Annotated in this window: 211 protein-coding genes and 1 pseudogene (2 of these 212 only partly in view); 113 read left to right on the top strand and 99 right to left on the bottom strand. The window is 60.5% G+C overall.

Translation table 11 applies throughout. The features are described 5' to 3' along the window. The 3 genes in view from IF189_RS04480 to tldD are tightly spaced (at most 58 nt apart) and all read left to right on the top strand, a layout consistent with a single transcriptional unit that may run on beyond the window. On the top strand, positions 1-177 hold the end of the coding sequence (locus tag IF189_RS04480; RefSeq protein WP_192552899.1) for a YhdP family protein. Its footprint begins 3,627 nt before the window's first position; the window shows 177 of its 3,804 coding nt (coding positions 3,628-3,804); its start codon lies off the left edge, out of view; the stop codon is at positions 175-177. A gap of 58 nt (positions 178-235) precedes the next feature. Continuing rightward, a complete protein-coding gene (locus tag IF189_RS04485) occupies positions 236-1,096 on the top strand; it encodes a carbon-nitrogen hydrolase family protein (RefSeq protein ID WP_192552900.1) in 861 nt (286 codons plus the stop codon). Positions 1,097-1,101: 5 nt separating this feature from the next. Then, positions 1,102-2,544 carry a metalloprotease TldD gene (tldD, locus tag IF189_RS04490; protein WP_085711794.1) on the top strand — a complete coding sequence of 481 codons (1,443 nt, stop codon included), beginning with the start codon at positions 1,102-1,104 and terminating at the stop codon, positions 2,542-2,544. 51 nt (positions 2,545-2,595) lie between these two features. Here the strand turns inward: tldD and yjgA are convergent, their stop codons facing one another. Continuing rightward, complete coding sequence (gene yjgA, locus IF189_RS04495) at positions 2,596-3,120, bottom strand: ribosome biogenesis factor YjgA (protein ID WP_085711793.1); 525 nt, start codon at positions 3,118-3,120, stop codon at positions 2,596-2,598. Positions 3,121-3,228: 108 nt separating this feature from the next. On the opposite strand from yjgA, the gene pmbA reads away from it, so the two are divergent. The 6 genes from pmbA to IF189_RS04525 all read left to right on the top strand — a co-directional run bounded on the left by pmbA (position 3,229) and on the right by IF189_RS04525 (position 8,505). Then, positions 3,229-4,575, top strand: coding sequence for a metalloprotease PmbA (gene pmbA, locus IF189_RS04500; RefSeq protein ID WP_114881423.1), 1,347 nt, complete (start codon positions 3,229-3,231; stop codon positions 4,573-4,575). A 160-nt stretch (positions 4,576-4,735) separates the two neighbouring features. Then, a complete protein-coding gene (locus tag IF189_RS04505; RefSeq protein ID WP_085711791.1) occupies positions 4,736-5,143 on the top strand; it encodes a FagA protein in 408 nt (135 codons plus the stop codon). Continuing rightward, positions 5,124-6,500, top strand: coding sequence for a class II fumarate hydratase (locus IF189_RS04510; protein ID WP_134825497.1), 1,377 nt, complete (start codon positions 5,124-5,126; stop codon positions 6,498-6,500). Before IF189_RS04505 ends, IF189_RS04510 begins: the two co-directional genes overlap by 20 nt. 27 nt (positions 6,501-6,527) lie before the next feature. Then, the gene (locus tag IF189_RS04515; RefSeq protein WP_134825498.1) at positions 6,528-6,968 is read left to right on the top strand and encodes a hypothetical protein; all 441 of its coding nucleotides are present in this window, start codon (positions 6,528-6,530) and stop codon (positions 6,966-6,968) included. Between the two features lies 1 nt (position 6,969). Beyond that, positions 6,970-7,581, top strand: coding sequence for a superoxide dismutase (locus IF189_RS04520; RefSeq protein ID WP_134825508.1), 612 nt, complete (start codon positions 6,970-6,972; stop codon positions 7,579-7,581). 30 nt (positions 7,582-7,611) lie between these two features. Continuing rightward, positions 7,612-8,505: a ZIP family metal transporter gene (locus tag IF189_RS04525; protein WP_134825499.1), complete on the top strand. Its 894-nt coding sequence runs from the start codon at positions 7,612-7,614 to the stop codon at positions 8,503-8,505. Between the two features lie 37 nt (positions 8,506-8,542). Here the strand turns inward: IF189_RS04525 and IF189_RS04530 are convergent, their stop codons facing one another. From IF189_RS04530 to IF189_RS04575, 10 genes are all read right to left on the bottom strand, one after another. Continuing rightward, positions 8,543-8,818: an HPr family phosphocarrier protein gene (locus tag IF189_RS04530; RefSeq protein WP_085711786.1), complete on the bottom strand. Its 276-nt coding sequence runs from the start codon at positions 8,816-8,818 to the stop codon at positions 8,543-8,545. A 15-nt stretch (positions 8,819-8,833) separates the two neighbouring features. Next, positions 8,834-9,691: an RNase adapter RapZ gene (gene rapZ / locus IF189_RS04535; protein WP_096818961.1), complete on the bottom strand. Its 858-nt coding sequence runs from the start codon at positions 9,689-9,691 to the stop codon at positions 8,834-8,836. Positions 9,692-9,693: 2 nt separating this feature from the next. Next, positions 9,694-10,158 (bottom strand): PTS IIA-like nitrogen regulatory protein PtsN, encoded by a 465-nt coding sequence (ptsN, locus tag IF189_RS04540; RefSeq protein WP_085711784.1) that lies wholly within the window; start codon positions 10,156-10,158, stop codon positions 9,694-9,696. An 11-nt stretch (positions 10,159-10,169) separates the two neighbouring features. Then, entirely contained in the window at positions 10,170-10,478 is a 309-nt protein-coding gene (hpf, locus tag IF189_RS04545; protein ID WP_007953578.1) for a ribosome hibernation-promoting factor, HPF/YfiA family, read from the bottom strand. A gap of 73 nt (positions 10,479-10,551) precedes the next feature. Beyond that, positions 10,552-12,045: an RNA polymerase factor sigma-54 gene (locus IF189_RS04550; protein ID WP_134825500.1), complete on the bottom strand. Its 1,494-nt coding sequence runs from the start codon at positions 12,043-12,045 to the stop codon at positions 10,552-10,554. 186 nt (positions 12,046-12,231) lie between these two features. Further along, complete coding sequence (gene lptB, locus IF189_RS04555; RefSeq protein WP_007953572.1) at positions 12,232-12,957, bottom strand: LPS export ABC transporter ATP-binding protein; 726 nt, start codon at positions 12,955-12,957, stop codon at positions 12,232-12,234. Next, positions 12,957-13,502: a lipopolysaccharide transport periplasmic protein LptA gene (gene lptA, locus IF189_RS04560; protein ID WP_134825501.1), complete on the bottom strand. Its 546-nt coding sequence runs from the start codon at positions 13,500-13,502 to the stop codon at positions 12,957-12,959. Before lptA ends, lptB begins: the two co-directional genes overlap by 1 nt. Then, complete coding sequence (lptC, locus tag IF189_RS04565; RefSeq protein WP_134825502.1) at positions 13,489-14,061, bottom strand: LPS export ABC transporter periplasmic protein LptC; 573 nt, start codon at positions 14,059-14,061, stop codon at positions 13,489-13,491. Before lptC ends, lptA begins: the two co-directional genes overlap by 14 nt. An 8-nt stretch (positions 14,062-14,069) precedes the next feature. Beyond that, positions 14,070-14,594: a KdsC family phosphatase gene (locus IF189_RS04570; protein WP_134825503.1), complete on the bottom strand. Its 525-nt coding sequence runs from the start codon at positions 14,592-14,594 to the stop codon at positions 14,070-14,072. After that, complete coding sequence (locus IF189_RS04575) at positions 14,595-15,569, bottom strand: KpsF/GutQ family sugar-phosphate isomerase (RefSeq protein WP_085711780.1); 975 nt, start codon at positions 15,567-15,569, stop codon at positions 14,595-14,597. It lies immediately after the preceding gene. Between the two features lie 275 nt (positions 15,570-15,844). Between IF189_RS04575 and IF189_RS04580 the strand changes: the two genes are divergently transcribed. The 10 genes from IF189_RS04580 (at position 15,845) to hisC (ending at position 23,794) form a co-directional block, all read left to right on the top strand. Beyond that, entirely contained in the window at positions 15,845-16,654 is an 810-nt protein-coding gene (locus IF189_RS04580; protein ID WP_085711779.1) for an ATP-binding cassette domain-containing protein, read from the top strand. Next, complete coding sequence (gene mlaE / locus IF189_RS04585) at positions 16,654-17,451, top strand: lipid asymmetry maintenance ABC transporter permease subunit MlaE (RefSeq protein WP_114881430.1); 798 nt, start codon at positions 16,654-16,656, stop codon at positions 17,449-17,451. Before IF189_RS04580 ends, mlaE begins: the two co-directional genes overlap by 1 nt. After that, a complete protein-coding gene (gene mlaD, locus IF189_RS04590; protein ID WP_085711777.1) occupies positions 17,451-17,918 on the top strand; it encodes an outer membrane lipid asymmetry maintenance protein MlaD in 468 nt (155 codons plus the stop codon). The genes mlaE and mlaD overlap by 1 nt, the downstream gene beginning before the upstream one ends. A gap of 11 nt (positions 17,919-17,929) precedes the next feature. After that, positions 17,930-18,580, top strand: a complete 651-nt coding sequence (locus IF189_RS04595; protein ID WP_085711776.1) for a phospholipid-binding protein MlaC — start codon at positions 17,930-17,932, stop codon at positions 18,578-18,580. Further along, complete coding sequence (locus IF189_RS04600) at positions 18,577-18,882, top strand: lipid asymmetry maintenance protein MlaB (protein ID WP_085711775.1); 306 nt, start codon at positions 18,577-18,579, stop codon at positions 18,880-18,882. Before IF189_RS04595 ends, IF189_RS04600 begins: the two co-directional genes overlap by 4 nt. Before the next feature lie 115 nt (positions 18,883-18,997). Next, on the top strand, positions 18,998-19,237 hold the full coding sequence (locus IF189_RS04605) for a BolA family protein (protein ID WP_096818978.1): 240 nt from the start codon (positions 18,998-19,000) through the stop codon (positions 19,235-19,237). 22 nt (positions 19,238-19,259) lie between these two features. Beyond that, complete coding sequence (gene murA / locus IF189_RS04610; protein WP_085711774.1) at positions 19,260-20,525, top strand: UDP-N-acetylglucosamine 1-carboxyvinyltransferase; 1,266 nt, start codon at positions 19,260-19,262, stop codon at positions 20,523-20,525. A gap of 127 nt (positions 20,526-20,652) precedes the next feature. Further along, the gene (hisG, locus tag IF189_RS04615; protein WP_007953554.1) at positions 20,653-21,288 is read left to right on the top strand and encodes an ATP phosphoribosyltransferase; all 636 of its coding nucleotides are present in this window, start codon (positions 20,653-20,655) and stop codon (positions 21,286-21,288) included. Between the two features lie 125 nt (positions 21,289-21,413). Further along, a complete protein-coding gene (hisD, locus tag IF189_RS04620; RefSeq protein WP_085711773.1) occupies positions 21,414-22,739 on the top strand; it encodes a histidinol dehydrogenase in 1,326 nt (441 codons plus the stop codon). Between the two features lie 2 nt (positions 22,740-22,741). Beyond that, the gene (gene hisC, locus IF189_RS04625) at positions 22,742-23,794 is read left to right on the top strand and encodes a histidinol-phosphate transaminase (RefSeq protein ID WP_134825504.1); all 1,053 of its coding nucleotides are present in this window, start codon (positions 22,742-22,744) and stop codon (positions 23,792-23,794) included. Between the two features lie 49 nt (positions 23,795-23,843). Here hisC and algW read toward each other — a convergent pair whose 3' ends face one another. After that, positions 23,844-24,998: a Do family serine endopeptidase AlgW gene (gene algW, locus IF189_RS04630; RefSeq protein ID WP_085711771.1), complete on the bottom strand. Its 1,155-nt coding sequence runs from the start codon at positions 24,996-24,998 to the stop codon at positions 23,844-23,846. Positions 24,999-25,101: 103 nt separating this feature from the next. On the opposite strand from algW, the gene IF189_RS04635 reads away from it, so the two are divergent. The 3 genes from IF189_RS04635 to cysN all read left to right on the top strand — a co-directional run bounded on the left by IF189_RS04635 (position 25,102) and on the right by cysN (position 28,835). Then, positions 25,102-25,860: a Nif3-like dinuclear metal center hexameric protein gene (locus IF189_RS04635; protein ID WP_192552902.1), complete on the top strand. Its 759-nt coding sequence runs from the start codon at positions 25,102-25,104 to the stop codon at positions 25,858-25,860. A gap of 149 nt (positions 25,861-26,009) precedes the next feature. Beyond that, the gene (cysD, locus tag IF189_RS04640) at positions 26,010-26,927 is read left to right on the top strand and encodes a sulfate adenylyltransferase subunit CysD (RefSeq protein WP_007953546.1); all 918 of its coding nucleotides are present in this window, start codon (positions 26,010-26,012) and stop codon (positions 26,925-26,927) included. Between the two features lie 9 nt (positions 26,928-26,936). After that, a complete protein-coding gene (gene cysN / locus IF189_RS04645; RefSeq protein WP_134825506.1) occupies positions 26,937-28,835 on the top strand; it encodes a sulfate adenylyltransferase subunit CysN in 1,899 nt (632 codons plus the stop codon). Positions 28,836-29,351: 516 nt separating this feature from the next. Here the strand turns inward: cysN and IF189_RS04650 are convergent. The 3 genes from IF189_RS04650 to IF189_RS04660 are packed head-to-tail and all read right to left on the bottom strand — an operon-like array spanning position 29,352 to position 32,748. Next, entirely contained in the window at positions 29,352-30,257 is a 906-nt protein-coding gene (locus IF189_RS04650) for an acyltransferase (protein ID WP_192552903.1), read from the bottom strand. Between the two features lie 4 nt (positions 30,258-30,261). Next, the gene (gene pta / locus IF189_RS04655; RefSeq protein ID WP_134825510.1) at positions 30,262-32,361 is read right to left on the bottom strand and encodes a phosphate acetyltransferase; all 2,100 of its coding nucleotides are present in this window, start codon (positions 32,359-32,361) and stop codon (positions 30,262-30,264) included. A gap of 60 nt (positions 32,362-32,421) precedes the next feature. Then, positions 32,422-32,748 (bottom strand): DUF3565 domain-containing protein, encoded by a 327-nt coding sequence (locus IF189_RS04660; RefSeq protein ID WP_085711877.1) that lies wholly within the window; start codon positions 32,746-32,748, stop codon positions 32,422-32,424. Here IF189_RS04660 and IF189_RS04665 point away from each other — a divergent pair. The 3 genes from IF189_RS04665 (at position 32,717) to IF189_RS04675 (ending at position 35,069) form a co-directional block, all read left to right on the top strand. Next, a complete protein-coding gene (locus tag IF189_RS04665; protein WP_085711766.1) occupies positions 32,717-33,202 on the top strand; it encodes an FKBP-type peptidyl-prolyl cis-trans isomerase in 486 nt (161 codons plus the stop codon). The two genes, IF189_RS04660 and IF189_RS04665, sit on opposite strands and share 32 nt — an antisense overlap. Positions 33,203-33,324: 122 nt before the next feature. After that, positions 33,325-33,807 carry a glutathione peroxidase gene (locus IF189_RS04670; RefSeq protein ID WP_007959082.1) on the top strand — a complete coding sequence of 161 codons (483 nt, stop codon included), beginning with the start codon at positions 33,325-33,327 and terminating at the stop codon, positions 33,805-33,807. A 158-nt stretch (positions 33,808-33,965) separates the two neighbouring features. Next, complete coding sequence (locus IF189_RS04675) at positions 33,966-35,069, top strand: NADH:flavin oxidoreductase (protein WP_192552904.1); 1,104 nt, start codon at positions 33,966-33,968, stop codon at positions 35,067-35,069. Here IF189_RS04675 and IF189_RS04680 read toward each other — a convergent pair. Together IF189_RS04680 and cysZ are read right to left on the bottom strand one after the other, a co-directional pair. Then, on the bottom strand, positions 35,038-36,258 hold the full coding sequence (locus tag IF189_RS04680) for a glycosyltransferase family 4 protein (RefSeq protein ID WP_134825512.1): 1,221 nt from the start codon (positions 36,256-36,258) through the stop codon (positions 35,038-35,040). The two genes, IF189_RS04675 and IF189_RS04680, sit on opposite strands and share 32 nt — an antisense overlap. Before the next feature lie 42 nt (positions 36,259-36,300). Beyond that, positions 36,301-37,053, bottom strand: a complete 753-nt coding sequence (gene cysZ, locus IF189_RS04685; protein ID WP_114881439.1) for a sulfate transporter CysZ — start codon at positions 37,051-37,053, stop codon at positions 36,301-36,303. Positions 37,054-37,365: 312 nt separating this feature from the next. On the opposite strand from cysZ, the gene trxB reads away from it, so the two are divergent. Continuing rightward, complete coding sequence (gene trxB / locus IF189_RS04690; RefSeq protein WP_085711762.1) at positions 37,366-38,328, top strand: thioredoxin-disulfide reductase; 963 nt, start codon at positions 37,366-37,368, stop codon at positions 38,326-38,328. 64 nt (positions 38,329-38,392) lie between these two features. Here trxB and IF189_RS04695 read toward each other — a convergent pair whose 3' ends face one another. The 6 genes from IF189_RS04695 to IF189_RS04720 form a co-directional block, all read right to left on the bottom strand. Next, positions 38,393-38,731, bottom strand: coding sequence for a HopJ type III effector protein (locus IF189_RS04695; protein ID WP_134825513.1), 339 nt, complete (start codon positions 38,729-38,731; stop codon positions 38,393-38,395). Then, positions 38,724-39,020, bottom strand: coding sequence for a DUF1244 domain-containing protein (locus IF189_RS04700; RefSeq protein ID WP_085711760.1), 297 nt, complete (start codon positions 39,018-39,020; stop codon positions 38,724-38,726). The genes IF189_RS04695 and IF189_RS04700 overlap by 8 nt, the downstream gene beginning before the upstream one ends. A 101-nt stretch (positions 39,021-39,121) precedes the next feature. Beyond that, a complete protein-coding gene (gene folX / locus IF189_RS04705; protein WP_007957207.1) occupies positions 39,122-39,493 on the bottom strand; it encodes a dihydroneopterin triphosphate 2'-epimerase in 372 nt (123 codons plus the stop codon). Beyond that, the gene (gene folE / locus IF189_RS04710; protein ID WP_085711759.1) at positions 39,494-40,054 is read right to left on the bottom strand and encodes a GTP cyclohydrolase I FolE; all 561 of its coding nucleotides are present in this window, start codon (positions 40,052-40,054) and stop codon (positions 39,494-39,496) included. It lies immediately after the preceding gene. Between the two features lie 22 nt (positions 40,055-40,076). Next, positions 40,077-40,787 (bottom strand): dihydromonapterin reductase, encoded by a 711-nt coding sequence (gene folM / locus IF189_RS04715; RefSeq protein ID WP_192552905.1) that lies wholly within the window; start codon positions 40,785-40,787, stop codon positions 40,077-40,079. Positions 40,788-40,843: 56 nt separating this feature from the next. Next, positions 40,844-41,413 carry an antibiotic biosynthesis monooxygenase gene (locus tag IF189_RS04720; protein ID WP_085711757.1) on the bottom strand — a complete coding sequence of 190 codons (570 nt, stop codon included), beginning with the start codon at positions 41,411-41,413 and terminating at the stop codon, positions 40,844-40,846. Positions 41,414-41,626: 213 nt separating this feature from the next. On the opposite strand from IF189_RS04720, the gene IF189_RS04725 reads away from it, so the two are divergent. Beyond that, positions 41,627-42,586 carry a MerR family transcriptional regulator gene (locus tag IF189_RS04725; protein WP_134825515.1) on the top strand — a complete coding sequence of 320 codons (960 nt, stop codon included), beginning with the start codon at positions 41,627-41,629 and terminating at the stop codon, positions 42,584-42,586. Positions 42,587-42,589: 3 nt separating this feature from the next. On the opposite strand, the gene IF189_RS04730 is transcribed toward IF189_RS04725, so the two are convergent. Both IF189_RS04730 and IF189_RS04735 read right to left on the bottom strand, forming a co-directional pair. Continuing rightward, the gene (locus IF189_RS04730) at positions 42,590-43,195 is read right to left on the bottom strand and encodes a hypothetical protein (protein WP_192552906.1); all 606 of its coding nucleotides are present in this window, start codon (positions 43,193-43,195) and stop codon (positions 42,590-42,592) included. Between the two features lie 54 nt (positions 43,196-43,249). Continuing rightward, positions 43,250-43,726 carry a PAS domain-containing protein gene (locus IF189_RS04735; protein ID WP_192552907.1) on the bottom strand — a complete coding sequence of 159 codons (477 nt, stop codon included), beginning with the start codon at positions 43,724-43,726 and terminating at the stop codon, positions 43,250-43,252. A 153-nt stretch (positions 43,727-43,879) separates the two neighbouring features. Between IF189_RS04735 and IF189_RS04740 the strand changes: the two genes are divergently transcribed. Then, on the top strand, positions 43,880-44,335 hold the full coding sequence (locus IF189_RS04740; RefSeq protein WP_134825517.1) for a flavodoxin: 456 nt from the start codon (positions 43,880-43,882) through the stop codon (positions 44,333-44,335). Here the strand turns inward: IF189_RS04740 and IF189_RS04745 are convergent. Beyond that, complete coding sequence (locus tag IF189_RS04745) at positions 44,325-45,212, bottom strand: LysR family transcriptional regulator (protein ID WP_134825518.1); 888 nt, start codon at positions 45,210-45,212, stop codon at positions 44,325-44,327. The two genes, IF189_RS04740 and IF189_RS04745, sit on opposite strands and share 11 nt — an antisense overlap. A gap of 95 nt (positions 45,213-45,307) precedes the next feature. Here IF189_RS04745 and IF189_RS04750 point away from each other — a divergent pair, with 95 nt between their 5' ends. The 9 genes from IF189_RS04750 (at position 45,308) to IF189_RS04790 (ending at position 59,267) form a co-directional block, all read left to right on the top strand. Continuing rightward, complete coding sequence (locus IF189_RS04750) at positions 45,308-45,694, top strand: CidA/LrgA family protein (RefSeq protein WP_192552908.1); 387 nt, start codon at positions 45,308-45,310, stop codon at positions 45,692-45,694. Then, positions 45,684-46,370 (top strand): LrgB family protein, encoded by a 687-nt coding sequence (locus IF189_RS04755; protein WP_119426728.1) that lies wholly within the window; start codon positions 45,684-45,686, stop codon positions 46,368-46,370. The genes IF189_RS04750 and IF189_RS04755 overlap by 11 nt, the downstream gene beginning before the upstream one ends. 131 nt (positions 46,371-46,501) lie before the next feature. Beyond that, the gene (locus tag IF189_RS04760) at positions 46,502-47,284 is read left to right on the top strand and encodes a class II aldolase/adducin family protein (RefSeq protein ID WP_192552909.1); all 783 of its coding nucleotides are present in this window, start codon (positions 46,502-46,504) and stop codon (positions 47,282-47,284) included. Beyond that, a complete protein-coding gene (locus tag IF189_RS04765; protein WP_192552910.1) occupies positions 47,284-48,186 on the top strand; it encodes an alpha/beta fold hydrolase in 903 nt (300 codons plus the stop codon). The genes IF189_RS04760 and IF189_RS04765 overlap by 1 nt, the downstream gene beginning before the upstream one ends. 152 nt (positions 48,187-48,338) lie before the next feature. Continuing rightward, on the top strand, positions 48,339-49,250 hold the full coding sequence (locus IF189_RS04770; RefSeq protein WP_192552911.1) for an SDR family oxidoreductase: 912 nt from the start codon (positions 48,339-48,341) through the stop codon (positions 49,248-49,250). Between the two features lie 534 nt (positions 49,251-49,784). Then, the gene (locus tag IF189_RS04775) at positions 49,785-51,578 is read left to right on the top strand and encodes a DUF1302 domain-containing protein (RefSeq protein ID WP_134825523.1); all 1,794 of its coding nucleotides are present in this window, start codon (positions 49,785-49,787) and stop codon (positions 51,576-51,578) included. A 23-nt stretch (positions 51,579-51,601) separates the two neighbouring features. After that, complete coding sequence (locus tag IF189_RS04780) at positions 51,602-52,969, top strand: DUF1329 domain-containing protein (RefSeq protein ID WP_413038517.1); 1,368 nt, start codon at positions 51,602-51,604, stop codon at positions 52,967-52,969. 139 nt (positions 52,970-53,108) lie between these two features. Then, positions 53,109-55,655: a helix-turn-helix transcriptional regulator gene (locus tag IF189_RS04785; RefSeq protein ID WP_192552913.1), complete on the top strand. Its 2,547-nt coding sequence runs from the start codon at positions 53,109-53,111 to the stop codon at positions 55,653-55,655. Between the two features lie 162 nt (positions 55,656-55,817). Continuing rightward, positions 55,818-59,267: a dermonecrotic toxin domain-containing protein gene (locus IF189_RS04790; RefSeq protein WP_192552914.1), complete on the top strand. Its 3,450-nt coding sequence runs from the start codon at positions 55,818-55,820 to the stop codon at positions 59,265-59,267. 12 nt (positions 59,268-59,279) lie between these two features. Here the strand turns inward: IF189_RS04790 and IF189_RS04795 are convergent, their stop codons facing one another. Then, complete coding sequence (locus IF189_RS04795; protein ID WP_134825527.1) at positions 59,280-60,062, bottom strand: IclR family transcriptional regulator; 783 nt, start codon at positions 60,060-60,062, stop codon at positions 59,280-59,282. A gap of 163 nt (positions 60,063-60,225) precedes the next feature. On the opposite strand from IF189_RS04795, the gene hmgA reads away from it, so the two are divergent. The 4 genes from hmgA to IF189_RS04815 all read left to right on the top strand — a co-directional run bounded on the left by hmgA (position 60,226) and on the right by IF189_RS04815 (position 64,959). Continuing rightward, positions 60,226-61,521 carry a homogentisate 1,2-dioxygenase gene (gene hmgA, locus IF189_RS04800; protein WP_119426737.1) on the top strand — a complete coding sequence of 432 codons (1,296 nt, stop codon included), beginning with the start codon at positions 60,226-60,228 and terminating at the stop codon, positions 61,519-61,521. 3 nt (positions 61,522-61,524) lie between these two features. Next, positions 61,525-62,829 carry a fumarylacetoacetase gene (gene fahA / locus IF189_RS04805; RefSeq protein ID WP_134825528.1) on the top strand — a complete coding sequence of 435 codons (1,305 nt, stop codon included), beginning with the start codon at positions 61,525-61,527 and terminating at the stop codon, positions 62,827-62,829. Between the two features lie 12 nt (positions 62,830-62,841). Then, on the top strand, positions 62,842-63,480 hold the full coding sequence (maiA, locus tag IF189_RS04810) for a maleylacetoacetate isomerase (protein ID WP_134825529.1): 639 nt from the start codon (positions 62,842-62,844) through the stop codon (positions 63,478-63,480). 81 nt (positions 63,481-63,561) lie between these two features. Next, the gene (locus IF189_RS04815) at positions 63,562-64,959 is read left to right on the top strand and encodes an MFS transporter (RefSeq protein ID WP_134825530.1); all 1,398 of its coding nucleotides are present in this window, start codon (positions 63,562-63,564) and stop codon (positions 64,957-64,959) included. Here IF189_RS04815 and IF189_RS04820 read toward each other — a convergent pair. Continuing rightward, positions 64,883-65,686 (bottom strand): SirB1 family protein, encoded by an 804-nt coding sequence (locus tag IF189_RS04820; RefSeq protein ID WP_134825531.1) that lies wholly within the window; start codon positions 65,684-65,686, stop codon positions 64,883-64,885. The genes IF189_RS04815 and IF189_RS04820 overlap by 77 nt on opposite strands. A gap of 184 nt (positions 65,687-65,870) precedes the next feature. On the opposite strand from IF189_RS04820, the gene IF189_RS04825 reads away from it, so the two are divergent. Then, positions 65,871-66,890, top strand: coding sequence for a Glu/Leu/Phe/Val dehydrogenase family protein (locus IF189_RS04825; protein WP_085711736.1), 1,020 nt, complete (start codon positions 65,871-65,873; stop codon positions 66,888-66,890). A 153-nt stretch (positions 66,891-67,043) separates the two neighbouring features. Here IF189_RS04825 and IF189_RS04830 read toward each other — a convergent pair. After that, positions 67,044-67,301, bottom strand: a pseudogene (locus IF189_RS04830) (YebG family protein); the annotation flags it as partial. 293 nt (positions 67,302-67,594) lie between these two features. On the opposite strand from IF189_RS04830, the gene IF189_RS04835 reads away from it, so the two are divergent. Beyond that, complete coding sequence (locus IF189_RS04835) at positions 67,595-68,095, top strand: phosphate-starvation-inducible protein PsiE (protein ID WP_003221775.1); 501 nt, start codon at positions 67,595-67,597, stop codon at positions 68,093-68,095. Here IF189_RS04835 and IF189_RS04840 read toward each other — a convergent pair. The 3 genes from IF189_RS04840 to IF189_RS04850 all read right to left on the bottom strand — a co-directional run bounded on the left by IF189_RS04840 (position 68,092) and on the right by IF189_RS04850 (position 71,350). Then, positions 68,092-68,409: a DUF3509 domain-containing protein gene (locus IF189_RS04840; protein ID WP_192552915.1), complete on the bottom strand. Its 318-nt coding sequence runs from the start codon at positions 68,407-68,409 to the stop codon at positions 68,092-68,094. The two genes, IF189_RS04835 and IF189_RS04840, sit on opposite strands and share 4 nt — an antisense overlap. A gap of 199 nt (positions 68,410-68,608) precedes the next feature. Next, positions 68,609-69,910, bottom strand: a complete 1,302-nt coding sequence (locus IF189_RS04845) for an HAAAP family serine/threonine permease (protein ID WP_119426743.1) — start codon at positions 69,908-69,910, stop codon at positions 68,609-68,611. A 63-nt stretch (positions 69,911-69,973) separates the two neighbouring features. Continuing rightward, the gene (locus IF189_RS04850) at positions 69,974-71,350 is read right to left on the bottom strand and encodes an L-serine ammonia-lyase (protein WP_134825534.1); all 1,377 of its coding nucleotides are present in this window, start codon (positions 71,348-71,350) and stop codon (positions 69,974-69,976) included. Positions 71,351-71,485: 135 nt separating this feature from the next. Here IF189_RS04850 and IF189_RS04855 point away from each other — a divergent pair, with 135 nt between their 5' ends. Then, complete coding sequence (locus tag IF189_RS04855) at positions 71,486-72,433, top strand: LysR substrate-binding domain-containing protein (RefSeq protein ID WP_085711731.1); 948 nt, start codon at positions 71,486-71,488, stop codon at positions 72,431-72,433. 200 nt (positions 72,434-72,633) lie between these two features. Further along, positions 72,634-73,041, top strand: coding sequence for an HPF/RaiA family ribosome-associated protein (locus IF189_RS04860; protein WP_085711730.1), 408 nt, complete (start codon positions 72,634-72,636; stop codon positions 73,039-73,041). A 116-nt stretch (positions 73,042-73,157) separates the two neighbouring features. Here IF189_RS04860 and fecA read toward each other — a convergent pair whose 3' ends face one another. The 3 genes from fecA to IF189_RS04875 form a co-directional block, all read right to left on the bottom strand. After that, a complete protein-coding gene (gene fecA, locus IF189_RS04865) occupies positions 73,158-75,491 on the bottom strand; it encodes a TonB-dependent Fe(3+) dicitrate receptor FecA (protein WP_134825535.1) in 2,334 nt (777 codons plus the stop codon). 92 nt (positions 75,492-75,583) lie between these two features. Further along, positions 75,584-76,513, bottom strand: coding sequence for a DUF4880 domain-containing protein (locus tag IF189_RS04870; RefSeq protein ID WP_192552916.1), 930 nt, complete (start codon positions 76,511-76,513; stop codon positions 75,584-75,586). Then, the gene (locus tag IF189_RS04875) at positions 76,510-76,998 is read right to left on the bottom strand and encodes a sigma-70 family RNA polymerase sigma factor (RefSeq protein ID WP_192553557.1); all 489 of its coding nucleotides are present in this window, start codon (positions 76,996-76,998) and stop codon (positions 76,510-76,512) included. The genes IF189_RS04870 and IF189_RS04875 overlap by 4 nt, the downstream gene beginning before the upstream one ends. 175 nt (positions 76,999-77,173) lie before the next feature. Between IF189_RS04875 and IF189_RS04880 the strand changes: the two genes are divergently transcribed. From IF189_RS04880 to IF189_RS04895, 4 genes are all read left to right on the top strand, one after another. After that, positions 77,174-77,479 carry a DUF3649 domain-containing protein gene (locus tag IF189_RS04880; protein ID WP_134825537.1) on the top strand — a complete coding sequence of 102 codons (306 nt, stop codon included), beginning with the start codon at positions 77,174-77,176 and terminating at the stop codon, positions 77,477-77,479. A gap of 66 nt (positions 77,480-77,545) precedes the next feature. Then, positions 77,546-78,112: an RNA polymerase sigma factor gene (locus tag IF189_RS04885; protein ID WP_134825538.1), complete on the top strand. Its 567-nt coding sequence runs from the start codon at positions 77,546-77,548 to the stop codon at positions 78,110-78,112. Further along, positions 78,109-79,098 (top strand): FecR family protein, encoded by a 990-nt coding sequence (locus IF189_RS04890; protein WP_192552917.1) that lies wholly within the window; start codon positions 78,109-78,111, stop codon positions 79,096-79,098. The genes IF189_RS04885 and IF189_RS04890 overlap by 4 nt, the downstream gene beginning before the upstream one ends. 104 nt (positions 79,099-79,202) lie before the next feature. Next, the gene (locus IF189_RS04895; protein ID WP_192552918.1) at positions 79,203-81,632 is read left to right on the top strand and encodes a TonB-dependent siderophore receptor; all 2,430 of its coding nucleotides are present in this window, start codon (positions 79,203-79,205) and stop codon (positions 81,630-81,632) included. Here IF189_RS04895 and IF189_RS04900 read toward each other — a convergent pair whose 3' ends face one another. Then, complete coding sequence (locus IF189_RS04900; protein ID WP_114886593.1) at positions 81,633-82,508, bottom strand: AraC family transcriptional regulator; 876 nt, start codon at positions 82,506-82,508, stop codon at positions 81,633-81,635. Between the two features lie 143 nt (positions 82,509-82,651). On the opposite strand from IF189_RS04900, the gene IF189_RS04905 reads away from it, so the two are divergent. Continuing rightward, on the top strand, positions 82,652-83,554 hold the full coding sequence (locus IF189_RS04905; RefSeq protein WP_134825542.1) for a DMT family transporter: 903 nt from the start codon (positions 82,652-82,654) through the stop codon (positions 83,552-83,554). Positions 83,555-83,565: 11 nt separating this feature from the next. Here the strand turns inward: IF189_RS04905 and IF189_RS04910 are convergent, their stop codons facing one another. The 3 genes from IF189_RS04910 to IF189_RS04920 all read right to left on the bottom strand — a co-directional run bounded on the left by IF189_RS04910 (position 83,566) and on the right by IF189_RS04920 (position 86,794). Continuing rightward, positions 83,566-84,069 (bottom strand): DUF2165 domain-containing protein, encoded by a 504-nt coding sequence (locus tag IF189_RS04910; protein WP_192552919.1) that lies wholly within the window; start codon positions 84,067-84,069, stop codon positions 83,566-83,568. A 194-nt stretch (positions 84,070-84,263) separates the two neighbouring features. Further along, positions 84,264-85,238, bottom strand: coding sequence for a 2-hydroxyacid dehydrogenase (locus IF189_RS04915; protein ID WP_134825544.1), 975 nt, complete (start codon positions 85,236-85,238; stop codon positions 84,264-84,266). 587 nt (positions 85,239-85,825) lie between these two features. Further along, positions 85,826-86,794, bottom strand: a complete 969-nt coding sequence (locus tag IF189_RS04920) for a LysR family transcriptional regulator (protein ID WP_085711718.1) — start codon at positions 86,792-86,794, stop codon at positions 85,826-85,828. Between the two features lie 182 nt (positions 86,795-86,976). Here IF189_RS04920 and IF189_RS04925 point away from each other — a divergent pair, with 182 nt between their 5' ends. The 4 genes from IF189_RS04925 to IF189_RS04940 are packed head-to-tail and all read left to right on the top strand — an operon-like array spanning position 86,977 to position 91,755. Continuing rightward, positions 86,977-88,488 (top strand): efflux transporter outer membrane subunit, encoded by a 1,512-nt coding sequence (locus IF189_RS04925; protein ID WP_134825546.1) that lies wholly within the window; start codon positions 86,977-86,979, stop codon positions 88,486-88,488. 10 nt (positions 88,489-88,498) lie between these two features. After that, on the top strand, positions 88,499-90,691 hold the full coding sequence (locus IF189_RS04930; RefSeq protein ID WP_134825547.1) for an FUSC family protein: 2,193 nt from the start codon (positions 88,499-88,501) through the stop codon (positions 90,689-90,691). Continuing rightward, entirely contained in the window at positions 90,681-90,881 is a 201-nt protein-coding gene (locus IF189_RS04935; protein WP_003221811.1) for a DUF1656 domain-containing protein, read from the top strand. The genes IF189_RS04930 and IF189_RS04935 overlap by 11 nt, the downstream gene beginning before the upstream one ends. 10 nt (positions 90,882-90,891) lie before the next feature. Beyond that, complete coding sequence (locus tag IF189_RS04940; RefSeq protein WP_134825548.1) at positions 90,892-91,755, top strand: HlyD family secretion protein; 864 nt, start codon at positions 90,892-90,894, stop codon at positions 91,753-91,755. Between the two features lie 44 nt (positions 91,756-91,799). Here the strand turns inward: IF189_RS04940 and IF189_RS04945 are convergent, their stop codons facing one another. After that, positions 91,800-92,198, bottom strand: a complete 399-nt coding sequence (locus tag IF189_RS04945) for a DUF4440 domain-containing protein (protein ID WP_192552920.1) — start codon at positions 92,196-92,198, stop codon at positions 91,800-91,802. Positions 92,199-92,328: 130 nt separating this feature from the next. Here IF189_RS04945 and IF189_RS04950 point away from each other — a divergent pair, with 130 nt between their 5' ends. After that, positions 92,329-93,630, top strand: coding sequence for an IS4 family transposase (locus IF189_RS04950; protein WP_134828704.1), 1,302 nt, complete (start codon positions 92,329-92,331; stop codon positions 93,628-93,630). On the opposite strand, the gene IF189_RS04955 is transcribed toward IF189_RS04950, so the two are convergent. Further along, positions 93,611-94,996: an MFS transporter gene (locus IF189_RS04955; RefSeq protein ID WP_192552921.1), complete on the bottom strand. Its 1,386-nt coding sequence runs from the start codon at positions 94,994-94,996 to the stop codon at positions 93,611-93,613. The two genes, IF189_RS04950 and IF189_RS04955, sit on opposite strands and share 20 nt — an antisense overlap. Before the next feature lie 109 nt (positions 94,997-95,105). Between IF189_RS04955 and IF189_RS04960 the strand changes: the two genes are divergently transcribed. After that, positions 95,106-95,987 carry a LysR family transcriptional regulator gene (locus tag IF189_RS04960; RefSeq protein WP_134825551.1) on the top strand — a complete coding sequence of 294 codons (882 nt, stop codon included), beginning with the start codon at positions 95,106-95,108 and terminating at the stop codon, positions 95,985-95,987. 7 nt (positions 95,988-95,994) lie between these two features. Here the strand turns inward: IF189_RS04960 and IF189_RS04965 are convergent, their stop codons facing one another. Together IF189_RS04965 and IF189_RS04970 are read right to left on the bottom strand one after the other, a co-directional pair. After that, the gene (locus IF189_RS04965) at positions 95,995-96,819 is read right to left on the bottom strand and encodes an SDR family oxidoreductase (RefSeq protein ID WP_134825552.1); all 825 of its coding nucleotides are present in this window, start codon (positions 96,817-96,819) and stop codon (positions 95,995-95,997) included. A gap of 35 nt (positions 96,820-96,854) precedes the next feature. After that, positions 96,855-97,319 (bottom strand): multidrug transporter, encoded by a 465-nt coding sequence (locus tag IF189_RS04970; RefSeq protein WP_134825553.1) that lies wholly within the window; start codon positions 97,317-97,319, stop codon positions 96,855-96,857. Between the two features lie 182 nt (positions 97,320-97,501). Here IF189_RS04970 and IF189_RS04975 point away from each other — a divergent pair, with 182 nt between their 5' ends. Then, entirely contained in the window at positions 97,502-100,321 is a 2,820-nt protein-coding gene (locus IF189_RS04975; protein WP_225739945.1) for an RHS repeat domain-containing protein, read from the top strand. A 73-nt stretch (positions 100,322-100,394) separates the two neighbouring features. On the opposite strand, the gene IF189_RS04980 is transcribed toward IF189_RS04975, so the two are convergent. The 13 genes from IF189_RS04980 to yaaA all read right to left on the bottom strand — a co-directional run bounded on the left by IF189_RS04980 (position 100,395) and on the right by yaaA (position 118,363). Then, positions 100,395-101,846 carry a mannose-1-phosphate guanylyltransferase/mannose-6-phosphate isomerase gene (locus IF189_RS04980; protein ID WP_134825554.1) on the bottom strand — a complete coding sequence of 484 codons (1,452 nt, stop codon included), beginning with the start codon at positions 101,844-101,846 and terminating at the stop codon, positions 100,395-100,397. Positions 101,847-101,951: 105 nt separating this feature from the next. Then, a complete protein-coding gene (locus tag IF189_RS04985; protein ID WP_085608134.1) occupies positions 101,952-102,608 on the bottom strand; it encodes an alginate O-acetyltransferase AlgF in 657 nt (218 codons plus the stop codon). A 14-nt stretch (positions 102,609-102,622) separates the two neighbouring features. Continuing rightward, positions 102,623-103,798, bottom strand: coding sequence for an alginate O-acetyltransferase (locus IF189_RS04990; protein WP_192552922.1), 1,176 nt, complete (start codon positions 103,796-103,798; stop codon positions 102,623-102,625). A 10-nt stretch (positions 103,799-103,808) separates the two neighbouring features. Then, positions 103,809-105,374, bottom strand: a complete 1,566-nt coding sequence (locus tag IF189_RS28960) for an MBOAT family O-acyltransferase (protein ID WP_192552923.1) — start codon at positions 105,372-105,374, stop codon at positions 103,809-103,811. A gap of 210 nt (positions 105,375-105,584) precedes the next feature. Next, positions 105,585-106,709, bottom strand: coding sequence for a mannuronate-specific alginate lyase (locus tag IF189_RS05000; RefSeq protein WP_192552924.1), 1,125 nt, complete (start codon positions 106,707-106,709; stop codon positions 105,585-105,587). 8 nt (positions 106,710-106,717) lie between these two features. Then, complete coding sequence (locus tag IF189_RS05005; protein WP_134825558.1) at positions 106,718-108,169, bottom strand: alginate O-acetyltransferase; 1,452 nt, start codon at positions 108,167-108,169, stop codon at positions 106,718-106,720. A 10-nt stretch (positions 108,170-108,179) separates the two neighbouring features. Beyond that, entirely contained in the window at positions 108,180-109,766 is a 1,587-nt protein-coding gene (gene algG / locus IF189_RS05010; RefSeq protein ID WP_085711702.1) for a mannuronan 5-epimerase AlgG, read from the bottom strand. A gap of 26 nt (positions 109,767-109,792) precedes the next feature. Further along, entirely contained in the window at positions 109,793-111,274 is a 1,482-nt protein-coding gene (locus IF189_RS05015; protein WP_134825559.1) for an alginate export family protein, read from the bottom strand. Then, the gene (gene algK / locus IF189_RS05020; RefSeq protein ID WP_192552925.1) at positions 111,271-112,677 is read right to left on the bottom strand and encodes an alginate biosynthesis TPR repeat lipoprotein AlgK; all 1,407 of its coding nucleotides are present in this window, start codon (positions 112,675-112,677) and stop codon (positions 111,271-111,273) included. The genes IF189_RS05015 and algK overlap by 4 nt, the downstream gene beginning before the upstream one ends. A 9-nt stretch (positions 112,678-112,686) precedes the next feature. Beyond that, a complete protein-coding gene (locus IF189_RS05025; protein ID WP_085711699.1) occupies positions 112,687-113,856 on the bottom strand; it encodes an alginate biosynthesis protein Alg44 in 1,170 nt (389 codons plus the stop codon). Between the two features lie 35 nt (positions 113,857-113,891). Further along, positions 113,892-115,373, bottom strand: a complete 1,482-nt coding sequence (gene alg8, locus IF189_RS05030) for a mannuronan synthase (protein WP_162803455.1) — start codon at positions 115,371-115,373, stop codon at positions 113,892-113,894. An 83-nt stretch (positions 115,374-115,456) separates the two neighbouring features. Continuing rightward, complete coding sequence (locus tag IF189_RS05035) at positions 115,457-116,773, bottom strand: nucleotide sugar dehydrogenase (protein ID WP_085711697.1); 1,317 nt, start codon at positions 116,771-116,773, stop codon at positions 115,457-115,459. 810 nt (positions 116,774-117,583) lie between these two features. Beyond that, positions 117,584-118,363: a peroxide stress protein YaaA gene (gene yaaA, locus IF189_RS05040; RefSeq protein WP_192552926.1), complete on the bottom strand. Its 780-nt coding sequence runs from the start codon at positions 118,361-118,363 to the stop codon at positions 117,584-117,586. Positions 118,364-118,502: 139 nt separating this feature from the next. Between yaaA and IF189_RS05045 the strand changes: the two genes are divergently transcribed. The 6 genes from IF189_RS05045 to IF189_RS05070 all read left to right on the top strand — a co-directional run bounded on the left by IF189_RS05045 (position 118,503) and on the right by IF189_RS05070 (position 123,601). Continuing rightward, positions 118,503-119,627 (top strand): polysaccharide deacetylase family protein, encoded by a 1,125-nt coding sequence (locus IF189_RS05045; protein WP_192552927.1) that lies wholly within the window; start codon positions 118,503-118,505, stop codon positions 119,625-119,627. Between the two features lie 350 nt (positions 119,628-119,977). Continuing rightward, positions 119,978-121,372: a PhoH family protein gene (locus IF189_RS05050; protein WP_085711694.1), complete on the top strand. Its 1,395-nt coding sequence runs from the start codon at positions 119,978-119,980 to the stop codon at positions 121,370-121,372. 102 nt (positions 121,373-121,474) lie between these two features. After that, a complete protein-coding gene (gene moaC, locus IF189_RS05055) occupies positions 121,475-121,948 on the top strand; it encodes a cyclic pyranopterin monophosphate synthase MoaC (RefSeq protein WP_007957321.1) in 474 nt (157 codons plus the stop codon). After that, positions 121,945-122,187: a molybdopterin converting factor subunit 1 gene (gene moaD / locus IF189_RS05060; protein WP_114881486.1), complete on the top strand. Its 243-nt coding sequence runs from the start codon at positions 121,945-121,947 to the stop codon at positions 122,185-122,187. Before moaC ends, moaD begins: the two co-directional genes overlap by 4 nt. A gap of 3 nt (positions 122,188-122,190) precedes the next feature. Beyond that, on the top strand, positions 122,191-122,643 hold the full coding sequence (moaE, locus tag IF189_RS05065) for a molybdopterin synthase catalytic subunit MoaE (protein ID WP_085711692.1): 453 nt from the start codon (positions 122,191-122,193) through the stop codon (positions 122,641-122,643). Positions 122,644-122,824: 181 nt separating this feature from the next. After that, a complete protein-coding gene (locus tag IF189_RS05070; RefSeq protein WP_192552928.1) occupies positions 122,825-123,601 on the top strand; it encodes an ABC transporter substrate-binding protein in 777 nt (258 codons plus the stop codon). 40 nt (positions 123,602-123,641) lie between these two features. Here IF189_RS05070 and IF189_RS05075 read toward each other — a convergent pair whose 3' ends face one another. From IF189_RS05075 to IF189_RS05095, 5 genes are all read right to left on the bottom strand, one after another. After that, on the bottom strand, positions 123,642-124,283 hold the full coding sequence (locus IF189_RS05075) for a transcriptional regulator (RefSeq protein ID WP_085711690.1): 642 nt from the start codon (positions 124,281-124,283) through the stop codon (positions 123,642-123,644). A 93-nt stretch (positions 124,284-124,376) separates the two neighbouring features. Next, entirely contained in the window at positions 124,377-125,504 is a 1,128-nt protein-coding gene (locus tag IF189_RS05080; RefSeq protein WP_192552929.1) for an NAD(P)/FAD-dependent oxidoreductase, read from the bottom strand. A gap of 14 nt (positions 125,505-125,518) precedes the next feature. Next, on the bottom strand, positions 125,519-126,463 hold the full coding sequence (locus tag IF189_RS05085; RefSeq protein WP_192552930.1) for an ornithine cyclodeaminase family protein: 945 nt from the start codon (positions 126,461-126,463) through the stop codon (positions 125,519-125,521). A 126-nt stretch (positions 126,464-126,589) separates the two neighbouring features. Next, positions 126,590-128,068 carry an ATP-dependent RNA helicase RhlB gene (gene rhlB, locus IF189_RS05090; RefSeq protein WP_192552931.1) on the bottom strand — a complete coding sequence of 493 codons (1,479 nt, stop codon included), beginning with the start codon at positions 128,066-128,068 and terminating at the stop codon, positions 126,590-126,592. Positions 128,069-128,178: 110 nt separating this feature from the next. Then, entirely contained in the window at positions 128,179-128,835 is a 657-nt protein-coding gene (locus tag IF189_RS05095) for an alpha/beta hydrolase (RefSeq protein ID WP_085711686.1), read from the bottom strand. A 467-nt stretch (positions 128,836-129,302) separates the two neighbouring features. Between IF189_RS05095 and IF189_RS05100 the strand changes: the two genes are divergently transcribed. From IF189_RS05100 to IF189_RS05140, 9 genes are all read left to right on the top strand, one after another. Then, the gene (locus IF189_RS05100) at positions 129,303-130,334 is read left to right on the top strand and encodes an amino acid ABC transporter substrate-binding protein (RefSeq protein WP_085711685.1); all 1,032 of its coding nucleotides are present in this window, start codon (positions 129,303-129,305) and stop codon (positions 130,332-130,334) included. A gap of 65 nt (positions 130,335-130,399) precedes the next feature. Then, entirely contained in the window at positions 130,400-131,581 is a 1,182-nt protein-coding gene (locus tag IF189_RS05105) for an amino acid ABC transporter permease (protein WP_192552932.1), read from the top strand. 10 nt (positions 131,582-131,591) lie between these two features. Continuing rightward, entirely contained in the window at positions 131,592-132,689 is a 1,098-nt protein-coding gene (locus IF189_RS05110; RefSeq protein WP_096819186.1) for an amino acid ABC transporter permease, read from the top strand. Between the two features lie 11 nt (positions 132,690-132,700). Continuing rightward, positions 132,701-133,465, top strand: a complete 765-nt coding sequence (locus IF189_RS05115; protein ID WP_114881492.1) for an amino acid ABC transporter ATP-binding protein — start codon at positions 132,701-132,703, stop codon at positions 133,463-133,465. 137 nt (positions 133,466-133,602) lie between these two features. Then, positions 133,603-134,262: a FadR/GntR family transcriptional regulator gene (locus tag IF189_RS05120; RefSeq protein ID WP_192552933.1), complete on the top strand. Its 660-nt coding sequence runs from the start codon at positions 133,603-133,605 to the stop codon at positions 134,260-134,262. Beyond that, positions 134,252-135,556 carry a CynX/NimT family MFS transporter gene (locus IF189_RS05125; RefSeq protein ID WP_134825569.1) on the top strand — a complete coding sequence of 435 codons (1,305 nt, stop codon included), beginning with the start codon at positions 134,252-134,254 and terminating at the stop codon, positions 135,554-135,556. The genes IF189_RS05120 and IF189_RS05125 overlap by 11 nt, the downstream gene beginning before the upstream one ends. Positions 135,557-135,657: 101 nt before the next feature. Continuing rightward, positions 135,658-136,131, top strand: a complete 474-nt coding sequence (locus tag IF189_RS05130) for a nuclear transport factor 2 family protein (protein ID WP_163974074.1) — start codon at positions 135,658-135,660, stop codon at positions 136,129-136,131. A gap of 39 nt (positions 136,132-136,170) precedes the next feature. Further along, positions 136,171-136,473 carry a GIY-YIG nuclease family protein gene (locus IF189_RS05135; RefSeq protein WP_134825571.1) on the top strand — a complete coding sequence of 101 codons (303 nt, stop codon included), beginning with the start codon at positions 136,171-136,173 and terminating at the stop codon, positions 136,471-136,473. Between the two features lie 740 nt (positions 136,474-137,213). Continuing rightward, positions 137,214-138,149: a glutathione S-transferase family protein gene (locus tag IF189_RS05140; RefSeq protein ID WP_134825572.1), complete on the top strand. Its 936-nt coding sequence runs from the start codon at positions 137,214-137,216 to the stop codon at positions 138,147-138,149. 31 nt (positions 138,150-138,180) lie between these two features. Here the strand turns inward: IF189_RS05140 and IF189_RS05145 are convergent, their stop codons facing one another. Together IF189_RS05145 and yejK are read right to left on the bottom strand one after the other, a co-directional pair. After that, entirely contained in the window at positions 138,181-138,531 is a 351-nt protein-coding gene (locus IF189_RS05145; RefSeq protein WP_085729721.1) for a glutaredoxin family protein, read from the bottom strand. Then, positions 138,531-139,535, bottom strand: coding sequence for a nucleoid-associated protein YejK (gene yejK / locus IF189_RS05150; protein ID WP_007957356.1), 1,005 nt, complete (start codon positions 139,533-139,535; stop codon positions 138,531-138,533). Before yejK ends, IF189_RS05145 begins: the two co-directional genes overlap by 1 nt. A 396-nt stretch (positions 139,536-139,931) precedes the next feature. On the opposite strand from yejK, the gene IF189_RS05155 reads away from it, so the two are divergent. Beyond that, positions 139,932-140,213 (top strand): HU family DNA-binding protein, encoded by a 282-nt coding sequence (locus tag IF189_RS05155; protein WP_007957357.1) that lies wholly within the window; start codon positions 139,932-139,934, stop codon positions 140,211-140,213. 124 nt (positions 140,214-140,337) lie between these two features. On the opposite strand, the gene rlmF is transcribed toward IF189_RS05155, so the two are convergent. From rlmF to IF189_RS05180, 5 genes are all read right to left on the bottom strand, one after another. Beyond that, positions 140,338-141,360, bottom strand: a complete 1,023-nt coding sequence (rlmF, locus tag IF189_RS05160) for a 23S rRNA (adenine(1618)-N(6))-methyltransferase RlmF (RefSeq protein WP_085711673.1) — start codon at positions 141,358-141,360, stop codon at positions 140,338-140,340. 133 nt (positions 141,361-141,493) lie between these two features. Beyond that, entirely contained in the window at positions 141,494-144,340 is a 2,847-nt protein-coding gene (locus IF189_RS05165; RefSeq protein WP_134825574.1) for a valine--tRNA ligase, read from the bottom strand. A 198-nt stretch (positions 144,341-144,538) separates the two neighbouring features. Then, positions 144,539-144,934 carry a DNA polymerase III subunit chi gene (locus IF189_RS05170; protein WP_134825575.1) on the bottom strand — a complete coding sequence of 132 codons (396 nt, stop codon included), beginning with the start codon at positions 144,932-144,934 and terminating at the stop codon, positions 144,539-144,541. Positions 144,935-144,942: 8 nt separating this feature from the next. Further along, on the bottom strand, positions 144,943-145,371 hold the full coding sequence (locus IF189_RS05175; protein WP_134825576.1) for a DNA polymerase III subunit chi: 429 nt from the start codon (positions 145,369-145,371) through the stop codon (positions 144,943-144,945). A 60-nt stretch (positions 145,372-145,431) separates the two neighbouring features. Beyond that, the gene (locus IF189_RS05180; protein ID WP_192552934.1) at positions 145,432-146,922 is read right to left on the bottom strand and encodes a leucyl aminopeptidase; all 1,491 of its coding nucleotides are present in this window, start codon (positions 146,920-146,922) and stop codon (positions 145,432-145,434) included. Between the two features lie 308 nt (positions 146,923-147,230). Here IF189_RS05180 and lptF point away from each other — a divergent pair, with 308 nt between their 5' ends. The 8 genes from lptF (at position 147,231) to pdxJ (ending at position 155,655) form a co-directional block, all read left to right on the top strand. Continuing rightward, the gene (gene lptF / locus IF189_RS05185) at positions 147,231-148,352 is read left to right on the top strand and encodes an LPS export ABC transporter permease LptF (RefSeq protein WP_134825577.1); all 1,122 of its coding nucleotides are present in this window, start codon (positions 147,231-147,233) and stop codon (positions 148,350-148,352) included. Next, positions 148,345-149,406, top strand: a complete 1,062-nt coding sequence (gene lptG / locus IF189_RS05190) for an LPS export ABC transporter permease LptG (RefSeq protein ID WP_192552935.1) — start codon at positions 148,345-148,347, stop codon at positions 149,404-149,406. The genes lptF and lptG overlap by 8 nt, the downstream gene beginning before the upstream one ends. A gap of 173 nt (positions 149,407-149,579) precedes the next feature. Next, on the top strand, positions 149,580-151,376 hold the full coding sequence (gene lepA, locus IF189_RS05195; RefSeq protein WP_085711666.1) for a translation elongation factor 4: 1,797 nt from the start codon (positions 149,580-149,582) through the stop codon (positions 151,374-151,376). A 9-nt stretch (positions 151,377-151,385) separates the two neighbouring features. Then, complete coding sequence (gene lepB, locus IF189_RS05200; protein WP_065261873.1) at positions 151,386-152,240, top strand: signal peptidase I; 855 nt, start codon at positions 151,386-151,388, stop codon at positions 152,238-152,240. Positions 152,241-152,422: 182 nt separating this feature from the next. Next, positions 152,423-153,112: a ribonuclease III gene (gene rnc / locus IF189_RS05205; protein ID WP_085711665.1), complete on the top strand. Its 690-nt coding sequence runs from the start codon at positions 152,423-152,425 to the stop codon at positions 153,110-153,112. Then, on the top strand, positions 153,105-154,007 hold the full coding sequence (era, locus tag IF189_RS05210) for a GTPase Era (protein WP_011332590.1): 903 nt from the start codon (positions 153,105-153,107) through the stop codon (positions 154,005-154,007). The genes rnc and era overlap by 8 nt, the downstream gene beginning before the upstream one ends. 168 nt (positions 154,008-154,175) lie before the next feature. Next, positions 154,176-154,865, top strand: coding sequence for a DNA repair protein RecO (gene recO, locus IF189_RS05215; RefSeq protein WP_039769514.1), 690 nt, complete (start codon positions 154,176-154,178; stop codon positions 154,863-154,865). Positions 154,866-154,911: 46 nt separating this feature from the next. Next, complete coding sequence (pdxJ, locus tag IF189_RS05220) at positions 154,912-155,655, top strand: pyridoxine 5'-phosphate synthase (RefSeq protein ID WP_038357694.1); 744 nt, start codon at positions 154,912-154,914, stop codon at positions 155,653-155,655. A gap of 43 nt (positions 155,656-155,698) precedes the next feature. Here the strand turns inward: pdxJ and mltF are convergent, their stop codons facing one another. Next, positions 155,699-157,159 (bottom strand): membrane-bound lytic murein transglycosylase MltF, encoded by a 1,461-nt coding sequence (mltF, locus tag IF189_RS05225; RefSeq protein WP_085711664.1) that lies wholly within the window; start codon positions 157,157-157,159, stop codon positions 155,699-155,701. A gap of 285 nt (positions 157,160-157,444) precedes the next feature. Here mltF and purL point away from each other — a divergent pair, with 285 nt between their 5' ends. The 3 genes from purL (at position 157,445) to IF189_RS05240 (ending at position 163,192) form a co-directional block, all read left to right on the top strand. Further along, entirely contained in the window at positions 157,445-161,341 is a 3,897-nt protein-coding gene (gene purL / locus IF189_RS05230) for a phosphoribosylformylglycinamidine synthase (protein WP_134825578.1), read from the top strand. A 5-nt stretch (positions 161,342-161,346) separates the two neighbouring features. Continuing rightward, positions 161,347-161,658 carry a YqfO family protein gene (locus IF189_RS05235; RefSeq protein ID WP_134825579.1) on the top strand — a complete coding sequence of 104 codons (312 nt, stop codon included), beginning with the start codon at positions 161,347-161,349 and terminating at the stop codon, positions 161,656-161,658. A 232-nt stretch (positions 161,659-161,890) separates the two neighbouring features. Further along, positions 161,891-163,192, top strand: coding sequence for an IS4 family transposase (locus IF189_RS05240; protein WP_134828704.1), 1,302 nt, complete (start codon positions 161,891-161,893; stop codon positions 163,190-163,192). Positions 163,193-163,481: 289 nt separating this feature from the next. Here the strand turns inward: IF189_RS05240 and nagE are convergent, their stop codons facing one another. The 7 genes from nagE to IF189_RS05275 all read right to left on the bottom strand — a co-directional run bounded on the left by nagE (position 163,482) and on the right by IF189_RS05275 (position 172,143). Then, positions 163,482-165,197 carry an N-acetylglucosamine-specific PTS transporter subunit IIBC gene (gene nagE / locus IF189_RS05245; RefSeq protein WP_192552936.1) on the bottom strand — a complete coding sequence of 572 codons (1,716 nt, stop codon included), beginning with the start codon at positions 165,195-165,197 and terminating at the stop codon, positions 163,482-163,484. Positions 165,198-165,220: 23 nt separating this feature from the next. Continuing rightward, positions 165,221-167,734 (bottom strand): phosphoenolpyruvate--protein phosphotransferase, encoded by a 2,514-nt coding sequence (gene ptsP / locus IF189_RS05250; RefSeq protein ID WP_192552937.1) that lies wholly within the window; start codon positions 167,732-167,734, stop codon positions 165,221-165,223. Positions 167,735-167,769: 35 nt separating this feature from the next. Further along, a complete protein-coding gene (locus tag IF189_RS05255; protein ID WP_134825582.1) occupies positions 167,770-168,792 on the bottom strand; it encodes an SIS domain-containing protein in 1,023 nt (340 codons plus the stop codon). Continuing rightward, a complete protein-coding gene (nagA, locus tag IF189_RS05260; protein WP_134825583.1) occupies positions 168,773-169,879 on the bottom strand; it encodes an N-acetylglucosamine-6-phosphate deacetylase in 1,107 nt (368 codons plus the stop codon). The genes IF189_RS05255 and nagA overlap by 20 nt, the downstream gene beginning before the upstream one ends. A gap of 30 nt (positions 169,880-169,909) precedes the next feature. Continuing rightward, positions 169,910-170,641, bottom strand: a complete 732-nt coding sequence (locus tag IF189_RS05265; protein ID WP_192552938.1) for a GntR family transcriptional regulator — start codon at positions 170,639-170,641, stop codon at positions 169,910-169,912. 331 nt (positions 170,642-170,972) lie between these two features. After that, complete coding sequence (locus tag IF189_RS05270) at positions 170,973-171,488, bottom strand: L,D-transpeptidase family protein (protein ID WP_085711656.1); 516 nt, start codon at positions 171,486-171,488, stop codon at positions 170,973-170,975. Between the two features lie 103 nt (positions 171,489-171,591). Beyond that, a complete protein-coding gene (locus tag IF189_RS05275; protein ID WP_096819233.1) occupies positions 171,592-172,143 on the bottom strand; it encodes an NUDIX hydrolase in 552 nt (183 codons plus the stop codon). Between the two features lie 147 nt (positions 172,144-172,290). On the opposite strand from IF189_RS05275, the gene IF189_RS05280 reads away from it, so the two are divergent. From IF189_RS05280 to purT, 5 genes are all read left to right on the top strand, one after another. Then, complete coding sequence (locus tag IF189_RS05280; RefSeq protein ID WP_085711654.1) at positions 172,291-172,890, top strand: CoA pyrophosphatase; 600 nt, start codon at positions 172,291-172,293, stop codon at positions 172,888-172,890. A 47-nt stretch (positions 172,891-172,937) separates the two neighbouring features. After that, entirely contained in the window at positions 172,938-173,462 is a 525-nt protein-coding gene (locus IF189_RS05285) for a gamma carbonic anhydrase family protein (protein WP_007954617.1), read from the top strand. Continuing rightward, positions 173,459-173,668, top strand: a complete 210-nt coding sequence (locus tag IF189_RS05290; protein WP_134825584.1) for a DUF1289 domain-containing protein — start codon at positions 173,459-173,461, stop codon at positions 173,666-173,668. Before IF189_RS05285 ends, IF189_RS05290 begins: the two co-directional genes overlap by 4 nt. 96 nt (positions 173,669-173,764) lie before the next feature. After that, positions 173,765-174,232 (top strand): preQ0 transporter, encoded by a 468-nt coding sequence (locus tag IF189_RS05295; RefSeq protein WP_134825585.1) that lies wholly within the window; start codon positions 173,765-173,767, stop codon positions 174,230-174,232. Positions 174,233-174,332: 100 nt separating this feature from the next. Beyond that, on the top strand, positions 174,333-175,514 hold the full coding sequence (gene purT, locus IF189_RS05300; protein WP_114881514.1) for a formate-dependent phosphoribosylglycinamide formyltransferase: 1,182 nt from the start codon (positions 174,333-174,335) through the stop codon (positions 175,512-175,514). Positions 175,515-175,560: 46 nt separating this feature from the next. Here the strand turns inward: purT and IF189_RS05305 are convergent, their stop codons facing one another. From IF189_RS05305 to IF189_RS05315, 3 genes are all read right to left on the bottom strand, one after another. Continuing rightward, the gene (locus IF189_RS05305; RefSeq protein ID WP_192552939.1) at positions 175,561-176,877 is read right to left on the bottom strand and encodes an MFS transporter; all 1,317 of its coding nucleotides are present in this window, start codon (positions 176,875-176,877) and stop codon (positions 175,561-175,563) included. Positions 176,878-177,112: 235 nt separating this feature from the next. Continuing rightward, on the bottom strand, positions 177,113-178,354 hold the full coding sequence (locus IF189_RS05310; protein WP_192552940.1) for a transporter associated domain-containing protein: 1,242 nt from the start codon (positions 178,352-178,354) through the stop codon (positions 177,113-177,115). 12 nt (positions 178,355-178,366) lie between these two features. After that, positions 178,367-179,179, bottom strand: coding sequence for an inner membrane protein YpjD (locus IF189_RS05315; protein WP_085711648.1), 813 nt, complete (start codon positions 179,177-179,179; stop codon positions 178,367-178,369). Positions 179,180-179,388: 209 nt separating this feature from the next. On the opposite strand from IF189_RS05315, the gene ffh reads away from it, so the two are divergent. The 6 genes from ffh (at position 179,389) to IF189_RS05345 (ending at position 183,463) form a co-directional block, all read left to right on the top strand. After that, positions 179,389-180,765 (top strand): signal recognition particle protein, encoded by a 1,377-nt coding sequence (gene ffh / locus IF189_RS05320; RefSeq protein ID WP_085711647.1) that lies wholly within the window; start codon positions 179,389-179,391, stop codon positions 180,763-180,765. A 248-nt stretch (positions 180,766-181,013) separates the two neighbouring features. Next, positions 181,014-181,265 carry a 30S ribosomal protein S16 gene (gene rpsP / locus IF189_RS05325; RefSeq protein WP_003198088.1) on the top strand — a complete coding sequence of 84 codons (252 nt, stop codon included), beginning with the start codon at positions 181,014-181,016 and terminating at the stop codon, positions 181,263-181,265. A 5-nt stretch (positions 181,266-181,270) separates the two neighbouring features. Continuing rightward, positions 181,271-181,807 carry a ribosome maturation factor RimM gene (gene rimM / locus IF189_RS05330; protein WP_085711646.1) on the top strand — a complete coding sequence of 179 codons (537 nt, stop codon included), beginning with the start codon at positions 181,271-181,273 and terminating at the stop codon, positions 181,805-181,807. A 44-nt stretch (positions 181,808-181,851) separates the two neighbouring features. Next, positions 181,852-182,562, top strand: coding sequence for a tRNA (guanosine(37)-N1)-methyltransferase TrmD (gene trmD, locus IF189_RS05335; RefSeq protein WP_240789116.1), 711 nt, complete (start codon positions 181,852-181,854; stop codon positions 182,560-182,562). Between the two features lie 45 nt (positions 182,563-182,607). Further along, positions 182,608-182,958: a 50S ribosomal protein L19 gene (rplS, locus tag IF189_RS05340; protein WP_009047143.1), complete on the top strand. Its 351-nt coding sequence runs from the start codon at positions 182,608-182,610 to the stop codon at positions 182,956-182,958. A gap of 91 nt (positions 182,959-183,049) precedes the next feature. Further along, positions 183,050-183,463 carry an acyl-CoA thioesterase gene (locus tag IF189_RS05345; protein ID WP_114881518.1) on the top strand — a complete coding sequence of 138 codons (414 nt, stop codon included), beginning with the start codon at positions 183,050-183,052 and terminating at the stop codon, positions 183,461-183,463. 45 nt (positions 183,464-183,508) lie between these two features. On the opposite strand, the gene IF189_RS05350 is transcribed toward IF189_RS05345, so the two are convergent. After that, entirely contained in the window at positions 183,509-185,320 is a 1,812-nt protein-coding gene (locus tag IF189_RS05350) for a cation:proton antiporter (RefSeq protein ID WP_192552941.1), read from the bottom strand. Positions 185,321-185,428: 108 nt separating this feature from the next. On the opposite strand from IF189_RS05350, the gene xerD reads away from it, so the two are divergent. From xerD to IF189_RS05385, 7 genes are all read left to right on the top strand, one after another. Then, positions 185,429-186,325, top strand: a complete 897-nt coding sequence (xerD, locus tag IF189_RS05355; protein WP_134825592.1) for a site-specific tyrosine recombinase XerD — start codon at positions 185,429-185,431, stop codon at positions 186,323-186,325. Between the two features lie 141 nt (positions 186,326-186,466). Further along, positions 186,467-187,198: a bifunctional protein-disulfide isomerase/oxidoreductase DsbC gene (gene dsbC, locus IF189_RS05360; protein ID WP_085711641.1), complete on the top strand. Its 732-nt coding sequence runs from the start codon at positions 186,467-186,469 to the stop codon at positions 187,196-187,198. A 131-nt stretch (positions 187,199-187,329) separates the two neighbouring features. Beyond that, entirely contained in the window at positions 187,330-188,634 is a 1,305-nt protein-coding gene (locus IF189_RS05365) for a homoserine dehydrogenase (RefSeq protein ID WP_011332618.1), read from the top strand. A 66-nt stretch (positions 188,635-188,700) separates the two neighbouring features. After that, positions 188,701-190,110 (top strand): threonine synthase, encoded by a 1,410-nt coding sequence (thrC, locus tag IF189_RS05370; RefSeq protein WP_134825593.1) that lies wholly within the window; start codon positions 188,701-188,703, stop codon positions 190,108-190,110. 119 nt (positions 190,111-190,229) lie between these two features. Further along, the gene (locus IF189_RS05375) at positions 190,230-191,603 is read left to right on the top strand and encodes a transporter substrate-binding domain-containing protein (protein ID WP_134825610.1); all 1,374 of its coding nucleotides are present in this window, start codon (positions 190,230-190,232) and stop codon (positions 191,601-191,603) included. A gap of 118 nt (positions 191,604-191,721) precedes the next feature. Continuing rightward, the gene (locus tag IF189_RS05380; RefSeq protein ID WP_192552942.1) at positions 191,722-192,129 is read left to right on the top strand and encodes a DNA-binding protein; all 408 of its coding nucleotides are present in this window, start codon (positions 191,722-191,724) and stop codon (positions 192,127-192,129) included. Positions 192,130-192,293: 164 nt separating this feature from the next. Then, positions 192,294-192,575 (top strand): DUF3509 domain-containing protein, encoded by a 282-nt coding sequence (locus IF189_RS05385; protein WP_119429023.1) that lies wholly within the window; start codon positions 192,294-192,296, stop codon positions 192,573-192,575. 173 nt (positions 192,576-192,748) lie between these two features. On the opposite strand, the gene IF189_RS05390 is transcribed toward IF189_RS05385, so the two are convergent. Further along, positions 192,749-193,729, bottom strand: coding sequence for a TIGR02285 family protein (locus IF189_RS05390; protein ID WP_134825595.1), 981 nt, complete (start codon positions 193,727-193,729; stop codon positions 192,749-192,751). Further along, entirely contained in the window at positions 193,656-194,855 is a 1,200-nt protein-coding gene (locus IF189_RS05395) for a CaiB/BaiF CoA transferase family protein (protein ID WP_085688875.1), read from the bottom strand. The genes IF189_RS05390 and IF189_RS05395 overlap by 74 nt, the downstream gene beginning before the upstream one ends. A gap of 146 nt (positions 194,856-195,001) precedes the next feature. Here IF189_RS05395 and IF189_RS05400 point away from each other — a divergent pair, with 146 nt between their 5' ends. The 4 genes from IF189_RS05400 to IF189_RS05415 all read left to right on the top strand — a co-directional run bounded on the left by IF189_RS05400 (position 195,002) and on the right by IF189_RS05415 (position 199,322). After that, positions 195,002-195,544: a YaeQ family protein gene (locus IF189_RS05400; RefSeq protein ID WP_192552943.1), complete on the top strand. Its 543-nt coding sequence runs from the start codon at positions 195,002-195,004 to the stop codon at positions 195,542-195,544. 54 nt (positions 195,545-195,598) lie between these two features. Beyond that, positions 195,599-197,308 (top strand): single-stranded-DNA-specific exonuclease RecJ, encoded by a 1,710-nt coding sequence (gene recJ, locus IF189_RS05405; protein WP_192552944.1) that lies wholly within the window; start codon positions 195,599-195,601, stop codon positions 197,306-197,308. A gap of 282 nt (positions 197,309-197,590) precedes the next feature. After that, positions 197,591-198,697 (top strand): NADH:flavin oxidoreductase/NADH oxidase, encoded by a 1,107-nt coding sequence (locus tag IF189_RS05410; protein ID WP_192552945.1) that lies wholly within the window; start codon positions 197,591-197,593, stop codon positions 198,695-198,697. Positions 198,698-198,788: 91 nt separating this feature from the next. Further along, positions 198,789-199,322: a GNAT family N-acetyltransferase gene (locus tag IF189_RS05415; protein WP_192552946.1), complete on the top strand. Its 534-nt coding sequence runs from the start codon at positions 198,789-198,791 to the stop codon at positions 199,320-199,322. A 12-nt stretch (positions 199,323-199,334) separates the two neighbouring features. Here IF189_RS05415 and IF189_RS05420 read toward each other — a convergent pair whose 3' ends face one another. Continuing rightward, a complete protein-coding gene (locus IF189_RS05420) occupies positions 199,335-200,963 on the bottom strand; it encodes a glucan biosynthesis protein D (protein WP_134825599.1) in 1,629 nt (542 codons plus the stop codon). A 403-nt stretch (positions 200,964-201,366) separates the two neighbouring features. Here IF189_RS05420 and IF189_RS05425 point away from each other — a divergent pair, with 403 nt between their 5' ends. Then, positions 201,367-201,552: a hypothetical protein gene (locus IF189_RS05425; RefSeq protein WP_039769577.1), complete on the top strand. Its 186-nt coding sequence runs from the start codon at positions 201,367-201,369 to the stop codon at positions 201,550-201,552. Positions 201,553-201,607: 55 nt separating this feature from the next. Here IF189_RS05425 and IF189_RS05430 read toward each other — a convergent pair whose 3' ends face one another. Continuing rightward, positions 201,608-202,093, bottom strand: coding sequence for a Bro-N domain-containing protein (locus IF189_RS05430; protein WP_114881530.1), 486 nt, complete (start codon positions 202,091-202,093; stop codon positions 201,608-201,610). A gap of 448 nt (positions 202,094-202,541) precedes the next feature. On the opposite strand from IF189_RS05430, the gene IF189_RS05435 reads away from it, so the two are divergent. Further along, positions 202,542-202,721, top strand: a complete 180-nt coding sequence (locus IF189_RS05435; protein WP_225739946.1) for a hypothetical protein — start codon at positions 202,542-202,544, stop codon at positions 202,719-202,721. On the opposite strand, the gene IF189_RS05440 is transcribed toward IF189_RS05435, so the two are convergent. The 8 genes from IF189_RS05440 to IF189_RS05475 form a co-directional block, all read right to left on the bottom strand. Then, positions 202,711-204,195, bottom strand: coding sequence for an APC family permease (locus IF189_RS05440; protein ID WP_085611445.1), 1,485 nt, complete (start codon positions 204,193-204,195; stop codon positions 202,711-202,713). The genes IF189_RS05435 and IF189_RS05440 overlap by 11 nt on opposite strands. A 146-nt stretch (positions 204,196-204,341) precedes the next feature. Then, complete coding sequence (locus IF189_RS05445) at positions 204,342-205,766, bottom strand: gamma-aminobutyraldehyde dehydrogenase (RefSeq protein ID WP_192552947.1); 1,425 nt, start codon at positions 205,764-205,766, stop codon at positions 204,342-204,344. 49 nt (positions 205,767-205,815) lie between these two features. Then, on the bottom strand, positions 205,816-206,625 hold the full coding sequence (locus tag IF189_RS05450; RefSeq protein ID WP_085697286.1) for an ABC transporter permease: 810 nt from the start codon (positions 206,623-206,625) through the stop codon (positions 205,816-205,818). Then, a complete protein-coding gene (locus IF189_RS05455) occupies positions 206,615-207,550 on the bottom strand; it encodes an ABC transporter permease (RefSeq protein ID WP_007954664.1) in 936 nt (311 codons plus the stop codon). Before IF189_RS05455 ends, IF189_RS05450 begins: the two co-directional genes overlap by 11 nt. 1 nt (position 207,551) lies before the next feature. Continuing rightward, a complete protein-coding gene (locus tag IF189_RS05460) occupies positions 207,552-208,589 on the bottom strand; it encodes an ABC transporter ATP-binding protein (RefSeq protein ID WP_192552948.1) in 1,038 nt (345 codons plus the stop codon). 316 nt (positions 208,590-208,905) lie between these two features. Continuing rightward, the gene (gene ydcS / locus IF189_RS05465) at positions 208,906-210,057 is read right to left on the bottom strand and encodes a putative ABC transporter substrate-binding protein YdcS (protein ID WP_114881536.1); all 1,152 of its coding nucleotides are present in this window, start codon (positions 210,055-210,057) and stop codon (positions 208,906-208,908) included. 82 nt (positions 210,058-210,139) lie between these two features. Continuing rightward, a complete protein-coding gene (locus IF189_RS05470; RefSeq protein WP_192552949.1) occupies positions 210,140-211,627 on the bottom strand; it encodes a gamma-aminobutyraldehyde dehydrogenase in 1,488 nt (495 codons plus the stop codon). Between the two features lie 99 nt (positions 211,628-211,726). After that, positions 211,727-212,641, bottom strand: coding sequence for a LysR family transcriptional regulator (locus tag IF189_RS05475; protein WP_007954670.1), 915 nt, complete (start codon positions 212,639-212,641; stop codon positions 211,727-211,729). Between the two features lie 175 nt (positions 212,642-212,816). Between IF189_RS05475 and IF189_RS05480 the strand changes: the two genes are divergently transcribed. Next, positions 212,817-213,539, top strand: a complete 723-nt coding sequence (locus tag IF189_RS05480) for a tellurite resistance TerB family protein (RefSeq protein ID WP_192552950.1) — start codon at positions 212,817-212,819, stop codon at positions 213,537-213,539. A 262-nt stretch (positions 213,540-213,801) separates the two neighbouring features. Here the strand turns inward: IF189_RS05480 and IF189_RS05485 are convergent, their stop codons facing one another. The 7 genes from IF189_RS05485 to IF189_RS05515 form a co-directional block, all read right to left on the bottom strand. Continuing rightward, positions 213,802-214,518 carry a permease gene (locus IF189_RS05485; RefSeq protein WP_225739947.1) on the bottom strand — a complete coding sequence of 239 codons (717 nt, stop codon included), beginning with the start codon at positions 214,516-214,518 and terminating at the stop codon, positions 213,802-213,804. A 61-nt stretch (positions 214,519-214,579) separates the two neighbouring features. Beyond that, on the bottom strand, positions 214,580-215,290 hold the full coding sequence (locus IF189_RS05490) for a hypothetical protein (RefSeq protein WP_192552951.1): 711 nt from the start codon (positions 215,288-215,290) through the stop codon (positions 214,580-214,582). Positions 215,291-215,571: 281 nt separating this feature from the next. Continuing rightward, positions 215,572-216,471: a hypothetical protein gene (locus tag IF189_RS05495; protein WP_192553559.1), complete on the bottom strand. Its 900-nt coding sequence runs from the start codon at positions 216,469-216,471 to the stop codon at positions 215,572-215,574. A gap of 164 nt (positions 216,472-216,635) precedes the next feature. Continuing rightward, positions 216,636-220,436 carry a hypothetical protein gene (locus IF189_RS05500; protein WP_192552952.1) on the bottom strand — a complete coding sequence of 1,267 codons (3,801 nt, stop codon included), beginning with the start codon at positions 220,434-220,436 and terminating at the stop codon, positions 216,636-216,638. Beyond that, positions 220,433-221,227, bottom strand: a complete 795-nt coding sequence (locus IF189_RS05505) for a DUF4123 domain-containing protein (protein WP_192552953.1) — start codon at positions 221,225-221,227, stop codon at positions 220,433-220,435. The genes IF189_RS05500 and IF189_RS05505 overlap by 4 nt, the downstream gene beginning before the upstream one ends. Positions 221,228-221,229: 2 nt before the next feature. Next, the gene (tssI, locus tag IF189_RS05510) at positions 221,230-223,308 is read right to left on the bottom strand and encodes a type VI secretion system tip protein TssI/VgrG (RefSeq protein ID WP_192552954.1); all 2,079 of its coding nucleotides are present in this window, start codon (positions 223,306-223,308) and stop codon (positions 221,230-221,232) included. Positions 223,309-223,436: 128 nt separating this feature from the next. Beyond that, entirely contained in the window at positions 223,437-223,952 is a 516-nt protein-coding gene (locus IF189_RS05515) for an Hcp family type VI secretion system effector (protein ID WP_007949952.1), read from the bottom strand. A gap of 528 nt (positions 223,953-224,480) precedes the next feature. Here IF189_RS05515 and IF189_RS05520 point away from each other — a divergent pair. The 4 genes in view from IF189_RS05520 to IF189_RS05535 are tightly spaced (each overlapping or abutting the next) and all read left to right on the top strand, a layout consistent with a single transcriptional unit that may run on beyond the window. After that, positions 224,481-226,103 (top strand): methyl-accepting chemotaxis protein, encoded by a 1,623-nt coding sequence (locus IF189_RS05520; RefSeq protein ID WP_085712799.1) that lies wholly within the window; start codon positions 224,481-224,483, stop codon positions 226,101-226,103. After that, positions 226,103-226,639 carry a chemotaxis protein CheW gene (locus tag IF189_RS05525; RefSeq protein WP_134825615.1) on the top strand — a complete coding sequence of 179 codons (537 nt, stop codon included), beginning with the start codon at positions 226,103-226,105 and terminating at the stop codon, positions 226,637-226,639. The genes IF189_RS05520 and IF189_RS05525 overlap by 1 nt, the downstream gene beginning before the upstream one ends. Then, positions 226,636-227,913: a CheR family methyltransferase gene (locus IF189_RS05530; RefSeq protein ID WP_134825616.1), complete on the top strand. Its 1,278-nt coding sequence runs from the start codon at positions 226,636-226,638 to the stop codon at positions 227,911-227,913. Before IF189_RS05525 ends, IF189_RS05530 begins: the two co-directional genes overlap by 4 nt. After that, positions 227,910-228,065, top strand: the beginning of a protein-coding gene (locus IF189_RS05535; RefSeq protein ID WP_192552955.1) for a chemotaxis protein CheW. 528 nt of this gene lie beyond the right edge of the window; the window shows 156 of its 684 coding nt (coding positions 1-156); its start codon is at positions 227,910-227,912; the stop codon falls past the right edge of the window. The genes IF189_RS05530 and IF189_RS05535 overlap by 4 nt, the downstream gene beginning before the upstream one ends.

The following is a 228,065-nucleotide window of genomic DNA, read 5'->3' on the forward strand; positions in this document are numbered from 1 at the left end:
CCGGTGACCAACAACCTGCCGATTGCCGCACTGATCGTCGGTGCACCGGCGGTCGGCGGCGCGCTGTTCCTGATCGACAAACTGATCGGTGATCGCGTGGCGCGGTTCGCCAGCGTCAAATACACCGTCAAAGGCCCGTGGAAAGAGCCGAAAATCACCTTCGACAAGCCTTTTTGATCAGCCAGGCCGCAAACCGATGGAGTAGCATGGCTGCCTACCTCTTGCGGAGTTCGCCATGTCTTTTGCGGTGATTCAAATGGTCAGCCAGAGCGACGTGCTGGCCAATCTGCGCGATGCCCGGCGTTTGCTCGAACAAGCGGCCAACGCCGGCGCGAAGCTGGCGGTGCTGCCGGAAAACTTCGCCGCCATGGGGCGGCGCGATATCGCCGATATCGGCCGTGCCGAAGCGCTTGGTGAAGGTCCGATCCTGCCGTGGTTGAAACAGACCGCCCGCGACCTCAAGTTATGGATAGTGGCCGGCACCTTGCCGTTACCGCCGGCGGGGCAACCCGAGGCGAAGTCAAATGCCTGCTCGTTGCTGGTGGACGATCAGGGCGAAATCGTTGCCCGCTATGACAAGTTGCATCTGTTCGATGTGGACGTGGCGGACAATCGTGGGCGTTACCGCGAATCCGATGACTATGCTTATGGCAGTAACGTGGTTGTGGCGGACACACCGGTCGGCCGGCTAGGCCTGACGGTGTGTTACGACCTGCGCTTCCCGGAGCTGTACAGCGAATTGCGTGCAGCCGGGGCTGAATTGATTACCGCTCCGTCGGCCTTCACTGCGGTGACCGGTGCGGCGCACTGGGATGTGTTGATCCGGGCACGGGCGATTGAAACCCAGTGCTACGTGCTGGCGGCAGCCCAGGGCGGGACGCATCCGGGGCCACGGGAAACCTTTGGCCACGGGGCGATTATCGATCCGTGGGGCCGCGTTCTGGCGCAGCAGGAACAAGGCGAAGCCGTATTGCTGGCCGAACGCGACAGTGACGAACAGGCGTCCATCCGGGCGCGAATGCCGGTGACCGGTCATCGGCGGTTTTTTTCGCAGGGCGCACAGCGACCTGCTTCAGAACACGAATTTAAGGCGTAAAACCTATGAGCGAGTTGTTGTCCTCAGTCAGTGATCACCTGTTGGCGCCCGGCGGCGTGACGATCGAGAGCCTGCAAGGCGTGCTCGGTGATCTGGCGGGTCCAGGCATCGATGCGGCCGACCTGTATTTCCAGGGGCAGATTTCCGAGTCCTGGTCGCTGGAAGACGGCATCGTCAAGGAAGGCAGTTTCAACCTCGACCAGGGTGTCGGTGTGCGTGCGCAGTCCGGGGAAAAAACCGGTTTTGCCTACAGCAACGCGATCACCCTTGAAGCCCTCGGCGCGGCGGCCCGTGCGGCCCGTTCGATTTCCCGCGCCGGGCAGAACGGCACCGTGCAGGCGTTCAGCACCCAGGACGTTGCTCAGTTGTATGCGCCGGACAACCCGCTGGAAGTGCTGAGCCGCGCCGAAAAAGTCGAACTGCTCAAGCGCATCGACGTTGCCACCCGCGCCCTCGACCCGCGTATCCAGCAGGTCAGTGTGAGCATGGCCGGGGTCTGGGAGCGGATTCTGGTGGCTTCGACCGACGGCGGCCTGGCGGCCGATGTGCGTCCGCTGGTGCGTTTCAATGTCAGCGTGATCGTCGAGCAGAACGGTCGTCGCGAACGTGGTGGCCATGGCGGCGGCGGGCGTACCGACTACCGTTATTTCCTCGCCGAAGACCGCGCCATGGGCTACGCCCGTGAAGCGTTGCGTCAGGCGCTGGTGAACCTGGAAGCGATTCCGGCACCGGCTGGCACCTTGCCGGTCGTCCTGGGCTCGGGGTGGTCCGGCGTGCTGCTGCACGAAGCGGTCGGCCACGGTCTGGAGGGCGATTTCAACCGCAAGGGCAGCTCGGCCTATAGCGGGCGCATGGGCGAGATGGTTGCATCCAAGCTCTGCACCATCGTCGATGACGGCACGTTGGCCGGTCGTCGCGGTTCCCTGAGCGTCGACGACGAAGGCACGCCGACCGAGTGCACCACGCTGATCGAAAACGGCGTGCTCAAGGGCTACATGCAGGACAAGCTCAATGCGCGTCTGATGGGCGTGGCCCGCACCGGCAACGGTCGTCGCGAATCCTACGCACACCTGCCGATGCCACGGATGACCAACACCTACATGCTGGGCGGCCAGAGCGATCCTGCGGAAATCATCGCGTCGGTGAAGAAAGGCATCTACTGCGCCAACCTCGGTGGCGGTCAGGTTGACATCACCAGCGGCAAGTTCGTGTTCTCCACCAGCGAGGCTTACCTGATCGAGGACGGCAAGATCACCGCGCCGGTCAAGGGCGCGACGTTGATCGGCAACGGCCCGGAAGCGATGAGCCGGGTGTCGATGGTCGGTAACGACCTGGCGCTGGACAGCGGTGTGGGCACATGCGGCAAGGACGGGCAGTCGGTGCCAGTGGGCGTGGGTCAGCCGACGCTGAAAATCGATGCGATCACCGTGGGTGGCACGGGCGCGTAAGAAGGGATGGAGCTTCGGGTGGCGCGCAGTGCGGCCACCCGGTGGCGAATATCAACGCAGACCGCGTTGAGTCTCGTCCAGCTCACGGATGTACTTGAAGATTTTACGGCTCGAGGCAGGAGGCTTGTTATGCGCAACCTCGTGCTGGGCCTGACGGATCAGGGAACGCAGTTGCTGGCGGTCGGCGTCCGGGTACTCGACGACGAATTTCTCCAGCACGGCATCGTCACCGCTGATCAAGCGGTCACGCCAGCGTTCGAGGTTGTGGAAACGCTCGTTGTACTGACGGGTAGAGGCATCGAGTTGATCGAGCAGGGTGAGAATCGCGTCAGTGTCCTGATCGCGCATCAGTTTGCCGATGAACTGCAAGTGCCGTTTACGCGCGATGTTCGCGGTGTGCTTGGGCGCATCGGCCAGGGCCCGGCGCAAAGCGTCGGTCAGTGGCAGTTTCGCCTGCAAGTCGGGCTTGAGCGTTGTAAGGCGCTCGCCAAGGTCAACCAGAGCATGCAGCTCGCGTTTGACCTGGGATTTGCTTTTTTCTCCCGTATCGAGGGAGTCGTCGTAAGAATCAACCATGGTGGCAGTCCGCAAAGAAACGCCGCCATGATAACCAGTCGGGGGCCGCTTGTCCGGCCCGGTCGCTCGAAGGCCCCAGCCGAAAGCAGAATTTGAGTGGAGATGAGCATGAGTGCAGTTGAAAGCGTCGGCCCACAGGCATTGCCGGCACTGCAGGAACAGGTCGAGCAGATCATCGCCGAAGCCAAGCGTCAGGGTGCCAGTGCCTGCGAAGTGGCGGTATCGCTGGAGCAGGGCCTGTCGACCTCGGTGCGTCAGCGTGAAGTCGAAACGGTCGAGTTCAACCGCGACCAGGGCTTTGGCATCACCTTGTATGTCGGCCAGCGCAAGGGCTCGGCCAGCACGTCCGCCACCGGGCCGGATGCGATTCGCGAAACCGTTGCTGCGGCGCTGGCGATTGCCAAGCACACGTCCGAAGACGAAGCCTCGGGACTGGCCGATGCCGCGCTGATGGCCAGGGATATTCAGGATTTCGACCTGTTCCACCAATGGGACATCACTCCGGAACAGGCCATCGAGAAAGCATTGCTCTGCGAAGCCGCCGCGTTCGACGCCGATGCCCGCATCAAGAACGCCGATGGCACCACGTTGAGCACTCATCAGGGCTGCCGCGTGTACGGCAACAGCCACGGTTTCATCGGAGGTTATGCGTCGACCCGGCACAGCTTGAGCTGCGTGATGATCGCCGAGGCCGATGGCCAGATGCAGCGTGATTACTGGTACGACGTGAATCGCCAGGGCAGTTTGCTGGCCGACCCGGTGAGCATCGGTCAGCGTGCCGCACAGCGTGCCGCGAGCCGTCTGGGCGCGCGTCCGGTGCCGACCTGTGAGGTTCCGGTGCTGTTTTCCGCCGAGCTGGCGGGCGGGTTGTTCGGCAGTTTCCTGTCGGCGATTTCCGGCGGTAGCCTGTACCGCAAATCGTCCTTCCTTGAAGGCACGCTGGGGCAGAAGCTGTTCCCTGAATGGCTGACCATCGACGAGCGCCCGCACCTGATGCGTGCCATGGGCAGTGCGTCGTATGACGGTGACGGTCTGGCGACCTATGCCAAACCGTTCGTCGAGAAGGGCGAATTGGTGTCGTACATCCTCGGCACTTATTCCGGGCGCAAACTCGGCATGCCGAGCACCGCCAACGCCGGCGGGGTGCACAACCTGTTCGTCACTCATGGCGATGAAGATCAGGCCGCACTGCTGCGGCGCATGGGGCGTGGCCTGCTGGTCACCGAGTTGATGGGCCATGGCCTGAACATGGTGACAGGCGATTACTCGCGCGGTGCGGCGGGTTTCTGGGTCGAGAACGGTGAAATCCAGTTCGCGGTGCAGGAAGTGACCATCGCCGGCAACATGCGTGACATGTTCAAGCAGATCGTCGCAGTCGGTAACGATCTGGAACTGCGCAGCAACATTCGCACCGGTTCGGTGTTGATCGAGCGGATGACTGTCGCCGGCAGCTAAGCCCGGGCCAATACAAAAAGGCGCGCCACCCGATTGGGTGGCGCGCCTTTTTTGTGTCCGGAATTTGTTTGAGCTGGTCGGGGCAGCTAAAAAAGCTACTCTTGTTTTGGTTCTCATTATCATCTAATAATAAATCTCATTATCGGATGAGCCCAGGATCATGAGTTCTGCCTTGCACGAGCAGCCGTACCTCGAAAGCTGGCGCTGGATGAGCCGCCAGATCCGTTGCGCCATGGATCCCGACGAACCGCGTCTGATTGAACACTATCTGGCCGAAGGCCGGTATCTGGCCTGCTGCACGGCGACCTCGCCCTGGACCGTCGCTGAAACCTCTTTCCGTCTGCTGCTCGACACGGCTACCGACATCGCGTTGCCGTGGCACTGGCGCAGCCTCTGTCTCGATCAGGCTTGGCGCCCACTGCGTGAAATGGAACGCCTGTCGCTGTGCAAATGCCGGCTCAAACGCTGGCAAAGCTACACCTGGCAGCTCGCCACCTGCGAGTTGCAACCCTCCATTCCTCTTATTGAACTGGTGCAAGGATTTTCAGATGACCAAGACACGTATTGAGCGCGACAGCATGGGCGAACTGCAGGTGCCGGTGGACGCTCTCTACGGCGCGCAGACCCAGCGCGCAGTGGATAACTTCCCGATTAGCGGCAAGCCGATGCCGACCCAGTTCATCCGCGCGCTGATCCTGGCAAAAGCCGCTGCCGCCCGGGCCAACGTCGAACTCAATCAGCTCAGCGCCGCTCAAGGCAAAGCCATCAGCGACGCTGCCCAGGGGCTGCTGGAAGGCGACTTCATGCAGCATTTCCCGGTGGATATCTTCCAGACCGGTTCCGGCACCAGCTCCAACATGAACGCCAACGAAGTGATTGCCACCCTGGCCAGCCGCCTGCTCGACGAGCCAGTGAATGCCAACGATCACGTCAACTGCGGGCAGAGCAGCAACGACATCATCCCGACCACCATCCACGTCAGTGCGGCGCTGGCCCTGCATGAACAACTGCTGCCGGCGCTGCTGCATCTGGTGCAAGTGATCGAGCGCAAGGCCGAGCAGGTGCATCACCACGTCAAGACCGGCCGTACTCACTTGATGGATGCCATGCCGGTGCGCATGAGTCAGGTACTCAACGGTTGGGCGCAACAGCTCAAGGCCAATATCGGTCATCTGCAGGACTTGCTGCCAAGCCTGCAATCCCTGGCCCAGGGCGGAACGGCGGTCGGCACCGGGATCAACGCGCATCCGGAATTCGCCGCGCGTTTCAGCCGCCAGCTCAGTCAGTTGACCAACGTTCAGTTCACGCCGGGCAAGAATCTGTTCGCCCTGATCGGTTCGCAGGACACCGCCGTGGCCGTGTCGGGCCAGCTCAAGGCCACCGCCGTGTCGTTGATGAAAATCGCCAACGACCTGCGCTGGATGAACTCCGGCCCGCTCGCCGGCCTTGGCGAAATCGAGCTGGAAGGCCTGCAACCGGGTTCGTCGATCATGCCGGGCAAGGTCAATCCGGTGATTCCGGAAGCTACCGCCATGGTTGCCGCGCAAGTGATCGGCAATGACTCGGTGATCACCATTGCCGGTCAGTCGGGCAATTTCGAACTGAACGTGATGCTGCCGATCATCGCCCAGAACCTGTTGAGCAGCATCGAGTTGCTGGCCAACTCCAGCCGTCTGCTGGGTGACAAGGCGATTGCCAGCTTCAAGGTCAACGAATCGCGCCTCAAGGAAGCGCTGTCGCGCAACCCGATTCTGGTCACCGCACTCAACCCGATCATCGGTTACCAGAAAGCCGCCGAAATCGCCAAGCAGGCCTACAAACAGGGCCGTCCGGTGATCGACGTCGCGCTGGAACACACCGATCTGTCGCGCAGCCAGCTGGAAGAGTTGCTCAATCCCGAGAAACTCACCGCCGGCGGCGTGTAAACACTGCAACCGCTTTGGAGGCTCATCATGGAGCACTGGAAACGTACGATCGAACGGGCCAATCGCTGCTTCATGCTGGGCGAGTTGATCGACGCCCGCGAGGCTTATCTGCAAGCCCTCGCTTTGGCGCAAGTGCTGTTCGAGCGCTGGGCCGATGCAGACGAAGCGGTGGCGGCCTGCGTCATTTCCCATCACAACCTGGCCGACCTGCATCTGCGCTTGAACCAGCCGGAGGAGAGTGCCGAATACCTCTGTGCGATCCATCAGCGCCTGTTGCAGACCATGCAGAACGAGCGCCTGCGTCCGGCCCTGCGTGAAGCGGCGTTGCGCCAGAGCAGCAAGACCTACGTCGAGCTGCTCAATTTCATCAGCGAACACGGCGAATACCCGCGCACCCAGCGTCTGTTGCACCCGGACACCGGCAATGCGCGCCGCGCCCCAGCCCAACATCACCATGGAGTCCACTGAAATGGCTTTTACCCTGCCAGCCCTGCCTTACGCCTATGACGCACTGGAACCGCACATTGATGCGCAGACCATGGAGATTCACTACACCAAACATCACCAGACCTACATCAACAACCTGAACGCCGCGGTCGAGGGCACGGAATACGCCGAGTGGCCGGTGGAAAAACTGGTGGCCAGCGTTCAGCTACTGCCTGAAAAGTTGCGTGCGGCGGTGATCAATCAGGGCGGTGGTCATGCCAACCATTCGCTGTTCTGGGAAGTGATGGTGCCTGGCGGTGGCGGCAAGCCGGACGGTGCGCTGGCCAGGGCGATCGATGAGCAACTGGGCGGTCTCGACAGCTTCAAGGAGGCCTTCACCAAGGCTGCACTGACCCGTTTCGGCAGCGGCTGGGCGTGGCTCAGTGTCACCCCGGACAAGAAACTGGTGGTGGAAAGCAGCGGCAACCAGGACAGCCCGCTGATGGGCGGCAATACGCCGATTCTTGGACTCGACGTGTGGGAACACGCCTACTACCTGCGTTATCAGAACCGCCGCCCGGAATACATCAGCGCGTTCTACAACGTGATCAACTGGCCTGAAGTCGCTGCGCGTTATCAGGCTGCACTGGTTTAAGTCTCCTATAAAAACAATCCAGGGCTGACTATGGGCACTGAAACACTGGCGATCGGAAGCGGACGAATGTTTCGTTACGCATTCGGGTCGCTGCTGCTGTTGGCGGGCATGACCTTGCTGGTGGCGCACGGGCTGGAATGGCTGAACCTGGAGCCGAAACTGTCTCGGGCATTGCAGGGTGGTGCGATCTGCGCGCTCGGCACCGCGCTTGGAGCCGTTCCGGTGCTGGTGATCCGCAACATGCCGCAGGCGCTGGGCGACACATTGTTGGGGTTTGGTGCTGGTGTGATGCTGGCGGCGACCGCGTTTTCGTTGATCGTGCCGGGGATTGCCGCCGCCGAAAGCCTTGGGCTGAGTCCTTGGGGCGCCAGTGGCCTGATCTGTTTCGGCATCATGCTCGGTGCTTTCGCGCTGTATCTGGTCGACCGCAGGTTGTCCGGCGCTTCACCGGAAATGCTCATCGGCACCGTCGAGCATCCGGTGATTCCTCCGCGGATCTGGCTGTTCGTGTTTGCCATCATTGCCCATAACATTCCGGAAGGCATGGCTGTCGGCGTCTCTGCGGGTGGCGGCATGCCGGACGCTGACAGCCTGGCGATGGGCATCGCCTTGCAGGACGTGCCGGAAGGGCTGGTTATTGCGCTGGTGCTGGCCGGGGCGGGGATGTCGCGGGTCAAGGCGTTTCTGATCGGGGCGGCGTCAGGTCTGGTCGAACCGGTGTTCGCACTGCTGTGTGCGTGGCTGGTCAGCCTGGCGGAATTGTTGTTGCCCCTCGGATTGGCGCTGGCGGCCGGAGCAATGTTGCTGGTGGTGACCCACGAAGTGATCCCGGAGTCGCGACGCAATGGTCACGAAAAACTGGCGAGCCTGGGATTGTTGATCGGCTTCTGCCTGATGATGGTGATGGACACGGCGCTGGGATAAGCGTGGCGAGAGACGTATCTCTCGCCACAAAGGACTTTCAACCACCTTCGTCGAAGTAGTTGTTGATCAGTGCCACCAGAGCATCCATGGCTTCCTGTTCCTGATGTCCCTCGGTGCTCAGGTGGATTTTGGTGCCCTTGCCGGCAGCGAGCATCATCATCGCCATGATGCTTTTGCCATCTACCGTGGTTTCCGGGGTGCGACCCACTCTGATCGTGCAGTCGGGATACTGACCCGCCACGCCCACGAACTTTGCCGACGCCCGGGCATGCAGGCCCAGCTTGTTGATGATTTCGATTTCCAGAGCAGGCATCGCGGTGTGAATCCTTTAGCTGAGGTCGCGGTGGCGAACCTGGACGTTCTTCAGGGTTTTCTGCAGGGCCTGACCCAGGCGTTCGGTCAGGTAGACGGAACGGTGATGTCCGCCGGTGCAGCCAATGGCAATGGTCACGTAGGCACGATTGCTCGCAGCGAAGCGCGGCAACCATTTGAACAGATACGCATAGATGTCCTGGAACATCTCTTCGACTTCCGGCTGAGCCGCCAGGTACTCGGCTACCGGCTCATCGAGTCCGGATTGCGCACGTAGTTCCGGTTTCCAGTACGGGTTGGGCAGGCAGCGTACATCGAACACCAGATCCGCATCCACCGGCATGCCGCGTTTGAAACCGAACGACTCCACCAGAAACGCCGTACCGGGCTCCGGCTGGTTCAGCAGGCGCAGCTTGATGGTGTCGCGCAACTGATACAGGTTCAGATTGGTGGTATTGACCTTCAGGTCGGCCAGATCGGCGATCGGGCCCAGCAGGGCGGTTTCATCGTTGATGGCTTCAGCCAGCGAGCGGTTGGCACTGCTCAGCGGGTGACGACGACGGGTTTCCGAGAAGCGCTTGAGCAGGGTTTCTTCATCGGCATCCAGATACAGGACGTCGCACTGGATATGTCGGCTGCGGACTTCCTCAAGCAACTCCGGAAAACGCGAAAGGTGGCTTGGCAGGTTGCGCGCATCGATCGATACCGCGACCAGTGGCTGAGACAGTTCCGTATGAATCAGTGCGCGTTCCGCCAGCTCCGGCAGCAGGCCCGCCGGCAGATTGTCGATGCAGTAGTAGCCGTTGTCCTCAAGGACATCCAGGGCCGTGCTTTTGCCCGAGCCGGAGCGGCCACTGACGATGATCAAGCGCATGTTTAGTGCCCGTTTTGCTCGTCCAGGACAACCTGATACAAGGCTTCGTTGGTGGTGGCGCGACGCAGCTTTTCGCGTACTTCCTTGCGATCGAGCATGCTGGCGATCTGGCGCAGCAGTTCCAGGTGTGCATCGGTGGCAGCTTCCGGGACCAGCAGCACGAACAGCAGGTCCACCGGCGCGCCATCGATGGCATCGAAATCGATAGGTGCTTCAAGGTGCATCAAGGCGCTGATGGGCGATTCACAGCCCTTGAGGCGGCAATGGGGAATGGCGATGCCGTTGCCAAAACCGGTCGAACCGAGTTTTTCACGGGCAATCAGCGCCTCGAAGACATCTTGCATCTCCAGATCCGGTTTTTCCCGGGCGATCAGGTTGGCAATTTGTTCGAGGGCTTTCTTTTTACTGCCGCCCGGCACGTTCACCAGGGAACGGCCGGGGGTCAGGATGCTTTCAAGTCGGATCATGGGGGTGGGGGTTATCGACCGGTAGCGCCCTGAAGCAGGCTCTGGGTCTTTTCCTTATGCTTTTTGAGTTGTTTATCAAGCTTGTCGGTCAGCGCGTCGATCGCTGCGTACATGTCGGTATGTTCCGCGTTTGCGACGACCTCGTTGCCGGGAATATGCAGCGTGGCTTCGATTTTCTGTTTCAGCTTTTCGACGCACATCGTGACTTGCACGTTGGTGATCTTGTCGAAATGTCCCTCAAGCCTCTTGAGCTTCTGCTCAACGTATTCACGGAGAGGTTGGGTAACTTCCAGTTGGTGTCCACTGATGTTGACTTGCATACAGCTTCTCCTTCGTTGCCAGTGCATAAAGCGGCAGGCCGAAGAGCCTGCCACTGGAACGCTGTAACGTGGCTTACATCAACCGCTTGCGTTCGCTCGAAGGCGCGATCCCGAGGGATTCGCGGTACTTGGCGACGGTGCGGCGAGCCACCTGAATGCCTTGTGCCTCCAGTAAACCAGCGATCTTGCTGTCACTCAACGGCTTTTTCTGATTTTCCGCGGCGACCAGTTTCTTGATGATCGCGCGGATCGCCGTGGATGAGCATTCGCCGCCTTCGGAGGTGCTGACGTGGCTGGAGAAAAAGTATTTCAGTTCATATATGCCCCGGGGGGTATGCATGAATTTCTGCGTGGTCACCCGGGAAATCGTCGACTCGTGCATGCCGACTGCCTCGGCGATGTCATGCAGCACGAGTGGCTTCATCGCTTCGTCGCCGTATTCCAGGAAGCCGCGCTGATGCTCGACGATCTGGGTGGCCACTTTCATAAGGGTTTCGTTGCGGCTCTGCAGGCTCTTGATGAACCAGCGGGCTTCCTGCAACTGATTGCGCATGAAGGTATTGTCGGCGCTGGTGTCGGCGCGACGGACGAAACCGGCGTACTGGGCGTTGACCCGCAGGCGCGGCACCGACTCCTGGTTCAACTCGACCAGCCAGCGCTCGTTGTCCTTGCGCACGATCACGTCAGGCACCACGTATTCGGCTTCGGTGGATTCGATCTGTGAGCCGGGGCGCGGGTTGAGGCTCTGGACCAGTTCGATGACCTGGCGCAGTTCATCTTCCTTGAGCTTCATGCGGCGCATCAGCTGGCTGTAGTCGCGGCTGCCGAGCAGGTCGATGTAATCGGTGACCAGGCGCTTGGCTTCGGCCAGCCAAGGAGTCTTGGCCGACAGCTGGCGCAATTGCAGCAGCAGGCATTCGCCCAGGTTGCGTGCGCCAATGCCGGCGGGTTCGAATTGCTGGATGCGGTGCAGGACCGCTTCGATCTCGTCCAGCTCGATGTCGAGCTCCGGATCGAAGGCGTCGAGAATTTCTTCGAGGGTTTCGTCGAGGTAGCCCTGATTGTTGATGCAATCGATCAGGGTGACGGCAATCAGGCGATCGGTGTCGGACATCGGCGCCAGGTTCAACTGCCACAGCAGGTGGCTTTGCAGGCTTTCACCGGCGGAAGTGCGGGTGGTGAAATCCCACTCGTCGTCATCGTTGCTCGGCAGGCTGCTGGCGCTGGTCTGGTAGACGTCTTCCCAGGCGGTGTCGACAGGCAGTTCGTTGGGGATTCGCTCGTTCCATTCGCCGTCCTCGAGATTGTCGACCGTCGGCGCGGTTTCCTGGTAGGAAGGTTCCTGGATCTCGGTATTGGGCTTCTGTTCGGCGTTGTCGGCCAGCGGGTCGGAATTGTCGAAGTCGTCGCCGTCTTCCTGGCGTTCGAGCATCGGGTTGGATTCCAGAGCCTCCTGAATTTCCTGTTGCAGATCCAGGGTCGACAATTGGAGCAGGCGGATGGCCTGTTGCAGCTGCGGTGTCATCGTCAGCTGCTGGCCCATTCTCAAGACTAGCGATGGTTTCATGGCAGGGGCTTAACACCTTATTCGCCGGCGCTATGCGCCATCCACTACAGGGCGCCGAGGCGCCAAACATAAGCAAATTATATGCCTGAAACTGTCGTGTTTGCCTAGAGCGCTGTAACAATAAAAGCGTATAAAAATGCGCTTCAACGTTACAGCACCCGGACGGCTGGTCGAATGCTGTCGCGCTTACAGGCGGAACTCGTGACCCAGATACACTTCCTTCACCAGATCGTTGGCGAGGATGGTCGCGGAGTCGCCTTCGGCGATCAGTTGGCCGTCATTGACGATGTAGGCCGTTTCGCAGATATCCAGCGTCTCGCGGACGTTGTGGTCGGTGATCAGCACACCGATGCCCTTGGCCTTGAGATGGTGAATGATCTGCTTGATGTCGCCCACGGAGATCGGGTCGACACCGGCGAACGGTTCGTCGAGCAGGATGAATTTCGGTGCGGTGGCCAGTGCGCGGGCGATTTCCACCCGGCGACGCTCGCCACCGGACAGGCTCATGCCGAGGTTATCGCGGATATGGCTGATGTGGAATTCCTGCAGCAGGCTCTCCAGCTCCTTGCGACGGCCGGCCTTGTCGAGCTCCTGGCGGGTTTCGAGGATGGCCATGATGTTGTCGGCTACCGACAGTTTGCGGAAGATCGAGGCTTCCTGCGGCAGATAGCCGATACCGGCCTTGGCGCGGCCGTGCATCGGCTGGTGGCTGACGTCCAGGTCGTCGATCAGCACACGGCCCTGATCGGCCTGCACCAGGCCGACGATCATGTAGAAGCAGGTGGTCTTGCCGGCGCCGTTGGGGCCGAGCAGGCCCACGATCTGGCCGCTGTCGATCGACAGGCTGACGTCACGCACGACCTGGCGGCTTTTATAGGCCTTGGCCAGGTGCTGAGCTTTCAGGGTTGCCATTACTGGGTTTTCTCGTCGGTTTTCTTCTTCGGCTGGATCACCATGTCGATGCGCGGACGCGCTTCGGTGACCTTGTTGCCGGTAGCGCGACCGGCGCTGGCGAGTTTTTTCACCGTGTCATAGACGATCTTCTCGCCCTGAGTGGTGTTGTTGTCCTTGTCGACGACCTTGGCCTTGTCGATCAGTACGACGCGGTTTTGCTGCGCGTGGTACTGAATGGTCACGCCCCAGCCCTGGACGGGTTTGGTGTCGCCAGCGGTTTGCAGTTGTTCGAAATAGGCCAGGTTGCCTACCGAAGTCACCACGTCGATCTCGCCGGCCGGGTTGCGCGTCAGCGTTACGGTGTCGCCTTTGACGATCATCGAACCCTGGGTGATGATCACGGCGCCCTTGTAAGTGGCAACGCCATTCTTGTCGTCCAGCTGGGCATCGTCGGCCTGAATGCGGATTGGCTGCTCCTGATCGTTCGGCAGAGCCCAGGCGCTCACGCTTCCCAGTGCTGCGCCCAGACTGAGCAAAATAGGGAGGGTTTTAACGAGCCTCATACTGTCCTCTTACGTTCGATAGCAGGTGTATCCTGCTTTCCTTCAAATACGCTTTCATTCCCACGCCGGTCGATACACCGCCAGCGCCGTCGATTCTAACGGGTTGCTGGGTCTGCGCATATTGCTGCTGAGGGAACACCGTCATTCGGGTGCTGGTGATCAGGGTGTCGCGGTTCTTTTCATCGGTGCGCTTGACGCGAACAGAGTCGATCAGTTCGACCTCGGTGCCGCCGGAATTCACTTCACCGCGCTCGCTGGTCACGTGCCACGGGAATTCGGTGCCGCGAAACATGTTCAGGTCGGGCTTGGTGACCAGTGTAATGTCGGTCGCCTTGACGTGCTCGGCCTTGTCGGAGGTCATTTCGTACTGCACCTTGCCGTCTTCCAGGTATTGCAAGGTGTGGGTGTTGGTCGCGTACCAGTCGATCGGGCTCTCTTCTGCCGAGACAGGAGGCTTGTCGAGGAAGCGCTCCGGGCTGATGTTCCAGTAGCCGACCGCGCCGAAAATGGCGGCGATGCAACCGAACAGCAGGATGTTGCGAAACTTTTTGCTAAACATGGTTTGACTCACAGGTACGCGTTGTTGGCGGCATCGAGGCTGCCCTGGGCGCGCAGGATCAGTTCGCAGAATTCACGGGCGGCGCCCTCGCCACCACGGGCCAGGGTAACGCCATGGGCATGCTCGCGCACAAAGGGGGCCGCGTTGGCCACCGCCATGCCAAGCCCCACCCGGCGGATCACCGGCAGGTCGGGCAGGTCGTCACCGAGGTAGGCGACCTGTTCATAGCTTAGGCCCAGTTGCTCGAGAAGGCCGTCGAGGACGACGAGTTTGTCTTCACGGCCCTGAAACAGGTGCGGAATCCCCAGGTTCTTCGCCCGACGCTCGACCACCGGGGTCTTGCGACCGCTGATGATGGCGGTCTGTACGCCCGCGTTCATCAGCATCTTGATGCCCTGGCCGTCGAGTGTATTGAAGGTCTTGAACTCGCTGCCGTCTTCAAGGAAGTACAGGCGTCCGTCGGTGAGGACGCCGTCGACGTCGAAAACCGCCAGTTTGATGGCTTTGCCGCGTTGCAGCAGATCGGTGCTCATTTACATCACTCCTGCGCGCAGCAGGTCGGAGAGGTTGAAGGCGCCGATCGGACGATCGTCCTCATCCACGACGACAAGCGCGTTGATTCGATGGTCTTCCATGATTTTCAGGGCCTCGGCGGCCAGCATTTCGGCGCGGGCGGTCTTGCCGTGTACGGTCATCACCTGATCGATGGTCGCGCTGTGGATATCGATGCTGCGATCCAGTGTGCGGCGCAGGTCGCCGTCGGTGAAGATCCCGGCAAGCTTGCCATCGGCCTCGAGAATGACAGTCATGCCCAGACCCTTGCGGGTCATTTCCATCAGTGCGTCCTTGAGCAGGGTACCGCGTTGTACCTGTGGCAGTTCCTGACCTGCGTGCATGACGTTTTCCACTTTCAGCAGCAAGCGTCGGCCGAGTGCGCCACCCGGGTGGGAAAAGGCGAAGTCTTCGGCGGTGAAACCGCGGGCTTCCAGCAACGCCACGGCCAGGGCGTCGCCCATGACCAGTGCGGCAGTGGTCGAGGAGGTCGGCGCCAGGTTCAGCGGGCAGGCTTCGTGCTCGACGTGAACGTTGAGATTGACCTCGGCCGCTTTTGCCAGCGGCGATTGCGGGTTGCCGGTCACACTGATCAACTGGATGCCCAGGCGTTTGATCAGCGGCAGCAGGGTGACGATTTCGTTGGTGGAACCGGAGTTCGACAAGGCCAGGATCACGTCATCACGGGTGATCATGCCCATGTCGCCGTGGCTGGCTTCGGCCGGGTGCACGAAAAACGCCGGGGTGCCGGTGCTGGCCAGGGTCGCGGCGATCTTGTTGCCGATGTGCCCGGACTTGCCCATGCCGACCACCACTACACGGCCCTTGCTGGCCAGAATCATCTCGCAAGCGCGTACGAAATCGGCGTCGATATGGGGCAACAAGCCTTGTACGGCTTCCACTTCGAGGCGGATGGTGCGTTGTGCCGATTGAATCAGGTCGCTGGTTTGGCTCATGTCAGAAATCGTATAGCCCGATGAAAAGGCGGCGATTATAGCGGTTATGTTGAAAAGCCTCACGCAAGTTCGTCGTGCTTTGTCATTCCCGGTTACTAAAACCCTTTTATAGAAGCCTCGGGCCTGTCATATCGCTGAACGTGGCCGGGGAGAGGCCTTGGGCGCTTGCCCTTTGCAGTGATATAGTTCGCCGCCAGTTCGGCCTGCCCGGGATGTAAGGGCTTTCTCCAGAAAGCCAGGCGTCCGAGTGAGAGGCTGCATCGCAAGGAGTTTAGATGAGTGCCGATAACGCCTACGCGGTCGAGCTGAAGGGAGTCTCCTTCAAGCGCGGTGCGCGGAGCATTTTCAATAACGTCGATATCCGCATCCCGCGCGGCAAGGTCACCGGAATCATGGGGCCTTCCGGGTGTGGCAAGACCACGCTGCTGCGTCTGATGGGTGCCCAGTTGCGGCCATCGCAGGGCGAAGTCTGGGTCAACGGCCAGAACTTGCCGAAGCTGTCGCGCAGCGATCTGTTCGATGCGCGCAAGCACATGGGCGTGCTGTTTCAGAGCGGCGCGCTGTTCACCGATCTCGATGTGTTCGAGAACGTCGCCTTTCCCCTGCGCGTTCATACCCAGTTGCCGGAAGAGATGATCCGCGACATCGTGCTGCTCAAATTGCAGGCGGTCGGTCTGCGGGGCGCCATCGAGCTGATGCCCGATGAGCTGTCCGGCGGCATGAAGCGCCGCGTGGCTCTGGCCCGGGCGATTGCGCTCGATCCGCAGATTCTCATGTACGACGAACCGTTCGTCGGCCAGGACCCGATCGCCATGGGCGTTCTGGTGCGCCTGATTCGCCTGCTGAACGATGCGTTGGGGATCACCAGTATCGTGGTTTCCCACGACCTCGCCGAAACCGCGAGCATTGCCGATTACATCTATGTGGTGGGCGATGGTCAGGTGCTGGGGCAGGGTACGCCGGACGAGTTGATGAACTCGGATGAACCGCGTATCCGTCAGTTCATGACCGGCGATCCCGATGGTCCGGTTCCGTATCACTTTCCAGCGACGGATTACCGCGCAGATCTTCTGGGGAAACGTTGATGCGCAGAATCTCATTAATAGAACGCGTACGTCGGTTCGGCGAATCGGCTATCGATGCCGTCGCGGTATTCGGACGCGCGACGCTGTTCCTGTTTCATGCTCTGCTGGGGCGTGGTGGCATAGGTGGCGGTTTCGGCCTGCTGGTCAAGCAACTGCACTCGGTCGGCGTGATGTCGCTGGTGATTATCGTCGTGTCGGGGATTTTCATCGGCATGGTGCTGGCGCTGCAGGGGTTCAACATCCTGTCGAGCTATGGCTCGGAGCAGGCGGTGGGGCAGATGGTTGCCTTGACCTTGCTGCGTGAGCTGGGCCCGGTGGTGACGGCGCTGCTGTTCGCCGGTCGTGCCGGTTCGGCGCTGACGGCGGAAATCGGCAACATGAAGTCCACCGAGCAGTTGTCCAGCCTGGAAATGATCGGTGTCGATCCGCTCAAGTACATCATCGCTCCGCGTCTGTGGGCCGGTTTCATTTCCCTGCCGGTGCTGGCGATGATCTTCAGCGTGGTCGGCATCTGGGGCGGTTCCTGGGTCGCGGTCGACTGGCTGGGCGTCTATGAAGGCTCCTACTGGGCGAACATGCAGAACAGCGTCAACTTCTCCAGCGATGTACTCAACGGCGTGATCAAAAGTATCGTTTTCGCCTTTGTCGTGACCTGGATCGCCGTATTCCAAGGCTATGACTGTGAGCCCACTTCCGAGGGAATCAGTCGTGCCACCACCAAGACCGTAGTATTCGCCTCGCTGGCAGTGCTCGGCCTGGACTTTATTCTGACCGCTTTGATGTTTGGAGATTTCTGATGCAAAACCGCACCCTGGAAATCGGTGTCGGCCTGTTCCTGCTGGCAGGGATCCTGGCCTTGTTGCTGCTTGCCCTGCGGGTCAGTGGCCTGTCTCCGACTTCGACCACCGATACCTACAAGCTTTATGCCTACTTCGACAATATCGCCGGTCTGACGGTCAGAGCCAAAGTGACCATGGCCGGTGTGACCATCGGCAAGGTCACGGCGATCGATCTGGATCGCGACAGTTTTACCGGCCGGGTGACCCTGCTGGTGGATAAAAAGGTAGACAATCTGCCGACCGACTCCACAGCGTCTATCCTGACGGCTGGCCTGTTGGGCGAGAAGTACATCGGCATCAGCGTGGGCGGGGAAGAAACCCGGCTCAAGGATGGTGGAACCATTCACGACACCCAGTCGTCTCTGGTGCTGGAAGACCTGATCGGTAAATTCCTGCTCAATACCGTTAGCAAAGACGCCAAATGAGGAGCTTTTGAATGATCTCTACCTTGCGACGTGGCCTGTTGGTGTTGCTCGCGACACTGCCACTGCTGGCGAACGCTGCGCCCGGGCAGTCGGCGCACGATCTGGTCCAGGACACGACCAACCGGATGCTTGCCGATCTGGCGGCGAATAAAGAGAAGTACAAGCAGGACCCGCAGGACTTCTACACCGCACTGAATACCATCGTGGGTCCGGTGGTGGATGCCGAAGGCATTTCCAAAAGCATCATGACGGTCAAGTACTCGCGCAAGGCCACCCCGGCGCAGATGCAGACCTTCCAGGAAAACTTCAAGCGTGGCCTGTTCCAGTTCTATGGCAACGCCTTGCTGGAATACAACAACCAGGGCATCACCGTCGATGCGCCGAAGGATGAGTCGGGCGACCGTACCAGCGTCGGCATGACCGTCAAGGGCAACAACGGCGCGATCTATCCGGTTCAGTACACGCTGGAGAAGATCAACGGCGAGTGGAAGCTGCGCAACGTGATCATCAACGGCATCAACATCGGCAAGCTGTTCCGTGACCAGTTCGCCGACGCGATGCAGCGCAACGGCAACGACCTGGACAAGACCATCAACGGCTGGGCCGGCGAAGTGGCCAAGGCCAAGCAGACTGCCGAGAAACAAGAGAAGCCTGCCCAATGACCGAGTCGGCCATTCGTCTGGACGAAGCCAGTCAGCTTCAGCTCACCGGTGTGCTGGATTACCGCACCGGTCCCGGCCTTCGCGAGCAGGGCCGGGCGCTGATCAAATCGTGCAATGCCCCGGCATTGGTGATCGATTGTTCGGCGGTGGAAAAGTCCAGCAGCGTCGGCCTGTCGTTGCTGCTGTGCTTCATTCGCGATGCGAAAGCCGCCGGCAAGGCGGTCAGCATCCGCGGGATGCCGGAAGACATGCGTGAAATTGCTCAGGTCAGCGAGCTGACCGAGCTGTTGGCGCAACCCTGAACCCGCATCTATAAAGAAGCCCCCCGTCAGAGTCCTGCGCAGCGGGGTTCGCAGGCGCGGGGCTTTTTTGTATGATGTCCGACCCGTGCGCACAGGGCGCCGATTGAGGTTGAGCATGCAGGCCGTAGAAGTGAAAAGCTTCCTTGAAGCAAATCTGCCCGGAACCCGGGTGGAAGTTGAAGGCGAAGGCTGCAACTTTCAGCTGAACGTGATTAGCGATGAACTGGCGGCGTTGAGCCCGGTCAAGCGTCAGCAAAGCATCTATGCCCATTTGAACCCATGGATCGCCGATGGCAGCATCCACGCGGTCACTATGAAATTTTTCAGCAGCGCGGCCTGGGCCGAGCGCACCTGAGCCCTAGGGCGTCGAGATTGTTATGGATAAATTGATTATTACCGGTGGCGCTCGTCTTGATGGCGAGATCCGCATTTCCGGGGCGAAGAACTCCGCCCTGCCGATCCTGGCTGCCACCTTGCTGTGCGATGGCCCGGTCACCGTCGGCAACCTGCCGCACCTGCACGACATCACCACCATGATCGAGCTGTTCGGTCGCATGGGCATCGAGCCTGTGATCGACGAGAAGCTCAGCGTCGAAATCGACCCGCGCACCATCAAGACCCTGGTCGCTCCGTACGAGCTGGTGAAAACCATGCGCGCGTCGATCCTGGTGCTTGGCCCGATGGTTGCCCGTTTCGGTGAAGCCGAAGTCGCCCTGCCTGGCGGTTGCGCCATCGGCTCGCGTCCGGTTGACCTGCACATCCGCGGCCTCGAAGCCATGGGTGCGATCATCGACGTCGAAGGCGGCTACATCAAGGCCAAGGCGCCTGAAGGCGGCCTGCGCGGTGCGCACTTCTTCTTCGATACCGTCAGCGTGACTGGTACCGAAAACATCATGATGGCCGCTGCTCTGGCCAAGGGTCGCAGCGTGCTGCAGAACGCCGCCCGCGAACCTGAAGTGGTCGACCTTGCGAACTTCCTGAACGCCATGGGCGCCAAGGTTTCCGGCGCCGGTACCGACACCATCACCATCGATGGCGTCGAGCGTCTGGGTTCGGCTTTCTACAAGGTCATGCCTGACCGTATCGAAACCGGCACCTACCTGGTGGCCGCTGCGGTCACCGGCGGCCGCGTGAAGGTCAAGGACACTGATCCGACCATCCTCGAAGCGGTTCTGGAAAAGCTCCGTGAAGCCGGTGCCGAAATCACCAGCGGCGAAGACTGGATCGAGCTGGACATGCACGGCAAGCGTCCGAAGGCTGTCAACGTGCGCACTGCGCCGTACCCGGCGTTCCCGACCGACATGCAGGCGCAGTTCATCTCGCTCAACGCCATTGCCGAAGGCACTGGTGCCGTGATCGAGACGATCTTCGAAAACCGTTTCATGCACGTCTACGAACTGCACCGCATGGGCGCCAAGATCCAGGTCGAAGGCAACACCGCTATCGTCACCGGCACTGAAATCCTCAAGGGCGCGCCAGTGATGGCAACCGACCTGCGGGCTTCTGCCAGCCTGGTGATCTCGGCACTGATGGCCGAAGGCGATACCCTGATCGACCGCATCTACCACATCGACCGTGGTTACGAGTGCATCGAGGAAAAACTGCAGATGCTCGGCGCCAAAATCCGTCGCGTTCCGGGCTAGTCGCTGCATCTGGACACAGGGAAGTGTCCGTTGAATTCGTTTCGATCGGGGGTGGTAACGCCCTCGATGTATGTCCGGCGCCGATTGCGACCGGACATGAGTACCTTGATAAGGACTGACGTTTCCCATGTTGACCATCGCACTGTCCAAGGGCCGCATCCTTGACGACACCCTGCCGCTTCTCGCCGAAGCGGGCATCGTGCCGACCGAGAATCCGGACAAAAGCCGCAAGCTGATCATTCCCACGACCCAGGAAGACGTACGCCTGTTGATCGTGCGCGCCACCGACGTGCCGACCTATGTCGAGCATGGCGCGGCCGACCTCGGCGTTGCCGGTAAAGACGTGCTGATGGAATACACAGGGCAAGGCCTTTACGAGCCGCTGGACCTGCAGATTGCCCAGTGCAAGCTGATGACCGCCGGCAAGGTCGGCGCCGTCGAGCCCAAGGGCCGTCTGCGCGTCGCCACCAAATTCGTCAACGTTGCCAAGCGTTACTACGCCGAACAGGGCCGTCAGGTCGACATCATCAAGCTGTACGGCTCGATGGAACTGGCGCCACTGATCGGTCTGGCCGACAAGATCATCGACGTGGTCGACACCGGCAACACCCTGCGTGCCAACGGTCTCGAACCCCAGGAACTGATCGCCACGATCAGCTCGCGTCTGGTGGTCAATAAAGCTTCGATGAAAATGCAACACGCCCGAATCCAGGCGTTGATCGACACACTGCGCAAGGCAGTGGAGTCTCGACACCGCGGCTGATGTACCTGCGCGACGTTAAGTCGCGCCCGTCTATCCGCCTCATAGCCAGAATCTCAGGTGCCCAAGCGGAAACGACTGCTAAGTTAGGGCGCCTGAGTTTTTGCCAATCCTATGAGGCTCTCGCTATGACCGCACCGACTGCAATTCGCCGACTCAACGCTGCTGACCCGGATTTCGCGCATCATCTGGATCATCTGCTGAGCTGGGAAAGTGTGTCTGACGACTCGGTCAATCAGCGGGTGCTGGACATCATCAAGGCTGTGCGCGAGCGCGGTGACGCGGCGCTGGTCGAGTTCACCCAGAAGTTCGACGGCCTCGAAGTCGCCTCGATGGCAGACCTGATCCTGCCGCGCGAGCGTCTGGAACTGGCCCTGACCCGCATCACCGTGGCGCAACGCGAAGCGCTCGAGAAAGCCGCCGCCCGGGTGCGCAGCTACCACGAAAAACAGAAGCAGGACTCCTGGAGCTACACCGAAGCCGACGGCACGGTGCTGGGCCAGAAAGTCACGCCGCTGGACCGCGCCGGTCTGTACGTGCCGGGCGGTAAGGCGTCGTACCCGTCGTCGGTCTTGATGAACGCGATTCCGGCCAAGGTCGCCGGTGTCACCGAAGTGGTGATGGTGGTGCCGACTCCACGTGGCGAGGTCAATGAACTGGTACTGGCGGCGGCGTGCATCGCCGGTGTCGACCGGGTGTTCACCATCGGTGGCGCCCAAGCCGTTGCGGCGCTGGCCTACGGTACTGAAAGCGTGCCGCAGGTGGACAAGGTCGTCGGCCCGGGCAACATCTATGTGGCGACTGCCAAGCGTCACGTGTTCGGTCAGGTCGGCATCGACATGATCGCCGGCCCGTCGGAAATCCTTGTGGTGTGCGACGGCCAGACCGATCCGGACTGGATCGCCATGGACCTGTTCTCCCAGGCCGAGCACGACGAAGACGCCCAGGCGATCCTGGTCAGCCCGGACGCCGAGTTCCTCGACAAGGTCGCCGCGAGCATCGACAAACTGCTGCCGACCATGGATCGCGCGACCATCATCGAAACTTCGATCAATGGCCGTGGCGCCCTGATTCACGTGCGTGACATGGCTCAGGCCATCGAAGTCGCCAACCGCATCGCGCCGGAACACCTTGAACTGTCGGTCGCCGATCCGCAGGCCTGGCTGCCGCAGATTCGCCACGCCGGTGCGATCTTCATGGGCCGCCACACCTCCGAAGCGCTGGGCGATTACTGCGCCGGTCCGAACCACGTGCTGCCGACCTCCGGCACCGCGCGTTTCTCCTCGCCGCTGGGTGTGTACGACTTCCAGAAACGTTCGTCGATCATCTTCTGCTCCGAGGCCGGTGCTTCGGAGCTGGGCAAGACCGCCTCGATCCTGGCCCGTGGCGAATCCCTGAGCGCCCACGCTCGCAGCGCTGAATACCGCATCAAAGACGAAGTGAAGGGGAACTGAACATGAGTAAATTCTGGAGCCCGTTCGTCAAGGATCTGGTGCCTTACGTGCCGGGCGAGCAGCCGAAGCTGACCCGTCTGGTCAAACTCAACACCAACGAAAACCCGTACGGCCCGTCGCCAAAAGCCCTGGCCGCGATGCAGACCGAACTCAACGACAACCTGCGTCTGTACCCGGACCCGAACAGCGATCTGCTGAAAAACGCCGTCGCCAAATACTACGGCGTTCAGAGCAATCAGGTGTTCCTCGGCAACGGTTCGGACGAAGTACTGGCGCACATCTTCCACGGCCTGTTGCAACACGATCAGCCGCTGCTGTTCCCGGACATCAGCTACAGCTTCTATCCGGTCTACTGCGGCCTTTACGGCATCAAGTTCGACGCGGTGCCGCTGGACGCGCAGTTCCAGATCAACCCGGCGGACTACGCCAAGCCGAACGGCGGGATCATCTTCCCCAATCCGAACGCGCCGACCGGTTGCCTGTTGGCGCTGGAAGCGGTCGAGCAGATCCTCAAGGCCAGCCCGGATTCGGTGGTGGTGGTCGACGAGGCCTACATCGACTTCGGTGGCGAAACTGCGATCAGTCTGGTCGACCGTTATCCGAACCTGCTGGTGACCCAGACTCTGTCCAAGTCCCGTTCGCTGGCGGGGCTGCGGGTCGGTCTGGCGGTCGGCCATCCGGACCTGATCGAGGCGCTGGAGCGGGTAAAGAACAGCTTCAACTCCTATCCGATCGATCGCATGGCCAATGTCGGTGCAGCGGCAGCGTTCGAGGATCGCGAATACTTCGACAAGACCTGTGCATTGGTCATCGAGAGTCGCGAATGGGTGGTTGCGCAGTTGCAGGCCAAAGGCTTTGAAGTGTTGCCGTCAGCGGCCAACTTCATCTTCGCCCGGCATCCGCAACACGATGCGGCGGGGCTGGCGGCCAAACTGCGTGAGCAGGGGGTGATCGTGCGCCACTTCAAGCAGGAACGGATTGCCCAGTTCCTGCGGATCTCGATCGGTACGCCGGAGCAGAATCAGGCGTTGATCGACGGTCTCGGCGACCTGTGACTGGCCGATAAAAAGACGGGAGCGAATTCGCTCCCGTCTTTTTTTGTAATTACTCTTCTTCTTTCACTGGCGCCGGCGGCGGACGCAGGCCGATCTCGGCGGTCAGCTTCAATTCCTTGCCATTGCGCATCACCTGAATCGTGACCTTGTCGGTCGGCTTGATCCGCGCCACCTGGTTCATCGACTTACGACCATCACCGGCCGGTTCGCCGTCGATGCTGAGAATCACGTCGCCCAGTTGCAGGCCGGCCTTCTGTGCCGGGCCGTCGCGGAAAATCCCCGCTACCACGATCCCTGGACGCCCTGACAGACCGAACGACTCCGCCAATTCCTGGGTCAGCGGTTGTACTTCGATCCCCAGCCAGCCACGAATCACCTGACCGTGCTCGATGATCGACTTCATCACTTCCATCGCCAGTTTCACCGGAATCGCGAAACCAATGCCCTGGGAGCCGCCGGACTTGGAGAAAATCGCCGTGTTGATGCCGGTGAGGTTGCCGTTGGCATCCACCAGTGCGCCGCCGGAGTTGCCCGGGTTGATCGCCGCGTCGGTCTGGATGAAGTCTTCGTAATTGTTCAGGCCCAGCTGGTTACGGCCGGTGGCGCTGATGATGCCCATGGTCACGGTCTGGCCGACCCCGAACGGGTTGCCGATGGCCAGTGCGACGTCGCCGATGCGGATATTGTCTGAGCGACCGACGGTGATCGCCGGCAGGTTTTTCAGGTCGATCTTCAGCACCGCCAGGTCGGTTTCCGGGTCGCTGCCGATCACCCGGGCCAGGGTTTCGCGGCCATCCTTGAGCGCCACGACGATCTGGTCGGCGCCGGTGGTGACGTGGTTGTTGGTCAGGATGTAGCCTTCCGGGCTCATGATCACGCCGGAACCGAGGCTCGACTCCATGCGCTTCTGCTTCGGCGAGTTGTCACCAAAAAAGCGGCGGAACTGCGGATCCTCGAACAGCGGATGCGCCGGTTTGTTGATGACTTTGGTGGTGTAGAGGTTGACCACCGACGGCGCGGCAATCACCACCGCGTCGGCGTAGGACACCGGCCCCTGTTGCACGCTGGTGGTCTGCGGAGCCTGTTGCAGGTTGACGTCGAGGCTCGGAAGCCCGACCCACTGCGGGTAACGCTGAATAATCAACAGAGCGATAAGCACACCGGCCAACAGCGGCCAGCCGAAAAAACGCAGCGCCTTGAGCATTAAGCACGTCCTGGAAAAGTTGCAGGCGGGGTCAGACCGCCCATAATGTCGCGCATTATACGAGGCCGCGCGCGCCTCTGAACGGGATTTTCAGGAGTCTTTCATGGCCGTTGCCCTCAGTACCCTGGTCGAAGAAGCCGACCGCTACCTCGGCAGTGCGAAAATTGCCGATTATTGCCCCAACGGCCTGCAGGTCGAGGGCCGTCCGCAGGTGATGCGCATCGTCAGCGGCGTCACCGCCAGCCAGGCATTGCTCGATGCCGCCGTCGAAGCCGAGGCTGATCTGGTGCTGGTGCATCACGGTTACTTCTGGAAGGGCGAGAACCCGTGCATCACCGGCATGAAGCAGCGACGCTTGAAGACGCTGCTCAAACACGACATCAGTCTGCTGGCCTATCACCTGCCGCTGGATCTGCACCCGGACGTCGGCAACAACGTGCAACTGGCCCGGCAGCTCGACATCACTGTCGAAGGGCCGCTGGACCCGGATAACCTGAAGATCGTCGGCCTGGTCGGCTCCCTGGATGAACCGGTGACCGCCCGGGATTTCGCCCGTCGCGTGCAGGAACGCATGGGCCGCGAGCCGCTGCTGATCGAAGGCAGCGGGATGATCCGTCGAGTCGGCTGGTGCACCGGCGGCGGCCAGGGTTACATCGATAACGCCATTGCCGCCGGCGTCGATCTGTTCATCAGTGGCGAGGCCTCCGAACAGACGTTCCACAGTGCCCGGGAAAACGACATCAGCTTCATCGCTGCCGGCCACCACGCCACCGAACGCTACGGTGTGCAGGCGTTGGGCGATTATCTGGCGAAGCGGTTTGCCCTGGAACACATCTTCATCGACTGCCCGAATCCAATCTGACTTTCCCCTGAAAGCACCCGAACGGGCGGGCATATTCATATGCTCTTTCGTTCTAGTCCGCGCCCTGATTAGAAGAAGGGCGCTGTGCTAGGATTCCCCGCTCGAACACGGCCCGCTGGCCGTTCATAAGAAAGCTTTCGTGAGTAGCCATGGTCGACAAACTGACGCATCTGAAACAGCTGGAGGCGGAAAGCATCCACATCATCCGCGAGGTGGCCGCCGAGTTCGACAACCCGGTGATGCTGTACTCCATCGGTAAAGACTCCGCCGTGATGCTGCATCTGGCACGCAAGGCGTTCTTCCCGGGCAAACTGCCGTTTCCGGTGATGCACGTCGACACCCGCTGGAAATTCCAGGAGATGTACAAGTTCCGCGACAAGATGGTCGAAGAACTGGGCCTGGACCTGATCACCCACGTCAACCCGGATGGCGTTGCGCAGGGCATCAACCCGTTCACCCACGGCAGCGCCAAACACACCGACATCATGAAGACCGAGGGCCTGAAGCAGGCGCTCGACAAGCATGGTTTCGACGCCGCCTTCGGCGGTGCCCGTCGCGATGAAGAGAAGTCCCGCGCCAAGGAGCGCGTCTACTCGTTCCGCGACAGCAAACACCGCTGGGATCCGAAGAACCAGCGTCCGGAGCTGTGGAACGTCTACAACGGCAAGGTCAACAAGGGCGAATCCATCCGTGTGTTCCCGTTGTCGAACTGGACCGAGCTGGACATCTGGCAGTACATCTACCTCGAAGGCATCCCGATCGTGCCGCTGTACTTCGCCGCCGAACGCGAAGTGATCGAGAAGAACGGCACGCTGATCATGATCGACGACGAGCGCATCCTCGAGCACCTGTCCGACGAGGACAAGGCGCGCATCGTCAAAAAGAAAGTGCGTTTCCGTACCCTTGGCTGCTACCCGTTGACGGGCGCGGTGGAGTCCGAGGCCGAAAGCCTGACGGACATCATTCAGGAAATGCTCCTGACGCGAACTTCCGAGCGCCAGGGCCGTGTCATCGACCACGATGGCGCAGGCTCGATGGAAGACAAGAAACGTCAAGGCTATTTCTAAGGGGCTGTCATGTCGCACGCATCTGATTTGATCAGCGAGGACATCCTCGCCTACCTGGGCCAGCACGAACGTAAAGAGCTGCTGCGCTTTTTGACCTGCGGTAACGTCGATGACGGCAAGAGCACCCTGATCGGGCGCCTGCTGCACGACTCGAAGATGATTTACGAAGATCACCTCGAAGCCATTACCCGCGATTCGAAGAAAGTCGGCACCACCGGTGACGACATCGACCTGGCCTTGCTGGTCGACGGCCTGCAGGCCGAGCGTGAACAGGGCATCACCATCGATGTCGCCTACCGCTATTTCTCCACCGCCAAGCGCAAATTCATCATCGCCGACACCCCCGGCCATGAGCAGTACACCCGCAACATGGCCACCGGTGCTTCCACCTGTGACCTGGCGATCATCCTGGTCGACGCCCGTTACGGCGTGCAGACCCAGACCCGTCGCCACAGCTTCATCGCCTCGCTGCTGGGCATCAAACACATCGTTGTCGCCATCAACAAGATGGACCTGAAGGGCTTCGATCAGGGCGTGTTCGAGTCGATCAAGGCCGACTACCTGAAGTTCGCCGAAGGCTTGAAGATGAAGCCGACGAGCATGCACTTCGTGCCGATGTCCGCTCTGAAGGGCGACAACGTGGTGAACAAATCCGAGCGCTCGCCTTGGTACACCGGCCAGTCGCTGATGGAAATCCTCGAGACCGTGGAAGTGGCGGGCGACCGCAACTTCACCGATCTGCGTTTCCCGGTGCAGTACGTCAACCGTCCGAACCTGAACTTCCGCGGTTTCGCTGGCACCCTGGCCAGCGGCATCGTCAAGAAGGGCGACGAAGTCGTGGTCCTGCCGTCGGGCAAGAGCAGCCGCGTGAAATCCATCGTCACCTTCGAAGGTGAGCTGGAACACGCAGGTCCTGGCCAGGCCGTGACGCTGACCATGGAAGACGAGATCGACATCTCCCGTGGCGACCTGCTGGTACACGCCGACAACGTTCCGCCGGTGACCGACGGCTTCGAAGCGATGCTGGTGTGGATGGCTGAAGAGCCGATGCTGCCGGGCAAGAAATACGACATCAAGCGTGCCACCAGTTACGTGCCGGGCTCCATCGCCAGCATCGTCAACAAGGTCGACGTCAACACTCTCGAAGAAGGCCCGGCGAGCGCGTTGCAGCTCAACGAAATTGGCAAGGTGAAGATCGCGCTCGATGCGCCGATCGCCCTCGACGGTTACGACAGCAACCGCACCACCGGCGCGTTCATCGTCATCGACCGTTTGACCAACGGCACCGTCGGCGCCGGCATGATCGTCGCCCAGCCGCTGGCTCATGGCACGGCCACCCATCACGGCAAACTGGCTCATGTAGCGACTACCGAGCGCGCCCAGCGTTTCGGTCAGCAACCGGCCACCGTGCTGTTCAGCGGTCTGTCGGGCGCGGGTAAAAGCACGCTGGCGTACGCGGTCGAGCGCAAGCTGTTCGACATGGGGCGTGCGGTGTTTGTACTCGATGGCCAGAACTTGCGTCACGACCTCAATAAAGGTCTGCCGCAGGATCGCGCCGGTCGCACCGAGAACTGGCGTCGTGCCGCGCATGTGGCGCGTCAGTTCAACGAAGCGGGTCTTCTGACGCTTGCTGCGTTTGTGGCGCCGAGTGCTGAAGGTCGTGAGCAGGCGAAGGATCTGATTGGCAAGGATCGTTTGCTGACGGTTTATGTTCAGGCTTCGCCGACTGTGTGTGCCGAGCGTGATCCGCAAGGGTTGTACGCGGCGGGTGGCGATAATATTCCGGGTGAGTCCTTCCCGTATGATGTGCCGCTGGATGCTGATCTGGTGATCGATACCCAGTCGTTGTCGCTGGAAGAAGGTGTGAAGCAAGTGCTGGATCTGTTGCGTAAGCGTGGCGCGATTTAAGCGTTAGCTGCCAATAAAAAGCCCGTCGATGAGTGATCATCGGCGGGCTTTTCTTTTGTGGTTGGCCTGCTGGCGGTGGCGGCCTTCGGGCCGGCCATGCTCTTGGGGTTTTGGGTGTATATCCGTTACTTCGGGTGTTGCGGCTGGCGGTTCCGCTCTTACAGCGGGTCACTTTTTACAAGCGCCTAAAAAGTAACCAAAAACGCTGGACCCCGGCGTTCGGCACCTCGCTGTGGCTCGGTGTTCCTTCGTTCCGGGATTCATCCGGGGGCATCGCCTACGGTTTGCTTCGCTGCACCTCCTCTCGATGCATGCGGCTTCGCCGCACGGTCGCTGCGCTCCCACCCCCGGATAAATCCCTCCACTCAGCCTACCGAAGGGGCCGGCACGTCAAAAGCGGTACTTGAGCTAACGCTCATCGTGTTGAGTGGTGGGAAGCGAAAAGCCAATAGCGAACTGATTTCCTGTAGGGGGCAGTTTGACGGCCGGCCTGTTCTGTCGGAGGGGCTCAGGTAATCAGCGTTGGTTCGGATACTCGCGATGCATCTGCTCCAGCAATGCATCCTTGTCCTGCCACAGCTGGTTGATCCAGCCCTGGAATTGCAGGCGGTATTCGCCATCCTGGTCGTAGTTTTTTCCGATGAACTGTGGCGGGATTTTCAGTTCTTCAAAATGCACCACCACGTCCCGCACGTTGCCGCACAGCAGGTCCCAGAAGCCTGGACGTCCGCCCGGGTAGTGGATGGTCACGTTGACGATTGACTCCAGCTGTTCGCCCATTGCATCCAGCACGAAGGCAATGCCGCCGGCCTTGGGTTTGAGCAGGTATTTGAACGGTGATTGCTGCTGCGCGTGCTTGCCTTCGGTGAAGCGTGTGCCTTCGACGAAGTTGAAGATGCCCACCGGGTTGTCGCGGAACTTCGCGCAGGTCTTGCGGGTGGTTTCCAGGTCTTTGCCTTTCTTTTCCGGGTGTTTTTCCAGATAGGCTTTTGAATAGCGTTTCATGAACGGAAAGCCCAGCGTCCACCACGCCAGACCAATGACCGGGACCCAGATCAGTTCCTGCTTGAGGAAGAATTTCAGCGGCTGGATACGACGGTTGAGCACGTATTGCAGCACCAGAATATCGACCCAGCTTTGGTGGTTGCTGGTGATCAGGTACGAGTGCTGGTAGTCCAGACCTTGCAGGCCGCTGAGGTGCCAGCGGGTGCGGCGCACCAGGTTCATCCAGCCTTTGTTGTTGCTGATCCAGGCTTCGTGGGTGTGGCTCATCAGCCAGCGCGAGGCGCGGTGTGCGAGGTCGAACGGCAACACTTTGATCAGCGCCACGAGAAACAGGAACGAGCACAGCAGGATCGTGTTCAGCGCCAACAGCAGCGCGGCGATCACGCCGCGCAGGGTGGCAGGGAGAAAAGCCAGCATCGGGTCAGATATCCAGAGGTCGGTTGGCAGCCTGAATCGCAGTCAGGGCGATGGTGTAGACGATGTCGTCGACCTGCGCGCCGCGCGGCAGATCGTTCACCGGTTTGCGCAGGCCTTGCAGCATCGGGCCGAGGCTCACGCAGTCGGCGCTGCGTTGCACGGCTTTGTGGGTGGTGTTGCCGGTGTTCAGGTCGGGGAACACGAAAACCGTGGCGCGACCGGCGACCTGGCTGTTCGGCGCCAGTTGCCGGGCCACGGTTTCGTTGGCGGCGGCGTCGTACTGCAGCGGCCCGTCGATCAGCAGCGAGTGCTGTTGTTCGTGGGCGAGCAGGGTGGCTTCGCGGACTTTCTCGACTTCCTCGCCGGTGGCGGATTCGCCGCTGGAGTAGCTGATCATTGCTACGCGTGGAGTGATGCCGAACGCGGCGGCCGAGTCGGCGCTTTGCAGGGCGATCTCGGCCAGTTCGGCGGCGCTCGGATGCGGGTTCATCACGCAGTCGCCGTAGACCAGCACTTCCTCGGGGAAGAGCATGAAGAATACCGACGACACCAGCGTGCAGCCCGGCGCCGTCTTGATCAATTGCAGGGCCGGGCGGATGGTGTTGGCGGTGGTGTTGATGACACCGGAAACCAGTCCGTCGACCTCATCCAGCGCCAGCATCATGGTGCCGATCACCACGGTGTCCTCCAACTGCTGCTCGGCCATCGGCGCGTTGAGGCTTTTGCTCTTGCGCAGGGCCACCATCGGTTCGACGTAGCGTTCGCGGATCAGATCCGGATCGAGGATTTCCAGCCCCGGCGGCAACACGATGCCCTGGGCCCGGGCGACAGCTTCGACATCCGCCGGTTTGGCCAGCAACACGCAACGGGCAATGCCGCGTTCCTGACAGATCGCCGCCGCTTGCACGGTGAACGGTTCGCTGCCTTCGGGCAGGACGATGCGTTTGTTCGCAGCCTGAGCGCGTTGAATCAGTTGATAACGGAACACGGCTGGCGACAGGCGCATTTCTCGCGGTGTACCGCAGCGCTGATGCAGCCACTTGGCATCCAGGTGACTGGCGACGAAATCGGTGATGATCTCAGCGCGTTCGCGGTCATCGACGGGGATTTCCTTGTTAAGGCCGTTGAGCAGGTTGGCGGTGTCGTAGGAGCCGGTGCTCACCGACAACACCGGCAACCCAGCCTGCAATGCCCCACGGCACAGGTCCATGATGCGCGGATCCGGCAGTGTGTCGCTGGTCAGCAGCAGGCCCGCCAGCGGTACGCCGTTGATGGCTGCGAGGCTGACGGCGAGGATGATGTCGTCGCGGTCGCCGGGGGTCACCACCAGCACGCCGGGCTTGAGCAGATCCACGGTGTTGCGCATGGTGCGCGCACAAATGATGGTCCGGGTCATGCGCCGGGTTTCGTAGTCGCCGGCGTTGAGCACCTGGGCGCCCATCAGGTCGGCGACGTCACGGGTGCGCGGGGCGTTGAGTTCGGGCTGGAACGGAATGCAGCCGAGCAGGCGGAAATCACCGCTGCGCAGCAATGGTGAATGTTCTTTCAGGCGCGCAGCGAAGGCGTCCATGCTCTCGTCGGTCTTGACCTTGTTGAGGATCACGCCGAGGACTTTCGGGTCTTTCGGACCGCCGAACAGTTGCGCCTGCAACTCGACGCGGCCGGACAGTTCGGTGAGCACTTCGTTTTCCGGCGCCGAGACCAGAATCACCTCGGCGTCCAGGCTCTTGGCCAGGTGCAGGTTGACCCGCGCGGCATAGCTGGCGCTGCGGGTCGGCACCATGCCTTCGACGACCAGCACGTCCTTGCCGACGGCAGCCTGCTGGTAGAGCGCGATGATTTCTTCGAGCAACTCGTCGAGCTGACCGTCGCCAAGCATCCGCTCGACATGGGCCAGACCCAGCGGCTGAGGCGGTTTCAGGCCGTGGGTGCGGGCCACCAGTTCGGTGGAGCGCTCAGGGCCGGTGTCGCCCGGGTGCGGCTGGGCAATCGGTTTGAAGAAGCCGACTTTCAGCCCGGCCCGTTCCAGCGTACGCACCAGCCCGAGGCTGATGGAGGTCAGACCCACACCAAAATCGGTGGGCGCGATAAAAAAAGTTTGCATGCGGATTCTCTAAGGGTGCATGGCAAGGGCGTGGGCCTATGGCTGGCCTTCCACCGTTTTTCAGGCGTCAAGGTTAGCGCTAACCGCGCCTTGAGCGCACCAACCGCAAGCAAAGGGTTGGCCTATTTTTTCAATACGTTGCGTTGCATCCAGCACCCATGCCCGCGACTGCCAGGGTGGCTGGTGGCGCAGATGCTGGGTGTGGCCGCAGGAGAGCTCGGCCACCCAGTGACCGTCCTCGTCCTGATGGAAGCCTGTGATCGTCGAATCCCGTTTGTCAGGGTTGTGTTCGCTTTCGAGCGATTGCTTCGCTAAACTTGGCCTTTCTATATTCTTATGCAAAAGGTCTCGCCCCATGCTGATCGCCGCCAATAAGGCTGTCTCCATCGACTATACCCTGACCAACGACGCTGGTGAGGTCATCGACAGCTCCGCCGGCGGCGCTCCGCTGGTTTACCTGCATGGCGCAGGCAACATCATCCCGGGCCTGGAGAAAGCCCTGGAAGGCAAGGAAGTCGGCAACGAGCTGGAAGTTTCTGTCGAGCCGGAAGATGCCTACGGCGAGTACTCGGCCGAACTGGTCAGCACCCTGAGCCGCAGCATGTTCGAAGGCGTCGACGAGCTGGAAGTCGGCATGCAGTTCCACGCTTCGGCGCCGGACGGCCAGATGCAGATCGTCACCATCCGTGATCTGGACGGCGACGACGTGACCGTCGACGGCAACCACCCGCTGGCCGGTCAGCGCCTGAACTTCAAAGTGAAGGTCGTTGCCATCCGTGACGCCAGCCAGGAAGAAGTCGCTCATGGTCACGTCCATGGCGAAGGTGGCCATCACCACTGATTTTCTGCGCTAAGCTCAGAGAACTGGAGAGGCGCCCGAGGGCGCCTTTTTAGTCCGCGGCTGTCCTTGGTAGTCTCGCCAAGTGGCTGTTTCGAGTAGAACACGGGAATCTGGAGTTCGTCATGAGTGCTTTTCACGACCTTAAGTTGACAGCCCTGGATGGTCAGGAGCTACCGCTGGCACCCTTCAAGGGCCAAGTCGTGCTGGTGGTCAACGTCGCCTCCAAATGCGGCTTGACCCCACAGTACGCGGCGCTGGAAAACCTCTATCAGCAATACAAGGGCAAAGGCTTCAGCGTGCTGGGCCTGCCGTGCAACCAGTTTGCCGGTCAGGAACCGGGCAGCGAGCAGGAGATTCAGGAATTCTGCAGCCTCAACTATGGCGTGAGTTTTCCGTTGTCGAAGAAGCTCGAAGTCAACGGCCACGATCGCCATCAGCTCTACCGTCTGCTGGCGGGCGAGGGCGCGGAGTTTCCCGGCGACATCACCTGGAATTTCGAGAAATTCCTGCTCGGCAAGGACGGTCGTGTACTGGCCCGTTTCTCGCCGCGCACGGCGCCGGATGATCCTTCGGTGATCACGGCGATTGAAAAAGCCCTGAGCTGAAACGCGAAAATCGCAGCCATCGAGCTGCGATTTTTTTTGCCTGCCTTTTGACCCTTAATCATTCAGATCAATAGTGCTATCACACTGTTGGAACTCCGCATATTATCGCCGTCATATTGAATTCAATGCCCGTCGATCAATTTTTCGTGGAGCCTCCCATGCCTGTTCAAGCCTTGTTCAAACCGTTCCAGCTCGGTGCCCTCGAACTGCCGACCCGCGTAGTCATGGCGCCGATGACCCGTTCGTTCTCTCCGGGCGGCGTACCCAATTCCAAAGTGATCGAGTACTACCGTCGTCGTGCGGCGGCCGGTGTCGGCCTGATCATCACCGAGGGCACCACTGTCGGCCACCAAGCCTCCAACGGCTACCCGAATGTGCCGCAGTTCTTCGGCGAAGCAGCACTGGCCGGCTGGAAGAAAGTCGTCGACGCGGTGCACGCCGAGGGCGGCAAGATTGTCCCGCAACTGTGGCACGTCGGCAGCGTTCGCCGCATCGGCACCGAGCCGGATGCCAGCGTGCCGGGTTATGGTCCGAGCGAGAAACTCAAGGACGGTCAGGTCGTGGTGCACGGCATGACCAGGCAGGACATCCAGGACGTAATCGCAGCCTTTGCCCAGGCCGCCAAAGATGCCCAGAGCATCGGCATGGACGGCGTGGAGATACACGGCGCCCACGGTTACCTGATCGACCAGTTCTTCTGGGAAGGCAGCAACCAGCGCACCGATGAATACGGCGGCAGCCTGGCCAACCGTTCGCGTTTCGCCATCGAGCTGATCCAGGCCGTACGTGCTGCCGTGGGTGAGGGCTTCCCGATCATCTTCCGCTTCTCGCAGTGGAAGCAGCAGGACTACACCGCACGTCTGGTGCAAACCCCGGAGGCGCTGGGCGAGTTTCTCAAGCCGTTGTCCGACGCCGGCGTGGATATTTTCCACTGCTCGACGCGCCGTTTCTGGGAGCCGGAATTCGAAGGTTCCGAACTGAACCTGGCGGGCTGGACTCGCAAGCTGACCGGCAAGCCGACCATCACCGTCGGCAGCGTTGGCCTCGATGGCGAGTTCCTGCAGTTCATGGTCAACACCGACAAGGTGGCGCAACCGGCCAGCCTGGAAAAACTGCTGGAGCGTCTGAACAACGATGAGTTCGATCTGGTGGCCGTGGGCCGTGCGCTGCTGGTCGATCCGGACTGGGCGCAGAAAGTGCGCGAAGGCCGCGAGCAGGACATTCTGCCGTTCAGCCGTGAGGCGTTGATGACGCTGGTTTGATTGCAGTGGGGGGCTTGTCGCGCAGGTCGCGGCAAGCTCCCTGCAGATGGTTTTCAAACTGCTCGATGATCGCCGCCCAGCCTTGACGACTGGCATGCTGGCGGGCGTTCAATCTGACGCAGCGCAAGGTTTCATCCTCTTCCAGCAGCCACTGCGCTGCATCGCAAAACGCCTCCTCATCCCCCGGCATTGCCAGCACGCCGTTGTAGCCGTGGCGAATGTGCTGCGCAGCGGCCGCCTGATCGTAGGCCACCACGCCAAGACCTGAGGCCAGTGCCTCCAGCACGACGTTGCCGAAGGTCTCGGTCATGCTCGGAAACAGGAACAGATCGCCGGATGCATAGTGCGCCGCCAATGCTTCGCCGCGTTGCGAGCCGCAGAAAATCGCGTCGGGCAATTCCTTTTCCAGAGCTACACGCTGCGGTCCGTCACCGACGATGATCAATTTCAGATTGCGTTGCGGGTACGCGCCGGCGAGCTTGTCGAAGCAGCGTTTGAGCAGACCAAGATTCTTTTCCGGCGCCAGGCGTCCTACGTGAATCACTGCAATGTCTTGCTCACTCAGTCCCCATTGCTCACGCAGGGCGTTCAGGCGTTTGGTCGGGTGGAACAACTGACTGTCGACGCCTCGGGACAGCAGCGCCAGACGATCGAAATGCCGCCGTTCCAGTTCCAGTCGCTGGCTGACGCTCGGCACCAGGGTCAACGCCGAATGATTGTGGAACCAGCGCAGATAATGCGTCAGCAAACGCGTCAGCAGACCGAGACCGTACTGGTTGGTGTACTGCTGGAAATTGGTGTGGAAACCGCTGACTACTGCGATGCCCAGGCGGCGTGCGGCTCGCAGTGCCGACAACCCGAGCGGACCTTCAGTCGCGATGTACAGCACATCCGGGCGTTGGCGAGTCCAGCGGCGCAGCAACTTGTGCATCGACGACTGACCCCACTGCAACCCCGGATAACCCGGCAGTGGCCAGCCCCGGCACAACAGCAGCGCATCGTCCTCAGTGCGCTGAGGATCGTCACCCTGACGTGGCCGCACCAGTTCCACCCGATGCCCGCGCGCGCGCAAACCGTCGCACAAGCGGCCAAGGGTATTGGCCACGCCGTTGATTTCTGGTGGGAAGGTTTCGCTGATCAGGGTGATGTGTAGAGCTGTCGTCATGGCCTCAGTGTCGACTGAGGCCATGTCGCGCTTGTGACGTTCGGATGATGGATTTGTGACGTGCGCTCAGCGTTGTGTCACTAGATTTTCGGCACCGCGCTCGCGCACCCAGAACAGCGTAGCCCCGGCCACGGCAGCGGGCATCATCAGGATGTTCACCACCGGGATCAGCAGCGCCAGGTAAACGATCCCGCCAAAGCTCATGCTCTGCCAGCGCTTCTGCCGCAGCCAGGCGAGCATCTCGTTCCAGCCCAGTTTGTGGTTGTCCGCCGGGTAGTCGATGTACTGGATCGCCATCATCCATACGCCGAACAGCAGCCACAGCGGCGCAGCGATAATATTCACCATCGGGATGAACGACAGGATGAACAGGCCGATGGCCCGGGGCAGGAAGTAGCCCAGTTTGCGCATTTCCCGGGCGAGGGTGCGCGGGATCATCGCGATCAGTTCACCCCAGCTGAAGGCCGGGAAATCGTCGGTGCCGCGTACCACGACTTCGACTTTTTCCGCGAGAAAGCCGTTGAACGGCGCGGCGATCACGTTGGCGAGCATGGTGAAAGTGAAGAACACCATCAACGCCACCAGCACCACGAACAGCGGCCACAGGATGTAGCTCAGGAAGCTCAGCCAGTCGGGGAGCGACGGCATCAGGGAATCGACCCACAGGCTGAACTGGTGGCCGGCGAAATAGATCAATCCGACGAACAGCACCAGGTTGATCGCCAGCGGCAGCAGCACGAACAGGCGCAGGCCAGGACTCAGGACCAGTTTCAGGCCTTCGCGCAGGTATTGCGGGCCGGAGAGAACAGGGGCGGGCATAGGGTGCTCCGAGCAAGGGAAAACGCGCCGACCTTACCGGCTTTGCATAAGCTGTGAAAGCGCGGCAGCGGGATCGACATTCACTGTAACAAAGACGTCCATCTCGTCAGTGTGTCGGCATAGAGACCACCTATGAGCTGGATTGTTAAACCGTATTTCCTTAATCTTGCCCCCCTCGATACGCTGCACCCAACTTTTTACAGGACTGTCGAGCTCACGCCTTCCCCAAGGTTATCCACAGTCCTTTTTTATTCTCGCCGGCAGTCCGGCGTCCGCGCCTGATGTATCGGCCGGTCAACAGGAGACAGGTTCATGTCTGAAGTCCGTCATTCGCGAGTGATCATTCTCGGTTCCGGCCCTGCCGGTTACAGCGCTGCTGTCTACGCTGCCCGTGCCAACCTCAAGCCGCTGCTGATCACCGGCATGCAGGCTGGCGGTCAACTGACCACCACCACCGAAGTCGACAACTGGCCGGGCGACGTCCACGGCCTGACCGGTCCGGTGCTGATGGAGCGCATGCGCGAGCACGCCGAGCGTTTTGAAACCGAGATCGTCTTCGATCACATCAACGCCGTGGACTTCGCTTCCAAACCGTACAGCCTGACCGGCGACAGCGGCACTTACACCTGCGACGCCCTGATCATCGCCACCGGTGCCAGCGCTCGTTACCTGGGCCTGCCGTCGGAAGAAGCGTTCATGGGCAAAGGCGTTTCGGCCTGCGCAACCTGCGACGGATTCTTCTATCGCAACAAGCCGGTGGCCGTGGTCGGTGGCGGCAACACCGCTGTCGAAGAAGCCCTGTACCTGGCCAACATCGCCAGCAAGGTCACCCTGATCCACCGTCGCGAAACCTTCCGCGCCGAGAAGATCCTGATCGACAAGCTCAACGCCCGTGTGGCCGAAGGCAAGATCGAGCTGAAACTGAACGCGACCCTGGACGAAGTGCTGGGCGACAACATGGGCGTGACCGGTGCGCGTCTGAAGAACAACGACGGCAGCTTCGACGAAATCAAGGTCGACGGCGTGTTCATCGCGATCGGCCACACCCCGAACACCTCGCTGTTCGAAGGTCAGCTGGAGCTGAAGGACGGCTACCTCGTCGTTCAGGGCGGCCGTGAAGGCAACGCCACCGCGACCAGCGTCGAAGGCATCTTCGCCGCCGGCGACGTGGCCGACCACGTTTACCGTCAGGCCATTACCTCGGCCGGCGCCGGCTGCATGGCGGCACTGGACACCGAGCGTTACCTGGACGATCTGCAGAACGCTTCGTTCTAAGATCGCAGACATAAAAAAACCGGCCTATTGGCCGGTTTTTTTGTGCCTGCGATTCGCTCGGGAATCAGCGGCGGGTCAGCGGCTGCGCTTCGAACTTCACGCCAGCCAGACCGTGTTTGATCAGCGCACGGATATTGCCGTGATCGCTGCCTTCAGGCGTTGCCACGACCGAACGGTAGTGTTCGCCGAACGCCAGCAGCGCTTCTTCATCGCTCAAGCCTTCCAGCAGCGCCAGACCCAACGTCTTGCACGAACCTTCGTTCTGCCCGGCCGCGTTTTCCACGCCGCCGTTGTTGAACGCCTGAGGCTGGTAGTCGTAACCGGCGGCGATGAAGGACAAGGTGTCGGCAAATACGTGTTCGCCGCTCTTGAGGCTGGCGCGCAGGGTGTTCAGATCACTCATTGGGTTTTCCTTTGGCGAACGCCGCTTGTTGTTCGGCGCTGGCTTCTTGCTGATATTGGGCTTTCCACTCGGCGTACGGCATGCCGTAAACCACTTCCCGGGCATCGTCGAGGCTGACCTCGATCTGGCGCTCGTCGGCGGCGGCCTTGTACCACTTCGACAGGCAATTGCGGCAGAAACCGGAGAGGTTCATCAGGTCGATGTTCTGCACATCCTTGCGGCTGTCCAGGTGGGCGACCAGCCGGCGGAAGGCGGCGGCTTCGAGTTCGAGGCGTTGTTGTTCGGTCATGGAAGTCTCTTCGAGACAGCTGAGAGCGGCAAGCTCCGAGCTGCAAGATTCTGAAATGTGGGGTGCCTTTAGCTTACCGCTTGCAGCTCGAAGCTTGAAGCTTAGCGGCTTGCCGCGAGCGTGATCGACACCGACTCGGCAAAACGCAACGCGTGCGGCTTGTCGACTTCGACCTCGGCGTACAGCACCGATTCGTTGGCCATCACCAGATCCAGCAGCTCCTGGGTCAGGCGTTCGAGCAGCGCGAAACGGTTGCCCTCCACGTGGGCGATGATCGCCTTGGTGATGGTGCGGTAGTTCAGCGCGTGGTCGATGTCGTTGTCACGCACCGCTTCCTGTGCGGCGTAGAGGATGGTCAGGTTGATCAGCACATCCTGCTTGTTGAGGATTTCGTCCTCGTTGATTCCGATAAAGGTGCGCAGGCGCAGATCCTTGACCCGGATGCGCGCCATTCCCGGTTGAAGTTGTGGCATTTACTTGCTCCGTCCAATCAATTGCAGGAACTCCTGGCGGGTGTTGCTCGACTCGCGGAAGGCGCCGAGCATGACCGAGGTGTTCATGGTCGAATTCTGTTTCTCGACACCGCGCATCATCATGCACATGTGCCGGGCTTCGATGACCACCGCGACACCGGCGGCATCGGTGACTTGCTGCACCGCCTCGGCGATCTGCCGGGTCAGGTTTTCCTGGATCTGCAGACGGCGGGCGAACATGTCCACCAGCCGTGCGATCTTCGACAGTCCCAGTACCTTGCCTGTCGGAATATAAGCCACATGGGCCTTGCCGATGAAGGGCAGCAGGTGATGTTCGCACAACGAGTAGAGCTCGATGTCGGCGACGATGATCATCTCGTCGCTGTCGGAAGCGAACAGCGCACCATTGACGATCTCGTCGACGCTCTGTTCATAGCCGTGACACAGATACTGCATGGCCTTGGCCGCGCGCACCGGTGTGTCGAGCAAGCCTTCACGGTCGGGATCTTCACCGAGGCCGATCAGGATCTCGCGGTAGTTTTCGGGCAGGGAACGGGTCATGGAGCATCCTCGCGGGGGCGTTTTACTTGACGTGCCGCCCGCCGTTGACGGTCAGGGTGGTGCCGGTGACATAGGGGTTGTCGAGCAGATAGCGCAGGCTCTGATAGACCACTTCGCTGCCCGGCTCGATACCCAGCGCGGACTTGGCCAGCGCCTTGGCGCGGTATGCCGCGTCGTCGTCGGGATTGAACAATAGCAGGGCCGGCGCGATGCCGTTGACCTTGATCGACGGCGCGTAACGCGCGGCGAAGGACAGTGTGAGGCTGTCGAGCCCGGCCTTGCTGGCGCAATAGCCGATGTGTTTGCTGCTGCCCTTGCGGGTGACGTCGTCGCTGATGTGGATGATGTCGGCGGGGCTCGAACGTTGCAGCAAATCAGCGCAATGCAGATTGATCAGGTACGGCGCCAGCATGTGGATGTTGAACATCCGGGTGAAGGCTTCGGCTTCACCGTCGCCGTTTTCCGCCAGCCATTCGGAGGCGTTGTGCACGATGGCCCGCAGGCTGTCGGTGTGGGTTTTCAGTTCAGCGATGAAAGCGAGGATTGAGGCCTCGCTGGAAAAATCCGCGAATACCCCGATGGCCCCCAGATCCCTTAACGTTTTCACACCGGAACGTTCGCTGCGGTAGGTGAAGATGACCCGGTGGCCGTCCTCCAGCAGTCGCTGCGCGCAATGCAGCCCGACGCGCTGGCCGGCGCCAGTGATGAGAATGGGGGCTGTGGAAAGGGTCATGAACGGCTCGCGTCGAGGTCAGTGTAAAAACTATAACAGCGACGCGAGCGATGGTTTCAGCGATTTTGCGCGGGCGCCGCACCGGGCAATGGACGGGCCGGGGCGCTGTTGAGCCAGCCGGCCAGCAGACGCGTCGACAGCGGGATAAAGAAATAGACCATCAACGGTGTCAGGCACAGCGTGCTGATGAATACGCGGGGCAACAGGCTCATTTCTCCGAGCAGCGGACCGAGCACGAAGTTGAACAGCAGCGACACCGGGAAGAACGCCAGCCAGATGGCTACGGCCTGTTTCCAGCGTGGTGGGCGGACGCCTGCTGCGCCGAACCAGCCTTCGATGCCGCTGACCCGATGCTCCTTCGGATGGGCGAACAGATCACTGCCACGGGACAGCCACGCGGTGCGCGATGCCGAGTGCTCCCAGGCATGCAGGGTCTGTTCGTCGACAAAGCGGAAAATGATCTGGAATTCATTATCGCCGGGAGGCGGAGCCAGGACGCCGGAACCGAGATAGCCGGGGAAATCGGTGGCCAGTTGTTCGCCTTCGCGCAGCCAGGCGATCAGGTCCTGATAGCGGCCATCGGCGACGCGACGGGCGACCATCAGCGTGACGGGGGAAGTAGACATTGTGTATCTCCGAATTGCATATGCGTCGCTCCGGGTAGGAGTTTCGCCTGACGCAGCGCCGGGGTAGAGGGCTGCGCTTTTCGACAAGCAAGGATTATTCCTGATTATTGTGACGAAACCAGAGACGTTCGTCCCATTTCATCGCTTGAATCGGAATGGGGCATCAGAGGTAGAATGGGATCCAACTACGCCAACAAGGACGTGTCCGCACACATGCCTGTCATTACTGACGTTCGCCTTGCCTCGCAGGTCTCTGTTGCGCTTGAGCGCGAGGAGCTTTTCCCCATACGCGAGGTGGCACGGCTGACCGGCGTCAATCCGGTCACCCTGCGCGCATGGGAGCGGCGTTATGGCTTGATCCAGCCGACACGCACCGAAAGTGGGCACCGGTTGTATTCGATGACCGATATCGAGCGCGTTCGCAGTATCGTCGACTGGATCGATCGTGGTGTCTCGGTGAGCAAGGTCGGCAGGATCCTCGCCAAGACCGAGCCGATGAAGGCGTTGGCGCACATCATTCCCGATGACCTGGTGCAGGCTGACTACCTGCAATGGCAGGAGCAGGTTCAGCGAGCTGTCAGTTCGTTCGATGACCAGGAACTGGATCGGGTCTACGGTCAGATTTTCTCTTCCTACACGCTGCCTGTGGTGTTCCAGGACATCCTGATGCCGCTGTGGCTGCAGCTGTTGCAGCGACAGGATGCATTCGGGCAAACCAGCGAGTGGCTGTTCCTCGACGGTTTCCTGAGGGCGCGGGTACTGCAGCGCATCGTTGTGTTGCGTGGCTCGCATCCGCGCAAGGTGATTGTCAGTGCCCTGGCCGGGCAATGTCGCGAGCTTGAACTGCTGGTGGCGGCACTGTTTCTCAGTGGCAACGATGCAGGCGTTCGGGTGTTGACCACCGGCCAGCCGTTCGACGAGCTGACACTGGTTTGCGAAAAGATCAAACCCCAGGCGCTGGTGCTGTTTTCCAATCACGCCCCGACTGCCGAATTGCCCCGGCGTCTGAACCGCCTGGCCCTGAGTCTGGATTGTCAGCTGATGCTGGCGGGCGATGCGTCGGATCTGGCGCAGGACAGCCTGGCCGGATCATCGGTGGGCTGTCTGGGCAATGAAGGGTCAACCATGCGCCAGCGTCTGAACCAGTTTCTCGCGGGGACGCTGGATACCTGAGGCTCAGGTATGCAGGGCAGGGTGGGTCAGTCGGTGTTGCTGAAGGATGAACTGGCGCAGGCGTTCGGTTTCGTCAGCGTCGCTCTGGCTCAGGTCGTAAGCGAAGAAACCGCTTTCGGTTCCCCGTTCGAAGGTGCCACGCAGGGAAATCCGCTCATAGCCTGAAGGGCTGAACCACAGGGCGAAATGCTTCGGCGGCTTGGTCTTGTTGCGCACCTCCAGCAGCACGCCTTTATGCGAAACCTCGTGAACCCACAACATGCCCGGTTGGCCTTTGGCATTCTCCAACGCTACCGGCTCTTCAAGGGCCAGACGCCATGGGCGAACCATCGGACCGTCTTCATAGATGCTTGGCACACCCAGGCGCAAATGCAGGGCATGGAATTCGTCTTCCACCAGATGAAGCGGAAAGGTCATCTGCTGGTTTTCGAAGTTGGCCTGGATGGTGACTTGCTCATGGGCCGCCAGGCGCGTGAGCAGATCACGGATCTGCGAACCACCATTGACCAGCAGGCTCGACGTCGCATCCCGCACATTGAGCTGCGGGTTGTGTTGCATGGTCTGGATGAAATCCAGCTCATCCTGGGTCAGGAGGGCGTCGCGTTGCATGGCTAGCTCGAAATAAATAATTACAAAGTCATTGGTGATTGTAGTTAATGACACTTAGTTCGCAGTTTTGTTTGCGCCGTTCGTCGCTTTCAGGGCCGCCAGTTCTGCTTCGAGAGCCGCGACCTGGGCTTCCAGTTGCGCCACTCGCTGCTGCGCCTTGACCTGAACGGTGACGTCCTTTTGCACGCCAACGAAGTAAGTCTGACCATCATCAGCGTTTTTTACCGTCGACAGCGACAGCTCGTTCCAGAACGGTGTGCCGTCCTTGCGATAGTTTCGGATGATTTCCCGACACGAACCCTTATTGCGCAATGCTTCGCGAATCAGTGGCAGATTTTCCTGGTTCCGGTCTCCGGCCTGCAGAAAACGGCAATCCTGATACAGGATTTCTTCACTGGTGTAACCCGTCAGGCGTTCGAAAGCCGGGTTCACGTAAATCAGGATGTTGTCTTCCTTGCCTTCTCGCTCGGCCACCACGATTCCGTCGTTCGACGCGTTGATCACCATTTGCAGCAGGCTGGCATTGATCATCTTTGAATCCCTTCAAGGTTGTCGGTGGCAGGCATTCTAGAAGATCAATCAGCGCTGTCTACTGGCCATCAGCGCTTATCGAGAGCCAATCGCAACATTGCGTCAGTGGCTGTTACTATCGCCGCTCTTTTTTTCAGTTTCAGGATCAGATTGATGAAAGTCGCCATCCTCTCCGGCTCGGTGTACGGCACGGCCGAAGAAGTCGCTCGCCACGCGCAAAGCCTGCTGAAAGCCGCCGGTTTTGAAACCTTCTACAACTCGCGCGCCAGCCTCGCCGAACTCCAGACCTTTGGCCCCGAGGCCTTGCTCGCAGTAACTTCGACCACCGGCATGGGCGAGTTGCCGGACAACCTGCAACCGCTGTACTCGAGCATTCGCGATCAGTTGCCGGCGGCCTGGCGCGGTTTGCCTGGCGCGGTGATCGCCTTGGGCGACGCCAGTTACGGCGACACGTTCTGCGGCGGTGGTGAGCAGATGCGTGAATTGTTCGGTGAGCTGGGCGTGCGTGAAGTACAGGACATGCTGCGCATCGACGCCAGCGAAAGCGTCACCCCGGAAACTGACGCGGAGCCTTGGCTCGAGCAGTTGATCGCCACGCTCAAAGGCTGATCCCGCGTTCGCGCAGCAGTGCGAGCCAGGCCTGCGCAGCCTTCGACAGATAGGCGCCCCGGCGCCAGATGAAGGCGATGTCCCAGCGCAGGTAGTCCGGCGCGTTCAAGGTCAGGCGCACCACGCCTGGCCGCACCAGCCCGCGGGCCACCACGCTGGGAAGCAGCACGACGCCTTGCCCGGCGGCCACCAGTGCCGCGAGAAAATCCGCCTGACCGCTACGGCCACCCTCCTTCGGGGTGAAGCCCATCTGCTGGCACGCCTGAAGCAAACGGTCATTGAGCACGAAACTGCGCTGATACAGCAGGAACGGCGTGTCGGCCAGTTCCTCCAGACCGATTTCACCTTTCGTCGCCAATGGGTGATCTATCGGCAGCAGCGCATCGAGCGGCTCATCGCAGAACGGCTGGAAGTCGAACTGAGGATCTTTCGGCAGCAGACTCCCGCCCAGTTCCAGTTCACCGCTCAACACGGCTTGTTCGATATGGCGACTGCCGCCTTCGAGCAATTGCACGCTGATGTTCGGGTAACGCCGTCGGTATTCGGCGAACAACCCGGCGAACAGCGCATCGCTGCCCAGCAAAGGCAAACCGAGGCGCAACTCGCCCCGCGCCAGATGACTGAGATCATCCAGTTCGGTGAGCAATTCATCGCGCAGGCGCAGCATGCCTTCGGCCCGTTGCAGCACCACGCTGCCGGCGGCGGTCAGGCGCAATTGCGAACCCAGGCGATCGAGCAGCGGGGTGCCAAGGCTCTGTTCGAGCTGGGCGATCTGCTTGCTCACGGCGGACTGACTGATGTGCAGGGTTTTCGCCGCCTGGGTGAAACCACCCTGATGCATGACTTCGACGAAGCTTTTGAGCTGTTTGAATTCCATGGCCTGATTCCGGATTGGAATGGCTTTGAGTCTAACAATTCGCTTCGGAGATGGCAGCCGGGTTCGTAAAATGGGCACCTGAAAGGAGCCCACCGATGAAAGCCTCGACCCTCAAATACCTCTCTCGCCTGCTGGCCGAACTGGCCGTGCTGCTCGGTCTCTACCTGCTCGGCTGCCAGTTGGCCACTTGGCTGGCCTGGCCGATCCCCGGCGGCGTGGTTGGCATGGCATTGCTGCTGCTGGCGTTTGCATTCGGCTGGGTCAAACCGGCGGCGTTGCAAATGGGCGCGGGACTGTTGATGGCCGAGATGCTGCTGTTCTTCATTCCGGCGCTGATGAGCCTGCTGGATTACGGCGCCTTGTTGCGTGATGACGGCTGGCGGATTCTGCTGGTGATCGCCGCCAGCACGCTGATGGTGATGCTGGTGACGGCGTTCACCGTTGAACTGGCCGTGCGCCTGAGGCGGTCCCATGAAGCTTGAACTGATGCCGATGTTCTGGCTGGCGTTCACCTTGCTGGCCTACCTGTTCAGTCGCTGGCTGTATCGCCGTACCGGGCGTTACCTGCTGTCGCCACTGATTCTGGTCCCCGCGTTGCTGCTGGCGCTCGCGGTGCCATTGCATACCGCTTATGCGGAATACTCCAGCAACACCCACTGGCTGATGCTGGTGCTCGGCCCGGTCACCGTCGCGTTTGCGGTGCCGATCTGGCAACAGCGACGTTTGCTGGTGCGGCACTGGTCGGCGTTGTTGCTGGGCATGCTGGCCGGCAGTGCCGCATCGATTGCCACCTCGTTCGGTCTGGCCAGGGCTTTGGCGCTGGACAGTTCGGTCACGCTGTCACTGGTGCCGCGCTCGATCACCACACCGTTTGCCATGCCGCTGGCGCAGGATCTCGGCGGGGTGCCTGAATTGACGGCGGTGTTCGTGATGTTCACCGGGGTGTTTGGCGCGATGCTCGGCGGGGTATTGCTCAAGTGGCTGCCACTGCGCAGCGCTTTGGCACGTGGTGCTCTGTTTGGTGTTGGCGCCCATGGTGCGGGCGTCAGTCGCGCCCATGAAGTGGGCGGCGAAGAAGGCTCGGTGGCGGGGCTGGTGATGGTGCTCACCGGGCTGCTCAATCTGTTCGCCGCACCTTTGTTGGCGTCGTTGCTTTGACATGGATCCAAGCGGTTTGCGCAGCTGACTCGCTCAGTCATCAAGCTGGCTGCCAATGCAACTACGCGAAACCCCGGGGCTGACTAGACTGCTGACACCTGCCGAAAAAAACAAAAACAGAGGTGCATACAGTGAGCGTATCCCCCGTCCCTTCTTCCTTGAATGTCAAAGATCAGGTCAGTGCCGCGGAGTGGCAGACCCGGGTCGATCTTGCCGCCTGCTATCGACTGGTCGCCCTGCATGGCTGGGACGATCTGATCTTCACCCACATCTCGGCCAAGGTGCCGGGCACCGAAGATTTCCTGATCAACCCGTTCGGGATGATGTTCCATGAGATCACCGCGTCCAGCCTGGTGAAGGTCGACCAGGCCGGCAACAAGCTCATGGACAGCCCCTACGAAATCAATCCTGCCGGCTACACCATCCACAGCGCCGTCCACGAAGTGCGCCATGATGTGACCTGCGTGCTTCATACCCACACCGCTTCCGGTGTTGCGGTGTCGGCACAGAAACAGGGCGTGTTGCCGATCAGTCAGCAATCGTTGTTCGTGCTGTCGAGCCTGGCCTTCCATGCTTACGAAGGCGTGGCACTCAATCACGAAGAGAAGGACCGGTTGCAGGCCGACCTTGGCGACAACAATTTCCTGATGCTGCACAACCACGGTCTGCTGACTTGTGGCGGCACCATCGCTGACACGTTCCTGATGATGTTTACCTTCCAGCGCGCCTGCGACATCCAGGTCATGGCGCAGACCGGCGGTGCCGAACTGATCGCCATCGAACCGCAGATTCTGGCGGGCGCCAAAGCAATGATTGCCGGCGTCACCAAAAGTGCTCAAGGCATGGGCGGCGCGCTGGCCTGGCCGGCGCTGCTGCGCAAACTCGATAAACAAGACCCGGGGTATAAACTCTAATGCCTCTCGCCGAGATTCCTCTGAGTGCCTGGCGCAAACGCAGCCAGTCGTTTGTCTTCCGTGGCCAGTCGATCCGTTACTGGACGGCCGGGCAGGGCGAACCGCTGCTGCTGATCCACGGCTTCCCGACGGCCAGCTGGGACTGGCATTACCTTTGGCAGCCGCTGGCCCAGCGCTTTCGGGTGATCGCCTGCGACATGCTCGGCTTCGGCGACTCGGCCAAACCGCTGAACCACACCTACAGCCTGCTGGAGCAAGCCGATCTGCAACAGGCGTTGCTCACTCATCTGCAGGTCGAGCAACCGGTGCATCTCCTTGCCCATGACTACGGCGACAGCGTTGCCCAGGAACTGCTGGCCCGGCACTACGAAGAGAAGATCGAAGTCGCCAGTTGTGTGTTCCTCAACGGTGGTCTGTTCCCGGAAACCCATCGTCCGTTGCTGGCGCAAAAACTGCTGCTCAGCCCGCTGGGCTGGATGATCGGCCGCGCGTTTACCCGCGATGCCCTGGTGAAAAGCTTCCGGCAGATCTTCGGCCCGGACACCCGGCCCAGCGAAAGTGAAATGGACGACTTCTGGAGCCTGGTCGAATGCAATCGCGGGCCGCGCATCATGCACAAGTTGATCACCTACATTCCGGAACGCCGGGTGCAGCGTGATCGCTGGGTCGCAGCGATGCAGCGCGGCGAGGTGCCGTTGCGGGTGATCGATGGCGAAGTCGATCCGATCTCCGGCGCGCACATGGTCGAACGTTATCGCGAGTTGATCCCCGATGCGGACACCGTGCTATTGCCGGGCATTGGTCATTACCCGCAAAGCGAAGCGCCGGTGCAGGTGCTCAAGCACTACCTGGAATTTCGTGATCACTTCGTGCTGCCGCCGCGCAAGGTGGCGTGCTCCTGATCGACGGGCGGGGGCGCGTTGCGCCTCTGCACGGTTTCATCATCCCCCAGCCTTATCGCGCACCATTCAGCCTCAACCGTGTTCGTTGTGACCGCGCGCTCTGTGCCTGACACTCGGGGACACTGTCCCTCAGGCCTGCTGGAGTTGCCTCGATGAATGAGTCTGTGCGTTTCGAAGATAAAGTCGTGATCGTCACCGGAGCCGGTGGTGGCCTGGGGCGCGCTCATGCTTTGCTGTTCGCCAAACAGGGCGCCAAAGTGCTGGTCAACGACCTCGGCGGCTCGACCCAGGGCGAAGGCGCCAACGCTTCGGCCGCCGACCGCGTGGTGGCGGAAATCCGCGAGGCCGGCGGCATTGCCGAGGCCAACCATGACTCGGTGACCGACGGCGACAAACTGGTGCAGAACGCCCTCGATGTGTTTGGCCGCGTCGATGTGGTTGTGAACAATGCCGGCATCCTGCGCGACAAGACCTTCCACAAGATGGAAGACGCCGACTGGGATCTGGTCTACCGCGTCCACGTCGAAGGCGCCTACAAGGTGACCCGCGCCGCATGGCCACACCTGCGCGAGCAAAACTACGGTCGGGTGATCTTCACCGCATCGACCTCCGGTATCTACGGCAACTTCGGCCAGTCCAACTACGGCATGGCCAAACTCGGTCTTTACGGCCTGACCCGCACCCTGGCCATCGAAGGTCGCAAGAACAACATCCTGGTCAACGCCATCGCCCCTACCGGCGGCACACGTATGACCGAAGGCCTGATTCCGCCGCAAGTGTTCGAACAACTCAAACCGGAACTGGTCAGCCCGCTGGTGGTGTACCTGGCCAGCGAGCAATGCCAGGAAACCGCAGGCCTGTTCGAGGTCGGCGGCGGCTGGATGGGCAAGGTGCGCTGGGAGCGCAGCCTGGGCGCCGGGTTCGATCCTCGCGTCGGTTTTTCCCCGGATGATGTCGCGGCGCACTGGCAGCAGATTTGTGATTTCGAAGGGGCCGCGCATCCGAAGGACAATATAGAAGCGCTGAAAGAAATGATGGCGAATCTGCAGAAGTATTCGCTCTGACGCCTTTGTGTCGCCTGGCAGGACTCGTCCGGGTCCTGCCGCTCCCGCCAAACATCCCCGCCTTAGAGTTCCTGCAAAAAACACCGCCCATAAAAAAGGCCGCTGCAAACGCAGCGGCCAAGGTAAGACGTTGGATCAAGGAGCTACAAATCAACGTCAGTGAACACCTGGGCGATGGAGCGAAGAGCGCTTCAATCCATCAGAATTCGGTTGCCGACGACTCGGTCGCGGACTTTTTGCTTCCTGGCTGGGCTGCCGTGAAAGCCCGTTCAGAATAAGCGCCTGAGGCCAAAGGAAAAATAGCGATTCCGGACATGCACTGTTACGGGGCATGTAACAGTGGGGTGCCCCGAGGTGGGGATCATCCGTTGCGTTGATCATGGGTTATCCAGCCGGTTCATGTCCTGCGGCAGGCCCCGTCCCAGATAGGGATTCATCCTTTCGAGCGACAGCGCGAATACCTCCTTGGTGCGCTTATCGTCCCCGTGTGGCGGCAGTAGGGTGGGGGCTTCTGTCACTCACCGGGGAAGACGCATGACAAAAACAACAATGCGCGCCATCTTCAAACCGCAGGCGCTGGCGGCTGCGGTTGCCTTGGGCTGCTGCGTCCAGGCCCATGCGGTCGATTTCAACATCGGCGAAATCGAAGGCACGTTCGACTCATCGCTGTCGGTCGGCGCGAGCTGGGGCATGCGCGATGCGGACAAGTCGCTGGTCGGCACGGTCAATGGCGGTACGGGTCAGTCTTCGACCGGTGATGACGGGCGCTTGAACTTCAAGAAGGGCGAGACCTTTTCCAAGATCTTCAAGGGCATCCACGACCTTGAATTGAAGTACGGCGACACCGGTGTGTTCGTGCGCGGCAAGTACTGGTACGACTTCGAACTCAAGGATGAAGACCGCGAGTTCAAGCCGATCAGCGACAAGGGCCGCAAGGAAGGCGCCAAGTCTTCAGGCGGACAGATTCTCGACGCGTTCGTCTATCACAACTACTCCATCGCCGACCTGCCGGGCACCGTGCGCGCCGGCAAGCAGGTGGTGAGCTGGGGCGAAAGTACTTTCATTGGCAACTCGATCAACAGCATCAACCCGATCGACGTCTCGGCGTTCCGCCGGCCCGGTGCCGAGATCAAGGAAGGCCTGATTCCGGTGAACATGCTGTTCGGCTCCCAGAGCCTGACGGACAAGCTCTCGGTCGAAGGTTTCTATCAACTGGAATGGGACCAGACCGTTCTCGACAACTGCGGCACGTTCTTCGGTGTCGACGTGGCGGCGGATGGTTGCAACAACGGTTACACCGTCGGCAGTCCGGCGATTGCTCCGCTGGCGCCGCTGGCCGCTGCGTTTGGGCAACCTATCCAGGTCACCCGCGAAGGCGTGGTCGTGCCCCGTGGCGGTGACCGCGATGCGCGGGATTCCGGGCAGTGGGGAACGGCGTTGCGCTGGCTCGGCGACGATACCGAATATGGCCTGTACTTCATGAATTACCACAGCCGCACACCTACGGTCGGCACCATCACCGCCGGGCTGTCGACCCTGTCGGCACTGCCGGGGATGGTCAGCACCGCCAACCGCCTGGCTCCCGGCAGCGGTTCCGGGCTGGCGCAAAGCGTGATGCTCGGGCGTGGTCAGTACTACCTCGAATACCCGGAGGACATCCGCCTGTATGGCGCAAGCTTTGCCACCACCCTGCCCACTGGCACCGCGTGGACCGGCGAGCTCAGCTACCGGCCGAATGCCCCGGTGCAGGTCAACACCAACGACTTGACGCTGGCACTGCTCAACCCGATTGCCGGCGGTGCGGCGTCGCCACTGACCACTTCACCTGGCGCCGACAACAAAGGCTACCGGCGCAAGGAAGTGACGCAGCTGCAGAGCACCCTCACGCACTTCTTCGATCAAGTGCTGGGCGCCGAACGCCTGACCGTGGTCGGCGAGGCGGCGGTGGTGCGGGTCGGCGGACTGGAGTCGCGCAGCAAGCTGCGTTACGGCCGTGACTCGGTCTACGGCCAGTACGGTTTCGGCGGCGACACCGGCGGGTTCGTCACGTCGACCTCCTGGGGCTATCGCGCCCGGGCCATCCTCGACTACGCCAACGTGATCGGCGGGATCAACCTCAAGCCCAACCTGTCCTGGTCCCACGACGTCTCCGGTTACGGCCCTAACGGGCTGTTCAACGAAGGCGCCAAGGCGATCAGCGTCGGCGTCGATGCCGACTACCGCAACACTTACACCGCCAGCCTCAGTTACACCGATTTTTTTGGCGGCGATTACAACGTCCTCACTGACCGTGACTTCGTGGCCCTGAGCTTCGGCGTGAACTTCTGATCTGCCCGAGAAGGATGAAATCCATGCGCAAGATGATTCTGCAATGCGGTGTCCTGGCCCTGAGCCTGTTGGCTGCCAACGTGATCGCGGCGGTGTCGCCGCAAGAGGCCGACAAGCTCGGCACCAGCCTGACGCCGCTCGGTGCCGAGAAGGCCGGTAACGCCGACGGCTCGATTCCGGCCTGGACCGGCGGTATTCCGAAAAACGCCGGAGCGGTGGACAGCAAGGGCTTTCTTGCCGACCCGTTCGCCAATGAAAAACCGCTGTTCACCATCACCGCCGCCAACGTCGACCAGTACAAGGCCAAACTCTCCGAGGGGCAGGTGGCGATGTTCAAGCGCTACCCGGAAACCTACAAGATCCCGGTCTACCCGACCCACCGCACCGTCGCCGTGCCACCGGAAATCTACGAGTCGGCCAAGCGTAGTGCGCTGAACGTGACCACGATCAACGACGGCAACGGCCTGGCCAATTTCACCGGCAACCGCTACTACGCCTTCCCGATTCCGAAGAACGGCGTCGAGGTGTTGTGGAACCACATCACCCGTTATCACGGCGGCAATCTGCGACGGATCATCACTCAGGTGACACCGCAGACCAATGGCAGCTACACGCCGATCCGCTTCGAGGAAGAGATTGCCGTGCCGCAGTTGATGAAAGACCTGGACCCGCAGCAGGCGGCCAACGTGCTGACCTTCTTCAAGCAGTCGGTGACCGCGCCGGCGCGTCTGGCTGGCAACGTATTGCTGGTGCACGAAACCCTCGACCAGGTGAAGGAGCCGCGTCTGGCCTGGATCTACAACGCCGGGCAGCGTCGGGTGCGCCGTGCGCCGCAAGTGGCGTATGACGGGCCAGGCACCGCCGCCGATGGCCTGCGGACTTCGGACAACTTCGACATGTTCTCCGGCGCGCCGGATCGTTACGACTGGAAGCTGATCGGCAAGAAGGAAATGTACATTCCGTACAACAGCTACAAACTCGATTCGCCGAAGCTCAAGTACGACGACATCGTCAAGGCCGGGCACATCAATCAGGACCTGACCCGCTATGAATTGCACCGGGTCTGGGAAGTGATCGGTACGGTCAAGCCGAGCGAGCGACACATCTACGCCAAGCGCCACATGTACATCGACGAGGACAGCTGGCAGGTGGCACTGGTCGATCACTACGATGGTCGCGGGCAGCTGTGGCGCGTGGCCGAGGGGCATGCCCAGTACTACTACGATCACCAGGCTCAGGCCTACACGCTGGAAGCGCTCTACGACATCATCGCCGGTCGCTACATCGCCCTTGGGATGAAGAACGAGGAGAAGCACAGCTTCGAATTCGGCTTCGAAGCCAAGGTTGCAGACTTCACTCCTTCAGCCCTGCGTGCCGAGGGCGTGCGCTAGGGTTTTCGATACACCGGCAAGACAAAAGGCGACCGGGTGGTCGCCTTTTTTATGGGCCGCAATCAGCGTACTGAATACTCGTCAACAAGCGTCGGGGAGAGGGCTAGGGTGAGCGAACAACGATAAAAAGGCGCACCTGATGACCGCCATGACACCCTGTCTGGATAGACCGGATTTTCTCCCGAGGCTGTCTCCCCATCATCTGCCACGCCCGCGCCTTTACGAGGCACTGCTCGACTCGGCGGCTCGGGTCAAACTGATCTGCGCGCCGGCCGGCAGCGGTAAAACCGCGCTACTCACCGAGTGCCTGCTGCAGGCTCCGGTCAATTGCACCGTCTGCTGGTTGCCGCTGGCAGGGGCGTCCTTGAGCGTCGGCGAATTTTGCGAACGGCTTGCGCGCTCGATGGGACTGACGGCCTCGGACGAGGCTTCGCTGCTTTATGAACTGGCGCGACGATCTTCGGCTACCTGGGTGTTGATCGACGATTACTGCCGGAGTCCGGAACCTGCGCTGGATGCATTGCTCGACCGGATGCTGGCGATCAGTAGCCCGGCCCTGACGTGGTGGATCGGTACGCGGCGGCGTCCACCCTGCAACTGGCCGCGCCTGCTGCTGGATGACGCACTGTACGAATGTGAAGGCGCGGCGCTGGCGCTGAACAGGGATGAAATCGCCCAAGTGTTGCGTCACTTGCCGCCAGCCCAGGCCGATAGCATCGCTGCTCGCATCCATCAGCGCAGCGGAGGCTGGTGCGCCGGGGTACGGATGCTGATGATGCAAAAATGCGACTGGTCGCAAAAGACCTTGCCGCAGCAGCGCATGGACACTTTGCTGGACTATCTGCAACACGAACTGTTCAGCGGCCTGAGCCCGGAACTGGCCGAAGCCTGGCGGGTGCTGGCGCATTTACCGCGCTTCAATGCCAGCCTGTGCGATCACCTGTTCGGTGCCGGGGACGGGGCACAATGGATGCGCAGTCTGCAAACGCTGGGATGCTTTATCGAACCCTGGCAAGGATCACCGGACTGGTTGCAGGTGTGTGCTCCACTGTCGCGCCTGATGCGTGACGAACCGTGGCCTGCCGGGCGTTCCTGGCATCGCCGGGCCTGTCAGTGGTTTGCTGCCGGACAACATTGGAAATGTGCTTTCGAGCAGGCGTTGCTGGCCGAAGAGTACGAGGTCGCGGTGAGCCTGTTGCAACACTTCAGTTTCGAGCATCTGTTCGAGGAGCAGACGGTCGTGCTGTTGCTGCGTCTTTATGAGCAACGCGGCGAGGAACTGCTGTTGGGTTCGGCGCAACTGGTCGGCTTGATCACGGCTGCTTTGCTGTTCGCCGGGCGCTTTGCCCAGGCGGCGGATTGCATCGGGCAACTGTCGCGCTTTTTGCCGCCACCCTCGGCTGGCCAGCAACGGCAATTGATCGCCCGCTGGCAGGCTCAGCAAGGCTGGCTGTTGCACCTGCAAGGACGGATGGACGAGGCGCGTGAGCATTTCGAGCAAGCGTTGAGCGATCTGTCGCCGAAGGCCTGGACAGCGCGCCTGCTGTGCCTCTCGGGACGTACACAGCAGGCGTTGCTGTGTGGCGATCTGGAGCTGGCTCATTCGATCAATCGTGAAGCCCTTTGCCTGGCCCGGGCAGAGGGTTCATTGCTGTTCGAGGCATTGCTGGAACTTGATCACGCCCAATTGCTGGAACAGCGAGGGGCGTCGGCCCGAGCCGAACAGCTGTTGGCCGGCCTTTGCGAGATGCTCGGCTCGTCCGTCGAGCGCCCGACGCCGCTGCTTGGGCGTATCGCTCTGCGTCGGGGAAGGCTGGCATTGAGCATGGGGCAACAGGCGCGGGCGGCCGGGTTCTTTCAACAAGGGCTTGACGACTGCCTGTGCAGCTTTGACAAGCGTGTGCTTTACGGCTTTCTGGGGCAGGCGCAACTGGCTGCCGATCAGGACGATTACCCGCAAGCCTTCATGCGTCTGCGCGATGCCGAACGGTTGATGCAGCAGCGGCAGATCCCCGACACCGTCTATCGCAGCATCCTGTTGCAGGTCAGCAGCGAATTCTGGCTGCAACAGGAGCGGCCTGAACTGGCCCGGGAGGCCTTGACTCGCGTACTTCGGCACTTTCGTGGCCCCCACGCACGGCAGGCCCCGCCGGCGACACTGGAGCTTGTCCCGCGCATCGAGTGCTTGCTGATTATGGCCGAGACCCGGTTGCATCAGGCACTGCAACCCATGGCGCGTCTGCAGTGCCTGTTCGAGCAGGCTCAAGCCAGTCGGATGGTCGTTCTTGAAACCGAGTTGTTGCTGGCAATGGGGGAGGTAGCCTCTTTGCTCGATGAGCGGGAATCTGCCCGGCAGTACTTTGAAAGAGGCCGGACATTGGCCAGCCATTTCAATTTGACGCGACTATTGCTGAAGTTTGAAGAGCAAATGCCGGATGCCTGGGTTGCATTGGCATCTGGAAAGAAACTTTCAGATAAAGGTGGCGATGAAAGTTCATTGAGTTTGCGAGAGTCTCAGGTTCTGGAGTTGATTGCTTCGGGAAACTCCAATCAACAAATAGCGGATAAATTGTTCATCTCATTGCATACGGTTAAAACTCATGTCCGACGAATTCATGCCAAGTTGGGTGTTGAACGCCGGACGCATGCTGTGGCGCGGGCGAGAATGCTGGGTTTGTGCTGTTAATTGTCAATTAATAAAGTTGTGATTTTTGCTGGGGGGTGGAAGTTTTCAATACTTCGTAAAGTGTGGTGGGTATTTGTGCTGGTGCTTTTCAAGCTAGGTTAATTGCACGGTTCAGGTAATGTTGTATTGCCTGGTTGTAGCGTGTATTGACGGAGTTTGTTTATGAGTGCCATGGAAAATATTTCGTTTGAATCAGGTCTGGGCAAAGTTGATCAGGGTTTTGTAGAGTTTGAACGCATGCTGGGAGGATTGCCTTCGTTCAAGTCGGTTTTGCAGGAGGTGGTGTTAAAAGAATTTCAGAAATTACTGCCTGACATTTACATCAGCAAGACTTATATCACTGCCCGAAGTCGGGAAATCGTAAATCCGCAGCCGACCGGGCTGGTCATGGACGTATTCATGCAGTGCCTGGCGCTGGGCCGGGCACCCGTGTATGACGCCCGTCAATACGGCGTCTACGACTGGCCCGACTCCACGGATGACGAGGATCGAATCCAGGGTCTGGATGTGGTTGCCGTCGGTTCGATGATCGGCAATGTGTTGGGCTCGCTGGCACAAAAATACCCGCCCTTGCTGGCGCAATACTGGGCCGCTTCTTCGGGCAAGGATGACAAGGGGCGCGAGCTGCCGTCGCGCAGCCGCCAGCTGCAGGATGCCTGTGCAGCGCTGTTCTGGCAGGAATTGAGTGCGACAGTGCAGATGCAAGGCGTGCGGCCGGAGGTAGAGGAAAGTTTTGCCGCTTTCATAAGGGGCGCATCCATGACGCCGGCCTACAGCATTTCTTTGCAACTGGAAAACGGCCGATTCGCGACGCTGGCTGGTTGCTTTGTCACTTACCTCGCTGGCCGCTCGGTCTCTGAACTGATACCGGGCGATGACGAATGGGTCGTTCTTTTCACTCACGTGAACGGCCTGGAAACATTCCGTACATCGACCATGATGCAGCGTGTTCTGGAGCAGCGCCTGAGCAACCCGGACAGCCGGATGCAGCTGCTCAAGGGGGTTGCCCTGGAAGACGCCGCTCAGGTCAGGCAGGTTCCGGACATCCGTTACCTGAACATTCAGGGAGAACTCTTTCACACTCTCACGGCCCGGTTGCTTGAAAAGCAGCAAAGAGACGTTACCTGGCACCTTCGCCAACTGGAAAAAACCGGCGTGGATCTGCAGGCGGTCATTCATTCCATCGAATCGGTGCATCGTCAGCAGACAGTGATTGATGCCGCCAGGGGACGCATCGCCCACCTCCTGGTCTTGATGAACAAAAAAAATCGGCCGCAATGGCTCAAGGATGCTCCCGCCACCCATCAGGAAGTTTTCGCCTCGATGGAAACGGGATTGTTCAGAAGTCAGGTGGCATTGCATGAGTCGATGGGTGGGGTGTCTTCATTCCAGGAGTATGTGCGCGGTGTTGTCGAAACCCATATTTCCGCAGGCGACACTCAACGCGTGGACCCTGATGCGGTCTGGGTGACAGTGCAACATTCGCTGCCGATGGGCAGCCGGCGTATCGAGCATATCGAGCGTAAAACCCTGACCCAGCTGTTCATGTACGGCGTGCATGACAAGGGGGCTGCGTACTCGATCAAGTTCGAGGCGTTTCACAACAACCCGCGACTGACCGCGTCCAATGTCGAACGCGCCATCCGCCAGTTTGATCTGCGGGTGCAATACGCCAATGAACGCAATGACCGCTTTGGACGGGCGTCCGTCAGAGAAGCCATGCGCGAAGTGCTGGCGCAGCAGATTGCTGTCAGTAACTTCGCCGCGATCCTGCAAAAACACATCAGCCCGCAGGCGCAGGACATGGTGCAGCGGTATTTGCTTGGGGACCCGGCAATGGAGGCATCGGGTGTTGCTTTCCGGCGTTACTACAAACCGTTCAGGGACATGCTTGCCTTTCGTGCGAGAGGCGCAGAGTCTGATCGCTCGAGGCATGTCCTGTATGCACCCGGTGGACCGACAGGGCAGCAGTGGTTCGAGTTCACCGATCTGACGTCACTGAAGCGACAGTTCATTGCCTGGGGATTCGAGCCGCGTGACCGTGACTTCCTGATCGGTCAGGCATTCAGCGAAGATCGTGCGGAATTCGAGAAGGACTACCTTTCCTTCAGCGAACCGGGCCCGGTATTCCAGCCATGGTGGTGGGAGGGCGTGACACTGGTGCAGTGGGCTCAAGGTCTGGATGAAGGCCCGCTGATGGGGGCTATCCACAGGATCATCGACTGGGAAGTCGCAGAGGAAAAAGTGGCCACACCCGTCTGGTACCGGAACGCGGCAGCACAGGATCGTGAGCTGCTCACCCGGCTGAATACGGAGTTCAAGGCGATCTACGAAGTGTCAAAAAATGAGCTGAATATCCCCACGATGGCGTCGTTTTCGCGAGGCCTGGTGATGGAAAGGCTGAACCGTCATCTGCGACGGTCTGACCCGAAACACCCGCTGATCGATCCTGATCAAGTGAACGTCAAGGTACGTGGGCAGGAGTGGATGACGCTCACCCAACTGTTCATTCAATGGCAGCTCTGGCCGAGCGATGGTCAGGTGGCGTTTGCCTCCGGAAATGGTGCTTCGCTGGGAAGCCTGAATGCGAGCGCTGTGGGGGCCTTGATCAGCCTGAAACCGGCCATGGCGTATGAGTGGCATCTGGTTGACCATTTCGCCAACTCCCCGTCGCAGAGCCTCAAGGCGAAACTCTTCTGCAAGGTCAAGCAAAACGAAATGCTCAAGGCTGCATTGACCCAAAAGATGCAGGGCTCCCTGTCCTCCGAGCAGTTCAATTGGCTGGCGGGACTGGTCGAGGGGCTGGATCATGACCGCCCTCATGAGCCGGAACCGTTCAAACCCGGAACCACCCCGCAGGAAGGTATTCATACGCTGGCCCTTGAAGGTCGACGCATCGAGGGGGCCTACACGTTCGGACGCCGTGTGGCGGGGAAGTTGCAACTGCTGGTCTACATTCCCAAGGCACCGGACGGTTTGAGCTTTCGCCCGCTCGAATCGCTGACGCTGGGGCTCAAGGGCGGCAGCCTGGGCAATCACGTCATTGCACTGGCAAGGCTGGAGCATCGAGCTGTCGTGCAGAATTTCGTCACGCGTTGTCAGCAAGCCGCAAACGCCCTCCCTGCACCTGCATTGAACAACAGTTACGCCGTGACTCATTTCAAGTTCGAGTTCGACAGCATGATTTCGCGGGTGCTCAGCGACGTCGATCATCAAACGACCACGCCTGCCGAACGTTTCTGGAACACGGTGCTGGTGGTCACTGAACTGGCGGTGGATATCGTCTCGCTGTTTGTCCCTCCAGTGGGGCTGGTCGCCAGTATCTTACGGATCACACGGTCGATCGTTCAGGGCATCGTTGCCTACAGCCTCGGGGATGACGACGCTGGCAGGAACCATCTCGCCTCGGCCTGGAGAAGCTCCATTCTCCTGTATGTCGGTGCGATCGCGGGTGTTGGCGGATCGGTTTCAGCGGTGGGCGCGTTGTCACGGGTCAAGGACGTTGCCGACATCGTATCGACCGCGACCGGCGTGCCGGTCGGGATCGGTTACATCACCGCAGCGGTTTCTCCCCATGTGATTGCGGACAGCAGGACCCACATTGTCGGTTGATCATTCAATCCTTCAGGCGGGTTGATACCCCATCCGCCAGCTCACGGCCCGCGTCGCCGCCAGCAACCGCTGCGCCGCCGGGCCGTTTTCGTCGGCGTGGAACAGCGACGTCGGGCCGACGATGGTCAACACCGCCGCGATTTGCCCGAGGGCGTTGAACACCGGTGCCGACAAGGCATCGACACCGGGCATCAGCAAGCCGTGGACATGATGCAGGCCGCGTTCGCGGATCTGTTCGCACAGCACCGCATAGGCTTTTTCGTCCGCCAGCGGATGGCCGCCGCTGGCGATTTCCTGTTCGCGCAATTCGTCGGTTTCCCGGTGCGGCAGATAGGCGCCGAACACCAGGCCTGTCGAAGAGCTGAGCAACGGCAGCACCGAGCCCAGTTGCGTCACCACGGTCACCGCGCGCACCGCCGGTTCGATGTGCACCACAGTCGCGCCCTGATTGCCCCAGACCGCGAGGAAACAGGTTTCGTTGAGTTCGTCGCGCAGCTCGGCCAGCGGCAGGGCGGCGACTTTCAGCACGTCCATACTGTTGAGTGCGGCCAAGCCCACGCGCAGCGCTTCACGGCCGAGGCCGTAGTGGTTGGTGGCGGTGTTCTGTTCGGCGAAGCCGCTGGCGATCAACGCCTGAAGATAGCGGTGAACCTTGCTCGCCGGCATCTGTACATGTTCGGCCAGGCGCGACAGCGAAGTGGACGGCGACAACTCGGCCAGGGCCTTGAGGATGTCGGTGCCGACTTCGGCGGAGCGGACTTTCTGTTTGCCGTTGCTGTCGCTGGTTTTTTCCATGGTGCTGCCGTGTCCCGGAACGAATGGGCGTCTTTATAGCTTGACGCTGGATAGCGAGCAAATTACGTTATGCGTAATTGAATTACGATAAAAATAACCCCGGCGTGCCAAGACCTCTGATCCAGAGCGTCCGGCCATGCCGACTCCCTGTTCAGGAGGCTCCATGAACCTCGATTCAGCCCTGGCTTACCAGTCCGGTTTCGGCAACGAATTCAGCTCCGAAGCGTTGCCCGGCGCACTGCCCGTCGGCCAGAACTCCCCGCAGAAAGCCCCTTACGGTCTGTACACCGAACTGTTCTCCGGCACCGCGTTCACCATGACCCGCAGCGAAGCGCGGCGCACCTGGATGTACCGGATCCAGCCGTCGGCCAACCACCCCGCATTCGTCAAACTGGAGCGGCAACTGGCCGGCGGCCCGTTGGGTGAAGTCACCCCGAATCGCCTGCGCTGGAACCCGCTGGAGATCCCGTCCGAACCGACCGATTTCATCGACGGACTGGTAAGCATGGCGGCCAATTCCGCTGCCGAAAAGCCTGCCGGCATCAGCATCTACCACTACTGTGCCAACCGTTCGATGGAGCGGGTGTTCTTCAACGCCGACGGTGAGCTGCTGCTGGTGCCGCAATTGGGGCGCCTGCGTATCGCCACCGAACTCGGTGTGCTGGAAGTGGCACCACTGGAAATCGCCGTGTTGCCACGGGGCCTGAAATTCCGCGTCGAATTGCTCGATGCGCAGGCGCGCGGTTATATCGCCGAGAACCACGGTGCGCCGCTGCGCCTGCCAGATCTGGGACCGATCGGCAGCAACGGCCTGGCCAATCCACGGGATTTCCTGACCCCGGTCGCCGCCTACGAAAACCTGCAACAACCGACCACCCTGGTACAGAAATTCCTCGGCCAGTTGTGGGGCACCGAACTCAATCACTCACCGCTGAACGTGGTCGCCTGGCACGGCAACAACGTGCCGTACAAATATGACCTGCGCCGCTTCAACACCATCGGCACCGTCAGTTTCGATCACCCGGACCCGTCGATCTTTACCGTGCTGACCTCGCCGACCAGCGTCCACGGTCTGGCCAACCTCGACTTCGTGATCTTCCCGCCGCGCTGGATGGTGGCCGAGAACACCTTCCGTCCGCCGTGGTTCCACCGCAATCTGATGAACGAGTTCATGGGCCTGATCCAGGGCGAATACGACGCCAAGGCCGAAGGTTTCGTGCCTGGCGGCGCGTCGCTGCACAGCTGCATGAGTGCTCATGGCCCGGACGGCGAGACCTGCACCAAAGCCATCAACGCGGACCTGAAACCGGCCAAGATCGACAACACCATGGCCTTCATGTTCGAGACCAGCCAGGTGCTGCGCCCAAGCCGCTTCGCCCTCGACTGCCCGCAACTGCAATCCACTTACGACGCCTGCTGGGCCACGCTGCCCGCCACGTTCGACCCGACCCGGAGATAACCCATGACTCAGAATTCCATCACCCGCAGTTGGGTCGCTTCGGCCAACGGCCACACCGATTTCCCTTTGCAGAACCTGCCGCTGGGTGTGTTCAGCAACAACGGTTCGGCGCCTCGCGCGGGCGTGGCGATTGGCGAACATATCTTTGATCTGCAAGTGGCGCTTGAAGCCGGTCTGTTCGACGGTGCCGCGCGCAGTGCGGTTGAAGCCATGCACGGCGGTCAGTTGAACGCCTTCTTCGAGCTCGGCCGCGATGCCCGCGTTGCCCTGCGCGAGCGTCTGCTGGAACTGTTCAGCGAAGGCAGCACCCATCGCGGCAACATTGAAGCCCAGGGTGCGAAACTGCTGCCGCTGGCCGCCGATTGCCAGCTGCACCTGCCGGCCCGCATCAGTGACTACACCGACTTCTATGTCGGTATCGAGCACGCGCAGAACGTCGGCAAACTGTTCCGCCCGGACAACCCGCTGCTGCCGAACTACAAACACGTGCCGATCGGCTACCACGGTCGTGCCTCCACCGTGCGTGCTTCCGGTGTCGACGTGCGCCGTCCGAAAGGCCAGACCCTGCCGGCCGGTGCGACCGAGCCGACCTTCGGCCCGTGCGCGCGGCTGGACTATGAGCTGGAGCTGGGGATCTGGATCGGTCAGGGCAACGAAATGGGCGAGCCGATTGCCATTGGCGATGCTGCCGAACACATTGCCGGTTTCTGCCTGCTCAATGACTGGTCGGCCCGTGATATCCAGGCCTGGGAATACCAGCCGCTCGGGCCGTTCCTCTCCAAAAGTTTTATCACCAGCGTCTCGCCATGGGTGGTGACCGCCGAAGCGCTGGCGCCGTTCCGCACCGCGCAACCGGCGCGTCCGCAAGGCGATCCGCAGCCGCTGCCGTACCTGCTCGACAAGCGCGATCAGGATGGCGGTGGTTTCGACATCGAGCTGGAAGTGCTGCTGCTCACCGAGAAAATGCGCGAGCAGAACCTGCCGGCCCATCGCCTGACTCTGAGCAACACCCGCTACATGTATTGGACCGTTGCACAAATGGTCGCGCACCACAGCGTCAACGGTTGCCAGTTGCAGGCCGGTGACCTGTTCGGCTCGGGCACTTTGTCCGGCCCTGAAAACGGTCAGTTCGGCAGCCTGCTGGAAATCACCGAGGGCGGCAAAAAACCGATCGAACTGGCGTCCGGTGAAGTGCGCAAGTTCCTTGAAGATGGCGACGAAATCATCCTGCGCGCCCGCTGCGCCCGCGAAGGTTTTGCCTCCATCGGTTTCGGCGAATGCCGTGGCACCGTGCTGGCGGCGCGCTGACAGGAGCGGCTCATGGATCTCTATACCTATTACCGTTCCACCTCGTCGTACCGGGTGCGGATCGCGCTGGCGCTCAAGGGTCTCGACTATCACGCGTTGCCGGTCAACCTGATCGCACCGCCCGGAGGCGAACATCGGCAACCGGCGTATCTGGCGATCAATCCACAGGGCCGGGTGCCGGCCTTGCGCACTGACGACGGCAAGTTGCTGATTCAGTCGCCGGCCATCATCGAGTACCTGGAGGAACGTTATCCACAGGTGCCGTTGCTGCCCGAAGACCTCGTTGCCCGTGCGCAGGTGCGCGGCGTGGCGGCGGTGATCGGCTGCGACGTGCATCCGCTGCACAACGTCAGCGTGCTCAATCGGCTGCGCGGTTTGGGCCATGACGAGCCGCAGGTCAACGAGTGGATCGCTCACTGGATCGGTCAGGGTCTGGCAACGGTCGAGCAGTTGATCGGCGACAGCGGCTTCTGTTTCGGCGAGTGGCCGTGCGTGGCTGACGTGTACCTGATCCCGCAGTTGTATGCGGCGGAACGCTTCAATGTTTCGCTTGAGGCCTACCCACGGATTCGTCGGGTGGCGGCTCTGGCGGCCGAACATCCGGCGTTCATCGCGGCGCATCCGGCGAATCAGCCGGACACGCCGAAGTAGCATTTGATGACTCCCGTGCAGCGCACGGGAGCCATTCCGGTTACCCGCAAAAAATCATAAAAACAAAACAGGTACCTTGCGATGCATAACCAGATTGCCAGCTTCCGGGCGGCACTCGACGCCCGTCCTGTGTCCCGCTTTCAGTGGTTGCTCCTGATTCTCCTCGCCTTGCTGCTGGTCACCGACGGCTATGACGCCCAGGTGCTCGGTTACGTGGTGCCGGCGCTGGCGCAGGACTGGGGCCTGGAGAAATCGGCGTTCGGCCCGGTGTTCAGTGCCAATCTGCTGGGCCTGACCCTCGGTTCTTTGGCCGTGACGCCACTGGCCGACCGTTTCGGCGTGCGGCGGATTCTGCTCGCCTGTGTGCTGATCTACGCCAGCCTCACCGTGCTGATGGTGTTCGCCGATTCCCTGAACACCCTGATGATCGCGCGTTTCATCTGCGGCATCGGCATGGGCGGCGCAATGCCCTGTGCCATGGCGTTGATGTCGGAATATTCACCGCCGCGCCTGCGCACGCTGATGGTGACGCTGGCGGCGTGCGGTTTCTCTTTCGGCGGAGCGGCGGGCGGTTTTGTTGCAGCCGGGTTCATCGACCGTTTCGGCTGGCAAGCGGTGTTCCTCGCCGGCGGTGTCACGCCGCTGCTGCTGTTCCCGTTCCTCTGGTGGATGCTGCCGGAGTCCTTGCCGCGTCTGCTGCGTGACGCACCGCCGTATGCGCGCCTGCGCAAGGTCACCGCGCGAATGCTGCCGGACTGGCAACCGCCCGCCGCATCGGTTGAGCAGAACGAGCGCGAGCAGGGCAGCAAACTGACGGTGGTGGAATTGTTCCGCAACGGTTATGCGCGTCCGACCTTGCTGATCTGGGCGACGTTTTTCGTCAGCCTGATCCTGCTGTATTTCATGATCAGCTGGTTGCCTTCGTTGCTGCTGGAAAGTGGTTTGAAACTCAACGAAGCGAACCTGGTGACGTCGATGTTCCTCTTCGCCGGTACGCTGGGCGCGATCTGCATGGCGTGGTTCGCCGACCGTTTGAAAAGCAAGGTGCGTCTGCTGTCCGCTGTGCTGGCCGGTGCGGCGTTGTGCACGATTCTGTTGGGCCTGAATCACGACAATCCGCGTTATCTGGTGGCCTGTGTGTTTGCGGCGGGGTTCTGCATCATCGGCGGGCAACTGACGCTCAACGCCTTCGCCAGCAATTTCTATCCAGCCCACGTGCGCGCCACCGGCACTGGTTGGGCGTTGGGTGTCGGACGATTCGGATCGATTCTCGGGCCGCTGTTCGGCAGCCTGTTGCTGGCGATGCATATTCCGGTGGAGCAGATTTTCTTCTTCTGCGCGATTCCGGCGGTGATCGCGGCGTTGTTGATCATTCAGGTGCGTTCGCCTTCAACGGCGTCAGTCAGTGCACCACCGAATTGGGTGGCAGATGCCCCAGCCGCTCCGTCAGGCGAAGCCGCTGAATCGGGTCGTCACTGAGCAGCAGCGCGTGTTCCAGGTCGAAGCGCTCTGCGTTCGGGCAGTCCAGCCGCTGATACAGGCTGGCTCGGGCCAGGTAGTCGGCGACGCTGGCATTGCCCAGTTCGAGCACGCGTTCGGCATCGATCAGCGCCGCGATGTAGTCATCGTGGGTCAGATGCAACTGACGCAGGTTGCGCGACAGACGTTGCAGCATTTGCAGCGGCGTGGCGATCAGCAGGTGGTCGGCCTTGAGTTGCATCTGGTGGCCGTATTGGCGATGCAGCAGTTCGCGACAATCGTTCGGATACAGGCGCCGTCCACCGCACGGATCAAGCAGGTGATCGGCGCCGGGAACCTTCAGCAGGAAATGCCCGGGGAAGTTCACGCCCACCAGCGGAATCTCCAGACCTCGGGCCAGTTCCAGAGCAATCAGCGCCAGGGCCAGCGGTTGACCGCGGCGGGTCTGTAACACCTTGTTCAGCAGCGCGGCCTGCGGGCGCACTGGCGCAAAATCGTCTTGCGCGAAGCCCAGCTCGACCATGCGCCTCAGCAACGGTTGCGCCAGCTCGCTGACCGGCAACAACGGCAAACCAAAGCTGACCCGTTGTTGCAGCTCGATGAAGTCCTGCAACAGCGCATCGGTATCGACGTGCTTATCGTGCTCGGCGGCCATCCACAACGCTGCCTCCAGCGGCGCAGGCGGTGAACGGTGCAGACAGTCGAAAAAACGTTGGCGCGGACTCATCAAAATCTCCGGAGAATGCCTCGTTTTAGCCCCGTCTCTGACATTCGTCCAGTGCCGCGCCGCTCTGCCATCGGGTTATGCCGCAACGCATTGGTCGCTGTCAGGCCTTATTCCCGTGCGCTTCAGCAATTTTTGGGCGCAAGCCTATACTGGCGACTACCAGAAGTGATTCGGGAGCCTGCCGATGTTCGCTCTCATGCAAAGCACTCGCCTGGAATCGCTGCACCTTAGCGTTGATCCGGTCTCCGGATTGAAGGCGGTCATTGCCATTCATAACAGTCGCCTCGGCCCAGCCCTGGGCGGGTGTCGTTATCTTGCCTATCCGAATGACGAGTCCGCCGTCGCGGACGCCATACGCCTGGCCCAGGGCATGAGCTACAAGGCGGCGCTGGCCGGTCTGGCCCAGGGCGGCGGGGTGGCCGTGATCGTGCGGCCGGCCCATGTGGAAAACCGTGGCGCGCTGTTCGAGGCATTCGGTCGTTGCATCGATCAACTCGACGGCCGCTACATCACCGCCATCGACAGCGGCACTTCGGTGGCGGACATGGACTGCATCGCCCAGCAGACCCAGCATGTCACCAGCACTACGTCCGCCGGCGATCCGGCGCCACATGCGGCAATGGGTGTGTTCACCGGGATTCGCGCCACGGCCATGGCGCGGTTGGGCAGTGACAACCTCGAAGGCTTGCGCGTGGCGATTCAGGGGTTGGGCAATGTCGGTTATGCACTGGCCGAACAACTGCATGCCGCCGGCGCCGAACTGCTGGTCAGCGACATCGACCACGGTAAGGTGCAACTGGCGATGGAACAGCTCAACGCTCATCCGATTGCCAACGACGCCTTGCTCAGTACACCGTGCGACATCCTCGCACCGTGCGGCCTGGGCGGTGTGCTCAACAGCCACACCGTTACGCAGTTGCGCTGTTCGGCGGTAGCGGGGTCGGCCAACAATCAACTGACCCATCTGGACGTCGCCGATCAACTGGAGCGGCGCGGCATCCTGTATGCGCCGGATTACGTGATCAATGCCGGTGGCCTGATTTACGTTTCCCTCAAGCACCGGGGCGAAGAACTGACCACCATCACGGCGCACCTGTCGAAGATCAGTTCGCGGCTGACCGAAGTCTTCGCTCACGCCCAGGCAGAAAAACGTTCACCGGCGCGGGTGGCGGACGAGCTGGCGGAGAAGGTGTTGTACCGCTGAGGTTCTTCCAGACATGAAAAAGCCCCTGAGTCATTCAACTCAGGGGCTATTCAATTCAAGTGTCGCTTACTTTGCAGCCTTCGCCGCCTTGGCGGGTTTGGCCGGGGCTTCTGCAGGTTGGGCCGCGTCTGCCGTCTCGGTCGCTACGACCGGTGCAGCCGGTGCGTTGATCAGCTCCGACAGGGCATCAGGCTGGCTCTTGAACGCCCGGGCAAACACATCGCGGTTCTTCGCCATGTAGATCCCGACTTCTTCCACTTGCTGCTCGCTCAACGAAGGAACGGCTTTTTCCAGCACTTCGGCCAACAGTTCGGCCAGTTCGAGCATTTTGTCATGACGGTCAGCTTCGGCTTTATCCATGAACAAGCGCTCCAGATCTCGGCTGCTGCGGTATACCACTTCGACGGCCATTCACCACCTCACATGCCTTCACATTAAGTTGTCTTTGCGACTACTGTATCTATATACAGCGAAAAGGATAAGCGAATCCCTGCGCTTTGGGTAGTGGCTTTTTAATGTAGACCGGATTCGGAGTTTGTCAGCCTGACGCCTGTGCACAGGTGCGACCAAACGCCACGGCGCAGGTTTCGCGGCGCCTCGCCATGATGGCGTGGCCTCTTTTCTGCATGCATCTGCGTACGTGCGCAATAACCGTCACGTCCAGCAAGCAACATCCGCTCGAACCGGGCTAAGGAACCTTCATCGTGAAAATCAACTGGGCCGAGAAACTGCGGCAAAACGTGCATCAACTGGCCGAGTCCCTGGGCAACCTGTTCGTCGAGACATTCCACTACCTGGCGCTGTTCGCCATTGGTGCGGTGACTGCCTGGGCGGCGGTGATGGAATTTCTCGGGATGCTCGAGGAAGGGCACATCAAGATCGATGACATTCTGTTGCTGTTCATCTATCTGGAACTGGGGGCGATGGTCGGGATTTATTTCAAGACCAACCACATGCCTGTGCGCTTCCTGATCTACGTGGCGATCACCGCACTGACGCGCCTGCTGATCTCCAACGTCTCGCACCACAACCCGCCGGACATGGGCATCATCTACCTGTGCGGCGGGATTCTGCTGCTGGCGTTCTCGATCCTGGTGGTGCGCTACGCCTCGTCGCAATTCCCTTCGGTGAAAATCGAGAAGCCGCAACGCAAGCTCGGTGCGGGTTCCGGTGAGCACCCCGAGATCGAGAAGGGCGAGCTCTAAAGACCGATCGATGGCCGATTGTGGCCCTTGATCTGCCGCGGTGGCGGGGTGATTCCGTCACCGCGGGTCATGGCTTCGAGGATCGCCATGGCGCTGTGGCCCTGTTCGATGGCGATGCCGAACTGAATGCTCTGCACCAGGCGCTTGAGGCGCTTGGGGTCGTTGCGCTGTTCGGCGCTGATCATCCGTTTGGCGACGATCCGGCCACTGTTGGAGAGGGTCAGCATGATGCTGCCGTCGAGGCCCTGAATGCTCAGGTTGATCTGATAGTCCGGCGCGAAGGCATCGGTAATGATCTGAAAAGGATTGTCCATGATGCGTCACCGCCTGATTGAACGTGCAGTTGTTGACCGGCCTTGATCGGGTTGGTTCGCCAAACCTGACCGTCGGCCCTTCCGTGGTCCTGTCTCCTTCAGCGATGTAGCAAGGGACATGCCGGGAATATTGTCGAACAACAGAACCGGCCAAAAAGAAGGCGAGCCCATGGCTCGCCTTCTTCGTTTGCGGCCCGTTTCAGGGCAGAACCGAGTAGATGATCGCTGACAGTGCAATCAGGCCGATCAGCACCACGAACACGTTGGATACCTGGCCCGAATACTGGCGCAAGGCTGGCACGCGGCGGATGGCGTACATCGGCATCAGGAACAACAGGCAGGCAATCACCGGCCCGCCGAGGGTTTCGATCATGCCGAGGATGCTTGGGTTGAAGGTCGCCACGGCCCAGCAGCTGAGGATCATGAACAGCGCAGTGGCGCGGTTCAGCCAGCTCGCCGACATCACCCGGCCACGACCGCGCAGGCTTTTGACGATCATGCCCTGAAAGCCTTCGCTGGCACCGATGTAGTGGCCGAGGAAGGATTTGGTGATCGCCACCAGCGCGATCAGCGGCGCGGCGTAAGCGATGACCGGAGTCTGGAAGTGGTTGGCCAGGTACGACAGGATCGAAATGTTCTGCGCCTTGGCCGCTGCCAGATCGGCTGGCGACAGCGCCAGCACACAGCTGAAGCAGAAGAACATCACCGTCACCACCATCATGCCGTGGGCCATGGCGAGGATGCCGCTGCTCTTGCGTTCGGCCTGGTCGCCGTAGCGCTGTTTCTGCTCGACGGCGAAGGCGGAAATGATCGGCGAATGGTTGAACGAGAACACCATCACCGGGATCGCCAGCCACAGGGTCTTGAGGAATACCGACATTTCCATCGGTTCCTGGGCGCTGGCGAAGAATGCGCCGTTCCAGTTCGGAATCAGGCTGATGCCGAGCAACAACAACGCGGCGACGAACGGATACACCAGCACGCTCATGGCTTTGACGATCACGCTCTGACCGCAACGCACGATGGCCATCAGACCGAGGATCAACGCCAGCGACAGCACCGCGCGCGGTGGCGGGGCGATGTGCAACTGGTGTTCGAGGAAGCTGCTCAGGGTGTTGGTCAGCGCCACGCTGTACACCAGCAGGATCGGGAAGATCGCGAAAAAATAAAGCAGCGTGATCAGCTTGCCGGCACCGATGCCGAAGTGTTCTTCCACCACTTCGGTGATGTCACCGGAGCGGCCTGACAGCACGAAGCGGGTCAGGCCCCGGTGCGCGAAGAAGGTCATCGGGAATGCGAGCAACGCCAGGATCAGCAACGGCCAGAAGCCGCCGACACCGGCGTTGATCGGCAGGAACAACGTACCGGCACCGATGGCGGTGCCGTACAGGCCGAGCATCCAGGTGGTGTCGAATTTGCTCCAGCCCTTGTGGGCGGTTTCGTTATTGCGTGTGCGGTCTACAGCAGGATTTTCGGCAGCAGGTGTACGTACATCGGTCATCGTTTTTGCCTCGTTATTATTCTTGCTCGGGCTCACGTGTTACAGGCGGTCAGGGAGCGCTCCTCAGCACTCCACCCAGCTCACGGCCAGGCCGCCCCGTGAAGTCTCTTTGTATTTGTCATGCATGTCGGCGCCGGTATCGCGCATGGTGCGGATCACCCGGTCGAGGGAAATGAAGTGTTTGCCATCGCCGCGCAGAGCCATTTGCGTAGCGTTGATCGCCTTCACCGCAGCGATGGCGTTGCGCTCGATGCAGGGCACCTGCACGAGGCCGCCGACCGGGTCGCAGGTCAGGCCGAGGTTGTGTTCCAGGCCGATTTCGGCGGCGTTTTCCAGTTGCTCCGGCGTGGCTCCCAGAACATCGGCGAGGCCCGCAGCGGCCATCGCACAAGCGGAGCCGACTTCGCCCTGGCAGCCGACTTCGGCGCCGGAGATCGAGGCGTTTTTCTTGCACAGGATGCCGACGGCTGCCGCGCCCAGAAAGAATGCGACCACGTCATCGTCGGACGCATCCGGATTGAATTTCATGTAGTAGTGCAGAACGGCCGGAATGATCCCGGCGGCACCGTTGGTCGGCGCGGTGACCATGCGCCCGCCGGCGGCGTTCTCTTCGTTGACGGCGAGGGCGAACAGGTTGACCCACTCCATCGCCGACAGGGTCGAACTGATGACGTTCGGTTTGCCGATTTCCAGCAGGCTGCGGTGCAATTTCGCGGCACGACGCGGAACATTCAGACCGCCAGGCAGGACGCCTTCGTGACGCAAACCTTGCTCGACGCATTCGCGCATCACCGACCAGATATGCAGCAGGCCCTGACGGATTTCGGCGTCGCTACGCCAGGCTCGTTCGTTGGCCATCATCAGTTCGGATACCCGCAGGTTGTGCTGCTTGCACAGCGCCAGCAGTTCGACGGCGCTGGAAAAATCGTAGGGCAACTCGACGTCACCGGTCGGCGCTACACCGGATTCGGCTTCGGCCGCTTCGATGATGAAACCGCCGCCGACCGAGTAGTACGTTTGCGTGAACAGCTCGGCAGATTCGCCAAAGGCTGTCAGCGACATGGCGTTGGGGTGGTAGGGCAGGCTCTCGTCCAGCAGCAGGAGATCGTGTTGCCAGTTGAAGGCAATGTTTCGCTGCCCGGCCAGATAGAGTTGGCCGGTTTCCCGCAGATGCTGGATGCGCGGGTCGATGGTCGACGGATCGATGCTGTCCGGCCATTCGCCCATCAGGCCCATGACCGTTGCGCGGTCGGTGGCGTGACCGACGCCGGTGGCCGAGAGCGAGCCATACAAACGAATTTCCACCCGCTTCACATCCAGCAGCAAATGCTGGTCGATCAGGGCCTGGGCGAAGGTCGCGGCGGCGCGCATCGGGCCGACGGTGTGGGAGCTGGACGGACCGATGCCGACTTTGAATAGATCGAAAACACTGATAGCCATGCTAAAGCCTTACAAGCAATGGAGTAGGAATCGCCGCCATTTTTTGTAGGACAAGCGCAATATCGGCGATACTGCCTACCTCGCTTCAGCGTGACTAACGAAACTTCCTAAGTAAGCCTTTAGCAGGACTAAACCATGAGCCGTCAATTGCATGCCCAGACTTACGTCTGGCTGCAGGTGTTTTCCTGTGCCGCGCGGCACCTGTCGTTCACCCGTTGTGCCGAAGAACTGCACATCACGCCGGGGGCGGTCAGCCAACAAATCCGACAACTGGAAGAGCGCCTGGGCTTTCGCCTGTTTCACCGTCGCGCGCGGGGTGTGGAGCTGAGTGCGGAAGGGCAGCGACTGGCGATCACGGTCAACGAGGCTTACGGCAGCATCGATGCGGAGTTGCGTCGTCTCGATGCGGGGATGATCAGCGGGATTCTGCGAGTCCGTTCGATTCCGTCGTTTCTCAGCAAATGGCTGACTCCGCGTCTGCCGCGCCTGCAACAGCGTTACCCGGACATCCAGCTGCGGCTGGTGGCCGAGGACAGCAGCGTGCCGTTGCATGAAGGGGATTTCGACCTGGCCATCGATTTGAACGACGGCAGCTATCCGGGCCTGTTATCCACAGCCTTGCTCGACGAGCAGATTTTCCCGGTATGCGCGCCGGGCCTGCTGCGGGGGCGCCCGCCGTTGCACGGGCCGGCGGATCTGGTGCATTTCCCGCTGCTGCATGACATCACCGCGTGGCGCGGCAGTTATGAGTATGCGGAGTGGGAGTTCTATCTCAATGCTGTCGGTTTCGAGGGCGCCGATGTGCGGCGCGGGCATACGTTCAACCGCAACCACCTGACCATCGAAGCGGCGATTGCCGGCATGGGCGTGGCGATTGCCCGGCGCACGCTGCTCAACGACGAGCTGGAGCGGGGGACTTTGATCGTGCCGTTCGGGATTTCGGTGCCCAATCACAAGCGCTATGTATTGCTCTATGCGCCGGGGGCGTTGAGCCATCCGGGCGTGCGCGCGGTGCATGACTGGCTGGTGGAAGAGGCGGAGATTTTTCGTGGCCTGCACCCGTTGGGTGATGGCCAATTGTGAGCAGATTTTTCAGGGTGACGGGGCGACCCAACTCCCGACCTTACCAGCGCTTCACTCGGTTGTCCGGCTTTTTTTGCGTATGAATATTTATCTTTTTTCAGGGGTTGAAATGTTCGTCAAGCGGGCCGATTGTTGTAATCAAGAGGTCACGAAATCCTGTTCAAGGCCTCTTGCGAGCTAGCTGAAATAAGGGATGAACTATGCAAATCCAAGTCAACAGCGACAACCATATTCAAAGCAGCAAACGACTGGAGGAGTGGGTACGAACCACAATTGAGAGCACGCTCGACCGTTATGAGGAAGACCTGACCCGTGTCGAAGTCCATCTGAGCGACGAGAACGGTGACAAACCGGGTCCCCATGATTTGCGCTGCCAGCTGGAGGCGCGGCCAAAAGGCCATCAACCGATTTCCGTCACCCACAAAGCCGATTCGCTGGAACAGGCGATCGATGGTGCAGCCGAAAAACTGGAGCACGCGCTGGAGCACCTGTTTGGCAAACTGCGGGGCAAACCGCGAGCCGCTGTGGTGCCGTTCGAAAGAAAGGCGAATGACCGGTTGCTGGAGGAAGAATTTCTGGAAAACGAACAGGCAGCGATCAACAGTTGATGCGCTGATTTTATAAGTCACCCAATGAGAACGGGCCTGCTATTGCAGGCCCGTTTTTGTTTGTGGCGGGTTTGAAACCCCTCTCCCTTGGGGAGAGGGCAAGGTGCATGTTGTTTTCAGAAGGCAACGGATGTCTGCACATACACCGTGCGCGGCTCACCCACGTATTTGCCCTTGTTGTTGTCATCGAACGAGCGGGTGAAGTACTGGGTGTTGAAGATGTTCTTCACCCCCACGGCCACGTTCAGGTCCGACAGTTGCGGGCCGAAGTCATACCCGGCGCGGCTGCTGAACAGCATGTAGCCCGGGATCTTGCCGGTGCTGCCGTCGGCGCTTTCTTTCGAAGTGTTGGCGTTGTCGGCGAACTGGTCGCTCTGGAAGCTGCTGTCCAGGTTGAGTTTCCATGGCCCTTCGGTGTAACCGACGCCGATGGTGCCTTTGTGCTTGGACGAGAACGGCACACGATTGCCCTTGTTCGGCCCGTCTTCGCGGATGGTCGCGTCGACATAGGCATAAGTGGCGTAGACATCGAAGCCGGCCAGTGCCGGGCTCAAGTCATCCAGTGCGTAATTGACGCTGGTCTCGATGCCCTGATGGCGGGTCTCGCCACGGGCGATCACCGAATCGTTGGTCTGGTTGCTTTCGTACTGGTTGTCGAAATTGATCAGGAACGCGCCGATTTCCGCGCGCAGCGCACCGTTGTCGTAACGGGTGCCGAGTTCCCAGGTGCGGGCCTTCTCCGGTTTCACTTCGCCGCTGCTCACACGGTTGGGCATCTGGCTGTATTGCACGCTGCCGAAGGAGCCTTCGGTGTTGGCGTACAGATTCCAGGTGTCGGTCAGGTGATACAGCACGTTCAACGCCGGCAGTGCGGTGTTGTAGTCGCCCTTGTATTTGACGTTGGTCAGGTTGTTGGTCTGTTGCGACTCGATCATCTCGTAGCGAACGCCCGGGGTGATCGTCCACTTGCCGATGTCGATGCGGTCATCGACGAAGAACGCATTGGCTTCGGTGCCGCCACGGGTGTCGCGGTCGTTGCGGCTGTTGGTGGTCGGGTATTGGTTGCTGGCAATCGGCGTGCGATAGCGCAATTCGTGGCCGGCCTCGTTGATGTAGCGATAGCCGACACCGACTTCATGGCTGGTCGGGCCGAGGTCGAAGCCTTGGGCGAAACGGGTTTCCAGACCGCGAACCCAGTATTCGCGCGGCGACAGCGACAGGAACGTGCCCTGATCCAGATAACCGCTGCGCAGGGTCTTGGTGAAGAAGGTGTTGGCGGTGAATTCGCGGCGATCTTCCTGATAGCGATAGCCGAAATTGAACATGGTGCGACGACCCCAGAACTGGTCTTTCGGGCGGGTCGACTGATACGGGTCGGCATCGTAGTCGGCGACATTCAGACCGCCGGGCATGTCGGCCTTGCCTTCGTAATACTGGGCCATGGCGTTGAAGCTGTTGGCTTCGTCGAGCTGGTATTTGCCCTTGAGGATCAGGTCGTCGATTTCCGTGTCGCTGTGTTCGCGCCAGTCGCCACCGCGGGTGCCGGAGTACAGCAGCGCACCGCCCAGTCCGTTCTCGTTGGTGCCGCCGGCCAGCAGGTTGGCGCTGGTCTTGAAGCCGTCATGGCTCGACGATGGGCTGGTTTCGGTCTGGAAACCACCTTTGACGGTCGGCTCGTCCGGAATCGCCCGGGTCACGAAGTTGACCACGCCGCCGACGTTCTGCGGGCCGTAACGCACGGCGCCGCCACCTCGCACCACATCCACCGCGTCCATGTTGCCCATGCTGATCGGCGCGAACGACAACTGCGGCTGACCGTAAGGCGCGAACGGCACCGGAATGCCGTCCATCAAAACGGTCGAACGCGCGGCCAGGCGCGGGTTGAGGCCGCGAATGCCGAAGTTCAGCGCCATGTCGTGGCTGCCGGTGCCGTTGTTTTCCGGGGCGTTGACCCCGGGAATGCGATTGAGCACATCGCGGGCCTGAGTCGCGCCCTGGCGTTCGAATTCTTCGCGGCGGATCACGTCACGGGCGCCGGGATGTTCGAAGACGTTGACCTGCGCGGCTTCACCCAGCCAGTCGCCGACCACTTTCGAGGTGTCCAGTTCCAGGGCGCTGTCGCTCGACGGCTGCAGGCTGAAGGCGTTGCCACCTTCGGCGCGGGCTTGCAGGCCGGTGCCTTCGAGCAGCGCGTTCAGACCTTGCTCGGCTGTGTAGCTGCCTTCCAGCCCACGGCTCTGCACGCCGCTGGTGACTTGCGAGCCGAACGAGATCAGCACGCCGGCTTCACGGCCGAACTGGTTGAGGGCGTTTTCCAGCGACGACGGGGCGATGTGATAAGCCTTGGTCTCGGCGGCCTGCGCAAGGGGCAGGGCGCTGAAGCTCAGGCTGGCGCCGAGGACAAGATTGCGCAGGGTTCGGGCCAGCGGCGTGAGGCGGGTAGGGTGCATGGAGGACGGTCCTGAGAAGGTTGAATCAAGGGGGGCTTTCCTTCTCTGTCACGCCAGATCTGAAAAACGGCTCATTTATTTTTTGCGGTTGATCAAACCCTGGCTTCGACCGTCACCCAATAGCGGGTAAACCGCTTCACTTTTACCGGCAGGCTGATTTCCAGCAGGTCGAGAATCCGCTCGCTGTCGTCCAGTGGGTAAGTCCCGGAGATCAGCAAGTCTGCGACTTTTGCATCGCAATGGAGCTGCCCGCGACGGTAGCGGCCGAGTTCGTCGAGGAAGTCACCCAGGCGCATGTGCGCGGCCACCAGCATGCCGTCGGCCCAGGCGCCGCTGTTGGCGTCCAGCGGTTTGGCTTCGCCGACAGAGGTGGCGCTGAAACTCAATTGCCGTGCGACCGGCAGCAACATCGGTGCGCGACCATTTGTGCTCAACTCGACCCGACCTTCAAACAGTGCGATCTGCGTACGATCGGCAAACTGCCGCACGTTGATCCGTGCCCCTTGGGTTTTCAGCAGGCCTTGGGCGGTTTGCACTTCGAAGGATTGAGTGGCGGTCAGCAGCATTTCGCCTTCGAGCAGGCGGATCAGACCGTCGCCCCGGACATCCGCCGCACTCGCGGTGTTGAGCTGCAATTGGCCGCCGGCGCCTAGCGATATCTTGCGGCGCTGACCGATCGGGCTGCGGTAATCGGCCAGCAGCGATGGCAACGGATTGTGCTCGCGCATCCCCCAAGTGACTGCCGAGCCAGCGCCGAGAATCAGCAACAACTTCAGCGCCTGACGCCGGCTGCCGGACTTCGGCGCGCTCAACGCGGCATGGGCCAGTGGTGACGACAATCCGCGCAACCGCGAATTGACCCGCTGCATGTGTTCCCAGGCGCGGCGGTGTTCGCTGTGGGCGTCGATCCATTGCTGCCAGGCTTGTTGCTGGCGCGGATTCAACGGGCCCTGCTGCATTTCCAGCAGCCAGTGCACAGCCTGCTCGGCGACCTGCGCGGAAAAATCCATCGGCGGGTTCACAGGGCGAAGTAGCAGCGCATCGCTGCCCTGTTCAGATGACGTTTGACCGTGGCTACGGAGATGCCCAGTTCAGTGGCGATCTGTGGATAGGTCAGGCCATCCACCTGCGCCAGCAGAAAGGCACGTTTGACTGCGCGCGGCAGGCCGTCGAGCAACTGGTCCAGCTCCATCAGGGTTTGCAGAATGATCGCTTTCTCTTCTTCCGAAGGCGCGACGACTTCCGGCATCTGCGCGAGAGTGTCGAGGTAGGCGCGCTCCAGGTCCTGGCGGCGGTAATGGTTGAACAGCACGCGCTTGGCCAGAGTGGTGAGGAACGCGCGCGGCTCGATGATCACCGGCGGCTCGCGGGCGGTCAGCACCCGGATGAAGGTGTCCTGGGCCAGATCGGCGGCGCTGTCCGGGCAGCCGAGCTTGCGCCGCAGCCAGCCGGTGAGCCAGCTGTGATGGGCCTGGTACAGCGATTCGACGGGATGGGCGGACGACAACGGCATCACTCCGGGCGCATGCGGATGCGTTAGAGAACAAGAATGGTTCGCATTGTAGGGCTGCAAATGCATGCCGGCAATCAGACTCTTTTGCGTATGAGAATATTTATCATTAATATCGCTCATCTGTCGTCTCGGCTCGTTGGCCGGGCGTTAACCGTTTCAGGGCCGAAACATGAAAGCCAAACTCGCCGAACTCCCCATGTCCTACCGTCTGGCCGTCACGTCGCGGGTGCTCGCAGCGGTGTTTGGCGGCTATCTGGTCGCGGCGCTGGCCAGTGTCACGCTGACCCTCTGGTTGCCGCTGAACCGCGCCGAAGCGGTCGTCACCGGCATGACCGTTTCGTTCCTGGTCTATCTGGTGGCGGTGCTCTGGTGTTTCGCCTGTCGCAGCGCATGGTCGGCGTGGGTCGGCTTGCTGGTGCCGAGCGTGATTCTGGCGACCATCTCCGGCGCTGCCCGAGGTCTGGGTTACGCATGAAAGAGGGTTTAACGCAGGCAATGACTGGCCCGCTGCCGCTCTCTGTCGCAGGGTTCTTGAACTGACATGCTGATCAGCCATCCGCCCGAGTCCCGCGACGACGAACCCCACGGCGCCCGTGCGCATTTTCTGCAGGTGTTTTTGTCCCAGCGCTCGCAAATGGAAGCTTTGGTGAACCGCCGCGTCGGCTGTAGGGCAACCGCGGCGGACCTGGTGCAGGATCTGTTCTTGCGTTTCTGGCGCCGGCCGCTGGTGCAGGTCGAAGAACTCAGTACCTACCTGTTGCGTTGTGCCGGCAACATCGCCATCGATCATTTGCGCAGCGAAGGCACGCGAGTGCGGGTCAACGAAGGCTGGCAGCCGGATGAACCGGACAGCAGCGCCAGCGAACCACAAGCCGCCCTAGAAGCAGGCAATGATCTGCGCCACGTCGAGGCGGCGTTGCGCGCATTGCCCGAGCGCACGCGGCAGATCTTTTTGCTCAATCGCATCCACGGGCGCAAGTACGCCGAGATCGCCAAAGCCATGGGCCTGTCCCAAAGCGCTGTGGAAAAACATATGATGCGCGCCCTCGAGGCCTGCAAGGCCAGCCTGCGCGAACCCGCGCTACGCCTGCCAGGGAAAGCACCGTGAATCACACCGACCGCGTCACGCCGACGCCCGCTCAGGAGCAGGCGGCATTTGCCTGGCTGAGCCTGTTGCACGACCGCCCCAGCACCGGTGATCAACTGACCTTCAGCCAATGGCTGCATGCCGATCCCGCCCACGCCGAGGCTTACGCCCAGGCGCAAGTCATCTGGGAATTGAGCGAAGGGCCGGCCCGCACACTGGCCGATGAAGAAGCGTTCGCCTTGCAGGGTTACCTGAATGCGATGGACCGGCCGCGCCGTCCGCAGGTCCGGCGCTGGGCCGGGGTGCTGGCGATGGCGGCCTGTCTGTTGTTGATGATCAGCCTCGGCACCGGTTGGCAGCCGCAGCGCTGGATCGACGATCTGGGTGCCGATTATGTTTCGGCACCGGGTGAGATCCGCACGGTGACCCTCGCCGATCAATCGCAAGTGACATTGGACGCCGACAGCGCCATCGCCGTGGATTTCAGTCACGGCGAGCGGCATGTTCAACTGCGTCGGGGCGCCGGATTTTTCAGCGTGACCCACACCGGCGAGCCGTTCGTGGTCGAGGCTGAAAAGGGCCAGGCGCGGGTGCTCGGCACGCAGTTCGAAGTGCGCCTGCAACCTCATGGTGCCCAGGTCACCGTGTTGTCCGGACGCGTCGGTGTAACGGCGGCAAGAGACGCCGAACAACAGGTTCTCACCGCCGGCCAGCAAGTGGCGTATGGCGAAGGTTCAGCGCAAAAACTGCACGCCGTGGACAGCGAAGCGCAACTGGCCTGGCGTCAGGGCTGGCTGACTTACTACAAGTCGACACTGGCGGATGTGGTGCAGGATCTGCGGCGTTATTACCCGGGACGGATCATGTTGCTCAATGATGAACTCGGCGCGCGCAAGGTCAGCGGAAGCTTTCCGAGCAAGGATCCGCAAGCGGTGTTGAATTCGCTGCAAGGGGTTCTGGGATTCGAGCAGCATCAGGTGTTGGGCAAGCTGATTATCCTGCGCTGAAAATATTTTCAGATTTGTGGTGAGGTAAATCCCGACGCCATCCGTGTAGTGACTGAAACTGCGAGTCATTCGCATCCGTTGCGGTTCTACACAGGTCATGAGCAATGAAGTCCAGGGCAAAATCGGGTTCGGTCAAACAGTGGTTCGGCGCCTCGGCGCTGAGTTTTGCGGCGTTGGCGTTGCTGCCGATGAGCGTGGCGCAGGCCGCTGAAAGCAACAGCAGCCAGCCACAGAAACAGTTCAGTTTTTCCCTGGCTGCCAAACCGCTGCCGCAGGCTTTGAGCGATTTCAGTCGCGTGACCGGCCAGAGCGTGGTCTACACCGTCGAAGCGCCTTACGGCCTCAATGCACCGGCGGTCAGCGGGCAGATGAGTGCCGAACAGGCACTGCAACGATTGCTCACCGGTTCCGGCCTGACCTTCCGCCGCACCGACAGCCATACCCTGGCCCTCGAACCACAACCGACCGCAGGTGCGCTGAACCTCGGCGCGACGAACATCACCTCGGTCATCGACCAACCGATGAGTTACCAGCCGCCGGAAACCAGTTCGGTGATGCGTTCCTCGGCCTCGCTTCAGGAAATCCCGCAGACCGTCAACGTGATCCCGGCCCAGGTCATTCGCGACCAGGCGCCGCGCAATCTCGATGATGCACTGGCCAACGTCAGCGGCATCACCCAGGGCAACACGCTGGGCAGCACCCAGGATTCGGTGATGACCCGCGGCTTCGGCGACAACCGCAACGGCTCGATCATGCGCGACGGCATGCCGGTGGTGCAGGGCCGCGGCATGAACGCCACCGTGGATCGCGTCGAAGTGCTCAAGGGCCCGGCTTCGCTGCTGTACGGGATTCAGGACCCGGGCGGCGTGGTCAACATGGTCAGCAAGAAGCCTGAACTGACCCAGTACAACGCCTTGACGTTGCGTGGCTCGACCTACGGCGATGGCAAGAACGGTAGCGGTGGCTCCTTCGACAGCACCGGTGCGCTGGGGGATTCCGGCCTGGCCTATCGCATGGTGCTGGATCATGAAGACGAAGATTACTGGCGCAATTTCGGTACCCACCGTGAAAGCCTGATCGCGCCGTCGCTGGCCTGGTACGGCGAGCGCACCAAGCTGTTGTTCGCATACGAGCATCGGGAATTCCTGACGCCGTTCGACCGTGGCACCCTGATCGACCCACGCACCAACCATCCGCTGGACATCTCGCGCAACGAGCGTCTCGACGAGAAATTCAACGACATGGAAGGGCGTTCGGACCTCTACCACTTCGAGGCCGACCATGAACTCAACGACGACTGGAAAGCTCACTTCGGCTACAGCTGGAACCGCGAGACCTACGACGCCAGCCAGGTCCGCGTAACCGCCATCGACACCAAAAAAGGCACCCTGACCCGCAGCATGGACGGCACTCAGGGCGCGATCAGCACCGACCGTTTCACCACCGCCAGCCTCGAAGGCAAGGTCAACGTGCTGGGCATGCAGCATGACCTGGTGTTCGGCGTCGACGACGAGTACCGCAAGATCTACCGCGCCGACTTGATTCGCCAGAAAAGCCTGAGCACCTTCAGCTACGTCAATCCGGTGTACGGTCGTGAAGTTGCCGGCTCCACCGTCAGCCCGGCTGACAGTGCGCAGACCGATCTGCTGCGCAGCGACTCGGTATTCCTGCAGGACTCGATCCACCTCAACGACCAGTGGATTCTGGTGGCCGGCGGACGCTTCCAGGAGTACGACCAGTACGCCGGCAAAGGCGTGCCGTTCAAGGCCAACACCGACAGCAACGGTCAGAAATGGGTGCCCCGCGCCGGTCTCGTGTATCGCTACACCGACGCGCTGTCGTTCTACGGCAGTTACACCGAGTCGTTCAAGCCGAACTCCACCATCGCCCCGTTGAGCGGCAGCAGCACCGTGCTCGACGGCAGCATCGCGCCGGAAGAAGCCAAGTCCTGGGAGCTGGGCGCACGCCTCGATATTCCGGGCCGTGTTACCGGCAACATCGCCCTGTTCGACATCAAGAAACGCAACGTGCTGGTGGCCAACGCCGAAGGCCCGACCACGATTTACAGCGCTGCCGGTGAAGTGCGTTCCCGTGGTCTGGAAGTGGACCTGACCGGCCAGCTCAGCGACCGCTGGAGCATGATCGGCAGCTACGCCTACACCGATGCCGAGGTCACCGAAGATCCGGACTACAAAGGCAACAAGCTGCAGAACGTGGCGAAGAACACCGGCTCGCTGTCGGCGGTCTACGACTTCGGCAGCGTGATCGGCGGCGATCAACTGCGGGTCGGCGCGGGCGCGCGGTATGTCGGTGAGCGGGCGGGTAACGCGGTGAATGATTTCGAGCTGCCGAGCTACACCGTGGCCGATGCGTTCGCCACTTACGACACCAAGGTGGAAGGGCAGAAGGTCAAGTTCCAGCTCAACGTGAAGAACCTGTTCGACCGCACCTACTACACCTCGGCGGCGAGCCGGTTCTTTGTGTCGATGGGTGATTCGCGGCAGATTTCGTTGTCGAGCACGCTGGAGTTCTGATCAGCGTAAAAACGCCTGGCGATACTCGCCGGGCGTTCCACCCAGCACCTGACGAAAGCGGTTGGTGAAGTGGCTGGCACTGGCAAACCCGCACGCCAGGGCAATTTCCCCCAACGGCAACGCCGTTCCCCGCAACAACTCCCGCGCCCGGCTCAAGCGCCGCGCCAGCACATATTGATGCGGCGGCAGGCCGAAGCTCACCCGGAACATCCGCGCAAAGTGGTATTCCGACAACGCACACAACCCCGCCAGTTGCCCGAGGCTGATCGGCTCGGCCAGTTGGCTGTCGATGAACTCCACCAGCTGCCGGCGTTGATGCGGCGCCAGTCCGCCCTTCAAGCGCAGACCCTGACGCACGCCGACCTGACTGAGCAGGGTATGGCTGATCAGTTCATGGGCAAGGCTGCTGGTCAGCAAACGTTCGGCGGGTTCGTCCCAATTCAGCGTAAGCAACTGCCGGAAGCGTTGTGCTTGTTGTGGGTCTTCGAGGAAGGTCTGTTCGCGCAACTGCATTTCCCGGGGCTCGCGATCCAGCAGCGTGACGCAACCCAAGGCAAATTGTTCGGCGCTGAAATACAGGTGGGCCAGACGGATATCGCCGTTGATCACCCAGCCCGACTCGTGATCGGCCGGCAGGATACAGAGCTTGTCCGGCCCGCCTTTCTGCCCGGGTTGATCGCGACGGAATGTACCGGTGCCGCCGGCGATGTAGCAGGACAGGGTGTGATGACTCGGCGCTTCATAATCCTGCGCATCGTGGTGGTTGGTCCACAAAGCGGCAGACAAGCCGTCACCCAGCTCGGCGCTGTGCACAAGACGTGCGTTCGGCGAGCTGTTCAACGCTTGAAAGACTTGCAGGGTATCGATGGCGGCCATGGTCAGTCGGTTCTCTTCAACGCCTTGCATCCTACTCCGTAGATTTCGCGCTGCCAGCCTGCGCGCCGATAAAAGCGCAAGTTTATGCAAGCGTGAGCGGATGGCGCAGGCGGACACTGAAACCCAATCAAGGAGTGTCTGCCATGAACCTGTCGTTGTATTTGTTGACCGTACTGATTTGGGGCACCACCTGGATCGCCCTGAAGTGGCAACTGGGCGTGGTCGCGATTCCGGTGTCGATCGTCTATCGCTTCGGCCTTGCCGCGCTGGTGTTGTTTGCGCTGTTGCTGCTCAGCCGCCGTCTGCAACCGATGAACCGGCGCGGGCATCTGATCTGCGTGGCGCAGGGCTTATGCCTGTTCTGCGTCAACTTCATGTGTTTCCTGACCGCCAGCCAATGGATCCCCAGCGGTCTGGTGGCGGTGGTGTTTTCCACCGCGACCTTGTGGAACGCGCTGAATGCACGGGTGTTCTTCGGCCAGCGTATTGCGCGCAATGTGTTGATGGGCGGAGCGCTGGGGTTGTGTGGCCTTGGCCTGTTGTTCTGGCCGGAACTGGCCGGGCATCACGCCAGCCCGCAAACCCTGCTGGGTCTCGGTCTGGCGCTCTGCGGCACCCTGTGTTTCTCGGCGGGCAACATGTTGTCGAGCCTGCAACAGAAGGCCGGCCTCAAGCCGCTGACCACCAACGCCTGGGGCATGGCCTACGGCGCGGCGATGCTGTCGGTGTGGTGCCTGGTCAAAGGCATTCCGTTCGAGATGGAATGGACGTCTCGCTACATCGGCGCTCTGCTGTACCTGGTCATCCCCGGTTCGGTGATCGGTTTCACCGCGTACCTGACGCTGGTCGGTCGCATGGGGCCGGAACGCGCGGCCTACTGCACGGTGCTGTTCCCGGTAGTGGCGCTGAACGTATCGGCGTTTGCCGAAGGCTATCAATGGACGGCGCCGGCATTGGCGGGTTTGTTGCTGGTGATGTTGGGCAATGTGTTGGTGTTTCGCAAACCCAAACCTGTTATTGAAATGGTCGCCAAACCTGCACATTGAATACTGAATGTTCAACTGTCGACTTTCAATACCAGAAATATAAGTGCCGGTAACAGAAAGTCGACAATGCTTTGTGCCCACTTCATGGCATTCCAGTCTTTTGACTGATCCATGTCGAACCATTCATTGCCAATGACTTGCAGGCAGAAGTAATAAACAAACAACGCCACGAGAAACCCAAGCACGGCATATTTCTTTGCTTCATGAAACTGCTCGTCTGATGCGTTTATATTCTTTGCAAGTTGATAGCCTCCCAGCAGGCAGGCTGAAGTAAATATGGTCTCCAGTGTCATGATCATCCAGTAGATCCGGTGATGCATCATTTCCGAGTTGATCGAGCGGTACATCAAATGGCTGCCTGTCGTATCCATGCTCAGGATATGGCCAAGGTAAATGTAGTTCGAGTCGTAATCGGTGGCGTTGCTGAAAACAATCAGCGCGCCCAGCATGCCTACCATGAAAACGATTGCAACTTTACTTCTTCGAATAAGTTGGGAGGTTTTAAGGCCAGTCATTTGTTGATTCTCCGTGAATAGTATCTGTCCGTTGGCAGATGGTTCGCGGGATTCTATAGAGAGTCTAAGGGGGGGGGCGAAGAGTCGTTTTCAAGTTGTGTAGTTTAAAAGGGTGGTGAATAACTTCAGGCAATTTTAGAAAACAGGTTCAAGACAGACGGGGCCGGGAAACAGTGCTCCAGCCCCGTGGGTCATCAGTCTTTCCAGACTTGCGGATTAACCAGATCCTGCGGCCGTTCGCCGAGCAGTGCACTGCGCAGATTGGTCATCGCCCGATTTGCCATGGCTTCACGGGTTTCATTCGTCGCCGATCCAATGTGCGGCAGGGTCACAGCGTTTTTCAACTGGAACAGCGGCGATTCGGCCAGCGGTTCTTTCTCGTAGACGTCGAGGCCGGCGCCGCGAATGCGGTTGTTCTGCAACGCCTCGATCAAGGCCGGTTCGTCGACTACCGGGCCGCGGGAGATGTTCACCAGAATCGCGCCCGGCTTCATCAGCGCCAGTTCGCGATGGCTGATCAGATGACGGGTCTTGTCGCTGAGTGGCACCACCAGGCAGACGAAATCGGCTTCGGCCAGCAACTGATCGAGGCTGCGAAATTTTGCGCCGAGTTCTTGCTCCAGTCCGGTCTTGCGGCTGTTGCCGCTGTAGATAATCGGCATGTTGAAACCGAAACGTCCGCGACGGGCTACGGCGGCGCCGATGTTGCCCATGCCGACGATGCCCAGGGTCTTGCCGTGCACGTCGCAGCCGAACAGCGGTGCGCCGACGCTGGCTTGCCACTGGCCGGCCTTGGTCCAGGCGTCCAGTTCGGCGACGCGGCGGGCGCTGCTCATGATCAGGGCGAAGGCCAGGTCCGCGGTGCTTTCGGTCAGCACGTCCGGAGTGTTGGTGAGCATGATCCCGCGTTCGTTGAAGTAGGCGAGGTCGTAGTTGTCGTAGCCGACGGAGACGCTGGAGACCACTTCAAGTTTCGCGGCGTTTTCCAGTTGGGCCTTGCCGAGTTTGCGACCGACGCCGATCAGGCCGTGGGCGTGGGGCAGGGCTTCGTTGAACTGGGCGTTGATGTCGCCATTTTTCGGGTTGGGGACGATGACGTCGAAGTCCTGTTGCAGGCGTTCGATCATGGGTGGGGTGATGCGGCTGAAGGCCAAAACTGTTTTTTTCATTGGCTTGGGCTCGGCTGGGCGGCTGATGTGATTGCCAAGCAAGCTAACATTTTCTGTTTGGGGTTGTCTTGGCGGCCTCTGGGCCGACCAGGCTTTTGGGTTTTGGGTGAATATCCGTTTCTGCGGGTGTTGCGGCTGGCGGTTTCGCTCTTACAGCGAGTCACTTTTGCAGACGCCCAAAAGTAACCAAAACGCTGGGCCCCGGCGTTCGGCACCTCGCCTAGGCTCGGGGTTCCTTCGTTCCGGGACTCATCCGGGGGCACCGCCTCCGGTTTGCTTCGCTGCACCTCCTCTCGGTGTGTTCGACTTCGTCGAACGGCGCTTTGCGCCCACCCCCGGATGAATCCCTCCACTCAGCCTGCCGAAGGGGCCGGCAAGTCAAAAGCGGTACTCGAGCTAACGCTCATTGTGTTGAGTGGTGGGAAGCCAAAGCAGAAGCGAAATGTGGTTCTTTTAACTCGAGTTCGATTCGGTATCTCACGTCGGCGTACTTCTCCCAAACAACTCGGTCAGTCCCCTCTCCTCGGGGAGAGGGTTAGGGTGAGGGGTGGCGCTCTCAACATCACACCAATTTCAGGAGGACCAACTCAATTTGCAACCCGAACCCCCGCCAGACTCCCACTCATCTCATAAGCCGCCAATTCCGCCTGATGCCCCGCCAGAATCTCCGGCAACGACCCACGCAGATACTCGACCCAGGTCTTGATCTTCGCATCCAGATACTGCCGCGACGGGTAGATCGCATACAGGTTCAGTTCCTGTGAGCGGTAGTTCGGCATCACCCGCACCAGCGAGCCGTTGCGCAAGCCTTCGATCGCGGCATACACCGGCAATACACCGACACCCATCCCGCTGGTGATCGCGGTTTTCATCGCGTCGGCGGAGTTCACCAGGAAGGGTGAGCTGTTGATGGTGACCATTTCCTGGCCTTCCGGGCCGTCGAAGGCCCATTTTTCCAGGGGGATCACCGGGCTTACCAGGCGCAGGCAGGCGTGGTTCAGCAGGTCGCTGGGTTTCTGTGCGCAACCGTTGGCTTTCACGTAGGCCGGGGAGGCGCAGACGATGCTGTAGGTGATGCCCAGGCGTTGCGAGACGAAGCCCGAGTCCGGCAGCTCGCGGGCCAGGACGATGGACACGTCGTAGCCTTCGTCCAGCAGGTCCGGCACGCGGTTGGCCATGGTCAGGTCGAAGGTCACGTCCGGGTGGGTCTTGCGGTAGCGGGCGATGGCGTCGATCACGAAGTGCTGGCCGATGCCGGTCATGGTGTGCACTTTCAACTGACCGGCCGGGCGGGCATGGGCTTCGCTGGCTTCGGCTTCGGCCTCTTCGACGTAGGCGAGGATCTGCTCGCAGCGCAGCAAGTAGCGCTTGCCGGCCTCGGTGAGCGCGATGCGCCGGGTCGTACGGTTCAGCAGGCGGGTTTGCAGGTGGGCTTCCAGGTTGGAGACCGCGCGCGAGACGTTGGCAGTGGTGGTGTCGAGTTGCACGGCGGCAGCGGTGAAGCTGCCGGCTTCGGCCACACAACTGAAGGCGCGCATGTTTTGCAAAGTGTCCATGGGGTGCTCTCAAGGGAGATGGCAAATTGTGACACGAAGTTTCAGGGGCTGAGACCCCCGACCAAGGGATTATCTCGTTAACCGTAACAAAGATTCGCAGAAAACCCAGCTTATCGCCGTTCAGGGCGCCCCCTAGAATTGCGCCCACCTCGAAACATCCCCCACCTCAGGAATTCGCAGCAGTGCCGCGTCGCATCAACAGAGCGCTTTTGCCGCTCAGTGTTCTGGCTATTTCGTTAGGTCTCAGCGGCTGCATCGGAACCGGAGGGATTGCCCCGCAGGGCAAGGCTCTGGAGGCCAATGAACTGGCCACCGACGAGGCCATCGCCCACGCCGCCCGTGACGCAAACTGGCCCACCGCGCAGTGGTGGCAAGCCTACGGCGACCCCCAACTCAATCGCTGGATCGACCTGGCCGTACAGGGCAGCCCGACCCTGGCCATGGCCGCTGCGCGAGTGCGTCAGGCCCGGTCCATGGCCGGTGTCGCCGAATCCGCCGAGTCGTTGCAGATCAATGGCGAGTCGACCCTCAAGCGCCACAACTGGCCGACCGACCAGTTCTACGGTCCCGGCGAGCTGGCCAATACCACGACCTGGGACAACAACGCCGCGCTGGGTTTCAGTTACGCCCTCGACCTCTGGGGCCGTGAAAGCAACAGCACCGAACGTGCGGTGGACCTCGCGCACATGAGCGCTGCCGAGGCGCGTCAGGCGCAGCTCGAGTTGCAGAACAACATCGTGCGTGCCTACATCGAACTGTCGCTGCATTACGCCCAGCGCGACATCGTCGCGGCGACGCTCAAGCAACAACAACAGATTCTCGAACTGGCGCAGAAACGCCTGAACGGCGGCATCGGCACGCACTTCGAAGTCAGTCAGGCTGAAACGCCGCTGCCGGAAACCCATCGGCAACTGGATGCACTGGACGAAGAAATCGCCCTGAGCCGCAACCAGATCGCGGCATTGGCCGGCAAAGGGCCGGGCGCCGGCGCGCAGTTGCAGCGTCCGACCCTGTCCCTCGGCGCGGCGCTGAAATTGCCGTCGGCATTGCCCGCCGAATTGCTCGGTCAGCGTCCGGACGTGGTCGCCAGTCGCTGGCAAGTGGCGGCCCAGGCGCGCGGGATCGATGTCGCGCATGCCGGGTTCTACCCCAACGTCGATCTGGTCGGCAGCCTCGGCTACATGGCCACCGGCGGCGGGGCGCTGGAGTTTTTGACCGGCAAGAAGCTCAACTACAACGTCGGGCCGGCGATCTCGCTGCCGATCTTCGATGGCGGGCGACTGCGTGCCGAACTCGGTGAAGCGTCGGCGGGTTATGACATCGCCGTCGCGCATTACAACCAGACCCTGGTCAATGCGTTGAAGAACATCTCCGACCAGTTGATCCGCCGCGAGTCGATGGACAAGCAGCAGACCTTCGCCGCCGAGTCCGTGGCCACCGCGCAGAAGACCTACGACATCGCGATGATCGCCTACCAACGCGGCCTCACCGATTACCTCAACGTGCTGAACGCCCAGACCTTGCTGTTCAAACAGCAACAGGTTCAGCAGCAGGTGCAGGCGGCGCGCTTGAGTGCCCATGCGGAATTGGTGACGGCGTTGGGTGGCGGTCTTGGCGCGGGTAAAGACGTGCCGACCGCTGAGCAGACCGCCGCACCGAAAACCCCGGCCCTTCTTCAAGCCCTCGACCACTGAGCAAGCCTTAATGACTCCCTTGCCCGCACCTTTGCGCTGGCTCTACTCCCTGGAATGGCGCCGGGGTTTCTTCGACTGGGCGCGCAGCGACGGCGTGACCTGGGTCTACATCTTCAAGGTGTTGATCGCCGCGTTCCTGACCCTGTGGCTGGCGATGCGCCTGGAACTGCCGCAACCTCGTACGGCGATGATCACCGTGTTCATCGTCATGCAGCCGCAGAGCGGTCAGGTGTTCGCCAAGAGTTTCTATCGCTTCCTCGGCACCCTGGCCGGGTCGGCGATGATGGTCACGCTGATTTCGCTGTTCGCCCAGAACACCGAACTGTTCCTTGGCTCGTTGGCGATCTGGGTCGGTATCTGCTCGGCCGGCGCCGCCCGTTGTCGCAACTTCCGCGCCTACGGTTTTGTGCTGGCCGGGTACACCGCCGCGATGGTCGGCCTGCCGGCGCTTGCCCACCCCGATGGCGCGTTCATGGCGGCGGTATGGCGAGTGCTGGAAATCTCGCTGGGGATTCTCTGCTCGACCCTGGTCAGCGCCGCGATCCTGCCGCAGACCGCCAGTGCGGCGATGCGCAATGCCTTGTATCAGCGCTTCGGTGTGTTCGCGCTGTTCGTCACCGATGGCCTGCGCGGGCGCAGCAAACCGGAGGCGTTCGAGGCCAGCAACGTGCGCTTCATCGCCGAAGCGGTGGGGCTGGAAGGGCTGCGCAGCGTGACCGTGTTCGAAGACCCGCACATGCGTCGGCGTAACGGTCGGCTCAGTCGTTTGAACAGCGAATTCATGGGCATCACCACCCGCTTCAACGCCTTGCACCAGTTGCTTGAACGCCTGCGCGTCAATGACGAAGAGCATGTCGTGGCGGCGATCAAACCGGGTTTGCAGGATCTGGCCGAAGTGCTTGACGGCTTCAGCGGCCGTGCCCTGACCAGCCCGGATGCGGCGCGTCTGGTGACGGCGCTGGCGGCATACAAGGAAGGCTTGCCGACGCGGGTGCGCAGTCTGCGGGCGGCCTTCCAGGAGAGCGGTCCGAGCGAGGCCGAGCTGCTGGATTTCCACACGGCGTATGAACTGCTTTATCGCTTCGTCGATGACCTGCACGGTTATGCACAGACCCACGCCTCGCTGGCCGATCACAGCCACGAACGCGAGCGCTGGGACGAGCCGTTCACCCCGCAGACCAGTTGGTGGGCCGCAGCAGCTTCGGGGATTCGTGCCACGTTCATCCTGGTCGTGCTCGGCAGTTACTGGGTCGCCACCGCGTGGCCGAGCGGCGCGACCATGACCCTGATCGCCGCCGCCACCGTGGGCCTGTCGGCGGCGACGCCGAACCCGAAACGCATGGCGTTCCAGATGGCCTGCGGCACGTTCCTCGGGGCGCTGATCGGCTTCGTCGAGATGTTTTTCATCTTCCCGTGGATCGACGGTTTCCCGCTGCTGTGCGTGATGCTCGCGCCGGTGATCGTGCTCGGCTCGTTCCTCGCCTCGCGGCCGCAGTACGCCGGTGTCGGCCTGGGTCTGCTGATCTTTTTCAGCACCGGTTCGGTGCCGGACAACCTGACGATCTACAACCCCTACACCTTCATCAACGACTATATCGCCATGGTCATGGGCATGCTTGTTTGCGCCGCGGCGGGGGCGATCATTCTGCCGCCGAACAGCCGCTGGTTGTGGCAGCGCCTGGAACAGGACCTGCGCGGGCAAGTGGTGTACGCGATCAGCGGCAAGCTCAAGGGCCTGGCGTCGAGTTTCGAAAGCCGTACCCGCGACCTGATGCATCAGGCTTACGGTCTCGCGGCCGGTCAGCCGCTGGTGCAGAAAAACCTGCTGCGCTGGATGTTCGTGGTGCTGGAAGTCGGCCACGCGATCATCGAGTTGCGCAAGGAGCAGGCGATCCTGCCGGTGCATCCGGCCTATGCCGAATCCCAGCCGTGGCGCCAGGCAATCCGGGTCATGGGGCGCTCGCTGGTGCGGCTGTTCCTGCAACCGAATTCGAGCAATCTGGAACGCGCACTGGTCGCGGTTGATCACGCGATCAGCCGTGTCGCTGCCACCGACGAGCCGTTCGCGCCGCACTTCGACACCTCGGCGCTGCGGCGGGTGAAAAGCTACCTGCATTTCATCCGCACCTCGTTGCTAGACCCGCAATCGCCACTCGCCGCCCATGCCATCGCCAAGCCCGAAGGACTTGCCCATGCCTCGTGAAATCGCCTTCCACGGCGTGTACATGCCGACCATGACCCTGATGTTTTTCGTTGCTGCGGCACTGGCCTGGGCGCTGGACCGGTTCCTGTCGGGGTTCGATCTGTATCGCTTTTTCTGGCACCCGGCGCTGCTGCGTTTGAGCCTGTTTACCTGTCTGTTCGGCGCGATGGCGCTGACTGTCTACCGTTGAGAACATTCTGATGAAAAAGTTTTTCAGCCTGCTCGCGACCCTGCTGGTGCTGGCCCTGGCGTTGTGGATCGGCCGCACATTGTGGGAGCACTACATGAACACCCCGTGGACCCGCGACGGTCGGGTGCGCGCCGACATCATCAACGTTGCCGCCGACGTCACCGGTGAAGTGGTCGACGTGCCGGTACGTGACAACCAATTGGTGAAGAAGGGTGACCTGCTGATGCAGATTGACCCCGAGCACTATCGCCTCGCGGTGAAGCAGGCGCAGTCGCTGGTGGCTTCACGCAAGGCCACGTGGGAAATGCGCAGGGTCAACGCTCATCGCCGCGCTGACATGGACGCATTGGTGATCTCCAAGGAAAACCGCGACGACGCCAGCAACATCGCCGACTCGGCACTGGCCGATTACCAACAGGCCCAGGCGCAACTGGAAGCCGCCGAACTCAACCTCAAACGCACTGAAGTGCGCGCGGCGGTGGACGGTTATGTGACCAACCTCAACGTCCATCGCGGCGACTACGCGCGCATCGGCGAAGCGAAAATGGCCGTGGTCGACATGAACTCGTTCTGGGTCTACGGCTTCTTCGAAGAAACCAAACTGCCTCACGTGCGCGTCGGTGACAAAGCCGACATGCAACTGATGAGCGGCGAAGTCCTCAAGGGCCACGTGGAGAGCATTTCCCGCGGCATCTATGACCGCGATAACCCGGAGAGCCGCGAGCTGATCGCCGATGTGAACCCGACCTTCAACTGGGTACGTCTGGCCCAGCGGGTGCCGGTGCGGATTCACATCGATGAAGTGCCGGAAGGTGTGCTGCTGGCGGCGGGGATTACCTGCACCGTTGTTGTGAAGCAGGATACTGTCGAGTAACCCGTTGGCGAGGGAGCAGGTTCCCTCGTCATGACCGGGCGGTGTCAGTCCTGGTAAAACGTCTCATGCAGATGACGCCAGATCACTCGCCCGGATTCGGTTTTTTCAAACACCACGGTTGAACGCCGATCCGTGTGCAACCCATTCGCATCGGTCTGCAGCTCGCGATAACTCACCGTCGCACCGCGTTCATGCAAGGCAATCCCGCAAAGCTCTCCGAGTTCGATCCTGAACCCGCTCCTCTTGCCGCCCGCCATTTGAAACAACCCACCTAGTGCCTCGAGATCCAGCAGGCGCCCCAGCGGCGTCACCATGGAAAACCGTGGCGAAAAGCGCGTCAGCAATCGCTCGAGTACGGCCTCGTCTTGCTCCACGGCAAACCATCGTTCGATGGCCTCGTGAGCCTGAATCACTTCGTCAAAATAGGCGGTGTAGTCAGTCATGTGGATTTCTCCTTAAGGGCCATCCCTTTCAAGGTCTTTGGTTAAAATGCCCCAAAAATTCAGTCAGGACGACGAAGCGATGTGGGCAGAGGTTTTAGCGAGGTTCGAGAAAAAAGCACCTGCCAGCGTTATGGCCAAATTGGCACTGGAGCACGCTATTGCCCCTGAGTGGGTTGATCAGGTCTTCGAAGAACATCGGCAACGGCAGTATTCTCGTGAGCTGTTGTTCTCGACCATTATCAAGCTGATGTCCCTTGTTTCATTGGGCTTGAAGCCTTCCCTGCACGCCGCCGCGCGGCAACTGGAAGATCTTCCTGTCAGTCTGGCGGCGCTCTACGACAAGATCAGTCGTACCGAGCCAGCTCTGTTGCGCGCACTGGTCACGGGCTGTGCGCAGCGCCTGGCTCCAACCATCAAGGAGTTGGGTTGCACGCAGATGCTGCCGGAGTGGCAGGTCCGGGTGGTAGACGGTAATCACTTGGCATCCACCGAGAAACGACTGGGGGCTTTACGCCACGAGCGTGGTGCCGCTCGACCCGGTTTCTCGGTGGTTGTCTACGACCCCGACCTGGACCAGGTCATCGACCTGCAGGCGTGCGAGGATGCCTACGCAAGCGAGCGTGTTTGCGTGTTGCCTCTCTTGGCCGATGCCGAGCCGGGCCAGGTGTGGCTGGCCGATCGACTCTATTGCACGCTCCCGGTCATGGAGGCTTGCGAGCAGGTCAAAACCTCCTTTGTCATTCGTCAACAAGCCAAGCATCCACGCCTGATTCAAGAGGGGCATTGGCAAGAACCAGTGCCTGTAAACACGGGCACTGTGCGTGAGCAGATTATTCAGGTCAGAGGCGGTTACCAGTGTCGGCGTGTTGAACTGACGCTTCACTCGCCAACGGACTCGGGTGACAGCAGCTTGATGTTCTGGAGCAACCTGCCTGAAAGCATCAGCGCACAGCAGATCGCGGAACTCTATCGCCGTCGCTGGAGCATAGAAGGCATGTTCCAGCGACTGGAAGCAATCCTGGAAAGCGAAATCGAAACCCTTGGTAGTCCAAAGGCTGCATTGCTCGGGTTCGCTACCGCGGTATTGGCCTACAACGTCCTGGCCGTACTCAAGCGAAGCGTCGAGCAAGCCCATCAGGATACTCAGCCTGACGGCTGGGAAGCCTCAACCTATCACTTGGCGGTTCAGGTCCGGAGTGGTTATGAAGGCCTGCAAATCGCGCTGCCCCTGGAATATTTTCCCGTCATACCTCTGGAAAAACTGGCCCAGCGCTTGTTGGAACTGGCCAGAAACATCCAACCCAAACAAGTTGCGAAAAGTCCACGGGGCCCCAAGGTGCCTAAACCCAAAACATGGGTGCAAGGCACTGCGGTGCATGCACATGTTTCAACGGACCGGGTAATCAAGGCCGCTAAAACGAAAAGACCTTGAAAGGGATGTCCTTAAGGGCAGGTGAGTTCAGCAGTGCGAGCACTGTCGTGGAGTCGAAGCGCAGCACGGCGACCATCGGCAACAGCGTCAGCAACGCGGCGGCGAGAAAGCAGTATTGGAAACCGTTGGCGCCCAACGCGCCCAGCAACGAGCTGAGCAGCGCCGCGCCGAGGCAGAAGCCGAGCTGACGGTTGATATTCCACAGGGCGCTGGAGTGGCCCATTTTTTCCGGCGTGATGCCGACAAACGCGAGGGTCTGCGCAGTGACGCTGCACAGACTGCCGCCCAGCCCCATCAGGGCGTAGGCGAGGATCAACGGGCCGCTGGCGGGCTGGTCGATCTGCATCAGTACGACAATGCCAAGGCATTGCAACAGCATGCCGGCGGTCAGCAACGGTTTGGGGCCGATCCGGTTGAAACTGCGTTTGCCCAGCATGATCGCCACGCCCGAGGCGGCCGCCCAGGACAGCATCAGCGACCCGGTTTTTGCTGCACCGAAACCGAGGTCATGCAGGTACAACACGGCAATCATGTTGGTGCCGGTAAAGATGCCGGGCACGAACAGATAGATCAGCATCGCCAGGCGCAGTGACGGGTTCTTGATCAGTTGAAGATCAAGGACTGCACCCGGTTTATTCCAGCCATCGCGCAGGTAGATCCACAACGTGATGACGCAGAGCAGCAGGACACCGCCCGCGAGGTGACGGGTTGCTGGAGCGCTTGCCAGACTGACGGCCATCAACAACAGACTCAGGGTCGACACCGCCAGCAACAGGCCACGAGCATCCAGTGTCGGGCGTTCACTCGTTGCCTGATCAGGTTTCAGCCAGAGCACGCCCAATCCGAAAGCGAAAAGCGCCACCGGCAGGTTCAGGTAGAAAATCCAGCGCCACGACAACGCTTCAACGATCAAGCCACCCGCTGCCGGTGACAGCGCCGGCACCATCAGCGCCACCAGCAGAACCACACCGGTGAAGTGCGCACGCTGTGTCGCCGGAAACTCTCGATAGGCCAGCGCCTGACCGACCGGCAGCAGCAACCCGCCACCGAGTCCTTGCAGCAGTCGCCAGCCGATCAGGCTTTCAATCGAACTCGCCTGAGCGATGAGCCCGGAGGCGATCCCGAACACCAGCAACGAACCAAGGATCAACCGCCGCTCGCCCACCCGTGCAGCCAGCCACACGCTCATCGGAATGATCAGCGTCAGCCCGAGCATGTAGGCGTTGGTGATCCACGCCAGTTGCGTCACCGAAGCGTGCAACTGCGCCGCGATATCGGGGTAGGCGATGTTGGCGGCGAACATGTTCAGCAGGTCGAGGGCAAACCCCAACAGATACACCAGCGCGACTTTCGAGCGATAGGCCATGGCAGCTTCCCTGTGATGAAGCGTGCAGGGTAGGGCGCTCGCGGCGATAGAAATACGCTGGTTTGGCTGCTAGTTTGTCAAAACTATTTTGACAGTGGACGTACTGAACATGGTCAGCCTGGATCGATTCGATACCTTCAAAGCCGTGGTCGAGGCCGGTTCGTTGACCGCAGCCGCCGATACGTTGGGGCAGACGCGGGCGGTGGTGAGCTTCAACCTCAAGCGGCTGGAAGAAGAGTTGGGCGTTACCTTGCTCACCCGCAACACGCGGCAACTGGCCCTGACCGATGCCGGTGAACGTTTTTACCGACGTTGTCTGCGCACCCTCGACGAAGCGCGGCTGGCCATCGAAGAGGCTCGCTCGGAGCACTCACAGCTCAAGGGCACGCTTCGGATCACCACGACCGTGGAGTTTGCCCTGGCTCAGGTGGTGCCGGCGCTGGAGGTGTTTCGACAACAGCAGCCGCAACTGAATATCCACCTGTCCACGTCTTCGACCCATGCCGATCTGATCTCCGAACGCTTTGACATGGCGATTCGTCTGGGCCGCATGCACGACTCCAATCTGCGGGCGGTGCAGTTGTCGACGTTCGAAGTGTTTGCCGTGGCGGCGCCGGGGCTGGTCGAGGGTTTTACGCCGGTAGAAAACCTGGCGGCGCTGGAGTCGATGCCGACGCTGGGACATGGGCGAGTGCCGGAAATGACGGTCACCGACCCGGCCGGCACTGAGCATTTCTACCAGCCTAAACCGGGCACAACCGCCATCGTCGCCGACAACTCGGCGACCCTGCGTGCCTTTGCGCTGACCGGGCAAGGCGTGGCGATTCTGCCGCAATGGCTGATTCAGGAAGACCTCGACACCGGGCGGTTACAGCGCTTGTTGCCGGATTTTCGCTTCGCCCAACAAGGGGTTTACGCGCTGTACCCGGACACCCGGCACCTGCCGCTGAAGGTGCGGGCGTTCATTGATTTCATGAAGGGCTGGGGCTGATTCGGTCTCACAGTTGCCCGCGCAAGCCGAAGCGCTTCATCAACGTCGACTCCAGCAATCCTTTCGGCAACAACGTCGCCAGCAACGGCAGCGCCCGGCTGCCATTGCCGATGCGGATCAGCCGTGGCGGTTTGTTCTGCTGCACTGCCTTGAGCAACTCGGCGGCAAATTCGCTCGCCGGCGTCGGCTTGTCCTGGGACGCTTTGGCCCGGGCCCGGATGCCTTCACGCAATGGAAACCACGGCGATTGTTCGTTGATCAACTGTTCGGCCTCATGGCCGGCATTCTTGGCGAAGCTGGACTGAATCGCCCCCGGCTGTACTTCCATCACGCGAATCCCGAACGGCGCCAGTTCCATGCGCAAGGCATCGCTCAACGCATGCACGGCCGCTTTCGAGGCGCAATACGCGCCGGCGAACGGCGTGACCAGAACCCCGGAAACACTGCCGACGTTCACCACCAGGCCTTTCGCCCGGCGCAGCACCGGGAACAGGGCGCGGGTCACGCCGACAATCGAAAACACGTTGGTTTCGAACTGGCGCTGCATGGCCGCCACGCCGCCGTCGAGCAACGGGCCCATGGCGCCGTAACCCGCGTTGTTGATCAGCACATCGAGGCCGCCGTGTTGCTGGTTGATCCGCTCGGCGAGTTGCTCCAGCGCTGCGTTATCGTTGACGTCGAGCTGCACCGCCGTGAATCCGGCGACGCTGAGCGCGGCGACATCTTCAGCCTTGCGCGCACTGGCCCAGACCTCGTAGCCGGCGCCTTTGAAGGCATCGGCGAGGGCGCGGCCGATGCCGCTGGAACAACCGGTAATCAACGCAACGGGCATGGCGCATTCCTTGTGCAAAGTGTGAGGGGAGGGGATCAGTCGGAGAAACTACCCTGCAATCGCTCGGCGCGAAACTCCAGGGTTTGCGGGCGATAACCGGGACGCAGCGGTGGCAGCGGCAGGCAGTCTTCCCAATTGCCACCGGCCTGCAGTTCGCCGGGGCCGCGATAGCGCGGGGCGGCGTATTGATTGTCGGCCAGATTCACGGTGTCGCCCGGCGCGTAAGCTGCGATGCGCCAGCGCAGTTCGGTCAAAGGCACGTCGTTGCCGTTGTTCATCTTCAGTTGCAGCGGACGGTCCGCCGGGCACTGCTCAGGTGCATAGGTGATGCGCAACTCGAGCCGCGCCAGTTGCTTGACCTCACGATTGTCGAGCCACACCACCCACATCGCCACCAGCCCGAGGCCGACAGCGGCCGCCATGGACACCGGCAAGGCCTTGGCCGGGTAGCGCAACAGCAGGATCAGCCAGGTGATGACCAGCAAGACGCCGATGAACATGTTCGAACGCTCCTTGAACTCGTGATGACCATCCTACCGAAGGGGCGCGGGAATGGACATTCGCTGATCAATAGAAGGTGCCGTTGGTCGGGACTGTAATTTCTGACAGTAGCCGAACCAGCGCTGAGCTTGTTCAGATGCCAGAGTTATAACGAATGTCGGTCGCGCGGGGAGCGCGCTTCATGAGCTTGCACATCAATACGCCAAGGATGTCTGTGTTCGACCCGCGCGGCTTTTCGGTCCGCAAGGTCGAATATCATCGAACCGTCGAAGGCGCCCCCGTCGAGTCCCGGATCAACCGTACGCTTCACGATCCGGCAGGGAATGCGGTGAAACACTGGGATCCGCGGCTTTGGCTGTCACAAGTCGGCGACCCGCTGGCGCCGGCCAACCTGGCCCAGGTGTTTACCTTGGACGCCTCGATGATTCGTTCGGATAGCGTCGATGCCGGCACGCAAGTCGAGTTAAAGGGGCTCGCCAGGCAAACGGTGTTCAGTTGGGACAGCCGTCAGACGCAGCGCGAGATCGAGCACGACAATCTGCTGCGCCCCGTCGCGATATTCGAAGAAGGAACGGGCGAGCTTCAGCGTTGTGTCGAGCGCCTGATCTACGGTCATCCCGGCAGCGGGGACCAGTCGCGAAACCAGTTTGGTCAGCTAATTCGTCATGATCATCCGGCGGGCAGCGTGCTGTTCAACGCGTTTGCAATCAACGATTCATGCACCGAAGACACCCGCCACTTCACACTGGACCCGCTGACACCCGACTGGCCGGAGCAGGAGGCGGATCGTCAGCGGCTATTGGAACCCGGCGTCGGTGCAACATCGCAGTGGCGCTATGGGGCGCTGGGCGATGTCCTGGAACAGACGGATGCCCGAAACAACCGGCATGCATTTGCGCTGACCGTCGATGGCCGCTTGCACGAGCGCCGATTGCAGTTGAGGGGTGAGCCTGAACAGGTTCTGATCAGCGATATTCACTACAACGCATACGGCAGTATTGAGCAGGAAACCGCCGGCAACGGTGTGCAAACTGCCCGCACATATCGACCCGAAGACGGTCGCCTGATGGCCCGTCGGGACGAAGACAATCACGGTGGAGTGCTGCAACACCTGAGTTATGAATACGACAGGATGGGCAATGTGCTGAGTATCGAAGACAAGGCATTGCCGATCCGTTACTTCGCCAACACGCGCATCGAGCCGGTCAGCCGCTTTGTCTACGACAGCCTTTACCAGTTGATCATGGCGTCTGGCTGGGAAGCCGGCACTGTCAATCAGAGCCCACAATCGATGGGGCGCATCGATCCGATGGCGGTCAGCAACTATCAGCAGACTTACGAATATGATCCCGGTGGCAACCTGCGCAGGCTGACTCATGTCGGCGCACAAAGTCATGGGCGAAAACTGAAACCGGCGAGTTACAGCAACCGCGCTCTGCCCTATGACGACACACCTCCTGACGACGCTCAAATCGAAGCCGCATACGACCGCAGAGGTAACCTGTTGCAGCTGGAACCGGGGCGGCTGCTGAGCTGGAACCTGCGCAATCAACTGCAATCGGTCAGCCCGGTGCAACGCGCCTCCGGGCTCAACGACCAGGAGGTCTATCTCTACGAGTCTGGCGGTCAGCGAGTACGCAAGATCCGCTCATTACGAACCAACGCCCGCACCCTGATTGCCGATGTGCGCTATTTGCCTGGACTGCAATTGCGCACCGACAACGGTACCGGCGAACGGTTGCAGGTCATCATTGCCGACAACGTTCAAGTACAGCATTGGGAAAACCCGCCGCCTTCGGGAATCAACAATCGGTATCGATACCAACATGTCGATCACCTGGGTTCGGTCAGTCTGGAAACCGCCGATGACGGTGCGGTGATCGGCCGCGAAACGTTTCACCCTTTCGGCACCAGCGCCTGGCGGGACGGCGAATTCAACTACAAATTCGTCCGTTATTCGGGCAAGGAGCGCGATGCCACCGGGCTCGACTACTTCGGGCTGCGTTATTACATCTCGTGGTTGCTGCGCTGGGCCAGTGCCGATCCTGCGGAGTATGCCGACGGAGTGAATCTCTTTCGAATGGTTCACAACAATCCGCTTACCTACATCGACGACGAGGGAGCGGTTACCCGCAAGAAACTGGCCAACGGTTTATGGCAACCAGTGATCGCCACGGGGACCGCTCGTGAGATTGCTGGCGCTGTGCAAGTCGACCGGGGCAATCCGCTGCGCAGCGTTCCCGCGACAGGCAAGCCCGGCAATATCCAGAAGGCGCTGGAGGTCGGCGAACTCGGCAGGATTGAAATCAGTACTCAGTTTCTCGACCCGGTTCCCGGCCGCTACTCCAGCGACACGGTCAACCAGTTGACGCGCAAGGACGGCAAGGGTGAGTTGATCTTCAGCCTGGACCGAATCGCTTATTCGGGCACCAGCAAAGGCGAGTTCAATGCGTTGAGAATTGTCGACATCGGCAAAGGCGAGATGCCCGACAAGCACAATGCAGTTTCGGGGTTCTGGGCGCCTCAGGGGGGCTATGTCGATATCCCGCTGCATCCGTCAGGAGCGCAGCCGGACCATGTATTCACCCCCGGTTTCAGTGGTTGCTCACTGACGGTGGATCAACTGAACGACAACGTGCTTCGTGTCCGGCATGTGGAGGGCGGAAAGGAAAATGGCCAATACAACGACCTTTCCGAAGGCCACGGGATGGGCCAGGCTGCTGCCATGGAGTATCAGGATTACGGCTATGCACCCGACGATCAGGGGCGTCAGGAAAACCTCACGACCGGTTTCGCCTTCATGAAATACGACCGCAAGCAGCAACACTGGAACATCCATTACCAGACCATTCAGGGGGCTAGCGGGATCGAGCGTTACAGCCCGGGCAGCACCGGTTTTTTCAAGAAAACCAATGCAACGGTTTCGGTTTATCCACAGACGCGCGTCAGGAAAACCATGAGCCGGGCGGTCATACCGAGCAACGGGCGAAAGACCGGTTAAAAAAAGCCCCCGCCCAACCCGTTGCGGATAGGGGACGCAGCAGGCTGGACGGGGGCTTTTAATTACAGAGCGATCACTGCGCGATGGTTTTCACCGACACGCCGCGTTCGATCGGGGTGGAGCGACCGTAGATGTCTTCGAAGCGCTCGATGTCGTCTTCGCCCAGGTACGAGCCCGACTGCACTTCGATGATTTCCAGCGGGATCTTGCCCGGGTTGCGCAGGCGGTGGACCGAGGCGATCGGGATGTAGGTCGACTGGTTTTCGCAGAGCAGGAACACGTTTTCGTCGCAGGTCACTTCGGCGGTGCCGCTGACCACGATCCAGTGTTCGGCGCGGTGGTGGTGCATCTGCAGCGACAGGCACGCGCCCGGTTTGACCGAGATGTGCTTGACCTGGAAGCGGCCGCCCATGTCCACCGAGTCGTAGGAGCCCCACGGACGGTAGACCTCGCAGTGGTTCTGGGTTTCGCTGCGGCCCTGCTCGTTGAGGGTGTTGACCATCTGCTTGACGCCCTGGACCTTGTCCTTGTGGGCGATCATCATGGCGTCCTTGGTTTCGACCACCACGATGTTTTCCAGACCGATCACCGACACCAGTTTGCCGTTTCCGTGGATCATGCAGTTCTTGCTGTCCTGGATGACCACATCGCCCTTGCTGACGTTGCCGTTGGCGTCCTTCTCGTTGACTTCCCACAGCGACGACCAGCAGCCGACATCGCTCCAGCCGGCGGTCAGCGGCACCACGCAGGCGCGCTGGGTTTTTTCCATCACGGAGTAGTCGATGGAGTTGTCCGGGCAGCAGGCGAAAGTGGCTTCGTCGAAGGTGATGGTGTCCGGGTCCTGAGTGCTGCGCTCCAGGGTCAGCAGGCAGGTGTCGTAGATGTCCGGATCGTGTTTTTTCAGCTCTTCGAGGAAGCGGCTGGCGCGGAACAGGAACATGCCGCTGTTCCAGTAGTAACCGCCGGACTCGACGTACTCGGTGGCGCGTTTGACGTCGGGTTTTTCCACGAAGTGCGAAACGCGGCTGACGCCTTCCGGCAGCAGTGAATCGCCGGTGGATTTGATGTAGCCGTAACCGGTTTCCGGTTTGGTGGCCGGTACGCCGAACAGCACCATCTCGCCGTTTTCGGCAGCGACGGTGGCCAGGGCGAGGGCGCGTTGCAGGGCTTTCTGGTCTTCGAGAACGTGGTCGGCCGGCAGCACCAGCATCAGTTCGTCGCGACCTTCATTGACCAGCATCATCGCGGTCAGCGCCACGGCCGGCGCGGTGTTGCGGCCGAACGGCTCCATCAGGATGCGCTGGCATTCCAGGTTCCGGTTGCTCAACTGCTCGTTGACGATGAAGCGGTGATCCTTGTTGCAGACCACGATCGGGGTGTCCATGCCTTCGAACACCAGACGCTCGAGGGTTTGCTGGAACAGTGTGTGTTCGCCGGTCAGGGCGAGGAACTGCTTGGGAAACTGCTTGCGCGAAAGCGGCCAAAGACGTGAACCGCTACCACCTGACAAGATCACCGGAATCATATTGTTTACTCCATAAAATCGATTGGGTTAGAGCCACGAGCCTGTGTCGTTTCACTCTTGTTGTTATTCCGTGCCGGGCAGCGATGGCTGCCCGGTTTCATGTACTTAGCGAGTCGATACCGGGCGCTTCACCCAGACTGGCGACAGGTTGCTGCCGTTACCGGTGACGTACAGCACCGCGGCTTCACCGCGCTCCAGGGCGACCGGTTTCACGTCGCCGACTTTCTTGTCGCCTTCGTACAGCGCCAGGCTGACTTTCACCGGGTTGATTTCACGCTCGCCACGGCCCTTGGCGGCCACGTTCGGCACCACGTCGGTCTTGCCGTCGGCGGTCTTCAGGGTCAGCGGCTTGTCGCTGAGGTTCTGCACGCGGACCAGGGATTTCTGCTTGTTCTTGAACGGCGGTTCTTCGATCAGCTGCGGCGCGCCGGAGGCGTTGTTGACCAGGGTGTAGTAGTGGTCACCGGCGAGTTTTACCGGCAGGGTCTGGCTGCCGACCTTGGCGCTGTAGTCACCGCCTGGCATGAAGCTGAAATCGCTGCTCGCCAGCGGCGCGACGTCGCTCAGATTGGTACTGCCGACGGTGGCGCTGACTTCAGCGTTGCTGGCGTTGTAGACCCGTACGAAGGTCGAGCCTTTCGGTGCGGTCGGGCCGTACAGCGCGGCGTCGCCACCGGCAAAGGCCTGGACCGACAGTACGCTCAGACCCGCAACCAGAGCGAAGCGTTTGGCGAGACGACGAGGAGTTGTAGTGAAAGTCATGGTGTACCTCTCTTTCAGTTTTGCGCCCGATCGGGCGTCTCGGATTTAGTGTTGATTGCTACGTTTTGTTGGCGCGCGCCGGCTTGTTTAAGCTCTGCGACCCACTGCGGGTCGGCGTCGCCGATTTCGTTGTTCACAGGCAGATATCGTTCAGGAAACTCCCAGATCAGCACCTGTGGCGGGCTGTTCTTGAAGTCATCGCTTTTCAGGTAGCTGAGCATCGGCAGAATCGGGCCGTGGCCGTCCTCGGCGTAATTCACGACGTCGCTGTGCAGCGCTTGTTTCAGCGCACCGACGAAGTTCCAGTTGGGATTGGCGCTGTAGCTGGTACCGATCAGCGCGACCGGCACTTCGCTGTTGGCGAACAGCGCGTCGTCACCGGCAGGCTGCTCGGCGGCGGCCACGGTGTTGCGCTTTTGCAGCGGCTCCTTGGCCGGCATCAGGTTTTCGAACAGCGGATCCAGCGGCAGGAACAGACGCAAGTCGCCCTTGTGCGTGACCTTCTCGGCGGGCGTGGTGACGAAACGCTGCGGCTCGCCGCTGAGCGGGAACTTGTCGGCGATGGTTTTCGCCAGGGTGTTGGCGGCGATTTCCGCGCCTTCCGGGGTCCAGTGGGTGTCGGTGCGCAGGAACACTTGCTGACCGTTCTGCTTGGCCTTTTGCAGCGGGCCGAGCAGGTCGGGGGCGAGAATCTTGTCGGCCGCGACACGGGCGTGGAAGTCCTGATAAAGGTTGGCGTGGATGCTCGCCGGTTTCACTTCACCCAGGTGTTCCGGGTACAGGCGAACCTTGGCCGGCACGATCGCCATCACCAGTTTCACGCCTTTCTCTTTCAGGGTCTGGCGCACGCCTTCGACCAGCGCGTAGTTGCCTTGCAGGTTCAGCTCTTCGTTGACGATCGGGTTGAATTCCTCATCGCTGTACAACCACTGATCGCGACCGAGCACCACGCCCGGACGACCTTCGTTGAACAGTTTGAAATCCAGCGCGGCCCAGAGGTTGGTGCCCAGACGCTTGATCGGGAATTCATCGTCGTAGTGGGTTTCCACGGCTTTGGTCCAGCGGCCGTTGAGCACCGTCGCGTCGGCGTTGGTGCTGAAGCCGAAGAAGCTGCGCACCGACCACAGACCGAGCACCAGCAGGGTCACCAGAAACAGCGCGATGTAGAAGATGCGTAATGAGCGGGTCATGTCAGATCCCTCAGAACTGGAAGTAAAGGAACGGCGAGAAGCTTTGCGCCGAGAGTTTGAGAATCGAGGCGATGAACAGCAGCAGGATCAGCCCGCGCATCACGTAGCGCGACCAGTCCGCCGTCCAGTACGCCGGTTGCACCTGGGCGTCGACGCCGACGGTGTAGCCAGGTTCGTGGATGCTCGCCGGGTTTTCGCCGGGGGCAGCCTTGATAAGACCCGGTTGCGCACCGGCAGGGCCGTCGCTCTCGACGTTGACTGCAGGTTTGGTCTTCACCGGAGGTTTGCTGGTGTACAGATCACGCAGGCCGAAGAACGCCAGGGTCACGTAAGCGACCACCAGAGTCGCGACCTGCAGACCGGTGAGGCTGGCCTGATTGAGTTCCGACAGCGACCAGTCGCCGAAGCTGAACATCGCGCCGTACATGCGCCCGGCCACGTGCAGGTTTTCGGCGCGGAAGATCACCCAGCCCATGACCACCAGCAGGAAAGTCAGCGCCCAGCGGATCGGATTGAGGCTGCGCGGCGAGGTGTTGAGGCCGAGCATTTTCTCGATCGCCAGCCACATGCCGTGCCATGCCCCCCAGACGATGTAGGTGATGTTCGCGCCGTGCCACAGACCACCGAGCAGCATGGTCAGGAACAGGTTGCGATAGGTCATCAGCGTGCCTTTGCGGTTGCCGCCGAGGGTGATGTAGAGGTAGTCGCGAAGCCAGGTCGACAGGCTGATGTGCCAGCGGCGCCAGAACTCGGTGATCGACTGGCTGATGTAGGGCTGCTTGAAGTTTTCCATGAAGCGGAAACCCATCATCAGGCCCAGGCCGATGGCCATGTCGCTGTAGCCGGAGAAGTCGAAATACAGCTGCGCGGTGTAAGCCAGCGCGCCGAGCCAGGCATCACCCGTGGTCGGGTTCTGCAGGGCGAAGCAATGGTCGGCGACCACGGCGAGGGTGTCGGCGATGAACACCTTCTTGATGAAACCTTGCATGAACCGCGTGCAGCCCTCGGAGAACTTGTCGAGGGTGTGGGTGCGGTTGTTGAACTGGTCGGCCAGATCACGGAAACGCAGGACCGGGCCGGCGATCAGGTGCGGGAAGATCGCCACGAACGCCGCGAAGTCGATCAGGTTGCGGGTCGCCGGGGTGTCGCCGCGATACACGTCGATGATGTAGCTGATCGACTCGAAGATGTAGAACGAGATGCCGATCGGCAACAGCACGTGGGTCAGGATGAACGGCTCGAGACCGACCGACGTCATCATCGCGTTGATGCTGTCGACGCCGAAGTTGGCGTACTTGAAGTAGCCGAGGATGCACAGGTCCACCGCCACGCCGAGCAACAGCCAGCGCTGGGCCGGTCTGGTGCGTACGCCGGCGGCGCCGACTTTCAGGCCGATCCAGTAGTTCCACAGGGTGACGCCGGCGAACAGCGCCAGGAAGTCCACCCGCCACCACGCATAGAACACGTAGCTGGCGATCAGCAGCAGCAGGTTGCGATAGCGTTGCCCGCTCAGGTAGTACAAGCCGAGAAAGATCGGCAAGAACAGAAACAGGAACACGTTGGATGAAAATACCATCCCGATCTCTCCATGTTTGAACCAACAGTCAAGGGCCAAAGCCCCCCCAAACCCCCCATGAAAAGTCCGGGGGATGTATTGCATCCAGATTCACCACAACCCTTGTGGGAGCTGGCTTGCCAGCGATAGCGTCGGGTCAGTCGACATCCGTGTTGAATGTCGGATTGCAATCGCTGGCAAGCCAGCTCCCACAGGGTTTAGCGTTCTGCCTTACGACCCCTTGTTGCCCTTTTCATGGGACGGGTCGTAGACCTTGGTCAGGTCGCCACCCAGTCGAAAGGTCTTGAACGGCTGCATCCCGTGCTTCTTCTCCAGCACATCCGGCGAACAGGTGTAGAGCGTGCAGAACGGTTCGAGCCAGGCGAATTTCATGTCCTCTTTCAGGTCGGTCATGTCCTGTTCCTTGCCGTTCTTCTTCTCGAAGTCCCCGGGGTCTTTCACCCCGGCCAGCACCCGGTCACCCAGGCGTTTCAGCGCGCCATTGTTTTCCTGACGCAGATCCACACCGTTGACCTGAGCGAAACTGGCGATCATCGCCAGCGGCGGCAGGGCGTAGTTGTGGTAGGCGAGGGCGCGTTGCTGGCGCTTGAGTTCGTTCGGCAGGTAGCCGTCAGCGTCGATCTGATTGACGCCGACCTTGTATTCCTTGACCGCCCAATCGAACAGGTCGCGGCGGTTGGTGGCGATGGACGTCGCCATCACCGACCACGCGGCCCAGTACGAGTGGTTGTTGGTTTTTTCCAGCGGCAGGTTGTCCCAGTCGCTGACCACCTGATCGGCCATCTTGCTGAACCAGGCTTCGATCAACTGCGCTTCCTGCTGATGCTGGGCCAGCGGATGCGAGTCGGAGAACTTCAGGCGAATGTACGAAGAGGCCATGCTGCCCAGCGCCCATTTGCGCATCGACTTGCCGGTGTGGTTGAAGTCCTTGGACATCAATGCGTCCGCCCGGGCCCAGGTAACCAGCCAGTTCAGCGTGCAGTCCAACTGTTCCGGGCGACCGTCGCGCATGAACTGCATCACCCGCTTGGCGGTGCCGCGTTCCAGCGTGGTGATGTCTTTGGTGGTGTCGCGAAAGGCTTTTTCCGACTGCACGTTCAGCGTGGCGCGGGACTTGTCCGAGCCTTCGTATTTGCTGCGAAATTGCAGCGGCCCGGTGTAGGGCGCCGGCATCGCGTCGCAGCCTTCGCTCTTGTCGCCGGTCTTGAATTTATCCACGGCGGCGAAGTAGCCCTGAGGCGGACGCAGTGGCGCGGCGGCCTGAGTGGCCCCGGCGAACATCGCCAGGGTCAGCAGGGTAGGCGCAAGCAGGTGTTTGATCGTTCGGTTTCGCATGGCAGACCTCATTGCCCGACCTGAGCGGTTTGTTGCCCAGTGCCCGGGAATACGTTGCGTTTGCAGATTTTCGCTTCGACTTTCTGTGGCGCGGTGCCCGCATCCGGGCCCTGGACTTCGACCGCCAGCAGGTTCTGCGAGGCCCAGTCTTCGTCCGTGCGCAACTCAAAGGCGAAACGACCGTCGGTGTCGGAGGTTTCCGGTTTCTCGATCTTGATGTCCTCGTGGCGACCGTTCATGTACCAGAGGGTGGCTTGCAGTTTCTTCACCGAGGGGTCGGCGAAGCGGATGTCGACCTGATGGCCGCTGTTCTGCAGGTTCAGGTTCTTGCTGTTGACCAGCAGTTCCTGTTTGCCGCCGGGCTTGAGCGTGGTGCTGGCGGACATTTGCGTGTCTTTGCCTTCGCAGCCGTTGTCGAGCAGGGACATCATCTGGCGGTAGATGGTTTCCTGGTCGAGGCGATACAGCGGCGAGAACTCCCAGATGAGGATTTTCGGCGGCGTCTTCTGGAATTCGTCGCTGCCCAGGTACTGCAGCATCGAACCCTCCAGACCGCCGCCGGGGAAGGCGACGTTGAGGATGTCGGCGCCGATGGCTTCTTCGAGGAAGCCGGCGAAGTTGTAGTTCTTGCCGCTGTGGGAAGTGCCGACCAGGGTGATCTGCGGATTACCGGAATCGCCGAACAGGTCGCCGTCACCGGCTTCACCTTTCGGCTCGGTGGTGAACTGATCCATGTACTGGATCGCATAGCTGGTGCCGCACAGTTGCCCGGCCATGTTGTGCAGGGTGCCGGTCTTGCCCATGCGCCCGGAGCGTTTGGTTTCGAATTCGCGCTTGGGAATGTCGGCGAAGGCCGGGATCTGCTTGACCTTCTCGGCGACGATTTTCGCCGTGCGCTGCGCACCGTACGGCGTCCAGTGCTGGTCGCCACGGAAGTAGAAATCGTGGGCGGGCAGGGTGTCGGGCAGCGATTCGTTGGTCAGCGGCGACAGGTCCGGCACCACGTAACCCATCTGCGCGAAACGGCCGAGCATGGTCTTGTAGTTGCCCAGCGCTTTCTCGTAATCGAACGCGGCTTTTTCCGCCGGGTTGAGCTTGTTGCGGTTCACCAGGCCACGGGTCGGCTGATAGACGATCACCAGTTCGACGCCTTTGGCCTTGAACGCATCGTGCAACTGTTGCAGGCGTTTGTAGCCGGCCGGGGTGGTGTTGAACTCGGTGCGCAGGTCTTCCTGGGTCCGAAACAACCAGTCGCCCTGGGCCTGCACCAGGGTGGTGAAGTTCTGCTGATAACGCGTGGTGTAGTTCTTCGCGTCATGAGCGGCCGGGCACAGGCTGCAGCAGGGTTCGGCGGTGAATTTCGGTGGCTGGACCTCATCCGCGCGGGCGCCATTGCTGGCCGCCAGAATGCCCACGGTCAGGGCCGACAGGCTGAGTAATTTGATCAGGTGTGGGTGCATAAAATTATCCTCAGTCCCGCATTTCGGTCTGGCGTTCGACGGGGTCGATCAGCACGGCTTTCTGCTGGCGCACCAGCAGGTCGAGAATTTCATCCTGTCGGTCACCCAGGACGCCGTTGAAGCTGATGCCGCTGGATTTGGTCGGCGCCAGCATCGACACGCGGTACAGCTCGACGCTCAGCGGCGAGTCGATGGCCATCGGGCCGCTGCCGTTGGCCGCCAGTTCACCGCCGACCACGATCAGCGAAACCTGAGCGTCGAACGGGTCGAGCTTGATGTCGCGGTCGGTGTCGGTCAGGTCCTTGATGTGGCCGTAGACGCCGGTCAGGCCGTTGGCCATGGCGATGTTTTCGTAGAGGCGGATGTTCACGCTGTTACGAATGCGGATGCCGTGGCGCTTGTTGCTGATGACCTTGTTGCCCCACAGCAGGTTGTCGGCGGACTCGTAAAGCGTGATGCCGTCGGTGTGGTTCTTGTAGATCTCGTTGTAGGCAACGATGTTGTTCACGCTGTTACGGTCGATCACCAGGCCCGAGAGGTGGTTGTCGAAACTTTTGTTGTTGAAGATGAAGCTGTCGTTCACCTCACGGGAAATGATGATCCCGTGCTTCTTCTTCGTACCGTGGACGGTGTTCTCGGCAATGATCAGACCGTGGGAACGGTCGTGGGGGTCGATGCCGTAGACGATGTTGTCCTTGTAGGTGTTGCCCTTGACCACGAAGTCGCGGGTCTCGTAGCAGTAGAAGCCGTACCACATGTCCGAGAACTCGGAACCGACGATCCAGCCGGTCGGCTCGGGACGCTTGAGCACCTTGGCCATGTTCGGTGTGTACTGGGAAATACTCACGCCGTAGGACTTACTGTTGGCGTAGCCGAAGCTGGCCATCTTGCTGTTGACGATGTAGGTCTCGGTGCCGCCCCAGGCCAGCAGGAACGGGCGGAATTCCTTCGGCGAACGGAAGGTCGCCGGGCCGTTGTCCTTCTCGCGCCAGCCGGTGACTTTGGTATCACGCACGAACAACTGGCCGTCGTTGACCAGAAACGAACCGGCCTCCTGGGACAGGCGCAATTCCTGGGTCTGGCCGTCGATTTCGAGGATGCCTTTGCGGCCCACGACGATCGGCAATTTCGCCAGATACACGCCCGGAGAGGTTTCGCTGAAATACTGTTTTGGCAGTTTCTGCGCCAGCTCTTTCAGGTTCATGTAACCGTCGTCGACGAAGATCGCCTGCGGGATGCCGTGCTGACGCACCACCCATTCGGCCATCTTGTTGTCGCCGCCGATGAAGTCCTTCAGGGCGTCTTCCTGCATCATCCGGCGCACGCTGATCTTGCCCGGTTTGCTGCGCACGATTTTTGCGGCGGCGGCTTCGGCGGTGAAGCCGGAGAGGTCGGGCAGTTTCGGCTTGGCCAGCTCCAGCGCTTCAGTTGGCGCGCTGCTGACGGTGTAGGTCTTGGCCTGTTGCAGCTCCTTGGCGATGGTGACCGGCTTGCCTGGCTGAGGGGCCGCCGGTTCGACCGTGGCGAAGGCGCCAGTCGAGGCCAGCAGCATTGCGCCGGCCAACAGGCTGAGCGAGCCTTTCCTTGGGTTGTTCATGTCGGGCACTCCCTTCGCGGTTTGCATCAGAAGCGCCAGATCACGTCGATGAACGCGCGGTGCATGTACGAATCGACCTGGCTGCCATAGGCGTCACCCGGCTTGAACACACCGCCACGGAAACGCACCAGGGCCGAAGGCTCGTCGATCGACTGGCTCAACGCCGCCGGCAGCAGGCCTTGCTTGAAGTACTTGGTGACCACCAGATCCATTTCCTGGCCCAGATCCTTGTTGCCGTCCTGCAGTGGCAGCGAGGTGCTGGAGAGGATTGCGCCGGTCACGTCGTCGGTGTTGTTTTCCACCGCGTTGATGCCGTTGCTGCCCACCGGTTTGTTGCCGTCCACGCGCCAGAACTTGTGGTAGATCAGGCTGGCGTCGTACTGGTCGTTGAGCATCCAGGAACCGAACAGCGTGGCGGTCTGCATGTTGTTCATTTCGCCACGGAACGCTTCACCGAAGCGGTGTACCCGCGAGCGAGTACCGGTGTAGTTCGAGCGGTTGCTCTCCAGACCGTTCTGTTGGTAATCGGCGCTGGCGCGGGCATAGGCCGCACCGACCTGCCATTGCGGATCGAGGCGCAGGCGCACGCCGATGTCGGTGGCCCAGCCGTTGATGTCTTCGCTGCGCTTGGCTTGCGCCGGGCGGGTACCATCGGCGTTCAGCGGATTGACCGTATCGCGGTCGCCGCTCATGCCGGTGATGCTGCCCCAGTAGTTGACGGTGTTGGTGTTGCGCCAGTTGTAGGCGTCGCTGTCGGCGGTCAGGCCGAGCCAGCTGATGTCGCCGTTCTGGGTTTTGTCTAGGGTGTCGCGGGGCACGCCCGGTTCGGCGTAATCGAGTTTGCCGTTATCGTGGGTGTGATGACCGCGAATGCCGACCCAGTTGCCCGGTGTCCACTGATACGCCGCATCGGCGTAGGCGTGCAGGCGATCCTTGTCTTTCGGCGCCAGCTCTTTCAGGTCGGTGCGGTATTCGCTGAAGCGTTCGGCGACACCGGCGTTGGCGCGCAGCAGGGTGGTGTCGAAGGTCCAGTTCAGCGCTTCGATGTTGGTGTCGCGCCACTGGCCGTCGTCGTTGCGCAGGCGCTGGCGACCAAACTTGAGGATCTCGCCGGGGTAGGGCGTCAGACCGCTGTAGCCGACCCAGAATTCACGCATCGCCAGGTAGTTCTTCTTGGTCTTGCGATCACCGCTGTCGGTGGTTTCGGCGCCGTCGGACTGTTGCAGGGTGTCGGTCTCGATGATGTCGGTCGAGGTCACGGCCTGGCCCATGGCGTAGGCGCTCCAGGCGCCGCTTTCGCCGTAGATCCATGGGCGCAGGTCCAGGCCGACGCCGTTGACGTCGCCACCGGGCGCGGTGCCGAGATCACGGTCGTCTTCGGACTGCCCGGTGATTTTCACTTCGAGGCCGAAGTTCTTGGTTTCAGTGATCGCGGCCAGTGTCGGGCAAGACCAGATCAGCGCGAACGTAAGGCCAATGCCGGCCTTCACGAATGGATTCAACTTCATAATTTTTCCTCGCCGTCTTCTTCTTGCAGGGCGTGCAGTTGCAGCGTGTTCTGATTCAGGGCGCCACGGCTGGCCTGTTCCTGTTGCAACAGGCGCTGGGCTTCGGCCAGACGCTCGGGAGGCAATTGCGCCGCGAGGGTGGTCGCCAGTTCATCGGCTTGCGGCGTGTTCTGGGCCTTGGCCAACTGGCTGAACACGTAGGCATTCAGTGGGTCAGGCTGGGTGCCCTTGCCTTGGGAAAACAGTTGGGCGATGGCGAAGTCGGCGCTGTTCTGGCCGTTGCGCGCAGCGGTCAACAGGTGGTCGAGAGCCTTCTGCGGATAGACCTTGCCCAGGTAGCCACGGCGGTAGATCTGGCCGAGGTAGTAGTCGGCGGCGACTTCGCGGCCGACGGCTTTCTGGAAATGTTCCTCGGCGACTTTCGCATCGGCCGGCACCAGTTTGCCTTCGTAGTAGAGCTTGCCCAGCAACAGCTCGGCGCGGGGCTGATCGGCGGCGCGGCCGTTGTCGAGGTACTTCATCATCTGGTCGATATCGCCCAGTTCCGGGAAGTCGTAGAGCAGTTGCGCCAGCGTCACCCACGAGGCCGGGTAGCCCGGTGCGATCGGCTCGAGCAGCGATTGCGCGGTTTTTTCGTCGGTCTTGCCGAGGGTCGAATCGGCGAGCACACGGGCAACGGAGTCCACGCGCTGGGCCGTGACGCTGCCACGGCTGTAACCGGCCTGCAGTTGCTTGATCAGCTCGGCTTGCTGGTCTGGCTGGGCACGTTTCTGATAGACCGTGGCCAGTTCGACGTAGCAGATGTCGGTGGTGTGCAGCGCGGCCTTGCAGATCTTTTCCACGTCATCCAGATGCTGGTCGTAAGTGCCCTGGGTGCGATACAGCAGCACCTGCGCCAGGCCGGCTTCCGGGTAACCGGATTTGCGCCACTGATCGATCTGCTGCTGGGCGTTGATGTTCGGGAAGCTGTGCGGGTATTGCAGGTAGAGCATCGCCAGCGGGATCAACGTATTGCCTTCGCCATTGGCAGCGGCTTTCTTCAGCAGGGTTTCAGCTTCGTGATGTTCGGCCTCGGTGGAGCCGGGCTTGGCCACCAGCAAGCGACCGAGTCGGGCCTGGGCACGCGGCGACACATCGGCCGCTGCGCGATAGGTCGCCTCGGCCTGTTTGATCTGCGCGGGGTCGCGGCTGTCGACCTGGATGTCGGCCAGACCCACCTGAGCTTCGCTGTAACCCAGATCGGCCAGCGCACGGTAGTTCTGCGCGGCGGTCGCGGTATCACCGCGCTTCAGCGCTTCGTTGGCCAGACGCTGGTCGGGCAGGCCGGCGCAACCGGCCAAAGCGATTGCCATGGCCAGCGTCAGCGGGACCGGCAGGATTCTGATAGGGCTCGTCACGGGCATGTCCTCGACTTAAAGACCGGCAGCCATGGCTTTGTCGATCAGCCAGTTCAGGTTCGGGCCACGGTCGCTGTTCACTTCCACCGGGCGGCCGGCGAAGGTGCTGTCCAGCGGCTCGTCCGGCTGGATCTGCACGCGAATGTCGGAGGACAGGTCGGCGCTTTTCAGGCTGGTGCTGCTGATGATCTTGCCGGTGCGGGTCTTGTCTTCGCCGGCGATCTGGAAGCTCACCGGAGTACCCGGACGCACGTCGCCGAACTGGCGATAGGAGAAGCGTGCATCGACGGTGGCCTGGGTGTTGCGCGGTACCAGGGTGAAGATCACGTCGCCCTTGCTCGCGTATTGACCGTCAGCCACCAGTTGCTGGGCCACGGTGCAATCGCAAGGAGAGGTGAGGGTGCCGGTCATCTGCTTGCCGAACAGTTCTTCAACCTTGGCCGGTTGCAGTTGATCTTCATCCAGATGGCCCTTGAGCACGTCGAGCATGCTGGTGCTGAAAGTTGCCAGCGGCGCACCTTTGGCGGCAACGCCGTCGGACTTCACCAGGCTCTGCACGGTGCCGTCGCGGGGCATGGTGATGTTCATGCCCGGCACGCTGACCAGACCGGCCTGCGCGTGGCTGACGAAGTACATGCTGTACACCGATTTGAAAACGAAACCCGCTGCCACAAGACCGATCGCGAAAATGCCGGCGCTGAAGGTCACGGCTTTCAGACGCCCGAACGGGGTCATGCCGTGGCCGCTGTCCTTGGTCTTGCGCGCCTTGGTGAAGTTGTCGCGCTGCAGGGTCGCCAGCACTTCGCCGATGCTGACGATGTCGCCGGCCAGATGCGAAGTGATCAGGTGGCGCAGGGTGGAAATGTCCTGCGGTTCAAGGTTCTGGAACTGGCAACCGGCGCGGCCGGTCTGGCGGTCGTAGGAGCGCACTTGCAGTTCAACATCCATGGCGATGCCGAGGTTGTCGATGACGAATTGCAGGCGCGCCTTGTACACCTGGCCGACGGTCAGCGGCAGTTGCCCGGCGTTGAACGCCAGACCACCGGCGGACAGGTCGATGACCCGCGCTTCGACCGGTGCGCGGTCAGGGCCGAAGAACCGCAGCTTGGCCGGGATTTTCACTCGGGCGTGCTGACGCTGGGCTTCGGATTCATGCACTACGTTGACGTTGACGGCGGTATTCATGGGGGCGATTTCCTTGTTAATTCAAGAGGGGCAGGTCAGACCATCATCAGCAGCACGGCGACGAAAATGCTGCCGGCGGAGAAGGTCATGGTCCGAGACGACCAGGTGTTGAACCAACGTTGAAAGCTGGCGAGATCACGGGTCAGGGAAGTGGGCTGGCGAGTCCAGGATTGCTGGTCGAGGCGGAAGAACACGTAGATCTTCACCAGCGCACCGACGATCTGGTTGTAATAGAGAATCACCGGGTAGGCGGGGCCGATGCGGTGACCGGAGCACGACAGCAGCAGCGTCAGAATCAGGCGGGTGATGCCGATCCACAGCAGGTACGCGAGGATGAACGCGCCGCCGTATTTGAAGCTGGCGATGATCGCCACGGTCAGGCCCAGCAGTGAGGTCCACATCGACACGCGCTGGTCGAACAGCACCACCGAGGTGAAGGCGCCGAGGCGTTTCACACCCAGGCCCAGTGCTCGCGAGTTCTGCCGCAGATTGTTGCCGTACCAGCGGAACATCAGTTTGCGACTGGCCTTGATGAAGCTCTTTTCCGGCGGGTGCTCAACGGTGTTGATCGCCGCGTCCGGCACGTAGAAGGTGTCGTAGCCCAGACGCATCAGGCTGAACCAGCTCGACTTGTCGTCGCCGGTCAGGAACTTGAAGCGGCCCAGACGCCAGTGTTGCAGCGAGTCGCTTTCGACGTCGGCGATGAAGTCCGGGTTGGTCACCACGGAGGCACGGAACACCGACATGCGGCCGGTCATGGTCAGCACGCGCTTGGACAGGGCCATCGAGCACATGTTGATGTGGCGCTGGGCGAAACGCAGCTTGTGCCACTCGCTCATGATGTAGCCGCCGCGCACTTCGCAGAATTCGTTGGTGGTCAGGCCGCCGACGTTGCCGAACATCTGGAACCACGGCACGGTCTTGCGTACCACGCCTTCGGCGAGCACGGTGTCGCCGTCGATCACGGCCACCACGGCGCGGTCGTCCGGCAGGTGGCGGGAAATCGCACGGAAGCCGTAGGCCAGGCCATCGCGTTTGCCGGTGCCGGGAATGCGCACGAAGTCGAGCTTGACCCGGTCCGGCGGATTCATCCGCGCCCACAGTGCCTTGACCAGCAGCTCATCGGACATTTCAACGATGGAGCAGACCACGGTGGTCGGCAGTTCGCAGTCGATGGCTTCGCGGATCACCGAGCTGTAGACCTGCGCGGTGGTCAACGCGTCGATGCGGAAACTGGTGACCATCAGAAACACATGGGACGGGTCCGCCGCCTTGCCCAGCTTGCGAACCTTGCGGCGCAGGTGCGGGTAGACGATGTAGAGAAAAATCATGCCGCGCACAAAGTGCGTTGCACCCATCGAGTAGCGCCAGATACCCACGGCGCCAATCAGGAAAATGAAGTCCTTCGACTCGGAGTCGAACGTGGACTCGGGCAGCATCAGGGCCAGGCCCATCAGCAGGCTCAGAAACAAAAGCCAGCCGGCGGATTGCAGAAAAAAATGTTTGAGCTTGGACATGACCGTCATCCGAAGGTGATGGGGGCTTCAGGCCGCCCGCCGATTCACGGCGTGCGGCTTGAAGCTCGAGGCTTGCTGCTGCGTTACCAGCAGATCCCTTCGGTGCGGGTGCCGGCATCGGTGGCCTTGGCCATGAAGCCGACCAGGTCGATGACCTGTTTGCCGTGTGGCGCCTGTTGAGCCAGGGAGCGGAACTTCTCGTCGCGGTTGCCGAGGATGATCACGTCGGAGTTGTCGATCACCGAGTCGAAATCCGCATTGAGCAGGGACGACACGTGGGGGATCTTCGACTCGATGTAATCCTTGTTCGCGCCGTGGACACGGGCGTACTGGACGTTGCTGTCGTAGATGCTCAAGTCGTAACCCTTGCCGATCAGCATCTCGGCCAGTTCCACCAGCGGGCTTTCGCGCAGGTCGTCGGTGCCGGCCTTGAAGCTCAGGCCGAGGAGGGCGACCTTGCGTTTGTCGTGGCTTTCAACGATGTCGAAGGCGTTCTGCACTTGCGATTCGTTGCTGCGCATCAGCGAGTTGAGCAGCGGCGCTTCCACGTCCAGGGAACCGGCGCGGTAGGTCAAGGCACGCACGTCTTTCGGCAGGCACGAGCCGCCGAAGGCGAAGCCCGGGCGCATGTAGTACTGGGACAGGTTGAGGGTCTTGTCCTGGCAGACCACGTCCATCACTTCACGGCCATCGACGCCCACCGCTTTGGCGATGTTGCCGATCTCGTTGGCGAAGGTCACTTTGGTCGCGTGCCAGACGTTGCAGGTGTACTTGATCATCTCGGCGACGGCGATGTCCTTGCGGATGATCGGTGCGTCGAGTTCTTCGTACAGCGATTGCAGAACGTCACCCGAAGCCTTGTCGAACTCGCCGATGACAGTCATCGGTGGCAGGTCGTAGTCGGCGATCGCAGTGGACTCACGCAGGAACTCAGGGTTGACCGCCACGCCGAAATCGACGCCGGCCTTCTTGCCGGAGCAGTCTTCGAGAATCGGGATCACTACATTGGCCACGGTGCCCGGCAGCACGGTGCTGCGCACGACGATGGTGTGACGGGTGGATTTTTCACGCAGGACAAAACCGATCTCGCGGCACACCGCTTCGATGTAGTTCAGTTCCAGATCGCCGTTCTTCTTGCTCGGCGTGCCGACGCAGATCATCGACAGGTCGGTGTCGCGAATCGCCTCGGCGAAGTTGGTCGTACCGCGCAGACGACCGGTCTCGATCCCTTGCGCCAGCAACTCGCCCAGGCCCGGTTCGACAATGGGGGATTTGCCAGCGTTGATCATATCGATCTTGTCTTTTGCAACATCGACGCCAACCACGTCATGGCCCCGTGCAGACAGGCAACCGGCACAGACTGCACCGACGTAACCCAAACCAAATATGCTGATGCGCATCGCAATTACCTCTGTATATATCAGGCCGTTAGAGGGCCGGAGTTAATGGTGTTCAGCGGTCTTAGTGCACTCGAAAGTGTGATTTGCAGGCGTCACAATGCCGTGTGCAGGCATACTAAGTTTCGAGTGTCTAAATAAGTGCACTCAAGATGTGCGCAACCAGGCCTTATTGTTGTGACATGCCCTGTTATGCAGCGGATCCTCTGGCAAGAGGACTCTTGTGCAATCTCGTATTGCGCGCCCGATGTCAGGCGAAGGCCTGTAGATCGGGCGGTCGGGTGCTCAGGCGAGCACGTTTATAAGGGCGCGGCCTTGGCCTTGTAGGGGATATTGATGGTGCGTATCTCCTGTCCTTCGCTAGTTGTCCAGAGTTGTTATCCATTCAGGCAAGTTGCTGTGACAACTTGGTTACATGGTTTTGATCTCTGCGTAAGTTATCTCGTACATATTCGGCGAGAATCGTTACCGGTGGTATGAGCTATGCATTTGGACATAGTTCCTGTCCGCTCATCGCGAAATCTGAAATTTTTTGAAATATTGAGAAAGATGGCACTGCTCTCATATTGATAGCACTTTCCATTTCGCCCTTTATTAATAGGCAGATAATCGCGTTAGATGGTTTTGTGCCACTACCCGGAAAAAATTTGGGTGCCACTACTGAAAAAAATGACAACTGTCGAGTGAAAGAAAAGATAGAAATGGGGGTGATGTTTTTATGGCGCCAAGAAGTCGGCGAAAAGAAGGGAGGTTTTTTTGACGTCGTGCGAGGTGCACGACTCTTTATATAAAGAGTCGTGCAATGGGCATGCTTTATTCGGGTGCGTGATCGCGCAGAAACACCAGATTGTCCGGTTTCGACTGTTCGGCGCTGAAGCGATAACCCTGCACATCGAACTGTTTGAGGGCCGCCGGATCGTTGATGCGTTCCTGGATCACGAAGCGGCTCATCAGGCCTCGAGCCTTTTTGGCGTAGAAGCTGATGATCTTGTACTGGCCGTTTTTCAGGTCCTTGAACTCGGTGTTGATGATCCGCGCGTTCAGGGCCGTACGCTTGACCGCCGAGAAATACTCGTTGGAGGCCAGGTTCAGCAGCACGTCATCGCCCTGGTCGGCCAGCGCTTCGTTCAGCCATTCGCTGATGCGCGTGCCCCAGAACGCGTACAAGTCCTTGCCCCGTGCGTTGGCCAGTCTGGTACCCATTTCCAGCCGATACGGCTGCATCAGGTCGAGCGGGCGCAGCAGGCCGTAAAGGCCGGAGAGCATGCGCAGGTGCTGTTGTGCGTAGTCGAAATCGGCTTCGCTGAAGCTCTGGGCGTCGAGCCCGGTGTAGACGTCACCCTTGAAGGCCAGCAGTGCCTGTTTGGCGTTGGCCGGGGTGAACGCCGGTGTCCAGCTGCCGAAGCGTGCAGCATTGAGGCCGCCGATCTTGTCGGAGACGTGCATCAGTTCGCTGATCTGCGCCGGGCTCAGTTCGCGCAACTGCTGGATCAGCTCCTGGGAATGGTCGAGGTATTGCGGCTGGGTGAAGCGCTGGGTCGCCGGCGGTGTTTCGTAATCGAGGGTCTTGGCGGGGGAAATCACCATCAGCATGAAGTCGTCTCCTTTAATCGTGGGGGCGATTCTAGGGGGTTGGGGCGGATGACTCCAGCTATCAGGTCCATAGGTGATCGGCGGTTCGCCAGCCGGATCGGCTATAGTGCCGCGCGGGTTTTGTTATGGAGACACCCCTTTGCGCATTGTTCTTTTATTCACCGTGTGGCTGTTGAGCTTCGGGGCCGTCGCGGCGCCGGGCGATATTGCCACGCTTGATCGCAGTACCTGGCCGGAGAAACTCGACAACCCGACCCTGTTCGACGTCGCCTCCCGGGCGGAAGTCCTGATGTTCGCCCGGGGCCTGCTGGGCAGCGAAGCACTGGATGAGGCCGCGCTGGCCCAGCGTCTGGGGCTGCGCACGGTCAATCTGGAGGCGATCAACAGCCTGCGCGAGCGTCTGTGGCAGCGGTTGCTGACCAGCTACAACTACGCCCAGCAGAGCTGCGATCAGGACGCCTCCTTCTGCTTCCTCGTCGAAGACCTGCCGACCCTGCGCGAGCAGGCAGCCAAGTTCGTGGTCAGCGAGGAAAGCTATTACACGAAGTGGGCCGAGCCGAGCCGGATTTTCCATCAGCAGTATCTGGATGAACTGATGCGCAAGGCGGCGCTGTCGCCGCAGACCACCAGCGAAGTCGATCATTTCGGTGACTACGAGCGCAACGGCGACGACATGCACGACCGCTTGTTCCTGCTGAGTTTCGACAGCGCCGCCAACCTGCAGCCGGACAACACCGACTGGATCGCCGACTACCTGCGCAAATCCAATCTGAGCGGCACCTTCTTTTTGTTGGGCAAGGATGTGCAGGCGCGGCTGGCGGATCGCTCGGTGAACAACCTGCAATCGGAATTCTCGAAACTCTGCGTGGGCGTACAGGGCTGGGAGTTCCGCTCCCACAGCCACTGGCAGGACTGGCAGGACTCGGTGCGCCGCAGCAGCGATCTGGTGAAGAGCAAGCTGCCGGAAAGCTACGTACCGCTGTTCCGTCCACCGGAGGGGCAGCGCCGCAGTGATGCTGGCAGTTTCTTGCGCAATCAGGGCCTGCAAGTGGCGCTGTGGGACATCGATGCCCAGGACGGCGCCGGCAAACTCAAGGGCAATCCCAGCGCGCAGCGGGTGCTGACCCTGATGCTGCTGTGGCGGCACGGAGTGATCAATTTCAACATCAGGCAGGACGCGGTGAAGACGGCGTTGCCGTGGCTGATCACACAGACCGCGCAAAGCGGCATCGGCTGGGAAGACTGTCAGGACGCTTTTCGCTGACAAACGGCAAGAGCCCGGAAACATTGGGCTTGGGGTAAAATTTTTGCAGGATTCGATGCAGGCGGACTTCCGACTCTAACGGGGGCAGGGCGGTCCGCCAAGGGCTTTTCGTCACTTTGCAAAATAAACTTCAAAAAAGCGTCAAAGTGCTTTTTTCTGTCACGGGTTTTGGAGTATTACGAAGTCAGACCGCCGAAACCTGCAACACAGGTGGCGTCTTCCAAGACCCATTTTGTGTGCAATTCACCTGCTATTCCGAACAAAAGCTTCGCAGGTGGATTCGGCAGTCACTTCGAGGCGCAGCACCGCCCAGGTATTGCGTCGAATGGCTCCCACAAAGGTGACCGAGTATGGATGATCACGGACGTAGCCCTTCCTCCAACCAGCCAATCCTTTATGTACTCGATACCAACGTACTGATTCACGATCCAAACGCCCTGCTGAATTTCGAAGAACACCACGTCGCGATCCCGATGACCGTGCTTGAAGAGCTGGACAAGCTCAAGAGCGGGCATCACAGCGTGGCCGCCGAATGCCGTCAGGCCATCCGGCTGATCGACAAGACGTTGGGCGATGCCTCGCCCGAAGACGTCGAGCAAGGGGTGCCGATCCAGCGCGGAAAGGGCGGGCCTAAAGGGTTGCTGTCAATTCTGATGAGCAAACAGGCCGAATCGAACCTGATTCTGCCCGAGCACCTGAACGACAACAAAATCATCAACCAGTTGATCGACCTGCACACCCGCGATCCGAAGAAACCGGTGGTGCTGGTCACCAAAGACATCAACATGCGCCTCAAGGCGCGGGCCTGCGGGATCGACGCCGAGGACTACAGCACCGACCAGTTGGTCGATGACGTGTCCCTGCTGCCCAACGGCTATCACAACATGACCGGCTCCTTCTGGGACCGCGTGAGCAAGGTCGAAACCCGTCAGGACCATGGCCGTACCTGGCACCAGGTGCAACTGATCGACAACCTGCCGGCCGTGCACATCAACGAGTTCATCATCGATGAGCAGGGCTTTGTCGGCTGGATCAAGGAGATTGAAGAGGACCGTCTGCTGATCCTTGATCTGCACCAGGAACCACTGTTGCATCAGGAAGCCTGGGGCCTCAAGCCGCGTGACATCTATCAGAGCCTGGCGCTGTACGCCTTGCTCGACCCGGACATTCACCTGGTCAACCTGTCCGGCGCCGCCGGTTCCGGCAAGACCATCCTGGCGCTGGCCGCTGCGATCGAGCAGACCATGGTCAGCAAGCGTTATCGCCGCATCATCGCCACCCGCAGCGTGCAGGGCCTGGACCAGGAAATCGGCTTCCTGCCCGGCACCGAAGCGGAAAAAATGGAGCCTTGGCTCGGCGCCATCACCGACAACCTCGAAGCCTTGCACATGGATGACGAAAACACCCATGGCAGCGTCGACTACATCCTCAGCAAAGTGCCGTTGCAGTTCAAATCGCTCAACTACATTCGCGGTCGCAGCTTCCAGCAGAGCCTGATCCTGATCGACGAATGCCAGAACCTCACGCCGCACCAGATGAAAACCATCATCACCCGGGCCGGCGCCGGTTCCAAAGTGGTGTGCCTGGGCAACCTGGCACAGATCGATACCCCTTACCTGTCCGCGACCAGTTCCGGGCTGACCTACCTGACCGAACGTTTCAAAGACTTCCCCAACGGCGTACACATCACGCTGCAAGGGGTGCCTCGCTCGATTCTGGCCGAATACGCCGAATCCCATCTATAACCCGCCAAATGGAACCGGGCGACTGCAAAGTCGCCCGGTTTTTTGTGTGCGCAATTCTGACCCTCGGGTTTACAATCGGCGCTCCTGATCAGGAGTAATCCCGTGCTGACTCATCTCGATTCCCAAGGTCGCGCCAACATGGTCGACGTCACCGAAAAAGCCGTGACGTTCCGCGAGGCGACGGCCCAAGCGCTGGTGCGCATGCTGCCCGACACCCTGCAGATGATCGTCAGCGGCGGCCATCCCAAGGGCGACGTGTTCGCCGTGGCGCGCATCGCCGGCATTCAGGCGGCGAAGAAAACCAGTGACCTGATTCCCCTGTGCCATCCGCTGATGCTCACCGGTGTCAAGGTCGAACTCAGCGCCGAAGGCGACGATGCCGTGCGCATCGTGGCCCGTTGCAAGCTTTCGGGGCAGACCGGCGTCGAAATGGAAGCGCTGACCGCCGCCAGCGTCGCCGCGCTGACGATCTACGACATGTGCAAGGCCGTGGATCGCGGCATGACCATCGAAAGCGTGCGCCTGCTGGAGAAAGTCGGCGGCAAGAGCGGGCACTTCCAGGCGGAGCAGCCATGAACCTGACCGTGAAGTTTTTTGCCCGTTACCGCGAGGCCTTGGGTGTGGATTCGGTGAAGGTCGAGGGCGATTTCGCGACAGTCGAAGACGTGCGCGCCTTGCTCGCCAAGCGTGACGGCGCCGAGGTGCTGAGCGAACAGAACCTGATGTGTGCGCGCAACGAAGACCTGTGCCAGCTCGACGAACCAGTGGTCGATGGCGACGAAGTGGCGTTTTTCCCCACCGTGACCGGAGGCTGAGACATGGCGATTCGTGTGCAGTCCACCGCGTTCGATCCTGGCGCTGAAGTCAACGCGATGCACGCCGCGAATGTCGGCGTCGGCGCGGTGGTGAGTTTTGTCGGCTACGTGCGCGACTTCAATGACGGCCTCGATGTCGCGGGAATGTTCCTCGAACACTATCCGGGCATGACCGAGAAAGCCCTGGGCAAGATCGCCGTCGAGGCCGAACAGCGCTGGCCGCTGTTGAAGCTGGAAGTGCTGCACCGCATCGGGGCGCTGGAGCCGGGTGAACCGATCGTGTTCGTCGGCGCCGCCAGCGCCCATCGTCAGGCGGCATTCGACGCCTGCGCCTTTGTCATGGATTACCTGAAAACCCGCGCGCCGTTCTGGAAGAAAGAGAACACCAGCGATGGTCCGCGCTGGGTCGAAGGCCGTGACAGCGATCATGCGGCGGCGGATCGCTGGAAGCAGTAACGCCTCTCCCCAATCAATCTCCCCTCGACTCCCGACCATCGGCTGACGCCGATGGCGTTTGTCCAATTGACGATTTGTACGTAAAAGTCCAGTATGGATTTACAAGTACAAATAAAGCTTTTCCCGTTTCAGCTCTTTCTTCTGTCTTGCCAAACCAACAACAACCCGCGAGAGAACGAACATGAAGAAACTCCCCCTCATCACCGGTCTGGCGCTGAGCCTGTTGGCGTGCAGCAGCGTGTTTGCCGCCGAGAAAACCCTGCGCATCGGCATCGAAGCGGCCTATCCGCCCTTCGCCTCGAAAACCGACCAGGGCGAAATTGTCGGTTTCGACTACGACATCGGCAATGCGTTGTGCGCGCAGATGCAGGTCAAGTGCGTGTGGGTCGAGGGCGAGTTCGACGGTCTGATTCCTTCCCTGAAAGTGAAGAAAATCGATATGGCGCTGTCGTCCATGACCATCAACGAGGATCGCAAGAAGTCCGTGGACTTCACCCACAAGTACTATTTCACCTCGTCGCGGCTGGTGATGAAGGAAGGCGCGACCGTCGATGACCAGTACGCCAGCCTCAAGGGCAAGACCGTTGGCGTACAGCGTGCGACCACCACCGATCGCTACGCCACCGAGGTGTTCGAGCCCAAGGGCATCACCGTCAAGCGCTATGGCAACAACGAAGAAATCTACATGGACCTGGCGGCCGGCCGTCTCGACGCGATTTTCGCCGACACCATTCCGCTGACCGATTTCCTGTCGATGCCACGCGGCAAGGGTTACGCCTTCGTCGGGCCTGAGCTTAAAGACCCGAAATACGTGGGTGAGGGCGCCGGGATCGCGGTGCGCAAGGGCAATACCGATCTGGTCAGTCAGTTGAACACTGCCATCGACGGTATTCGCGCCAGTGGCGAGTATCAGAAGATTTCCGAGAAGTACTTCAAGTCGGACATCTACGGCGACTGAGTTTCAAAATGTGCAGCCTGCCATCGCAGGCTGCACGCTTTCAGCCCTTCAATTCCTTCAAATGCTTGTACACCGTCGCCCGCCCCATGTTCAGCACATTGGCCACGTAGTTCGAGGCGCTCTTGCCCTTGAACGCGCCCTCGGCGTGCAGCGCCAGCACCAGTTCGCGTTTGTGATCGCGGGTCAGCAGATTCAGGCTCAGTTGCCGTTCCCGTAGCCACGCGTGCAGGAAAGTGTTGATGCGCTCCTGCCAGTCATCGCGAAACAGCGAGTCCGGTTGCGGGATCAGTTTGCTCGGCGAGAGGAACAGATCCAGCGCAGCCTTGGCGTTCTCGAACAGTGAAATATTCAGGTTGATGCACAGCACCGCCAGCGGACGCCCTTCGCTGTCGCGCAGCACGGTGCTCAGGCTGCGAATCTTCTGGCCGTCCCAGTTGAGCTTTTCGTACGGGCCGATGTTTCGTTCGCTGACGTCGTCGCTGAGCATGTCTTCCAGCGACGATTCATCACCGATCACCCGTTTCGACAGGTTGTTGGCGATGTAGTCGACCTTCTGCGTGCGCAGGTCATGCAGCACCACTTCGGCGTGGGGAAAGAACAGGGTGGCGATGGCATCGGCGATGGCGTGGTAGTTATCCAGCGCGGCGTCATTCGGCTCGGGCGTTTGTTCGGGGGCGGTCATAACTGTGGAGCTCCAGGCAACGTCAACGCCCCCGTGGTCCGGGGGCGTTGCGAGTGTGCCGCAATCCGTTGGGCGAGTCATCCGGGTGGGCGGTCAGGACAGGCGGGCAGGGGCGAGCATGGCGGCGTTCAGGCCGAACTGCTTGAGGTGCTCGGGTAGCGATTCACCGCGCACCAGCGCTGCGCTGGCCTGGCCCATCGCCGGCGAAGTCTGGATGCCGTAACCGCCCTGGGCCGCGACCCAGAACAGCCCCGGCACCTGCGGGTCGAACCCGGAAAGCAAATCGCCGTCGGCGACGAAACTGCGCAGTCCGGCCCAGGTGCGGGTCGGGCGGCGGATGGTCAGGGTCGTCGCTTCTTCGATCTGGTAGATGCCCATGGCGATGTCCAGTTCTTCCGGCTGCACATCATGGGGCTCGACCGGGTCGGCATTGGCCGGGGAGCCGAGGAACATCCCGGCGTCGGGCTTCATGTAAAACGATTCGTCGAGGCTGACCAGCATCGGCCAGTGATGAATATCCACGCCTTCGGGGCCGGCGAAGATGAACGCGGCGCGGCGTTTCGGTTGCAGGCCCAGCGGCCGCGCACCGGCGAGAGCGCCGATCTTGTCGGCCCAGGCACCTGCGGCGTTGATCACGATGGGCGCGCTGAAGGTCTGGCCCTTGGTCTGCACTTGCCAGATGCCGTCGGCATCACGGCTCAGCCCGAGCACTTCGCAATCGGTCAGGACTTGCCCGTTGTTGCGGCGAATGCCGCGCAGATAGCCCTGATGCAGAGCATCGGTGTCGATGTCGCTGGCGGTCGGGTCGTAGATCGCACCGTGGACTTTTTCCCGACGCAGGATTGGCAGCCGCGCGCAGGCTTCCTCGGCGCTGAGCAGTTGCATCTCCGGCACCGTGGCCTTGGCGCTCAGGTATTGATTGTTCAGTTCGGCGGCGTCACCGGTGAAATCCACGGTCATTTCACCGCGCGGGGTCAGCAGCGGATGTTCGCAGAAACCACTGGGCGGGTGATCGAAAAACGCCCGGCTGGCCTGGGTCAGCGCCCGAACCTGCGGAGTGCCATAAGCAGCGGTGAACAGCGCAGCCGAACGCCCGGTGGAGTGATAGGCCGGGTGCGATTCACGTTCCAGCACCACGACCTTGCCGTGCTGCGACAGCCAGAAACCGGTGGACGCGCCGGCGATTCCGCCGCCGATGATGATGAAATCTGCATGACTCATGAAAATCTCCGGTGTCAGCGCTGCAATTGATAGACGGCGTTGGCCAGGGCGATGTCTTCCAGGCCCAGGCCGATGGAGCGGAAGAACACGTGACGGTTGTAATCCGGACGCGGCACTTTTTCGCTGAGCAGATCCGCGAGGTCACCGAGGATCGCGCGGTTGTCCCAGCCGTGCTGTTCGCTGGCGATCAGCATTTCGCCGGCGGAACCCGGCGTGGTCAGACGATAGTCGCAGAACACCTGCATGTCGTTGAGGCTCTGCGGCGGCACTTCGTGGGCGCGCGGTGCGTTGGTGCTGATCGAGGTGATCAGCGCCGGTTTGCTCAGGGTTGCCGGGTCGATCACAGGTCCTGCGGAGGAGGTGCAAAGCATGATCACGTCTGCCTCGGCGATGGCGCTTTCGCGGCTGTCGGCGATGCTTACCCGTGGATCGAGGGTCTGCAGTTGGCGGGTGGTGGCCGGGTCTTCGCTCAAAGTCGGTGAGTACACGCAGATGCTCTGCCAGTCGCGCAACGATTTGACGTAGTGCAGATGTGCCTGGGCAACCTTGCCGCTGCCGATGATCGCCAGGCGTTTTGCGTTCGAAGGGGCCAGGGCATCGACAGCGACAGCTGTGGTCGCAGCGGTGCGTGCGGTGGTCAGTTCACCGGCATCGCAGAGCAGCAGCGGCTGGCCGGTCTGCATCGACATCAGCAGCGTCCACGCCGTCACCAGCGGGCCTTGTTCGCGAACGATGTAGGGCGAAGTCTTGACCCCGTACACGCCGTCTTCTGCCAGCACGCCCAGATAGTTGATGAAGTCCCCGGCGCCCTGAGGGAATTCCACCAGTTGCTGCGCCGGTTGCACCGCATGCCCGGCTGCCAGATCGCGGAACAGCTTGCGCAGGATCTGCGGCACATCGATCCGGGCCAACAGCTCGCGGGCCTGGGTTTGATCAATCACGTACGGCGTACTGGACATGTCGAACTCCGGAGACTGTTTGTAAACTAATTTGTCCATTATGGACTTTTAGTTTTATTGAACAATATCCGGGCGAAAAAAAAAAGCGCAGTCCGTTGCCGGCTGCGCTTCTCTTTATGGCGTCGCTTACTGTGGACGTTTGCGCTCAACCGCCCGCAACAGATGCGTTGGTGGCGTTTCACAGCTGATCTTGCGACCGAGTTTTTCTTCGATGGACGGCAACTGATAGGAGTCGTCTTCACCGGCGAAGCTGATCGAAACGCCATCGGCGCCCGCGCGACCGGTACGGCCGATGCGGTGCACGTAGTCGTCCGGGACTTCCGGCAGGGTGAAGTTGATCACATGGCTGATACCGTCGATGTGAATGCCGCGACCGGCCACGTCGGTGGCGACCAGCACGCGGATCCTGCCTTCGCGGAAACCTTCCAGTGTCTTGATCCGTTTGTGCTGCGGCACGTCGCCGGACAGTTGTGCGGCGTTGATGCCGTCGCGCACCAGACGTTCTTCGATGCGGCGCACTTCATCCTTGCGGTTGGCGAATACGATGACCCGCTCCCAGCCGTTGTCGTTGACCAGGTTGAAGAGCAGTTTGTATTTGTCGGCGCCGGCCACCGCGTAGATGTGCTGTTCGACGTTTTCGTTGGCCACGTTGGTGACCTCGATTTCGACGATCGCAGGATCGGTGGTCCACTGCTTGGCGAGGTTCATCACGTCATCGGTGAAGGTCGCGGAAAACAGCAGGGTCTGGCGTTCGCTTTTCGGCGGGGTCTGGCGAATGATCTGCCGCACTTGCGGGATGAAACCCATGTCGAGCATGCGGTCGGCTTCGTCCAGCACCATCACTTCGACCATGTCCAGATGCACGTCGCCGCGCTGGTTGAAGTCGAGCAGACGGCCCGGGGTCGCGACGAGGATGTCGCAGTGGCGGGCTTCGAGGTGCTTGAGCTGCTTGTCGAAGTCCATGCCGCCCACGAACGTCATGACGTTGAGGCCGGTGTACTTGGTCAGGTCGGCGGCGTCCTTGGCGATCTGCACCACCAGCTCGCGGGTCGGCGCGATGATCAGCGCCCGTGGCTCGCCCATGTAGCGCTCTTTCGGCGGCGGGGTCTGCAACAGCTGGGTGATGATCGAAATCAGGAACGCGGCGGTCTTGCCGGTACCGGTCTGGGCGCGGCCGATGGCGTCTTTGCCGGCGAGGGTGAAACCCAGCACCTGGGCCTGGATCGGCGTGCAATACGGGAAACCCAGGTCGTGGATGGCGTGCATCAGTTCCGGGGCGAGCTTGAAATCGTGGAAACGGGTCTTGCCTTCCTGTGGCTCGACGACGAAATCTTCGAGTTTCCAGGGAATGACCGGCGCCTTGGGCTTCGGTTCGCGGCGTGGCTTGGCCGGTTTGGGTGCTTCGCTGCGGGCCGGTTCAGTGACCGGTGCGGCGACAGGGTCGGTTTTCGGTTCGCGTTTCGGTGTGGCTACGGGAGCCTGGCGGTCGGCCTGTTTGCCATCGCTGCGATGGCCGGGGGCGTGCGACGGCGCATTGGGAGCGGGCGCGAGCTGCTCAGCCTCGCTTTTACCGAACATCTTCTTGAGTGCTTTGAGCACGGTCATCTCATCAATTGGTTAAGGAATGTACGCCGGCCAGTGTAATGCAAGAAACGGGCGCGGCGTAGTGGGATGATCAAAGGGGCCCGACCACCGGAAAAACGGGGCCCGGACGATCAGCGCAGGCGTTCGCTCAGCCATACGCCGATGTCGCGAATTTCTTCGGGTAACACTTCGTGCTCCATTGGGTATTCCTGCCATGTCACGGTGACACCATGGGCCTTCAGATACTCATACGCCGTGCGGCCCATGGAGTTCTGTACCACGTTGTCGAACTGGCCGTGCAGCGCCAGCGCCGGAATCCGTTGCTGGCTGGCGGACAGCTCCAGTTCGTCGCTGAAGGTCGGCGCGTAGGTCGACAACGCCAGCACGCCGCCCAGCGGTCCCTGCCATTTCAGAAACGCGGTGTGGTAGACCACGGCGCCACCCTGGGAAAAACCGGCCAGGAAAATCCGCGAAGCGTCTATTCCGCTGGCGCGCTGTTGTTCGATCAATTCGATGACGTGATCGGCGGACGCTTCCAGCTCATCGCGGTCGATGGCCCGGGCCGGGCTCATGGCCTTGATGTCGTACCAGCTCGGCATGGCATATCCGCCATTTATGGTCACCGGGCGGGTCGGCGCCTGAGGCAGGACGAAGCGCGTGCTCAGCAGGCTTTCCTGCAAAGCCTCGGCCACCGGCAAAAAGTCATAGCGGTCGGCGCCGAGGCCGTGCAGCCAGATCACGCAGGCGTCGGCTGCCTTAACAGGCTGAAGAATCAAGGGCTCGGTCATGGCTGCTCCAAAAATGTGCGGGCGCTCTCATTAAGTGCGTGATTGGGGTGCGCGCCCGGTTGATCCGTTAAGAAGATGTCGCAAGGCTACAAGTTTTGCTATTGACCTGTCGCTCAATCGCTTCAGCGAGCGGTGTGGTACGGGCTTTGCTATGAGGTAGTCGTGCAATCGATCTCGCGCCTGGCGGTAACACTATCAGTGAACGCCCGGCGACGGGATAGCAAAGAATCCGGTGATGGATGTTCGCCAATGGCCGCAACGGGCTTCGCGAACGTGAAAGGGCTACCGCCCGTTCGGCCGACTGGTGAGAAGTGAGTTGTCCATGATGTGGATTTTCTCCTACTAGACTCATAGCGAAGGTCCTGCGTCGGTTGACCCCATAAAAAGCCAACACGGGTCAACAACGCCTCAAAAGGGTGCGACTGGACTCAAGCTCCGACACAACAAGAGCAAAACTGGAGGTTTGAATGAAGATGTTGAAATCCACGCTGGCGATCGTGACTGCTGCTGCAGTACTGGGTGTCAGCGGGTTCGCTCAGGCGGGTGCAACCCTGGATGCGGTACAGAAGAAAGGTTTCGTGCAGTGTGGCGTGAGCGACGGTCTGCCGGGCTTCTCCGTACCGGATTCGACCGGCAAGATCCTCGGCATCGACGCCGACGTCTGCCGTGCCGTGGCCGCTGCCGTGTTCGGCGATGCGACCAAGGTCAAGTTCAGTCAGTTGAACGCCAAGGAGCGTTTCACCGCGCTGCAGTCCGGCGAGATCGACATCCTGTCGCGTAATACCACCATGACCAGCTCCCGTGACGCGGGCATGGGCCTGAAATTCCCTGGCTTTATCACTTACTACGACGGCGTGGGCTTCCTGGCCAACAACAAGCTGGGCGTGAAAAGTGCCAAGGAACTCGACGGCGCGACCATCTGCATTCAAGCCGGTACCACTACCGAGCTGAACGTCTCCGACTACTTCCGCGCCAATGGCCTGAAGTACACCCCGATCACTTTCGACACCTCCGATGAAAGCGCCAAGTCGCTGGAATCCGGTCGTTGCGACGTGCTGACCTCCGACAAGTCCCAGCTGTTCGCCCAGCGCAGCAAGCTGGCTTCGCCGAAGGACTACGTGGTTCTGCCGGAAACCATTTCCAAGGAACCTCTGGGCCCGGTCGTGCGTAACGGCGACGACGAGTGGCTGGCCATCGTGCGCTGGGTCGGCTACGCGCTGCTCAACGCTGAAGAAGCCGGCATCACTTCGAAAAACGTACTCGAAGAAGCCAAGTCCACCAAGAACCCGGACGTTGCCCGTCTGCTGGGTGGCGACGGCGAGTACGGCAAGGATCTGAAACTGCCGAAGGACTGGGTGGTGAAAATCGTTTCCCAGGTAGGTAACTACGGCGAAATCTTCGAGAAAAACCTCGGCAAGAGCACTCCGCTGGAAATCGACCGTGGCCTGAACGCGCTGTGGAACAACGGCGGCATTCAGTACGCACCACCAGTGCGCTAATGGTTCTATCACCCGGCGGGCCAACCGCCGGGTGATGTTCTGTTCCATTTCTTGCGGGGCACTTCATGCAAAATTCAATCGGCGCACCAAAGCAGAGGTTCAGCCTCAGCGATCCGCGTGTGCGTGCGTGGCTATTCCAGATCATCACCGTCGTGGCGGTGGTCGCCATGGGCTGGTATCTGTTCGATAACACCCAGACCAACCTGCAGCACCGGGGCATCACGTCCGGGTTCAGCTTTCTGGAGCGCAGTGCCGGGTTCGGCATCGCTCAACACCTGATCTCCTACACCGAAGCGGACAGCTATGCCCGCGTGTTCGTGATCGGTCTGCTCAACACCTTGCTGGTGACCTTCATCGGCGTGATCCTGGCGACCCTGCTGGGCTTCATCATCGGTGTGGCGCGGCTGTCACCAAACTGGATCATCAGCAAACTGGCGACCGTGTATGTGGAAGTCTTCCGCAACATTCCGCCGCTGCTGCAAATCCTGTTCTGGTATTTCGCGGTGTTCCTGACCATGCCGGGGCCGCGCAACAGTCACAACTTCGGTGACACCTTCTTCGTCAGCAGCCGTGGCCTGAACATGCCGGCCGCGCAGATGGCCGACGGCTTCTGGGCGTTCGTGGTCAGCATCGTGGTGGCGATCGTTGCCATCGTGCTGATGAGCCGCTGGGCCAACAAACGTTTCGAGGAAACCGGCGAGCCGTTCCACAAGTTCTGGGTCGGCCTGGCGATGTTCCTGGTGATCCCGACGCTGTGCGCGCTGATCTTCGGCGCTCCGCTGCATTGGGAAATGCCGAAGCTGCAAGGCTTCAACTTCGTCGGCGGCTGGGTACTGATCCCGGAACTGCTGGCCCTGACCCTGGCCCTGACCGTGTACACCGCGGCGTTCATCGCCGAGATCGTGCGTTCGGGGATCAAGTCGGTCAGCCACGGCCAGACCGAAGCGGCCCGTTCCCTCGGCCTGCGCAACGGTCCGACCCTGCGCAAGGTGATCATTCCGCAAGCGCTGCGGGTGATCATTCCGCCGCTGACCAGCCAATACCTGAACCTGGCGAAGAACTCCTCGCTGGCGGCTGGTATCGGTTACCCGGAAATGGTTTCGCTGTTCGCTGGCACCGTGCTGAACCAGACCGGCCAGGCGATCGAAGTCATTGCAATCACCATGAGCGTGTACCTGGCGATCAGCATCAGCATTTCCCTGCTGATGAACTGGTACAACAAGCGCATTGCGCTGATCGAGCGGTAAGGAATAGCGCATGAGTACTCATACTTTCAAACCCGACATGCCACCGCCGGCCAAGGTCTTCGGCCCGATGGCGTGGATCCGCGCGAACATGTTCTCCAGCTGGCTCAACACCCTGCTGACCCTGTTTGCGTTCTACCTGATTTACCTGGTGATTCCGCCGTTGCTCAGCTGGGCGATCTTCGATGCCAACTGGGTCGGCACCACCCGCGCCGACTGCACCAAGGCGGGCGCCTGCTGGGTGTTCATCGAGCAGCGTTTCGGCCAGTTCATGTACGGCTACTACCCGGCGGATCTGCGCTGGCGCGTGGACCTGACGGTGTGGCTGGCGGTCATCGGCGTTGCACCGCTGTTCATCAAGCGTGTGCCGCGTAAAGCGGTGTACGGGCTGAGCTTCCTGGTGGTCTATCCGATCGTAGCCTGGTGCCTGCTGCATGGCGGCGTGTTCGGCCTGAGCGCCGTTGCCACCAGCCAGTGGGGCGGTCTGATGCTGACCCTGGTGATCGCCACCGTCGGTATCGCCGGCGCGTTGCCGCTGGGGATCATGCTGGCCCTGGGACGACGCTCGAACATGCCGGCCATTCGTGTGGTCTGCGTGACGTTCATCGAGTTCTGGCGCGGCGTGCCGCTGATCACCGTGCTGTTCATGTCGTCGGTGATGCTGCCGCTGTTCCTGCCCGAAGGCATGAACTTCGACAAGCTGCTGCGGGCACTGATCGGCGTGATCCTGTTCCAGTCGGCCTATGTTGCCGAGGTGGTGCGCGGCGGTCTGCAAGCGATCCCCAAAGGCCAGTACGAAGCCGCGGCCGCGATGGGCCTAGGTTACTGGCGCGCCATGGGCCTGGTGATTCTGCCGCAAGCCCTGAAGCTGGTGATTCCCGGCATCGTCAACACCTTCATCGCGCTGTTCAAGGACACCAGCCTGGTGATCATCATCGGCCTCTTTGACCTGCTCAACAGCGTCAAGCAAGCCGCTGCCGATCCGAAATGGCTGGGCATGGCCACCGAAGGCTACGTGTTCGCCGCCCTGGTGTTCTGGATTTTCTGTTTTGGCATGTCGCGCTATTCCATGCATCTGGAACGCAAGCTCGACACTGGCCACAAGCGTTAGGAGTTTTTTCGATGAGCGAAGCAATCAAAAAGCCAGTGGGCCCTGAAGGCATCATTCAGATGCAGGGCGTAAACAAGTGGTACGGCCAGTTCCACGTGCTGAAAGACATCAACCTCAACGTCAGGCAGGGTGAGCGTATCGTGCTGTGCGGCCCGTCGGGTTCCGGCAAGTCCACCACCATCCGCTGCCTGAATCGTCTGGAAGAGCACCAGCAGGGCCGCATCGTGGTCGATGGCGTGGAGCTGACCAACGACCTCAAGCAGATCGAAGCGATCCGCCGTGAAGTCGGCATGGTGTTCCAGCACTTCAACCTGTTCCCGCACCTGACCATTCTGCAGAACTGCACTCTGGCGCCGATGTGGGTGCGCAAGATGCCCAAGCGCAAGGCCGAGGAAATCGCCATGCACTATCTGGAGCGCGTACGCATTCCGGAGCAGGCGCACAAGTTTCCGGGCCAACTGTCCGGCGGTCAGCAGCAGCGTGTGGCGATTGCCCGTGCGCTGTGCATGAAACCGAAAATCATGCTGTTCGACGAGCCGACTTCGGCACTCGACCCGGAGATGGTGAAAGAGGTTCTCGACACCATGATCGGCCTGGCCGAAGACGGGATGACCATGCTCTGCGTAACCCACGAAATGGGCTTCGCCCGCACCGTGGCCAACCGCGTGATCTTCATGGACAAGGGCGAGATCGTCGAGCAGGCGGCACCGAACGACTTCTTCGACAATCCGCAGAATGATCGGACCAAGCTGTTCCTGAGTCAGATTCTGCATTGATCCGATTCAGGCATTGAAATAAACCCGGACTCAGTTCCGGGTTTATTTTTGCCCGGATTTTACCGATTGCCCTGTTTGAAGAATCTGACTACCCTGTCAGCAAATTCATCCCATGATTGGATGACAGGGCGAATTACATGTCTGAAAACTCTTTGTTGATTAAGCGATCCCTGGTCGACCAGGCCCTGGATCAATTGCGTCAGCGCATCACCGACGGCACTTGGCAGGTCGGTCAGCGTTTGCCGACCGAGCCCGAGCTGTGCGCCGAACTGGGCATCAGCCGCAATACCGTGCGCGAGGCGATGCGGGTATTGGCGTTCTCCGGGCTGATCGAAATCCGCCAGGGCGACGGCAGTTACCTGCGGGCGGTGGTCGATCCGATGGACACGCTCAAGGCGCTGTCCAAATGCTCGCTGGATCAGGCCCGGGAAACCCGGCACATCCTTGAAGTCGAGGCCATCGGCCTGGCGGCGTTGCGCCGCACCGATAAGGATCTGGTGGGCCTGCGCGAGGCGCTTGGCGTTGCTGGCAGCCACTATCACGGTGACCTCGACAGCTACATCGCCTGTGACCTGGTGTTTCACCGCCGTCTGGTGGATGCCGCGCACAACCCGACGCTCAGCGAGCTGTATCGCTATTTCTCCAGCATCGTCGGCGCGCAACTGCGTCAGACCCTGAACATCGTCCCTCGTCGACAGGAAGTCTTCGATTTGCACATCGCGCTGTTCGAAGCCGTCGAACAGCGCGATCCGGAACGGGCCAAAGCCCTGTCGAGGCAACTGATCAATGAACCCTGAAACCGAGAAAACCATGTCCCGCCCTGAAGCTTCCAACGCCCCCAAGCGCACCGCCGAACTGGAGGAGCTGCTGATCGATGCCGAGGCCGATGACGAGCAGGTGCAGCAAAGTCATCCGCAGGTGCGGCGCCCGTGGCTGTTGCTGCTGGGGCTGATTCTGGTGGCGTTGAACCTGCGCCCGGCGCTGTCGAGCATGGCGCCACTGCTCAGTGAAGTGTCGAAAAGTCTTGGTCTGTCTGCTGCACAAGCGGGGTTGCTGACGACGTTGCCGGTGCTGTGCCTTGGTCTGTTCGCTCCGCTGGCTCCGGTGCTGGCGCGACGTTTCGGTGCCGAGCGGGTGGTGCTGGGGATTCTGCTGACACTGGCTGGCGGCATCATCCTGCGCAGCAACTTCGGTGAAATCGGCCTGTTTGCCGGCAGTGTCTTGGGTGGCGCGAGTATCGGCATCATCGGCGTGCTGCTGCCGGGCATCGTCAAGCGCGACTTCGCCAAACACGCCGGCACCATGACCGGTGTCTACACCATGGCCCTCTGCCTGGGCGCGGCCATGGCGGCGGGTTCGACCGTGCCGTTGAGCGAGCACTTCGATCACAGCTGGGCCATGGGCCTGGGTTTCTGGGTGATTCCGGCTCTGGTTGCTGCGGTGTTCTGGCTGCCGCAAATCGGTCAGAAGCAAGGTGCACACAATGTCGCCTACCGGGTGCGCGGCTTGCTGCGTGATCCGCTGGCCTGGCAGGTGACCTTGTACATGGGCCTGCAATCGTCGCTGGCCTACATCGTGTTCGGCTGGTTGCCGTCGATCCTGATCGGTCGCGGGCTTACGCCGACTCAGGCCGGTCTGGTGCTGTCCGGTTCGGTGATCATCCAGCTCGCCAGTTCGCTGGCGGCGCCGTGGCTGGCCACACGCGGCAAGGATCAGCGGCTGGCGATCGTGGTGGTAATGGCGCTGACCCTTGGCGGCCTGTTCGGTTGCCTCTATGCGCCGATCGAAGGCTTGTGGGGCTGGGCGATCCTGCTGGGACTGGGGCAGGGTGGTACGTTCAGTCTGGCGCTGACCCTGATCGTGTTGCGCTCGCGGGACTCCCACGTTGCGGCGAACCTGTCGAGCATGTCCCAAGGCTTCGGCTACACCCTCGCGTCCATGGGGCCGTTCGCGGTCGGCGTGGTGCACGACTGGACCGGCGGCTGGAACGCCGTGGGCTGGATCTTTGGCATCGTCGGTGCCGGTGCGATCCTCGCCGGCCTCGGTGCCGGGCGAGCGCTTTACGTGCAGGTGGAAAGCGAAAAGGTCTGACGCGCACGACACTGTCGGTATTCGGAATGCGAATGCCGATAGTGTTTCGGGCGTTTGCGGATTATCGTGCTGGCAATCTGTACATTTCCTGGAGATTGCCCATGAGCGAAGAAGCCCACAGTGCCCTGATCACCCGTTTCTACCAGGCTTTCCAGCGCCTCGACGCCGAGGCCATGGCCGCCTGCTACACCGACGACGTAGTGTTCAGCGACCCGGCCTTCGGCGAGTTGCGCGGGCGCGATGCCGGCGACATGTGGCGCATGCTCACCACCCGGGCCAAGGACTTCTCCCTGACCTTCGACAACGTCCGCGCCGACGAGCGCAGCGGCGGTGCCCACTGGGTGGCGACCTATCTGTTCAGCCAGACCGGCAACGTCGTGATCAACGACATCCAGGCGCGCTTCGTCTTCCGTGACGGCAAGATCTGTGAACACCATGACCAGTTCGACCTGTGGCGCTGGTCTCGCCAGGCACTGGGCTTCAAGGGCCTGCTGCTGGGCTGGACGCCGCTGGTGCGCAACGCTGTCCGCGCCCAGGCGCTGAAAGGGCTGAAGGCATTTCAGGCGAGTCGCTGATAAGATCGCCGCCTGTTTCCCTTGCGCCTGAATTGCCCCGTGACCAGCCTCAGCGAAAATCCTCCCGAAGCCGACGTTCCAGCGAGCAAGTCCTGGTTCGTCTACCTCGTTCGTGCCGCCAACGGTTCGCTGTACTGCGGGATCAGCGATGATCCCGTGCGCCGTTTCGCCAAGCACCGGAGCGGCAAGGGTGCGCGATTCTTTCTCTCGAGCCCGGCGATGGCGCTGGTCTATACCGAGCTGTGCCGCGACAAGAGTGATGCGTTGCGCCAGGAGCGGTTGATCAAGAAGCTCAGGAAGAGTGCGAAGGAGTGTCTGGTGGCGTCTTATCGGCCGGACTGATCAGGTGCGAACGGTAGAAACCCCTGCACATCGAAGCGGCGCTTTCAGGCAAACGACAGGCGAAAAAAAAACCGCCTTTGCGGGGCGGTTTTTCTGTAAACCTCGGTTTGCGGCCGGGTTTACTGATCTCACAGGAGACATTGACGTAGGCGGAGAATATTCCTCTTTGCGTCACTGAGCAAGCCTGAAGGCACGCCTACCAAATAAACTCAATTTTGAGTTTATTTGTTTAAGCGAAGGTTCAGAAACCCGGTTACGATCCGTCCGCTCACATGGCAGTGCAACCATTGAGGTCTGGCCGATCGGCGTAACGGTTTCATGCCCTCAGACACGGAGTTGCTCCCGTGCCGGAATGATTTTTCAGGGGGTATCACAACCGGCCGCCTCACAGGAGATATTGACGTGTCTTCCGAAGGCGTACGTGGTCCGGTAAGCACGCTGGAGGTTTGGCCCCCAACCGGAGGCCAAAACGTATGAAGCTTTTGCTGCGTACTCTGAGCCTCGTATGGAGGTCGTTCAAAGCGTTTCGCTTTTACGAGTTCCTGCGAGATCACTTCGATGACCTGATGTAAGGCCATTGCAGTGGGAAAACCGTCTCGGTTTCGGCTGAGACGGTTTTTTTCGAGCACTCTCGAGTGCCTTATCAACCTGACTGATCAGTTCCCATCAGCCGGATCCGTAGGCTGCGAACGAATTGCGCGCTAAGCTGCGGGTTCACTTCCTGTGCGGCGGAGCCGAGCATGTCCGAGTTGATCCTCCATCATTACCCGACCTCTCCCTTTGCCGAAAAGGCCCGGCTGCTGTTGGGTTTCAAGGGCTTGTCCTGGCGTTCGGTGCACATCTCGCCGGTGATGCCCAAACCGGACCTGACCGCCCTGACCGGTGGATACCGCAAGACCCCGGTGCTGCAGATTGGCGCCGATATCTATTGCGACACCGCGCTGATCGCCCGCCGCCTCGAGCAGGAAAAGGCCCAGCCTTCGTTCTTCCCGGAAGGTCAGGAAATGATCGCCGCCAGTTTCGCTGCCTGGGCTGATTCTGTGGTGTTCCAGCACGCAGTGAGCCTGGTGTTCCAGCCGGAATCGGTGGCGGTACGTTTCGGCAAGTTGCCGCCGGAAGCGATCAAGGCCTTCCTCGCCGATCGTGCCGGACTGTTCAGTGGTGGCAGCGCGACCAAAATTTCGGCCGAGCAAGCCAAGCACAATTGGCCAACCATCATGGCGCGCCTGGAGCAGCAGCTGCAGCGCGAGGAGGGTGACTTCCTGTTCGGTGAGCCGTCGATAGCCGACTTCGCCATGGCGCATCCGCTGTGGTTCCTCAAGGCTACGCACGTCACCGCACCGTTGGTGGATGACTACCCGGCGGTGTCCGCGTGGCTCGGGCGAGTGCTGGGCTTCGGCCATGGTGCGGCGAGTGCGATGACGTCGGAAGAAGCGCTGGAAGTTGCGCGCAGTTCGACCCCGGCGGCGTTGCCGCAAGAAGTATTTGTCGATCCGAACGGATTCGAAGCGGGCCAGCAAGTCGTGATCGCGGCCACTGACTACGGCGTTGATCCGGTTGCCGGCGAGCTGGTATTTGCCGGTCGTGAAGAACTGATCCTGCGCCGTGAAGACGAACGCGGTGGCGTAGTGCATGTGCACTTCCCGCGGTTCGGTTTCCGGATCGAGAAACGCTGAAACAACTGAGGGAGCCGATTGGCTCCCTCGTTCATTTCAGTGCGGCGAGAATGTCGTCCGGATCAAACCCGCGAATCAACGTGCCATTGACGTCGATCAGCGGGATCCCGCGCCCGCCCAGCGCTTCGTACGCCTTGCGTGCCTCGGCGTCCTTCTCGATGTCGAATTCCTTGAACGGAATGCCTTTCTGATCGAGAAAACGCTTGGTCTGCTTGCAGTAACCGCACCAGTCTGTGGTGTACAGCACCACTTTGGCGTTGGCGCGGACCTGCTCGGACGCCATCTGCGATGGGTTGAACACCCGTTCGATCTTGCCCCAGTTCTGATAGACCACGACCACCAGCAGAACCAGCGCAACCTTCTTCAGCACATTGCCGAGCATCAGTTGCGGCGCTTCAGCTGATCGGTGAGCGAGGTGGGCAAACCTTTGATGACCAGTGTGCCGGCCTCTTCGTCGTATTCGATCTTCGAGCCCAGCAGATGCGCTTCGAAGCTGATCGACAGGCCTTCGGCGCGGCCGGTGAAGCGGCGGAACTGGTTGAGCGTGCGCTTGTCCGCCGGGATCTCTGGCGACAGACCGTAATCCTTGTTGCGGATGTGATCGTAGAAGGCCTTCGGGCGTTCTTCGTCGATCAGCTCCGAGAGTTCTTCCAGGCCCATGGGTTCGCCGAGCTTGGCCTGGCTGCTGGCGTAGTCGACCAGGGTCTTGGTCTTCTCGCGGGCGGAATCTTCCGGCAGGTCTTCGCTCTCGACGAAGTCGCTGAAGGCCTTGAGCAGCGTGCGGGTCTCGCCCGGGCCGTCGACGCCTTCCTGGCAGCCGATGAAGTCACGGAAGTATTCCGAGACCTTCTTGCCGTTCTTGCCTTTGATGAACGAGATGTACTGTTTGGACTGCTTGTTGTTCTGCCACTCGGAGACGTTGATTCGCGCCGCCAGGTGCAACTGGCCGAGATCCAGGTGGCGCGACGGGGTCACGTCCAGTTGATCGGTCACCGCCACGCCTTCGCTGTGGTGCAGCAGGGCGATGGCCAGATAATCGGTCATGCCTTGCTGGTAATGGGCGAACAGTACGTGGCCGCCTACCGACAGGTTCGACTCTTCCATCAGCTTTTGCAGGTGCTCGACCGCGACTTTGCTGAACGCGGTGAAGTCCTTGCCACCCTCCATGTATTCCTTCAGCCAGCCGCTGAACGGGAACGCACCGGACTCCGGATGAAACAAACCCCAGGCTTTGCCCTGTTTGGCGTTATAGCTCTCGTTGAGGTCGGCGAGCATGTTCTCGATGGCGGCGGACTCGGCCAGTTCAGAGTCACGGGCATGCAGGACTGCGGGCGTGCCATCGGGTTTTTTGTCGATCAGGTGGACGATGCAATGACGGATCGGCATGGGCTTCTCGGCAAGTGAAAGGGAGGAGGGCGGGCTCCCCCGAAAAAGCGCTCAGTGTACCGCAACCACTGGTTTTGGCGCGGGCTGAAGGGCAATTCGGGGTCATGGGGCGGCGCTTATGCATTTATTTACCGATTTAGCGCAATAAACCTGACCATTTGGCTAGCTAGAGGCGGATATTTCCTTGTCTCTGTGCTAGTTTTGCCCGGTCTTACGCGTAGTCACTGCGTTAAGCGTGCATTCAGCATTTGTCAGGTCGAACCAAACCCTGATTTCGGCATCTATAACCCCGACTCGTCGTGGTTATCGCCGAGGGTGCCAGATCCAGAAGATCGGGCTCGATGGCTGACACTGCACTCTGCAATCCATATGAATTTGATAGGGAAGGAACACTACATGGCTCTTACTAAAGACCAACTGATCGCCGACATCGCTGAAGCTATCGACGCGCCGAAAACCACCGCGCGTGCCGCTCTGGACCAACTGGGCCAAATCGTTGCCGATCAGCTGGAAAACGGTGCCGAAATCACTTTGCCAGGTATCGGCAAGCTGAAAGTGACCGAGCGTCCTGCCCGCACTGGCCGTAACCCATCGACTGGCGCTGCCATCGAAATCCCTGCCAAGAAAGTGATCAAGCTGGTTGTGGCCAAAGGCCTGACCGACGCTGTGAACAAGTAAGACGCAGCGATAAAAAAAACCGTGCACCGGAGTGATCCGGGCACGGTTTTTTTGTGCCTGTCGATTGCGTTTCAGCAGTAGTGGCGGGCTGCTTGCGATCAAGCGCCGCCCCGGTTGAAACGTATTACTTGCGCACCCAGCGCTCACGCCGCCAGATTTGCTGCTCGGACTTGGTCTGGAAGGTCCAGGCGACGAAGCGGCTCTGCTTCTGTCCCTGGGACATTTCCACCACCTGGCTTTCCAGCGCGCCGGCTTTTTTCAGCGCTGTCTCGATGGCGGGCAGGTTCGAGGCTTTCGAAACCAGGGTGCTGAACCACAACACCTTGTGCGCAAGGGTCGCGCTTTCGGCGATCAGTTGCGTCACGAAACGTGCTTCGCCGCCTTCACACCACAGTTCGGCGGACTGGCCGCCGAAGTTCAGCACCGGCAACTTGCGTTTCGGGTCGGCCTTGCCCAGGGCTCGCCACTTACGCTCGCTGCCCTTGGTGGCTTCTTCCATCGAGGCGTGGAACGGCGGGTTGCACATGGTCAGGTCAAAACGCTCGCCGGGCTCCAGCAGGTCGATCAGGATGTGCTTGCGGTTCTCCTGCTGGCGCAGCTTGATGACTTTGCTCAGATCGTTTGACTGGACGATAGCCCTGGCGGCGGCCACGGCCGTCGGGTCGATTTCCGAGCCCAGGAAGTGCCAGCGGTATTCGCTGTTGCCGATCAACGGGTACACGCAGTTGGCGCCCATGCCGATATCCAGCACATTGACGATGGCGCCGCGCGGAACCACGCCGTCGTTGTTGCTCGCCAGCAGGTCAGCCAGGAAGTGTATGTAGTCGGCACGCCCCGGCACCGGCGGGCAGAGGTAGTCGGCCGGGATGTCCCAATGCTGGATGCCGTAGAACGACTTGAGCAACGCCCGGTTGAACACGCGCACCGCGTCGGGGCTGGCGAAGTCGATGCTTTCCTTGCCGTACGGGTTGGTGATCACGAACTTCGCCAGCTCCGGCGTAGTCTTGATCAACGCCGGGAAGTCGTAACGACCCTGATGGCGATTGCGCGGGTGCAGGCTGGCCTCTTTACGCGGCTCCACGGGCTTGGCCGGGGTGGCGGAGTCAGGCTTCTTGCGCGCAGGTTTCGGTGTACGTGGGGCGTTCATGGGCGTGGTCGATTCGGGTAGGGCTGAAAGTGGCGGCTATTGTCCCACAGGGAGCCGCGTTGTTGGCCGGAAAAGTGCCGGGCACAAAAAAGGGAGGCCGTTGCGGGCCTCCCTTTTTCAGTGCGATTTGCCGTTACAGGCTGGCAATCCGCGCGTGCTGCTCGGCCAGCTTGCCCAGAGCCTGTTCGGCTTCGGCCAGTTTGGCACGTTCCTTCTCGATGACTTCGGCCGGAGCCTTGTCAACGAAACCGGCGTTGGACAGCTTGCCGCCAACCCGCTGGACTTCGCCCTGCAGACGCAGGATTTCCTTGTCCAGGCGCGCCAGTTCGGCGTTCTTGTCGATCAGGCCGGCCATCGGCACCAACACTTCCATCTCGCCAACCAGCGCGGTGGCGGACAGCGGCGCTTCTTCGCCGGCCGCCAGTACGGTGATCGATTCCAGACGCGCCAGTTTCTTCAGCAGCGCTTCGTTCTCGGTCAGGCGACGCTGGTCTTCAGCGGTGACGTTTTTCAGGTAGATCGGCAGCGGTTTGCCCGGGCCGATGTTCATTTCGCCACGGATGTTGCGCGTGCCGAGCATCAGGCCCTTGAGCCATTCGATGTCGTCTTCGGCCGCCGGATCGATGCGCTCTTCGTTGGCCACCGGCCACGCTTGCAGCATGATCGTCTTGCCCTGAATGCCGGCCAGCGGCGCGATGCGCTGCCAGATTTCTTCAGTGATGAACGGCATGAACGGATGCGCCAGACGCAGCGCCACTTCCAGTACGCGAACCAGCGTGCGACGGGTACCGCGCTGACGCTCGACCGGCGCGTTTTCGTCCCACAGCACAGGCTTGGACAGTTCCAGGTACCAGTCGCAGTACTGGTTCCAGATGAACTCGTACAGCGCTTGCGCCGCCAGGTCGAAACGGAACTGATCCAGTTGGCGGGTCACTTCGGCTTCGGTGCGTTGCAGTTGCGAGATGATCCAGCGGTCCGCCAGCGACAGCTCGTAGGCTTCGCCGTTCTGGCCGCAGTCTTCACCCTTGTCCAGAACATAGCGTGCAGCGTTCCAGATCTTGTTGCAGAAGTTGCGATAGCCTTCGACGCGGCCCATGTCGAACTTGATGTCGCGACCGGTGGACGCCAGCGAGCAGAAGGTGAAACGCAGGGCGTCGGTGCCGTAGCTGGCGATGCCGTCGGCGAACTCTTCGCGGGTCTGTTTCTCGATCTTCTTCGCCAGTTTCGGCTGCATCAGACCGGAGGTGCGTTTCTGCACCAGGGTTTCGAGCTCGATGCCGTCGATGATGTCCAGCGGATCCAGGACGTTGCCCTTGGATTTGGACATCTTCTGGCCCTGGCCATCACGCACCAGACCGTGCACGTAAACGGTCTTGAACGGAACCTGCGGCGTGCCGTCCTCGTTCTTGATCAGGTGCATGGTCAGCATGATCATCCGGGCAACCCAGAAGAAAATGATGTCGAAGCCCGTCACCAGCACGTCGGTGGAGTGGAATTTCTTCAGGAATTCGGTCTTTTCCGGCCAGCCCAGGGTGGAGAAAGTCCAGAGGCCCGAACTGAACCAGGTGTCGAGAACGTCGTTGTCCTGTTGCAGCGCAACGTCCGGGCCGAGGTTGTGTTTGGCGCGAACTTCGGCTTCGTCGCGACCGACGTAGACCTTGCCCGATTCGTCGTACCAGGCCGGAATCCGGTGGCCCCACCACAGCTGACGGCTGATGCACCAGTCCTGGATGTCGCGCATCCACGAGAAGTACATGTTTTCGTACTGCTTCGGCACGAACTGGATGCGGCCGTCTTCAACGGCGGCAATCGCAGGCTCGGCCAGCGGTTTGGTGGACACGTACCACTGGTCGGTCAGCCACGGTTCGATGACGGTGCCGGAGCGGTCGCCTTTCGGCACTTTCAGGTTGTGGTCGTCGACGCTGACCAGCAGGCCGGCGGCATCGAACGCGGCCACGATCTGCTTGCGCGCTTCGAAACGCTCGAGACCGGCGTACTCGGCCGGAATCTTGCCGTCGATGCTGTCGTTCAGCGTACCGTCGAGGTTGAACACCTGGGCCGCAGGCAGCACGTTGGCGTTCTTGTCGAAGATGTTCAGCAGCGGCAGGTTGTGGCGCTTGCCGACTTCGTAGTCGTTGAAATCGTGGGCCGGGGTGATTTTCACGCAGCCGGTACCGAATTCAGGATCGCAGTAATCGTCGGCGATGATCGGGATGCGGCGGCCGACCAGCGGCAGCTCGACAAATTTGCCGATCAGGGCTTTGTAGCGCTCGTCGTTCGGGTTCACCGCGACGGCGGAGTCGCCGAGCATGGTTTCCGGACGGGTGGTCGCGACGATCAGGAAGTCGTTGCCTTCAGCGGTTTTCGCGCCGTCGGCCAGCGGGTACTTCAGGTTCCACAGGAAACCTTTCTCGTCGTGGTTTTCCACTTCGAGGTCGGAAATCGCCGTGTGCAGCTTGGTGTCCCAGTTGACCAGGCGCTTGCCGCGATAGATCAGGCCGTCTTCGTGCAGGCGCACGAACGCTTCTTTAACGGCTTCCGAGAGGCCGTCGTCCATGGTGAAGCGCTCGCGGCTCCAGTCCACGGACGAGCCGAGACGGCGGATCTGACGGCTGATGTTGCCGCCGGACTGATCCTTCCACTCCCAGACTTTCTCGAGGAATTTTTCCCGGCCCAGATCGTGGCGGTTCTGGCCCTGGGCTTCGAGTTGACGCTCCACCAGCATCTGCGTGGCGATACCGGCGTGGTCGGTGCCCGGCTGCCACAGGGTGTTGCGTCCCTGCATGCGGCGGAAACGGATCAGGGCGTCCATGATCGCGTTGTTGAAACCGTGACCCATGTGCAGGCTGCCGGTGACGTTCGGCGGCGGGATCATGATGGTGTAGGAGTCGCCCGCGCCTTGCGGGGCGAAGTAGTTCTCGGACTCCCAGGTGTTGTACCAGGAAGTTTCAATGGCGTGCGGCTGGTAGGTCTTATCCATGCGCGGCGGGACCCTATTGGCATTTATTCAGGAAAAGCCGGGAAGTATAGCGGGGCATGGGGCGCAGGGCGAGCGGGGGAGGCCGGGTGGAGAACTAAATGTGGGAGCTGGCTTGCCAGCGATGCCGGCGCCGCGGTTTTTCAGGAAAGCCGCAGTGATGCTATCGCTGGCAAGCCAGCTCCCACAGGGATCGGGGAGTTATTCGTACTGGGCGAGAAGCCGTTCCATCCGCGCATCCAGGCGACGTTTGATTTCGGTTTCGATGTGCGGGGCGAAGTCGTCGATCACGTCTTGCATGATCAGTTGCGCAGCGGCGCGCAGTTCGCTGTCCAGGTGCAGCAGCGCGTCGGGGCCTTTGTCCACAGGCGCGACGGGCGCGGTGGCGGGTTTCGCGACGGGGGCTGGCGGCGGTTCGACGGCGGGTGGCTCGGTGGCGACCGAGTCGAAGAGCATCGGAATCTGTTCCTGTTCGCCATCATCGACCGTATCGGTCAAAAGCGGCGGTTGCAGGTTGTCATCGCCGAGCAACTGGCGGATCGACTCGAGGTCATCCAGCAGGTGCGCGGGTTTTTGCAGCGGTTTTGGAGTGTCCATCGGCGTACTCAGAGTCGCTGTAAACGGTGGTCTTGCAGAGGATAGCCCTGTTCCCGGTAGAAACGGAAACTCTCCCGCGCAGCCGCACGGATCGCCGGATCTTCCACCACTACTTCCGCCACTCGGGCGAACTTGTTGGCGAAGGCCGGGACCTTCAGGTCGAGGTTGACGAGCAAGTCCTGATGCTGGCCGCAGTCATCCCCCAATCCAAGCACGATCAAACTTTCGGGTTCGCTCTCGGCCGGGCCGTGGGGCACGAAGGTTTCGCCCTTGAACGCCCACAGTCGCGCATCGAGGTCATCGCGTTGGGCGGCATCGCTGCAATGCAGGTAGATGCGGTGGCCCATGCGCCAGGCTTTCTCGGTGAGCTTGCAGGCAAAATCCAGACGCGCCGAAGGATCGGCACTGGGCAGGATATAGAAGTCGACTTTGGTCATTGCGGTTCCTGAGCAGCAAGCGCCGCCCCTCGAAAGGTGCGGCGCTTGCCGTCATTGGTTTCAGGCCTTGGCGCGATCCAGCAGGTACTGGGTCAGCAGAGGAACCGGACGGCCGGTGGCGCCCTTGTCCTTGCCGCCGCTGGTCCACGCGGTGCCCGCGATGTCCAGGTGCGCCCAGTTCAGATTCTTGGTGAAGCGCGACAGGAAGCACGCAGCGGTGATGGTGCCGGCTTTCGGTCCGCCAATGTTGGCGATGTCGGCGAACGGGCTGTCCAGCTGCTCCTGGTACTCATCGAACAGCGGCAGTTGCCAGGCGCGGTCGTCGGCAGCCTTGCCTGCGCTCAGCAGTTGCTCGATCAGTTCGTCGTTGTTGCCCAGCAGGCCCGACGTGTGGGCACCCAGGGCTACGACGCAGGCACCGGTCAGGGTGGCGATGTCGATCACCGCTTGCGGCTTGAAGCGCTCGGAGTAGGTCAGGGCGTCGCACAGCACCAGACGGCCTTCGGCGTCGGTGTTGAGGATTTCCACGGTCTGGCCGCTCATGGTGGTGACGATGTCGCCCGGGCGCGAAGCGGTGCCGCTCGGCATGTTCTCGGCGCAGGCCAGGATGCACACCAGGTTGATCGGCAGTTTCAATTCCAGCACGGCACGCAGTGTGCCGAACACGCTGGCGGCGCCACCCATGTCGTACTTCATCTCGTCCATGCCGGCGCCCGGTTTCAGGCTGATGCCGCCGGTGTCGAAGGTGATGCCTTTACCGACCAGCGCGTATGGCTTCTCGGATTTCTTGCCGCCGTTGTATTGCATGACGATCAGGCGCGGCGGCTGGGCGCTGCCCTGGCCGACGGCGTAGAACGAACCCATGCCCAGGGATTTGATCTTCTTCTCGTCGAGCACTTCGACTTTCAGATCCTTGAACTCTTTACCGAGGTCCTTGGCTTGCTCGCCGAGGAAGGTCGGGTGGCAGATGTTCGGCGGCAGGTTGCCCAGGTTGCGGGTGAAGGCCATGCCGTTGGCGATCGCGGTGGCGTGGTTCACGGCGCGTTGCACTTCGGCTTGCGCAGCCTTGATGGTCAGCAGGGTGATTTTCTTCAGGGCGCGCGGTTCGGCCTTCTGGCTCTTGAACTGGTCGAAGGTGTATTCGCCGTCGACCAGGGTTTCGGCCAGCAGACGGGTCTTGCCGTAGCTGTCGCGGTTCTTGACGATGATTTCATCCAGCGCCAGCACGGCATCGCTGCCCCCCAGGCCCTTGAGGGTGTTGAGGATGCCGGCAACGATCTTGCGGAACGGGCGGTCGCCCAGTTCTTCATCCTTGCCCACGCCGACCAGCAGCACGCGCTCGGCTTTCAGGTTTGGCAGGCTGTGCAGCAACAGGCTCTGACCGACCTTGCCGGCCAGGTCGCCACGCTTGAGCACGGCGCTGATGGCGCCGCCGCTCAGTTCGTCAACCTGCTTGGCCGCGACGCCGAGTTTGCGGCCTTCGCCGACGGCAACCACCAGGGTGGCGGTTTTCAACGTTTCTGGGCTAACGCTTTTTACAACCAGTTCCATGTCCGGATCCCTGAATGAATGGTCAACACGCAGGCGTTCGGCGGTGTCCGCCGTCGCCTGCTTATAGAGAGAAGAGGCGCAGGCCAGTGCCTGCGACAGAGGCGGCAGTTTGAACCTCGCTCACCGCGCCTGACAACCCTCGGTTGTACGATCTTCAACGGATTGCACGCTTGCGTGAGTGTGCGCAGTGACAGGCGCCCTCAATCACAGGATAATGCCGCATCTTTTTTCGACGGCTCTGCCTTGCGGGCCTGTCGATACGTTTGCTTGTTTGGCCGCCTTAGCCTGACAACCCTGGAGTGTCTGGTTTGATCGTCTTCCGTTATCTGTCCCGCGAAGTCCTGTTGACCCTGAGTGCGGTAAGCGCCGTGCTGCTGGTCATCATCATGAGCGGTCGCTTCATCAAATACCTTGCCCAGGCCGCTGCGGGCCAGCTCGATCCGGGATCGCTGTTCCTGATCATGGGCTACCGTCTGCCGGGTTTCATGCAGTTGATCCTGCCACTGGGCCTGTTCCTCGGGATCCTTCTGGCGTATGGCCGGTTGTATCTGGAAAGCGAAATGACCGTGCTGTCGGCCACTGGCATGAGCCAGCAGCGCCTGTTCCGCATGACCCTGTTCCCGGCCACGCTGGTGGCACTGGTGGTGGCTTGGCTCAGCCTGAGCCTTGCCCCGCAAGGCGCCAACCAGTTCCAGCTGCTGCTGAACAAGCAGGACGCCCTGACCGAGTTCGACACCCTCGAGCCGGGCCGTTTCCAGGCGTTGCGCGACGGCACCCGGGTGACCTACACCGAAACCCTGAGCGATGACCGGGTCAACCTGGGCAGCGTGTTCATCTCGCAGAAAAATCTCGGCGCCAACCAGGCGGATCGCGGGATTTCCGTGCTGGTGGCCGAAAAAGGCCGGCAGGAAGTCCGTCCCGACGGCAACCGTTACCTGATCCTGCACAACGGCTACCGCTACGACGGCAGCCCGGGACTGGCCAACTACCGTGCCATCCATTACGAAACCTATGGCGTGCTGCTGCCAAAGCCTGATGTCAGCGAGGAAGTCACTGATCGTGACGCGATGCCGACCTCGACCCTGATGGCCAGCGACGACATCCGTGCGAAAACCGAACTGCAATGGCGCCTGTCGCTGCCGCTGCTGGTATTTATCGTGACCCTGATGGCGGTTCCGCTGTCGCGGGTCAATCCGCGCCAGGGGCGCTTCCTCAAGTTGCTGCCGGCGATTCTTCTTTATATGGCTTACCTGACCATCCTGATTGCCGCCCGCGGCGCCCTCGAAAAAGGCAAGATCCCGGCGAGCCTGGGTCTGTGGTGGGTGCACGGGATCTTCCTGGCCATCGGTATCGGCCTGCTGTACTGGGAACCAATGCGCCTGAAAATGGCCAGCCGTCGCAGCGCTGCGCTGGAGGTGGCCCGTGGTTAAACTCGACCGCTACATCGGCAGCAGCGTATTCATCGCGATCATCGCGGTGCTGGCGATCATCCTTGGCCTGGCCACCCTGTTTGCCTTCATCGACGAAATGGGCGACGTCAGCGAAACCTACACGCTGGTCGATGTGCTGAGCTTTGTACTGCTGACTGCACCGCGCCGGCTCTACGACATGCTGCCGATGGCGGCGCTGATTGGTTGCCTGATCGGCCTCGGCAGTCTGGCAAGCAGCAGTGAGCTGACCGTGATGCGTGCCGCCGGTGTGTCCATCGGGCGTATCGTCTGGGCGGTCATGAAGCCGATGCTGGTTCTGATGCTGGCCGGCGTGCTGATCGGTGAATACGTTGCCCCGGCTACCGAGAGTATGGCTCAGGCCAATCGTTCGTTGGCTCAGGGCAGCGGTGACGCACAGAGCGCCAAGCACGGCATGTGGCACCGTCAAGGTGACGAGTTCATCCATATCAACGCCGTTCAACCCGATGGCCTGCTGTATGGCGTGACCCGCTATCACTTCGACAAAGAGCGTCACCTGCTGAGTTCGAGCTTCGCCAAGCGCGCCGAATTCGATGGCAAGCGCTGGCAGCTCACCGATATCACCACCACGCTGTTCCACGAACGCAGCACCGAAGTCGTCAACAAACCGACTGAAGACTGGGATGTTTCCATCAGTCCGGAGCTGTTGAATACCGTGGTCATGGCGCCGGAAGCGCTGTCGATCAGCGGCCTGTGGGGTTATATCCATTACCTGGCGGATCAGGGGCTGAGCAATGGCCGTTACTGGCTGGCGTTTTGGGTCAAGGTGTTGCAGCCGCTGGTGACCGCTGCGCTGGTGCTGATGGCGATCTCCTTCATTTTCGGCCCGTTGCGTTCGGTGACCCTGGGGCAGCGAGTGTTCACCGGTGTGCTGGTGGGGTTCACCTTCCGGATCGTCCAGGATCTGCTGGGTCCATCCAGCCTGGTGTTCGGTTTCTCGCCGCTGTTCGCGGTGCTGGTTCCGGCCGGCGTCTGTGCGCTGGCGGGTGTCTGGTTGCTGCGTCGAGCCGGTTGATGAACAAGGTTTCACCCTTGCTTCAATCTTGAAAAACGCCCCGGTCACCAGACCGGGGCGTTTTTGCATGCAATCCGGGTGACAGGCGAACGTGACGCTTGCGCCGTGTATCAGGTACAATTCCCGGCTATTTTTCGGCGGGCCAAGCCTGCAGCCTTTTTGAGTGTTGATCCGTGAGTGATTTGAGTCATATCCGCAATTTCTCCATCATCGCCCACATTGACCATGGCAAGTCGACGCTGGCTGACCGATTCATCCAGATGTGCGGTGGCCTGGCCGAGCGTGAAATGGAAGCCCAGGTGCTGGATTCCATGGAGCTGGAGCGCGAACGCGGGATCACCATCAAGGCCCACAGCGTTACCCTCTATTACAAGGCCAAAGACGGCGTTACCTATCAGCTGAACTTCATTGACACCCCGGGCCACGTCGACTTCACCTACGAAGTCAGCCGTTCCCTGGCCGCGTGTGAAGGTGCCTTGCTGGTGGTCGACGCGGGTCAGGGCGTAGAGGCCCAGTCCGTGGCCAACTGCTACACCGCGATCGAGCAGGGCCTGGAGGTCATGCCGGTACTGAACAAGATCGACCTGCCGCAGGCCGAGCCTGACCGCGTCAAGGACGAGATCGAGAAGATCATCGGCATCGACGCCACCGACGCCGTCACCTGCAGCGCCAAGACCGGCCTGGGTGTCGACGAAGTGCTCGAGCGTCTGGTCGCCACCATTCCTGCGCCGACCGGCAACATCGAAGATCCGCTGCAAGCGTTGATCATCGACTCCTGGTTCGACAACTACCTGGGCGTTGTTTCCCTGGTGCGCGTGCGTCATGGCCGCGTGAAGAAGGGCGACAAGATCCTGGTGAAGTCCACCGGCAAGGTGCACCTGGTCGACAGCGTCGGCGTGTTCAACCCGAAACACACCGCCACCGCTGACCTGAAGGCCGGCGAAGTGGGCTTCATCATCGCCAGCATCAAGGACATTCACGGTGCACCGGTCGGTGACACCCTGACCCTCAGCTCCACCCCGGACGTTGAAGTGCTGCCAGGCTTCAAGCGCATCCAGCCACAGGTTTATGCCGGTCTGTTCCCGGTCAGCTCCGACGACTTCGAGGATTTCCGCGAAGCGCTGCAGAAACTGACCCTGAACGACTCGTCGCTGCAGTACACCCCGGAAAGCTCCGACGCCCTGGGCTTCGGCTTCCGTTGCGGCTTCCTCGGCATGCTGCACATGGAAATCATCCAGGAGCGCCTGGAGCGCGAATACGACCTGGACCTGATCACCACGGCGCCGACGGTAATCTTCGAACTGGTGCTGAAAACCGGTGAAACGATTTACGTCGACAACCCGTCGAAGCTGCCGGACGTGTCGTCGATCGAAGACATGCGCGAGCCGATCGTGCGGGCCAACATCCTGGTGCCGCAGGAGCACCTGGGCAACGTCATCACCCTGTGCATCGAAAAACGCGGTGTCCAGGTCGACATGCTGTTCCTCGGCAATCAGGTCCAGGTGACCTACGACCTGCCGATGAACGAAGTGGTCCTCGACTTCTTCGACCGTCTGAAATCCACCAGCCGCGGCTATGCTTCGCTGGACTACCATTTCGATCGTTACCAATCGGCTAATCTGGTGAAACTGGACGTGCTGATCAACGGCGACAAGGTCGATGCCCTGGCGTTGATCGTGCACCGTGACAATTCGCACTTCAAAGGTCGCCAGCTGACCGAGAAGATGAAAGAACTGATTCCTCGTCAGATGTTCGACGTGGCCATCCAGGCCGCCATTGGCGGTCAGATCGTCGCCCGGACAACCGTCAAGGCGCTCAGAAAGAACGTATTGGCCAAATGCTACGGCGGTGACGTCAGTCGTAAGAAGAAACTGCTCGAGAAGCAAAAGGCCGGTAAGAAACGCATGAAGCAGGTCGGCAACGTGGAAATTCCACAAGAAGCCTTCCTTGCTGTGCTCAGGTTGGAATAGTCAGGTCCTATGTCACTAAATTTCCCGCTGTTGCTGGTTATCGCCGTGTTCGTCTGCGGCCTGTTGGCGTTGCTCGATCTGTTGATCCTGGCACCGCGTCGGCGCGCCGCCATCGCTTCCTATCAGGGCAGCGTCAGCCAGCCTGATGTGCTGGTGGTGGAGAAGCTGAACAAGGAACCGCTGCTGGTCGAATACGGCAAGTCGTTCTTCCCGGTGCTGTTCATCGTGCTGGTGCTGCGTTCGTTCCTGGTGGAACCGTTCCAGATTCCGTCCGGCTCGATGAAACCGACCCTGGACGTCGGCGACTTCATTCTGGTGAACAAGTTTTCTTACGGGATCCGCTTGCCGGTGATCGACAAGAAAGTCATCGAAGTCGGTGATCCGCAACGCGGCGACGTGATGGTGTTCCGCTATCCGAGCGACCCGAACGTCAACTACATCAAGCGTGTAGTTGGCCTGCCGGGCGACACGGTGCGTTACACCGCCGACAAGCGTCTGTTCGTCAATGGCGAGTCGATTGCCGAGCAACTGGTCGGCTCCGAGCCGGGCACCCTCGGCAGCGCGGAGCTCTACAAGGAAAAACTCGGCGCCGCCGAGCACCTGATCCGCAAGGAAATGAGCCGCTACCGCGCCACGCCGGACCATACCTGGACCGTGCCGGCCGGGCACTACTTCATGATGGGCGACAACCGCGACAACTCGAACGACAGTCGCTACTGGGATGACCCGAACATTCCCAAGGATCTGCTGGGCATGGTTCCCGACCAGAACATCGTCGGCAAGGCCTTCGCGGTCTGGATGAGCTGGCCGGAACCGAAACTCAGCCACCTGCCGAATTTCTCGCGGGTCGGCCTGATCAAGTAAACAATCACGGCGCTGTTGACCACAGCGCCGAATGCATTTCTGGTGTCGGCACAACCGGCTCCGGGGCATGAAGCCACGATATTCAGGACGTCATTTTTGAACACAGCGTTAATTGTCCCAGGCCTGCGCCGTATCCCGGCGATGGCGGTGGAATCCAGCCACGAACTCAGCGTGGTCAAACCGTGAGCGTTTCTCTCAGCCGTCTCGAGCGTCAGCTCGGTTACACCTTCAAGGACCAGGAACTGATGGTCCTGGCCCTCACGCACCGCAGCTTTGCCGGACGCAACAACGAGCGTCTGGAATTCCTCGGCGATGCGATCCTCAACTTCGTCGCCGGTGAGGCCCTGTTCGAGCGCTTCCCGCTGGCCCGCGAAGGCCAGTTGTCGCGTTTGCGTGCGCGTCTGGTGAAAGGCGAGACCCTGGCCGTTCTGGCCCGTGGTTTCGATCTGGGCGAATACCTGCGCCTGGGTTCCGGTGAGCTGAAAAGCGGTGGTTTCCGTCGTGAGTCGATTCTGGCTGATGCCCTGGAAGCGCTGATCGGCGCGATCTACCTCGATGCCGGCATGGAAGTCGCCCGCGAGCGCGTCCTGGCCTGGCTGGCCGGCGAGTTCGAAGGCCTGACGCTGGTCGACACCAACAAGGATCCGAAGACCCGCCTGCAGGAATTCCTGCAATCGCGCGGTTGCGAGCTGCCACGCTACGAAGTCGTGGATATCCAGGGCGAGCCGCACTGCCGTACCTTCTTCGTCGAGTGCGAAGTTGTCCTATTGAATGAAAAAAGCCGGGGTCAGGGTGTGAGCCGTCGCATTGCCGAACAGGTAGCGGCCGCCGCAGCACTGATTGCCCTGGGTGTGGAGAATGGCAATGACTGATACAAACGCAACTCGCTGTGGCTACGTTGCCATCGTCGGCCGTCCGAACGTGGGCAAGTCCACGCTGCTGAACCACATCCTGGGCCAGAAGCTCGCGATCACCTCGCGCAAGCCGCAGACCACTCGCCACAACATGCTCGGGATCAAGACCGAAGGCGACGTGCAGGCGATCTACGTCGACACCCCAGGCATGCACAAGGGCGGCGAAAAGGCCCTGAACCGCTACATGAACAAGACCGCTTCGGCGGCGTTGAAAGACGTCGACGTGGTGATCTTCGTGGTCGACCGCACCAAGTGGACCGAAGAAGACCAGATGGTCCTGGAGCGCGTGCAGTACGTGACCGGCCCGCTGATCGTCGCGCTGAACAAGACTGACCGCATCGAGGACAAGGCCGAGCTGATGCCGCATCTGTCCTGGTTGCAGGAACAGCTGCCGAACGCGCAGATCATTCCGATCTCGGCGCAACAGGGGCACAACCTCGACGCGCTGGAAAAGGTCATCGCCGATCACCTGCCGGAGAACGATCACTTCTTCCCGGAAGACCAGATCACCGACCGCAGCAGCCGCTTCCTCGCCGCCGAACTGGTGCGTGAGAAGATCATGCGCCAGCTCGGCGCCGAGCTGCCGTACCAGATCACCGTGGAAATCGAAGAGTTCAAGCAGCAGGGTGCAACACTGCACATCCATGCGTTGATCCTCGTCGAGCGTGACGGCCAGAAGAAAATCATCATTGGCGACAAGGGTGAGCGCATCAAGCGCATCGGCACCGAGGCGCGCAAGGACATGGAGCTGCTGTTCGACTCCAAGATCATGCTCAACCTGTGGGTCAAGGTGAAGGGCGGCTGGTCCGACGACGAGCGCGCGCTGCGTTCGCTGGGTTACGGCGACCTGTAACACCGGTTTTTTGCGACATCAAAGAACCCCCTGTGGGAGCGGGCTTGCCCGCGAATGCGCAGTATCAGTCGACATATACTTTGACTGATTCACCGCTTTCGCGAGCAAGCCCGCTCCCACAGTAGTTTTGGGTTGTGTGTAAAACTGCATTTCGTCATCGAGAATTCAATGTCGCAAAGCCCACCTCCCGCCCAACCCGCCTACGTCCTCCACTCCCGCGCCTACCGCGAAACCAGCGCCTTGGTGGACTTCCTCACGCCGCAAGGTCGGCTGCGGGCTGTGTTGCGCAGCGCGCGGGGCAAGGCCGGGACGCTGGCGCGACCGTTCGTGCCGCTGGAGGTCGAGTTTCGTGGCAAGGGTGAGTTGAAGAACGTCGGTCGCATGGAAAGTGTCGGTAACGCGACGTGGATGGTTGGCGAGGCGCTGTTCAGCGGTCTCTATCTCAACGAGTTACTGATACGCCTGTTGCCGGCCGAAGACCCGCATCCGGCGGTGTTCGATCATTACGCGGCCACCTTGTTGGCCTTGGCGGAAGGTCGGCCACTGGAACCCCTGCTGCGTTCCTTCGAATGGCGCCTGCTCGACGACCTCGGCTATGGCTTCTCCCTGAACACCGACATCAATGACGAGCCTATCGCTGCGGACGGCCTCTATCGCTTGCAGGTGGATGCCGGACTCGAGCGGGTCTACCTGCTGCAACCCGGTCTGTTCAACGGCACCGAACTGCTGGCCATGGCCGAAGCCGACTGGTCAGCCCCCGGCGCGTTGTCCGCCGCCAAACGCTTGATGCGCCAGGCACTTGCTGTTCACCTGGGCGGTCGCCCCCTCGTCAGTCGCGAGCTGTTTCGCAAGCCGTAGCCCCGTGTATGCTGTGCGCCGAATCTTTCCCTTCAGGAGCGCATCCGTGACCACCAGCAATCGCATTCTTCTTGGCGTGAACATCGACCACGTCGCCACCCTGCGTCAGGCTCGCGGCACACGCTATCCGGATCCGGTCAAGGCTGCGCTGGACGCGGAAGAGGCGGGCGCCGACGGCATCACCGTGCACCTGCGCGAGGACCGTCGCCATATCCAGGAGCGCGACGTGCTGCTGCTCAAGGATGTGCTGCAAACCCGCATGAACTTCGAAATGGGCGTCACCGAAGAAATGATGGCGTTCGCCGAGCGCATCCGTCCGGCGCACATCTGCCTGGTGCCGGAAACCCGTCAGGAGTTGACCACCGAGGGTGGTCTGGACGTGGCGGGGCAGGAGGAGAGGATCAAGGCGGCGGTGGAGCGTCTGTCGAAGATCGGCAGCGAAGTGTCGCTGTTCATCGACGCTGACGAGCGGCAGATCGCTGCCTCGAAACGTGTGGGCGCACCGGCCATCGAGCTGCACACCGGGCGCTACGCAGACGCCGAAACACCAACCGAAGTGGCCGAAGAGCTGAAGCGTGTGGCGGACGGCGTGGCATTTGGTCTGGCCCAAGGCCTGATCGTCAATGCCGGTCACGGTCTGCACTATCACAACGTTGAAGCCGTGGCGGCGATCAAGGGCATCAACGAACTGAACATCGGTCACGCGCTGGTGGCGCATGCGTTGTTCGTCGGCTTCAAGTCGGCGGTTTCGGAGATGAAGGCGCTGATCCTGGCGGCCGCCAAACACTAAGCATCAACACAGACACTGTGGGAGCTGGCTCCCGCAGTGTTTATCAGAGCGGCGGGTTTTCCTGCGCCGGCTTGGACTTGTCGATCCCCGGCACATGCAGATTGCCTTCGGCGACCTGATCGCCTTCAAGCTGCGGCTGGGTCACCCAGGTCAGGATGTCGTAGTAGCGACGGATGTTCGCCACGAAATGCACCGGTTCGCCGCCACGGGCGTAGCCATAGCGGGTCTTGCTGTACCACTGCTTCTGCGACAGGCGTGGCAGCATCTTCTTCACATCCAGCCACTTGTCCGGATTCAGGCCTTCCCGGGACGCCAGTTTGCGCGCGTCATCCAGGTGACCGCTGCCGACGTTGTAGGCGGCCAGTGCAAACCACGTACGATCCGGCTCCTGGATCGAGTCATCCAGTTGATCCTTCATGTAAGCCAGATACTTCGCGCCGCCCATGATGCTCTGCTTCGGATCGAGGCGGTTGGACACGCCCATGGCCTGTGCAGTGTTCTGGGTCAGCATCATCAGGCCGCGCACGCCGGTCTTCGAAGTGACGGCCGGTTGCCACAGCGATTCCTGATAACCGATGGCCGCGAGCAGGCGCCAGTCGACTTTCTCTTTCTTGGCGTAGGTCTTGAAGTGCTGTTCGTACTTGGGCAGGCGCTGCTGCAAATGCTGGGCGAAGGTCGTGGCGCCCATGTAGCCGAGAACGTCGACGTGGCCGTAGTAACGGTCCTTCAGGCGTTGCAGGGTGCCGTTCTTCTGCACCTTGTCCAGATAACTGTTGATCTCGTTGAGCAGGCTGTTGTCTTCACCGGCGGCCACTGCCCAGCTCTGGCTACGGGCATCGCCAAGGTCGAAGGCGACGCGGATGTTGGTGAAGTACACCTGGTTCATCGCCACTTCGTTGGAATCGACCAGGGTCAGGTCGATCTGGCCTTCATCGACCATGCGCAGCAGATCGACCACCTCGACGGCGTCGGATTCTTCGTATTCGATCCCAGGATATTTCTGTTTCAGCTCGGCGAGCTGGTCGGCGTGGGTGCTGCCCTTGAGCACCATGATCTTCTTGCCGACCAGTTCACTGGCATCGGTCGGCCGGGACTGGCCGTTGCGATAGATGATCTGCGGGGTGACTTCGAGGTAGGAATGGGAGAAGCGCACCTGCTTCTTGCGCTGTTCGCTGCTGACCAGGCCGGCGGCGGCCAGCACCGGGCCGTTGGGCTTGCCGATCTGGTCGAACAGGTCGTCGAGGTTGTCGGCGGTCTCGATCTTCAGCTCCACCCCCAAATCGTCGGCGAAGCGCTTCACCAGCTCGTATTCGAAGCCGGTCTCGCCGCTGCGATCCTGAAAGTAGGTGGCGGGGCTGTTACGGGTGATCACCCGCAGCACACCATCCTCCTTTACGCGCTCGAGTGTGTTGGGTTTATCAACACAGCCACTGAGCATCAGGAAGAGTCCGGTAGCGATCAGCCATTTGGCGTACCGCGGACGCAAAGCCGTTGGGGAAAACATGTGCGCAGTATACGCAAAGCGCAACGGGCGCCATATCTCGACAGTGGAGGGGTAGTCTGCTAGCGATTGAAAAAGCACCCGCAACCCCGCAGGAATGGGGCCGGACAGCATTTTGTGACAGAAAAAATAAGCTGTTGTCCCGCAGGCGCTAAATCTGACTTCAGAGGCAGAAACACAGATTGTGGTCCGAGTGCAACCGTGCGTAGCGTTTCGGGTGATGTTGAGGGCGGTTTAGGCTAGAATGCACGGCCTCAAAGCACACCCCTTCCCGAGGCTGTCCCGAAGATGTTGATCCTGCGCGGCGCTCCTGCCCTTTCTGCCTTTCGCCACAGCAAACTCCTTGAGCAACTGAGCCAGAAGGTTCCAGCTGTCAGTGGCCTGTATGCTGAATTCGCTCACTTCGCCGAAGTCACCGGCGTCCTGACCGGCGACGAACAGCAGGTGCTTGCGCGCCTTCTGAAGTACGGTCCAAGCGTTCCGGTACAAGAGCCGACCGGTCGTCTGTTCCTGGTGTTGCCGCGTTTCGGCACCATCTCGCCATGGTCGAGCAAGGCCAGCGACATCGCCCGCAACTGCGGCCTGAGCAAGATCCAGCGCCTGGAGCGCGGTATCGCGTTCTATGTGGCCGGTCAGTTCAGCGACGCTCAGGCGCAGCAGATCGCCGACGTACTGCATGACCGCATGACCCAGATCGTTCTGGCCAACCTCGAAGAGGCTGCCGGCCTGTTCAGCCACGCCGAGCCGAAGCCGCTGACCGCCATCGACATCCTCGGCGGTGGCCGCGCCGCGCTGGAAAAAGCCAACGTCGAGCTGGGCCTGGCCCTGGCCGAAGACGAGATCGACTACCTGGTCAACGCTTTCAACGGTCTCAAGCGCAACCCGCACGACATCGAACTGATGATGTTCGCCCAGGCCAACTCCGAGCACTGCCGCCACAAGATCTTCAACGCCAGTTGGGATATTGACGGCGAGAGCCAGGAAAAAAGCCTGTTCGGCATGATCAAGAACACCTATCAGATGCACAGTGAAGGCGTGCTGTCCGCTTACAAGGACAACGCCTCGGTGATCGTCGGCAACGTTGCCGGCCGCTTCTTCCCGGATCCGGAAACCCGCCAGTACGGCGCGGTGCAGGAGCCGGTGCACATCCTGATGAAGGTCGAAACCCACAACCACCCGACCGCGATCGCTCCGTTCCCGGGCGCGTCCACCGGTTCCGGTGGCGAGATCCGCGACGAAGGTGCAACCGGCCGTGGCGCCAAGCCGAAGGCCGGCCTGACCGGTTTCACCGTATCGAACCTGCAGATCCCGGGCTTCGAACAGCCGTGGGAAGTGCCGTACGGCAAGCCTGAGCGCATCGTCAATGCGCTGGACATCATGATCGAAGGCCCGCTGGGCGGCGCCGCGTTCAACAACGAATTCGGTCGTCCGGCCCTGACCGGCTATTTCCGTACCTTCGAACAGTCGATCACCACTCCGCACGGTGACGAGGTTCGTGGTTACCACAAGCCGATCATGCTGGCTGGCGGCATGGGCAACATCCGTGAAGAACACGTCAAGAAAGGCGAGATCGTCGTCGGCTCCAAGCTGATCGTCCTCGGCGGCCCGGCGATGCTGATCGGTCTGGGCGGCGGCGCTGCCTCCTCCATGGCCACCGGCACCAGCTCGGCAGATCTGGACTTCGCTTCCGTGCAGCGTGAAAACCCTGAAATGGAACGTCGCTGCCAGGAAGTCATCGACCGTTGCTGGCAGCTGGGCGACAAGAACCCGATCAGCTTCATCCACGACGTGGGTGCGGGCGGTCTGTCCAACGCCTTCCCTGAACTGGTCAACGACGGCGACCGCGGTGGCCGTTTCGAACTGCGCAACATTCCAAACGACGAGCCGGGCATGGCCCCGCACGAAATCTGGTCCAACGAATCCCAGGAACGTTACGTTCTGGCAGTCGGCCCGGCCGACTTCGAGCGTTTCAAGGCGATCTGTGAGCGTGAGCGTTGCCCGTTTGCCGTCGTCGGTGAAGCCACCGCCGAGCCGCAACTGACCGTGACCGACAGCCACTTCGGCAACAACCCGGTGGACATGCCACTGGAAGTGTTGCTGGGCAAGGCGCCGCGCATGCACCGTTCGGTGGTTCGCGAAGCCGAGCTGGGCGATGACTTCGATCCGTCGAACCTCGACATCGCCGATTCCATCGAGCGCGTCCTGCATCACCCGGCCGTGGCGAGCAAAAGCTTCCTGATCACCATCGGCGACCGCACCATCACCGGCCTCGTGGCCCGTGACCAGATGGTCGGCCCATGGCAGGTTCCGGTGGCTGACGTGGCCGTCACCGCCACCAGTTTCGACGTCTACACCGGTGAAGCGATGGCGATGGGCGAGCGCACTCCGCTGGCGCTGCTGGACGCTCCGGCTTCGGGCCGCATGGCGATCGGCGAAACCCTGACCAACATTGCCGCCTCGCGCATCAACAAGCTCTCCGACATCAAACTGTCGGCGAACTGGATGTCCGCTGCCGGCCACCCTGGCGAAGACGCGCGTCTGTACGACACCGTGAAAGCGGTCGGCATGGAACTGTGCCCAGAGCTGGGCCTGACCATTCCGGTGGGCAAGGACTCCATGTCCATGGCCACACGCTGGAACGACAACGGCGAAGACAAGACCGTTACCTCGCCGATGTCCCTGATCGTGACCGGTTTCGCGCCAGTGGCTGACATCCGTCAGACCCTGACCCCGGAACTGCGCATGGACAAGGGCACCACCGACCTGATCCTGATCGACCTCGGTCGCGGCCAGAACCGCATGGGCGCCTCGATCCTCGCTCAGGTTCACGGCAAGCTCGGCAAGCAGGCTCCGGACGTCGACGACGCCGAAGACCTGAAAGCCTTCTTCGCCGTGATCCAGGGCCTCAACGCCGACGGTCACCTGCTGGCGTACCACGACCGTTCCGACGGTGGTCTGCTGACCTCCGTGGTGGAAATGGCCTTCGCCGGCCACTGCGGTCTGAGTCTGAACCTCGACAGCGTTGCGGAGAACGCCGCCGAAATCGCCGCCATCCTGTTCAACGAAGAACTGGGTGCGGTGATCCAGGTTCGCCAGGACGCAACACCAGACATCCTCGCGCAATTCAGCGCGGCCGGTCTGGGCGACTGCGTTTCGGTGATCGGTCAGCCGATCAACAACGGCCAGATCAACATCACCTTCAACGGTGACACCGTGTTCGAAGGCCAGCGTCGTCTGCTGCAGCGTCAGTGGGCCGAGACCAGCTACCAGATCCAGCGTCTGCGCGACAACGCCGACTGCGCCCAGCAGGAATTCGACGTCCTGCTGGAAGAAGACAACCCGGGCCTGAGCGTCAAGCTGAGCTACGACGTCAACCAGGACATCGCCGCGCCTTACATCAAGAAAGGCATTCGCCCACAGGTTGCCGTACTGCGTGAGCAGGGCGTCAACGGTCAGGTGGAAATGGCAGCCGCGTTCGACCGCGCCGGTTTCAACGCGATCGACGTGCACATGAGCGACATTCTGGCCGGTCGTGTCGACCTGAACGAGTTCAAAGGTCTGGTGGCGTGTGGTGGTTTCTCCTACGGCGACGTTCTCGGCGCCGGTGAAGGTTGGGCCAAGTCCGCACTGTTCAACAGCCGTGCCCGCGATGCGTTCCAGGGCTTCTTCGAGCGTAACGACAGCTTCACCCTCGGCGTGTGCAACGGTTGCCAGATGATGTCCAACCTGCACGAGCTGATCCCGGGCAGCGAGTTCTGGCCGCACTTCGTGCGCAACCGCTCCGAGCAGTTCGAAGCGCGCGTGGCGATGGTGCAGGTCCAGGAATCGAACTCGATCTTCCTGCAGGGCATGGCCGGTTCGCGCATGCCGATCGCCATCGCTCACGGTGAAGGCCATGCCGAATTCGAAAGCGAAGAGGCACTGCTCGAAGCCGATCTGTCCGGTTGCGTGGCGATGCGTTTCGTCGACAACCACGGCAAGGTCACCGAAGCCTACCCGGCCAACCCGAACGGCTCGCCGCGCGGGATCACCGGCCTCACCAGCCGCGACGGTCGCGTGACGATCATGATGCCGCACCCGGAGCGTGTGTTCCGCGCCGTGCAGAACTCGTGGCGTTCGGAAGACTGGAACGAAGACGCTCCGTGGATGCGCATGTTCCGTAACGCTCGTGTGTGGGTGAACTAAGCGCTGTGTACAAGCTCGCGTTTTTTGTTCCCGACAGCCATGTCGAGGTGGTCAAGGACGCTGTATTCGCTGCCGGTGGCGGGCGGATCGGTGACTATGACCACTGTGCGTGGCAGGTGCTTGGTACTGGTCAGTTTCGGCCTTTGGACGGCAGTCAGCCGTTCATTGGAGAGGCGGGGCGGGTTGAGCGGGTCGAGGAGTGGAAGGTCGAGCTTGTCGTTGGCGATGAGTTGATTCGTGGGGTGGTGGGGGCTTTGAAGGCTAGCCATCCTTACGAGACGCCGGCTTATGAGGTTTGGCGGTTGGAGGATTTTTGATCTTCCTTGGCTGCTGAAATGGGAAACCCGCTGAGAGTGATTTCAGCGGGTTTTTTGGTTTTTGGGGTTGGGTGAATATCCGTTTCTTCGGGTGTTGCGGCTTATGGTTCCGCCCTTACGGCCATCCCTTTCAAGGTCTTTGGTTAAAATGCCCCAAAAATTCAGTCAGGACGACGAAGCGATGTGGGCAGAGGTTTTAGCGAGGTTCGAGAAAAAAGCACCTGCCAGCGTTATGGCCAAATTGGCACTGGAGCACGCTATTGCCCCTGAGTGGGTTGATCAGGTCTTCGAAGAACATCGGCAACGGCAGTATTCTCGTGAGCTGTTGTTCTCGACCATTATCAAGCTGATGTCCCTTGTTTCATTGGGCTTGAAGCCTTCCCTGCACGCCGCCGCGCGGCAACTGGAAGATCTTCCTGTCAGTCTGGCGGCGCTCTACGACAAGATCAGTCGTACCGAGCCAGCTCTGTTGCGCGCACTGGTCACGGGCTGTGCGCAGCGCCTGGCTCCAACCATCAAGGAGTTGGGTTGCACGCAGATGCTGCCGGAGTGGCAGGTCCGGGTGGTAGACGGTAATCACTTGGCATCCACCGAGAAACGACTGGGGGCTTTACGCCACGAGCGTGGTGCCGCTCGACCCGGTTTCTCGGTGGTTGTCTACGACCCCGACCTGGACCAGGTCATCGACCTGCAGGCGTGCGAGGATGCCTACGCAAGCGAGCGTGTTTGCGTGTTGCCTCTCTTGGCCGATGCCGAGCCGGGCCAGGTGTGGCTGGCCGATCGACTCTATTGCACGCTCCCGGTCATGGAGGCTTGCGAGCAGGTCAAAACCTCCTTTGTCATTCGTCAACAAGCCAAGCATCCACGCCTGATTCAAGAGGGGCATTGGCAAGAACCAGTGCCTGTAAACACGGGCACTGTGCGTGAGCAGATTATTCAGGTCAGAGGCGGTTACCAGTGTCGGCGTGTTGAACTGACGCTTCACTCGCCAACGGACTCGGGTGACAGCAGCTTGATGTTCTGGAGCAACCTGCCTGAAAGCATCAGCGCACAGCAGATCGCGGAACTCTATCGCCGTCGCTGGAGCATAGAAGGCATGTTCCAGCGACTGGAAGCAATCCTGGAAAGCGAAATCGAAACCCTTGGTAGTCCAAAGGCTGCATTGCTCGGGTTCGCTACCGCGGTATTGGCCTACAACGTCCTGGCCGTACTCAAGCGAAGCGTCGAGCAAGCCCATCAGGATACTCAGCCTGACGGCTGGGAAGCCTCAACCTATCACTTGGCGGTTCAGGTCCGGAGTGGTTATGAAGGCCTGCAAATCGCGCTGCCCCTGGAATATTTTCCCGTCATACCTCTGGAAAAACTGGCCCAGCGCTTGTTGGAACTGGCCAGAAACATCCAACCCAAACAAGTTGCGAAAAGTCCACGGGGCCCCAAGGTGCCTAAACCCAAAACATGGGTGCAAGGCACTGCGGTGCATGCACATGTTTCAACGGACCGGGTAATCAAGGCCGCTAAAACGAAAAGACCTTGAAAGGGATGGCCCTTACGGCGGGTCACTTTTGACAAACGCCTCAAAAGTAACCAAAAAGGCTTGCCCCTGCGTTCGGCACCTCGCTGTGGCTCGGTGTTCCTTCGTTCCGGGATTCATCCGGGGGCATCGCCTACGGTTTGCTTCGCTGCACCTCCTCTCGATGCATGCGGCTTCGCCGCACGGTCGCTGCGCTCCCACCCCCGGATAAACCCCTCCACTCAGCCTTCCGATGGGGCCAGCACGTCAAAAGCGGTACTCGAGCTAACGCTCATCGTGTTGAGTGGTGGTCCTAAACCTTCGCACTCACCTCACTCCGATCAACCAACCCCTCTAAAGCCGCACTCAAGCTCTGCGCCCGATCCCCCACCAGCAAGTGCCAAACGCCGTCCTCCAGCGCGCTCACACCCAGACATCCAAGCTCTTTCAATCGGCTTTCCGACAACATCTTGCCATCGGCCAGTTGCAGGCGAATCCGGCTCATGGCGATGCAGTCCAGTTGCAGCACGTTGTCGCTACCACCCAGGGCGGTCAGCCATTGCTGTGCCAGCGGTGCAGCGACTGCAACCGGTTCACTGGTTTCGATGACAGCGACAGGTGCAGCCACTACGGCACGCCCCAACGCCGGCATCGCCAGTCGAATCTCATCGGCAATGCTGTCGGCCATCGGCCCGACAACCACCTGCAAACTCCCACCTTTGCCCGGACGCACAACAGCCATCGCGCCCAGCGCTTTCAAGTCGGTATCCGACGCTTTGTTGCGATCAACCATTTCCAGTCGCAGACGCGTAGTGCACGCGCCGACGGTGACCAGATTCTCCGCACCACCGAGTGCCTTTATGTAAGCACCGGCGCGTTCGTTCTCGGTCAGAACCGCTTTGTCGGCGGTGGCAACGTCTTCACGACCCGGCGTCTTCAGGTTGAAGCGACGGATACAGAAATCGAACACCGCGTAGTAGATGACCGCATACGCCAGACCCACCGGAATCACCAGCCAACCGTTGGTGGAACGTCCCCAACCCAGCACCATGTCGATGAAGCCGCCGGAGAAGGTGAAGCCCAGATGAATGTTCAGCGCGTTGGTGATCGCCATCGACAGGCCGGTCAGCAGCGCATGCACCAGATACAAGAGCGGTGCGAGGAACATGAAGGCAAATTCGATCGGTTCGGTGACGCCGGTCAGGAACGAAGTCAGGGCCATCGACAGGAAGATCCCGCCCATTACCTTGCGTCGTTCCGGCAGGGCGTTGCGGTACATCGCCAGGCAGGCGGCGGGCAGGCCGAAGATCATCATCGGGAACATGCCGGTCATGAACTGGCCGCCCTTCGGATCACCTGCGAAGTAGCGTGAGAGGTCGCCGGTGACCAAGGCGCCGGTGGTCGGGTCGGTGAAGTTGCCGAACACGAACCACGCCATGTTGTTGAGGATGTGGTGCAGGCCGGTGACGATCAGCAGGCGGTTGAATACGCCGAAGACGAAGGCGCCGAAGCTGCCGCTTTCCATCATCAGGCTGCCGAAGCTGTTGATGCCGTGCTGGATCGGCGGCCAGATGTAGCCGAACAGCACGCCCAGACCGACCGCCGCAAAACCGGTGACGATCGGCACGAAGCGCCGACCGCCGAAGAACGCCAGGTACTCTGGCAACTTGATGTCCTTGAAGCGGTTGTACAGCGCGCCGGCCATCAGGCCGCTGACGATCCCGGCGAGCATGCCCATGTTGATGCTGGCGTCGAGCACCTTGAGCGTGGAGATCATCACCAGGTAACCGATCACCCCGGCAAGGCCGGCGGTGCCGTTGTTGTCCTTGGCGAAACCGACCGCGATGCCGATGGCGAAGATCATCGCCAGGTTGGCGAAGATCACCTGGCCGGCGTCGTGGATGATCGCGATGTTCAGGAGGTCGGTGTCGCCCAGGCGCAGCAACAGGCCGGCAATCGGCAGGATCGCGATCGGCAGCATCAGTGCCCGGCCGAGGCGTTGCAGGCCTTCGATGAAGAGTTGGTACATGGCGTTTGTCCTTGTTGTTTTTGTTAGCGCAGAGGCCAATGTTGATGACAGGCATGACGCACCGCGGCGGCGCTGCTCAGCTTGAGCAGGTCCCGGGCGAGGCGTTGGCATTCGGCTTCGTGCAGCTGGCGCACGCGATCCTTGATTTCACCAATTTGTACCGGGCTCACCGACAGTTCGGTCACGCCCAGGCCGATCAACACTGGCGTCGCCAGCGGATCGGAAGCGAGGGCGCCGCACACGCCGACCCAGCGTTTATGTACCGCCGCGCCTTCGCAAGTCATGGCGATCAGGCGCAGCAGCGCCGGGTGCAGGGCATCGACCCGTGCGGCGAGACCAGCATGGTCGCGGTCCATGGCCAGGGTGTATTGCGACAGATCGTTGGTGCCGATGGACAGGAAGTCGGCGTGTTCGGCCAGTTGTTCGGCCTGCAGCGCAGCCGCGGGGACTTCGATCATCACGCCGATTTCCGGACGTTGATTGATGCCCAGTTCCAGACACAGCGCATCGACCCGCTGGCGGATGTGCAGCAGTTCGTCGACCTCGGTAACCATCGGCAGCAGGATCCGGCAGCGCTGCAGCGGGCTGACTTGCAACAGGGCGCGCAGTTGCTGGTCGAGGATTTCCGGACGGGCCTGGGCCAGACGAATACCGCGCAGACCGAGCACCGGGTTGGCTTCGACTGGCAGTGGCAGGTAGTCGAGTTGTTTGTCGCCACCGACATCGATGGTGCGGATGATCACCGACTTGTCGCCCATGGCATCGATCACCGCTTGATAGGCGGCGCGCTGTTCTTCGACATCCGGCGCGGTGTGGCGGTCGACGAACAGAAACTCGGTGCGCAACAGGCCGACGCCATCGGCGCCATTGGCAAACGCATCTGCCGCTTCATGGCTGGAGGCGACGTTGGCGACCACTTCGATGGCCACGCCGTTGCGGGTTTCGGCCGGCAGATGGGCTTTGGCTTGCTGGGCGTCGCGACGTTGCTGACGGTCGATCTGCGCTTGTTGGACTTCGGCCAGACGCTCGGCATTCGGCGTCAGTTCGAGGCGCCCGCCATCAGCATCGAGCACCACCGATTGACCTTGAGTTTGATCAAGCAGCGCCGAGCCCAGTGCGACCATGCACGGCAGGCCTTTGCCCCGGGCCAGAATCGCCACGTGGGAAGTCGCGCCACCCTCGGCCATGCACAAGCCGGCGACACCCTGCGCGCTCAGTTGCAGCAAATCCGAAGGTGTCAGTTCGTGGGCGGCGACGATGGCGCCGGTCGGCACTTCGTAATGCCAGGCTTCACCAAGCAGGGCACGCAGCACTCGTTGCTTGAGGTCGCGCAGATCGTTGGCGCGCTCGGCGAGCAACGGGCTGCCGGTGTTTTGCAGCACTTCGCATTGCGTATCGATGGATTGGCTCCAGGCGTGAGTCGCCGCAGTGCCGGTTTCAATCGATTGCTGCGCGGTGTCAAGCAGGGCCGGGTCTTCCAGCAATGCGAGGTGCGCGGCGAAGATCGCTTCTTCGTCGGCATTGCGCTGTTTTTTCGCCTGGGCGAGGGTGCCGTCGATTTCGCTGCGAACCTGATTCAGCGCCGTGTCGAGGATCTGCAATTGGTGCTCGGGCTGATGATTGCCGGCGTCCGCTGGCAGGCTGATCGCGTTCAGGCGAAACAGTGGGCCGCCGACCAGACCCGGTGCGGCGCAAACACCGTGCAACACGCCGGCCTCGGCCGGGCGATTGCGCAACGCGGCAGCAACCGGTGCAGCGGCGTGATGATCCTCCGGCAGGGCGGTGGCCAGTGCAGTGAGCAAGGCTTGCAACGCCGCTTGCGCGTCGGAACCCTGGCAACTGACTTGCACTTCGTCCTGTTCGCCAATCGCCAGACCCATCAAACCGATGAGGCTGTTGCACGGCGCCGATTTGCCGGCGAAATGCAGCTGCGACTGGCTCTTGAAACCTTGCGCCGTCTGGCGGATCAACGCCGCCGGACGCGCATGCAGACCGCCACGGTGGGCGACCCGCACATGACCGTGAACTTCCGGGCCGCCGGACTCTTCCGCATTCGCCGCGGTGCTGTGACGGGCGACGATGTGCAGCAGCGGCTCGCCGACCTTCACCGTTTTCAGAGTGATGGGCCGCGCCTGAAAGTCCTGGCTGTTGGTCAGGATCAACAGGCTGACCAGGCTTTTGCACTGACGGCCGACCTTGTCCAGGTCATAGCGCAGCAACGGCTGACCACTGCTGACCCGCGTGCCTTCCTTGACCAGCATCGAGAAACCTTCTCCCTGCAACTCGACCGTATCGAGCCCCAGGTGCAGGAGGATTTCCGCGCCGTTGTCGGCACGCACGGTCAGCGCATGGCCGGTGCGGGCGACGTGGATCACCAACCCGGCGCAAGGCGAATAAAGGGTGTCGTTCAGCGGATCGATGGCAATGCCGTCGCCCATCGCGCCACTGGCGAACACCGCGTCCGGAACTTTGGCGAGCGTGAGCACCGGGCCGCTGAGCGGGGCGCTTAAAGTCAGCTCTTTATTGTTGTTGTGCATGGCTCGGTCTCATCAGGAAAACGTTCGGTTCGGACTCAGTGCGTACGGGTGACTTTGCTCAGGTGTCGCGGCTGATCCGGGTCCATGCCACGGGCCACGGCCAGGTTGGCGGCCATCACATAGAAACTCTGGATCGCCAGGATCGGATCGAGCGCCGGGTGTTCGGCGCGGCTCAGGGTCAGGTCGCGTTCGAGCACATCATCCGGCGCCGCCAGCAATACACGGGCACCACGCTGGCGCATTTCCGCCGCCAGGCTCAGCAGGCCGGCCTGCTCGGCGCCGCGCGGGGCAAACACCAGCAAAGGGTAGTTGGCGTCGATCAGGGCCATCGGGCCGTGACGCACTTCGGCGCTGCTGAAGGCTTCGGCCTGGATCGCCGAGGTTTCCTTGAATTTCAATGCGGCTTCCTGGGCGATGGCAAATCCGGCGCCACGGCCGATCACCATCAACCGCTCGCAATCACGCAGGGCGTCGATGGCCGGGCTCCAGTCCTGTTGCGCGGCGTCGCGCAAGCCTTCGGGCAGGGCGTTGTGTGCCTCCAGCAACTCGCTGTCTTCTTTCCAGTGGGCGATCAGGCGGGCGCTGGCGCTGAGGGTGGCAATAAAGCTTTTGGTCGCGGCGACGCTGCTTTCAGTGCCGGCCAGCAGCGGCAGGCTGAATTCGCACGCGGCTTCCAGCGGCGAGTCGGCGGCGTTGACCATCGACACGCTCAAGGCGCCACGCTTGCGCAGCAGACGCAGGCTGTTGACCAGATCCGGGCTCTGCCCCGACTGGGAAAATGCGAACGCGACCTGACCGCTGACCTTCAACGGCGCCTGCTGCATGGTGACCACCGACATCGGCAGCGACGCCACGGGAATACCCAGTTGCTGCATGGTCAGGTAGGCGAAGTAGCTGGCCGCATGGTCGGAGCTGCCACGGGCGACGGTCATCGCCACTTGTGGCGGCTGACGACGCAGGCGACCGGCGATCTCGATCATCGAAGCATCGAGCTGTTGCAGTTGGGTTTGCACGGCCTCGAACGAGGACAGCGCCTCCTCAAGCATTTTTGAAGTCAATGTCTTCTCCTTCGACCATGACGGCGGTCAGTGTGAGTGAGCGATCCAGCCGCACGCAGTCGGCCCAGGCGCCGGGTGCAAGGCGCCCGCGTTCGGTGATGCCGAGGTAGTCGGCGGGGAATTGCGAAAGACGTTGCGAGGCCTCGGCGATCGACAGACCGATCTTCACCAGATTGCGCAAAGCCTGATCCATGGTCAGGGTGCTACCGGCCAGCGTGCCGTCCGGCAGGCGCACGCCGCCCAGGCATTTGGTGACGGTGTGGCTGCCGAGCTTGTATTCGCCGTCGGGCATCCCGGCGGCGGCGGTCGAATCGGTAACGCAGTACAGGCACGGGATCGAACGCAGGGCCACGCGGATCGCGCCGGGGTGCACGTGCAGCAAGTCCGGAATCAACTCGGCGAATTTGGCGTGGGCCAGTGCCGCGCCGACGATCCCCGGTTCGCGGTGATGCAGCGGGCTCATGGCGTTGTACAAATGAGTGAAGCTGGTGGCGCCGGCTTCGAGAGCGGCGACGCCTTCCTCGTAACTGCCGAGGGTGTGGCCGATCTGCATGCGGATGCCGCGTGCGCTGAGGGCGCGGATCAAACCGTCGTGACCGGCGATTTCCGGGGCGATGGTGATCACCCGGATCGGCGCCAGCGCCAGATACTCTTCCACCTCGGCCATCAGCGCGGTGTGGGCGAAGTTCGGTTGCGCGCCGAGTTTGCCGGGATTGATGTACGGACCTTCGAGGTGAACGCCGAGGACCCGGGCGGCACCTTTCGGACGCTGCTCGCAGAATTCGCCGACATCCTTGAGCACGCTGGAAATCTCGGCACTCGGCGCGGTCATCGTGGTAGCCAGCAGCGAGGTTGTGCCGAAACGCACGTGGGTTCGGGTGATGGTTTCGAAGGCGCTGGTGCCTTCCATGATGTCCTTGCCGCCACCGCCATGAACGTGCAGGTCGATGAAGCCCGGCAGCAGATAAGGCAGGTCGTTGTCCGCCGGATCGCAAGGCACGCCTTCGATGGACACGACTCTGCCGTGTTCGTGGATCAGCCGGCCGCGAATCCAGCCGTCAGCGGTGAGGATGTTGTCTTCGGACATTTCGCTTCTCTCGTTTGGCCTGGCTGCCGGTCAGCGGCGAAGCTCTGCAACAAAGTCGTAGTAGTCGTTGCGGCAATAGGTGTCGGTGACTTCGATCGGCGTGTTGTCTTCCAGGTAGCCGACCCGGGTCATCAGCAGCATCGCGGTGCCGGGGGGGATGCCGACCAGCGCGGCGAACTCGTCCGAGGCGTTGATCGCCTGGATGTGCTGCAAGGCGCGCACGATCGGCTTGCCGATGCTGTCGAGGTGTTCGTAGAGGGAATCACCCACCACTTGCGGCTTGGGCATGATCGAGGCGGGCAGGGTGCTCATCTCGATGGCCATCACCGTGTCGTCGGCCTTGCGCAGGCGTTTCATGCGCGCGACCTTGTCGTTCGGCGACAGGCCGAGGCGGATCAATTCTTCGTGGGTGGGCAGGGTGATTTCACGCTCCAGCCATTGCGAGCTGGGCACGAAGCCCTTGAGACGGAGCATTTCGCTGAAGCCCGACAGGCGTGACAGCGGTTGTTCAAGGCGTGGGGTGATAAAGGTACCGGAGCCTTGCAGGCGGCGAATCAAACCTTGATCGAGCAGGACTTCCAGCGCCTTGCGCGCGGTGACTCGGGAAATCCCCAGCATTTCGCTGAGATTGCGCTCCGACGGCATCGCCTGTTCGGCTTTCCACTGGCCGGCATGAATCGCCGCTTCCAGGTTGCGCGCCAGTTGCAGGTATAGCGGCGTCGGCTGGGAGTCGTCAGGGCGCAGGGCGTGGAGATCGTTCATGCAGGCACTTCCGGAGCTGATATTGGATTGTTGTCGCTCGCTGTTTCGGCGAAAACTAATACCACTTGAATACCATGTCAACGCAGTGGAAAGGCCTGTAGTCCTTTGGATTCGGGTGTTTGAGGGCGGGTGGTTTCAAGTGGTATTAGAGGTCGGTGCTGGAACGCAAAAGATCGCAGTCTGCGGCAGTTCCGGCGGGTGAAAGTGGTATCACCGTTCAGGCGTTGCCGCAGGCTGCGATCTTTTGCATTTATTTTTTTTGCGGGCGACCAATGGTCAGGGGAAAGGGCCGCTTCGCGGCCCGGAGAGAGCAAGTGCTCTGGTGACAGAGTCAGGGGCGGATTTCGATCATCGTGCCGTCCGGCACCAGGTTCCAGACTTCGCGCATGTCGACGTTGCGCATGGCGATGCAGCCGTCGGTCCAGTCCAGGGTGTGGAACAGGTTTTCCGGGTTCTCTGCGGAATCCGGCGTGCCGTGGATCATGATCATGCCGCCGGGCTCGACGCCTTCGCGGCGGGCGCGGGCGGAGTCGCTGATGTTCGGGTAGGAGATGTGCATCGACAGGTTGAATTTGTCGCTGGTCTTGCGCCAGTCGATCCAATAGAAACCTTCCGGTGTGCGTTTATCGCCTTCAATCAGTTTCGGACCTTTCTTCGCGCCCTTGCCCAGGGAAATGCGATAGCTCTTGAGCGGTTTGCCGTCGGCGATCAACTGCAGTTGATGAGCCGATTTGAGCACCAGTATTTTTTCGATGAGCGGGGTGTTCGAAGGCGTCACGGTGGTCACGAACGACGCTTGGGAGACGGTGACGAACGACAGGCAAAACAGGGCAAGCAACCAGCGCATTGAAACGATTCCCCAGAAGGTGATGCAGATAATTTATTTATAGATCTTATGCAGGCGCTGTCGCGGGCTGCGCACGCGGGTTATCGGCCGGCTGGCGCTGAAATCAAGTGATGGCCGGCTGAGCGAGCGGCGGGATCGATTCCGAGCGCACCGGGTAAGTCTCGGCGCGGCGGTCAGCGAAGAAGCATTCTAAGGTACGGCCCACCGTGCGGAAAGCCAGCTCGTCCCATGGAATCTGCGCTTCGTCGAACAGTTGCACTTCGAGGCTTTCGGGGCCGGCGGAAAAGTCCAGGTCTGCGAGCTCGGCGCGAAAGAACACATGCACCTGACTGATGTGCGGCACGTCGATCAGGGTGTAGATGCTCAGGTTGCGCACCCGGGCGCAGGCTTCTTCGGCGGTTTCGCGGATGGCGGCCTGTTCGATGGTCTCGCCGTTCTCCATGAATCCGGCGGGCAGCGTCCAGTAACCGAGGCGCGGTTCGATGGCGCGGCGGCAGAGCAGGACTTTGCTGCCCCAGGTCGCTACACAGCCGGCCACGATATTGGGGTTCTGGTAGTGAATGGTCTGACAGCTGTCGCAGACAAATCGCAGCCGCGAGTCGCCTTCGGGAATGCGCTGGGTCACCGGGTTGCCGCACTGGCTGCAAAATTTCATGCTGGGGTTCCTGAATGCTGCGCCTATCTTGGCGTGCAGCGGTGTCAGTCGGCAAGTTGTCGTTTCGCGACATGACCCCCGTCCGGGGCTTGGGCGGTCGCATTGATTGGTGCATGATGCAGGGCAAGGCACAGATCGAGAACACTTATGCTGGACGAGCTACTGCACCGGGTAAGCAATCACACGCCGCGCACGCTGGAGACCGACACGCGTTTCCCCGAGGCCGCCGTCCTGGTGCCGATTACTCGCAGTGACGAACCCGAGCTTGTCCTCACCCTGCGTGCCAGCGGGCTCTCGACCCATGGTGGCGAAGTCGCCTTTCCCGGTGGCAGGCGCGACCCGGAAGACCCGGACCTGATTTTCACCGCGCTGCGTGAAGCCGAAGAGGAAATCGGCCTGCCGCCGGGACTGGTCGAAGTGATCGGTCCGCTCAGCCCGCTGATTTCCCTGCATGGCATCAAGGTCACGCCGTATGTCGGGGTGATTCCCGATTTTGTCGAATATCAGGCCAATGATGCCGAGATCGCTGCGGTGTTCAGCGTGCCCCTGGAATTCTTCCGCAAGGACCCGCGCGAACACACCCACCGCATCGACTATCAGGGTCGCAGTTGGTACGTGCCGAGCTATCGTTACGGCGAATACAAGATCTGGGGGCTGACGGCGATCATGATCGTCGAGTTGATCAACCTGCTCTATGACGCCAAAATCAGCCTGCATCGACCGCCGAAAAGCTTTATCAATACCTGAAGCCATCGTTCGAATGGTCAGCCATCGTGAGCCCTGAGGAAAACAAGATGAAATATCGCCTGGGCGACGCCCGCGTCGAAACCCATCCGCAGAGCTGGGTTGCCCCCAACGCCGTGCTGGTGGGCAAGGTCAAGCTGGAAGAGGGCGCCAACGTCTGGTTCAACGCCGTGCTGCGCGGTGACAACGAACTGATCCTGATCGGCAAGAACAGCAACGTGCAGGATGGCACGGTGATGCACACCGACATGGGCTACCCGCTGACCATCGGTACCGGCGTGACCATTGGCCACAACGCCATGCTCCACGGCTGCACGGTCGGCGACTACAGCCTGATCGGAATCAACGCCGTCATCCTCAATGGCGCGAAGATCGGCAAGAACTGCATCATCGGCGCCAATTCGCTGATCGGTGAAGGCAAGGAAATTCCCGATGGTTCGCTGGTGATGGGCTCGCCGGGCAAGGTGGTGCGTGAACTGACCGAGCCGCAGAAAAAGATGCTCGAAGCCAGCGCCGCGCACTATGTGCATAACTCCCAGCGCTATGCGCGCGATCTGGTCGAGCAGGAAGAATGACAACCCCGGAAAGACCCGTCGCCTCGCCCTGCGTGAGCATTTGCGCGCTGGACGAGGATGACATTTGCACCGGCTGCCAGCGCACGGTCGAGGAAATCACCCGCTGGAGCCGCATGACCAACGACGAGCGGCGGGCGGTGCTCGGGTTGTGTCATGAGCGGGCTAAGGCCAGTGGATTGATTTGGATGATCCCTGCCAAACGCTGATTCTTGCGTGGGGCCGGGTGTATACAATTTGCTCCCCGACTTGGCCGGACTCTCCTCCTCAAGTAACCTGTGCGCCAATCTGACAGGTCGCTCCCCATGATTTTCCTCATCGCCTACATCAGCAGCGTCGTGCTGATCAACTTCGCCTTCTCCACCGCGCCGCACCTGGACATCATCTGGTCGGCCTGGGGCGGGCTGGTGTTCGTGCTGCGCGACATGGTGCAGATCCGTTTCGGCCATGGCGCGATTGTGGCGATGCTGGCGGCGCTGGTGCTGTCCTATGTCACCTCCGATCCATCGATCGCGCTGGCCAGCGCCACCGCGTTCGCGGTGTCCGAGTGCATCGACTGGCTGGTGTTCAGCATCACCAAGCGTCCGTTGCGTGATCGTCTGTGGATCAGTTCGGCGCTGAGCATTCCCCTCGACACCTTCATCTTCTTTGGCATGATCGACCTGCTGACGCCGCCGGTGATCATCACTGCCCTGGCCTCGAAGTTCGCCGGTGTCACCGCCGTCTGGCTGATCATGACCTGGCGCGAACGCAAACAGGCTGTCGCCGGCTGAAGCCAAACCCTCAGGTTCATGTAAAATGCCGCGCTTTCTCCCCATGGAAAGCGCGTCTGGCGTTGCTTTCCTCGATGATCCGCTTCTTTGAGGACCTGAGATGACCCGTATCGGAACTCCATTGTCGCCGACCGCGACCCGCGTATTGCTGTGTGGCTGTGGTGAGTTGGGCAAGGAAGTGGTGATCGAGCTGCAGCGCTTGGGCGTTGAAGTGATCGCCGTTGACCGTTACGCCAATGCGCCGGCCATGCAGGTCGCCCATCGCAGCCACGTGATCAACATGCTCGACGGCGCCGCCCTGCGTGCGGTGATCGAAGCCGAGAAACCGCACTTCATCGTGCCGGAAATCGAAGCCATCGCCACCGCTACCCTGGTCGAACTGGAAGCCGAAGGCTTCACCGTGATCCCGACCGCGCGCGCCGCGCAACTGACCATGAACCGCGAAGGCATCCGTCGTCTGGCCGCGGAAGAACTGGATCTGCCGACTTCGCCGTACCACTTCGCCGACACCTTCGAGGACTACAGCAAAGCCGTTGAGGACCTGGGTTTCCCGTGCGTCGTCAAACCGGTGATGAGCTCGTCGGGCAAGGGCCAGAGCCTGCTGCGCAGCGCCGATGACGTGCAGAAGGCCTGGGACTACGCACAAGAAGGCGGTCGTGCCGGTAAAGGCCGGGTGATCATCGAAGGCTTCATCGATTTCGACTACGAAATCACCCTGCTGACCGTGCGTCATATCGGCGGCACCACGTTCTGTGCACCGGTCGGTCACCGTCAAGAGAAAGGCGATTACCAGGAATCCTGGCAGCCACAAGCCATGAGCCCGATTGCTCTGGCTGAGTCCGAGCGCGTGGCCAAAGCTGTGACCGAGGCATTGGGTGGCCGTGGCCTGTTCGGCGTCGAGCTGTTCATCAAGGGCGATCAGGTGTGGTTCAGCGAAGTGTCGCCGCGTCCGCACGACACCGGTCTGGTGACCCTGATTTCCCAGGACCTGTCGCAGTTCGCCCTGCACGCCCGGGCAATCCTTGGTTTGCCGGTGCCGCTGATCCGTCAGTTTGGCCCATCGGCGTCCGCAGTGATTCTGGTGGAAGGTCAGTCGACCCAGACCGCATTCGCCAACCTCGGCGCTGCGCTGAGCGAGCCGGATACCGCGCTGCGTCTGTTTGGCAAGCCTGAGGTCAACGGCCAGCGCCGCATGGGCGTGGCACTGGCCCGTGACGAGTCGATCGAGGCCGCTCGTGCCAAGGCGACCCGTGCTTCCCAGGCTGTTGTTGTAGAGCTGTAATTCCGCTATCTGATCGCTCCCGCCCTTGCGGGAGCGATCATTGTGCTTACGACACCTGATTCAGGTCGTTATGGCGCGTTTCCTTCAGGCACAGCACGGCGATCAAGCTGAGCACCGCCGCCCCCGACACATACCCGCCGACATAACTCAAACCACCCATCGCGACCAGTTTCTGCGCAAAGAACGGCGCCGCCGAGGCTCCAACGATGCCGCCGAGGTTGTAGGCCGCCGATGCGCCGGTATACCGCACGTGTGTCGGAAACAGTTCCGGCAGCAATGCGCCCATTGGGGCGAACGTCACGCCCATCAGGAACAGCTCGATGCACAGGAACAGTGCCACGCCCCAGGTCGAGCCCTGAGTCAGCAACGGTTCCATCAGAAATCCGGAAAGAATCGCCAGCACACCACCGATGATCAGCACCGGCTTGCGTCCATAACGATCACTTGCCCAGGCTGACAACGGTGTCGCGGCTGCCATGAACAACACGGCGAAGCACAGCAGACCGAGGAATGTCTCGCGGCTGTAGCCCAGCGTCGACACGCCGTAGCTCAGGGAAAACACCGTCGAGATGTAGAACAGTGCGTAGCACACCACCATGGCGGCAGCGCCCAGCAACGTCGGTGCCCAGTATTGGCTGAACAGTTCGACCAGCGGCACTTTCACCCGCTCCTGACGGGCGATGGCGTTGGCGAACACTGGGGTTTCGTGAAGTTTGAGGCGTACATACAGCCCGACCATCACCAGTACCGCGCTGAGCAGGAACGGAATCCGCCAGCCCCAACTGCGAAACTGTTCGTCATTGAGCGTCATGGCCAAGGTCAGGAACAGGCCGTTGGCCGCCAGAAAACCGATCGAAGGGCCCAGTTGCGGGAACATGCCGAACCACGCGCGTTTGCCTTTCGGTGCGTTTTCGGTGGCCAGCAGCGCCGCGCCGCCCCATTCACCGCCCAGTCCGAGACCCTGACCGAAGCGCAGCACACACAACAGGATCGGCGCCCACGCTCCAATGCTGTCGTAACCCGGCAGCACGCCGATCAGCGTGGTACAGACTCCCATCAGCAGCAGGGAAGCCACCAGCGTGGACTTGCGCCCGATCCGGTCGCCGAAATGGCCGAACAGCGCCGAACCCAGCGGGCGGGCGAGGAAGGCGATACCGAAGGTGAGGAAGGCCGAAAGCATCTGCGCGGTGCCGGATGTCTGCGGAAAGAATACCGGCCCGATCACCAGTGCGGCGGCGGTGGCATAGACGTAGAAATCGTAGAACTCGATGGCCGTGCCGATGAAGCTCGCGGTGGCCACCCGGGTGGCGGAATTGGCCGGCTGGGTCGGCGCGGTGTCGCTGTAAGCGGTACTGGTCGTCATGCGGTGATCCCTGACAGTCATGAGCTCCGTTGGAGCGAATTATTATGGTCGACTACCCGGGGATGTGGGATAGGGCGCGAGCGCTGTTTCAGGTAGGAACAGTCGTCGGTGTGATGCGGAAAGCGGCGATTAACCGGCCGGAACCTGTCGGGTGCGGGGTAAGCACGGGGTTCGGCGGGGCTTGGGTAAGCACCGCGATTATAGGAAGGTGGCTAACGATTGAACAAGGGGCGAGCTAGCGGACGGGCGTGAGCGCCGGTGCCGAGCTGGTGTGCCAGATGAGCACTTTGCTCACGCGGTTTTCCTCGGTTTCAAGGATCTCCAGGCGATAGCGCCCGATCTTCAGGCACACCGCGCTTTCCGGAATGGTTTCCAGCGCTTCGGTCACCAGGCCATTCAGGGTTCGCGGACCGTCGCTGGGCAGATGCCAGCCCAGGCATTTGTTCAGCTCGCGGATCGAGGCGGCGCCATCGATCACCATGCGCCCATCGGCCTGCGGATGGATGTGTGGATTGTCGAGGCTGTGTTCGCTTTCGAATTCGCCGACGATCTCTTCGAGGATATCTTCAAGAGTGACGATCCCCAGCACTTCGCCGTACTCGTCCACCACCATGCCCAGGCGACGCTGCTGCTTGTGGAAGTTCAGCAGTTGCAATTGCAGCGGTGTGCTCTCCGGGACGAAATATGGCTCGTAGCTGGCGGCGAGCAGCGCTTCGCGGGTCAGGCTGTGATCGTCCAGCAAATGACGGACCTGCCGGGTGTTGAGGACCGCCTCGACCTGGTTGATGTCACTGTGGAAGACCGGCAGGCGCGTGCGCTTGTTGTGGCGCAATTGCTCGATGATCTCTTCGATCGGATCGTCGAGATTGATGCCGTCGACGTCACTGCGAGGCACCAGGATGTCGTTGACCGTGATGTTGTCCAGCGCGTGGATACCGGAAACCGGGTGCGTGCGTGACGGATGTTCCGGGTCGTCATGGCGTTCCGGCGGGACGTCGTCTTCGCTCTGTTGCACGACCTGCTGCTTGCGCACCAGCGGACGCAACAACAAGCCACTGATGCTGCTCAGCAGCCATGCGAGCGGGTAGATCACTTTCAGTGGTACTGCCAGCAACGTGTTGCCGAATGACAGCACGGCGTCCGGATAACGCTGGGCGAGGGTACGCGGGAAATAGTCGGCAAACACCAGCAGGACGGCGCCGGCACCCAGGGTGGCTGCCCAGGGACCGTTTTCTTCACAGAGGAAAATCGCCAGTAGCGTGGCAAGCACCACGGCGAGGGCGCGGCACAGGGTGTTGCACAGGATCAGGCTGTCGAGCGGAAAGCTGAGTTTTGCCAGAGGCTTGTCACTGGCACGCGACGCGGTGCGTTGTGCCAGCAGATGCTGTTGCGCCACTTCGATGGCGGTAAACAGCCCCGACCAGAGAATCAGCAGGACAAATACCGCGAGCATCGGCCCTATGGGCAAACCGTCCATTTATGCCGCCCGTCAGATGTGCAGGATGTATTCACGGACCAGTTTGCTGCCGAAATACGCCAACATCAGCAGACAGAAACCGGCGAGGGTCCAGCGGATCGCTTTGTGGCCACGCCAGCCCAGGCGGTTGCGGCCCCACAACAGCACGCTGAACACGATCCAGGCCAGGCAGGCGAGCAGGGTCTTGTGCACCAGGTGCTGGGCAAACAGGTTCTCGACGAACAGCCAGCCTGAGATCAGCGACAGCGACAGCAGCGTCCAGCCGGCCCAGAGGAAGCCGAACAGCAGGCTTTCCATGGTTTGCAGCGGCGGGAAGTTCTTGATCAGCCCGGACGGGTGCTTGTTCTTGAGCTGGTGATCCTGCACCAGCAGCAACAAGGCCTGGAACACCGCGATGGTGAACATGCCGTAGGCAAGGATCGACAGCAGGATATGCGCGAGGATGCCTGGCTCTTCGTCGATGATTTGCACGGTACCGGTTGGCGCGAACTGCGCCAGCAATACGGTGATCGCCCCCAGCGGGAACAGCAGGACCAGCAGGTTTTCCACCGGGATCCGCGAGCAGGCCAGCAGGGTCAGGGCGATGACCGCTGCGGCAATCAGGCTCGACGCACTGAAGAAGTCCAGGCCCAGACCGATCGGCGTCAGCAGGTGGGTCAGCAGGCTGGCACTGTGGGCCAGCACGGCGAGCACGCCGAGCGTGACCAGCAGGCGCTTGTTGGCCTTGGCGCCGGTGGCCAGGCGGGTGCCCTGATAAAGGGTCGCAGCGGCATAGAGAAGGGCGGCGGCGAGGGTGGTCAGCAAACTCGGTGACAAGGGGAGCATAAATCCTGTTAGGCAAGCCCGAAAGGCGCTGAGTTTGGCATAGAACGGTCATCGCACGAAAGACCGGCAAGCTGACAGCGAGGTGTCCGCCAGACGCAGTCTTCGCTATAATCCGCGACCTGCCCACGCCGCAGGCTCGCCGAGTACATGTTGATTCCGGTCCGGGCCGCCATTATCCCGGTCTACACAGGGCCTGAAAGGATCGCGCAATGTTTGAAAACTTAACCGACCGTCTCTCGCAGACGCTGCGCCATGTCACCGGCAAGGCGAAACTGACCGAAGACAATATCAAAGACACCCTGCGCGAAGTGCGCATGGCGTTGCTCGAAGCCGACGTTGCCCTGCCGGTGGTCAAGGACTTCGTCAATTCGGTCAAGGAACGCGCTGTCGGCACCGAGGTGTCGCGCAGCCTGACGCCGGGCCAGGCGTTCGTGAAGATCGTCCAGGCCGAGCTCGAAAGCCTGATGGGCGCGGCCAACGAAGACCTGAACCTGAGCGCCGTGCCGCCTGCCGTCATCCTGATGGCCGGTCTGCAGGGTGCCGGTAAAACCACCACCGCCGGCAAGCTGGCGCGCTTCCTTAAAGAGCGCAAGAAGAAGTCGGTCATGGTCGTGTCGGCGGACATCTATCGTCCTGCCGCGATCAAACAGCTGGAAACCCTGGCCAACGACATCGGCGTGACGTTCTTCCCGTCCGACCTGAGCCAGAAACCAGTCGACATCGCCAACGCGGCTATTAAAGAAGCAAAACTGAAATTCATCGACGTGGTCATCGTCGATACCGCCGGTCGTCTGCACATCGACGAAGAGATGATGGGCGAGATCAAGGCGCTGCACGCCGCGATCAACCCGGTCGAAACCCTGTTCGTGGTCGACGCCATGACCGGTCAGGACGCCGCCAACACGGCCAAGGCCTTCGGCGACGCACTGCCGCTGACCGGCGTGATCCTGACCAAGGTCGACGGTGACGCCCGTGGCGGTGCCGCGCTGTCCGTGCGTGCCATCACCGGCAAGCCGATCAAGTTCATCGGTATGGGCGAGAAGACCGAAGCCCTCGACCCGTTCCACCCTGAGCGTATCGCCTCGCGGATCCTCGGCATGGGCGACGTGCTCAGCTTGATCGAACAGGCTGAAGCGACCCTCGACAAGGACAAGGCCGACAAACTGGCCAAGAAGCTGAAGAAGGGCAAGGGCTTCGACCTCGAAGACTTCCGCGATCAGCTGCAACAGATGAAGAACATGGGCGGCCTCGGCGGCCTCATGGACAAGCTGCCGAGCATCGGTGGCGTCAACCTGTCGCAGATGGGCAACGCCCAGAGTGCGGCAGAGAAGCAGTTCAAGCAGATGGAAGCCATCATCAACTCCATGACCCCGGCCGAGCGCCGCGACCCTGAGCTGATCAGCGGTTCGCGCAAGCGTCGGATCGCCATGGGTTCCGGCACCCAGGTGCAGGACATCGGTCGCTTGATCAAGCAGCACAAGCAGATGCAGAAGATGATGAAGAAATTCTCCGCCAAGGGCGGAATGGCGAAAATGATGCGCGGCATGGGCGGAATGCTGCCCGGCGGCGGCATGCCAAAACTGTAAAAGAACTCGCCGGTCGTCGCACCGGCGCAGTCCCGCAAGGAAGCGGGATTCACAGCAAACCCGCATACGGCGGGAGCTGACTGGCCGTTTTCATTGACGGCTCTACCGCAAATCAGCACGGCATGCCATAGGCGCCGGAAAAAGTCATTTGCAAAAGTCCGGATATTCCTTAGAATATGCGGCCTTTCGGGCACCCATGCCCGCTGTGCATTTAGATTTGCAGCACCGACTACAGGAACGATGTTCACATGCTAACAATCCGTCTTGCCCTTGGCGGCTCCAAAAAGCGCCCGTTTTACCACCTGACCGTAACCGACTCCCGCAACCCGCGTGACGGTTCCCACAAAGAACAGGTTGGTTTCTTCAACCCTGTTGCCCGTGGTCAGGAAGTTCGTCTGTCCGTGAACCAAGAGCGCGTAGCCTACTGGCTGAGCGTTGGTGCACAGCCTTCTGAGCGTGTTGCTCAGTTGCTGAAGGAATCGGCTAAGGCTGCGGCCTGAGCAATATGAACGCGACGCCTGCTGTTGCCGATGATTTGATCGTTATTGGCAAAATTTATTCTGTTCACGGCGTTCGCGGCGAAGTGAAGGTTTATTCCTTTACTGATCCGACTGAAAACCTGTTGCAGTACAAAACCTGGACGCTCAAGCGCGAAGGCAATGTCAAACAGGTCGAGCTGGTCAGTGGACGCGGGAGCGACAAGTTCCTGGTCGCAAAGCTCAAGGGTCTTGATGATCGTGAGGAAGCTCGTCTTCTGGCCGGTTACGAGATCTGCGTGCCGCGCAGCCTGTTCGCTGAATTGACCGAAGGCGAGTACTACTGGTACCAGCTGGAAGGTCTGAAGGTCATCGATACGCTTGGGCAACTGCTCGGGAAAATCGATCATCTTCTGGAAACCGGCGCCAATGATGTAATGGTAGTCAAGCCTTGCGCTGGCAGCCTGGATGATCGCGAACGCCTGTTGCCCTATACGGAGCAATGCGTGTTGGCAGTCGACCTCGCAGCGGGCGAGATGAAGGTGGATTGGGACGCGGACTTCTAAGCGTGGCTAACTTGCGCGTAGAAGTGATCAGTTTGTTTCCCGAGATGTTTTCCGCCATCGGCGACTACGGCATCACCAGTCGAGCGGTCAAACAGGGGCTCTTGCAGCTGACCTGTTGGAATCCGCGGGATTACACGACGGATCGGCATCACACTGTGGACGATCGCCCGTTTGGCGGTGGTCCGGGCATGGTGATGAAGATCAAGCCCCTGGAAGATGCTCTGGTTCAGGCCAAGGCAGCAGCCGGGGAGGCGGCGAAGGTGATTTACCTGTCCCCCCAAGGCCGTCAACTGACTCAGTCGGCGGTACGCGAACTGGCGAAATCGGATGCATTGATCCTGATTGCCGGTCGCTATGAAGGCATTGACGAGCGTTTTATTGATGCTCATGTCGATGAAGAGTGGTCGATTGGGGACTATGTCCTGTCTGGCGGCGAGCTGCCGGCGATGGTCCTGATAGATGCGGTTACACGACTGCTGCCCGGAGCTTTAGGGCATGCGGACTCCGCGGAGGAAGATTCCTTCACGGATGGTTTGCTGGATTGCCCGCACTACACCCGACCGGAGGTGTATGCGGATCAGCGTGTTCCCGACGTATTGCTAAGTGGCAATCACGCACACATCCGGCGTTGGCGTTTACAGCAGTCCCTTGGTCGGACCTATGAACGACGCGCCGATCTTCTGGAAAGCCGCTCGCTTTCTGGAGAAGAGAAGAAGCTGCTCGAGGAATACATCCGCGAGCGGGACGATAGTTAACAACGTATCGATGGTAGATCCGACGATTTACCTTAGGAGCACAGCATGACCAACAAAATCATCCTTGCACTCGAAGCAGAGCAGATGACCAAAGAGATCCCAGCCTTTGCCCCGGGCGACACCATTGTCGTTCAGGTGAAAGTGAAGGAAGGCGATCGTTCCCGTCTGCAAGCGTTCGAAGGCGTTGTAATCGCCAAGCGTAACCGCGGCGTGAACAGTGCGTTCACCGTTCGTAAAATTTCCAACGGTGTTGGCGTAGAACGTACTTTCCAGACCTACTCCCCGCAGATCGACAGCATGGCTGTCAAACGTCGCGGTGACGTACGTAAAGCCAAGCTGTACTACCTGCGCGACCTGTCGGGTAAAGCAGCTCGCATCAAGGAAAAACTGGCTTAAGTCCAGCTTCCGATGCAGAAAAAAGCAGCCTACGGGCTGCTTTTTTGTTGTCCGCAATTTATCCACAGCATCATTGTTTCAGGCCGTACCCATGACATCTCGCGAGCAAGAAATCGAACGCCGCACCGAACTCTCGGTGACCCGCGTGACCAAGGCGGTTTTCCCGCCGACCACCAATCACCACAACACCCTGTTCGGCGGCACCGCGTTGGCCTGGATGGATGAAGTGTCGTTCATCACCGCCACACGTTTCTGCCGTCTGCCGCTGGTGACGGTCTCCACCGACCGGATCGATTTCAACCATGCGATCCCGGCAGGTTCCATCGTCGAGCTGGTCGGGCGGGTGATCAAGGTCGGCAACACCAGCCTCAAGGTCGAGGTGGAAGTGTTCGTTGAAAGCATGAGCTGCGACGGGCGTGAGAAAGCCATTCACGGGCAGTTCAGCTTCGTTGCCATTGATGATGACAAGCGGCCAGTGCCCGTGTTGCCAGGTTTCGCGGCCTGACCCTGCACCGAGTCGCGGCATTCGCGGGCTTGCCCGCGATTGGATTTATGCGCCGCCGCTGACCTCAGGCTGAATCAACGCCAGCAACGTCCACCCCGGCCCCGGTTTCAGCACGGTCTCCGGCGTCACCACATGCACCCAGCCACTGTCATCGCGCATGAACAGCAGTGTCGCGCGGTTGCCATGCAGCGCCCGGTAATCGTCCCAGCCAAACCCGTCCGTCAGCGTCGTGCTGTACAGGTCGGCGCCCTGGCCCAACTGGCTGGCCAGCCTGGCGTAAGTCAGCGCCTCGCTTCCCAGTTGATTGCCGCGATGTTCCAGGCTGGCGCGGTGCTTGTCGCTGCGCCTGCTTTCATGACCGCTGGCCAGTCCGAACAGGCGTTGATGGCCAAAGTCATGTCGAAAGCGCATGGCTGCCAGCGTATTGAGTTCGCCGGACGGTGACAGCGCCAGCAAATGTCCCAGCCCCACCAGATCCAGATGCGCATCCGCGTGCTGCGAGGCCGGATTACCGAAGTAGGTCGGCAAACCATCCATGCGTGCCGCCCGAATGTTTTCCCAGCTCGAATCGGTGAGCAGCACTCGGCTGCCCAGTTGTTGCAGGGACTTGCCGAGCAGGCGCGCCGGGCCGTTTGCACCAACGATCAGGAAACCGCTGGGTGCTGGTTCCGCCACCTTCAACAGACGCGCCAGTGGCCGGGCAGTCGCGCTTTGCAGCACGACGGTGCCGATGATCACGGCGAAGGTCAGCGGCACCAGCAACAGCGCGCCTTCATGGCCTGCTTCATCCAGGCGAATCGCAAAGATTGCCGAGACCGCCGCCGCGACGATCCCGCGCGGGGCGATCCAGCACAACAATGCACGCTCACGCCAACTCAGGCTCGAACCGGCGGTACTCAAAACTACGTTCAGTGGTCGGGCGATAAGCTGGATCACCAGCAACAAAATCAGCACCAGTGGCCCGAGACCGATCAGCGCATTCAGGTCCAGCCGCGCCGCCAGCAGAATGAACAGCCCGGAAATCAGCAGAACGCTGAGGTTTTCCTTGAAGTGCAGAATGTGCCGCACATCCACGCCCTTCATGTTCGCCAGCCACATGCCCATCAGCGTCACCGCCAGCAGCCCGGATTCGTGCATGGTCTGGTTGGCGGCAATGAATATCCCCAGCACGGCGGCGAGCGATGCCAGATTGTGCAAATACTCCGGTAGCCATTGGCGTCGAATAATCGTGCCGAGCAGCCAGCCACCGGCGATGCCGAACGCGCTGCCGCAGACAATCACCCCGCCGAACGTGAGCAGGCTCTGTTCCAGGCCATGGCCTTCGGTCCGGGCAATGATGAAGCTGTAGACCACCACCGCAAGCAGCGCGCCGATCGGGTCGATCACAATCCCTTCCCAGCGCAGGATGTTGGCGATCGAAGCCTTCGGTCGTACCACGCGCAGCATCGGCACGATCACGGTCGGCCCGGTAACCAGCGTCAGGCTGCCGAACAGGATGGCGAGCAGCCAGTCGAAGCCCAGCAGCCAGTGGGTCGCCACCGCAATCACTGCCCAGGTCGAGAGCGCGCCGAGGGTCACCAGCCGATGCACGACGCTGCCGATCTCGCGCCACTCCGACAGGTGCAGGGTCAGACTGCCCTCGAACAGGATCAGCGCCACTGCCAGTGACACCAGCGGCATCAGCAGCGGACCGAACATTTCCTGCGGGTCGAGCCAGCCCAGCACGGGGCCGGCGAGAATGCCGGTCAACAGCAGAAACAGAATCGCCGGCAACTTCAGCCGCCACGCCAGCCATTGACAGCCCAGAGCGGCAGCACCGATACCGCCGAAGGCCAAGAGAATTTGCTGCTCGTTCATTGAAGCTCCCTGTTCCTTGAAATAGCGGGCTATGAAAGACTAGCGAGCCTTTCAACCGTTCACTGTTTATTTGCGCGCCGTGCCTGTGCCGGCGCGCCCAGAGTGCCCATGCCTGCCATCGACCACCCGCTGATTGACCAATTCCTCGATGCCCTGTGGCTGGAGAAAGGCCTGTCCGACAACACTCGCGATGCCTACCGCAGCGATCTCGCGCTATTCAATGGCTGGCTGCAGGAGAAAAATCTCGAACTGATCAATGCCGGGCGCGAGTTGATCCTCGATCATCTGGCCTGGCGTCTGGAGCAGAACTACAAACCCCGTTCCACCGCGAGATTTCTCTCAGGCGTGCGTGGCTTTTATCGCTATTTGCTGCGGGAAAAACTGATCCCGGTCGATCCGACCTTGCGTGTCGACATGCCGCAACTGGGCCGGCCGTTGCCCAAATCCCTGTCGGAAGCCGACGTGGAAGCGCTGCTGAAGGCGCCAGATTTGAGCGAAGCCATCGGCCAGCGCGACCGTGCCATGCTCGAAGTCCTTTACGCCTGCGGTCTGCGGGTGACCGAGCTGATCAGCCTGACCCTGGAGCAGGTCAACCTGCGGCAGGGCGTGTTGCGGGTGATGGGCAAGGGCAGCAAGGAGCGGTTGGTGCCAATGGGCGAGGAAGCGATAGTCTGGGTCGAGCGCTACCTGCGCGACGGTCGCGGCGAGTTGCTGGGCGGGCGCCCCAGCGATGTGCTGTTTCCCAGCCAGCGCGGCGAACAGATGACCAGGCAGACCTTCTGGCACCGCATCAAGCATCAGGCCAAGGTCGCCGGGATCGGCAAGTCGCTGTCGCCGCATACTCTGCGTCACGCGTTTGCCACACACTTGCTCAACCATGGCGCCGACTTGCGCGTGGTGCAGATGCTGTTGGGCCACAGCGATCTGTCGACCACGCAGATCTACACGCACGTCGCCCGTGCGCGGTTGCAGGATCTGCACGCCAGACATCACCCTCGCGGCTGAGCGTTCTGCCTTGCGACAGGCGCATTCGGCCACGGGAGCCTTATGTGGTAGGCTTTGCCGGTTTGCACGATGGACGGTTATGACCCGGTGTTCCGGCACGGGCGTTCTGATCGTTCCATTTGTCCGCCTTCAGGAGTTCACATGCGTCTGACCCAGATTTTCGCCGCCGCAGCCATTGCGTTGGTCAGCACCTTTGCCGTCGCCGATGATGCGGCCGACAAAGCCATCCGCCAGAGCCTGGAAAACCTCCAGCTCGACGTTCCGGTGGACACCATCACCGCCAGCCCGCTGCCGGGCCTGTACGAAGTCAAGCTCAAGGGCAGCCGCGTGCTCTATGCCAGCGCCGACGGCCAGTACATCGTTCAGGGCTACATGTTCCAGCTCAAGGATGGCAAACCGGTCAACCTGACCGAGAAGACCGAACGCCTGGGCATTTCCAAACTGATCAACGGGATTCCGGTCGCCGAGACCGTGGTTTACCCGGCCGTGGGCGAGACCAAGTCGCACATCACCGTGTTCACCGACACCACTTGCCCGTATTGCCACAAGCTGCACGCCGAAGTACCTGAGCTGAACAAGCGCGGCATCGAAGTGCGCTACGTGGCGTTCCCGCGTCAGGGCCTGGGCTCGCCGGGTGACGAGCAACTGCAAGCCGTGTGGTGCTCGAAAGACAAGAAAGCGGCCATGGACAAAATGGTCGATGGCAAGGAAATCAAGGCCGCCAAGTGCGAGAACCCGGTTTCCAAACAGTTCGCCCTCGGTCAGTCGATCGGCGTGAACGGCACGCCGGCCATCGTTTTGGCTGACGGACAAGTCATTCCGGGCTACCAGCCTGCGCCACAAGTCGCCAAACTGGCGCTGGGCGCGAAGTAATTCGCATCGTCGCGCCAAGGCGTGACGAGCGTGGCCCGGCGGCAACATGGCCGGGCCATCAATAGAGAGCCGCGATTGCGCGGTTGTTTTCACGGCCGGCCTCGCGTCGGCCGTTTTATGGGGAGTTCACAGTGAAACCGGTCAAAGTAGGCATCTGTGGGTTAGGGACCGTCGGTGGCGGTACCTTCAACGTACTTCAGCGCAACGCCGAGGAAATCGCTCGTCGTGCCGGGCGTGGAATCGAAGTGGCACAAATTGCCATGCGCACGCCAAAGCCTCAGTTCCAGACGACCGGTATTGCGATTACCAACGATGTCTTCGAAGTGGCCACGAACCCTGAGATCGACATCGTCATAGAGCTGATGGGCGGCTACACCGTTGCCCGCGAGCTGGTACTCAAGGCCATCGAGAATGGCAAGCATGTGGTCACCGCGAACAAGGCTCTGATTGCCGTTCACGGTAATGAAATTTTCGCCAAGGCACGCGAGAAAGGCGTGATCGTGGCGTTCGAAGCGGCGGTAGCCGGTGGCATTCCGGTGATCAAGGCGATCCGTGAAGGCCTGTCCGCCAACCGTATCAACTGGGTCGCCGGAATCATCAACGGCACCGGCAACTTCATCCTCACCGAAATGCGCGAGAAGGGTCGCACCTTCGAAGACGTGCTGGCCGAAGCGCAAGCGCTGGGTTACGCCGAAGCCGATCCGACGTTCGACGTCGAAGGCATCGACGCCGCGCACAAGCTGACGATCCTGGCGTCCATCGCGTTCGGTGTTCCGCTGCAGTTCGACAAGGCCTACACCGAAGGCATCACCAAGCTGACCACCGCCGACGTGAACTACGCCGAAGCGCTGGGCTACCGCATCAAGCACCTGGGCGTGGCACGCAGCACCGCCGCCGGTATCGAGCTGCGCGTACACCCGACGCTGATCCCGGCCGATCGTCTGATCGCCAACGTCAACGGTGTGATGAACGCGGTGATGGTCAACGGTGACGCTGCCGGTTCGACCCTGTTCTACGGTGCCGGCGCCGGCATGGAGCCGACCGCATCGTCGGTGATCGCCGACCTGGTGGACGTGGTTCGCGCCATGACCTCCGACCCGGAAAACCGCGTGCCGCACCTGGCCTTCCAGCCGGACTCGCTGTCGGCCCATCCGATCCTGCCGATCGAAGCCTGCGAAAGCGCCTACTACCTGCGTATCCAGGCCAAGGACCACCCGGGCGTACTCGCTCAGGTGGCGAGCATCCTCTCGGAGCGCGGCATCAACATCGAGTCGATCATGCAGAAGGAAGTCGAGGAACACGACGGTCTGGTGCCGATGATCCTGCTGACCCACCGCGTGCTGGAACAGCACATCAACGATGCGATCGCCGCCCTTGAAGCCCTGGCGGGCGTGGTCGGTCCGGTCGTGCGGATCCGTGTCGAGCACCTGAACTAAGCCGATCTCCTTCACTGGGCCCGTCTGCGGGCCCGGTGTCGTGAACACTGTCCATTGGAGTCAGTCATGCGTTACATCAGTACCCGCGGCCAGGCACCGGCCCTGAATTTCGAAGACGTCCTGCTGGCCGGTCTTGCCACCGACGGCGGTCTGTACGTCCCGGAAAACCTGCCACGTTTCACCCAGGAAGAAATCGCTTCCTGGGCCGGCCTGCCGTATCACGAGCTGGCTTTCCGCGTCATGCGCCCGTTCGTCACCGGCAGCATTCCGGACGCCGATTTCAAAAAGATTCTCGAAGAAACCTACGGTGTGTTCGCCCACAACGCGGTTGCGCCACTGCGTCAGCTGAACGGCAACGAATGGGTCATGGAGCTGTTCCACGGCCCGACCCTGGCGTTCAAGGACTTCGCCCTGCAGCTGCTCGGTCGTCTGCTCGACTACGTGCTGGAAAAGCGCGGCGAGCGCGTGGTGATCGTCGGCGCCACTTCCGGTGACACCGGTTCGGCCGCGATCGAAGGCTGCAAGCACTGCGAAAACGTCGACATTTTCATCCTGCACCCGCACAACCGTGTGTCCGAAGTGCAGCGTCGGCAGATGACCACCATCCTCGGTGAGAACATCCACAACATCGCCATCGAAGGCAACTTCGATGACTGCCAGGAAATGGTCAAGGCCAGTTTCGCCGACCAGAGCTTCCTCAAGGGCACGCGCCTGGTGGCGGTGAACTCGATCAACTGGGCTCGGATCATGGCCCAGATCGTTTACTACTTCCACGCAGCCCTGCAATTGGGCGGCCCGGCACGTTCGGTGTCGTTCTCGGTGCCGACCGGCAACTTCGGCGACATCTTCGCCGGTTACCTGGCACGCAACATGGGCCTGCCGATCAACCAGTTGATCGTCGCCACCAACCGCAACGACATCCTGCACCGCTTCATGAGCGGCAACCAGTACGTCAAGGAAACCCTGCACGCCACGCTGTCGCCGTCGATGGACATCATGGTTTCGTCGAACTTCGAACGTCTGCTGTTCGACCTGCACGGTCGCAACGGCGCGGCGATTGCCGGCCTGATGGACTCGTTCAAGCAGGGCGGCGGTTTCAGCGTCGAACCGGAACGCTGGACCGAAGCCCGCAAACTGTTCGACTCGCTGGCTGTGGACGACGCGCAAACCTGCGAAACCATCGCCGAAGTCTACGAGCAGACCGGTGAAGTGCTGGATCCGCACACCGCCATCGGCGTGAAAGCCGCTCGCGAATGCCGTCGCAGCCTGGATATCCCGATGGTGATCCTGGGTACGGCACATCCGGTCAAGTTCCCGGACGCGGTGGAGAAAGCCGGTGTAGGAAAAGCTCTCGAACTACCTGCACACCTTTCTGATTTGTTTGAGAGAGAAGAGCGCTGCACCGTTCTGGCAAACGAGCTGAAAGCCGTGCAAGCCTTTGTCAGCCAGCATGGCAATCGCGGCAAGCCGCTTTAAACCCTGAAAGTTGTCACATTTTGAAGCCCGTCTCCTGACGGGCTTTCTTGTTTTTGCATGCCACACTGCGCGTGTTTCGCCCACGAAGGACGGGCGAGTCGATGACGAAGGATGTGGCAATGCGGTTTTATTCAGGATTGAGGCCAGCGCTGAGCTGGTTGTTTTTATTGGGGCTGTCGGGGGTTCTGCAATTGACCGAGGCGGCCCATTTGACGATGCATTCAGAAGGGGCAGAGTTGAACATCCAGCCCATTGAGCTGGACGCGCAGGAGCAACAGTGGATTCGTGAAAACCCCAGGGTGACAGTCGCCTCGGTGCAGTATCCCTTGTATCTGTTTCAGGACGAACACGGTCAGTGGAGCGGCTTGAACAACGATGTGCTCAAGCACATCAGCGCCATGACCGGTTTGCAGTTCGTGCATCAGGAGTCGTTCTCCACCAACCACATGCTGGAGCGGCTCGAAAGCGGTGACGCCGACATCAGTACTACGCTGGCGATGAACGAGGAGCGCCGACAGTTTCTCGATTTCAGCCATGCCTTCGGGGGAGCGGGGTGGGTATTCGTCGGGCGGGCAGGTTTGCCGGCGGTGCAGTCGCTTGAAGAGCTGGAGAAACGGGTTCTGGTGCTGCCGGCCAGGCATGCACTGGAGGACATTATCCGACGCGAGCATCCGCTGATCGAAATACGTTCGGTCAAGACTTACGCCGAGGCCAAGGCGCTGGTGGAGAGTGGCGAGGCATACGCCACCATTGAAAACGAGATTGGTGCGCAGTTGTTTCCATCAGGCCTGCTCAAGGTCGGAGGTCTGGTGGAGGGCAAGTGGGAGGCGGATCATCTGGCCGTGCGCAAGGGCTTGCCTGAGTTGCTGAGTATTCTCAACAAAGCCCTTGGAGCCTTTTCGACAGCCGAATTGCGTGCAATGCGCCTGAAATGGCTGGACGGCATTTCCCCTGCTCCAGCGCCCTCGCTCGGGACGCTGGTGATCAAGTGGGGATGCTGGGGCATGGGCGTGCTCGGGGTGTTCGGCCTGTTTTCGCTGCTGTGGAGCCGCCGGCTCGCTGTCGAGATAAAGCAGCGACGTGAGGTGGAGAAAGACCTGGGCGATCAACTGGCGTTTCAGCATGCGTTGATCGATGCCTTGCCGGACCCGGTGTTCGTGCGTGACCTGCAGGGGCGCCTGATCATGTGCAATCGCAGTTATGAAGAGGCGCTCGGCGTGCGTTTTGAACAGGTGCAGGGGCGGACGCTGTGTGAGCTCGACGTGCTTCCGCAGGCCACCGCATTGATGCTTCATGATGAGTTCATGGTGCAACTGCGCACCCGCAAGACGCGCTTCAGCAGGCGACAGCTGATGTTCAAGGGCGGTTCTCGGCAGGTCTATCAGTGGACGGTGCCTTTTTACGGTGCTGATGGGGCGCTGCGCGGCTTGCTGGGGGGCTGGACAGACATCATTCAGAGGCAGACCGATAGCGGGTGTCGATGTCTGCCTTGAACATCGGAAATGTCCTATAAAACCTGGCTACTTTTCTGATGGGAGGCTTAGGACGACTGCCCTAGAGTGACAATCCACTGCGGCGAGAAACCGCGATTGTCGTGCAAGAGGTCGTCCAATGCGCTCGCTCAAAATCCTGCTTCTCGAACCCGACCCGTTTCAGTTGATGGCGTTGCACCAGATGCTCAACGCCATTGGAATCTACGACGTGTTGACCGCGCCTTCGCTGGGAGCGGCAAAGCGCTCGCTGGATCGTCGGGGGCCTGTCGATATCGCCATTTGCAATCCGCAGCTCAAAAGTGGTGAGGGGCTGGCACTGATCAACCATCTGGTTGCCCGACGGGATGCTCAAGCGTTGATTCTGCTGGGGGTGGTTGCTCCCAGCGTACTGGCCGACCTGGAATCCTTATTGGAGGAGAGCGGGGTGCAGCTTCTGGGCAGACTGTATACACCGGTTTCGGCGGTGCTGATGCGCAATCTGCTCGATCGCTATCTGTCGTCGCCCCGACGTTCGGTCAGCGCCTGAAGCCATCGGTTATTTTTCTGTCATCTTCTCCATGCATGCTCCGACAGGTCGGTGACGCTCCCGCAGAGGCCGCCGATATGCAGAACTTTCTTCTCGGGCCGGTGGTCATTTACTGTGGACACGCCCCAGGCACTGTGTTTTCGGACTATTGAGTGGAGATCGAGATGGAAAGTATCAGTCTATTGCTCGGTGAGGCTCTGAGCCCGTATCAGGTAACGCTGACCCCTCGCGGTCTGCAGGGTGAATGCCTGGTGACACTGAAGAACGGCAGTGGCGCCATCGTGGTGGAACGTGAATTCAATCGGGCGCAGTTGAGCGACAAGCGCCAACTGACGGATGTGGTCGATGGTTTGCATCGCGACATCCTGATCGCCGAAGGCCGGCTGGAACCCTGTGTGATCGCTGCATTGCGCAACGTTGCCCGCGACAAGCGCCCACTGCTCTGAAACTGATTGGTTTTTTGTGGGAACCTTCCTGCATCCAGGTCAGTCAGACCCCATAACAGCAGGATCAAGCATTGTGCTCCGGTGCTTGTCGCTTGCTGCTACGGGTCTTTGATACAGACCACGTTTAACCCCGAGTCGTCTCCCCACTTCTCGGGGTTTCTTTTGTCCGGGATCTACTGCGTGGCCTGCTGCTGGAAGAAAGTCTGTGCCTGCTCCAGGTAGTCCGGGCGCATTTCAGGGTCGAGCCACTGGGCGTAGAGCTGATTCAGGTGTTCGTGGGGCAGGGTGCGCAGCAGTTGATCGATTTCGCGGATCGCCTGGCGACCCTGGGTGGTGTCGGTGCAGCCGACATGGCTCGAGATGTACTTGTCCGCACCGTGAACGGGGAAAAACTCCAGCTCGTCTTCGGCGATCTGAACCTGACGCGCCTGATAGCGGATTTCCGGCCAGTAACCCAGTACCGCTTGCAGCCGGCCCAGTCGCTGCATCGACAGAAGGCTGCTAAGGGCATCGTTGCCATAGTGCGGCGTCAGCGAGCCACTGGGTGCCTGACGCAGCAGATTGTCGACGTATTCGCCATAACTGCGCTCGGCCACCACCCCGACTTTTCTCTCGCCGTTGGCGAGGTACGCCGACAGATCGACCTGGTCCTCGACCAGAAAGGGTTCCAGCATTTCGCGATCTTTGCGACGAACCACCAGACCATTACTGACTGCGCGGAAAGCAGGAATGGAGAACGCAATCCACTGTGCCCGCTCCCTGTTCCAGAGCAGCGACGGATCGCAGGCAAACGGATGTTCATGGAGCATCTGGAGACCCCGCGCGCGGTTGACCCGCATCAAGGTGTGTTCGTACTGCGGCATGCCGGCTATCAGCATCGGCATCAGTTGATCGATGACGCCCTGGCCCTTTTTCGGGCCTTCGAAAATGGTCAGCGGCGGCAGGTCACGCAGCAGCCAGATCAGCGTTGGCTTGGCCTGGGCCCAGGCTGGCAGCACCAGCAGAAAAAGCAGGCCGAACAGCCGCCACGTCCACCAGTGGCGGGCGCTGTTGGAGGCTGAGGCCTGTCGGCGTTTCAGCTCAGATGGCTCCGTCTTCGCGCAGCCGGGCGATCTGCTTCTCGTCGTAGCCAAGATCGTGGAGTACCTGCGCATTGTGTTCACCGAGCTGCGGTCCGACCCATTCGGACGTGCCGGGTGTCTCAGAGAGTTTCGGCACGATGCCGGGCATCTTGAAAGGTTTGCCGTCTGGCAGTTTGGCGTGCAGGAACATTTCCCGGGCCAGGTACTGCGGATCGTTGAACATGTCTTCGGCGCTGAAGATCCGGCTGGCCGGGACTTCGGCCTGGTTCAACAGGTCCAGCACGGTTTGCAGCGGCAGCGAATTGACCCAGCGATCGATCACGCCGTACAACTCGTCACGGCGGGTGTCGCGCCCGTCATTGCTCGCCAGTGCAGGGTCGTTCGCCAGATCCTCACGGCCAATGATCAGCATGAAACGCTTGAAGATCGCATCGCCGTTGGCGCCGATCTGCACGTGCTTGCCGTCGGCACTGGTGTGGATCGACGAAGGCGTGATGCCTGGCATGATGTTGCCGGTACGCTCGCGAATGAATCCGAACACATCGAACTCAGGGACCATGCTTTCCATCATGGCGAAGATCGCTTCGTACAAGGCCACATCGACCACTTGGCCGAGTCCACCGTTGACCTCGCGATGACGCAGGGCCATCAACGCGCCGATCACACCCCATAAGGCCGCAATCGAATCACCGATGGAAATCCCGGTGCGCACAGGTGGGCGGTCCTCGAAACCGGTGATGTAGCGCAGGCCGCCCATGGATTCGCCGACCGCGCCGAAACCTGGCTGATCCTTCATCGGCCCGGTCTGGCCGAAGCCCGAGAGGCGCACCATCACCAGTTTCGGATTCAGCGCGTGCAGGGTTTCCCAGCTCAGGCCGAGTTTCTCCAGCACGCCGGGGCGGAAGTTCTCGATCAGGATGTCGGCTTCACCCAGCAGCTTTTTCAGGATCGCCAGGCCGTCGGGGTGTTTCAGGTTCAGGGTCAGGGACTTTTTGTTGCGGGCCTGGACGAACCACCACAATGATGTGCCTTCATACAATTTGCGCCACTTGCGCAGCGGATCACCGCCGTCCGGCGATTCGATCTTGATCACTTCGGCACCGAACTCGCCGCAAATGCGCGAGGCAAACGGCCCGGCAATCAAGGTACCCAATTCAATGACTTTCAGACCGCTGAGCGGTTTGTTGGCGAACGGCATGCGAAATCCTGTAGGACAAGGCTGAGCAGATACAGCGTTTTAACATAGCCGGCTGTCAGTCGCGCAAGGTTGATCGCCATCAATTCGTGGATTGCCTACAGCATCGGTTAGACTTGCCGACTTTCCTCGTATCAAGAAGCCCGTTCATGGCCCAGCCGTCCACTACCTACAAATTCGAACTGAACCTCACCGATCTTGACCGCAGCATCTACGAGAACGTGAAGCAGACCATCGCCCGTCACCCTTCGGAAACCGAAGAACGCATGACCGTGCGCCTGCTGGCCTACGCGCTCTGGTACAACGAGCAACTGTCGTTTGGTCGTGGTCTGTCGGACGTCGATGAACCTGCGCTGTGGGAAAAGAGCCTGGACGACCGCGTCCTGCACTGGATCGAAGTCGGCCAGCCTGATGCGGATCGCCTGACCTGGTGCTCCCGTCGCACCGAGCGCACTAGCCTGCTGGCCTACGGCAGCCTGCGTGTCTGGGAAGGCAAGGTGATTCCGGCGATCAAAAACCTGAAGAACGTCAACATTGCCGCTGTCCCGCAGGAAGTGCTGGAAACCCTGGCCCAGGACATGCCTCGCGTCATCAAGTGGGACGTGATGATCAGCGAAGGCACGATCTTCGTCACCGACGACCGTGGTCAACACGAAGTCCAGCTCACCTGGCTGCAAGGCGAGCGCGGCTAAGTCCGCGTTACTCCCGAAAAATCCCACGTATTCAAGAGAAGCTTCTGTCACCCCATGCGTATCGATCCTCGCCCGTTGCCCGCCACTCTGCCGTTTCTCGGTGAACTGCCACCCCTGCTGACCCGCCTGTACGCGGCGCGGGGCGTGCAGTCCGAGGCGGAGCTGGACAAGAGCCTGGCGCGGTTGATTCCGTTCCAGCAGCTCAAGGGGATCGATGCGGCGGTGGACCTGCTGGTGACGGCGCTGGAGCAGCGTCAGCGGATCCTGATCGTCGGTGACTTCGACGCCGACGGCGCGACGGCCAGCACCGTGGGCGTGCTTGGCTTGCGCCTGCTGGGCGCGGCGCACGTCGATTATCTGGTGCCGAACCGCTTTGAATACGGCTATGGTCTGACCCCGGAAATCGTCGAAGTCGCGATGACCCGCGAGCCGCAATTGTTGATCACCGTCGACAACGGTATTTCCAGCGTTGAAGGTGTGGCGGCCGCGAAACGTCACGGCCTGAAGGTCTTGATCACCGACCACCACTTGCCCGGCGATGAGCTGCCGCAGGCCGATGCGCTGGTCAACCCGAACCAGCCTGGCTGCGAGTTCCCGAGCAAGGCGCTGGCCGGGGTCGGGGTGATTTTCTACGTATTGATGGCCTTGCGTGCGCGCCTGCGCAGCCTCGGCTGGTACGTGAGCAAGCCACAACCGAACATCGGCGAACTACTGGATCTGGTGGCGCTGGGCAGCGTTGCCGACGTGGTGCCGCTGGATGCCAACAACCGGATTCTGGTGCATCAGGGGCTGGAGCGGATTCGCGCCGGGCGTGCACGGCCCGGGATCAAGGCGATCCTGGAAGTGGCCAAGCGCGAAGCTTCGCGCATCACGTCTACCGACCTCGGATTCATCGTCGGCCCGCGCCTGAACGCGGCGGGGCGTCTGGATGACATGAGCCTGGGCATCGAATGCCTGCTGACCCACGACGCTGCGCTGGCCCGGGAAATGGCCGCGCAACTGGACGGCATGAACCAGGACCGCAAATCCATCGAGCAGGGCATGCAGCGTGAGGCGCTGGCCCAGCTCAAGGACTTGCCGGTCGAGTCGATGCCGTTCGGGTTGTGTCTGTTCGATCCTGAATGGCACCAGGGTGTGATCGGTATCCTGGCTTCGCGGATGAAAGAGCGGTATTTCCGCCCGACCATCGCGTTCGCCGATGCTGGCGACGGTTTGCTCAAGGGCTCGGGACGTTCTGTGCAGGGGTTCCATATCCGTGACGCGCTGAGCGTGGTCGCGGCGCAGCATCCGGATCTGATCGCGAAGTACGGCGGCCACGCGATGGCGGCTGGTTTGACTTTGCCGCAGGAGAATTTTCCGTTGTTCGCCGAGGCATTCGACGCCGAAGTGCGCAGGCAACTTCGCGAAGAAGACCTGACCGGGCGCCTGCTGTCGGACGGCACGCTGGCAGTCGAGGAATTTCATCTGGAACTGGCCCGTGCCCTGCGTCACGCCGGGCCGTGGGGCCAGCATTTTCCGGAGCCGCTGTTTCATGGCGTGTTCCAGTTGGTCGAACAGCGGGTGGTCGGTGAGCGGCACCTGAAAGTGGTGCTGAAAACGGAATGCGGATCGGTGAAGCTCGATGGCATCGCCTTCGGCATCGATCGCGATATCTGGCCGAACCCGACGATCAAATGGGTCGAACTGGCGTACAAGCTCGATCTCAACCAGTTTCGCGGCAATGAAACCGTACAACTGATGATTGCCCACATCGAACCGCGTTGAGCCAATCGCGAGCAGGCTCGCTCCCACAGGTACGCTGTTGTCCTTGTGGGAGCGAGCTTGCTCCGGGCGGCGTTCCGACGATGGCGGACTTACATACACAGAATCACTCTGAACCCTCCCTCATCCCCGGATGTCGACTAGGCTCTAAGCACTGCTTGATTGGCCTTGTGACGTCTTGTCGAATTTTTTGCCCGCGGGGGCGGGTGCTGCACCTTTTTCCTGTCACTCGTCGACTTTTCAAACAGAACCCTGGAGCCTGCCCACTGATTTGAGAGGTGCCCCATGAGTCTGCTGCTTGAACCCTTTACCCTTCGCCAACTGACCCTGTCCAACCGCATTGCCGTGTCGCCCATGTGCCAGTACTCCAGCGTCGATGGCCTGGCCAACGACTGGCATCTGGTGCATCTCGGCAGCCGAGCCGTGGGGGGCGCGGGCCTGGTGTTTACCGAAGCCACGGCGATCACGGCTGACGGGCGGATCACCGCCGAAGACCTGGGCCTGTGGAACGACGAACAGATCGCACCGCTGCAACGCATCACCCGATTCATCAATGCGCAGGGCGCAGTGGCCGGCATTCAACTGGCCCACGCCGGGCGCAAGGCCAGCACCCATCGGCCGTGGATCGGCAAGCACGGCAGCGTCAAACCGGAGGACGGCGGCTGGACGCCGGTCGGGCCTTCGCCGATTGCCTTCGACCCGCAACACACCCAACCCAAACAACTTGATGAGAGTCAGATCGCCCAAGTCATCCAGGACTTCGTGGCCGCAGCCAAACGTGCGCTGACCGCCGGTTTCAGCGTGGTCGAGGTGCATGCGGCGCACGGTTATCTGCTGCACCAGTTTCTCTCGCCGCTCAGCAATCAGCGCCGCGATCAGTACGGAGGTTCGTTCGAAAACCGCATTCGTCTCGTGCTGCAAGTGACTGAGGCAGTGCGCGCGGTGTGGCCAGAAGAACTGCCGGTTTTCGTACGCCTGTCGGCTACCGACTGGGTGGAAGACGGCTGGAACCCTGATGAAACCGTGGAGCTGGCGCGACGCCTGAAAACCCTTGGCGCGGATCTTATCGACGTATCCTCGGGTGGCACCGCAGCGAACGCGGAGATTCCGGTGGGACCGGGTTATCAGACACGCTTCGCGGAACGGGTGCGCAAGGAGTCAGGCATCGCCACAGGAACCGTCGGAATGATTACTGAGCCCGCCCAGGCCGAGCACATCCTGCGGACCTGTCAGGCCGACATCATCTTCCTTGCCCGTGAGTTGCTGCGTGATCCTTACTGGCCGCTGCATGCCGACGATGATCTGGGCGGACGCAAAGCGGTGTGGCCGGCGCAGTATCAACGTGCGACCCATCGGGATCAGCCGATTCATGAGTCTGATCTGCGGGATTGATTCCGACCCGCCGCACAGCCTATAAAACCCGCCATTGAACCGGCGGGTTTTTTCTTGTCTGCCGTCCGGAATCGCAAGGGAATGGACCGCAATGTTGATCGAACGAGCGCTGACTGAATCCGACTTGCCACTGCTGGCGCTGATCGACCGCAGTGAGTTGGTCGAGGAATGTTATCGCGTGGAAAACGCTGAGTTGATTCTGTATCCGGCGCGTTTCGACATGCGCGGCTGGCCCGAAGGAGAAGCGGAAGAGAATGCGCGGGCATTGGAAAAGTGCTGGCGCAGCGGCGGCTGGCTACACGGGATTTTCGATGGCGAGGCACTCGTGGCGGCGGTGGTTGTGGATAACCGGTTTATTCACAATCAGGGCCTGAAAATGCGGCAGTTGAAGTTCCTGCACATCAGCCGTGCCTGGCGCGGGCAGGGATTGGGCGGGCGCTTATTTGCCCTGGCTTGCGAGCATGGCCGAGAGGTCGGCGCCGATGCGTTGTACGTCTCGGCGACCGAATCGCGCAATACCGTGGAGTTCTACCAGCGCCAGGGTTGCCGGTTATTGAAGCAACCGGATCCCGAGCTGTTTGATCTGGAACCCCACGATATCCACTTATACTGCCCGTTGGCCTGACGGCTCAACGCATCAAGGGTACTTGCGCTTGTCCGGCGCTGGCGGGAAGTACTGGTACAACCAGGTTTCGCTCAGCGTGCGGTCGTTGGTGCGGATGAACAGCCGCAGTTCCACGGGATCGACGCTGTCGTTGGTCGGGTACCAGTCGAACAGGATCCGGTAACCCTTGATGTCATCCAGCACCAGCACGCTGAAGTCCTGCACCTTGCCGTTGGAGCAAGTGACCACCGGTTCGATCCCGGTGCCCTGGGGCAGGCGATCCAGACCGCCACCGGTGAAGTCCACGGCAAAACGACGGGCCCAGACCGGTGGGTAATGCTCGCCCGGTGCCCAGCCTTCGACGAATCCACCCATGCCGGAACGGGTCGCATGCACCCGCGCCAGCGGCGTACCGACCGGCGGCAGGGCGCTCCAGTAGAGCTTGTAGCCGTAGTTCAGCGAATCGCCGGCAGCTACCGGTTTTTTCGGCGTCCAGAACGCGACGATGTTGTCGAGGGTTTCGCCTGTTGTAGGAATTTCCAGCAGATCGATGGAGCCTTCGCCCCACGCGGTTGTAGGTTCTACCCACAGGCTCGGCCGCTTGCTATACCAGTCGACGGTGTCCTGATAGTTGGCGAATTCGTGGTCGGTCTGCACCAGACCGAAACCTTTCGGATCAGTGTCGGCGAAGGCGTTGAATTGCAGGGTCGCCGGGTTGTTCAGCGGACGGCAGATCCACTCGCCGTTGCCGCGCCACATGGCCAGACGATCCGAGTCATGGATTTGCGGGTGAATGGTGTCGCACATCCGGCGTTCGTGGGTGCCGCAGCTGAACATGCTGGTCATCGGGGCGATGCCCAGTTGTTCGATGGCGGTGCGGGCGTTGATGTGAACATCGACTTCCATCACCACGCGCTCGGCCTGGCAATCGATGTCGAAGCGATAGGCCCCGGTCGCGCTCGGCGAGTCGAGCAGAGCGTAGACCACGAAGCGGGTCGCGTTCTGATCCGGGGTCTCGAACCAGAACTTGGTGAAGTCCGGGAATTCTTCGCGTTTCTTGGCGTAGGTGTCGACGGCCAGGCCACGGGCGGAGAGGCCATATTGGCCAGTGGCATCCACCGCGCGGAAGTAGCTGGCGCCGAGGAACGACACCACGTCATGCCGATCCAGCTCCGGAGCCTTGAACAGCTTGAAGCCGGCAAAACCCAGGTCGCCCTTGAGCTGCTGGGTGTCGACCGAGGTGTTCTCATAGTTGAACAGTTGAGGGCGGAAATGCACCTCGCGGGCCGTGCGGGTCTTCGGATCGACGCTGTACATGCGCACCGGCTGGCGGAAACCCATGCCGACGTGGAAGAACTGCACATCGAGCTGACCCTTGTTCTCCTTCCACAGCGAATGTTCGCCGTCGTAGCGGATCGCGTTGAAGTTCTGCGGGGTCATGGTCGCCAAAGTCGGCGGCAGCACCTGTTTGGTGTCCTGATACGCGCTGCCGGCCAGTTGTTTGGCCTGGCGCTTCAGCGTTTCGAAGTCGAAGGCCTGGGCTTCACCGTCGGCGGCACCGCCAGAGGCGGCCCAGGCGCGGGAGGCCAGCAGGCCCGTGGCCGATAGGCCGGTATAAGCCGCAATGGCCATGGACGCTTTGAGCAAATTCCTGCGGTGCATAGATACAACCTGTCGTGGACAATCCCGCGCCGTTCCTGGCACGTACTGGATCAGAAATTACGGTTCGGACAAGCCTTCGGCCAAACGCTACGGACTAGTAACAGATGCGCGCTAGCTTAATCCGTTCGCTGATTTTGCAAAATTCCTTGATTACACGGCGACAGCGTCTCAATGAAACAAGACGTTACGGTTACTTATCCCACAGCCTTTTCTGATTTACAGGGCATATCTGCTTTTTTCGACTAATTACTCTAAAAACCACTTTTCAGCGCCGATTTAATTTCTATTCTATGGGCATGGCCGGTCTCGACCTTTCGGGCGGGCAGGGCTCGAATCGCTGCTTGAGGGAGCAGGGCGATGCGGTTTTGGAAAAATTCTGACGTACTGGAAAAGGACAACGTCCATGGCAAAAGGACAAGGCATTACCGAAATGTTGGGCATCTTTCCCTGCCTCACCAACGTCCGGCGAAGACGCCGGCTCAGTCCCGATGAACTGAAACTGGTGGAGCGTTACCGGGAGTTGTCGGAAAGCGACCGGATTGCGATGCGGTATCTGGTGGATGCGATGAGGAGTGTTTCGCGGTTTTGAAGTGAAAAACCAAAGGGGCGGACTGTGAAGTCCGCCCCTTTTTCATTCTTGAGGTTTACCGGGGACGCTGCGCCAGCATCAACTCAGGCATGTCCCGCCATTTCACCCAGGCCTGTTGTTGCCAGTGGAGCAGCGGCACGGTGACGCCGGCCCAATGCACCGAGCTCAGGCTCGGGTAGTTTTCCTCTGTTGCTGAGCTGGTTTCCCGCAGGATGGGAATCACCTCATTGCTCAGCCATTGCCGCAGATTGCGGTTTTCCGGGATGAAATGGTGCACGAGTAACGTGTACATGCCGGATTCGCTGACCATCGGTGTCTCGACAACTTTGCCGTACTTGCGCAGCCGGACGGTGCGGCGTTGGTCGGGGTCGAGTTTCAGGGTGACACGTGGGGTCAAGGGATGGCCCATCATGCGGCCGAGATCCTGAGCGCAGAACCAGGCTTGGTGATCGAGCAGGAGAGCATGGAGGAAGCGGTTGTGGCGGGTGAAAACCGTAGGGATAAAGTGCGTTTGGGTCTCAGGTGAGTTTTGCGCGTGCATAGTCAATTTCTACTCCATGTTGAAATGAGAGCCGCCTAATCCTTCGACAGATTTGGGAGGCGAACCGTGCGGCGTTCGAAGTCGGAACATTCTCGATCAACATGGAAGCCGAGAGGCCCGCGCCACACGGTCCGCCATAACGCGAATCCGAAAGGCAAAAAAGCCTCGGTTTCTATGGAGGACGCAGTTGCGCCATGTTGATGATGTACCGGCTTCGACCCCGGGCCGCTGATTGGGCAGCGACGGGATAAAGCCTATCGGTCAGGCGCTAGCAGCGCCAAGTCTACTCTGCCGACGGATGTTGTAGGAATTGCAGCTATTTCAAGAAGGGCGGATCTGTAGGAGTTTCCTGTATTTGCCGTGAGCTTACGAAAGCTCCACTTCTCCCCGTGAGTTTCCTATATCTATCCAACTGAAACCGATTACTGCGGTGACCCGGAGCAGACCATTGAACAAACACAGCAAGGGCAGCCGTCCGAAAGATCCTGAAGATTGTTTCGACAAGGTGCGCGGAAAAGCGGATATCAAATGGCGTACCGACGATTTGATGGTTTTGCTTCGCGGAGACGATGCCGATCAAGCCCCGGAATCAAACAACGATGCCGGGGCTATTCAAATCAGCGGCTAACTTTCCAAGCATCCCCAGCCGGCGCCTTCCCATGGTCATACGGCTTGCCAATCCACATGTAAACCAGCCCCAGACCAATCACGATCACGGTGCTCAGCACCATCGCGTAGTTGATGTACCACGCCGCATCCGGCGTGCGTGGCCAGGCCATGTTGATGATTGCGCCGACGCCGTAGACCAGCGCGCCGATGTTCACCGGCCAGCCCCAGGCGCCGAGGGTGAATTTGCCGCTGGGTTTCCAGCCTTTGCTGCGGGCGTACAGGGCGGCGAGGACGATCATCTGGAACGCGAGGTAGATGCCGATGGCGGCAAAGCTGACGATGGTGGCCACGGCGTCTTGCAGGAAGAAGCCGAGGGCGATGATCAGGCCGGGCAGGACGCCGGACACGAACAGCGCAGCAACCGGCACCTGGGTCGTAGGAGAAATCTTTTTCAGCAGTCGGCTGCCGATGACCATTTCATCACGAGCGTAGGAATACAGCAGACGACTCGCCGCTGCTTGCAGGCTGATGACGCAGGAGATGAAGGAAATCATCACCACGCCCATCACCACTTTCGAGCCTATCGGGCCGAAGGCGTTGTTGAGGATGGTGGTGACCGGGTCCTTGTCGGTGCCGTTGATCACCGCTTGCATGTCCGGCACGGCGAGGATCAGCGCCAGGCAAGCGAACATTGCCGCGATGCCGCCGATGTAGATGGTCATGCGCATGGCCACCGGGATTTTCTTGCTCGGGTTCGGAGTTTCTTCGGCGACATCGCCGCAGGCTTCGAAGCCGTAGTAGAGGAACATCCCCGCCAGCGACGCGGTGAGGAACGCCGGCAGGTAGGAGCCGTCAACGCTGATATCGAAAGTGTTGAACAGCACGCTGATCGGTTGGTGACGCTCGAAAATCAGCAGGTACACGCCGACGATCACTGCGCCCACCAGTTCGCAGAGGAAGCCGAACATGGCGATCCGCGCCAGCACTTTGGTGCCGCTAAGGTTCACCAAGGTGGCGAACAGCGTAAGTACCAGGGCGATGACGATGTTGGTGTTGTTGCTCGGCTCAAAGCCCAGCATGGCCGCGAGGTACGGGCCGGCGCCGACCGCCACGGCGGCGATGGTCACGCACAGGGCGATGGAGTAGATCCAGCCGACCATCCATGCCCATTTCTTGCCCACCAGACGCCGTGCCCACGGGTAAACACCGCCGGAAATCGGGAACTGCGAAACCACTTCGCCGAAGATCAGGCACACCAGCAATTGCCCGCAGCCAACCAGCAAATAGGCCCAGAACATCGGTGGCCCGCCGGCGGCCAGGCACAGGCCGAACAGGGTATAAACCCCTACGACCGGTGACAGATACGTGAAGCCCAACGCGAAGTTTTCCCACAGGCTCATGCTGCGGTTGAAGTTGGAGGTGTAGCCCAGTTGGCGCAGTTGTTCGGCATCGCTGTCGGCAACGGCGGCTGAGAGATCGGGTGATGCACTCATGTGTGTTTGCTCCGTGAAATCGGCAGATTTCGGATGGCCGAAACCGTGGCGGGGCTTGGTGAGCGCCGCCCGGATCGGTAGTTATTGTTTTGAATGCCTGGTAATGCGAATGACCGGTTTCTGCCTTGAAGCCGGGGGGGATGCTTTTAGTGCTTGAACATCACATGCCGAACCGTGGTGTAGTCCTCCAGCCCGTACATGGACATGTCCTTGCCGTAGCCGGACAATTTCTGACCGCCATGGGGCATTTCGCTGACAAGCATGAAGTGCGTATTCACCCAGGTGCAGCCGTACTGCAACCGTACTGACAGGCGATGGGCGCGTCCGACATCCGCCGTCCATACAGAGGACGCCAGGCCGTAGTCCGAATCGTTGGCCCATTCCAGCGCCTGGGCTTCATCGGTGAACTTGGTCACCGACACCACCGGCCCGAACACTTCGCGACGGACGATTTCGTCGTCCTGCTGCGCATCGGCCAGCACGGTCGGTTCGAAGAAGAAGCCGTTGCCTTCGACAGCCTTGCCACCCGTGATCAAGCGGATGTGCGATTGCGCGACAGCGCGCTCGACAAACCCGGCCACGCGGTCGCGATGCTGGGCGGTGATCAGCGGCCCCAGTTCGGTCGACGGATCATCCTGCAAGCCGTACTTGATGCTGCTGACCGCCGCGCCGAGTTTCTCGACGAACTTGTCATAGATACCTTGCTGGGCGTAGATCCGGCAGGCGGCGGTGCAGTCCTGGCCGGCGTTGTAGAAGCCGAAGGTACGAATGCCATCGACCGCCGCATCAATGTCGGCATCGTCGAAGATGATTACCGGAGCCTTGCCACCCAGCTCCATGTGCATGCGTTTGACGCTGTCGGCGGTGCTGGAAATGATGTTCGAACCGGTGGCGATGGAACCGGTCAGCGAGACCATGCGCACTTTCGGATGGGTCACCAGCGGACTGCCCACGCTCGGCCCACGACCGAACACCAGATTGAGGACACCGGCCGGGAAAATTTCCGACGCCAGTTCGGCCAGACGCAACGCGGTCAGCGGGGTTTGCTCCGACGGCTTGAGCACCACGGTATTACCGGCGGCGAGGGCCGGGGCGATTTTCCAGGCGACCATCATCAGCGGGTAGTTCCACGGTGCGATGGAGGCGATCACGCCCACCGGGTCGCGGCGGATCATCGAGGTGTGGCCGGGCAGGTATTCGCCACCGGCCGAGCCGCTCATGCAACGGCTGGCGCCGGCGAAGAAACGGAACACGTCGGCAATCGCCGGGATCTCGTCATTCAGCGCGGCGCTGTAGGGTTTGCCGCAGTTGTCCGATTCCAGTTTCGCCAGTTCTTCGCCGTGGGCTTCGATGGCGTCGGCGAGTTTGAGCAGCAACAGCGAACGGTCTTTCGGCGTGGTCTGCGACCATTCGGCGAAGGCACTGTCGGCGGCGCGCACGGCGGCATCGACCTGGGCTTCGGTGGCTTCGTTGATTTCCACCAGCACTTCGCCGCGCGCCGGGTTGAGCACCGGTTGCGCCGGGCCTTCGCCGTTGACCAGGTGGCCGTTGATCAAGAGTTTGGTTTGCATGTTGTTGTCCTCTTTCTACTGCAAATTCAGGGTGGGAAAGGTCAGGGAATCATTTGCCGCCGCTGCCGGCCACGCTCTCGCCACCCCGGGTCAGGTAGTAGGCGCCGAGGATCGGCAGCATGGTTACGAGCATCACGAGCATCGCCACGACGTTGGTCACCGGCACGTCCCGTGGGCGGCTCAACTGGTTGAGCAACCACAGCGGCAAGGTGCGTTCATGGCCGGCGGTGAAGGTGGTGACGATGATTTCGTCGAACGACAGCGCAAACGCCAGCATGCCGCCGGCGAGCAACGCCGAGCCGAGGTTCGGCAAGATGATGTAGCGGAAGGTCTGCCAGCCGTCGGCGCCAAGATCCATCGACGCTTCGATCAGGCTGTGTGAAGTGCGGCGCAAACGGGCGATGACGTTGTTGTAGACGATCACCACGCAGAAGGTCGCGTGGCCGACGATGATGGTGAACATCCCCGGCTCGATCCCCAGCGTCTTGAAGGTCGCCAGCAGCGCGATCCCGGTGATGATCCCCGGCAGTGCAATCGGCAGGATCAGCATCAGCGAAATGCCCTGTTTGCCGAAGAAGTCCCGGCGGTACAGCGCCGCTGAAGCCAGCGTACCGAGCACCATCGCGATCAGCGTGGCAATGGCTGCGATCTGCAACGACAGCTTGATCGCTTCCAGCACGTCCGGCCGGGAAAACGCCACACTGAACCAGTGCAGGGTGAAGCCTTTCGGTGGAAAGCTGAACGCCGCGTCTTCGGTGTTGAAGGCGTAGAGGAAGATGATCAGGATCGGGAAGTGCAGAAACACCAGCCCGCCCCAGGCTGCGATGCGCAGACCGAGAGATGCTTTTTCAGAGTGCATCGAAGGCCCCCAGTCGTTTGACGATGGACAGGTAAATGGCGATCAGCACGATCGGCACCAGCGTGAATGCCGCAGCCATCGGCATGTTGCCGATCGCGCCTTGCTGCGCGTACACCATGCTGCCGACGAAGTAGCCCGGCGGGCCCACCAGTTGCGGCACGATGAAGTCGCCCAACGTCAGCGAAAACGTGAAGATCGAACCGGCGGCAATGCCCGGCACCGACAGCGGCAGAATCACCTGCATGAAGGTCTGGCGCGGCTTGGCCCCGAGGTCGGCGGAGGCTTGCAGCAACGACGGTGGCAAGCGTTCCAGCGAGGCCTGGATCGGCAGGATCATGAACGGCAGCCAGATGTAGACGAACACCATGAACCGGCCCAGATGCGAGGTCGACAAGGTGCTGCCGCCAACTCCGGGAATCCCCAGAATGAACTGCAGAACCGGCTCCAGCCCCAGGTGCTGCACGAACCACTGCGCCACGCCGCCCTTGGCCAGCAGCAGCGTCCAGGCGTAGGCCTTGACGATGTAACTGGCCCACATCGGCATCATCACCGCGATGTAGAAAAACGCCTTGGTCTTGCCGGTGGTGTAACGCGCCATGTAGTAGGCAATCGGGAACGCGACGATGGCGCTGGCGATCGACACCACGACGGCCATGCTCAGGGTGCGCAGAATGATGTCGAAGTTCGACGGCTGAAACAGTGCGGCGAAATTGGCCAGGGTCAGGTCAGGCGTGACCGCCATGGTGAAGTCGTCGAAGGTGTAGAAACCTTGCCACAACAGCACCAGCAGCGAGCCCAGATAGATCGCGCCGAACCACAGCAACGGCGGCACCAGCAGCATCGACAGGTACAGGTTCGGCTTGCGATACAGCAGGTTGGAAAACCTGCGCAACGGCGCCGATTGAGGGAGGGCGAGGGCGGTCATGTCACACCCCGCTCGCAACGGTGTCGTGCAGCGGAATCATCGCTTCCCGCGCCCAGCGTGCGCTGATGCGCTGACCGGTCTGGTGCTGCGCGCTGCTGACGATCCACTGATTGTTGGCCTGGCTGATGCTCAGGGTCTGGCCGTTTTCCAGCTTCAGTTCATAGCGCGTGGCGCTGCCCTGGTACTGAATGTCGTGGAGCAGGCCGCTGACTTCGATTTCATGGCTGGCCAGCGGGCCTTCGGCGAACCGCACGTGTTCCGGGCGGATCGAAAACGGCTGCGGATGACCGCTGAGCTGGCGCGCCAGATCGCCGCGAATCACGTTCGAAGTGCCGACGAATTCGGCGACAAACGTGGTGGTGGGTTTCATGTACAGATTGCGCGGTGTGTCGACCTGTTCGATGCGACCCTTGTTGAACACGGCCACGCGGTCGGACATCGATAGCGCTTCGGTCTGGTCGTGGGTGACGAAGATGAAGGTAATGCCGAGCTGGCGTTGCAGCTTCTTCAGTTCGCTCTGCATCTGCTCGCGCAGCTTCAGGTCGAGGGCGCCCAACGGTTCGTCGAGCAACAGCACTCGCGGACGATTGACCAAGGCGCGGGCGAGGGCGACACGCTGGCGCTGACCGCCGGACAACTGCACCGGTTTGCGGGTGCCGTAGCCGCCGAGGGCAACCATGTCCAAGGCTTCTTCGGCACGTTTGTGACGCTCGTTCTTGTTCACACCTTTGACCTTCAGGCCGTAGGCGACGTTGTCCAGCACGTTCATGTGCGGGAACAGCGCGTAATCCTGAAACACAGTGTTGACGTCGCGTTGATAGGGCGGCAGACCGGCGGCTTCGGCGCCGTGAATGCGGATCGAGCCCGCGCTCGGTTGCTCGAACCCGGCGATCAGGCGCAGGCACGTGGTCTTGCCCGAACCTGAAGGGCCGAGCATGGAAAAGAACTCGCCGTCCTGGATGTCGATGGAAACCCGGTCAACGGCCTTCACCTCGCCGAACTGCCGGGAAACGTTGGTGAACTGGACTGCAAGCGTCATGATGCGGTGCTCCAAAAAGGCGAGGGCCGTCACAGCGGCCCTGCCTGGACTTCTGAAAAAACTGGATCGTTTGGCGGTGTATGCCCGTGTTGGCTCACCACTTTTGGGTAGGTCTGACGCGGTCCGCTTTAGGCGCCCTCTCCCTCCGGGAGAGGGCGGGGGGTGAGGGCAGCGGTTTCGGCCATTGCTCCAATTTCAAAAGCAAAGTCAAAAGCCACCCCCTCATCGGCACGCCGCCCGCCCAGCCCTCCCGAAACGTCGGACCGCCCCCAAGGGGGCGAGGGGGAAAGGGAGCTCGACCGAGGTGAATTCGAGATCAGCGACCGCCCATAATCGCAATGTAGTCCTGCGTCCACCGGCTGTACGGCACAAACTTCCCACCCTCAGCCTGCGGGGTTTTCCAGAAGGCGATCTTGTCGAACTGATCAAACCCGTTGGTCTTGCAGCCTTCAGCACCCAGCAACTCACTGCCCTGACAAGCCGCCGGAACCGCCGGCAACGAACCGAACCACGCCGCCACATCACCCTGGACTTTCGGCTGCAGCGACCAGTCCATCCACTTGTACGCGCAGTTCGGGTGCTTGGCCTCGGCGTGCAGCATGGTGGTGTCGGCCCAACCGGTGGCGCCTTCTTTCGGCACGGTCGACGCGATCGGCTGTTTGTCGTTGATCAGGCCGTTGACCTGATACGGCCAGGCGCTGGATGCGACCACGCCTTCGTTCTTGAAGTCGCTCATCTGCACCGTGGTGTCGTGCCAGTAGCGGTGGATCAGCTTCTGCTGGGCGCGCAACAGTTCCAGCACAGCCTTGTACTGATCTTCGGTGAGTTGATACGGATCCTTGATCCCCAGCTCAGGCTTGGTGGATTTCAGATAGAGCGCCGCGTCGGCGATGTAGATCGGACCGTCGTAGGCCTGCACGCGGCCCTTGTTCGGCTTGCCGTCCGGCAGGTTCTGTTCCTCGAACACCACGTTCCAGCTGGTCGGCGCGGTCTTGAACACATTGGTGTTGTACATCAACACGTTCGGGCCCCACTGGTACGGGGTGCCGTAGGTTTGTTTATTGACCACGTACCACGGCGCGTCTTTCAGGCGCGGGTCGAGGGATTTCCAGTTCGGGATCAACGCGGTGTTGATCGGTTGCACACGCTTGCCGACGATCAACCGCAGCGAGGCATCGCCCGACGCGGTCACCAGGTCGTAACCGCCCTTGGCCATCAGGCTGACCATTTCATCGGAGGTGGCGGCGGTTTTCACATTGACCTTGCAGCCGGTTTCCTTCTCGAAACCGGTCACCCAGTCGTAGGCCTTGTCGCTTTCACCGCGTTCGATGTAACCGGGCCAGGCGACGATATCCAGTTGGCCTTCGCCGGCGCCGACGGCTTTCAGCGGCTCGGCGGCCTGCAGGCTGGCGCTGGCCAGCAGGGCCGTGGTGATTGCACTGAGCAGTGCGGTCTTGTGCACGAACATGGTGAACCCTCTTCTTTAAATTATGGTCGGGGCAGTTGTGAACGCGGTGGAGCATGCCGTCAGCGGCTTGTTATTAGCGTAGTCAGAGATGCTGGCCGTGGCGGGCCATGATGTGCCGCACCACGCTGTAGTCCTGTAGCGAATCGCTGGATAAGTCTTTGCCGTAACCGGAGCGTTTCAGGCCGCCGTGGGGCATTTCGCTGACCAGCATGAAATGGCTGTTGATCCAGGTGCAGCCGTATTGCAGACGTGCGGCGACCTGCATTGCTTTGTCGAGGTTCTGGGTCCATACCGACGAGGCGAGGCCGTACTCCGAGTCGTTGGCCCAGTCCACCGCTTGCGCCAGTTCATCGAAGCGGGTCACGGTCACCACCGGGCCGAACACTTCGCGCTGGACGATTTCATCGCTCTGTTTGCAACCGGCCAGCAGGGTTGGCTGATAGAAGAACCCGGCACCGGAATGCACCGCCGCTCCGGTCACCCGCTCGATGTGCGGCTGGCCGAGGGCGCGCTCGACGAAACTGGCCACCCGGTCGCGCTGGCGGGTGCTGATCAGCGGGCCGATCTCGTTGTCGGCGTCGCGTTTGCCGGCGAAGCGCAGGCTGCTGACCGCCGCGCCGAGCTCGGCGACCAACTTGTCGTGAATCCCGGCCTGGGCGTAGATCCGGCAAGCCGCCGTGCAATCCTGCCCGGCGTTGTAATAGCCATAAGTGCGCACGCCTTCGACCACGGCTTTGAGGTCGGCGTCGTTGCAGACGATCACCGGAGCCTTGCCGCCAAGTTCGAGATGCGTGCGTTTCAGGGTTTTGGCGGCGGCCTGGAGGATTTTCTGGCCGGTGACGATATCGCCGGTCAGCGACACCATGCGCACTTTCGGATGGCCGACCAGATGACTGCCGACGCCTTCGCCGCCACCGCAGACAATGTTGATCACTCCGCGCGGCAGAATCTCGGCCAGCGCCGGGGCCAACGCCAGAATCGATAGCGGCGTGTGCTCGGACGGCTTGAACACCAGCGTATTGCCGGCAGCGAGGGCCGGGGCGATCTTCCATGCGGCCATCATGATCGGGTAGTTCCACGGCGCAATCGACGCGACGACGCCAATCGGATCGCGGCGCACCATGCTGGTGTAGCCCGGCACGTATTCGCCGCTGAGCTGGCCGGTCTGGCAACGCACGGCGCCGGCGAAGAAGCGGAAGACATCGACGGTCGCGGTCAAATCGTCCTGACGCGCCAGGTGCAGCGGCTTGCCGCAGTTCAGGGCTTCGAGACGGGCGAGGTGGTCGGCGTGCTTTTCAACGGCGTTGGCGATTTCCAGCAGGAAATTCGAGCGTTGTTGCGGGGTGGTGCGCGACCACTCGGCAAAAGCGCGGTGGGCGGCGAGGATGGCGGCTTCGACTTGCTCGGTGCTGGCCTCGGCGATCTGGGTCAGGACTTCGCCGGTGGCCGGGTTGAGGATCGGTTCGACAAAACCCTGGCCGGCGACCAGTTCGCCGTCGATCAGCAACGCGGTGTGCATGTGGGGCTGCGCGCCAGTCATTTTCCGTGATCTCTTTTCTTGTATGGCCATGTTGCTCCCTGTTCCGGGAGCCGACCGTCTTATAGATGCAGCAAGACTAGTGCGCGGCTCCGGGGTCGACAAATTCTAAATACTGAAGGTGGCATTCGATTAAATAGATGGCTTGCGCCCGCCGTGAGGCTGCTCGCGAGCAACGGTCAGGAAGGGATCGACCAATGCGGGGCGCGCGGTGCCGCGACGCCAGGCCAGACCGACGTCGAGGGTCTGGTTGAGGTCAGCAATTGGCCGGGCTTCGATGATGTCGCCTTCCAGCGACCATGGACGGTAGGTCATGTCCGGCTGGATCGACACGCCCAATCCCGCCGCCACCAGACTTCGCACGGCCTCGGTGGACGCGGTCCTGAGGGTAATCTTCGGTTGCAGCCCGGCGCCACGCCAAAGACGTTGGGCATTGCGATCCATCTCGTCGACGTTCAGTTGAATCAGCGGCTCCCGGGCGACATCGGCGAGGTTGATGCTGTCGTGTTCCAGCAGCGGATGCTGGGCCGGCAGCCACAAACGGTGCGGCGAGTGGGTCAGCACTTCGGTCTGCAAGGCGTGGCGGTCTTCGAGGTTGGAGAGGATCAGCACCCCGACATCAATCTCGCCGCTGACCAGCAGATGCTCGATGTACGGCCGCTCGTCCTCCATCACCCGGATCTCGACATTGGGATATGCGCGCTGGAAACGGGTGAGCAAATCCGCCAGGTAATAACCGGCCACCAAACTGGTCACGCCGACGATCAACTGCCCGGCGACCTGATCGGTGCTCTGTTGCAGGCTGCGCTTGGCGTTGTCCACGGTGGCCAGAATCAGGTGCGCCTGGCGCAGGAACTGATGGCCCTGATGGGTGAGCGTCATGCCCTTGGCGTGGCGGTTGAACAGGCTGACGCCGATTTCTTCTTCCAGTTGCTGGATGGCCAGGGTCAGGGTCGATTGGGAAATGAACGCGGTTTGCGCGGCGGCGGAGATCGAGCCGGTCTCGGCCACGGCGATGAAATGGCGGATCTGACGCAAGGTCATCATGGAAGGTTTACCCGGTGGGCGGTTTTTATAGATTGCCTCGAGTGTATATCTATTTTCGCGAATGGCTGCGGTGGGCCAGGCAACATCTGGAAGCACACTCGCACCCAAGTGACGGGCACTTTCGAACTAGGCTGAGAGCCTTATTGATCCGGATAACCCTGTTTGGAGACGGAACATGAACACCCGTGGATTGCTCGATCAACTCCTCAAATCCGGCCAGGAACTGCTGCAGAACAAGGCGGGCGGGGCGCAGAACAAACCGGCTGCCGGTGGGTTGGGCGGCTTGCTGGGCGGATCTTCCAGTAATGGCGCACTCGGCGGTTTACTGTCAGGCGCAGGCGGCGGAGCCCTGGCGGCCGGCGCCATGGGCTTGCTGCTGGGCAGCAAAAAGGCCCGCAAGGTTGGCGGTAAAGTCGCCCTCTACGGCGGCCTCGCCGCACTGGGCGTGATCGCCTATAAAGCCTACGGCAACTGGAACGCCCAGAAAGGCACCGCCCCACAAAGCGAACCGCAAACCCTCGATCGCCTGCCACCGGCGCAAGTCGAACAACACAGCCAGGCCATCCTCAAGGCCCTGGTCGCCGCCGCCAAGGCCGACGGCCACATCGACGACCGCGAACGCCAGCTGATCGAAGGCGAATTCACCAAACTCGACAACGATCAGGAACTCAAGTACTGGCTCCACGCCGAACTCAACAAACCCCTCGACCCCACCGACGTCGCCCGCGCGGCAAGCACACCGGAGATGGCCGCCGAGATGTACGTGGCCAGCGTGATGATGGTGGATGAGGAGAACTTCATGGAGAAGAGCTATCTGGACGAACTGGCGCGGCAGTTGAAGCTGGAGCCGGGGTTGAAGGTGGAGTTGGAGAGGCAGGTGCGTCAGGCAACTTTTTAGGTTGTGAATTCGACGAGGCGGTTAGGCAGGTTCCAGAACGTCATGACCGCAGCCATAAATGGTCCACCCGGCGTCATTTACCATGAGAGCACCTGGGGCATGCCGCCACTGAAACCCAGGTAAGTATAAGTGGGCAGCGGCAACGGTGCTCTCGGATCAAGGAAAAGGTGACAGATCCATTTGTTAGAAAATGGATCTGTCACCTTTCTATCTTTTATATATTTAGATAAGTAGTCAGTGTGATTATAAGTTATTTCAATAATTACCATTGCCAATTTTTTTCTGTGAATATGGCGCTGCTTGGTAGTACTGCTTTCAAAGTTCTCAAGTAACGATCGAATGTAGCCGTTTTTTGGAAGCGTGCTTCGAATCCCACTGATTGGTTGGTTCTATGGATGATTATCATGAGCCTGGACCGATCTATAGTTACAAAATTATATTCCGTCCAAGGGGAGCTGCGCGAGTTGGTTATTTTGTTTTTCCAGCCGAGAAGGGATTTTGCCGCTCCAAGAGCAATAGCTGCCGGGCCGATCATAAAGGCCAAGGACCCTGTATAAATCGCAACGCCTGAGAAAAATAATATTATAAAAATAGCGAGGCTTTTGAAAATGGTTCCGGAAGATTCTGGGTAGTGCCGATAATGTTCGACTTTTCCATGATTCTCTGTGATGGAGTAATTGAATACTGTTTTTTGGCGTAATATAAATATGAAGTAAATGGTCAGTGCGTACGAAAATATATGCATCGACAAAAGTCCAAGCGTATATTGTGGCAGGTTATTCCAAGTGATGGCCGTTACAAAAATATTCATTAGCGTCGCGCCAGCAAAAAGCCAAAGTTGTGCTTTCATGATTTCCTTAGGTGGAGATTTTATTGTTTTTGTCGACCATTCCATAAGGATGCGTTCATGTGCACTTGATTCTTCTTCAAAGGCTCTGCATGAAGTCTGGTTGAATGAGTTGTCACTGGGTTTTGTCATGTTCGTATTATTCCGCTACGGCCAGATCATCGCGCAGGTTTCGATGTTTTGGTTTGGTAGTTCACCACATCCAATCTTTTTCCGCAAAAACTGCATCTTTCGGAAGTAGTTTTTTAAGTGTTGATAAGTATTCTGCAAATAAGCTTTCGGGAAGCCTGGCCTCGAAGCCGATCATGATGTCGGTGTATTGAGCTACGATTAAACGTCTTTTTTTGTCGATGGTGACGAACTTGTATTCTTTCCATTCGGATGATTCTTCTATTTTCGGAGTGTTATTCCAGGTAAGAAAAAATTTTGCTGCTATCAAGGCCATCCCTGCAGGGGCTGCGAGTATTAAAGCCGATGAAGGGCTATAGATAATGGTTGCGATAATAATTATGAAAAATAGCGCCGATATGGCCTTGAATACGGCATGAGCAGACTTTGGAAAGTTTACTGAAGATTCCTCGGTTCCCACTGTTTCGGTAATAGTATAGGTATATGTCTTTTTTTGATGAACGACAAGAATCCAAAGGTAGGTGGCTGCCAAAGTCCAGATTGTACCAGCATGAAGATTCAGGAAAATGGAGCCATTTTCTTCTGATAGGTTGAGGATATAAGACTCGTGAATACCATTTGTTATCGCCGCTACACCGATGGCTATAATAATTGCCATGCCGATGTCCATGTTGGTTGTATCCCGGGGTTTGGCTTTTATCGTCCATTTCATCAGGGTTTTTTCCTGATTTTTTAATGGTTTTTCTGAAGGGGTCGTGTCGTTTTTTAATTCCATTGTTTGTGGTTTTCTTTAATTAATTAACGGGGGCACTACGGCATCTTTGCGGCTACCCAGTTTTGTACGATCAGAGTGCTACTATTCAATGGGCTAATACGGGTGTGTTTCTGATCGTCGGCGTCTTCTTTATCGAGTTTCAGTTGGTAACGATTCTGAAGTGTAGATGTTGTTTCTGGATTTTCTGATGCAGAGTTTTCGTTGTATGGAAATGATGACAGCTTTTTTCAGGAAGTAGATCTGTCACCATCTGTCCAATATCTTCCCTGACCAAACAATGTCTAATCAATGTATTTGACTGCTTTTGCCATAAGGTTCGGGCGAGCAAATGTATCTATGGTGTCGATTTTTTCAAGCATTTCCTTAACTTTTGCTTTGAAAGTATCGTTGTCCATATCGATCCAATAACGCGCTGGTCGACCATTTTTTTTATCATGTTCAAAAGTCGTTGGATCCGAGTTTCGATAGGGTTCATACATCGGGATTTCAGGCAGTGGACGTTGGGTGTCCATAAAATTTTGCAAGAAATCCCAGAGCGCACAGGGTCTTTGTGTCGTATTGTCAGGGGTTATCAGGGCGCTCAGATTAATGGTGGTATTACTATAGCGATGAGCGAGTTGTAACCCATTCGTGGGCAATCCTTGGCGATCTGGTGACGTTACGATATAGGCATCGAATTCGTGAAATGGTGCAACCATGTCAGCGGTTTTATTTTGTATTTTTGCACGCGCGCAATTGAAAATCGTCACCTGTCCTGTAACACGATTCAATTCCCATAGCGGCCCTTTGGGAGGTCGAAACCAGACTTTCGGGAAGTAATTGACAATGATGCTGCTAATTATCCAAGGTGGGAGTAATATTTTTATAATGAGTAATGTAATGGAGTTGTTTGTGAGCTCTCTTATGTTGAATTCAGATGAGTCCGTTTCAAATAGCGAATCAATCAGAAAACATAATGGGAGGAGAATGATCATCCCCCACTTGCAAAAGGTTCTGAGCGAGAGCCAGAACTGAGATCGAAAGGGCAATTGAGCAAAACGGAACCGCTCATGATCATATTTACAGTGCAGCTCCACATCTTCGAATGGGCGTGGCACGTATTTCCCATTCGCTTTCATCTCTGCCTTTTCTTTCTCCCATTGCTCCCAAAAACGCATACTTTCTGGTTTTGGATCTTCCATTATGTTTTCTGGAACCACATCTTGCGTGTGACCCCAAGGCAAGCGCGTGCCGGTTAGTTTGTGAAGGGGGCTTCGCTTCGCTGAGTCTGCTTGCACGGGGATGCGGTCTGCCCGGTAAGCTTCTTCAGAGTAGTAAAGCTGCGGTTCAGCGTCTTTTGACATGTTCAGGCCTTGTTCGTCTGCTCGTCGGCCCAGAATGGGCGGTTGGTTTTGTTGAAGTCTGCCTTGGCATATGCTGCGCTAAAACGAGTAGGGTCTTTTACACTGGGTGCTGGAAAGTAACGTGTTTCAGACTGATTTTTTAGAACGAACTGTGCACGTACGGCCCATTCGTACCCTGTCGACTTTTTGGGTGTGGTGATCATTTCTGGAGTGTCAACGTACAGTTCCAGCGCATCCATGTATACACGCTGCGCTTTATAAACAGGAGGGCTGCCAGATACGTTTTTCTGAGTTGATAATGGTGATCCTCGAAAATTGGTAGTCACTACTTCACGAATTCGACACTCGGCCTGAATGCCAATGTTGCCTATGCTTCCGATAAGTCCGGGCAGTCTGCTTTCGATACGAATCACTGTATTGGCATTACGGACTTCAAAAGGGTTTTCCGAATGTATGTCAAGTTTTGCGTTGGGATCAAAAAGCGTGTTTGGCTTCACCGAAATTCCGATACCGGAAAGTAACCCGATCAATCGATAAAAAGCCTCTTGCGGGTCTTTAAGATGCTTGGCGTTTTCCTCACCCTTCGATGCAAAAGGGCCGTTCAGGAGCCAATCCTCCAGTGGAGTGCTACTGAGCCAAAGTACCAAGCCTGCTCCAGTGCCAATGAGCAAGAGTGCCAGCCAACCCAAAGGGGTCAGTCCGAGCACCGGACCCGCACTCGCCGCACCCGTTGCCATTCCGGCAACCACTCCAGCTGCAGCACCGCCAGCCATCAGCAAGTATCCATACATCGCGTTGTCATTCCATTGCCAGGCATACCAGGCATCGTAAATGCTTATGCCAGCAAAAATGATTCCCGAGAATGATTGTGTGATCAATCGAGCCGTGATTTTTTGTGTTAGTCGTTCAGTCAGGGCTTTGCCGATCCACTTTTTTACATTGCTGTCTGCCAAGTCGTAAATCGGTTTTCGGGCTAACGCGAGCGCGGATTGGGTTCCAACCAGTTTTACGGTCAATGACTCCATCGCAATGATCAGGTCCATTCCTGCCGCCAAAACCCCCAATCGGACTCGGTTTTTATTCTTCTCCCTGCTAGCGGCTTCCCTGCCTTGCAACTCTGCATTCACATTCCACATTTCAAGCATCAGTACTGCTATTGAGAATGGGCGTGAATTTAAAATGCGGAATACAGGGGCATTATTGCGAGTTCTGTGTTGGTTCACGGCATCAGTGAGAGCGGATCCGGTCTGTACGACCCGCGCATTCGCGGCATCGGATGCCGTATTGGAAAGCTGGGCAGCCGTAAGTTGCTGGTTCATGTTTCTGACTAACTGTGCAGTACTATGATTGCGCGGGATTGCCAGCACCAAATGTTCGGAGCTTAAGACGCCGGTTTCAGGCAGACGCGTTCGATCGGTACTGCCTAGAAGTTTCCCTTTATTGTCCAAAAACTCTCCGTAGTACGTTACGGGTACGGACTCGCGGGTAGGAAGATCTTCCAGACCAAAGAGATAATAGCTTTGCGTGACGGCTCCCCGACGCATGAAGTAGGCGGGACCGAATGTGTTCGGCATCATACTGCGAAGCTGCTCCACTCCTCGTGCGTGCAGCTTCACATTGACGGGGCGCGCGCGTTCTGCCAATCGGTCACGTGTCTTTTGCATCCGATCATTTGCCCGGTTTCGGGCGTCATTACTTGCATCGGCATCGGCTGACGCCTGATTGAACGCCTCCCGCGACGGCAGGGTGGCGGCAAGCGCATTTTCCACGGCCGATTGAAGCGTGTCGTAGATGCCGAGAAGCGCGCTACTGATATTCTTGCCGCTAGTTATCAGAAAACTATCGAGGCTGGCGCCCGCCAAAAGGTTGGCCACGATATCGGCATCCATCGTGGTTAGCTGGGCAGCAGCGGGTGGGACTTTGTTCTCAAGCTTCGCTAGCTCAGAAGCGCGGTACTTTCCATCCCCTTTGTTTTTTTCCGGCTGCGGCACTTGATAGGGTTTGCAGGCGCGTTCCATATCGCATTCAGGCCAGAACATTAGGTGTAACGGCGTTTCGGCGCTATTGGCCAAAGTAGCCAACCACTGTTGCCCCGGTGTGGCTTTAGGGCTGTACAGAGTGACACCGCTTACGGCATCGACTACGTCACCGCTTGGCGCCAGAGGATCAAGACGCGAGGGGGGGGCCGCAAGTGCAGCAATCGTTTGGCTGATGACGAACAGAGCAGACAAGTAGTCAAAGCCATCAAGGCTCAGATGATCGGCCAGGGTTTGTTGTGTAACGTCCTGTTGCAAGCTTTCAGTCAGTAGATTCTGAGCACTATTCATGTGCTGCCAGACCATCGTTCGTTCCAGAACAGCGGTGCACTGATTGATTCGCTGCTTTCCAGTACCGCCAACTTTTTCAAGGCTCGCATGCAACGGGTTAGATTTGCCTTGTAGATTACGGGGTACTACCAGCTGTTGTATGAGCAGGGCACTGGCATGGTTGGCTTGTTGGGTCGCATGACGTGCGCAAAGTTTTAGCAGTTCCTGATGGGTTTCCAAACGACTCTTCAGATGTCTGAGCCGGTAGCGTGGATCTTCCAGCAGTACACCACAGATTTGCCGTTGTCTTGCCTTGGCTAGCGTATCTGCAACGCTGGCTTGGGCTATCCATACGTCGGGAGGCGCCTCCTTGTTGTCAGAGGCGGCTGGTGCCGGCATTGATGCAACTAATGCATCAGCTACCGCACTCAACTCGAGCAGTTCGGTACGCTGCACTGGATCGTTATTTTCTGATGTGCCTTTGGTACACGCTTGGAGGAACGTTTTGGCTTTCTGGCTAGCTGTAACAGGGAATTGTCCAGAGAGATCACACAGATAGCGGCCAGGATGATCGAGTAGTCCTTCATAGCCTGGCTCGCGCGATCGTTGAGGTGCTGCCACGCTGACTGGAAAACAACCGCTTTCGAGATTGCGTTTGACGACGGTGGCCTGCGCCGCTGCGGTGCTATTGGCGTAGTTGTGAACATTGAAATTTGAAAATGCCTCAAGCATAGCCTTGCCATCGGGCTTACCGGTGTACAGGTCTTTAAAGCTCTTGTTGGAGCAAGTCAGATTTTGCGGGTTCTTGCAGCGTTGGCTGCGCAAACGGCTATCTTCCTCAAAACGTTGCAGGCGAGCGGCGTGTAGTTGTATTTCAGAAAAGCACATCTGTAGATCTAGCACTCTCTGATTGTTCCAGAGAGAAGGTATCCAAATATCTTCCAGCGCTACCCCAGTGACTTTTCGTTCACCTGTTTTAAATGTCTTTTCTTGCCGGTAGTGAGCAATGTCCACGTCGTGATATGTCGTTTTCCCTTCAAGGATTCGAACCTCCAGTTCACGCCATAGTTTGCCTTTGTAGAAGACATAGATGAACCCTGCCCGAGCCAGCACTGGTGTGCCGTGGTCATACGCACTTTTTGAGCCGGGAAGCGAAACGAAAGGTAGAACGGGTACGAGTTGGTTCCACTGAACGTCAGATTCGCGTGGGGTTGATCGAACATCAGCAAGCAGGGGCAACCGGATGGGTTTACCCTGCGTCGAGTCGATTTCCAGCCAGAGTTTCCGTTTGGCTTCACCGGTGCAATTCCATACATGCAAAACGCTACTGCAAATTTCTTTTTCCTGCGGTTCCGTCTGTGCCTTCTGAACTTTGTCGGCAGGATCACACAACACTACTCTCTGAGTCGCAGGATGGTCCTTGCCTATGACTTGGACGATCACCTTGGATGTTTCGCAAGCCGGACCAGAGCTTAAACTCCCAACGGGTTTACTCATGTCAGAGACTCCTTGTCCTCGAAATTGCTACTTAGATATTGCTGCAGAAGGCCCAGGCGATCTTCGCCACTACCACACTTGGGAATCATTGGAGTTTGTGTGTTCGGGTAACTGGCACGTAGCGATAAGTATTTGTTCAACTCTTGCGGTTCTATGAAACCATCTGCGATGCCTTCATCCAGGAATTGGGCTGCCTCAGCCAGCGATGCGTCGCTCTGCTTGTGCCACCACACATAGACAAAATGTTCTTTCTGTTGCCGCTGCAAGGCTTGTTCATGAAGCACATCAAGATGCAGAGAGTTCAGACCGTCGTTTTTTTTCCAGTCCCGCGTATTCCCATTCTCTACACTGAACCAGTGAAGTGAGTTGTTTGCCAAGTCGTACCATGTACCGCCATACCAGCTCATCCGGTTGATAGGACCCATCCAGGTGCAGGGCGTCGTCTCGTTCTTAACGGTAAAGAAATAGCTCGCTGTTCTTGGGTTGGAATAGCGAAGCACCCCTTTGCGCTCGGTGTCGAAACGTATAAACAGAATATGCCGAAGGTGTGTCAACAGATTTTCATCGGATGCCTGGCTTTCTATGATCAGCCCTGGCCATGCTGAAGGCGACTCGCGCATTTGTTCGATAATGAAAGCGCTGGATGTCGACTCAAGCCAGATCGGACTTTGTTCCGAGTACGCTTGCAGCTCAGTCGAATCGAACAAAAGGGTTGGATTAGGATCGGGCAACTGTTGGTAGAGTTTTTCCAATAGGTCGTCCGTGCGTTCCAGCAATACCGAAATACTCATGTCTATGCTCCCGCCATCAAGGCTTTCCTGCAGGGGCAATCTGTCAATGGGCATTCCATTGGCGTCCCACCTTTGGGTTTTTGGCACAGTTCAACAATGGGCACATTTTCACGCAGACGCTGCTGCAAAAGCATGCCTGGCTTATCCGCATCCGCCTGCTTCAACGGCCCCGGCATCAACGGCGCCGCACCCGTTCCGCTCCCCGGTCCACCACCCGAGTTGATATTGATCGCCGGCCCGCTCATGGTCACGCCGCCGCCATCGATCTTGATGAAGCTGCCGCCACCGACCAGCGTCAGTTCAGCGCCAGCTTCCAGCACCACTTTCATCCCGCTGCTCAGGTGAATTTCCTGCCCTGCGTCGATGAATTGCCCGGTGCCGATCTTGATGTGCTGGTTCACGCCCACGGTCAGGTGGTCGTTGGCGCGTGCTTCGACTTTGCGGTCTTCGTAGACGGTGTGGTGTTCTTCGGCCTTGAATTCCGTGTAGCTGTTCTTTTCCACGACGTCGTGGCGTTCGTTGCCGACGCGGATTTTCTGGTCGTGTTCGATGTTCTCGTCCCAGTCGCGCTGGGCGTGGAGGAAGATCTGTTCCTGGCCTTTCTTGTCTTCGATGCGCAGTTCGTTGAAGCCGCCGCCGCCCATGGAGCTCAGGGTCTTGAAGGTGGTGCGCGTCTTGTTCGCCGGCAGCGCGTAGGGGACGGTGTTTTCCTTGTGGTACAGGCAGCCGCTGATCAGCGGCTGGTCGGGGTCGCCTTCAAGGAAAGTCACCAGCACTTCCATGCCGATGCGCGGGATGGCGATGCCGCCATATTGGGCGCCGGCCCAGGCTGACGACACGCGCAGCCAGCAGCTGGTTTTGTCGTCGGCCTGGCCTTCGCGATCCCAGTGGAACTGCACTTTTACCCGGCCGTATTCGTCGCAGTGGATTTCCTGGCCTTGCGGGCCGGTGACCACGGCGCTCTGGCTGCCGAGGATGCGCGGTTTCGGGTGGCGCAGGGGCGGGCGGTTCGGCACGTCCCACGGGGTGGCCTGGAAGCGGTTGCGGTAGCCCTGATGGAAATCGTCTTTCAGCGCAGTGGTGTCACTGGTGACCGACTCTTCCAGCACCTGCGGCTGCTTGCCTTCGTGATGGACTTCGGTGAGCAGCCACAGGTCGTTCCACTTGGCTTTCGGGTGTTCTTTCAGCGCGAGGAAATGGCCGCTGACCAGCAGCGGCTGGTCGCTCTTGCCTTCGGCGAGCTGGAAGTCGCTGCGATGGCGTTCGAGGGCGCGTTTGGCCAGGTGTTTGCCGCGCTCGCGGTCGACGAAACGGCCCGGGTAATCGTAGTCCTCGAGGTCGGGCAGGGCGTCGCCACGGTTTTCGCTTTCGAGGGTGATCCGCGGTTTTTCGAAGTCGTAATCGCGGCGGGTGGTGCGGCTGGTGCGGGTTTCCAGGCGCAGGTCGAAGCGCTTGATCACCGGGTCGCTGGCGACCATGCCGGAGTCCTGTTGATAGGCCACCGGCGCCAGTTTGTGGAACACCGTCTGGTCATCGCCGAACACCAGTTTGTGCGCCGTGGCGCTGTGCTGGAAGTGGTAGTGAATGCCTTCCTCTTCGCACAGGCGCTGGATGAAATGCAGGTCCGATTCGTCGTACTGCACGCAGTAGATACGCTCGGGGTAGATCGACCCGGTCTGGAATTCATAGGCGTTGCCCTGGATGCCATGCTCTTCGAGGACCTTGCCGATGATTTTCGGCACGCTGAGGTTCTGGAAGATCCGCTGGTTGATCCGGTGCGCCAGGTACGAAAGTTGCGGGCGCAGGGTCACGGAGTAGCGCGTCAGGCGCTTGCCGGAATCGCCTTGCGCGGCGCGGTCGATCAGGCCGTGGATGCCGCTGCCGTCGGGCGACAGCTGCAGGAAGGCCGGTTTGTGCAGCAGGGTTTCGAGGTCCAGCGACGGCTGCTCACTGACCAGCTCCACCTCGAAGGCAAACGGCTGGCTGATGGCTTCCCGACCGGTGAGGGTAAACACCTGGAAATCGGCGGAAAGCCCTTCGATGGTCAGGGCAAAGTGGGTTTCATTGGCCGGCGCGAACATCCCTTGTTCCTCGTGCTGTACAGCGGCGCCCGTCAACCGCAAGAGCGGTCAACGCGCGCGAAATTCTGGAGGGGCGTAAACAACATCGACCAGCAGAGCTGGCCGATGCTTGAAACGATCAGCCGTAATTAAACGACTGGAGCACGCCAGTCATCGGAACCCGAAGTACCGGATACTTCGTGGGTCCAGGTGATTTTGCGGTAGGTGAACTGCACTTCTTCCAGGTGGGTGAAGTGCGCGTTGCCTGGATCCTGGCAGTTGTGCATTTTGTTGTTGATGGCGACGATGATCGCGTCTTCCAGTTTGGTGGTGTAGTAGTGCTCTTGGGTGCCTTGAGCCGAAGTGCGGTACCACTGGATAACGATTTCGCTCATGCGCTCGCCGGAGGTCAGAGCGGCTTGCAGCAGAGGCGAAGCCTTGTCGTAGACCTTGGTGATCACAACTGGCTTGTGCACGCGCTGACCGGTTGGCTGACCGGATTGCGGGTCACGCGGGATGATCACGTCGTGGGTGAAAGCCTGAACCATGACCTGGTCTTCGTGGCCTTCCTGGTAGGTGTTGCCAACGGAGTCGGCAGTGAAGGCGCCGGCAGTGATCAGGCCTTGTTTTTCGCCGGTAACCGACATGTACGCTGGTGTTGCCATGGGAGGTGCTCCTTGCGGATAAAGTTAGGGTGCCCGGGAGGCGAAATCGCCCGGTGGGTGCCAAAGCTATATCAAGGACCGTGCCAGGTTTTCCAAAGTCTCCGTGATACGGGGGTGAAACTGCTGTTTAGTGCATGTTTCAAGATGTTTCATGCCAATTTAAGGCCAAAAGTGCGCAACTTCTTGCGCAGTGGTGTGCAAGAAGTTGCGCACTTGGCTACAGGCGACGGAACCCGGGGGCTGTAGCGAAATCAGGCGGCGATTTTGCGAAACAAGTGCGCAAGAAGTTGCGCACCATGGCACATGGCTATGTCAGTGCCAGACCTCTCCGTTGCAGAAATGGCCAATCCATCGCCCCTTTTTGCCATTGCGCCACTGGCACGTTGCCCTGCGATTCCTTGAAAGTCCTTATCCAGAGCCCATCCCGTTTACGCTCGGGCGGCGCGAGCGCGGCAAACCGTCTTATAAATGAAACACCGCCCTCAGCTATACTCCCCCGCAATTTCGATCTGGCCCCGAGGACTGACTGTGAAGAACTGGACGTTGCGCCAACGCATTTTGGCGAGCTTTGCGGTGATTATCGCCATCATGCTGTTGATGGTGGTCGTCTCGTATTCACGGTTGTTGAAGATCGAAGCCGGCGAGCAGAGCGTGCGTCAGGACGCGGTGCCGGGGGTGTATTTCAGCTCGATGATTCGCAGTGCCTGGGTCGACAGCTATCTGCAGACCCAGGAGCTGCTGGGCCTGAAAAAAGGCCAGGGGATCAGTGCCGAAGACGCTGCGGACTTCAAGTCTTTCGAAGCGCGTCTCAACGAGCAGATGGGCAACTACGAAAGCACTGTCACCACCGCTGAAGACCGGGCCGAGTACACCGTGTTCAAGCAGGACGTACTCAACTACAACAAGATTCAGGCCCAGGTGCTCGACCTGCATGTGCGCAACCAGGAGGACGCGGCCGCGAAGTTGTTCAATGAACAACTGACCCCGGCCTGGACCGCCGGCCGCATGAAACTCAACGACATCATTCGCGAGAACAAGGCCGTTGCCGATGAAGCGATGAACAACATCGACGACGCGGTCGCGGCGGCGAAAGTCAGCATGGGCATCTCCCTGCTGGTGGCCGTGCTGGCCGCCGGTCTGTGCGGTCTTTTGCTGATGCGCGCGATCATGGCCCCGATGAACCTGCTCGTGCGGATTCTCGACACCATGCGCACCGGCGATCTGAGTTCGCGCCTGAACCTGGGCCGCAAGGACGAATTCAACGCTGTGGAAACCGGCTTCAACGACATGATGACCGAGCTCACCTCGCTGGTGTCCCAGGCCCAGCGCTCGTCGGTGCAGGTCACCACGTCGGTGACCGAGATTGCCGCCACCTCCAAACAACAGCAGGCCACCGCCACCGAAACTGCCGCCACCACCACTGAAATCGGCGCGACTTCCCGCGAGATTGCGGCGACTTCCCGTGACCTGGTGCGCACCATGACCGAAGTCTCCACCGCCGCCGATCAGGCCTCGGTGCTCGCCGGTTCCGGGCAACAAGGCCTGGCGCGCATGGAAGACACCATGCACTCGGTGATGGGCGCGGCGGATCTGGTCAACGCCAAACTGGCGATCCTCAACGAGAAGGCCGGCAACATCAATCAGGTGGTCGTGACCATCGTCAAGGTCGCCGACCAGACCAACCTGCTGTCCCTGAACGCCGCGATCGAAGCGGAGAAGGCCGGCGAATACGGTCGCGGTTTTGCCGTGGTCGCCACCGAAGTGCGGCGTCTGGCGGATCAGACGGCTGTTGCGACTTACGACATCGAGCAGATGGTCCGCGAGATCCAGTCGGCGGTGTCCGCCGGGGTGATGGGCATGGACAAGTTCTCCGAAGAAGTGCGTCGCGGCATGGCCGAAGTGCAGCAGGTCGGCGAGCAACTGTCGCAGATCATCCACCAGGTGCAGGCGCTGGCGCCGCGGGTGTTGATGGTCAACGAAGGCATGCAGGCCCAGGCCACCGGTGCCGAGCAGATCAACCACGCGCTGGTGCAACTGGGTGATGCCAGCAGCCAGACCGTCGAGTCGTTGCGTCAGGCCAGTTTCGCCATCGACGAACTGAGCCAGGTGGCCGTGGGCCTGCGCAGCGGCGTTTCGCGATTCAAAGTCTGATGAGCGAAATCATCGCCAAACGCAGCGCTGCACCGGTGGCGAAGCAGGCGTTGTTCCTGCTGTTTCGCATCGGCAACGAACGCTACGCTCTGCGTGCTACGGAGGTGGCGGAAGTGCTGCCACGCCTGCCGCTGAAACCGATTGCCCGGGCGCCGCACTGGGTAGCGGGAGTGTTCGCCTATCGCGGTTCGGTGGTGCCGGTGATCGACCTCAGTGCCCTGACGTTCGGCCAACCGGCCGAAGCGCGCACCAGCACGCGACTGGTGCTGGTGCATTACCGCGCCGACGATTCGCAACCCTCGCAATGGCTCGGGTTGATCCTCGAACAGGCCACCGACACCCTGCGTTGCAACCCGGATGAATTCCAGCCCTACGGCCTCGACAATCGTCAGGCGCCGTATCTCGGTCCGGTGCGTGAAGACGCCCGGGGGCTGGTGCAATGGGTGCGGGTCAACGATTTGCTCGACGATACGGTGCGCCCGCTGCTGTTCCCGACGCCTCCGCTGGATCCGGCGCGGCTTGAGGATCTGCCATGAGCAGCGACCAGCGCTTCTTCGATTTCCTCAAGGAACGCATCGGTCTCGACGTCGCTTCGGTAGGACCGGCAATTATTGAGCGAGCGGTGCGCCAGCGGATCATCCTGGCGCAGATGGTCACGGCCGATGAATATTGGCAAACACTGCAAGGTTCGCGGGACGAACAGCAGGCGTTGATCGAAGCGGTGATCGTCCCCGAAACCTGGTTTTTCCGTTACCCGGAGTCTTTCGCCACTCTGGGCAAACTGGCGCGCAAACGCCTGGCCGAGCTGAACAACATGCGGGCGCTGCGCATTCTCAGCCTGCCGTGCTCCACCGGTGAAGAACCCTATTCGATTGCCATGGCGTTGCTCGATGCGGGCCTCAAGCCCCATCAGTTCAAGGTCGACGGCATGGATGTCAGCCCCCTGTCGGTGGAGAAGGCGCGGCGGGCGTTGTACGGCAAGAACTCGTTTCGCGGCCAGGAACTGGACTTTCGCGAGCGGCATTTTTTCGCCGAGAACGAAGGTTATCGGGTGAATGAAATCGTCCGCGAGCAAGTCCGCCTGCAGGTCGGCAACGTGCTCGATCCGTCATTGCTGGTCAACGAACCACCGTTCGATTTCGTGTTCTGCCGCAACCTGTTGATCTATTTCGATCAGCCGACCCAGCAGCAGGTATTCGCCGTGCTCAAGCGCCTGACCCATGTCGATGGTGTGCTGTTTATCGGCCCGGCCGAGGGCAGTCTGCTTGGGCGGCTGGGCATGCGTTCGATCGGGATTCCGCAGTCTTTCGCGTTCAGTCGCCACAGCGATCCGCAGCCCGAACCGCTGCCGATGCCGGTCGCTCTCCCGACCCCGTTGCCCGTGCGCCAACCGGTGCGGAGCACGCCACCGCCGCCGGTGCGCAATCGCCCGTTTGCCGCTGTGACGCCGTTGCCCGCCACCGCCAAAAGCACGAACCCCGACGCGGCGACCCTGCTGGCCAACATTGCCGCCCTGGCCAATGAAGGCAAAAGCGCCGAGGCCCGGGCTGCGTGCGAACAGTATTTGCGCAGTCATGAACCGGTGGCTCAGGTGTTCTACTGGCTCGGGCTGCTCAGTGATGTCGCCGGCTCTGCTCTCGAAGCCCAGAGCTACTATCGCAAAGCCTTGTACCTCGAACCGCAACACCCCGAAGCCTTGATGCACCTGGCCGCGTTGCTGCAGGCCCAGGGCGATACGGCCGGTGCCAGACGATTGCAGGAGCGCGCCGCCCGCAGCGGCCGCACCGCCGACAGTGAGCGTAAACGATGATCCCGTCCGACACCTTGAACGTCACCCACGAAGACGCCCGGGCCATCGACGATTGCTGGAACCGCATCGGCATCCACGGCGACAAGTCCTGCCCGCTGCTGGAAGAGCACATTCATTGCCGCAATTGTTCGGTGTATTCCGCTGCCGCCACG

The organism is Pseudomonas sp. IzPS59 (genome assembly GCF_014863505.1).
GTDB lineage: Bacteria > Pseudomonadota > Gammaproteobacteria > Pseudomonadales > Pseudomonadaceae > Aquipseudomonas > Aquipseudomonas kribbensis.

What these genes read in the sequence shown, in the direction of transcription:
- IF189_RS04485 (WP_192552900.1), top strand. Translation starts at nt 236, where the DNA reads ATGTCTTTTGCGGTGATTCAAATGGTCAGCCAGAGCGACGTGCTGGCC.
- tldD (WP_085711794.1), top strand. Translation starts at nt 1,102, where the DNA reads ATGAGCGAGTTGTTGTCCTCAGTCAGTGATCACCTGTTGGCGCCCGGC.
- yjgA (WP_085711793.1), bottom strand. Translation starts at nt 3,120, where the DNA reads ATGGTTGATTCTTACGACGACTCCCTCGATACGGGAGAAAAAAGCAAA.
- pmbA (WP_114881423.1), top strand. Translation starts at nt 3,229, where the DNA reads ATGAGTGCAGTTGAAAGCGTCGGCCCACAGGCATTGCCGGCACTGCAG.
- IF189_RS04505 (WP_085711791.1), top strand. Translation starts at nt 4,736, where the DNA reads ATGAGTTCTGCCTTGCACGAGCAGCCGTACCTCGAAAGCTGGCGCTGG.
- IF189_RS04510 (WP_134825497.1), top strand. Translation starts at nt 5,124, where the DNA reads ATGACCAAGACACGTATTGAGCGCGACAGCATGGGCGAACTGCAGGTG.
- IF189_RS04515 (WP_134825498.1), top strand. Translation starts at nt 6,528, where the DNA reads ATGGAGCACTGGAAACGTACGATCGAACGGGCCAATCGCTGCTTCATG.
- IF189_RS04520 (WP_134825508.1), top strand. Translation starts at nt 6,970, where the DNA reads ATGGCTTTTACCCTGCCAGCCCTGCCTTACGCCTATGACGCACTGGAA.
- IF189_RS04525 (WP_134825499.1), top strand. Translation starts at nt 7,612, where the DNA reads ATGGGCACTGAAACACTGGCGATCGGAAGCGGACGAATGTTTCGTTAC.
- IF189_RS04530 (WP_085711786.1), bottom strand. Translation starts at nt 8,818, where the DNA reads ATGCCTGCTCTGGAAATCGAAATCATCAACAAGCTGGGCCTGCATGCC.
- rapZ (WP_096818961.1), bottom strand. Translation starts at nt 9,691, where the DNA reads ATGCGCTTGATCATCGTCAGTGGCCGCTCCGGCTCGGGCAAAAGCACG.
- ptsN (WP_085711784.1), bottom strand. Translation starts at nt 10,158, where the DNA reads ATGATCCGACTTGAAAGCATCCTGACCCCCGGCCGTTCCCTGGTGAAC.
- hpf (WP_007953578.1), bottom strand. Translation starts at nt 10,478, where the DNA reads ATGCAAGTCAACATCAGTGGACACCAACTGGAAGTTACCCAACCTCTC.
- IF189_RS04550 (WP_134825500.1), bottom strand. Translation starts at nt 12,045, where the DNA reads ATGAAACCATCGCTAGTCTTGAGAATGGGCCAGCAGCTGACGATGACA.
- lptB (WP_007953572.1), bottom strand. Translation starts at nt 12,957, where the DNA reads ATGGCAACCCTGAAAGCTCAGCACCTGGCCAAGGCCTATAAAAGCCGC.
- lptA (WP_134825501.1), bottom strand. Translation starts at nt 13,502, where the DNA reads ATGAGGCTCGTTAAAACCCTCCCTATTTTGCTCAGTCTGGGCGCAGCA.
- lptC (WP_134825502.1), bottom strand. Translation starts at nt 14,061, where the DNA reads ATGTTTAGCAAAAAGTTTCGCAACATCCTGCTGTTCGGTTGCATCGCC.
- IF189_RS04570 (WP_134825503.1), bottom strand. Translation starts at nt 14,594, where the DNA reads ATGAGCACCGATCTGCTGCAACGCGGCAAAGCCATCAAACTGGCGGTT.
- IF189_RS04575 (WP_085711780.1), bottom strand. Translation starts at nt 15,569, where the DNA reads ATGAGCCAAACCAGCGACCTGATTCAATCGGCACAACGCACCATCCGC.
- IF189_RS04580 (WP_085711779.1), top strand. Translation starts at nt 15,845, where the DNA reads ATGAGTGCCGATAACGCCTACGCGGTCGAGCTGAAGGGAGTCTCCTTC.
- mlaE (WP_114881430.1), top strand. Translation starts at nt 16,654, where the DNA reads ATGCGCAGAATCTCATTAATAGAACGCGTACGTCGGTTCGGCGAATCG.
- mlaD (WP_085711777.1), top strand. Translation starts at nt 17,451, where the DNA reads ATGCAAAACCGCACCCTGGAAATCGGTGTCGGCCTGTTCCTGCTGGCA.
- IF189_RS04595 (WP_085711776.1), top strand. Translation starts at nt 17,930, where the DNA reads ATGATCTCTACCTTGCGACGTGGCCTGTTGGTGTTGCTCGCGACACTG.
- IF189_RS04600 (WP_085711775.1), top strand. Translation starts at nt 18,577, where the DNA reads ATGACCGAGTCGGCCATTCGTCTGGACGAAGCCAGTCAGCTTCAGCTC.
- IF189_RS04605 (WP_096818978.1), top strand. Translation starts at nt 18,998, where the DNA reads ATGCAGGCCGTAGAAGTGAAAAGCTTCCTTGAAGCAAATCTGCCCGGA.
- murA (WP_085711774.1), top strand. Translation starts at nt 19,260, where the DNA reads ATGGATAAATTGATTATTACCGGTGGCGCTCGTCTTGATGGCGAGATC.
- hisG (WP_007953554.1), top strand. Translation starts at nt 20,653, where the DNA reads ATGTTGACCATCGCACTGTCCAAGGGCCGCATCCTTGACGACACCCTG.
- hisD (WP_085711773.1), top strand. Translation starts at nt 21,414, where the DNA reads ATGACCGCACCGACTGCAATTCGCCGACTCAACGCTGCTGACCCGGAT.
- hisC (WP_134825504.1), top strand. Translation starts at nt 22,742, where the DNA reads ATGAGTAAATTCTGGAGCCCGTTCGTCAAGGATCTGGTGCCTTACGTG.
- algW (WP_085711771.1), bottom strand. Translation starts at nt 24,998, where the DNA reads ATGCTCAAGGCGCTGCGTTTTTTCGGCTGGCCGCTGTTGGCCGGTGTG.
- IF189_RS04635 (WP_192552902.1), top strand. Translation starts at nt 25,102, where the DNA reads ATGGCCGTTGCCCTCAGTACCCTGGTCGAAGAAGCCGACCGCTACCTC.
- cysD (WP_007953546.1), top strand. Translation starts at nt 26,010, where the DNA reads ATGGTCGACAAACTGACGCATCTGAAACAGCTGGAGGCGGAAAGCATC.
- cysN (WP_134825506.1), top strand. Translation starts at nt 26,937, where the DNA reads ATGTCGCACGCATCTGATTTGATCAGCGAGGACATCCTCGCCTACCTG.
- IF189_RS04650 (WP_192552903.1), bottom strand. Translation starts at nt 30,257, where the DNA reads ATGCTGGCTTTTCTCCCTGCCACCCTGCGCGGCGTGATCGCCGCGCTG.
- pta (WP_134825510.1), bottom strand. Translation starts at nt 32,361, where the DNA reads ATGCAAACTTTTTTTATCGCGCCCACCGATTTTGGTGTGGGTCTGACC.
- IF189_RS04665 (WP_085711766.1), top strand. Translation starts at nt 32,717, where the DNA reads ATGCTGATCGCCGCCAATAAGGCTGTCTCCATCGACTATACCCTGACC.
- IF189_RS04660 (WP_085711877.1), bottom strand. Translation starts at nt 32,748, where the DNA reads ATGGAGACAGCCTTATTGGCGGCGATCAGCATGGGGCGAGACCTTTTG.
- IF189_RS04670 (WP_007959082.1), top strand. Translation starts at nt 33,325, where the DNA reads ATGAGTGCTTTTCACGACCTTAAGTTGACAGCCCTGGATGGTCAGGAG.
- IF189_RS04675 (WP_192552904.1), top strand. Translation starts at nt 33,966, where the DNA reads ATGCCTGTTCAAGCCTTGTTCAAACCGTTCCAGCTCGGTGCCCTCGAA.
- IF189_RS04680 (WP_134825512.1), bottom strand. Translation starts at nt 36,258, where the DNA reads ATGGCCTCAGTCGACACTGAGGCCATGACGACAGCTCTACACATCACC.
- cysZ (WP_114881439.1), bottom strand. Translation starts at nt 37,053, where the DNA reads ATGCCCGCCCCTGTTCTCTCCGGCCCGCAATACCTGCGCGAAGGCCTG.
- trxB (WP_085711762.1), top strand. Translation starts at nt 37,366, where the DNA reads ATGTCTGAAGTCCGTCATTCGCGAGTGATCATTCTCGGTTCCGGCCCT.
- IF189_RS04695 (WP_134825513.1), bottom strand. Translation starts at nt 38,731, where the DNA reads ATGAGTGATCTGAACACCCTGCGCGCCAGCCTCAAGAGCGGCGAACAC.
- IF189_RS04700 (WP_085711760.1), bottom strand. Translation starts at nt 39,020, where the DNA reads ATGACCGAACAACAACGCCTCGAACTCGAAGCCGCCGCCTTCCGCCGG.
- folX (WP_007957207.1), bottom strand. Translation starts at nt 39,493, where the DNA reads ATGCCACAACTTCAACCGGGAATGGCGCGCATCCGGGTCAAGGATCTG.
- folE (WP_085711759.1), bottom strand. Translation starts at nt 40,054, where the DNA reads ATGACCCGTTCCCTGCCCGAAAACTACCGCGAGATCCTGATCGGCCTC.
- folM (WP_192552905.1), bottom strand. Translation starts at nt 40,787, where the DNA reads ATGACCCTTTCCACAGCCCCCATTCTCATCACTGGCGCCGGCCAGCGC.
- IF189_RS04720 (WP_085711757.1), bottom strand. Translation starts at nt 41,413, where the DNA reads ATGTCTACTTCCCCCGTCACGCTGATGGTCGCCCGTCGCGTCGCCGAT.
- IF189_RS04725 (WP_134825515.1), top strand. Translation starts at nt 41,627, where the DNA reads ATGCCTGTCATTACTGACGTTCGCCTTGCCTCGCAGGTCTCTGTTGCG.
- IF189_RS04730 (WP_192552906.1), bottom strand. Translation starts at nt 43,195, where the DNA reads ATGCAACGCGACGCCCTCCTGACCCAGGATGAGCTGGATTTCATCCAG.
- IF189_RS04735 (WP_192552907.1), bottom strand. Translation starts at nt 43,726, where the DNA reads ATGATCAATGCCAGCCTGCTGCAAATGGTGATCAACGCGTCGAACGAC.
- IF189_RS04740 (WP_134825517.1), top strand. Translation starts at nt 43,880, where the DNA reads ATGAAAGTCGCCATCCTCTCCGGCTCGGTGTACGGCACGGCCGAAGAA.
- IF189_RS04745 (WP_134825518.1), bottom strand. Translation starts at nt 45,212, where the DNA reads ATGGAATTCAAACAGCTCAAAAGCTTCGTCGAAGTCATGCATCAGGGT.
- IF189_RS04750 (WP_192552908.1), top strand. Translation starts at nt 45,308, where the DNA reads ATGAAAGCCTCGACCCTCAAATACCTCTCTCGCCTGCTGGCCGAACTG.
- IF189_RS04755 (WP_119426728.1), top strand. Translation starts at nt 45,684, where the DNA reads ATGAAGCTTGAACTGATGCCGATGTTCTGGCTGGCGTTCACCTTGCTG.
- IF189_RS04765 (WP_192552910.1), top strand. Translation starts at nt 47,284, where the DNA reads ATGCCTCTCGCCGAGATTCCTCTGAGTGCCTGGCGCAAACGCAGCCAG.
- IF189_RS04770 (WP_192552911.1), top strand. Translation starts at nt 48,339, where the DNA reads ATGAATGAGTCTGTGCGTTTCGAAGATAAAGTCGTGATCGTCACCGGA.
- IF189_RS04775 (WP_134825523.1), top strand. Translation starts at nt 49,785, where the DNA reads ATGACAAAAACAACAATGCGCGCCATCTTCAAACCGCAGGCGCTGGCG.
- IF189_RS04780 (WP_413038517.1), top strand. Translation starts at nt 51,602, where the DNA reads ATGCGCAAGATGATTCTGCAATGCGGTGTCCTGGCCCTGAGCCTGTTG.
- IF189_RS04785 (WP_192552913.1), top strand. Translation starts at nt 53,109, where the DNA reads ATGACCGCCATGACACCCTGTCTGGATAGACCGGATTTTCTCCCGAGG.
- IF189_RS04790 (WP_192552914.1), top strand. Translation starts at nt 55,818, where the DNA reads ATGAGTGCCATGGAAAATATTTCGTTTGAATCAGGTCTGGGCAAAGTT.
- IF189_RS04795 (WP_134825527.1), bottom strand. Translation starts at nt 60,062, where the DNA reads ATGGAAAAAACCAGCGACAGCAACGGCAAACAGAAAGTCCGCTCCGCC.
- hmgA (WP_119426737.1), top strand. Translation starts at nt 60,226, where the DNA reads ATGAACCTCGATTCAGCCCTGGCTTACCAGTCCGGTTTCGGCAACGAA.
- fahA (WP_134825528.1), top strand. Translation starts at nt 61,525, where the DNA reads ATGACTCAGAATTCCATCACCCGCAGTTGGGTCGCTTCGGCCAACGGC.
- maiA (WP_134825529.1), top strand. Translation starts at nt 62,842, where the DNA reads ATGGATCTCTATACCTATTACCGTTCCACCTCGTCGTACCGGGTGCGG.
- IF189_RS04815 (WP_134825530.1), top strand. Translation starts at nt 63,562, where the DNA reads ATGCATAACCAGATTGCCAGCTTCCGGGCGGCACTCGACGCCCGTCCT.
- IF189_RS04820 (WP_134825531.1), bottom strand. Translation starts at nt 65,686, where the DNA reads ATGAGTCCGCGCCAACGTTTTTTCGACTGTCTGCACCGTTCACCGCCT.
- IF189_RS04825 (WP_085711736.1), top strand. Translation starts at nt 65,871, where the DNA reads ATGTTCGCTCTCATGCAAAGCACTCGCCTGGAATCGCTGCACCTTAGC.
- IF189_RS04840 (WP_192552915.1), bottom strand. Translation starts at nt 68,409, where the DNA reads ATGGACAATCCTTTTCAGATCATTACCGATGCCTTCGCGCCGGACTAT.
- IF189_RS04845 (WP_119426743.1), bottom strand. Translation starts at nt 69,910, where the DNA reads ATGACCGATGTACGTACACCTGCTGCCGAAAATCCTGCTGTAGACCGC.
- IF189_RS04850 (WP_134825534.1), bottom strand. Translation starts at nt 71,350, where the DNA reads ATGGCTATCAGTGTTTTCGATCTATTCAAAGTCGGCATCGGTCCGTCC.
- IF189_RS04855 (WP_085711731.1), top strand. Translation starts at nt 71,486, where the DNA reads ATGAGCCGTCAATTGCATGCCCAGACTTACGTCTGGCTGCAGGTGTTT.
- IF189_RS04860 (WP_085711730.1), top strand. Translation starts at nt 72,634, where the DNA reads ATGCAAATCCAAGTCAACAGCGACAACCATATTCAAAGCAGCAAACGA.
- fecA (WP_134825535.1), bottom strand. Translation starts at nt 75,491, where the DNA reads ATGCACCCTACCCGCCTCACGCCGCTGGCCCGAACCCTGCGCAATCTT.
- IF189_RS04880 (WP_134825537.1), top strand. Translation starts at nt 77,174, where the DNA reads ATGAAAGCCAAACTCGCCGAACTCCCCATGTCCTACCGTCTGGCCGTC.
- IF189_RS04885 (WP_134825538.1), top strand. Translation starts at nt 77,546, where the DNA reads ATGCTGATCAGCCATCCGCCCGAGTCCCGCGACGACGAACCCCACGGC.
- IF189_RS04895 (WP_192552918.1), top strand. Translation starts at nt 79,203, where the DNA reads ATGAAGTCCAGGGCAAAATCGGGTTCGGTCAAACAGTGGTTCGGCGCC.
- IF189_RS04900 (WP_114886593.1), bottom strand. Translation starts at nt 82,508, where the DNA reads ATGGCCGCCATCGATACCCTGCAAGTCTTTCAAGCGTTGAACAGCTCG.
- IF189_RS04905 (WP_134825542.1), top strand. Translation starts at nt 82,652, where the DNA reads ATGAACCTGTCGTTGTATTTGTTGACCGTACTGATTTGGGGCACCACC.
- IF189_RS04910 (WP_192552919.1), bottom strand. Translation starts at nt 84,069, where the DNA reads ATGACTGGCCTTAAAACCTCCCAACTTATTCGAAGAAGTAAAGTTGCA.
- IF189_RS04915 (WP_134825544.1), bottom strand. Translation starts at nt 85,238, where the DNA reads ATGAAAAAAACAGTTTTGGCCTTCAGCCGCATCACCCCACCCATGATC.
- IF189_RS04920 (WP_085711718.1), bottom strand. Translation starts at nt 86,794, where the DNA reads ATGGACACTTTGCAAAACATGCGCGCCTTCAGTTGTGTGGCCGAAGCC.
- IF189_RS04930 (WP_134825547.1), top strand. Translation starts at nt 88,499, where the DNA reads ATGACTCCCTTGCCCGCACCTTTGCGCTGGCTCTACTCCCTGGAATGG.
- IF189_RS04935 (WP_003221811.1), top strand. Translation starts at nt 90,681, where the DNA reads ATGCCTCGTGAAATCGCCTTCCACGGCGTGTACATGCCGACCATGACC.
- IF189_RS04940 (WP_134825548.1), top strand. Translation starts at nt 90,892, where the DNA reads ATGAAAAAGTTTTTCAGCCTGCTCGCGACCCTGCTGGTGCTGGCCCTG.
- IF189_RS04945 (WP_192552920.1), bottom strand. Translation starts at nt 92,198, where the DNA reads ATGACTGACTACACCGCCTATTTTGACGAAGTGATTCAGGCTCACGAG.
- IF189_RS04950 (WP_134828704.1), top strand. Translation starts at nt 92,329, where the DNA reads ATGGCCAAATTGGCACTGGAGCACGCTATTGCCCCTGAGTGGGTTGAT.
- IF189_RS04955 (WP_192552921.1), bottom strand. Translation starts at nt 94,996, where the DNA reads ATGGCCTATCGCTCGAAAGTCGCGCTGGTGTATCTGTTGGGGTTTGCC.
- IF189_RS04960 (WP_134825551.1), top strand. Translation starts at nt 95,106, where the DNA reads ATGGTCAGCCTGGATCGATTCGATACCTTCAAAGCCGTGGTCGAGGCC.
- IF189_RS04965 (WP_134825552.1), bottom strand. Translation starts at nt 96,819, where the DNA reads ATGCCCGTTGCGTTGATTACCGGTTGTTCCAGCGGCATCGGCCGCGCC.
- IF189_RS04970 (WP_134825553.1), bottom strand. Translation starts at nt 97,319, where the DNA reads ATGTTCATCGGCGTCTTGCTGGTCATCACCTGGCTGATCCTGCTGTTG.
- IF189_RS04975 (WP_225739945.1), top strand. Translation starts at nt 97,502, where the DNA reads ATGAGCTTGCACATCAATACGCCAAGGATGTCTGTGTTCGACCCGCGC.
- IF189_RS04980 (WP_134825554.1), bottom strand. Translation starts at nt 101,846, where the DNA reads ATGATTCCGGTGATCTTGTCAGGTGGTAGCGGTTCACGTCTTTGGCCG.
- IF189_RS04985 (WP_085608134.1), bottom strand. Translation starts at nt 102,608, where the DNA reads ATGACTTTCACTACAACTCCTCGTCGTCTCGCCAAACGCTTCGCTCTG.
- IF189_RS04990 (WP_192552922.1), bottom strand. Translation starts at nt 103,798, where the DNA reads ATGACCCGCTCATTACGCATCTTCTACATCGCGCTGTTTCTGGTGACC.
- IF189_RS28960 (WP_192552923.1), bottom strand. Translation starts at nt 105,374, where the DNA reads ATGGTATTTTCATCCAACGTGTTCCTGTTTCTGTTCTTGCCGATCTTT.
- IF189_RS05000 (WP_192552924.1), bottom strand. Translation starts at nt 106,709, where the DNA reads ATGCGAAACCGAACGATCAAACACCTGCTTGCGCCTACCCTGCTGACC.
- IF189_RS05005 (WP_134825558.1), bottom strand. Translation starts at nt 108,169, where the DNA reads ATGCACCCACACCTGATCAAATTACTCAGCCTGTCGGCCCTGACCGTG.
- algG (WP_085711702.1), bottom strand. Translation starts at nt 109,766, where the DNA reads ATGAACAACCCAAGGAAAGGCTCGCTCAGCCTGTTGGCCGGCGCAATG.
- IF189_RS05015 (WP_134825559.1), bottom strand. Translation starts at nt 111,274, where the DNA reads ATGAAGTTGAATCCATTCGTGAAGGCCGGCATTGGCCTTACGTTCGCG.
- algK (WP_192552925.1), bottom strand. Translation starts at nt 112,677, where the DNA reads ATGCCCGTGACGAGCCCTATCAGAATCCTGCCGGTCCCGCTGACGCTG.
- IF189_RS05025 (WP_085711699.1), bottom strand. Translation starts at nt 113,856, where the DNA reads ATGAATACCGCCGTCAACGTCAACGTAGTGCATGAATCCGAAGCCCAG.
- alg8 (WP_162803455.1), bottom strand. Translation starts at nt 115,373, where the DNA reads ATGTCCAAGCTCAAACATTTTTTTCTGCAATCCGCCGGCTGGCTTTTG.
- IF189_RS05035 (WP_085711697.1), bottom strand. Translation starts at nt 116,773, where the DNA reads ATGCGCATCAGCATATTTGGTTTGGGTTACGTCGGTGCAGTCTGTGCC.
- yaaA (WP_192552926.1), bottom strand. Translation starts at nt 118,363, where the DNA reads ATGCTGATGGTGATTTCCCCCGCCAAGACCCTCGATTACGAAACACCG.
- IF189_RS05050 (WP_085711694.1), top strand. Translation starts at nt 119,978, where the DNA reads ATGGATGATCACGGACGTAGCCCTTCCTCCAACCAGCCAATCCTTTAT.
- moaD (WP_114881486.1), top strand. Translation starts at nt 121,945, where the DNA reads ATGAACCTGACCGTGAAGTTTTTTGCCCGTTACCGCGAGGCCTTGGGT.
- moaE (WP_085711692.1), top strand. Translation starts at nt 122,191, where the DNA reads ATGGCGATTCGTGTGCAGTCCACCGCGTTCGATCCTGGCGCTGAAGTC.
- IF189_RS05070 (WP_192552928.1), top strand. Translation starts at nt 122,825, where the DNA reads ATGAAGAAACTCCCCCTCATCACCGGTCTGGCGCTGAGCCTGTTGGCG.
- IF189_RS05075 (WP_085711690.1), bottom strand. Translation starts at nt 124,283, where the DNA reads ATGACCGCCCCCGAACAAACGCCCGAGCCGAATGACGCCGCGCTGGAT.
- IF189_RS05080 (WP_192552929.1), bottom strand. Translation starts at nt 125,504, where the DNA reads ATGAGTCATGCAGATTTCATCATCATCGGCGGCGGAATCGCCGGCGCG.
- IF189_RS05085 (WP_192552930.1), bottom strand. Translation starts at nt 126,463, where the DNA reads ATGTCCAGTACGCCGTACGTGATTGATCAAACCCAGGCCCGCGAGCTG.
- rhlB (WP_192552931.1), bottom strand. Translation starts at nt 128,068, where the DNA reads ATGACCGTGCTCAAAGCACTCAAGAAGATGTTCGGTAAAAGCGAGGCT.
- IF189_RS05095 (WP_085711686.1), bottom strand. Translation starts at nt 128,835, where the DNA reads ATGACCGAGCCCTTGATTCTTCAGCCTGTTAAGGCAGCCGACGCCTGC.
- IF189_RS05100 (WP_085711685.1), top strand. Translation starts at nt 129,303, where the DNA reads ATGAAGATGTTGAAATCCACGCTGGCGATCGTGACTGCTGCTGCAGTA.
- IF189_RS05105 (WP_192552932.1), top strand. Translation starts at nt 130,400, where the DNA reads ATGCAAAATTCAATCGGCGCACCAAAGCAGAGGTTCAGCCTCAGCGAT.
- IF189_RS05110 (WP_096819186.1), top strand. Translation starts at nt 131,592, where the DNA reads ATGAGTACTCATACTTTCAAACCCGACATGCCACCGCCGGCCAAGGTC.
- IF189_RS05115 (WP_114881492.1), top strand. Translation starts at nt 132,701, where the DNA reads ATGAGCGAAGCAATCAAAAAGCCAGTGGGCCCTGAAGGCATCATTCAG.
- IF189_RS05120 (WP_192552933.1), top strand. Translation starts at nt 133,603, where the DNA reads ATGTCTGAAAACTCTTTGTTGATTAAGCGATCCCTGGTCGACCAGGCC.
- IF189_RS05125 (WP_134825569.1), top strand. Translation starts at nt 134,252, where the DNA reads ATGAACCCTGAAACCGAGAAAACCATGTCCCGCCCTGAAGCTTCCAAC.
- IF189_RS05130 (WP_163974074.1), top strand. Translation starts at nt 135,658, where the DNA reads ATGAGCGAAGAAGCCCACAGTGCCCTGATCACCCGTTTCTACCAGGCT.
- IF189_RS05140 (WP_134825572.1), top strand. Translation starts at nt 137,214, where the DNA reads ATGTCCGAGTTGATCCTCCATCATTACCCGACCTCTCCCTTTGCCGAA.
- IF189_RS05145 (WP_085729721.1), bottom strand. Translation starts at nt 138,531, where the DNA reads ATGCTCGGCAATGTGCTGAAGAAGGTTGCGCTGGTTCTGCTGGTGGTC.
- yejK (WP_007957356.1), bottom strand. Translation starts at nt 139,535, where the DNA reads ATGCCGATCCGTCATTGCATCGTCCACCTGATCGACAAAAAACCCGAT.
- IF189_RS05155 (WP_007957357.1), top strand. Translation starts at nt 139,932, where the DNA reads ATGGCTCTTACTAAAGACCAACTGATCGCCGACATCGCTGAAGCTATC.
- rlmF (WP_085711673.1), bottom strand. Translation starts at nt 141,360, where the DNA reads ATGAACGCCCCACGTACACCGAAACCTGCGCGCAAGAAGCCTGACTCC.
- IF189_RS05165 (WP_134825574.1), bottom strand. Translation starts at nt 144,340, where the DNA reads ATGGATAAGACCTACCAGCCGCACGCCATTGAAACTTCCTGGTACAAC.
- IF189_RS05170 (WP_134825575.1), bottom strand. Translation starts at nt 144,934, where the DNA reads ATGGACACTCCAAAACCGCTGCAAAAACCCGCGCACCTGCTGGATGAC.
- IF189_RS05175 (WP_134825576.1), bottom strand. Translation starts at nt 145,371, where the DNA reads ATGACCAAAGTCGACTTCTATATCCTGCCCAGTGCCGATCCTTCGGCG.
- IF189_RS05180 (WP_192552934.1), bottom strand. Translation starts at nt 146,922, where the DNA reads ATGGAACTGGTTGTAAAAAGCGTTAGCCCAGAAACGTTGAAAACCGCC.
- lepB (WP_065261873.1), top strand. Translation starts at nt 151,386, where the DNA reads ATGTCACTAAATTTCCCGCTGTTGCTGGTTATCGCCGTGTTCGTCTGC.
- era (WP_011332590.1), top strand. Translation starts at nt 153,105, where the DNA reads ATGACTGATACAAACGCAACTCGCTGTGGCTACGTTGCCATCGTCGGC.
- recO (WP_039769514.1), top strand. Translation starts at nt 154,176, where the DNA reads ATGTCGCAAAGCCCACCTCCCGCCCAACCCGCCTACGTCCTCCACTCC.
- mltF (WP_085711664.1), bottom strand. Translation starts at nt 157,159, where the DNA reads ATGTTTTCCCCAACGGCTTTGCGTCCGCGGTACGCCAAATGGCTGATC.
- purL (WP_134825578.1), top strand. Translation starts at nt 157,445, where the DNA reads ATGTTGATCCTGCGCGGCGCTCCTGCCCTTTCTGCCTTTCGCCACAGC.
- IF189_RS05240 (WP_134828704.1), top strand. Translation starts at nt 161,891, where the DNA reads ATGGCCAAATTGGCACTGGAGCACGCTATTGCCCCTGAGTGGGTTGAT.
- nagE (WP_192552936.1), bottom strand. Translation starts at nt 165,197, where the DNA reads ATGTACCAACTCTTCATCGAAGGCCTGCAACGCCTCGGCCGGGCACTG.
- ptsP (WP_192552937.1), bottom strand. Translation starts at nt 167,734, where the DNA reads ATGCACAACAACAATAAAGAGCTGACTTTAAGCGCCCCGCTCAGCGGC.
- nagA (WP_134825583.1), bottom strand. Translation starts at nt 169,879, where the DNA reads ATGTCCGAAGACAACATCCTCACCGCTGACGGCTGGATTCGCGGCCGG.
- IF189_RS05265 (WP_192552938.1), bottom strand. Translation starts at nt 170,641, where the DNA reads ATGAACGATCTCCACGCCCTGCGCCCTGACGACTCCCAGCCGACGCCG.
- IF189_RS05270 (WP_085711656.1), bottom strand. Translation starts at nt 171,488, where the DNA reads ATGCGCTGGTTGCTTGCCCTGTTTTGCCTGTCGTTCGTCACCGTCTCC.
- IF189_RS05275 (WP_096819233.1), bottom strand. Translation starts at nt 172,143, where the DNA reads ATGAAATTTTGCAGCCAGTGCGGCAACCCGGTGACCCAGCGCATTCCC.
- IF189_RS05280 (WP_085711654.1), top strand. Translation starts at nt 172,291, where the DNA reads ATGCTGGACGAGCTACTGCACCGGGTAAGCAATCACACGCCGCGCACG.
- IF189_RS05285 (WP_007954617.1), top strand. Translation starts at nt 172,938, where the DNA reads ATGAAATATCGCCTGGGCGACGCCCGCGTCGAAACCCATCCGCAGAGC.
- IF189_RS05290 (WP_134825584.1), top strand. Translation starts at nt 173,459, where the DNA reads ATGACAACCCCGGAAAGACCCGTCGCCTCGCCCTGCGTGAGCATTTGC.
- IF189_RS05295 (WP_134825585.1), top strand. Translation starts at nt 173,765, where the DNA reads ATGATTTTCCTCATCGCCTACATCAGCAGCGTCGTGCTGATCAACTTC.
- purT (WP_114881514.1), top strand. Translation starts at nt 174,333, where the DNA reads ATGACCCGTATCGGAACTCCATTGTCGCCGACCGCGACCCGCGTATTG.
- IF189_RS05305 (WP_192552939.1), bottom strand. Translation starts at nt 176,877, where the DNA reads ATGACGACCAGTACCGCTTACAGCGACACCGCGCCGACCCAGCCGGCC.
- IF189_RS05310 (WP_192552940.1), bottom strand. Translation starts at nt 178,354, where the DNA reads ATGGACGGTTTGCCCATAGGGCCGATGCTCGCGGTATTTGTCCTGCTG.
- IF189_RS05315 (WP_085711648.1), bottom strand. Translation starts at nt 179,179, where the DNA reads ATGCTCCCCTTGTCACCGAGTTTGCTGACCACCCTCGCCGCCGCCCTT.
- ffh (WP_085711647.1), top strand. Translation starts at nt 179,389, where the DNA reads ATGTTTGAAAACTTAACCGACCGTCTCTCGCAGACGCTGCGCCATGTC.
- rpsP (WP_003198088.1), top strand. Translation starts at nt 181,014, where the DNA reads ATGCTAACAATCCGTCTTGCCCTTGGCGGCTCCAAAAAGCGCCCGTTT.
- rimM (WP_085711646.1), top strand. Translation starts at nt 181,271, where the DNA reads ATGAACGCGACGCCTGCTGTTGCCGATGATTTGATCGTTATTGGCAAA.
- trmD (WP_240789116.1), top strand. Translation starts at nt 181,852, where the DNA reads ATGTTTTCCGCCATCGGCGACTACGGCATCACCAGTCGAGCGGTCAAA.
- rplS (WP_009047143.1), top strand. Translation starts at nt 182,608, where the DNA reads ATGACCAACAAAATCATCCTTGCACTCGAAGCAGAGCAGATGACCAAA.
- IF189_RS05345 (WP_114881518.1), top strand. Translation starts at nt 183,050, where the DNA reads ATGACATCTCGCGAGCAAGAAATCGAACGCCGCACCGAACTCTCGGTG.
- IF189_RS05350 (WP_192552941.1), bottom strand. Translation starts at nt 185,320, where the DNA reads ATGAACGAGCAGCAAATTCTCTTGGCCTTCGGCGGTATCGGTGCTGCC.
- xerD (WP_134825592.1), top strand. Translation starts at nt 185,429, where the DNA reads ATGCCTGCCATCGACCACCCGCTGATTGACCAATTCCTCGATGCCCTG.
- dsbC (WP_085711641.1), top strand. Translation starts at nt 186,467, where the DNA reads ATGCGTCTGACCCAGATTTTCGCCGCCGCAGCCATTGCGTTGGTCAGC.
- thrC (WP_134825593.1), top strand. Translation starts at nt 188,701, where the DNA reads ATGCGTTACATCAGTACCCGCGGCCAGGCACCGGCCCTGAATTTCGAA.
- IF189_RS05375 (WP_134825610.1), top strand. Translation starts at nt 190,230, where the DNA reads ATGCGGTTTTATTCAGGATTGAGGCCAGCGCTGAGCTGGTTGTTTTTA.
- IF189_RS05380 (WP_192552942.1), top strand. Translation starts at nt 191,722, where the DNA reads ATGCGCTCGCTCAAAATCCTGCTTCTCGAACCCGACCCGTTTCAGTTG.
- IF189_RS05385 (WP_119429023.1), top strand. Translation starts at nt 192,294, where the DNA reads ATGGAAAGTATCAGTCTATTGCTCGGTGAGGCTCTGAGCCCGTATCAG.
- IF189_RS05390 (WP_134825595.1), bottom strand. Translation starts at nt 193,729, where the DNA reads ATGCGCAGGTACTCCACGATCTTGGCTACGACGAGAAGCAGATCGCCC.
- IF189_RS05395 (WP_085688875.1), bottom strand. Translation starts at nt 194,855, where the DNA reads ATGCCGTTCGCCAACAAACCGCTCAGCGGTCTGAAAGTCATTGAATTG.
- IF189_RS05400 (WP_192552943.1), top strand. Translation starts at nt 195,002, where the DNA reads ATGGCCCAGCCGTCCACTACCTACAAATTCGAACTGAACCTCACCGAT.
- recJ (WP_192552944.1), top strand. Translation starts at nt 195,599, where the DNA reads ATGCGTATCGATCCTCGCCCGTTGCCCGCCACTCTGCCGTTTCTCGGT.
- IF189_RS05410 (WP_192552945.1), top strand. Translation starts at nt 197,591, where the DNA reads ATGAGTCTGCTGCTTGAACCCTTTACCCTTCGCCAACTGACCCTGTCC.
- IF189_RS05415 (WP_192552946.1), top strand. Translation starts at nt 198,789, where the DNA reads ATGTTGATCGAACGAGCGCTGACTGAATCCGACTTGCCACTGCTGGCG.
- IF189_RS05420 (WP_134825599.1), bottom strand. Translation starts at nt 200,963, where the DNA reads ATGCACCGCAGGAATTTGCTCAAAGCGTCCATGGCCATTGCGGCTTAT.
- IF189_RS05425 (WP_039769577.1), top strand. Translation starts at nt 201,367, where the DNA reads ATGGCAAAAGGACAAGGCATTACCGAAATGTTGGGCATCTTTCCCTGC.
- IF189_RS05430 (WP_114881530.1), bottom strand. Translation starts at nt 202,093, where the DNA reads ATGCACGCGCAAAACTCACCTGAGACCCAAACGCACTTTATCCCTACG.
- IF189_RS05440 (WP_085611445.1), bottom strand. Translation starts at nt 204,195, where the DNA reads ATGAGTGCATCACCCGATCTCTCAGCCGCCGTTGCCGACAGCGATGCC.
- IF189_RS05445 (WP_192552947.1), bottom strand. Translation starts at nt 205,766, where the DNA reads ATGCAAACCAAACTCTTGATCAACGGCCACCTGGTCAACGGCGAAGGC.
- IF189_RS05450 (WP_085697286.1), bottom strand. Translation starts at nt 206,625, where the DNA reads ATGCACTCTGAAAAAGCATCTCTCGGTCTGCGCATCGCAGCCTGGGGC.
- IF189_RS05455 (WP_007954664.1), bottom strand. Translation starts at nt 207,550, where the DNA reads ATGACCGCCCTCGCCCTCCCTCAATCGGCGCCGTTGCGCAGGTTTTCC.
- IF189_RS05460 (WP_192552948.1), bottom strand. Translation starts at nt 208,589, where the DNA reads ATGACGCTTGCAGTCCAGTTCACCAACGTTTCCCGGCAGTTCGGCGAG.
- ydcS (WP_114881536.1), bottom strand. Translation starts at nt 210,057, where the DNA reads ATGTTCGTGCACAAGACCGCACTGCTCAGTGCAATCACCACGGCCCTG.
- IF189_RS05470 (WP_192552949.1), bottom strand. Translation starts at nt 211,627, where the DNA reads ATGGCCATACAAGAAAAGAGATCACGGAAAATGACTGGCGCGCAGCCC.
- IF189_RS05475 (WP_007954670.1), bottom strand. Translation starts at nt 212,641, where the DNA reads ATGATGACCTTGCGTCAGATCCGCCATTTCATCGCCGTGGCCGAGACC.
- IF189_RS05480 (WP_192552950.1), top strand. Translation starts at nt 212,817, where the DNA reads ATGAACACCCGTGGATTGCTCGATCAACTCCTCAAATCCGGCCAGGAA.
- IF189_RS05485 (WP_225739947.1), bottom strand. Translation starts at nt 214,518, where the DNA reads ATGACAAAACCCAGTGACAACTCATTCAACCAGACTTCATGCAGAGCC.
- IF189_RS05490 (WP_192552951.1), bottom strand. Translation starts at nt 215,290, where the DNA reads ATGGAATTAAAAAACGACACGACCCCTTCAGAAAAACCATTAAAAAAT.
- IF189_RS05495 (WP_192553559.1), bottom strand. Translation starts at nt 216,471, where the DNA reads ATGGAAGATCCAAAACCAGAAAGTATGCGTTTTTGGGAGCAATGGGAG.
- IF189_RS05500 (WP_192552952.1), bottom strand. Translation starts at nt 220,436, where the DNA reads ATGAGTAAACCCGTTGGGAGTTTAAGCTCTGGTCCGGCTTGCGAAACA.
- IF189_RS05505 (WP_192552953.1), bottom strand. Translation starts at nt 221,227, where the DNA reads ATGAGTATTTCGGTATTGCTGGAACGCACGGACGACCTATTGGAAAAA.
- tssI (WP_192552954.1), bottom strand. Translation starts at nt 223,308, where the DNA reads ATGTTCGCGCCGGCCAATGAAACCCACTTTGCCCTGACCATCGAAGGG.
- IF189_RS05515 (WP_007949952.1), bottom strand. Translation starts at nt 223,952, where the DNA reads ATGGCAACACCAGCGTACATGTCGGTTACCGGCGAAAAACAAGGCCTG.
- IF189_RS05525 (WP_134825615.1), top strand. Translation starts at nt 226,103, where the DNA reads ATGAGCGAAATCATCGCCAAACGCAGCGCTGCACCGGTGGCGAAGCAG.
- IF189_RS05530 (WP_134825616.1), top strand. Translation starts at nt 226,636, where the DNA reads ATGAGCAGCGACCAGCGCTTCTTCGATTTCCTCAAGGAACGCATCGGT.